At 39.0% G+C, this 211,429-nt stretch carries 178 protein-coding genes, 5 tRNA genes and 1 other RNA gene; 93 read left to right on the forward strand and 91 right to left on the reverse strand.

Annotation, left to right across the window (positions count from 1 at the left end; genetic code table 11):
• Window positions 1-89: 89 nt before the first annotated feature.
• Window positions 90-854, reverse strand: coding sequence for a monofunctional biosynthetic peptidoglycan transglycosylase (mtgA, locus tag B2W36_RS00005; RefSeq protein WP_209578646.1), 765 nt, complete (start codon window positions 852-854; stop codon window positions 90-92).
• A 137-nt stretch (window positions 855-991) separates the two neighbouring features.
• Between mtgA and mutS the strand changes: the two genes are divergently transcribed.
• Window positions 992-3,598 carry a DNA mismatch repair protein MutS gene (gene mutS / locus B2W36_RS00010; protein ID WP_293886082.1) on the forward strand — a complete coding sequence of 869 codons (2,607 nt, stop codon included), beginning with the start codon at window positions 992-994 and terminating at the stop codon, window positions 3,596-3,598.
• 102 nt (window positions 3,599-3,700) lie between these two features.
• Here the strand turns inward: mutS and B2W36_RS00015 are convergent, their stop codons facing one another.
• Window positions 3,701-4,855, reverse strand: a complete 1,155-nt coding sequence (locus tag B2W36_RS00015) for a hypothetical protein (protein WP_293886083.1) — start codon at window positions 4,853-4,855, stop codon at window positions 3,701-3,703.
• A 97-nt stretch (window positions 4,856-4,952) separates the two neighbouring features.
• Here B2W36_RS00015 and B2W36_RS00020 point away from each other — a divergent pair, with 97 nt between their 5' ends.
• On the forward strand, window positions 4,953-5,660 hold the full coding sequence (locus B2W36_RS00020) for a tRNA1(Val) (adenine(37)-N6)-methyltransferase (RefSeq protein ID WP_293886084.1): 708 nt from the start codon (window positions 4,953-4,955) through the stop codon (window positions 5,658-5,660).
• Window positions 5,661-5,663: 3 nt separating this feature from the next.
• Entirely contained in the window at window positions 5,664-6,158 is a 495-nt protein-coding gene (locus B2W36_RS00025; RefSeq protein WP_293886085.1) for a metallophosphoesterase family protein, read from the forward strand.
• A gap of 14 nt (window positions 6,159-6,172) precedes the next feature.
• Here the strand turns inward: B2W36_RS00025 and B2W36_RS00030 are convergent, their stop codons facing one another.
• Both B2W36_RS00030 and B2W36_RS00035 read right to left on the reverse strand, forming a co-directional pair.
• Window positions 6,173-6,484, reverse strand: coding sequence for a cupin (locus B2W36_RS00030; RefSeq protein WP_293879567.1), 312 nt, complete (start codon window positions 6,482-6,484; stop codon window positions 6,173-6,175).
• Between the two features lie 83 nt (window positions 6,485-6,567).
• Complete coding sequence (locus B2W36_RS00035) at window positions 6,568-6,903, reverse strand: MerR family transcriptional regulator (RefSeq protein WP_209578639.1); 336 nt, start codon at window positions 6,901-6,903, stop codon at window positions 6,568-6,570.
• Between the two features lie 189 nt (window positions 6,904-7,092).
• Here B2W36_RS00035 and B2W36_RS00040 point away from each other — a divergent pair, with 189 nt between their 5' ends.
• The gene (locus B2W36_RS00040) at window positions 7,093-7,428 is read left to right on the forward strand and encodes a hypothetical protein (protein WP_293879568.1); all 336 of its coding nucleotides are present in this window, start codon (window positions 7,093-7,095) and stop codon (window positions 7,426-7,428) included.
• Window positions 7,429-7,517: 89 nt separating this feature from the next.
• On the opposite strand, the gene accD is transcribed toward B2W36_RS00040, so the two are convergent.
• The 5 genes from accD to dprA form a co-directional block, all read right to left on the reverse strand.
• Complete coding sequence (accD, locus tag B2W36_RS00045; protein WP_209578637.1) at window positions 7,518-8,360, reverse strand: acetyl-CoA carboxylase, carboxyltransferase subunit beta; 843 nt, start codon at window positions 8,358-8,360, stop codon at window positions 7,518-7,520.
• Between the two features lie 221 nt (window positions 8,361-8,581).
• Window positions 8,582-8,679: signal recognition particle sRNA small type (gene ffs, locus B2W36_RS00050), an RNA gene on the reverse strand.
• 105 nt (window positions 8,680-8,784) lie between these two features.
• On the reverse strand, window positions 8,785-9,012 hold the full coding sequence (locus B2W36_RS00055) for a DUF6814 family protein (protein WP_209578636.1): 228 nt from the start codon (window positions 9,010-9,012) through the stop codon (window positions 8,785-8,787).
• Entirely contained in the window at window positions 9,005-10,510 is a 1,506-nt protein-coding gene (locus B2W36_RS00060) for an MFS transporter (RefSeq protein WP_293886086.1), read from the reverse strand. Before B2W36_RS00060 ends, B2W36_RS00055 begins: the two co-directional genes overlap by 8 nt.
• A 112-nt stretch (window positions 10,511-10,622) precedes the next feature.
• Window positions 10,623-11,741, reverse strand: coding sequence for a DNA-processing protein DprA (gene dprA / locus B2W36_RS00065; RefSeq protein ID WP_293879569.1), 1,119 nt, complete (start codon window positions 11,739-11,741; stop codon window positions 10,623-10,625).
• A gap of 206 nt (window positions 11,742-11,947) precedes the next feature.
• Between dprA and B2W36_RS00070 the strand changes: the two genes are divergently transcribed.
• Together B2W36_RS00070 and B2W36_RS00075 are read left to right on the forward strand one after the other, a co-directional pair.
• Window positions 11,948-12,181 carry a hypothetical protein gene (locus B2W36_RS00070; protein WP_209578633.1) on the forward strand — a complete coding sequence of 78 codons (234 nt, stop codon included), beginning with the start codon at window positions 11,948-11,950 and terminating at the stop codon, window positions 12,179-12,181.
• Window positions 12,182-12,268: 87 nt separating this feature from the next.
• On the forward strand, window positions 12,269-12,859 hold the full coding sequence (locus B2W36_RS00075; RefSeq protein WP_293879570.1) for a hypothetical protein: 591 nt from the start codon (window positions 12,269-12,271) through the stop codon (window positions 12,857-12,859).
• On the opposite strand, the gene rsmG is transcribed toward B2W36_RS00075, so the two are convergent.
• Window positions 12,860-13,495 carry a 16S rRNA (guanine(527)-N(7))-methyltransferase RsmG gene (gene rsmG, locus B2W36_RS00080; RefSeq protein WP_293886087.1) on the reverse strand — a complete coding sequence of 212 codons (636 nt, stop codon included), beginning with the start codon at window positions 13,493-13,495 and terminating at the stop codon, window positions 12,860-12,862.
• Between the two features lie 22 nt (window positions 13,496-13,517).
• A complete protein-coding gene (locus tag B2W36_RS00085; RefSeq protein WP_293879572.1) occupies window positions 13,518-14,660 on the reverse strand; it encodes a glycosyltransferase in 1,143 nt (380 codons plus the stop codon).
• A gap of 275 nt (window positions 14,661-14,935) precedes the next feature.
• On the opposite strand from B2W36_RS00085, the gene tgt reads away from it, so the two are divergent.
• From tgt to B2W36_RS00100, 3 genes are all read left to right on the forward strand, one after another.
• Window positions 14,936-16,066: a tRNA guanosine(34) transglycosylase Tgt gene (gene tgt, locus B2W36_RS00090; RefSeq protein WP_209578629.1), complete on the forward strand. Its 1,131-nt coding sequence runs from the start codon at window positions 14,936-14,938 to the stop codon at window positions 16,064-16,066.
• Between the two features lie 28 nt (window positions 16,067-16,094).
• Window positions 16,095-17,171, forward strand: a complete 1,077-nt coding sequence (locus B2W36_RS00095; protein ID WP_293886152.1) for an LptF/LptG family permease — start codon at window positions 16,095-16,097, stop codon at window positions 17,169-17,171.
• 97 nt (window positions 17,172-17,268) lie between these two features.
• Window positions 17,269-18,180, forward strand: coding sequence for a DMT family transporter (locus B2W36_RS00100; protein WP_293886088.1), 912 nt, complete (start codon window positions 17,269-17,271; stop codon window positions 18,178-18,180).
• A 139-nt stretch (window positions 18,181-18,319) separates the two neighbouring features.
• Here the strand turns inward: B2W36_RS00100 and B2W36_RS00105 are convergent, their stop codons facing one another.
• On the reverse strand, window positions 18,320-21,361 hold the full coding sequence (locus tag B2W36_RS00105) for a VIT domain-containing protein (RefSeq protein WP_293886089.1): 3,042 nt from the start codon (window positions 21,359-21,361) through the stop codon (window positions 18,320-18,322).
• A 126-nt stretch (window positions 21,362-21,487) separates the two neighbouring features.
• Between B2W36_RS00105 and B2W36_RS00110 the strand changes: the two genes are divergently transcribed.
• Window positions 21,488-21,622: a hypothetical protein gene (locus B2W36_RS00110; protein ID WP_293886090.1), complete on the forward strand. Its 135-nt coding sequence runs from the start codon at window positions 21,488-21,490 to the stop codon at window positions 21,620-21,622.
• Between the two features lie 92 nt (window positions 21,623-21,714).
• On the forward strand, window positions 21,715-21,978 hold the full coding sequence (locus B2W36_RS00115; RefSeq protein WP_293886091.1) for a hypothetical protein: 264 nt from the start codon (window positions 21,715-21,717) through the stop codon (window positions 21,976-21,978).
• Between the two features lie 151 nt (window positions 21,979-22,129).
• Here the strand turns inward: B2W36_RS00115 and B2W36_RS00120 are convergent, their stop codons facing one another.
• Window positions 22,130-23,590: a glutamate synthase subunit beta gene (locus tag B2W36_RS00120; protein ID WP_293879575.1), complete on the reverse strand. Its 1,461-nt coding sequence runs from the start codon at window positions 23,588-23,590 to the stop codon at window positions 22,130-22,132.
• A 17-nt stretch (window positions 23,591-23,607) separates the two neighbouring features.
• Window positions 23,608-28,122 (reverse strand): glutamate synthase large subunit, encoded by a 4,515-nt coding sequence (gltB, locus tag B2W36_RS00125; protein WP_293886092.1) that lies wholly within the window; start codon window positions 28,120-28,122, stop codon window positions 23,608-23,610.
• Between the two features lie 306 nt (window positions 28,123-28,428).
• Here gltB and B2W36_RS00130 point away from each other — a divergent pair, with 306 nt between their 5' ends.
• The 4 genes from B2W36_RS00130 (at window position 28,429) to rdgB (ending at window position 32,391) form a co-directional block, all read left to right on the forward strand.
• The gene (locus tag B2W36_RS00130; protein WP_293886093.1) at window positions 28,429-29,526 is read left to right on the forward strand and encodes a mandelate racemase/muconate lactonizing enzyme family protein; all 1,098 of its coding nucleotides are present in this window, start codon (window positions 28,429-28,431) and stop codon (window positions 29,524-29,526) included.
• A gap of 247 nt (window positions 29,527-29,773) precedes the next feature.
• Entirely contained in the window at window positions 29,774-30,754 is a 981-nt protein-coding gene (locus tag B2W36_RS00135) for a deoxyhypusine synthase family protein (RefSeq protein WP_209578622.1), read from the forward strand.
• Between the two features lie 90 nt (window positions 30,755-30,844).
• On the forward strand, window positions 30,845-31,507 hold the full coding sequence (locus tag B2W36_RS00140; RefSeq protein WP_293886094.1) for a hypothetical protein: 663 nt from the start codon (window positions 30,845-30,847) through the stop codon (window positions 31,505-31,507).
• Between the two features lie 308 nt (window positions 31,508-31,815).
• Window positions 31,816-32,391 carry an RdgB/HAM1 family non-canonical purine NTP pyrophosphatase gene (gene rdgB / locus B2W36_RS00145; protein ID WP_293879579.1) on the forward strand — a complete coding sequence of 192 codons (576 nt, stop codon included), beginning with the start codon at window positions 31,816-31,818 and terminating at the stop codon, window positions 32,389-32,391.
• 164 nt (window positions 32,392-32,555) lie between these two features.
• On the opposite strand, the gene B2W36_RS00150 is transcribed toward rdgB, so the two are convergent.
• Window positions 32,556-35,135, reverse strand: a complete 2,580-nt coding sequence (locus tag B2W36_RS00150) for an OstA-like protein (RefSeq protein WP_293886095.1) — start codon at window positions 35,133-35,135, stop codon at window positions 32,556-32,558.
• Between the two features lie 54 nt (window positions 35,136-35,189).
• Here B2W36_RS00150 and tilS point away from each other — a divergent pair, with 54 nt between their 5' ends.
• From tilS to B2W36_RS00185, 7 genes are all read left to right on the forward strand, one after another.
• Window positions 35,190-36,521 carry a tRNA lysidine(34) synthetase TilS gene (tilS, locus tag B2W36_RS00155; RefSeq protein WP_293886096.1) on the forward strand — a complete coding sequence of 444 codons (1,332 nt, stop codon included), beginning with the start codon at window positions 35,190-35,192 and terminating at the stop codon, window positions 36,519-36,521.
• 186 nt (window positions 36,522-36,707) lie between these two features.
• Complete coding sequence (locus B2W36_RS00160; RefSeq protein WP_209578619.1) at window positions 36,708-37,202, forward strand: hypothetical protein; 495 nt, start codon at window positions 36,708-36,710, stop codon at window positions 37,200-37,202.
• 89 nt (window positions 37,203-37,291) lie between these two features.
• A complete protein-coding gene (locus tag B2W36_RS00165) occupies window positions 37,292-37,612 on the forward strand; it encodes a DUF4834 family protein (protein WP_209578618.1) in 321 nt (106 codons plus the stop codon).
• Between the two features lie 33 nt (window positions 37,613-37,645).
• Window positions 37,646-38,749, forward strand: coding sequence for a DNA replication/repair protein RecF (recF, locus tag B2W36_RS00170; protein ID WP_293879582.1), 1,104 nt, complete (start codon window positions 37,646-37,648; stop codon window positions 38,747-38,749).
• Complete coding sequence (locus B2W36_RS00175; protein ID WP_293879583.1) at window positions 38,742-39,068, forward strand: DUF721 domain-containing protein; 327 nt, start codon at window positions 38,742-38,744, stop codon at window positions 39,066-39,068. The genes recF and B2W36_RS00175 overlap by 8 nt, the downstream gene beginning before the upstream one ends.
• Window positions 39,069-39,079: 11 nt before the next feature.
• Entirely contained in the window at window positions 39,080-39,643 is a 564-nt protein-coding gene (locus B2W36_RS00180) for a Crp/Fnr family transcriptional regulator (RefSeq protein WP_293879584.1), read from the forward strand.
• A gap of 255 nt (window positions 39,644-39,898) precedes the next feature.
• The gene (locus B2W36_RS00185) at window positions 39,899-40,333 is read left to right on the forward strand and encodes an SRPBCC domain-containing protein (protein WP_293879585.1); all 435 of its coding nucleotides are present in this window, start codon (window positions 39,899-39,901) and stop codon (window positions 40,331-40,333) included.
• A gap of 367 nt (window positions 40,334-40,700) precedes the next feature.
• On the opposite strand, the gene B2W36_RS00190 is transcribed toward B2W36_RS00185, so the two are convergent.
• From B2W36_RS00190 to sucC, 3 genes are all read right to left on the reverse strand, one after another.
• A complete protein-coding gene (locus B2W36_RS00190) occupies window positions 40,701-41,321 on the reverse strand; it encodes an L-threonylcarbamoyladenylate synthase (RefSeq protein WP_293879586.1) in 621 nt (206 codons plus the stop codon).
• A gap of 149 nt (window positions 41,322-41,470) precedes the next feature.
• The gene (asnS, locus tag B2W36_RS00195; RefSeq protein ID WP_293879587.1) at window positions 41,471-42,916 is read right to left on the reverse strand and encodes an asparagine--tRNA ligase; all 1,446 of its coding nucleotides are present in this window, start codon (window positions 42,914-42,916) and stop codon (window positions 41,471-41,473) included.
• Window positions 42,917-43,223: 307 nt separating this feature from the next.
• Complete coding sequence (sucC, locus tag B2W36_RS00200) at window positions 43,224-44,417, reverse strand: ADP-forming succinate--CoA ligase subunit beta (RefSeq protein WP_293886097.1); 1,194 nt, start codon at window positions 44,415-44,417, stop codon at window positions 43,224-43,226.
• A 172-nt stretch (window positions 44,418-44,589) separates the two neighbouring features.
• Here sucC and B2W36_RS00205 point away from each other — a divergent pair, with 172 nt between their 5' ends.
• The 4 genes from B2W36_RS00205 to B2W36_RS00220 all read left to right on the forward strand — a co-directional run bounded on the left by B2W36_RS00205 (window position 44,590) and on the right by B2W36_RS00220 (window position 47,508).
• The gene (locus tag B2W36_RS00205; RefSeq protein WP_293886153.1) at window positions 44,590-45,240 is read left to right on the forward strand and encodes an ABC transporter ATP-binding protein; all 651 of its coding nucleotides are present in this window, start codon (window positions 44,590-44,592) and stop codon (window positions 45,238-45,240) included.
• A 45-nt stretch (window positions 45,241-45,285) separates the two neighbouring features.
• Window positions 45,286-45,765, forward strand: a complete 480-nt coding sequence (locus tag B2W36_RS00210) for a hypothetical protein (RefSeq protein ID WP_293886098.1) — start codon at window positions 45,286-45,288, stop codon at window positions 45,763-45,765.
• An 83-nt stretch (window positions 45,766-45,848) separates the two neighbouring features.
• The gene (locus tag B2W36_RS00215) at window positions 45,849-46,376 is read left to right on the forward strand and encodes an HAD hydrolase-like protein (RefSeq protein ID WP_293886099.1); all 528 of its coding nucleotides are present in this window, start codon (window positions 45,849-45,851) and stop codon (window positions 46,374-46,376) included.
• A gap of 127 nt (window positions 46,377-46,503) precedes the next feature.
• Window positions 46,504-47,508 (forward strand): LacI family DNA-binding transcriptional regulator, encoded by a 1,005-nt coding sequence (locus tag B2W36_RS00220; RefSeq protein ID WP_293879590.1) that lies wholly within the window; start codon window positions 46,504-46,506, stop codon window positions 47,506-47,508.
• Between the two features lie 48 nt (window positions 47,509-47,556).
• Here B2W36_RS00220 and lpdA (B2W36_RS00225) read toward each other — a convergent pair whose 3' ends face one another.
• Complete coding sequence (gene lpdA, locus B2W36_RS00225; protein ID WP_293886100.1) at window positions 47,557-48,945, reverse strand: dihydrolipoyl dehydrogenase; 1,389 nt, start codon at window positions 48,943-48,945, stop codon at window positions 47,557-47,559.
• 245 nt (window positions 48,946-49,190) lie between these two features.
• Here lpdA (B2W36_RS00225) and B2W36_RS00230 point away from each other — a divergent pair, with 245 nt between their 5' ends.
• Window positions 49,191-49,490 carry a DUF3817 domain-containing protein gene (locus B2W36_RS00230; protein ID WP_293879591.1) on the forward strand — a complete coding sequence of 100 codons (300 nt, stop codon included), beginning with the start codon at window positions 49,191-49,193 and terminating at the stop codon, window positions 49,488-49,490.
• A gap of 145 nt (window positions 49,491-49,635) precedes the next feature.
• Here the strand turns inward: B2W36_RS00230 and B2W36_RS00235 are convergent, their stop codons facing one another.
• From B2W36_RS00235 to B2W36_RS00265, 7 genes are all read right to left on the reverse strand, one after another.
• Complete coding sequence (locus tag B2W36_RS00235) at window positions 49,636-50,040, reverse strand: acyl-CoA thioesterase (RefSeq protein ID WP_209578607.1); 405 nt, start codon at window positions 50,038-50,040, stop codon at window positions 49,636-49,638.
• Window positions 50,041-50,106: 66 nt separating this feature from the next.
• Entirely contained in the window at window positions 50,107-51,513 is a 1,407-nt protein-coding gene (gene lpdA / locus B2W36_RS00240; protein ID WP_293886101.1) for a dihydrolipoyl dehydrogenase, read from the reverse strand.
• Between the two features lie 210 nt (window positions 51,514-51,723).
• Window positions 51,724-52,257, reverse strand: a complete 534-nt coding sequence (locus B2W36_RS00245; protein ID WP_209578605.1) for a plastocyanin/azurin family copper-binding protein — start codon at window positions 52,255-52,257, stop codon at window positions 51,724-51,726.
• A 177-nt stretch (window positions 52,258-52,434) separates the two neighbouring features.
• Window positions 52,435-54,036 carry a response regulator gene (locus tag B2W36_RS00250; protein WP_293879593.1) on the reverse strand — a complete coding sequence of 534 codons (1,602 nt, stop codon included), beginning with the start codon at window positions 54,034-54,036 and terminating at the stop codon, window positions 52,435-52,437.
• Between the two features lie 21 nt (window positions 54,037-54,057).
• On the reverse strand, window positions 54,058-54,618 hold the full coding sequence (locus B2W36_RS00255) for a chemotaxis protein CheB (RefSeq protein WP_209578603.1): 561 nt from the start codon (window positions 54,616-54,618) through the stop codon (window positions 54,058-54,060).
• 6 nt (window positions 54,619-54,624) lie between these two features.
• Window positions 54,625-55,464: a CheR family methyltransferase gene (locus B2W36_RS00260; RefSeq protein WP_293886102.1), complete on the reverse strand. Its 840-nt coding sequence runs from the start codon at window positions 55,462-55,464 to the stop codon at window positions 54,625-54,627.
• A complete protein-coding gene (locus B2W36_RS00265; protein WP_293886103.1) occupies window positions 55,452-58,883 on the reverse strand; it encodes a hybrid sensor histidine kinase/response regulator in 3,432 nt (1,143 codons plus the stop codon). The genes B2W36_RS00260 and B2W36_RS00265 overlap by 13 nt, the downstream gene beginning before the upstream one ends.
• A 735-nt stretch (window positions 58,884-59,618) precedes the next feature.
• Between B2W36_RS00265 and B2W36_RS00270 the strand changes: the two genes are divergently transcribed.
• Together B2W36_RS00270 and B2W36_RS00275 are read left to right on the forward strand one after the other, a co-directional pair.
• On the forward strand, window positions 59,619-60,137 hold the full coding sequence (locus B2W36_RS00270; protein WP_209578601.1) for a KdsC family phosphatase: 519 nt from the start codon (window positions 59,619-59,621) through the stop codon (window positions 60,135-60,137).
• 2 nt (window positions 60,138-60,139) lie between these two features.
• The gene (locus B2W36_RS00275; RefSeq protein WP_293879596.1) at window positions 60,140-60,718 is read left to right on the forward strand and encodes a Maf family protein; all 579 of its coding nucleotides are present in this window, start codon (window positions 60,140-60,142) and stop codon (window positions 60,716-60,718) included.
• Between the two features lie 44 nt (window positions 60,719-60,762).
• On the opposite strand, the gene B2W36_RS00280 is transcribed toward B2W36_RS00275, so the two are convergent.
• The 16 genes from B2W36_RS00280 to B2W36_RS00355 all read right to left on the reverse strand — a co-directional run bounded on the left by B2W36_RS00280 (window position 60,763) and on the right by B2W36_RS00355 (window position 78,407).
• A complete protein-coding gene (locus tag B2W36_RS00280; protein WP_293879597.1) occupies window positions 60,763-63,348 on the reverse strand; it encodes a TonB-dependent receptor domain-containing protein in 2,586 nt (861 codons plus the stop codon).
• 266 nt (window positions 63,349-63,614) lie between these two features.
• The gene (locus B2W36_RS00285; protein WP_293879598.1) at window positions 63,615-64,034 is read right to left on the reverse strand and encodes an HYC_CC_PP family protein; all 420 of its coding nucleotides are present in this window, start codon (window positions 64,032-64,034) and stop codon (window positions 63,615-63,617) included.
• A 433-nt stretch (window positions 64,035-64,467) separates the two neighbouring features.
• Window positions 64,468-66,933 (reverse strand): phosphocholine-specific phospholipase C, encoded by a 2,466-nt coding sequence (locus tag B2W36_RS00290; RefSeq protein WP_293879599.1) that lies wholly within the window; start codon window positions 66,931-66,933, stop codon window positions 64,468-64,470.
• Window positions 66,934-67,117: 184 nt separating this feature from the next.
• A complete protein-coding gene (gene trpA, locus B2W36_RS00295) occupies window positions 67,118-67,879 on the reverse strand; it encodes a tryptophan synthase subunit alpha (RefSeq protein WP_293879600.1) in 762 nt (253 codons plus the stop codon).
• Window positions 67,880-67,882: 3 nt separating this feature from the next.
• Window positions 67,883-69,067: a tryptophan synthase subunit beta gene (gene trpB, locus B2W36_RS00300; RefSeq protein ID WP_209578595.1), complete on the reverse strand. Its 1,185-nt coding sequence runs from the start codon at window positions 69,065-69,067 to the stop codon at window positions 67,883-67,885.
• A complete protein-coding gene (locus B2W36_RS00305) occupies window positions 69,045-69,689 on the reverse strand; it encodes a phosphoribosylanthranilate isomerase (RefSeq protein ID WP_293886104.1) in 645 nt (214 codons plus the stop codon). The genes trpB and B2W36_RS00305 overlap by 23 nt, the downstream gene beginning before the upstream one ends.
• Before the next feature lies 1 nt (window position 69,690).
• Entirely contained in the window at window positions 69,691-70,680 is a 990-nt protein-coding gene (gene trpD, locus B2W36_RS00310) for an anthranilate phosphoribosyltransferase (protein ID WP_293879602.1), read from the reverse strand.
• A gap of 350 nt (window positions 70,681-71,030) precedes the next feature.
• Window positions 71,031-71,498, reverse strand: coding sequence for a hypothetical protein (locus B2W36_RS00315; RefSeq protein WP_293879603.1), 468 nt, complete (start codon window positions 71,496-71,498; stop codon window positions 71,031-71,033).
• A gap of 149 nt (window positions 71,499-71,647) precedes the next feature.
• Window positions 71,648-71,869, reverse strand: coding sequence for a DUF2795 domain-containing protein (locus tag B2W36_RS00320; protein ID WP_028072584.1), 222 nt, complete (start codon window positions 71,867-71,869; stop codon window positions 71,648-71,650).
• 122 nt (window positions 71,870-71,991) lie between these two features.
• Entirely contained in the window at window positions 71,992-72,750 is a 759-nt protein-coding gene (locus B2W36_RS00325) for an ABC transporter ATP-binding protein (RefSeq protein WP_209578591.1), read from the reverse strand.
• Complete coding sequence (locus B2W36_RS00330) at window positions 72,732-73,523, reverse strand: lysophospholipid acyltransferase family protein (RefSeq protein WP_293886105.1); 792 nt, start codon at window positions 73,521-73,523, stop codon at window positions 72,732-72,734. The genes B2W36_RS00325 and B2W36_RS00330 overlap by 19 nt, the downstream gene beginning before the upstream one ends.
• Window positions 73,524-73,589: 66 nt before the next feature.
• The gene (locus B2W36_RS00335) at window positions 73,590-74,504 is read right to left on the reverse strand and encodes a substrate-binding domain-containing protein (RefSeq protein ID WP_293879605.1); all 915 of its coding nucleotides are present in this window, start codon (window positions 74,502-74,504) and stop codon (window positions 73,590-73,592) included.
• A 5-nt stretch (window positions 74,505-74,509) separates the two neighbouring features.
• Entirely contained in the window at window positions 74,510-74,980 is a 471-nt protein-coding gene (locus B2W36_RS00340) for a DsrE family protein (RefSeq protein WP_209578588.1), read from the reverse strand.
• 31 nt (window positions 74,981-75,011) lie between these two features.
• Entirely contained in the window at window positions 75,012-75,992 is a 981-nt protein-coding gene (locus B2W36_RS00345; RefSeq protein WP_209578587.1) for a c-type cytochrome, read from the reverse strand.
• 80 nt (window positions 75,993-76,072) lie between these two features.
• Window positions 76,073-76,975: a LysR family transcriptional regulator gene (locus B2W36_RS00350; protein WP_209578586.1), complete on the reverse strand. Its 903-nt coding sequence runs from the start codon at window positions 76,973-76,975 to the stop codon at window positions 76,073-76,075.
• Between the two features lie 61 nt (window positions 76,976-77,036).
• On the reverse strand, window positions 77,037-78,407 hold the full coding sequence (locus B2W36_RS00355; RefSeq protein WP_293886154.1) for a dipeptidase: 1,371 nt from the start codon (window positions 78,405-78,407) through the stop codon (window positions 77,037-77,039).
• Window positions 78,408-78,514: 107 nt separating this feature from the next.
• On the opposite strand from B2W36_RS00355, the gene B2W36_RS00360 reads away from it, so the two are divergent.
• From B2W36_RS00360 to B2W36_RS00380, 5 genes are all read left to right on the forward strand, one after another.
• The gene (locus B2W36_RS00360) at window positions 78,515-78,829 is read left to right on the forward strand and encodes a hypothetical protein (protein WP_293879607.1); all 315 of its coding nucleotides are present in this window, start codon (window positions 78,515-78,517) and stop codon (window positions 78,827-78,829) included.
• Window positions 78,830-78,836: 7 nt separating this feature from the next.
• On the forward strand, window positions 78,837-79,388 hold the full coding sequence (locus B2W36_RS00365) for an RNA polymerase sigma factor (protein WP_293879608.1): 552 nt from the start codon (window positions 78,837-78,839) through the stop codon (window positions 79,386-79,388).
• Window positions 79,381-79,737: a hypothetical protein gene (locus B2W36_RS00370; RefSeq protein WP_293879609.1), complete on the forward strand. Its 357-nt coding sequence runs from the start codon at window positions 79,381-79,383 to the stop codon at window positions 79,735-79,737. Before B2W36_RS00365 ends, B2W36_RS00370 begins: the two co-directional genes overlap by 8 nt.
• Before the next feature lie 186 nt (window positions 79,738-79,923).
• Complete coding sequence (locus tag B2W36_RS00375) at window positions 79,924-82,647, forward strand: outer membrane beta-barrel protein (protein WP_293886106.1); 2,724 nt, start codon at window positions 79,924-79,926, stop codon at window positions 82,645-82,647.
• A gap of 18 nt (window positions 82,648-82,665) precedes the next feature.
• Window positions 82,666-83,454 carry a GLPGLI family protein gene (locus B2W36_RS00380; RefSeq protein ID WP_293879611.1) on the forward strand — a complete coding sequence of 263 codons (789 nt, stop codon included), beginning with the start codon at window positions 82,666-82,668 and terminating at the stop codon, window positions 83,452-83,454.
• Between the two features lie 159 nt (window positions 83,455-83,613).
• Here the strand turns inward: B2W36_RS00380 and B2W36_RS00385 are convergent, their stop codons facing one another.
• Together B2W36_RS00385 and B2W36_RS00390 are read right to left on the reverse strand one after the other, a co-directional pair.
• Window positions 83,614-83,793, reverse strand: a complete 180-nt coding sequence (locus tag B2W36_RS00385; RefSeq protein ID WP_046674057.1) for a hypothetical protein — start codon at window positions 83,791-83,793, stop codon at window positions 83,614-83,616.
• Between the two features lie 116 nt (window positions 83,794-83,909).
• Entirely contained in the window at window positions 83,910-86,048 is a 2,139-nt protein-coding gene (locus tag B2W36_RS00390; RefSeq protein WP_293879612.1) for a S46 family peptidase, read from the reverse strand.
• Window positions 86,049-86,224: 176 nt separating this feature from the next.
• On the opposite strand from B2W36_RS00390, the gene B2W36_RS00395 reads away from it, so the two are divergent.
• From B2W36_RS00395 to B2W36_RS00410, 4 genes are all read left to right on the forward strand, one after another.
• A complete protein-coding gene (locus B2W36_RS00395) occupies window positions 86,225-87,595 on the forward strand; it encodes a DEAD/DEAH box helicase (protein WP_293879613.1) in 1,371 nt (456 codons plus the stop codon).
• An 11-nt stretch (window positions 87,596-87,606) separates the two neighbouring features.
• Complete coding sequence (locus B2W36_RS00400; RefSeq protein ID WP_293879614.1) at window positions 87,607-87,852, forward strand: hypothetical protein; 246 nt, start codon at window positions 87,607-87,609, stop codon at window positions 87,850-87,852.
• Between the two features lie 104 nt (window positions 87,853-87,956).
• Window positions 87,957-88,307, forward strand: a complete 351-nt coding sequence (gene gldC / locus B2W36_RS00405) for a gliding motility protein GldC (RefSeq protein ID WP_293886107.1) — start codon at window positions 87,957-87,959, stop codon at window positions 88,305-88,307.
• A gap of 29 nt (window positions 88,308-88,336) precedes the next feature.
• Complete coding sequence (locus B2W36_RS00410; protein WP_293879616.1) at window positions 88,337-88,744, forward strand: EVE domain-containing protein; 408 nt, start codon at window positions 88,337-88,339, stop codon at window positions 88,742-88,744.
• A 109-nt stretch (window positions 88,745-88,853) separates the two neighbouring features.
• Here the strand turns inward: B2W36_RS00410 and B2W36_RS00415 are convergent, their stop codons facing one another.
• The 7 genes from B2W36_RS00415 to B2W36_RS00445 all read right to left on the reverse strand — a co-directional run bounded on the left by B2W36_RS00415 (window position 88,854) and on the right by B2W36_RS00445 (window position 96,595).
• On the reverse strand, window positions 88,854-89,381 hold the full coding sequence (locus B2W36_RS00415; protein WP_293879617.1) for an acyl-CoA thioesterase: 528 nt from the start codon (window positions 89,379-89,381) through the stop codon (window positions 88,854-88,856).
• A 14-nt stretch (window positions 89,382-89,395) separates the two neighbouring features.
• On the reverse strand, window positions 89,396-90,310 hold the full coding sequence (locus tag B2W36_RS00420; RefSeq protein ID WP_293879618.1) for an SDR family oxidoreductase: 915 nt from the start codon (window positions 90,308-90,310) through the stop codon (window positions 89,396-89,398).
• 182 nt (window positions 90,311-90,492) lie between these two features.
• Window positions 90,493-91,437, reverse strand: a complete 945-nt coding sequence (locus tag B2W36_RS00425; protein WP_293879619.1) for a M20/M25/M40 family metallo-hydrolase — start codon at window positions 91,435-91,437, stop codon at window positions 90,493-90,495.
• Window positions 91,438-91,522: 85 nt separating this feature from the next.
• Window positions 91,523-92,173, reverse strand: coding sequence for a lipoprotein signal peptidase (locus tag B2W36_RS00430; RefSeq protein WP_293879620.1), 651 nt, complete (start codon window positions 92,171-92,173; stop codon window positions 91,523-91,525).
• A 55-nt stretch (window positions 92,174-92,228) separates the two neighbouring features.
• Window positions 92,229-92,615: a TraR/DksA family transcriptional regulator gene (locus B2W36_RS00435; RefSeq protein ID WP_046674049.1), complete on the reverse strand. Its 387-nt coding sequence runs from the start codon at window positions 92,613-92,615 to the stop codon at window positions 92,229-92,231.
• A gap of 3 nt (window positions 92,616-92,618) precedes the next feature.
• Entirely contained in the window at window positions 92,619-96,032 is a 3,414-nt protein-coding gene (gene ileS / locus B2W36_RS00440; RefSeq protein ID WP_293879621.1) for an isoleucine--tRNA ligase, read from the reverse strand.
• A gap of 212 nt (window positions 96,033-96,244) precedes the next feature.
• Complete coding sequence (locus tag B2W36_RS00445; protein ID WP_046674047.1) at window positions 96,245-96,595, reverse strand: HesB/IscA family protein; 351 nt, start codon at window positions 96,593-96,595, stop codon at window positions 96,245-96,247.
• 285 nt (window positions 96,596-96,880) lie between these two features.
• Here B2W36_RS00445 and glyA point away from each other — a divergent pair, with 285 nt between their 5' ends.
• From glyA to purE, 8 genes are all read left to right on the forward strand, one after another.
• Complete coding sequence (glyA, locus tag B2W36_RS00450; RefSeq protein ID WP_209578569.1) at window positions 96,881-98,152, forward strand: serine hydroxymethyltransferase; 1,272 nt, start codon at window positions 96,881-96,883, stop codon at window positions 98,150-98,152.
• 517 nt (window positions 98,153-98,669) lie between these two features.
• Complete coding sequence (locus B2W36_RS00455) at window positions 98,670-99,266, forward strand: RNA polymerase sigma factor (RefSeq protein WP_293879622.1); 597 nt, start codon at window positions 98,670-98,672, stop codon at window positions 99,264-99,266.
• 393 nt (window positions 99,267-99,659) lie between these two features.
• Window positions 99,660-100,355 carry a zinc metallopeptidase gene (locus B2W36_RS00460; protein ID WP_209578567.1) on the forward strand — a complete coding sequence of 232 codons (696 nt, stop codon included), beginning with the start codon at window positions 99,660-99,662 and terminating at the stop codon, window positions 100,353-100,355.
• A gap of 131 nt (window positions 100,356-100,486) precedes the next feature.
• Complete coding sequence (gene ffh / locus B2W36_RS00465; RefSeq protein WP_293879623.1) at window positions 100,487-101,827, forward strand: signal recognition particle protein; 1,341 nt, start codon at window positions 100,487-100,489, stop codon at window positions 101,825-101,827.
• A 251-nt stretch (window positions 101,828-102,078) separates the two neighbouring features.
• Complete coding sequence (locus B2W36_RS00470) at window positions 102,079-102,672, forward strand: NADH-quinone oxidoreductase subunit A (protein WP_293879624.1); 594 nt, start codon at window positions 102,079-102,081, stop codon at window positions 102,670-102,672.
• Window positions 102,673-102,674: 2 nt separating this feature from the next.
• Entirely contained in the window at window positions 102,675-103,178 is a 504-nt protein-coding gene (locus tag B2W36_RS00475; RefSeq protein WP_209578565.1) for an NADH-quinone oxidoreductase subunit B, read from the forward strand.
• Between the two features lie 31 nt (window positions 103,179-103,209).
• Complete coding sequence (locus B2W36_RS00480) at window positions 103,210-104,352, forward strand: 5-(carboxyamino)imidazole ribonucleotide synthase (protein WP_209578564.1); 1,143 nt, start codon at window positions 103,210-103,212, stop codon at window positions 104,350-104,352.
• Between the two features lie 8 nt (window positions 104,353-104,360).
• Window positions 104,361-104,870 carry a 5-(carboxyamino)imidazole ribonucleotide mutase gene (gene purE, locus B2W36_RS00485; protein WP_293879625.1) on the forward strand — a complete coding sequence of 170 codons (510 nt, stop codon included), beginning with the start codon at window positions 104,361-104,363 and terminating at the stop codon, window positions 104,868-104,870.
• Window positions 104,871-104,908: 38 nt separating this feature from the next.
• Here purE and B2W36_RS00490 read toward each other — a convergent pair whose 3' ends face one another.
• The 4 genes from B2W36_RS00490 to bshA form a co-directional block, all read right to left on the reverse strand.
• Entirely contained in the window at window positions 104,909-105,892 is a 984-nt protein-coding gene (locus B2W36_RS00490; RefSeq protein ID WP_293879626.1) for a sugar phosphate isomerase/epimerase family protein, read from the reverse strand.
• Between the two features lie 237 nt (window positions 105,893-106,129).
• On the reverse strand, window positions 106,130-106,693 hold the full coding sequence (gene frr / locus B2W36_RS00495; RefSeq protein WP_209581773.1) for a ribosome recycling factor: 564 nt from the start codon (window positions 106,691-106,693) through the stop codon (window positions 106,130-106,132).
• 28 nt (window positions 106,694-106,721) lie between these two features.
• On the reverse strand, window positions 106,722-107,426 hold the full coding sequence (gene pyrH, locus B2W36_RS00500) for a UMP kinase (protein ID WP_075991132.1): 705 nt from the start codon (window positions 107,424-107,426) through the stop codon (window positions 106,722-106,724).
• Between the two features lie 74 nt (window positions 107,427-107,500).
• On the reverse strand, window positions 107,501-108,643 hold the full coding sequence (bshA, locus tag B2W36_RS00505; RefSeq protein WP_209581770.1) for an N-acetyl-alpha-D-glucosaminyl L-malate synthase BshA: 1,143 nt from the start codon (window positions 108,641-108,643) through the stop codon (window positions 107,501-107,503).
• A 360-nt stretch (window positions 108,644-109,003) separates the two neighbouring features.
• Here bshA and B2W36_RS00510 point away from each other — a divergent pair, with 360 nt between their 5' ends.
• The 5 genes from B2W36_RS00510 (at window position 109,004) to B2W36_RS00530 (ending at window position 112,811) form a co-directional block, all read left to right on the forward strand.
• Window positions 109,004-109,723: a DUF1003 domain-containing protein gene (locus B2W36_RS00510; protein WP_209581766.1), complete on the forward strand. Its 720-nt coding sequence runs from the start codon at window positions 109,004-109,006 to the stop codon at window positions 109,721-109,723.
• A complete protein-coding gene (gene arfB / locus B2W36_RS00515; RefSeq protein ID WP_209581763.1) occupies window positions 109,720-110,124 on the forward strand; it encodes an alternative ribosome rescue aminoacyl-tRNA hydrolase ArfB in 405 nt (134 codons plus the stop codon). The genes B2W36_RS00510 and arfB overlap by 4 nt, the downstream gene beginning before the upstream one ends.
• A 135-nt stretch (window positions 110,125-110,259) precedes the next feature.
• Complete coding sequence (locus tag B2W36_RS00520) at window positions 110,260-110,628, forward strand: BlaI/MecI/CopY family transcriptional regulator (protein ID WP_293879627.1); 369 nt, start codon at window positions 110,260-110,262, stop codon at window positions 110,626-110,628.
• Between the two features lie 29 nt (window positions 110,629-110,657).
• On the forward strand, window positions 110,658-111,902 hold the full coding sequence (locus tag B2W36_RS00525) for an energy transducer TonB (RefSeq protein ID WP_293879628.1): 1,245 nt from the start codon (window positions 110,658-110,660) through the stop codon (window positions 111,900-111,902).
• A gap of 18 nt (window positions 111,903-111,920) precedes the next feature.
• Window positions 111,921-112,811, forward strand: coding sequence for a hypothetical protein (locus tag B2W36_RS00530; RefSeq protein ID WP_293879629.1), 891 nt, complete (start codon window positions 111,921-111,923; stop codon window positions 112,809-112,811).
• Here B2W36_RS00530 and B2W36_RS00535 read toward each other — a convergent pair.
• The 12 genes from B2W36_RS00535 to B2W36_RS00590 all read right to left on the reverse strand — a co-directional run bounded on the left by B2W36_RS00535 (window position 112,714) and on the right by B2W36_RS00590 (window position 122,856).
• Window positions 112,714-113,109, reverse strand: coding sequence for a chaperone modulator CbpM (locus tag B2W36_RS00535; protein WP_293886108.1), 396 nt, complete (start codon window positions 113,107-113,109; stop codon window positions 112,714-112,716). The genes B2W36_RS00530 and B2W36_RS00535 overlap by 98 nt on opposite strands.
• Window positions 113,110-113,113: 4 nt before the next feature.
• The gene (locus B2W36_RS00540) at window positions 113,114-114,028 is read right to left on the reverse strand and encodes a J domain-containing protein (protein WP_293879631.1); all 915 of its coding nucleotides are present in this window, start codon (window positions 114,026-114,028) and stop codon (window positions 113,114-113,116) included.
• A gap of 157 nt (window positions 114,029-114,185) precedes the next feature.
• Window positions 114,186-115,760 carry a M28 family peptidase gene (locus tag B2W36_RS00545; protein WP_293879632.1) on the reverse strand — a complete coding sequence of 525 codons (1,575 nt, stop codon included), beginning with the start codon at window positions 115,758-115,760 and terminating at the stop codon, window positions 114,186-114,188.
• Window positions 115,761-115,937: 177 nt separating this feature from the next.
• Window positions 115,938-116,384: a ribose 5-phosphate isomerase B gene (gene rpiB / locus B2W36_RS00550; RefSeq protein WP_209581732.1), complete on the reverse strand. Its 447-nt coding sequence runs from the start codon at window positions 116,382-116,384 to the stop codon at window positions 115,938-115,940.
• A 13-nt stretch (window positions 116,385-116,397) separates the two neighbouring features.
• Window positions 116,398-117,258 (reverse strand): twin-arginine translocase subunit TatC, encoded by an 861-nt coding sequence (gene tatC / locus B2W36_RS00555; RefSeq protein ID WP_209581730.1) that lies wholly within the window; start codon window positions 117,256-117,258, stop codon window positions 116,398-116,400.
• A gap of 76 nt (window positions 117,259-117,334) precedes the next feature.
• Window positions 117,335-118,690 carry an acetyl-CoA carboxylase biotin carboxylase subunit gene (accC, locus tag B2W36_RS00560; RefSeq protein ID WP_209581726.1) on the reverse strand — a complete coding sequence of 452 codons (1,356 nt, stop codon included), beginning with the start codon at window positions 118,688-118,690 and terminating at the stop codon, window positions 117,335-117,337.
• 74 nt (window positions 118,691-118,764) lie between these two features.
• Window positions 118,765-119,244: an acetyl-CoA carboxylase biotin carboxyl carrier protein gene (accB, locus tag B2W36_RS00565; RefSeq protein ID WP_209581723.1), complete on the reverse strand. Its 480-nt coding sequence runs from the start codon at window positions 119,242-119,244 to the stop codon at window positions 118,765-118,767.
• A gap of 74 nt (window positions 119,245-119,318) precedes the next feature.
• Window positions 119,319-120,308, reverse strand: a complete 990-nt coding sequence (locus B2W36_RS00570; protein ID WP_209581697.1) for a beta-ketoacyl-ACP synthase III — start codon at window positions 120,306-120,308, stop codon at window positions 119,319-119,321.
• Window positions 120,309-120,315: 7 nt separating this feature from the next.
• Window positions 120,316-121,254 carry a phosphate acyltransferase PlsX gene (gene plsX, locus B2W36_RS00575; RefSeq protein WP_293879633.1) on the reverse strand — a complete coding sequence of 313 codons (939 nt, stop codon included), beginning with the start codon at window positions 121,252-121,254 and terminating at the stop codon, window positions 120,316-120,318.
• 106 nt (window positions 121,255-121,360) lie between these two features.
• Entirely contained in the window at window positions 121,361-121,552 is a 192-nt protein-coding gene (gene rpmF / locus B2W36_RS00580; RefSeq protein WP_046672269.1) for a 50S ribosomal protein L32, read from the reverse strand.
• A 14-nt stretch (window positions 121,553-121,566) separates the two neighbouring features.
• Complete coding sequence (locus B2W36_RS00585) at window positions 121,567-122,103, reverse strand: YceD family protein (RefSeq protein WP_209581693.1); 537 nt, start codon at window positions 122,101-122,103, stop codon at window positions 121,567-121,569.
• Between the two features lie 102 nt (window positions 122,104-122,205).
• A complete protein-coding gene (locus tag B2W36_RS00590; RefSeq protein WP_209581691.1) occupies window positions 122,206-122,856 on the reverse strand; it encodes an epoxyqueuosine reductase QueH in 651 nt (216 codons plus the stop codon).
• Window positions 122,857-123,034: 178 nt separating this feature from the next.
• Here B2W36_RS00590 and B2W36_RS00595 point away from each other — a divergent pair, with 178 nt between their 5' ends.
• On the forward strand, window positions 123,035-124,195 hold the full coding sequence (locus tag B2W36_RS00595) for a hypothetical protein (protein WP_293886109.1): 1,161 nt from the start codon (window positions 123,035-123,037) through the stop codon (window positions 124,193-124,195).
• Window positions 124,196-124,203: 8 nt separating this feature from the next.
• Here the strand turns inward: B2W36_RS00595 and B2W36_RS00600 are convergent, their stop codons facing one another.
• From B2W36_RS00600 to B2W36_RS00700, 21 genes are all read right to left on the reverse strand, one after another.
• Entirely contained in the window at window positions 124,204-125,052 is an 849-nt protein-coding gene (locus B2W36_RS00600; protein WP_293879636.1) for a transglutaminase-like domain-containing protein, read from the reverse strand.
• A gap of 100 nt (window positions 125,053-125,152) precedes the next feature.
• On the reverse strand, window positions 125,153-125,812 hold the full coding sequence (locus B2W36_RS00605; protein ID WP_209581685.1) for an ABC transporter ATP-binding protein: 660 nt from the start codon (window positions 125,810-125,812) through the stop codon (window positions 125,153-125,155).
• A gap of 106 nt (window positions 125,813-125,918) precedes the next feature.
• Window positions 125,919-128,321 (reverse strand): FtsX-like permease family protein, encoded by a 2,403-nt coding sequence (locus B2W36_RS00610; RefSeq protein WP_293879637.1) that lies wholly within the window; start codon window positions 128,319-128,321, stop codon window positions 125,919-125,921.
• 254 nt (window positions 128,322-128,575) lie between these two features.
• Window positions 128,576-131,014, reverse strand: coding sequence for an ABC transporter permease (locus tag B2W36_RS00615; protein ID WP_293879638.1), 2,439 nt, complete (start codon window positions 131,012-131,014; stop codon window positions 128,576-128,578).
• 205 nt (window positions 131,015-131,219) lie between these two features.
• Complete coding sequence (locus B2W36_RS00620) at window positions 131,220-131,444, reverse strand: helix-turn-helix domain-containing protein (RefSeq protein ID WP_209581680.1); 225 nt, start codon at window positions 131,442-131,444, stop codon at window positions 131,220-131,222.
• A 246-nt stretch (window positions 131,445-131,690) separates the two neighbouring features.
• A complete protein-coding gene (locus B2W36_RS00625; protein WP_293886110.1) occupies window positions 131,691-134,087 on the reverse strand; it encodes an ABC transporter permease in 2,397 nt (798 codons plus the stop codon).
• A 27-nt stretch (window positions 134,088-134,114) separates the two neighbouring features.
• Window positions 134,115-136,520 carry an ABC transporter permease gene (locus tag B2W36_RS00630; RefSeq protein WP_293879640.1) on the reverse strand — a complete coding sequence of 802 codons (2,406 nt, stop codon included), beginning with the start codon at window positions 136,518-136,520 and terminating at the stop codon, window positions 134,115-134,117.
• Between the two features lie 342 nt (window positions 136,521-136,862).
• Window positions 136,863-139,118 carry an ABC transporter permease gene (locus B2W36_RS00635; RefSeq protein WP_293886111.1) on the reverse strand — a complete coding sequence of 752 codons (2,256 nt, stop codon included), beginning with the start codon at window positions 139,116-139,118 and terminating at the stop codon, window positions 136,863-136,865.
• 32 nt (window positions 139,119-139,150) lie between these two features.
• Window positions 139,151-141,538 carry an ABC transporter permease gene (locus B2W36_RS00640; RefSeq protein ID WP_293886112.1) on the reverse strand — a complete coding sequence of 796 codons (2,388 nt, stop codon included), beginning with the start codon at window positions 141,536-141,538 and terminating at the stop codon, window positions 139,151-139,153.
• A 51-nt stretch (window positions 141,539-141,589) separates the two neighbouring features.
• Complete coding sequence (locus tag B2W36_RS00645; protein WP_293886113.1) at window positions 141,590-143,983, reverse strand: ABC transporter permease; 2,394 nt, start codon at window positions 143,981-143,983, stop codon at window positions 141,590-141,592.
• A gap of 75 nt (window positions 143,984-144,058) precedes the next feature.
• Complete coding sequence (locus B2W36_RS00650) at window positions 144,059-146,419, reverse strand: ABC transporter permease (protein WP_293886114.1); 2,361 nt, start codon at window positions 146,417-146,419, stop codon at window positions 144,059-144,061.
• Between the two features lie 97 nt (window positions 146,420-146,516).
• Entirely contained in the window at window positions 146,517-148,907 is a 2,391-nt protein-coding gene (locus B2W36_RS00655) for an ABC transporter permease (RefSeq protein ID WP_293886115.1), read from the reverse strand.
• A gap of 215 nt (window positions 148,908-149,122) precedes the next feature.
• On the reverse strand, window positions 149,123-151,486 hold the full coding sequence (locus tag B2W36_RS00660; protein ID WP_293886116.1) for an ABC transporter permease: 2,364 nt from the start codon (window positions 151,484-151,486) through the stop codon (window positions 149,123-149,125).
• A gap of 55 nt (window positions 151,487-151,541) precedes the next feature.
• Window positions 151,542-153,950, reverse strand: a complete 2,409-nt coding sequence (locus B2W36_RS00665; RefSeq protein ID WP_293886117.1) for an ABC transporter permease — start codon at window positions 153,948-153,950, stop codon at window positions 151,542-151,544.
• 43 nt (window positions 153,951-153,993) lie between these two features.
• Entirely contained in the window at window positions 153,994-156,396 is a 2,403-nt protein-coding gene (locus B2W36_RS00670; protein ID WP_293886118.1) for an ABC transporter permease, read from the reverse strand.
• 69 nt (window positions 156,397-156,465) lie between these two features.
• Window positions 156,466-158,886, reverse strand: a complete 2,421-nt coding sequence (locus B2W36_RS00675; protein ID WP_293886119.1) for an ABC transporter permease — start codon at window positions 158,884-158,886, stop codon at window positions 156,466-156,468.
• Window positions 158,887-158,946: 60 nt separating this feature from the next.
• Window positions 158,947-161,322 carry an ABC transporter permease gene (locus B2W36_RS00680; RefSeq protein ID WP_293886120.1) on the reverse strand — a complete coding sequence of 792 codons (2,376 nt, stop codon included), beginning with the start codon at window positions 161,320-161,322 and terminating at the stop codon, window positions 158,947-158,949.
• Between the two features lie 48 nt (window positions 161,323-161,370).
• Window positions 161,371-163,776 (reverse strand): ABC transporter permease, encoded by a 2,406-nt coding sequence (locus tag B2W36_RS00685; RefSeq protein WP_293886121.1) that lies wholly within the window; start codon window positions 163,774-163,776, stop codon window positions 161,371-161,373.
• A gap of 44 nt (window positions 163,777-163,820) precedes the next feature.
• Complete coding sequence (locus tag B2W36_RS00690; protein ID WP_293879663.1) at window positions 163,821-164,498, reverse strand: ABC transporter ATP-binding protein; 678 nt, start codon at window positions 164,496-164,498, stop codon at window positions 163,821-163,823.
• Window positions 164,499-164,588: 90 nt separating this feature from the next.
• On the reverse strand, window positions 164,589-166,955 hold the full coding sequence (locus B2W36_RS00695; protein WP_293886122.1) for an ABC transporter permease: 2,367 nt from the start codon (window positions 166,953-166,955) through the stop codon (window positions 164,589-164,591).
• Window positions 166,956-167,020: 65 nt separating this feature from the next.
• Window positions 167,021-168,274, reverse strand: a complete 1,254-nt coding sequence (locus B2W36_RS00700) for an efflux RND transporter periplasmic adaptor subunit (protein WP_293879652.1) — start codon at window positions 168,272-168,274, stop codon at window positions 167,021-167,023.
• 633 nt (window positions 168,275-168,907) lie between these two features.
• Here B2W36_RS00700 and B2W36_RS00705 point away from each other — a divergent pair.
• The 4 genes from B2W36_RS00705 (at window position 168,908) to B2W36_RS00720 (ending at window position 173,650) form a co-directional block, all read left to right on the forward strand.
• Complete coding sequence (locus B2W36_RS00705) at window positions 168,908-170,290, forward strand: TolC family protein (protein WP_293886123.1); 1,383 nt, start codon at window positions 168,908-168,910, stop codon at window positions 170,288-170,290.
• A gap of 32 nt (window positions 170,291-170,322) precedes the next feature.
• Window positions 170,323-171,684 carry a sigma-54-dependent transcriptional regulator gene (locus B2W36_RS00710; protein WP_293879654.1) on the forward strand — a complete coding sequence of 454 codons (1,362 nt, stop codon included), beginning with the start codon at window positions 170,323-170,325 and terminating at the stop codon, window positions 171,682-171,684.
• A gap of 3 nt (window positions 171,685-171,687) precedes the next feature.
• A complete protein-coding gene (locus B2W36_RS00715; protein ID WP_293886124.1) occupies window positions 171,688-173,007 on the forward strand; it encodes a sensor histidine kinase in 1,320 nt (439 codons plus the stop codon).
• Window positions 173,008-173,122: 115 nt separating this feature from the next.
• Entirely contained in the window at window positions 173,123-173,650 is a 528-nt protein-coding gene (locus B2W36_RS00720; protein ID WP_293886125.1) for a hypothetical protein, read from the forward strand.
• Between the two features lie 181 nt (window positions 173,651-173,831).
• Here B2W36_RS00720 and B2W36_RS00725 read toward each other — a convergent pair whose 3' ends face one another.
• A complete protein-coding gene (locus tag B2W36_RS00725) occupies window positions 173,832-174,995 on the reverse strand; it encodes a BamA/TamA family outer membrane protein (protein WP_293886126.1) in 1,164 nt (387 codons plus the stop codon).
• A 326-nt stretch (window positions 174,996-175,321) separates the two neighbouring features.
• Between B2W36_RS00725 and B2W36_RS00730 the strand changes: the two genes are divergently transcribed.
• The 13 genes from B2W36_RS00730 (at window position 175,322) to B2W36_RS00790 (ending at window position 181,250) form a co-directional block, all read left to right on the forward strand.
• Window positions 175,322-175,394 (forward strand) — tRNA-Thr (locus tag B2W36_RS00730).
• A gap of 26 nt (window positions 175,395-175,420) precedes the next feature.
• Window positions 175,421-175,501 (forward strand) — tRNA-Tyr (locus tag B2W36_RS00735).
• A gap of 49 nt (window positions 175,502-175,550) precedes the next feature.
• Window positions 175,551-175,623: transfer RNA gene (locus tag B2W36_RS00740), tRNA-Gly, on the forward strand.
• A 95-nt stretch (window positions 175,624-175,718) separates the two neighbouring features.
• Window positions 175,719-175,790, forward strand: a tRNA-Thr gene (locus B2W36_RS00745).
• 70 nt (window positions 175,791-175,860) lie between these two features.
• The gene (gene tuf, locus B2W36_RS00750) at window positions 175,861-177,045 is read left to right on the forward strand and encodes an elongation factor Tu (RefSeq protein ID WP_075991174.1); all 1,185 of its coding nucleotides are present in this window, start codon (window positions 175,861-175,863) and stop codon (window positions 177,043-177,045) included.
• Window positions 177,046-177,208: 163 nt separating this feature from the next.
• Window positions 177,209-177,279 (forward strand) — tRNA-Trp (locus B2W36_RS00755).
• Window positions 177,280-177,302: 23 nt separating this feature from the next.
• On the forward strand, window positions 177,303-177,497 hold the full coding sequence (gene secE / locus B2W36_RS00760; RefSeq protein ID WP_028072657.1) for a preprotein translocase subunit SecE: 195 nt from the start codon (window positions 177,303-177,305) through the stop codon (window positions 177,495-177,497).
• A gap of 20 nt (window positions 177,498-177,517) precedes the next feature.
• The gene (gene nusG, locus B2W36_RS00765) at window positions 177,518-178,063 is read left to right on the forward strand and encodes a transcription termination/antitermination protein NusG (RefSeq protein ID WP_209582306.1); all 546 of its coding nucleotides are present in this window, start codon (window positions 177,518-177,520) and stop codon (window positions 178,061-178,063) included.
• 205 nt (window positions 178,064-178,268) lie between these two features.
• Complete coding sequence (locus tag B2W36_RS00770; RefSeq protein WP_293886127.1) at window positions 178,269-179,012, forward strand: hypothetical protein; 744 nt, start codon at window positions 178,269-178,271, stop codon at window positions 179,010-179,012.
• Window positions 179,013-179,158: 146 nt separating this feature from the next.
• Window positions 179,159-179,512, forward strand: a complete 354-nt coding sequence (locus B2W36_RS00775) for a hypothetical protein (protein ID WP_293886128.1) — start codon at window positions 179,159-179,161, stop codon at window positions 179,510-179,512.
• Entirely contained in the window at window positions 179,425-180,015 is a 591-nt protein-coding gene (locus B2W36_RS00780) for a hypothetical protein (protein ID WP_293886129.1), read from the forward strand. Before B2W36_RS00775 ends, B2W36_RS00780 begins: the two co-directional genes overlap by 88 nt.
• Window positions 180,016-180,543: 528 nt before the next feature.
• Window positions 180,544-180,759 carry a hypothetical protein gene (locus B2W36_RS00785; RefSeq protein ID WP_293886130.1) on the forward strand — a complete coding sequence of 72 codons (216 nt, stop codon included), beginning with the start codon at window positions 180,544-180,546 and terminating at the stop codon, window positions 180,757-180,759.
• Complete coding sequence (locus B2W36_RS00790) at window positions 180,756-181,250, forward strand: LytR/AlgR family response regulator transcription factor (protein WP_293886131.1); 495 nt, start codon at window positions 180,756-180,758, stop codon at window positions 181,248-181,250. The genes B2W36_RS00785 and B2W36_RS00790 overlap by 4 nt, the downstream gene beginning before the upstream one ends.
• Window position 181,251: 1 nt before the next feature.
• Here B2W36_RS00790 and B2W36_RS00795 read toward each other — a convergent pair whose 3' ends face one another.
• The gene (locus B2W36_RS00795) at window positions 181,252-181,575 is read right to left on the reverse strand and encodes a helix-turn-helix domain-containing protein (protein WP_293886132.1); all 324 of its coding nucleotides are present in this window, start codon (window positions 181,573-181,575) and stop codon (window positions 181,252-181,254) included.
• Window positions 181,576-181,732: 157 nt separating this feature from the next.
• Here B2W36_RS00795 and B2W36_RS00800 point away from each other — a divergent pair, with 157 nt between their 5' ends.
• Entirely contained in the window at window positions 181,733-181,870 is a 138-nt protein-coding gene (locus B2W36_RS00800; RefSeq protein ID WP_293886133.1) for a hypothetical protein, read from the forward strand.
• Here the strand turns inward: B2W36_RS00800 and B2W36_RS00805 are convergent.
• The gene (locus B2W36_RS00805; protein ID WP_293886134.1) at window positions 181,862-182,524 is read right to left on the reverse strand and encodes a rhomboid family intramembrane serine protease; all 663 of its coding nucleotides are present in this window, start codon (window positions 182,522-182,524) and stop codon (window positions 181,862-181,864) included. The two genes, B2W36_RS00800 and B2W36_RS00805, sit on opposite strands and share 9 nt — an antisense overlap.
• Window positions 182,525-182,721: 197 nt before the next feature.
• Between B2W36_RS00805 and B2W36_RS00810 the strand changes: the two genes are divergently transcribed.
• The 23 genes from B2W36_RS00810 (at window position 182,722) to rpoC (ending at window position 210,963) form a co-directional block, all read left to right on the forward strand.
• Window positions 182,722-183,003, forward strand: a complete 282-nt coding sequence (locus B2W36_RS00810) for an HTH domain-containing protein (RefSeq protein ID WP_293886135.1) — start codon at window positions 182,722-182,724, stop codon at window positions 183,001-183,003.
• Between the two features lie 67 nt (window positions 183,004-183,070).
• Window positions 183,071-185,467, forward strand: coding sequence for an outer membrane beta-barrel family protein (locus B2W36_RS00815; RefSeq protein ID WP_293886136.1), 2,397 nt, complete (start codon window positions 183,071-183,073; stop codon window positions 185,465-185,467).
• A gap of 12 nt (window positions 185,468-185,479) precedes the next feature.
• Window positions 185,480-186,352: a TraB/GumN family protein gene (locus tag B2W36_RS00820; RefSeq protein WP_293886137.1), complete on the forward strand. Its 873-nt coding sequence runs from the start codon at window positions 185,480-185,482 to the stop codon at window positions 186,350-186,352.
• 337 nt (window positions 186,353-186,689) lie between these two features.
• A complete protein-coding gene (locus B2W36_RS00825; protein ID WP_293886138.1) occupies window positions 186,690-187,865 on the forward strand; it encodes a hypothetical protein in 1,176 nt (391 codons plus the stop codon).
• Between the two features lie 22 nt (window positions 187,866-187,887).
• Complete coding sequence (locus tag B2W36_RS00830; RefSeq protein WP_293886139.1) at window positions 187,888-189,000, forward strand: hypothetical protein; 1,113 nt, start codon at window positions 187,888-187,890, stop codon at window positions 188,998-189,000.
• Window positions 189,001-189,029: 29 nt separating this feature from the next.
• Entirely contained in the window at window positions 189,030-189,410 is a 381-nt protein-coding gene (locus B2W36_RS00835; RefSeq protein WP_293886140.1) for a DUF1573 domain-containing protein, read from the forward strand.
• A 79-nt stretch (window positions 189,411-189,489) separates the two neighbouring features.
• Window positions 189,490-190,590, forward strand: coding sequence for an HlyD family secretion protein (locus tag B2W36_RS00840; protein WP_293886141.1), 1,101 nt, complete (start codon window positions 189,490-189,492; stop codon window positions 190,588-190,590).
• Window positions 190,591-190,627: 37 nt separating this feature from the next.
• Window positions 190,628-192,790: a peptidase domain-containing ABC transporter gene (locus B2W36_RS00845; protein WP_293886142.1), complete on the forward strand. Its 2,163-nt coding sequence runs from the start codon at window positions 190,628-190,630 to the stop codon at window positions 192,788-192,790.
• A 17-nt stretch (window positions 192,791-192,807) separates the two neighbouring features.
• Window positions 192,808-194,154 (forward strand): TolC family protein, encoded by a 1,347-nt coding sequence (locus B2W36_RS00850; protein WP_293886143.1) that lies wholly within the window; start codon window positions 192,808-192,810, stop codon window positions 194,152-194,154.
• 6 nt (window positions 194,155-194,160) lie between these two features.
• Window positions 194,161-194,478, forward strand: coding sequence for an HTH domain-containing protein (locus B2W36_RS00855; RefSeq protein WP_293886144.1), 318 nt, complete (start codon window positions 194,161-194,163; stop codon window positions 194,476-194,478).
• A gap of 121 nt (window positions 194,479-194,599) precedes the next feature.
• Window positions 194,600-194,764 (forward strand): hypothetical protein, encoded by a 165-nt coding sequence (locus B2W36_RS00860; RefSeq protein ID WP_293886145.1) that lies wholly within the window; start codon window positions 194,600-194,602, stop codon window positions 194,762-194,764.
• A gap of 16 nt (window positions 194,765-194,780) precedes the next feature.
• Window positions 194,781-194,948: a hypothetical protein gene (locus B2W36_RS00865; RefSeq protein ID WP_293886146.1), complete on the forward strand. Its 168-nt coding sequence runs from the start codon at window positions 194,781-194,783 to the stop codon at window positions 194,946-194,948.
• Window positions 194,949-195,317: 369 nt separating this feature from the next.
• Window positions 195,318-195,599, forward strand: a complete 282-nt coding sequence (locus tag B2W36_RS00870; RefSeq protein WP_293886147.1) for a hypothetical protein — start codon at window positions 195,318-195,320, stop codon at window positions 195,597-195,599.
• Window positions 195,600-195,841: 242 nt separating this feature from the next.
• Window positions 195,842-195,973, forward strand: coding sequence for a hypothetical protein (locus tag B2W36_RS00875; RefSeq protein WP_293886148.1), 132 nt, complete (start codon window positions 195,842-195,844; stop codon window positions 195,971-195,973).
• An 18-nt stretch (window positions 195,974-195,991) separates the two neighbouring features.
• On the forward strand, window positions 195,992-196,840 hold the full coding sequence (locus tag B2W36_RS00880) for a TraB/GumN family protein (protein ID WP_293886149.1): 849 nt from the start codon (window positions 195,992-195,994) through the stop codon (window positions 196,838-196,840).
• 784 nt (window positions 196,841-197,624) lie between these two features.
• Window positions 197,625-198,731 (forward strand): hypothetical protein, encoded by a 1,107-nt coding sequence (locus B2W36_RS00885; protein ID WP_293886150.1) that lies wholly within the window; start codon window positions 197,625-197,627, stop codon window positions 198,729-198,731.
• 299 nt (window positions 198,732-199,030) lie between these two features.
• Window positions 199,031-200,143, forward strand: coding sequence for a hypothetical protein (locus B2W36_RS00890; protein ID WP_293886151.1), 1,113 nt, complete (start codon window positions 199,031-199,033; stop codon window positions 200,141-200,143).
• A gap of 351 nt (window positions 200,144-200,494) precedes the next feature.
• A complete protein-coding gene (gene rplK / locus B2W36_RS00895) occupies window positions 200,495-200,938 on the forward strand; it encodes a 50S ribosomal protein L11 (protein ID WP_070566323.1) in 444 nt (147 codons plus the stop codon).
• Between the two features lie 22 nt (window positions 200,939-200,960).
• Complete coding sequence (rplA, locus tag B2W36_RS00900; RefSeq protein ID WP_046672240.1) at window positions 200,961-201,659, forward strand: 50S ribosomal protein L1; 699 nt, start codon at window positions 200,961-200,963, stop codon at window positions 201,657-201,659.
• 2 nt (window positions 201,660-201,661) lie between these two features.
• Window positions 201,662-202,180 carry a 50S ribosomal protein L10 gene (gene rplJ / locus B2W36_RS00905; protein ID WP_209582322.1) on the forward strand — a complete coding sequence of 173 codons (519 nt, stop codon included), beginning with the start codon at window positions 201,662-201,664 and terminating at the stop codon, window positions 202,178-202,180.
• 78 nt (window positions 202,181-202,258) lie between these two features.
• Window positions 202,259-202,636 carry a 50S ribosomal protein L7/L12 gene (gene rplL, locus B2W36_RS00910; RefSeq protein WP_002992785.1) on the forward strand — a complete coding sequence of 126 codons (378 nt, stop codon included), beginning with the start codon at window positions 202,259-202,261 and terminating at the stop codon, window positions 202,634-202,636.
• A gap of 168 nt (window positions 202,637-202,804) precedes the next feature.
• Window positions 202,805-206,614, forward strand: coding sequence for a DNA-directed RNA polymerase subunit beta (gene rpoB / locus B2W36_RS00915; protein WP_209582325.1), 3,810 nt, complete (start codon window positions 202,805-202,807; stop codon window positions 206,612-206,614).
• Window positions 206,615-206,685: 71 nt separating this feature from the next.
• Entirely contained in the window at window positions 206,686-210,963 is a 4,278-nt protein-coding gene (rpoC, locus tag B2W36_RS00920; RefSeq protein ID WP_209582328.1) for a DNA-directed RNA polymerase subunit beta', read from the forward strand.
• Window positions 210,964-211,429: the final 466 nt, after the last annotated feature.

Genomic DNA, 211,429 nt, shown 5'->3' on the forward strand with positions numbered 1-211,429 from the left:
GCCCTTGTCGGACAGCTTCTTTAGTTGTTTAATACACTGCCTCGTTTTTGCCACTTTCAGGGCCTTCGCCAGAGGCATGATTATCCCGCTTACTCAGGAATGGTATAATGGTGCATGTATTTTGCAATTGCATTTGCGCGTCTATTGACATACGTGGAAGGGTTGCGTGCATCCCATTCTCTGGGATTTGGCAATATAGCTATGATTAGGGCAGCTTGCTTTTTGGAAAGATTGCTCCCTGTCTTGCTGAAGTAATATGCTGCCGCAGCGTCAGCACCATAAACCCCTTGCCCCATTTCAATCACATTAAGATAAACTTCAAGAATTCTTTTCTTACTCCAAAAGGTCTCAATAAGTACGGTAAAGTAAGTTTCAAATCCTTTTCTCAACCAGGATCTTCCAGGCCATAGAAATACATTTTTCGCTACCTGCTGGCTAATGGTACTTCCTCCGCGCAGTTTTTTGCCTTGTGCATTTTTTTTGATGGCATTTTGAATTCCCTTTAAGTCAAAACCCCAGTGGGTCATAAAATGGGCATCTTCTCCTGCAATAGCGGCTAACTTGAGGTTATCGGACAGCTCATCGTAATCCAGCCAATTTTTTTCCAATTTGAAGCCTTTTCCTTGTTCTTTCAGTTCAAATCCGCGTTGAATCATCAGCCAAGTAATTGGGGGATTGATAAAACGTAAGCTAATGACCCAAAATAGTGTAACACCGATAAAATAGAGAATTACTCGTGTGACAATACGGAGGATGGGCGACTTTATTGACTTCAACGGGTTGAATGAATTCTTTTTGAAGGTGTTTTTTTGTGTGCTGGACGTATTTTGTTTACCAGTTCTTTTGATGGCCATGACTAATTTTTTTCGCTTACAAACTTAGCTTATATTCTTGTTTAATGGAAATGATTTTATTGAGAAGTTGAGTGTATCGTTTGCCAAAGCGATGTTATTATCCTATTTTTACGCTTCATAAAAATTGATTTTAAAAGTTGGCAAAAGAAAAGAAAGTAACCCCATTGATGCAACAGTACAATGCGATCAAGATTAAGTATCCTGGAGCGTTGTTGTTGTTCCGTGTTGGCGATTTTTACGAGACATTTGGTGAGGATGCAATTAAGGCTGCTCAGATTTTGGGTATTGTTTTGACGAAGCGTGGAAATGGCTCGGAATCGGAAACGGCATTGGCTGGTTTTCCGCATCATTCGCTGGAAACTTATCTTCCGAAGCTGGTACGTGCTGGTCAAAGGGTTGCGATTTGTGATCAACTGGAGGATCCGAAGACTACGAAAACAATTGTTAAGCGTGGTGTGACAGAGCTGGTTACCCCTGGTGTTTCTTACAATGACAATATTGTTCAACAGAAGTCCAATAATTATTTGGCATCAATTTTTATCGAAAAAGAGCGGATTGGGATTTCTTTTCTCGATATTTCAACAGGTGAATTCTTAGTTGCTCAGGGAAGCGTTGCGTATATCGATAAATTGCTTCAAGGGTTTAAACCGACGGAAATTATTCTATCCAAAAAACAGAGCAAGGAATTTATCGAGCAATTTGGGGCACAGTATTACACGTATTTTCTTGATGAATGGCCTTATACGGGCGACTATGCTACTGAAACATTATTGAAACATTTTGAGGTTTCATCAATGAAAGGATTTGGAGTTGACCGTATGTCTGCGGGTATTGTTGCTGCTGGTGTGGCTTTACATTACCTCAATGAAACCGAACACCGTAACTTACAGCATATCTCTACGCTTTCCCGGATTGAAGAAGACCGTTACATGTGGCTGGACCGTTTTACGATTCGCAATCTGGAACTAATTGGCTCGATGAATGAAAATGCAGTCACGTTATCGGATGTATTGGATCATACATCTAGTCCAATGGGGGCGCGCTTGCTTAAGCGCTGGATTGTAATGCCTTTGAAAGATAAAAAGAGTATTCAGGAGCGATTGAATGTTGTGGATTTCTTTTTCGCTAACCGCGATTTAAGAGATGAATTGATTGGCCAGATCAAGCAAGTGGGCGATCTTGAACGCTTAATCTCGAAGATCGGGCTTCAGAAAGCGAATCCCAGGGAAATCGTGCAATTGAAGCGTGCGTTATTTGCTATCGAGAAGTTGAAGGAACTTACAGATCGCAAAGATGCACATGCACTGCGTACGATTTCGGAACAATTGGATGCTTGTACGGCTATTCGTGAGCGAATTGAGCTACAGGTTCAGGCAGAACCACCTGTTGCCATCAATAAAGGGAGTGTAATTGCGGATGGGGTTGATGCGGAACTGGATCGCTTGCGTAAAATTGCCTTTGGAGGGAAGGATTATTTGCTGGAAATCCAAAAAAGGGAAGCAGAAATTACGGGTATTCCTTCGTTAAAAATTGCGTTTAACAATGTGTTCGGCTACTACCTGGAGGTTACTAATACACATAAGGACAAAGTTCCAACGACTTGGATACGTAAGCAGACCTTGGTAAATGCCGAGCGTTATATTACCGAGGAACTTAAAGAATATGAAGAACAGATTCTTGGAGCCGAAGAAAAGATTCAGGCTTTAGAGAGTAGATTGTATGCTGAGCTGTTGATTTCGATCGCCGAATACATTAAACCTATTCAGCTGGATGCACAGTTGATTGCTAAGCTGGATGTACTCCTCAACTTTGCTGTTGTGGCGGAGAAGAATTATTATGTGAAACCAGAAGTCAGTGAGAGCAAGATTTTAGATATAAAAGGTGGAAGACACCCTGTCATCGAAAGAAACCTACCGGTGGGCGAGGATTATATCACTAATGATACCTTTTTAGATCCGAAGACACAACAGATTATTATCATTACCGGGCCTAATATGGCGGGTAAATCGGCACTGCTCCGTCAGACTGGATTGATTGTATTAATGGCACAAATAGGCTGTTTTGTTCCTGCAAAAGAGGCTAAAATTGGCTTAGTTGACAAAATATTTACTCGTGTTGGGGCATCGGATAATCTTTCTTCTGGAGAATCTACCTTCATGGTTGAGATGAATGAAACTGCGAGCATTATGAACAATCTGTCAGACCGTAGTCTTATTCTCCTGGACGAAATTGGCCGTGGTACAAGTACATATGACGGGATTTCTATTGCTTGGGCCATTGCGGAATTTTTGCATAATCACCCGGCTGCCAAAGCAAAAACACTATTTGCGACCCATTACCATGAATTGAATGAACTGACAACTTCTTTGGATCGTATTAAGAACTATAACGTCACTGTAAAGGAGGTCAATAATAAAGTTATTTTCTTGCGGAAACTTGTTCCGGGAGGTTCGGAACATAGTTTTGGTATACATGTAGCCAAGCTGGCAGGGATGCCCCAAAAACTACTCAATCGCGCTAATCAGATTTTAAAAAGGTTGGAGCAGGAGCGTACTGGTGGAGAGCAGATTAAGGATAGTATGCGTAAGATCCAGAAACAGGCGTATCAGCTACAGATGTTTTCGATTGATGATCCTGTCCTAAACAAGATTAGGGATATGTTGAATAATTTGGATGTTAACTCGTTGACTCCGGTCGAAGCATTGATGAAACTGGATGAAATTCAGCGGTTGCTAAAGCATTAATCTTTAAAATAGGGCTTATTTTTCGATTGGAATAGCGCAATAGCGCGCTATTTTGGGTGTACAGGCATAAACTGACCTATTCATTTTGGATTACCGATATTTTTAAAATCTAAAGAATAGTGCTAAGCTTCCATAGTTCGCCTGGATGGGGCTCAGTACTTTGCTGCTTGCGTCATACGGTGCGTAATGATAGCCTAGTTCGAAGCCGATGTACTTTTGGTTTTTCATGCGGAATAGTGAGGAAAGACCAAGTCCGAGGTGAATATTGTTGATGGTAACCATATTCTCTGTGTATCCACCATCATAATAATAACCATCCGGATCATAATAGCCTGAAGAATACGTATTCTCTGTAATGCCGGTATCTGTGATATCAATACCTAGTATGGCTTTTGGAATCAGGATGAATTTGTCGTTGTCAAAAACTTTATAGCCTACAGCACCTCCCATAAAAGCGGTCGCTGATGAATTGACTGCTACTTCTGATCCATCATAATTATAGTCGATATTGCGATCGTTTGCGTTGATGCGTACCTTTAAACCTCCTTCAAAGATCAATTTCCTTTCCAGCGAGCTCATCAGCATAAATCCGAGCGTTACGTTTGTACCGAACACTTTGTTGCCTCCTCCTAGCGGGCTCATCACGCCAATGGAAGGTACATAGCCTAGTTTGGCCTTATGCCGGTCTTTATATCCTTTAGGGGTTGGAAATCGTTGTTCATCACTTTGTGTATTGGCTTGTTTGTCTGGAATTTCTTCAATTTGTTTATCGGCAAAGAGATGAAGGATATTTGTTTCCTGGCTGCTTAATGTATAATTATCAGATGCAAGTAGTGCTTTTGCTCTTAATTTGATAAGGTTATCTAGTGGATGGCGTAATGGATAGAAATGGAATTTTGCTTTATTTTGCTCATATTGGGTAGTAAAATCTTCTTGATCTGCTGCATCGAGCCTTTGGAGCAGGCTCTTATCAAATTGATTGTTCCAGTATAGGTCGATCGCTGTCGTGCTATTTTTCTTTTCAATAATGAGTATTAGGATGCGTAGTCTTTGTATATATTCGTTGATGCCGCAGCTTGCTTGTATAGTGTTCAGTAAGGGGACAATTTTTTCAAACTCATTGTTGTTTAAGGCTTTTGTCAACAAAGGAAGGGTTTCAACCGTATATCGTTCACAATTTTCCTGAGCATGCACGCGTGTGGTGGAAAGGATGTTACTGATGATCAACATGAAAAAAGCAAGCTGGCGGATACTCATGGTTTATCTAGATTTATTGCAGACTAAATTAGTAAATAAATCGCAGGATATATTCGTTTGTTTGCGCCAACGGCTTTAAAAGTTTTATCTTTGGTCTATGGCGTCGATATTTCGATTTAAAGAATTTGAGGTTGATCAGTCTGATTGTGCAATGAAGATTAACACAGACGGCGTATTATTGGCTTCATTGTTGGAAGCGGGGACTTTAGGTAGAATTCTGGATATCGGTACAGGAACGGGAGTCATTGCATTGATGTTGGCTCAACGGTTTGCGCACAGTTGGGTAGAGGCTGTCGAGATGGACTCTTTAGCTGCTGCGATGGCAGATAAAAATTTTCGTCATTCCGTTTTTTGTGAACGGCTTAAGCTTCACGCCTGTGCCTTTCAGCGTATGGAAATGGCAGAGCCTTATGATTTGATTGTTTCGAATCCACCATTTTATACCGATTCACTCCATAATCCTGACGATCGAAAGAAGCTCGCGCGGCATGCTGACCTGGATTTTTTTGCTGAATTATTGGATTTCGCTTCTTTACGCTTATCGAATCAGGGGAAATTAATTCTGATCGTTCCTACTGCTTTGGCAGATATACTGATGAAGATTTCAGCAGAGCACGCTCTTTATTGTTGTGCTGAAGTTCAGATAAGTTCTTTTGAAGGTGGATCCGTCATCCGTAAGATCATTACATTTGAACGGAAGCCTGTCGAATCGGTTGCTGTACGTGAGTTTGTTATATACGCAGGGAAGGGTATTTATTCAGCAGCTTATCGCAGCGTATTGGCCCCTTATTTTTTAGCTTTTTAGGTTATGACAAAAATCGGATTACTTTCGGATACACATTCTTTTCTAGACGAAGCGGTATTTACTCATTTTGCAGCCTGCGACGAGATCTGGCATGTCGGAGATTTTGGTGAAGGTGTTATTGCAGACCGGCTGGCTTCTTTTAAACCATTACGCGGCGTGTATGGAAATATTGATGGTCAGGATATTCGTCTGCAATTTCCCGAAGATTTGAGATTTAGATGTGAGGAAGTAGACGTTTTTATGACGCATATTGGTGGCTATCCAGGGAAATATGCTGCGCGTGTTAAGGGGGAATTAATGAAAAATCCTCCAAAGTTATTTATCACAGGACACTCACACATTTTAAAGGTGATGTTCGATCCCAAAATACAATGCCTTCACCTCAATCCTGGGGCAGCAGGAAAGCACGGCTGGCATAAAGTGCGCACATTGATGCGATTTGACATTCATGCGGATAAAATTGAAAATCTTGAGGTAATTGAGCTGAATGGGCGTTAGATCAGAGCAGCTTTTTATGCCTCTTTTTTTAGAATGGATAGCCTAACAATACTTTGAGTGATAGCAAAGAGATCATGGGGTGTATTGGGTTCTAATGCAACTAACATGCCTTTCGTCAGACTGATTTTACTTCCGTTAACACCAAAGTCTATATTACCTTCGACAATTTCAACAACTATTGATGCCGCAGTTTTATGCTCTTTCATGTATTGTCCTTTGGCAAAAGCGAGACGATATTCTTTGCTACCATTTGTTTCCAGCAGAAGATCCATTTTGGGCTGTTTATCTTGGTATGTAACGTTTTGAAAAATAGATGCTGTTTGCATAGTCTTTGTTCTATTAGATGGTGTTGCTCAAAATGCTTTTGGGACCTCTGTTCAACGAAAGGATTTCTGCAGTAAATAGGGTGTTATAAGGAATCACGAACTTCAACAAGAAAGCTCTTTAGACGCTCTAGTGAATCGATAACGCGTTGATTTTCTTTTGCTTCTGATTTGTTGTCTCGCAGATAATCGCGTGCTCCCTGAAGCGTGTAGCCTTTGTTTTTAACCAGATTGAAAATGATTTTTAAATTGGCAATATCTTCCTGCGTAAACAGGCGATTACCTTTTTTATTCTTTTTAGGTTGTAAAATATCAAACTCACGCTCATAAAAACGTATTTGGGAGGCGTTTACTTCGAACATCTCTGTAACTTCTCCCATTGTATAATACAATTTATTTATTTCACGCTCTTTGTACGGCATATCTTCACAATTAATCTATAGCAAACTTAATAAAAATTCCTATTCAAAAAGAAATTTTTGCGATCATCTTGTGTAGTGAGCGACTGAAGGAGAACAGCGTAATCTAATCTATATGTAATCGCTAATTATTGTGGGTAAGCGTAAATTTTTATAAGTTTGATTCCTGTGAAAAGGGTTAAAGTATTATGTATGGTTATAGTTAGCAAATTTTGGACAAATTTATTTTCTTTTGGAAGAGCGAATGCAATTACTATTTATCCCTTTATTTTTCTAAAAAGTACCTCTTTCAAATGCAACGAGAACCTGATCCGTCATGAACGTATACATTTGCGCCAAGCGCTTGAATTGGGTATTCTCTTCTTCTATGTATGGTATCTTATTGAGTTTGTCTTTCGCTTTATTCAATTGAAAGATTTTGATCGCGCGTATCTACGTATATCTTTTGAGCGAGAAGCGTATGATAAGGAAGGTGAACCGGACTATTTGAGCAGGAGAAGGCTATGGTCATTTTGGCGATATCTTTGAATAGGACTATTTGATGGTGTTTAAAAAGAGAAAAGCGGTACCAAAACTAGTTTTGGTACCGCTTTCTGTTTTATCTTTTGGAAGATTAATTATCCGACTAATTTTAGATAAGTAGCTACCTTGTTTTTCAACTGTCTGCGGTCGACAATGAAATCTAAAAATCCATGTTCAAGAACAAATTCTGAAGTCTGGAACCCTTTTGGTAGATCCTTTTTTATTGTTTCTTTAATGACACGTGGGCCAGCAAACCCGATTAACGCACCTGGCTCTGCAATATTTACATCACCCAACATGGCATAAGATGCTGTAACTCCCCCTGTTGTTGGATCGGTCAGCAAACAGATATACGGAAGGCCTGCTTTGGCCAATAGGGCTAATTTAGCCGAAGTTTTAGCCATTTGCATCAATGAAAATGCAGCTTCCATCATGCGCGCACCACCTGATTTTGAGATTAGCATAAATGGAATTTTATGCGCAATACAGTAATCTATCGAGCGTGCTATTTTCTCACCGACCACTGACCCCATTGATCCGCCGATAAAACTAAAGTCCATACAGGCGATAACAATATCTTGGCCATTCATTTTTCCATGTCCAGAACGTAAAGCATCTTTAAGGCCTGTTTTGGCTTGGCTTTCTTTTAAACGATCGGGGTATGGCTTTGAATCGAAGAATTCTAATGGGTCACCCGAACTGAGATTGGGAAATAGTTCGGTAAATTCGTTATTGTCAAATAAAATTGAAAAATATTCTTTGGAGCCAATTCTTAAATGGTGGCCACAATATTGACAAACATAGTCATTTTCTACTTGTTCAAGATGCAATAATGGCTTTTTGCAAGTGGGACATTTGTTCCACATGCCATCAGGTGCTTCTTTTTTATTAGCGGTAGCTGTGCTAATACCAGCTTTTTCTCTTTTAAACCAACTCATACGATAGTTCTTATTCGATTACAAACTTATATAAATTTGAGTTTATATACAATTATAATTATGTTGAATGTATAGGCCACGCGATGAAAACGCCTTGTCTAACAGGCCTTCTATTCATAATGGGACTATGGGCCACCATTGGGATATATAAGACATTGAGCTGATTATTAGATTGAAATTAATTTTGAAGTGGCAGGTCAGCCAAAAATTAGGGTACAAAAAAAGGGTAAGCTACTTCTATCGCACCGCTCAACCAAATACCCTTGCTTTGTTCCCAACCTGGGGGAGTCAATGGGAGCTGGTCGTAGAAGACTTACCCGTCACAAAAGTAGAAAAAAAAACAGTTTTAGGAAAGAAAAAATGCTATTTTATCTTATGCGATTGATTATCATGGTGATAATTTGTTTGAATTGATGAAAAAGGCTTACATTTTGTTTTGATCATATTCTCCCAATAGCGAATAATACCCAAATAAGCCAAGTCCAATGGAGATAATCGGTGTCAAGATACATAGGATAATGATTCCAAATACTACATCTTCCTGGTGACCGGTGGAGATTTTTGGCAATGCCAGTTCAAAAACGGAAAAATAAGCGGTAAATAGCGCTAAAGTTATCCAGAGTATGCCAAGTAATTTTTTGATACTATTCATGATTAGTGGGAGTTGATTTGTTATTGATATAAATACTGCCGATGATAAAACATACAATTGCGATAATAATCGGATACCATAGTCCCGCAAGATAAAATTGTGGTGTCTGAGCTACTTCGGCATTGGTAGTTAGGTAGGTGGATACGGCGGGCAGGAGTCCACCGAATATTCCGTTTCCAACATGGTAAGGCAAAGACATGGACGTGTAGCGGATTTTTACTGGGAACAGTTCGACGAGAAAGGCTGCAATGGGACCATATACCATGGTAATATAAATCACCTGAATAAAGATAAGGAGAATGAGGCATATATAGTTCCAGTTGGCAATATGAACAGTTGTTGTGACTGTTTGCTGTCCTTTTAGTTTGCCCGATTGGTGTATTGTTTTAGCACGAGTGATTTCGGTTCCGTCGTCATATTGCGTTTTGACAACTGATTTTATTTCTGTTTTTTCTGTAACCGTCGGACTTTCGACTGTTTCATTCAGTTTGACTTTGTGCTCTGCATTGGAAAGTTGGTACATCGATTCATAAATTGGGCGATAGGTCAACACAGCGAGTAACATACCGCCGAGCATAATCCACTTTCGTCCAATTTTGTCACTGAGCCATCCAAACACGACAAAAAATGGTGTCCCTAAAAGTAGGGCTATCCCAAGAATGGTATCTGCCTGATCCGATTGGAGGTGCATCACTGTTTTCATGAAACTCATGGAATAGAACTGTCCGGTGTACCAAACAACACCTTGTCCCATGGCGGCACCAAATAGTGCGAGCAGCACAAATTTGAGGTTGTATCGGTTGCCGAAACTTTCTTTTAAAGGATTTGTACTTGTTTTACCTTCTGCTTTAGCTTTGCTAAACTCGGGTGACTCCTTCATTTTTTTACGAATAAGGTAGGAGACATACACCATAACTAAAGAGAGTAAGAAAGGAACCCGCCATCCCCAGATGTCAAATTGTGATTCGGTGAGCAAGCTTTTGGTCAGTAGGATGACGACTAGTGATATAAAGAGGCCAAATGTCGCTGTTGTCTGTATCCAGGAGGTCCAGTATCCTCGCTGCCCAATAGGCGCATGCTCGGCCACGTAGGTTGCTGCGCCGCCATATTCTCCACCGAGGGCAAGACCTTGTAACAGGCGAAGGATCAAAACGAGCAGGGGAGCCCAAAATCCGATGCTTTCGTAGCTTGGAATGCAGCCTATGAGAAATGTTGCTCCGCCCATAAGCATTAAGGTAACCATAAAGGTATATTTTCGACCGATGATATCACCTAGTCGGCCAAAAAATAGTGCACCAAATGGGCGAACGACAAATCCAGCCGCAAATGTGGCTAATGTGGAAAGGAAAGCAGCTGTTGGATTTTCTGCGGGGAAGAATTTGGTGGAAATTACGATCGATAGGCTCCCAAAGATAAAAAAGTCATACCATTCGATGAGGGTTCCCATAGAGGATGCGCCGATGACTTTCCAGATATTTTTTGTGTTGTTTTCGTTCATTAATTGTTTGTTTTGTTGGTTTAGTTTATAATATTGAAAGTAACATGTCCTACTTTTTACTTCACATGTGCGTTGAATTGCAACGGTCTTTGGCTTTTTGGAGGATAGTGTATCAATTTTTTTGAGCTTCTACCATTCCAACCGTTTTATATCTTTTGCCAGGCAGGGCGTGAATGAATGATTGCATTTCGAGTTCCAGTAGGATTAATGCCAATTTGCTTTGCGGCCATTTTGTGAGTTCAATCAAGTGATCTAATTCGAGTTGTCCCTTTTGTTGAATGAGTGTAAAGAGGAGTTGCTGATCTTTTGTCAGTGTTAATGGGAGGCTAAGCTGTGGGGCAGCAGTTTTTTTTGTGATTTCCCAATTCATCAGGTATTCAAGATCCTGAAGTCCTCGAATCATATGCGCGCGGTTGGTTTTGATGAGGTAGTTGGTACCTTCAGCGCTTTTTTCATAAATGGAACCTGGGAAAGCACATACATCTCGGTTGTAGCTGTTGGCCAGTTCTGCGGTGATCAAAGCACCGCCTTTAATGGCTGCCTCCACGACAATGGTGACATCGGCGATTCCTGCTATAATTCGATTGCGCATAGGGAAGTTACCGCGTTCGGGTAAGGTATTGGAAGTAAATTCTGTCAGTAAGCCGCCATGGTCTAACATTTTTGCAGCAAGCTCGCGATGGGATGCTGGATAAATTCGATCGAGACCATGTCCTAATACGGCAATGGTAGGTAGATGGTTTTTTAATGCATTGCGATGTGCCAATGCATCTATACCATAGGCGAGACCGCTAACGATCAAGGTGTCTTTGGATCCATTCATGGCGTCCAGCAGATCTTCGCATATTTTCTGGCCATAGTGGGTTGCATGTCTAGTACCAACAATACTAATGATCTTCGAACTGTTTAGCGGCTGGTTCCCCTTATAGTAGACAACAAGCGGAGCATCTTCACATTGGCGAAGCCTGTCTGGATAATTTTCGTCTTCCAACCACAAGGCTTGTATTTGGTGTTTTTCGATAAAAGCGAGTTCTTTTTCGCAGGCGGGCATATAACTTTTGTTGTATATTGCTTCAGCGATTGACTCCCGTATACCGAGAAGCTGCATCAATTCTCGTTTTGAATAGGTGAACACATCTGCTAGGCTATGACCTTGGTCAATGATATTGCGTGCTGTTCTAGGGCCAATGCCCTTGATTTGCGTCAAAGCTATGGGGTAAATTAGTTTCATAATTGGGTTTGTTTAAAGATAAGAAAAATATAAGTAGCTGCTGTACTTTTTGTTAGAATTGCTTGGAGCTACTGTATTTTTTGTTCCAATTAAGCAATATCGATAAGAGACGTAGGGGCGAGGTATAATATGGTATGAAATATCGGTCTATTTTGGAAAGAAAGAAGAGGAATTGGTAACTTTGTTCGACTAATGATATTTTAACGATGGAAATGAAAGAACCTTTTGATATTGAATTGGGAGATATAGTTTATTCTGTCTTCCCTGAAGAGGAGGATACCTATGTTATTTTTAAAGATGGCGCTGAATACGTCAAGATTATTAAAGATAATGATACAAACTGGTTAAAATTGAATCCGGAGACAGAACTACCTATGTTTGGGATGGATGAGGAAATCAATCTCATTGGCCTAGAAATCAAAAAAGAGTTAGGACATTAACTTTTTTAGTTAAAGATGGTTAAAAGGCGGTTAAAGATTTTTTAACCTTATTTTTAATTGATTATTTTTATTTAATCAATTGTAAATATGGTACGGATCGCATTGCTATCTTTAGTGTTTTTTTGTGTCTATTTCTCATTTTATCGGGAGAGGCTTTTTGCCTATCCGATGGTTTCTTATGATCAGGATACTATTGAGAAGAGAGGAAGTAAACGAGATACGCTTCGATTGGATACTGTTTTGATCAAACGTAAATCTGCTGGGGATAAATGGGATGAAAAAAAGGAGGAATATAAATCCATCTTTTTTTGGGGCGATACGAAAAACATGGTTACACTTCCCCATCGAGGTGGGATTGCTGTCAATCTAAACAAGCTTTACAATAAATTTAGCCGGAAGGGACGAAATTCAAGGAAGCTCCAGCGTCAGTTTGAAAAGGAATACCATCAGGATCTGATCCGGGAAGAATGGTATCCGCTGACGCAGGAGTATAGTAAGTTGTCGGGAGATTCGTTGCGCAAATTTAGGATATACTATGAGCCCTCCTTAAAATGGCTTCGAGATAATGATCGTTATGAGAAGATCGCTTATATCCATCAGTGTTTAACGAACTACCTCGATTCTGTAGACATTATCCATAGGCGGCTACAGTTTCCAATGGGTAATGCCAAGCTTTAACTACATCGGTACATATACCAGATATTTTGTGTCAAAGAAGTCTTCTTTAAAGTAATCTGATAGTGGATGTAATTCTGCTTTGAGTTTGGATTCTTTGATTTCTTCACTGAGATTGCCCCCTTTTAGATAAAGAATACCATTGGGAATTCCGTTTTTATCTTTTTTTGAAAACTTGTTTCTTATCCAAGGTGTAAATTCTGCGAGTCTTGTTACCGCTCTTGATAGCACAAAATCATATTTGTCGTCTAGTTGTTCGGCACGGATGTGGTCTGCTTCGACATTGTTAAGCCCTAATCCGGCTGCAACTTCACGTACGACTTTTATTTTTTTTCCAATCGAGTCGACCAAGTGGAATTTGACTTCAGGAAACATAATGGCCATTGGAATGCCTGGAAAGCCTCCTCCGGTCCCGACGTCCAAAATTTGTGTTCCAGGTGTAAACTCTTGGACAAATTTGGCGATACCTAACGAGTGTAATACATGATGCAGATAGAGGCTATCAATATCTTTACGTGAAATGACATTGATTTGGCTATTCCAAAACGTATATAGATCGGCTAGTTTTGCAAACTGCTCTTTTTGACTATCGGTCAGTTTTGGAAAATAATTATAGATGATATCGACTGTTGGATTCAAAGTGTGATATTTTAAATGTGAACTATTTCCAGCTTATTTTTTTCTTTTTTCGGCTGAACATACCATTGATGCAAATATAGAAATAGTAGATGAAGTCTACCAAAGGCAACCACCAAATCAGTTCCTTTACAGCTAGTTTTTTATAGATGTTGTTAAATATTATCCATTGTGCAATAAGCCGAAGGAGGTAGGCACTCAAAGGCACATACCAGTACATTGGGAAAGCAACTGTGGTCGCAATGATCGTTATGTAAAAAAGGAACGCGGATACCAGCTGGGTACCCAGCATGCGTTGATGACGTTTTTTATAAATAGTAGATGCACCTGAATGCCTTGCTTTTTGTTTGTAGTAGCTTTTCCAAGTCGTTTTGGGTTCCGAATAGACCATGGATTCTGCCGACAGTACGATGTTGACATTGATCGGATTTGCATTTTGGTTGACGAAGAGATCATCATCGCCAGATTTAATATGCATGTGGGCCGCAAACCCTTTGTTTCGAAAGAAGAGATCTTTTTTGTAGGCCATATTCCGACCGACCCCCATATATGCATCCCCTTTCAGGGCATAGGAGAAATAACTCATGGCCGTATGACTGGTTTCAAATCGAATCAATAGATTTAATAAACTTTTTTTCTTAAAATACGGGGAATAGCCGAGCACAATTTCTGTTTCAGGTCTGAAAGCGGCTGCGACTTCTTTAAGCCACTGATTGGATTGTGGTGCACAGTCGGCATCAGTAAACACCAGTGTCTGGTGTTTTGAAGCCTTGATACCCATACTTACGGCGAACTTTTTGCCATGTTTTAAGCGTATATGTTCTTTGATATCAACAATTTTTAAATGCGGATATTTTGCTTCGAATTCATGTAATATCCAAGGCGTATTGTCTGTCGAAAAATCATTGACAACGATTACTTCAAAATTAGGATAGTCTTGATGCATGATGTCCGGGAGGAATTGGGCGATATTATCCTGTTCATTGTGTGCACAAATAATTACGGATAGCGGCGGGAATTCCGTTCCTTCTTGTACTGGTTTAATTTGATAACGGCTCAATTTACTATATACAAATAAGATGTAGTATAATTGTATACATAGAAAAAGGCCCAATACTCCGAAAGCAATATAGGGGAGATTGGCCAAAAATACGTGAAGGTCAAGCATAGCTCACAAAGATAAGTGCTTTCCACAACTTTTTTACAGCTGAAAAATGATAATTTATTTTTGAAACATCCTGTTTGCAAATCTTTTTATAGTATTTTTGCAACATATTCTAGGGATGAATCCCAATTTAGGTGGGTATTAGGTAGGTTATCGTAGTTTTTTAAGCTATAAATAATTGATAATGAGCTTGTAATTAGTTGTGGGCAAATACTTATGGCGCCATCTTTCTGGCAAATCATCCTTTAAAATAGAAATAGTCTCAGAGGAAAATATTAATGAAATTTACGCTACAAGCACAAGATAAGCTGTCTAAAGCACGTGCAGGTGTTGTCGAAACTGCACACGGTCCCATTCAAACACCTATTTTTATGCCTGTTGGTACGGCAGGTACAGTGAAAGCAATTCATCAACATGAATTGAAGAATGATATTGAAGCGCAGATTATTTTGGGTAATACCTATCATTTGTATTTACGACCAGGATTGAATGTATTGAATAAAGCGGGTGGATTGCACAAGTTTAACGGTTGGGATGGTCCTATTTTGACCGATTCGGGTGGTTATCAGGTGTATTCATTGACTGAAGTACGTAAGATTAAAGAAGAGGGGGTTACCTTTCGCTCTCATATTGATGGATCAAAGCATCTATTTACACCAGAAAATGTAATGGATACGCAACGTATTATCGGTGCCGATATCATTATGGCATTTGATGAGTGTACACCGTATCCATGTGATTATAATTATGCACGTCGTTCTTTGGATATGACGCATCGCTGGCTGAAACGTTGTGTGGATCGTTTTGATAGTACGGATCCGCTTTATGGCTATGATCAAACTTTATTTCCAATTGTTCAAGGTTCTGTTTATAAAGATTTAAGAATAAAATCTGCAGAGACTATTGCCTCATTTAATCGTGATGGGAATGCGATTGGCGGATTGTCGGTAGGGGAGCCTGCGGAAGAAATGTACGCGATGACCGAGGTTGTCTGCGATATCTTGCCGCATGACAAGCCACGTTATCTTATGGGGGTGGGTACACCAGTGAATATTCTTGAAAACATTGCGTTAGGGGTGGATATGTTCGATTGTGTCATGCCAACCCGCAATGCCAGAAATGGTATGCTGTTCACACAAAATGGGATTATCAATATCAAAAATGAAAAGTGGAAAGATGATTTTTCGCCAATAGAAGTGGAAAGCGATTTGCATGCAGATCAATTTTATTCAAAAGCTTATCTTCGACATTTGATTAAATCGCAAGAAATTCTTGGAGCACAAATTGCTTCTTTACATAATTTACATTTTTACCTTTGGTTGGTTAATCAGGCTAGGGAGCGAATCATTGATGGGACTTTCTACGATTGGAAAAGCAAAATGGTAAAAATATTGGATCAACGTTTATAAGACTAACTCGTTCAAGTTAAAGGAAATGCTGTCGTTAATCGATCGTTACATTATTAAAAAGTATCTATCTACTTTTTTATTCACCATGGCCATATTTACTGTTGTCATGGTGGTTTTCGACGTGTCCGAACGATTGGATGATTTTTTAAAGTATCATGCTCCTCTAGATAAGATTATTTTTGAGTACTATGCTGGGTTCATTCCTTTTTATCTGAATTTTCTTTGTCCATTGATCAATTTTATTGCGGTTATCTTCTTTACGTCAAAAATGGCGGATCAAACTGAAATTGTACCGATTCTAAGTGCTGGGTATAGTTTTAATCGGCTTCTTCGTCCTTATATGATTGCAGCTACTTTGATTTTTGCCGTTTCGCTGGTGTTCAATATTTTTATTATTCCGAATACCAATAAGATGAAGGTTGATTTTGAAAACATCTATGTTAAGCCACCTAAGGATAATTCAAGGGTTTCTACCCATATGCAATTGGACAAAGACAGCTATGTGTATATAGACAATTTTGATAATACGACCAAAACAGGTTACGGATTTGTTCTTGAAATTTTTAAGGGGGATACGCTTAAAGAAAAAATGATGGCTGACCGTATTACTTGGGACTCAGTGGCCACGAAGTGGAAGATTGAAGGGTATACCAATCGTATTATCAATGGATTGCATGAACGCATGGACAAAGGTACTGTTAAAGACACTACCTTAGATATGAAACCTTCGGACTTTGAGGTGCGTGATAATATGTTTACTGCAATGGATACACACGAATTAAATATTCGTATCCGTAAAGAGGAGATCCGTGGTACCGGCGTCATGAACGATTTATTGCTTGAGAAATACAAGCGTTATGTGTATCCATTTTCAGCTTTTGTACTGACCTTGATGGGTGTGGCACTGTCCTCCAAGAAAGTGCGTGGGGGGATAGGATTGAGTCTGGGTATCGGTATCGCGTTAAGCTTTACGTATATCGTCTTTATACAGTTTGCAACTATGTTTTCTTTGAAAGGGGGACTACCACCGTTGATAGCCGTATTAATTCCAAATGTTACTTTCTTTTTGGTAGCAATATATCTGGCGATTAAAGCGCCAAAATAAATTTTTGTTCAGTTTTCAATAACTTCAGTGAGCCTGCCTTATTACGGGAAATAGTAGGTATTGCTCATCATTTCCATACACATGTATTCTAGAGAATATGACTAAAATTAAATTAAATCGGAATATTCTAATTCTGCATTTAACAATACTTATTTGGGGATTTACCGGAATTTTGGGGAGTCTGATCTCCGTATCTGCCCTTCATTTGGTATGGTATCGCGTTGCAATAGCATCTATTGCTCTGCTGATCTATTTCTTGGTGACCAAACAATCTATATTAGTTTCGAGGAAGCAGTTTCTCCAATTTTTTATGGTAGGAGCGGTGGTTGGCCTGCATTGGGTACTATTCTTCTATTCGATTAAAGTTTCTACAGTTTCAGTGACGTTGGTAACACTTTCGTCGGTGACATTATTCACGGCAATATTGGAACCTATTGTGAATAAAAAGCGCATCGCGCGTTTGGACATTGTAGTGGGGCTAGTCATTATTATCGGTATTTATACGATCTTTTCTTTTGAAACGCATTATCTAGTCGGTCTGCTGGCTGGACTTGGCTGTGCTTTTTGTGCGAGTATATTTTCAATTGCCAATGCGCGGATGGTTAAGAAATCGAGCCCTACACTGATTACGTTTTATGAGATGATGGGGGCGTGCTTTTGGATAAGCATATTGATGCTGTTTGCAGGAGATTTTAATGCCGGGATGCGATTGGGACAGCAAGATTTAATCTATCTTTTATTGTTAGGTGTGGTTTGTACTGCTGTGGCTTATGTGATGGGTGTTGCTGTCATGAAGGAATTGTCAGCATTTACTGTTGCGCTGACGACGAATTTAGAGCCAGTTTACGGTATTCTACTTGCGATGCTGATTTTTGGGCAAAAGGAAACAATGAGTGGTGGATTTTATCTCGGCGCTTGTATTGTTTTAGGAGCGGTGTTCACTTACCCTTATGTAAAAACCAAATTGGAAAATAGACAAAAGGATTTGGTTATCCGTAAATTGCATTAATTGAATGAGGTGCTATCCAATCTTTTTGGACAGCACCCGATTCATGTGACTTTAGACGTCTCCCATTACTGCATCGTTTCATAGATTCAATTTTCAACGGATTCATTTGACTTTTTGATCACCTTTTGTCTCTGTTTATCTATTGAAATGAAAATTCACCAATCCCTACATTGCGCTCTTTATTGCGGTCAAGATAGATCGTGACGATTTTTCGTTCCTGCTTTCCACTGCTGTAATAGGTGTAGATTTCGGCCATAACTGCGGCAGGACCAGCTAAAGTGAGTGAATTGTCATTATAGAAATCTACCTCAATTTTGTACGTTCCATGAAGTGCTTTTTTCAATAAAAATTGTTCTGGTCCATATCCTCCGGTGAAGTCGTTGCTGAGTCGGCCTCCGATTGCTGTGGCAGGATTACTATAGAAACATTTTTCTCCATTTGGATCCGTTACCCAGAGATCGATATCTGTGTTTTGTGAATTCCAGTTAATAACAACGCGGATATCCACAGGCAGGTCAGCAATCAATTTTTTGTTCACCGCAACTTTGGAGCTTGCAGCTTTGTTTGCTTTAATGAGATTATTGATTTCCATGAGCAATGTTTCTTCGATGCCCTCATCGCGATCGGCAGCTTCTGGGGAGTAGCTCTGGGTCAAAATCCCATATAATTGTTCTAGTGCCTCCTTGAACATCCCTTTGTCTTGTAAAACGAGGGCATAATCGCGGTGACTTTGAGGATCCATTGGCCGCCATTTCAACACTTTGGCTGTAATGAATAGTGCTTTATCGTAATCTCCCCATTCGCGTAGTTTGTATGAAATGGTTTTATAGAGATCGGCATTTTCGATCTGCAAGTCAGCCAGTGCGCTTAGGATTAGTGCGGCTTTTTGTTTATTTCCTCTTTTATAGAAGAAATTTGCGACATCAAAATAGAAAGTTGGTGTTCCCATGTATTGGTTCCGAAGTTGGAGGTAGCTTTTGTAGGGATCTTTGGATTGATCGAGTTCTTTAAGATAGGCCTGATCTTCTTTAATGTCGGGTATGCTGATTTTTCCACGGATGTTGTTGATGCTGTTACCCGCTGTTACGCCCGCTACAGGTTCTTCCAAAGATTGAACAACAACGGATTCCTGAAGAACGTCGTCGGATGCGGTCGCCGTTGCTAATTCGCTTGTTGCTGCCTTGGCGGTATTTGAATTGCTAACGACTGAGATTCTTTTTTCGCTGGTAGCATCTGATGATCTCAATTGTTCGGCTCGTGCTGTCGCGACAGGAATGGCTGAAGCACGTGACGGAATAGGTTTAACAGGAACAACTCCGGTGGCGATCTCTTCGACAGCCATATAGTCTGTGGGCTCAATTTGCGTGTCCCGTTGTGGATATTTCTTTTTTGCCCGGAATTCTGTATTCCACCAGGAGCGAAGTTGTTCTGCACTATTTTCGGCCTTATCTAAGAGATTTGCTACACGCTCTTCCCGTTCGATAGCATGTTCTTTTTTGAGTGCATTAAATTGCGGAAGTAATTCTGCTGGAGGTGTTATTGCATAACGGAAGTAATCTTCTACGGTTTCTAGTACAATTAGGCTGGTATTTCGCGTCACGATTCCGAACTGTTTACCCAGGGTTTCTATTTCCTCACGATTATTGTCGTATTGAAAGTCCAATGCTTCGATTTTCTTTTGTGCCCAGATCTGCTGCAGGTCAATTTCACCATGATCTTGATGCAGCGCTATGCTTACTTCTTTTGGGGTATGTTGTCCATCTCCTACAATTACTGTAAGCTGCTTCAGTCCCGGACGTTTCCCTATGCCTGCGATAGAAAAATTGGTTTGTATAGGGGTTCCTTTCTTAGGGTAAACTTCATCGAAATCATTGTGCTCCTTTATTCCCAAGTAAAGAAGATCGATCGTATTTAGATTGTGGTAGGCTTGATTTATGGAAACATTGGTCAAATTGATCATCTTTCCGGTATGTTTCTGAGCAATCTCTTTTAGGATACCGTAGTCAGATCCACTGGACGAAGTAATGCAATAAACGGGATTTTCAAGGGTAATTTCACTTTGGCCAAATGTGGAAAGTCCGTCGGTAAACAGCAGGTAATTGCTGGCTTTTATCACTCCAGGTTTTATTTGACTATAATCTGTGCCGCCATCGTAGTCCATTTGTTTGATATAACTTTTAAGTTCATCCCAATTACCTTGTCTAACTTGAAACGTCGGTCCTTTTACAAATTGGATGTCCAATAAACCCATTTCAACCTGCATGTTAGGATTATCTTTAAAAAAGAGATCTAATAGGGCAAGTTCCTTTTCTATAGCTCTATTTTTAGTACTCAGTGAACGGTCCCAGATAATTCCGATGGTGTCGCCCCATTTTTTCTGAGTAGGTTTCACGGAATTGATGCTTGCATTGGCAAGAAAATAAAAAGTCTTATCATGATTTGTTTGAAATAAGCCCGATGACTCTTTGCTGTCTGTTGGCAGTAGAATGACCAGATTCCGCTGGGATTGAAAATGTTGTTTACTTAAAGAAGCTGTGTAATTGTTGTTGTGTTGGGAGAATGCTAGAGAACCATCTGGTTTTTCTGTGAAATCTGGTTTATGGCTGTTTTGAAAAACATGAATATCCAAGGCAAAGTTATGAATGGCTGCGGTGTAAGTTAACGGCAAATAGTAATAACGCGCCCGATCGGATTCCGTAGTTAGATTTTCGGAATAACTGATCTGAATAGTCCGTTTACCATTCGCTGGCAAAGGATAAATGCGGGTACGGAAGTTATTACCTTCAACTTTCTCCAATAGTCCGGGGTCGACACGACGTGATTCTATACTTTCAAAAACTTCGGTGCCTTTATTTTTATCGACTGCAACTGCTTGGCGTAATTTGCCATTGATATCTAAGGCATAGCCGCTCACCGAGACGCCTTCCGGCATAGGGAATGTCAGTTCGCCCTCGAGATCGCGATTGGTTTTATTTTCAAACACCATTGTCATCGTCGTTTTGGCGATATTTCCGAAGATGGCAACCTCTACTTTTAGGTCTGCCAACACTACGTTGTCTTGCCGACCATCGTCGTTTTTAATTTTTAAACTGGGTATCTCTCGCGTAGTTCTGATCTGAGATTTTGTATCTACATTGGAAAATACCAAAACTATGAAAAGGGCAATTATGATCTTTTTCATCTTTCTATTTTTAGTAGGTGAGGGCAGAGAATGTACCGTTGATTCGCTGCACAATTAGCTATTTATTTTTGTAGTGATGCATGAAAAAGTAAAATTCCATAACTGGGTGTATTTAATTGATGCGATATGATGGAGCGTACCGATTTGCAGGCTTTAAGACGAATCGCTGCCGTGAGCAATTCAACATTTATTGTCTTGGAACGCGACGGGGAATATGTGACAGAAGCATCTCGTTCTACTGTATTTAAGAAAAATTTATAAAACAGATCTTTCTGGCGCAACGGATATCTCGGATACGAATAATACTGCAACTGGGAAATTATTTGATGGTAAAACTGCCGAGGAACTCAAAGATGCGGCTACATTGGCAAAATATACTATTAAACCAGTCCAAAAGACCATGGTTGCCGATTTTAATGACTGACATCCAGGAATTGTATCCGCATGATCAAACAGCGGGCTTGGCTGTCATTAATCCATACTTGATCGCGGTATGTAATGATGATGATTTTGGGGTAACCGGAAAAGGTTTCTATGAATCGAAAATATTGCCTTACATAAAGACCGTTGACAAAAACAGTATTTATTTTATTAAACTTAAGGACTCTTTGAAATAGGTGCTAAATATTGATGATAAAAAGGTCCGTTGAGCATTCAATGGACCTTTTTATCATTTTATACTGCGCAAGCTTTTGTTCTTATTACTAAAGATTAAACAGTGGCTTGGCATATCACTGGTATGGGGGCTCTATTGCGCGTGCCCAACTTTTATGCATTTATTGTTGCCAAGAAATCTTTGCTTTCAAGTTCGGAATATCCCATCAGGTATTCGTCTACTTTTCTGGCACACTCGCGTCCTTCAGAGATCGCCCAAACAACCAAGGATTGTCCCTTACGACAGTCTCCGGCAGTGAAAATATTGTCAATGGTGGTTTGGTAGTCTTTGTCATTCGCCAAGATATTTCCTTTTTGATCGACACGGACGCCTAGTTGTTCTAGCAGTGTATGCTCGGTATGTTGATATCCAATGGCCAATAATACGAGATCGGCTGGTATTTCACGGATTTCAGATTCGCCTAAACGGGTTCTTCGTCCGAATTCATCTACTTCGTATTGAACCTCTTTGATTTTTACAGCTTTGATATGGCCATTTTCATCTTGAACGAATTCTTGGGTTTCTGTAGCCCAAAGTCTTTCACAGCCTTCTTCTTGAGATGAGGATGTGCCAAATGTAAGCTTATCCATGGGCCAGGGGTTGCTTTTTAGCCGTTCTTTGGATGGCGTTGGTTTACGGGCAATCTGTGTGATACTTTTTGCACGGTGACGGTTGGATGTACCGATACAGTCTGATCCAGTATCACCGTCGCCAATGACCACAACATGTTTGTCTGTTGCCAGGATACGGTCCTGGTCGATCGTAATTCCGCTTACTTCTTTATTCTGTTGGGTCAAAAAGTCCATGGCAAAATGGATACCTTTGGCATCATGTCCCGGTAATTGCATATGCCAGGGTACAGTTGATCCTGTTGCCAATACAATAGCGTCGTAAGCTTTTAATTCGTAAACACTTATATCTTTGCCCACTTCAGTATTCACCTTGAATTCGATTCCAGATTCTTTCATGAGGTTGATACGACGATCAATCACTGATTTTTCTAGTTTAAAATCGGGAATACCATAGCGTAGTAATCCTCCAACTTGGTCATCGCGTTCGAATACAACAACATCATGACCTGCTTTATTGAGCTGTGCAGCTGCAGCCAGTCCTGCTGGGCCGGAACCGACGACAGCGATGCGCTTGCCTGTTTTTAAATAGCTTTTGTAAGCTTTGACATAGCCCTTTTTGAAAGCAATTTCGATGATGTGTTTTTCGATCTCTTCAATAGTGATCGGAGTACTATGAATACCCAGTACACAAGCCGACTCACAGGGTGCCGGACATATTCTGCCTGTAAATTCTGGGAAGTTATTGGTGGAAGATAAAATCTGATAGGCCTCTTCCCATTTTCCATCGTATACAGCATCATTAAATTCAGGGATAACATTGCCCAATGGACAGCCCGAATGGCAGAATGGAATACCGCAGTCCATACAGCGCGCGGCCTGCTTATTAAGTTCATTCTCAGAATAACCTTTGTTAAATTCCTTGAAGTGCTGTACGCGTGCTTCGACAGCTTCTTTTGTTGGAAGCACGCGCTCAAATTCTTTAAAACCTGTAATTTTTCCCATGATTTGTGCTTCCTATATTATGCTTCAACTAATTTTTGACGAATGACATTTTTGTATTCTCTTGGGAATACCTTAATGAATTTATTTTTTTCTCTTGACCAGTTTTGTAAAATAAAATCTGCTCTGCGACTATTGGTAAGCAAGATATGACGTTTTAACAAAGCAATAATTGCGGTTTCGTCTTCACTTTCCAATGGATCTAAGTCAACCATTTCTTGATTACAATTATCGCGGAAATCTTCGTTAATGTCGTAGATCCATGCGATACCGCCACTCATTCCGGCAGCGAAATTACGGCCTGTTGCACCCAAAATCAGCGCTCGGCCTCCGGTCATGTATTCACAACCGTGGTCTCCAACTCCTTCAACCACGGCGGTAGCTCCTGAGTTACGTACGGCGAAACGTTCACCTGCCTGCCCATTGACGAATAGATGACCCGAGGTTGCACCAAATAGTGCTACGTTGCCAATAATGATATTATCTTCTGGTACAAGCGCACTTTCTGCTACTGGATAGATTGCTAACTGAGCTCCTGATAATCCTTTTCCAACATAATCGTTGGCTTCACCTTGTAACTCAAAGGAAAGGCCTTTGGTAGAAAATGCGCCGAAGCTCTGTCCCGCAGAACCTTCAAATTTGAAGTTGATGGTGTTGTCAGGTAGGCCTTCGGAACCGTAGAGTTTGGAGATTTCGTTGGACAGCATTGTTCCTATGGTACGGTCTGTATTTTTTACTTTAAAGGTGCCAAATACAGGCGTTTTGGTATCTAGCGCTAATTTAGACTGTTTCAATAAGCCCCAATCTAAAATCATGGCCATACCGTGATCTTGCTCTTCGGTATTGTATAGTGATTGTCCAGGTTCGTTGCGCTCTACGTGCAATATATCGGTAAAGTCAATTTTCTTGGCTTTCCAATGATCTATATTCTCACGTTTTTTTAGGAACTGAGCTCGTCCAACCATTTCGTTGATGGTGCGGAATCCGAGATAAGCCATTGTTTCGCGCACTTCTTCTGCCAAGAAAGTGAATAAATTGACAATATCTTCTGGTTTTCCAGAGAACAGTTTCCGTAATTCGGGGTCTTGGGTTGCTACCCCCACGGGACAGGTGTTCAAGTGGCATTTGCGCATCATGATACAGCCGCCGGCCACTAGGGCAGCAGTGGACACACCCCACTCTTCGGCTCCTAATAGTGTTGCAATGATGATGTCACGACCTGTTTTTACCTGACCATCAGCTTGAAGCACTACGCGGCTGCGCAATTTGTTTTTCACCAGTGTCTGATGGGCTTCTGCAAGCCCCAATTCCCAAGGTAGTCCCGCGTGTTTGATTGAGCTGATTGGGGATGCACCTGTTCCGCCGTCAAAACCTGCAATGAGGATGACATCGGCGTGCGCTTTCGCAACTCCGGCAGCAATCGTGCCGACGCCTGCTTTAGATACTAATTTTACGTTGATTCTCGCTTGGCGGTTGGCATTCTTTAAGTCAAAGATGAGCTGTGCTAAATCTTCGATAGAGTAAATGTCATGATGCGGCGGAGGGGAGATTAGTCCTACACCGGGTGTTGAATGCCGGGTTTTTGCGATCCAGGCATCAACTTTAGGTCCTGGTAATTGTCCCCCTTCACCTGGTTTGGCTCCTTGCGCCATCTTAATCTGTAACTCATCCGCTTGCGTCAGGTAATTGGACGTGACACCAAAACGTGCCGAAGCGACTTGTTTGATTGCTGAACGCATGGAGTCTCCATTTGGAAGGGGTTTATAACGCAATTCATCCTCTCCACCTTCACCGGTATTGGATTTTGCTCCGATACGGTTCATGGCTATGGCGAGTGTACTGTGTGCTTCGTGCGAGATTGAACCAAAAGACATGGCACCTGTAGCGAAACGTTTAAGGATCTCACTGGCAGGTTCTACTTGTTCTAGTGGAATGGAATTGCGATGTTTTGCAAAGTCCAGTAATCCACGAAGGGTAAACATATGTTCTTTTTGCTCGTTGATTTTCTGCGCGTATTTTTTATAGGTCGCGTAGTCTCCAGTGCGACAGGCCTGTTGTAAGAGGTGGATTGTGTCTGGATTCCAAAGGTGTCCTTCACCTCGGCGTTTCCATTGGTAAATACCACCTTCTGGCAATAGATTTTGTGGGGTACGGCTTTTTTCGAATCCGCGCCAGTGTTTTGAGAGTGCTTCTTTAGCAAGATCATCTAAGGTCATGCCACCAATGCGTGAAACAGCTCCACAAAAGAATTTATCGACGACAGATTTGTCGATACCGAGCACTTCGAAGATCTGCGCTCCGTGATAGGATTGTAATGTTGAGATTCCCATTTTAGAGAAAATTTTCAACAATCCATTGTTGACGGCTTTCACGTAGTTTTTGGATAATTCTGGCCATGTCAGTTCGGTATCCAATGTATTTTGTTCTTTCATGGTACGGATACTGGCTAATGCCATATAGGGATTGATAGCTGTAGCACCGAATGCCAATAAGCAAGCGAAGTGATGCACTTCCCAAGCATCGCCCGCTTCAACCACTAACCCTACTGCACCGCGATTTCCGGTTTTGATCAAATGGTGGTGCACCGCCGATACAGCGAGTAAGGAAGGGATCGCAGCGTGTTTGGAGTCGATTGCGCGATCCGAAAGGATTAAGACTTCAAAACCATCACGCACAGCATCATCAGCATAGCGACACAGGCGCTCTAGACCTGCTTCTAACGCCCCAGGCTTGCCATCTGAGCGGAAGTAGGATTGAATGGTTTTTGCTTGGAATAACCCTGTATCGATGGAACGCAATTTTTCCAGTTCTTTGGAGGTTAAGATCGGATGTGGTAAAGTTACACAGTGACAGAATTTTTTGTCTTCGATCAGAATATTGCCGGCGTTACCGATGAATGTTGCTAAACTCATGACCAAGCGTTCACGAATCGGATCGATTGGTGGGTTGGTTACTTGGGCAAAAAATTGCTTAAAATAACTTGAAATATGCTGTGGTTGGTCGGAGAGTATCGCTAATGGGACATCTGAACCCATTGATCCGGTGGGTTCGTACCCTGTTAAAGCCATTGGGGTCAGGATCGTTTCTAGATCTTCCCGGGAGAAACCAAATGTCTTCTGATATTTGAATACGGAATCTTTGGAAAGGTAGGTGTAGGTAACTCGAGGTTCTTCGAGTTCTTCTAATTTGATTTTATAATTGTCTAACCATTCGCTGTAGGGTTGTTGATTGATCAATTGATCTTTTACTTCTTTATCGGTAAGGATACGGCCCTGTTCCATGTCGACAAGAAAAATCTTACCTGCTTGTTGCCTTCCTTTTTTGATGATGGTAGATTCGTCGATTGGAAGTGCCCCAGCTTCAGAAGCAACCACAACGCGGTCGTCAGAAGTGACGGCATAGCGCAACGGACGGAGGCCGTTACGGTCTAACGTAGCGCCAATGTGTTTACCATCGGTAAAACAAAGCGCTGCAGGACCATCCCAAGGTTCCATTAATGTGGCGTGATATTCGTAGAAAGCGCGTTTTAACGGATCCATTTGTGTGTTGCCATCCCAAGCTTCAGGAACTAACATTAACATGACATGGGTTAAACTACGGCCGCTATGTAAAAGCAATTCGGCAACATTATCGAGACATGCAGAGTCTGACTGACCACGGTCTACAACAGGGAGCAGGATTTCCATTTCCTCTTCTGTAAAGTAAGGCGATGATAATGCACGCATGCCTGCATAAAACCAATTGAGGTTACCTGTCAAGGTGTTGATCTCGCCATTGTGTGCCAACATACGGAAAGGCTGTGCGAGTGACCATGAAGGGAATGTATTGGTTGAAAAACGAGAGTGAACTAATCCGAAAGCAGATACTACACGAGGATCGCGTAAATCGAGATAATAGGTTCCGACTTGGTATGTTGTTAATTGACCTTTGTAAATAATTGTTTTGCAAGAAAGGGATGCAAAGTAAAGTGGGAGAGGGTATTCTTGTTGTTGTTTAACTTTTTGGATGATCAGGCGACGTAGTACAAAAAGCTTGCGTTCAAATTCTTCAGTGTTTGAAACGCCGTCCGGTCTGCTGACAAAAAATTGGACAATCTCGGGTTCCGCACTGAGCGCTGTTGGTCCAATACCTTCACGATTGACAGGTACTGGACGGTAACCAAGGAATTTCATACCCCTTTCTACTGCCGCTTCTTCAATTAAATCCCGACATATTTTGTTCATGTCTTCTTCTTTAGGAAGAAACACCATACCTGTGCCATAATAACCTGGTTCCTCCAATTGTATACCCAAGCTGATACATTCTTCCCATAAAAATTCATGGGGAAGTTGGATCATGATACCTGCTCCGTCACCACTTTCTGGATCACAACCGCAAGCACCCCGGTGCTCCATATTTTCCAGCATGGTCAATGCATCTTTTACTTGTGCGTGTGATTTATTCCCTTTGATATGGGCAACAAAGCCTACCCCACAGGCGTCATGCTCAAAATTAGGGTCGTAAAGGCCCTCCGTTTTCGGTCTTTGTTCGATCATCTTTCCTTTTCAAATAATTATAATTGCTAATATAGGAATAAAAAACTTAAATATTATAAAAATTATAATGAAAATGTGTTTAATTTAATTTTATTACTTCTTTTAGTGTATTTTATTGCTGATATTGTATTTAATGATTGCGACTGTTGATAGCTGTTTACGCGTACCTGAAATATGCATCATTTGGCAATATTTTTATATTGTATATGGGAAATGCATCTCAAGATTGCGATAATATATATAAATTAGGCAAAGTATTGCATATCCTTTATACGGTATCGCTATGGCTTAACTAAAGAGAATAAGATGAAAATAACTGAAATTGAAATTTATCGATTAAGTATACCAATGGAACCTTTTGTGATTGCGACTGGTACGATGGATTATGCTCAAAATACGTTTATACGTATTCATACTGACGCCAACTTCTATGGTGTGGGTGAATGTTCAGCGTTTCCGATGATCGTAGGAGAAACACAAGATACCTGTTTAGTGCTGGCAAGAGATTTTGCAAAGATCTGGAAGGGGCGCGATCCTTTGGCTATAGAAGAACGATTGGCTGAATTGGACTTATATATTGCGGGCAACAAAACGATTAAATCAGCTTTTGATACGGCCTTGCATGATTTAGCGGCCAAACATGCTGGCCTGCCGCTTTATCAGTTTCTAAAGGGAACGAAGCGGGAGATTACGACAGATATCACCTTAGGGATTGCTTCTCCGGAAGAAATGGCACTGAAAGCAAAGCGTTTACAGGACGAAGGTGCGGTCATGTTGAAAGTTAAACTGGGGAAGGATCCGAAAATAGACATTGCGCGTATTCGAGAAATACGTAAGGCTGTTGGATTCGAGATGCCTATTCGCGTTGATGCAAATCAAGGTTGGTCTTATGCGGGTGCAATGGAAGCATTGCGGGGATTAGAGCCTTTTAAGATACAATTTTGTGAACAGCCTATGCGTACATGGAACGATGAGTATTTGCCTCAGTTGCGCGCAGAAACAATTGTTCCTGTGATGGCGGATGAATCGGTTTATTCTCACCATGACGCGGAGCGCCTCTGTAAAGCCGGTGCTTGCGATTATATCAATATTAAATTTTCAAAATCAGGTGGTATTCAAGAAGCATTAAAAATTAATCATATTGCTGCTGAATACGGCATTACTTGTATGATCGGAGGGATGCTGGAATCTCGCTTGGCTCTGGCTGCTAAAGTACATTTTGCTTATGCTGCACCGAATGTCAAGTTTTTTGATCTCGACACTTGTATGGTTGGTCATTTGGAAGATCCTGTTATCGGTGGTATTCAATATGACGGATACAAAATACATGTCTCAGACCAAATTGGAATCGGGGCAGATATAGACCAAGCGTTTCTAGATCAATGCGACAAATGGATCATTTAAATTGGAGAAAAAATTATGAATAGTATGAATTGGGGAATAGGGATGCAAGAGATTATTGTTCTGATTATTATCGTTATCTTTTTGGTAGCGGCCTATTTGTTTTTCTCTAAGTTGTTGAAAAAGTAGGTTTAGTTGGCGTTTTAAAAAAAATGTGGTCTATACTCGTTTTGAATCTCGATTGGAACGAAAATAGATTATATTCAGTACCTTTGCGGTACTTATTATTTTATAAAAGTTAGAAAATATCATGAGTACTCAAAAAGGACCTATTTCTCAATTTATTGAGCATAATTACCGTCACTTTAACGCTGCAGCATTAGTAGATGCTGCGAAAGGTTACGAGGAACATCTGTTGGATGGTGGAAAAATGTTGATCTCTTTAGGAGGTGCAATGTCTACCGCTGAATTGGGTGTTTCTTTAGCAGAAATGATCCGTCAAGATAAAGTACACTTTATTTCTTGTACTGGTGCTAATTTGGAAGAGGATGTGATGAACCTTGTGGCGCATTCGCATTACAAAAGAATCCCTAATTATAGAGATTTGACAGCTGAACAAGAAAGAGAGCTATTGGATAATCACTATAATCGTGTGACAGACACTTGTATTCCTGAAGAGGAAGCTTTCCGTCGTTTGCAGAAGCATCTTGAAGATGTTTGGCATGATGCTGAAGCAAAAGGCGAGCGTTACTTGCCACATGAATTTCTTTATCAAGTCGTGAACTCAGGTGTATTGGAACAGTATTATGAGATTGATCCAAAGGATTCTTGGATTGTTGCTGCCGCTGAGAAAAATTTGCCGATTGTATGTCCGGGATGGGAAGATTCAACGACAGGTAATATCTTTGCATCCAATGTGATCAAAGGTAAATTGAAAGCCAGTACAGTGAAGTCAGGTATCGAGTATATGATTTATTTAACAGAATGGTACCGCAATAACTCTGCGGGTAAAGGTGTTGGATTTTTCCAAATTGCTGGTGGTATTTCTGGTGACTTCCCAATCTGTGTAGTTCCGATGATGTATCAAGATCTGGAATGGGAAGAAGTTCCTTTTTGGGCTTATTTCTGTCAGATTTCTGACTCAACAACGTCTTACGGTTCTTACTCAGGCGCTGTTCCGAACGAGAAAATTACTTGGGGTAAATTGGATATCGACACGCCTAAATTTATCGTTGAATCTGATGCGACGATCGTAGCGCCATTAATCTTTTCCTATATCTTAGGTCATTAATCTTTTCGATATACAGAAAGGAGCGATTTATCGCTCCTTTTTCTTTTCCCTTTTCTTGTTTATCTTTACTTTCTTATATATCTTTTCTTGATGAGCAATCTTACAACAGATAATCCGGTAGCGCTTCAGGTGTTAATGGATGAAACAATCTTTGCAAATGGTTTTGATTTTCAAAAGGATGTGTCTATTCATCCTATTCCTGAGGGGAATAGTACTCCTATATTATCTGCTGAGCTCAACTCTTCAGCGGCGAGGGACACCTCGTATCTGGCAGTAGGATTAGATGCCGAGGAAGCAGTTAAGGGTATGGGGTCTGATAGTGGGCGGCAGGATGTGGTTAACGATCTTGAAGTGTTGGGGGGTGAGTTTATCTATCAGGGAAGTAAAGAACAAGGTATACTCTTTATTTTACGTTATGAGCATTATCCTTACTTCTCGCCAGCAGCCCTCGATGCCTTTGAGAAGACAATTGGTGCCTTGAAACTGACCAAAGAGACCGTTGCGGTACTCAATTTGGCCAATTCACATAATCCGAATGATTTTAAGCGCATTATGCAGTTTTTTCAGCCCACTAAGATTATATTGTTGGGTGTGGAGCCGGCATCCTTAAAATTGCCTTTTATTGCCCATAATTCTTATATGAAGGGTCGTATTGCTACAGTTTTCAATACATTCAGCTTTGAGGAGATGTTTGCCGATGTGAATAAAAAGAAACTATTCTGGAACGAATTTAAGACCTTTATTGGCTCTTAACTTTTCTTAAATACCTCATGCTGATACTGGGGTATACTAGATTTAGTGGGATTGGTAAAAATCTTTTTTGGATTTTAATATTGGATAGAATACCATCTTTTTTAGGATAGACCTGATGTAGACTAATCCATTTACACCATTTTTTCATTGTATCAATCGGATATGTGTATTTTATGGCTAAAAAGCGTATAAACTGCCTATTCCTTATCAATAGATTGGGTGGAGTGGTCTTTTCTTAAATATAGGTGTGGGAATGTTAATGTGGATAAGATTGCATATTTTTGATGGGATATCAAAATAAATAGAAAATGCTAGAACTTGTGTTTGCCACCAATAATACCCATAAATTGGAAGAAGTCCAAGCAATTGTGGGAAATGCTTTTGTCATTAAGAGTTTAAACGATATTGACTGTCAGGATGATATTCCAGAAACAGGCGTAACATTTCAGGAAAATGCACAACAGAAAACAGATTATTTAGTGAATAAATATGGTCTTTACTGCTTTGGTGATGATTCTGGATTGGAGATAGATGCATTAAACGGTGAACCGGGAGTTTATTCAGCCCGCTATTCTGGGTCAAGGGATATGGAAAAGAACATCGATCTTGTCTTGGAGAAATTGGGTAATAACCCTAACCGCTCGGCGAGATTCAAAACGGTTATTTCCTTATATTTGAATGAGCAGCAGCACTTTTTTGAGGGAAGTATTGAAGGTAAAATTAGTGCGGACCGTAGAGGTGTTGATGGTTTTGGTTATGATCCTATCTTTATCCCTAATGGCTATGACAAAACTTTTGCGGAGATGACTGCCGAGGAGAAAAACAGCATAAGCCATCGTGCGATTGCTGTGGGTAAACTTGCTGCTTATTTAAAAACGAAGTAAGTTATAATAACGATCTCGTTTGAATTAATTATAAATAGAAATTTTTATTGATTTAATTTAATGAATGAGCGCATCTAAGAGGAGCAGCAGATAGTCTTGAATCAAAAAAGCAGCGCAAAACAATTTGTTTTGCGCTGCTTTTTTGTGCGACCTGGTAGTGGCGGTTATTTAGCTTTTACCTTTGTCTGTGTACTATCTTGCGCCGGTGTCATCGCCGGTTTATTAGTTGTTGAGCCGGACTTTGCAGTTGCTTTGTCGGCTGCAGTTTTTACATTTGGTTGCGCTCCGTTCGTTTTGTCTGTCGTTTCAACCGGTTTGACTGTTGACTTTGCAGTGTTCGTTTTATTATTTTCGGATGTAGGATTTAAATCTTTCCCTTTCTCGCCACTCTCGTTCGAATCTGCTTTTTTTGCAGTATCCTTTTGATTGGTAGTAGTTTTATCCCCTTTTTTTATAGACTTCATTGTCCCTGATTCCTCACCTTCCGGTGCAGTAGGAACCGTAAATGAAGCTTTTGAAAGATCTCTTTTTCGATTTAATAAATCGTCTTTTGACTTAGGCCGGTCTTCAGGTCGCCAAGTGAAATTCGGAAGGAATTCCTTATCGGCAGTGACTTCAGCAATAGGATAGACCTTGCCGTCTACTTTACGGATGGACACATATTCCTTCAACTTATTGTCTTCCATCAAGATCTTGAAACGACTGCTGCGGTCATGGACAAGCTCTGTGGTTACATTGGTCTTCTCATCAATATTGTAGAATATGTTTTCCGCATTACCATCAACGAAAAGGCGTTCCATGCGGTTATTGGTGAAAAAACTTGTGATTTTTCGGCCTTTTATCTGATTAAATTTGAGAGAGTCACTCGTTGCATTAACCATAAAAGCATTCCCTACGAGTAGTGAATTGTCTAATTTCTGATTCTTTACTTGTAGGAAGATGGTATCTCCTGAGATTTGTGAGTTTTCGGCCCACATCATTGGTTTCCCCATAAGTCTGAACATAGAATCTTGCATACCATAATACATGGAATCGGCTACAGCCTGCAAATCAGATTTAAACAGTCGCGCATTATAGTAGGCTTTGATAATCCTCGTTTTTGCTGTGTCCTGCGCAAGGGAATCGCTTTTTCCTTCTTGTGCATTTTTTAGTGCAGCTCCCATGAGTTTATCGGATTCTCCACCCTTTGGGATAATCGCTTTTTTGCGTAATACACTATCAGCCTTTAGGTTTTTTTCAATTTCTATTTTGTTCTGATCACCAACGATAATTGGTGCTTTTTTCGGAACAACCGGCTTTTTATTCGTCAGCTTATCGCGTACTTTGTTTGTGTTTTTTTCTACTACGGGTTTCCTGTTGTCTTTTTTATGCAGACTATCGAGGTCTTTTTGAAGACTATCTGCAACGGTTTGTAAAGCATCGATAGAGTCAATCTGTGCTGATGTTGAATCTGTTTCGCCATAATCGACCTCATTATCGTCTTCAATAGCTCCACCTTCACGATCCAATTTGAAATCTTTAGCTACATAGTCTTTGCGGAATATCATTTGCGAGAACAGTGTATCGGCCGTCATAAAAACTGAATCTACTTGTGCGTTAGACTGTAACTGTTCTTTTTTGCCGCTGTTTGTGTTTTTACCCGAACGATCCTTTTCTTCGACAATTCCTTCTGATGCGGTCTTATTTGATTTGAGGTTATCTTTCTGTCGATCTTTCTCAATTTCCTTTAACTCTTTAGTTTCTTTTTTGAGCTCTTGCCCTGGTTTTTGTGGAGCAGGAGACAAAGAAGATACAGAATCTTTTTGTGTTGAATCTTTTTTGACAATCGAAATGATCAACGGCTTATCTGTCATGGTGATGGATTCGTTCCTCCCATTGTATAAGCCAAATCCGCCGTAGGCGTAAAATTTGTCTAATGTGTCAACAAAGACCACGTTTTTTACGGCTTTACCTATTCCCACCTGCCTATCGTAGAATAGACTATCTCCCTTGAGAAACTTTGTTCCTTCGGTGTAGAGATTATTTTTAGAAAAATAGGCTTGGCCTGTTGCCATGTGATATCGGCCTTTTTCAGTATATAAGTTTTCCCCCTTATTCCCTTTGATATTAGTAGGGCCATAGAATTCGGTAATACGTGTATTGCCATTGTATTTCATGGAGTCCGTGTAGACTTTTACATTGGTTGATCGAACCACAACTTTTTGGTTGAAATAGGACTCGCCTGTATTTTCGAAGTAAGTAGCCCGCTGGCTGGTAATCGTATCACTTCCTGAAAGAATACGCCCACCACTGTAATAATTACCGATTTTACTCCGCATATTATAGACAAGGTGGTCGGTCGTCAGTATGGAGCCATTGGTACTGACCATGCGCACTGCTCCCGTAAGTGTAGCAAGTTGCATGGCAGCTTCATAGTGTAATTTATTGGAAAATATTTGGGTACCGTCGGGTTGAGTGATGATAACATTCCCAAAGGCTTCAAAAAATTGTCGGCCAATGTTGTCTTTATGCAAATAGCCACTATCTGAGGATAGCGTTGAGCCTACATGTTCATAGACTGGACGGTAAAACAGGATATTGCCATCTTTTCCAGTAATAATATGGGATGATGAAAGAAGCTTTAGCTCATCCTGTTTCTGTGCTTGTACCGACAAGCCAGTTAAAATAAATACAATAAGTGTATAAATGTATTGTTTCACATGGGCAAAAATATGGATTTTAATTGCTACTTTACTGGATTTCACAAATTTTAAGACTTGAATTTATCTTTGACATAAAATATACCTTAACTTTGTTCTATGAATGTGCTGGAAAGACTAAAGGGCTATATTGAAAAGGAGCATTTATTAATGCCCCATCATAAGGTATTGCTTACAGTGAGTGGAGGAAAGGATTCAATGCTCATGGCACATCTATTTGTAAAAGCGGGTTATACCCTTGCTATTGCACATTGTAATTTTAAATTGAGGGGGACGGATTCTGATGAAGACGAAGCATTGGTTAGAAAGTTCGCAATGGAAAATAATGTTCCGATATTTGTGCGGCATTTTGATACAAAAGCCTATGCGAAGGAGCGACAGATTTCGATTCAAATGGCTGCCCGTGAACTTCGTTACGCCTGGTTTGAGAAATTGCGACATGAAATGGGGTTCGATCGAATTGCAGTGGCTCATCATCTGAATGATCATATCGAAACGGTACTATTAAACCTCTGTCGCGGAACTGGTCTTCAGGGACTTCAAGGTATTCTCCCTCTCCGGGAGCGCATCATTCGACCCTTACTTTTTCTAAAGGCCAGCGACATTGAACATTTTGTTAATATGTACGGTATTGCCTATCGGGATGATCAATCCAATTTTTCAACAAAATATGCCCGAAATAAAATACGGATTGATATCATTCCGCATTTTCAAAAGCTTCAGCCAGATTTCGAAATGGTCTTCGAGCAGAATATTAATCATTTTAAAGAGTCTTATCAGCTGCTGCAGCAATTTGTAGAGCCTATTCGGAGAAAGCTCTTTTATCCTACTGGCGAAGGGTGGGAGGTTCGGAAAGAAGATTTAGAACCTTATCTTGATAATCTTCCACTGCTCTATGAGCTATTTTCGCCCTTTAATTTCTCAAAGGCGATATTAAGTGATCTCCAACAGGCGTGGGTAAGAGAGTCGGGGCGTATTTTTCAATCTGATTGCTACGATATGCTCTTGGACAGAAATGAACTTTTTATTCGAGAGAAGGAATTTATTTCTGCTGATGAGGTTTTGATTACCTCTGAAACTTCGACCGTGGAGTGGAAGCAGTATTGTTTTCATGCTGAGGTTTCTACAGATGTAACTATTATCAACGCGACAGAGGTTGCGAAACTGGATTATGACCTATTGGTCTTTCCTCTCACGATTCGATCGTGGAAAGTTGGCGATAGCTTTTATCCTTTAGGTATGGAAGGGCGTAAGAAGCTGAGCGATTTTTTTATCAATAAAAAGATCAGTTTATTTGAAAAAGAAAATATTCCGATAGTGGTGAATGGAAACGGAGATATTCTTTGGGTAGCAAATTATCGGATAGACAATTGTTATAAAATTACCTCCAATACAAAAAAAGTCCTTACTTTAGTTTGCAGAACGGATTAGCGAAAAATGCTGACGCTGATTATGACAAAAAACTCTGTTTTTGGAGAGAGTACAATGTGTTTCTATGATCTAATACAGTATCGTGTGGATGGTGAATCCATAGAAGCAAAGCGATGCTATTGATAAGTTTAAATATACGAAAACAATGGTATTGAGTCTCCCAATTGACAGCTAAATCTTAAATAAATGAAAGAAGGTGTACTCTATTCGGAAAATCAATATTTAGGTCGTGACCGTGTTTGGATAAGCGTGCGTTTGGTGCTTGTACTTTTTTGCTTTACTGCATTTTATCTAAATTTGGATCATTTGATTTCCAGTCAATTGTTTTTTATTGTCGGGGTAGGTATTATCATCACATCTATCGTAATGATGTATATGGTGTTATTCCGTACGGAGGTCTTTCAAGATCATATTCTTATTAGCGGGCTTTGGTCTACCCGAGTGGTCAAAATAGATCTTGCTTCTATCACAAAGATAGAAAAGGCACCATATAGCACTTTCTTTTTCAATAATCCAGTTTACAATCTTCATACAAAAGGTCGAATTAAATTTTTTGCTGGTGGCAAAAATGCTGTTTTTCTGACAGATAAAAATGGCCTTACTTATGTTTTGGGCACGCAGCGTCAAGAAGAACTTTACCGGATTATTATGGAAACGAAAGAGAAATTAGGAAAGTCTTAAAATGTGTTAATAAATTCTTATCTGACATTTTAAAGACATCAATTTTCCGAGTTATTGGTTAAATTTGATAAAATAACAACGAATTAACTATGGCATTTTTAAAATTTATACTTATTGCATTCGCTGTTTACTTTGTAGTAAGATTCTTATTTAAATTATTTTTACCTTTTGCGATGCGCAAAGCAGCTGAAAAGTTAATGAAAAAAGCGCAGCAACAGGGGGGAGCATATAATAGCCAAGGGCAAGGCGGAACCTTTTATTATGAATTTAACGGCCAACGACAAGAGCAAGCTAAAAGATCGCAGCCAGAAGGTAAGGTGCATGTAGATTACATCCCGCCAAAAGAAGGTGTCGAACGTAAGGGGACGGAAACAGCTGGTGAGTTTGTCGATTTTGAGGAAATTAAATAATTTTTAGCAATCCAAATAGCGTATCTTTGTGCCATGTGGCTCAAGCAACTTTCTGTTCTAAATTTCAAAAATTATTCGGAATCATCTTTGGAATTTCTTCCTGAGGTAAATGCATTTACAGGTGATAATGGGGTTGGAAAAACTAATCTTTTAGATGCGATTCATTATTTATCCCTTTGTAAAAGTTATTTTAATCCGATCGATTCACAGCACATCAAATCGGGCAACGACTGGTTTATGGTACAGGGAGAATTTGATAAGGAATCATCCAGTGATTTTATATCTTGTAGCTTAAAAAAAAATCAAAAAAAGCAGTTTAAAAAAAACAAGAAAGATTATCCTAGATTGGCTGATCATATCGGTTTGTTTCCTTTGGTCATGATTTCGCCAAACGATAGCATCATCGTCACAGACGGAAGCGAGGAACGAAGGAAGTTTGTGGATAATGTTATCTCACAAACTGATAATAAATATTTGGATACGTTAATTGTCTATAATAAGCTCCTGGCGCAGCGAAATAGCCTTCTCAAACAAGCGCGTCAAACGAGTGTACTTGATCTTGGACTAATTGAAATTCTCAATTTTCAACTTGAGGAAGTAGGAAATATTATTTTCCAAAAGAGAAGTTGTTTCATGGAAGAATTTCAGCCCGAATTTGACCGACATTATCAGTTTCTCACTGACGACGCGGAGTCGGTACAATTACACTATGAATCACCTTTAATGACTGATTCTTTTTTACATATCTTAGAAAAGAACTTGGAGCGTGACCGTGTGTTAGAGCGTACCACCCAGGGCATACATAAGGATGATCTGATATTTACAATTCACGGTGGAATGCCTTTGAAAAAATTTGGTTCTCAAGGGCAACAGAAATCTTTTCTAATTGCGCTAAAACTTGCTCAATATTCTTATTTGCAACATAAAAAGGGTTTTAAACCTCTGCTTCTTTTGGATGATATTTTCGATAAACTAGATGATCGTAGAACACACAAATTGATGCAAATGGTTTCTGAAGATGATTTTGGACAGATTTTCCTAACCGATACAGATTCAAAAAGAATTGAGCGAATATTTGAGGAAATCAACCGTCCTGTTCGTATATTTGATATTGTAGGAGGACAAGTCAATGTATAAGAAGCAAGCTAAGAAAAGCCTGGAATTTATTCGGTCAAGCGATGATATAACGATAAAGGAGGGAGTTGAACGTCTTCTTGAGGCTTATAAACTGCGCAGGAAATTTGACGAAACATCGATAGCTTCCGTTTGGCCTCAATTGATCGGTAAAGCTATCGCTAATCGCACACAGCAGCTATATGTTCGTGATAAAAAACTGTTCGTACGTGTAGAGTCCGCTGTTATTAAGAATGAATTGGCGCTTATGCGAAGACAAATTCTAGGAAGGGTAAATGAATATGTAGGTCACGTGATTATTGAAGAAGTCGTGATTTTATAAAACCTCCCTTCATGTTAGATCAACTCTTTCAAGATTTTTTTCCTATTTCTGAGGCTAGTGCCTTAAAACTTTTCTCAAACTTCGAGCGTATTGAATTAAAACGAGGCGAATATCTTATCAAGGCAGGGGATTATTCTTCCAATCTGTTTGTGATAGAATCCGGATTGATCCGTCAGTATGCTTGGTCAAAAAAAGGAGAGTTTACACAATGGATAGGTACAAGAAATCATTTTGTGACAGATCTTGCTTCTTTCATCTTTGACAGGGCTTCCATATGGAATTTCCAATGTATTAGCGATTGTACGGTATACCGTTTGTCAAAGTCCGATTACCAGCGAATGGAATCCGAAATTGTGGAATGGAATAAATTTGAGAAGGCTTTTTTAGCAAAATGCTTTTGTACCATGGAGCAGCGAATCTCGGATTTTATTTGTCTAACAGCGGAAGAAAGATATGTCCAATACTTTGAACAGCATAAATCATTATTCAATCAAGTTCCTCTTCAATATATCGCCTCCGTGTTGGGTATGAGCCCAGAAACCTTGAGTCGTATTCGAACGAAAATAAGTTCTTGATAAAAGTCAAGAGCGAACTGCCTGTCTTTTTCTAGTTTTGTCCTGTAGCTGTTTACGAACAGCTTGCTTAATGAAACACGTAAGCAAAATTTTGTGTATTTATACGGCTCATAATAAGCTTGGAATAGTTTGTTTGCAGCTGTAATAATTGATATTAAGACGAAACTCGAATAGCATCACATACGCTTTATCGTTATTTGAAGACAGGTGAAGAAGCTTGAGCTATTTTGTCGTTTCAGCGATAAAAAGAACAAAATGAAAAAGATTGAAACGAGTATTCTCATTGAAGCAACAATAGAAGAGGTTTGGCAGGTATTAAGTGAATTTAAGGCTTATTCGCAGTGGAGCCCAACAATCAAACAGTTTGAAAAGCAACCGGTAGTCGGAAAACGCTGCAAAGTGCTTTTACAACAACCAAACGGATTCAAGATCAAAATGAATCCAAAATTCCTGTCTATTGAACAGCATAGCGAACTGCGCTGGAAAGGAGATTTATTCTTTCCAGGTATTTTTGATGGCGAGCATTATTTTAGGTTAGAACAAGTGGGAGCTTCACAAGTTAGATTTGTCCAAGGCGAATTATTTTCTGGATTGTTGGTTCCTTTTCTGGGAAAACTACTGACAGAAACGAAGCGCGGATTTGAACTTTTCAACATAGCGATAAAAAGGCGGGTGGAGTATCGATCTTAACTTTCCACAGAGATCTGTTAATATAGTTTATTTATAAACACGATATTTAACGAATTTGTCGATGAATGTTATCTTATGCACATTTTTATGTGTATAACCCCCTAGTTTTACACATTTTGTTACTTTTTTTAATTCTTTCGGGTTGTGTTATTAACAATTGTGTGTTGATAAATGACTAGTTATGCACATTTTATGTTAATGCCTCTATGTTGATAAGCTGCTTATTAACATTTCTTATGTTAATAAGTAGCTTGTTTTGTTGATAAGTATGTTGATGGGAGCATTTTTTGCACAAATTACCAACAATGCTGCTGTCGGGGATTTTGCAAATAGGTTAGTAAGGGGAGTTTTTATTGCAGGTTGATTTTTATAGGAATTGCTCTAAATCACCTTTTCCTTCACGAATCACATCAAAAGTCCCTTCGGTAACATCGATCACGGTAGATGCGACATTATCGCCATAGCCGCCATCTATAACCGCATCAACTAGATCTTCATATTTCTCGTGAATTAATTCAGGATCAGTAGAATATTCAATAATTTCATCTTCATCGTGAATGGAGGCTGTCACAATAGGGTTGCCTAATTGTTTGACAATTTCGCGAACAATATTATTGTCTGGAACACGGATACCCACAGTCTTCTTTTTGGAACTTAGGAGCTTAGGTACTTTAGTTGTTGCATTAAAAATAAAAGTAAAAGGTCCGGGTAAGGCTTTTTTTAATACACGGAAAACGGAGGTATCGAAGGATTTTGTGTATTGCGAAATATCTGTTAAATCATAGCATATAAATGATAGATTTGCTTTTTCAGGCTTTAGTCCTCTTATTTCACATACTCGTTCTATGGCTTTTTGTTGCGTGATATCACAGCCAATACCATATACGGTATCGGTAGGGTAGATGATTACACCACCACGTCGAAGAATATCAACCGCCTGTTCTATTGCCTTGGGGTTGGGATTGTCGTTATATATCTTAATTAGCATTTTCTATTTTTGTTAAGTACCCGAATTAGGTTAAATCTTAGTCCCTGTTGTAGGATGTCGATAGAGCGATGGTTATTAGCTGCATTCAGATACGCTATATCTAAAAGAACAACAGCCAAAATATTTTGTTTTGGCTGTTGTTCTTTATATTAAAATTCTGCGTTTTTCGGCGTACGTGGGAATGGAATGACGTCGCGGATATTGGTCATTCCTGTCGTGAATAAAACGAGGCGTTCAAAACCTACGCCAAATCCAGAATGCGGTACCGATCCAAAACGGCGTGTATCCAAGAACCACTCCATTTCTTCTGCGGGAATACCGACTTCAGCCATACGATTAAGTAAACGATCAAGATTTTCTTCACGCTGCGAACCACCGACCATTTCACCAATACCTGGGAAAAGAATATCCATGGCACGGACGGTGTTTCTTCCTTGCGCATCCGGCTCATTTTGCTTCATATAGAAGGACTTGATTTCGCGTGGATAGTCTGTTAAGATAACAGGTTTCTTGAAGTGTTTTTCAACCAAATAGCGTTCGTGTTCCGATTGTAAATCAGCACCCCAATCATCAATTAAATATTTGAATTGTTTCTTCTGGTTTGGTTTGCTACGCTTTAATATTTCAACAGCATCTGTATACGTAACGCGTTCAAAATCGTTTGTTAATACGAAGTTTAATTTCTCAATAAGATTTAATTCTGAGCGTTCTGCAGCAGGCTTAGATTTCTCTTCCTCCAACAAACGATTGGTTAAGAACTCAATTTCTTCTGGGCAGGTTTCCAATGCATATTTAATCACATATTTCAGCAAAGCTTCGGCCAAGTCCATATTGTCCTCTAATTCATAGAAAGCCATTTCGGGTTCGATCATCCAAAATTCGGCTAAGTGACGTGTTGTATTGGAGTTTTCAGCTCTAAATGTCGGACCGAATGTATAGATGTTTCCAAATGCCATGGCACCAAGCTCACCTTCCAATTGGCCCGATACCGTAAGGTTCGTCGATTTTCCAAAGAAGTCTTCCTTGAAATCGATATCTCCATTTTCTTTGCGTGGAGGGTTTTTTAAATCCAGGGTTGTAACCTGAAACATTTCTCCAGCACCTTCCGCATCCGAACCTGTGATGATCGGTGTGTGCATGTAGACAAAATCGTTTTCCTGAAAAAACTTATGGACAGCAAATGCCAAAGCATTACGCACTTTAAATACAGCATTGAAAGTACCGGTACGGAAACGTAAATGCGCAATTTCACGTAAAAATTCTAAGCTATGCTTTTTGGGTTGTAATGGATATTTTTCGGGGTCAGAATCACCAATAATGCTTACCTCAGTAGCTTTAACCTCAACTTTTTGACCTTTACCCAGCGATGCTATCAACTGACCTTTTACGCGAACTGCTGCTCCAGTGGTGATACGTTTTAAGATATCCTCAGGTGTATTTTCAAAATCGACAACTGCTTGAATATTATTGATTGACGAACCGTCATTGATTGCTATAAACTGATTGTTACGGAAAGTTCTAACCCAACCTTTAACAACGACCTCTTTGCCAAATTCTGTGGCATTCAATAGTTCCTTTATTCTTGTGTGTTCCATCTTAATTTTTGGAGATTGACTTGTAAAAGATGCTTTGTTAAAAAAGCAATACAAAAATACGCTATTCTGTTGGTTTATTGGCTATAAATGTTGATTTAATTCAATTCACGACGGGGCATTCTAGGTCATGGGGCAAATATTTTATAGAAATCAAGACAGGTGGAAATTAGAAAATTAGAAAGTGAAATAGGTCTCATTTCTATAGGAAACATAACTTTGGCAAGCTGGTTTTCATAAGATGAGGTATAATAACAAAAAGCGCGAATTATTTTTAATTCGCGCTTTTTTGCTATGATGATTCAAGGAATTATCCTTTCAATACTTTCGTTACTAATTCAGCAGCTTCTTTCAATAAGATTGCAGAATAGACTTGTAAACCGGATTCATCAATTAATTTTTTCGCTTCTTCAGCATTAGTACCTTGAAGGCGAACAATAATAGGAACTGGAATGTTTCCAATTTCGCTATACGCATCAATTACACCTTGAGCAACACGGTCACAACGAACAATACCACCGAAGATATTAATTAAGATTGCTTTTACGTTAGGGTCTTTCAAAATGATATTGAAACCAGCTTTTACAGTTTCAGCATTTGCTGTACCACCTACATCTAAGAAGTTGGCAGGTTCACCGCCGGCTATTTTGATGATATCCATGGTAGCCATTGCCAAACCAGCGCCATTTACCATACAACCTACGTTACCATCTAATTTAACATAGTTTAGGTTTGATTCACCAGCTTCAACTTCTGTTGGGTCCTCCTCTGTTACGTCGCGCATAGCTGCGTAATCTGCATGGCGGTATAAAGCGTTCTCGTCAAGATTTACTTTAGCATCAACGGCTAAAATCTTGTCGTCAGAAGTTTTCAATACAGGATTGATCTCAAACATGGAAGAGTCTGTAGAATCGTATGCTTTGTAAAGGGCAGCAACAAATTTTACCATTTCTTTGTGGGCAGCACCAGAAAGACCAAGATTGAAAGCAATTTTACGTGCTTGGAATCCTTGTAAGCCTACTTTTGGATCGATTTCTTCTTTGAAAATCAAGTGCGGTGTTTTTTCTGCAACTTCTTCGATATCCATACCACCTTCTGTAGAGTACATAACGATGTTACGTCCTTTAGCACGGTCCAATAATACGGACATGTAGAATTCTTTTGTTTCGCTCTCGCCTGGATAGTAAACGTCTTGAGCTACCAAAACTTTGTTTACTTTTTTACCTTCAGGTCCAGTTTGAGGCGTTACTAATTGCATACCAATGATGTCAGTTGCTCTTTGTTTGACTTCATCTAAGTTCTTAGCTAACTTGACACCACCACCTTTACCACGGCCACCAGCGTGAATTTGAGCTTTGACAACAACCCAATCAGAGTTGTATTCTTCTTTCATTTTTTTGGCCGCTTCCACAGCTTGCTCTGGAGTATCTGCTACGATACCTTCCTGTACGCGCACACCAAAGCTCTTTAGTATTTGTTTTCCTTGATATTCGTGAATGTTCATTTGCAAAAATATTTGGCGTAAAAATATAATTTTTTGGGGGATAAGACAAGTGATAAATTGCTCTTTTATCTATTTTTTGACATTTAGACAAAATAAAATGGCTGGAATTGAGAAATAACAGCTTATTTATTCAAACGCGTTGTATCGTAAATTTATTTATCTTTGTCCTATGATGTTACATGCCAAAGGAATTCACAAAGCTTATGGGTCATTACCGATTTTGAAAGGTGTTGATATCGCTGTTGAAAAGGGCGAAATCGTTACTATTGTAGGTGCATCGGGGGCTGGAAAAAGTACGTTGCTGCACATCATCGGTACCTTAGATAAACCCGATCAAGGATCGGTTTTGATCAATGGTGTTGATGTCCAAAAATTGAGTGCTAAAAAGTTAAGTGCTTTTCGCAACGAACATATCGGTTTTGTATTTCAATTTCACCATTTGCTGCCTGAATTCACTGCTTTAGAAAATGTATGTATTCCTGCTTTTATTCATGGAAAGGGAAGATTTGAGGCGGAAGAAAAGGCGAAGAAATTGTTGGAGTTATTGGGGGTTTCTCATCGTATTGACCATAAGCCTGCTGAAATGTCTGGAGGTGAACAGCAACGTGTTTCTGTGGCTCGTGCGCTGATCAATGATCCTTCTATCATTTTGGCAGATGAACCTTCCGGTAATCTCGACTCTGAAAATGCAGCCGCTTTACATCAATTGTTTTTTGATCTTAGAGATAAATTTCAGCAGACATTTATTATCGTTACGCACAATGAAGAGCTTGCTCGAATTTCGGATCGAACGATTCATATGCGTGATGGTGTAGTCGTTTAACAGATCCACAACATCCTGAAATATTGGGATTATAAATAGGTTTTAATGAAAAAAATACTCATAACTTTCGGGACTAGGCCTTTGGCGATGCGTATAGCAAAAAAGCTCGGCGCTAATTTCGAAGTATTATTTGCAAGTTCAGAAGAAATCCCCGGATTGCTTTTAAAGTCCGATAAATACGCCAGAATTCCGAAAGGTCTTCTTCCTACTTTTGCACACGAGGTGCTTAAATTATGTCTAGATCAACAGGTGGATTATGTATTGCCTTTGGGCGGCTTCGAACTTGAACCCCTGTCTGTAGCCAAAGTTTTATTTGAGGAATATCAAATCTCAGTTCTTGTTCCGGATAAAGATCTGCTCGAAACAATCCCTCTTATGGAAAACCCTCCAACAGACCTGCCTTATAGACTTCTTTCTAAGGGTAACGATTTATTGGACTCGACGACTATCGAAAGATCATTTGACGGCTTGTTTGCTGCCTCTGATTCTGGAGAGGATTTAGCACTAATTTGTGTGTCCAAATAGCCTCTTATTTTCGCTGCCAGTGCTATTGTTTTTGTTTTTATCGATGTAGGCACTTTCCATAATTTAAGCTTTATTCATAGATGATGTTTCCAGAAGAAAAAAAGGTTTATGTTTTTGAATTAGATGATGTTATTTTTTCTAAAAAAGATTACCTACTACAGGTCTATTACCTTTTCGCTAATTTTATAGAATTTACTGAGACGGTTCCAGCTCAAGCAGATTTGATTCAATTTATGAAAGATCACCTTGAGCGTCAAGGAGAAGATTTATTGTTTGAACATGCGCAACAAGCCTTCGGATTGGACCAAAAATATAAGGAGAATTTTGAGCGACTTCATGTGAATGCTATTTTGCCACTGAGATTACAGTTGTTTGATCACATTAATATGCTATTTAAAGCGTTAAAAGCTGAAGGTAAGCATATTTGTATCTTAACAAAAGGAAATCCTCTTGAACAGCTTAATAAAGTGAAATTTGTGGACTGGGGCGAATATGAGGATGAGGTAAAAGTTTACTTTTTGGATGAACTTATTTTTAGGGGGATCGTGCCTTTGGACTTCCTTGCGAATGAGTTTACTGTTGAACCAAGCGCAATTCAATTTGTAGACTAAGTTTACAGTAAGTATATTTGTTTAATCTACCAAGACGATATTGTCATTAGAATCGTAGTCAATATTGTTGGAAAAAATTATGATTAGGGATATAAAAGCCCTATTTTTATATAAAGCCCTTGGATTTATGAACAAAGTGAACAAGCCTGCCACGATTAAAGAAATTGCCAAGAAGCTGAAAATCAGTCCTTCAACAGTTTCTAGAGCATTGAATGATCATCCGAGTATTGGATTGGTAACAACAATGCGGGTAAAAAAAATGGCCGAAGAATTGAATTACGAACCCAATCAAACAGCCATATTCTTCAAACAGCGCAAAACATTTACCATTGCTGTTATCTTGCCGAGTCTGTCTGAACCGTTTTTTTCCTTTGCTATCAGTGAAATTGAAAATGTTGCATCTGAGCACCGATACACTGTTCTAATGGGACAATCATTGGATGATCCCGATCGTGAAGAGCAGATCTTAAAAACATTTAAAAACCATCGTGTCGATGGAATTTTAATGTCTATCGGTAAAAAGACTACTAATTTGGAGTTTATCGAAAAATTGGGTGCTTCGGATATCCCGGTTGTCTTTTTTGACTGTGTACCAAGTTTGCCTCATATCAATAAAGTACAAAGTGACCTTTCTACTGGTATGAACGAAGCCGTTGATGCTTTCGTGGCCTGTGGTCACAAAATTATTGCTCTTGTAAATGGACCGAAAACATTGCCAGCTAGTGAAGACAGAAAAGTTGCCTATCTATCTGCTATGAAGAGAAATGGTATGGATATTCTTGATAAGAATATCATCGAAACGGATTTGAGTACGGAAGGAAATGAAAGCGCTATGGATAGTATATTTGCGATGTCTGCGCGACCCTCAGCGATAATTTCTTTTAATGATTTTGTAACGCTTGACTTGATGAAAGCAGCACGGCAGAAAGGTCTTGTATTGAATCAGGATATCTTTTTCATCAGCTATGCGAACTATCCTTTATGGCAATATATGGAAAATCCACCAATGGGACGTATTGAACAGTTTCCGGGAATGCAAGCGCGCAAAGCAGCAGAAATTCTATTCGATCGAATAGATAATCCTGAAGCGCCAGACCAACAGATCGTCTTTAAGTCAAGACTGGTTATGTAGCTTCTTTATTCATTCGGAAAATAAAATTTAAATTTTATTTTCCGAATGCTATAAGTGGATTACTTCTCCGTAGGCATCAGCACAAGCTTCCATAATTGCTTCACTCATGGTAGGATGAGGATGGATAGTTTTAATCATTTCGTGACCTGTTGTTTCCAATTTACGGGCAACAACAACTTCCGCAATCATCTCTGTCACATTGGCTCCGATGAGGTGTGCACCTAGGAATTCACCGTATTTAGCGTCAAAGATAACTTTTACAAACCCATCTTTTGCACCAGCAGCTGAAGCTTTTCCAGAAGCGGAGAAAGGGAACTTACCAACTTTTATTTCATAACCAGCTTCTTTAGCAGCTTTTTCGGTATAACCTACAGATGCAATTTCTGGTGAACAATATGTACAGCCGGGGATGTTGTTGTAATCGATCGGTTCAACATGTAGACCTTTGATTTTTTCAACACAAGTGATCCCTTCTGCTGACGCAACGTGAGCCAAGGCTTGACCTTTAACGATATCTCCGATAGCATACACGCCTTCGATGTTTGTTTTGTAGAAATCATCTACTACAACACGTCCACGCTCAGTTTTTACACCAACTTCTTCCAATCCTATATTTTCGATATTTGGAGCAATACCAACAGCAGATAATACAATCTCTGCTTCGATCACTTCTATACCTTTTTCGGTTTTGATTGAAACTTTGCTCAACTCACCTGATGTATCAACAGATTGAACTTCTGACTTTGTTAAAACAGAGATGCCTTGTTTCTTCAAACTTTTCTCTAATTGTTTTGAAATTTCTTCATCTTCAACAGGAACTATTCTATCCATAAATTCGACGATAGTCACTTTCGTTCCAATTGCATTATAGAAATAAGCAAATTCGACACCGATAGCACCAGACCCTACAACAACCAAAGATTTTGGTTTTTTAGGTAGTGTCATTGCCTGACGGTAACCAATTATCTTTTTACCATCTTGAGGTAAATTAGGCAATTCACGCGAGCGTGCACCAGTCGCAAGGATCGTATGTTTTGCCGAATATTCTTTAGTAGAACCGTCTGCTCCTTTAACATCGATTTTACCACCTTTTTTAATTTTTGCAGTACCATTGATAACGTCGATTTTATTCTTTTTCATCAAAAACTGTATACCTTTACTCATTCCTTCAGCAACTCCGCGGCTTCTTTTGACGATAGCTTCAAAATCGGCCTCACCACCTTGAACATTGATGCCGTAATCAGCGGCATGGTTTAAATATTCAAATACCTGAGCACTTTTCAATAATGCTTTTGTAGGGATACAGCCCCAGTTTAGACAGATTCCGCCTAATGATTCGCGTTCAATAATCGCTGTTTTGAACCCTAACTGAGCGGCTCTAATGGCAGCAACATACCCGCCTGGACCACTACCGATTACAATGATGTCGTAATTCATATAAATAAATATTCTGTAGTTGAGTGTTATAGCTTCAAATACCAAAATATGTGAAGCCTATATTCATTCAAAAGTACGCATTTTTTCTGATGAAACTGAACAATTTATTGTAAAATTGGCGGTTTCTGATAAAACACTGTCGTTGTTTGTAGGTGAATGTCACATCTTAGTCAAAGGGGTAAAAATAATAGTTAATCCTTATTTAGAGTCTTATTTTTGGAATTCACAATAGACAGTTTATCATTATGTTAAGAATATTTAGACAGATTGCACTGTGGGAAGCTATTTCCACAATTTGCTTGTTTTTTATTGCTATGCCTCTGAAATATTTCGCGGGAATACCAGAAGCAGTGAAAATAGCAGGCTCCATTCATGGCTTTTTTGTCGTTATTTTTGTCGTTATGCTAATTATGTCTACCGTAGAATACAAGTGGCCTATCTTAAAGGCTATTAAATATTTCTTGGCTTCTTTGATTCCTATTTTTGGCTTTTGGGTAGAATTGGATCTAAAAAAGGAAATTGAAGGAAAAAGACAAAAGTCTTAGTCTTGTGATACAGTGTATTGATGCCTGAATTTTCTTAGCGAGTGAGATCGAAAATAGAAATGAAGAAAAGCCTATCTGTAAGACGAACAGTAGTTCGCACGATTATTGACAAGAAACACAGATTTTAAGAACAACAGGGAGATGTTTAATCATCTCTTCCTGTTTTCTCAATACCCATGTAAGCATAAGTGATGCTGTTCCTGCCATGAGGTGCGGGATTGCCATCCTCATCCAAATTTACAAATACCAGTTTTTCGATCGATAGAATTGTCTTTTTGGATATTTTATTGCGGACTTCACAGCGCATAGTTAAGGATGTTGTTCCAAAATTGATGGCTTCAATGCCCAGTTCTAGAATATCACCTTGTTTTGCTGAGCTTACAAAGTTTATTTCTGAAATAAACTTTGTAACTACTTTTGGGTTCCCAAGTTGAACGATAGCATAGATTACCGCTTCTTCATCTATCCATCGCAGCAATGTTCCTCCAAATAATGTTCCGTTAGGATTTAGGTCTTCGGGTTTGACCCATTTTCTTGTATAAAAATTCATTGTGTATAGATATTTAAGGCAAAGGGGAAAAGTTTCCTTTTCCCCTTGAGTATTTTACATTGACGCCTAAGCGTGTATTGCTCGATTTGCTGTAGCTGCTAGCGCAGCTTCTTTGAGTGCTTCTGTATAGGTTGGGTGTGCATGGCAAATACGTGCGATATCTTCTGCAGATGCGCGGTATTCCATGGCTACCGTAGCCTCAGCAATTATATCTGCGGCACGTGGACCAATCATATGTATGCCTAATACTTCATCAGTAGTGGCATCAGCGAGTACTTTTACGAAACCATCAGTATCGCCAGACGCTTTTGCACGGCCAGAGGCTTTGAAAGAGAATGATCCTGCTTTGTACTTAACACCAGCTTCTTTAAGTTGCTCTTCAGTTTTTCCAACAGATGCAACTTCTGGCCACGTATAAACGACGCCTGGAATCAAATTATAATCAATATGTGGTTTTTGACCTGCGATATATTCTGCGACATATACACCTTCGTCTTCAGCTTTATGGGCTAACATCGCTCCAGTGATTACATCTCCGATAGCGAAGACGCCTTGTACGGCTGTTTCAAGGTGTGCATTGACGGGTATTTTTTTACCTCTTTCTTCTACAGTAATGCCGATATTTTCTAATCCTAATCCTTCTGAATATGCGGTACGACCAACTGCTACGATGCAATAGTCGCCCTCTAAAGTAATTTGTTGTCCCTTCGGATCCTCTGCAGTTACATTTACGACATCGCCATTAGCGGAAGCGCCTGTTACTTTATGCCCCAGATAGAACTCCATTCCCAATGATTTTTTCAAAACACGCTGTAGTTCTTTCCCTAAGCCAGCATCCATTGTGCCGATAATGGATTTTGCAAATTCAACAACAGAAACTTTTGAACCTAAACGGGCGTAAACTGAACCCAATTCCAAACCAATCACACCACCACCGATGACAATAAGGTGTTTAGGTATCTCTTTTAGGTTAAGCGCTTCTGTAGAGGTAATGATTCTCTTTTTATCAACCGGCAAAAAGGGCAATGAAGTTGGTTTCGATCCGGTCGCAATAATTATATTTTTACCAGTGATCTGTTCTGTAGAACCATCTGCTTTTGTTATTTTGATCGTGTTTTTGTCCACAAATGAACCCACACCCTGAAAACTGTCAATTTTATTCTTTTTGAATAGGAAGGTAATACCGGCAGTATTTTGTGCAATGACATCGTCTTTACGAGCAATCATCTTTGCCATATCTACTTTCAGGTCTTTCAAACTGATGCCGAATGTATCAAAATTGTGCGCAGCATTGTGGTAATGCTCCGAAGCATCTAAAAGTGCTTTAGAAGGAATACATCCAACGTTAAGACAAGTACCACCAAATGTGCTATATTTTTCGATAACAGCTGTTTTTAATCCTAATTGGGCACAACGGATAGCTCCTACATATCCACCTGGACCACTTCCGATTACAATTACGTCGTATTGCATTGATTACGTTTTATTTTTTTGTACCACAAATTTAATGATTATTAATGGGATAGGAAATCAAAACTTACGATTTGTGACTAAAGCGCCTTACTTTACATTTATTTGATAAATAGCGAGAAATTACACACCATAACCAAAATGATAGGCGCTTGGGAGGGAGGATAAGTAAAAAGGTATTCATGTTTTGAATACCTTTTTTTTATTTACTGATTATTCTGCAACAATTTTTCCTTGCATGACACCGTAGTGACCAGGGAAGCTACAGATAAAGGTATAAACACCTTTTTCAAGTGTAAACGTGATTTTATCAGTTTCTCCAGGTCCCAACAATTTGGTGTGGGCTGCAATTGAAGATAAAGCCGATTTTGGGATATATTCGTCTGCAGCAGCTGCAGCAGCTTCCGCACCAAAAGTGGGCAGATCAACTCCTGGTTTTAAGATAACTACATTGTGCCCCATAGACTCTTTAGGCATTGTACCTGCATTTTTAAAAGATAATTCAACAGGTTCGCCAGCCTTTACACGGAATAAATCCTTGTCAAATTTCATTTGATCGTTACCTTCTAAAGATAGGTTGTTGGAAATAGCTACGTTTTCAATACCAGGTACTGTTTCTGTTGCTTGGCTTTCTGTCGAGGTTGCCGCTTCTGTACTCGTAGATTTTTCAGACTTGTCACTGTTTCCACCGCAAGAGGCAATTGATAAAGCAACTGCAACTGCTGGTATCATAAAAAGTTTTTTCATTTGAATGATTGTTTGTTTATCTTCTATTTATTATAGGCATTTCCACTGCCTTCAGCGGTTTAGTGATGAAGTTATTATAAACTTTGATCCCTTTCTGGATATATGTTCATGACAACCAACATCAATACATATTGTTTATGTTCTAAAAGTAATCAATTCATTGATAAATTGAAACTATCATTTCAATTTTGACAATAAAGTATCAATTGTTTTATATAGCTTGATCGGGTCGAATGGTTTTCCAACAACTTCATTTGCTCCAGCATCAAGAGCTTCCTGTTGTTCGGCTTGTAGCACAGACGCCGAAATCGAAATGATGGGCATATTGGCGATTACCGGATTTGTGTTTCGACGTATTTCCTTAATTGCTTCAAAACCGCTCATCAATGGCATGTGTGCATCCATAAATACCAGGTCGATTTTTTTCTTATTAATCTCTTCTAGGGCAATAAGACCATTGGTTGCCAAAGTAATATTGCAATTCCAGCTTTTGAGGATATTCGCCAACATGAAACTGTTCAATTCGTTGTCTTCTGCAATTAGAACCATTGGGAAATTGAACTTCGGCAATTCTGTGTAGAGTACTTGGGTTTCTTTCTCTACAGGCTTATCTTTGATTTTGTCAAAATTACATTCAAATGAAAACACGCTGCCCTTTCCGTATTCACTCGAGGCAAAGACTTTACCGTTGAGCAGTGCTGCAATCCGCTTTACGATGGCGAGACCTAATCCTGTACCTCCAAATTTTTTGGTAATGCTATCCTCGCCCTGTTCAAAAGCAATAAATATTTTTTCAAGGGCATCTTCTGCAATGCCAATTCCTGTATCGATGACCTGAAACCGTAAACAAATATTGTGGTTGTCTTCCGATAAGAGCTGAATTTTTAAGAGGACAGCGCCTTCGGCGGTGAATTTGAAACTGTTGGAAATAAAATTGGTCAATATTTGTTTCAATCGCAATGGATCTGTCAGAAAATAACTTGTGATGCGATCGTCGACATCAATTGAAAAATTCAGTCCCTTGTAGTTGGCTTTATCAATAAAGAGATTGTTTAGGTCATCTGTGATATCATGGACTGATGTGGATTCCATATTAAGCTTCATCATTCCTGAGTCAACCTTGGAAAGGTCCAGTATGTCGTTGATGATATTCAGCAAATTTTGCGATGCAGAGTCCAGTTTATTGATCCAATTTTCTTGTTCTAGGGTAAGCTGGGAGTTTTTTAGCATCTGTGTAATCCCCATAATACCATTAATAGGAGTACGAATCTCATGGCTCATATTCGCTAGAAATGTTTCCTTGGATTTTCTGGCAAGGTCGGCCTCCTCTTTAGCTTTAAGAATAGCTTGCTTAGATTCCTCTAAGGCAATGTTTTTTTCTTTAATTTCTTGCTGAATCAGTAGTTGCTGAACGAAAGATTTTACTTTTGCTATAGTGGCTTCTGGATTAAGTGGTTTATACAGATAATCTACAGCTCCGCTATTGAGCCCCTGTATAAGGTATTTATCTTCTTTAGAAATTGCCGTTACCATAATTGTGATAATATGGTTAGTTTTCGGATTATTCTTTAGAAAGGAAACGAATTCAAAACCATTGATTTCCGGCATCTGGACATCGACGAGCGCTAAATCAATCTGTTCTTTCCAACAGATCTTTAAAGCGTCATTGGGATCTGTACTCGTCACTATGTTTATATTTTCTATATCCTCCAACAGGGCTGTTAGACTGATAATGTTTTCAATTTTATCATCGACAATCAATATATTTATCTTCTTCATTATAGCAAATCTAACTACAATTTATGTCAACTGCTTGATGTAATCTTTAATTTCTTGAATGGTCAAAATACGTTCTTGTGCTCCAAGTTGAATAGCTGCTTCGGGCATAACGGGAACTTCAGCAGTTGTAGGATCTTGTACAACAGTTTTTCCTCCATATCGTTTTATCATGAGTAAACCTTGTGCGCCATCTTGATTCGCTCCTGAGAATAATATAGCAATACAGTTTTCTCTATATACTTCGGCTACAGACTCAAAAGTTACATCAATTGAAGGTCTTGAGTATTGAACAGGTTCAGAGATATCCAAAGAAAAACTATAATCTGGTTCAACTAATAGGTGATAACCAGCAGGTGCAAAGTAAATAGTGCCATTTTCTATTGCTTCTTTATCATCAGCGGTCTTTATTTTTTGAACGAGTGCTTTGGAGAGTGTTTCTTCGATGGTAGAAGCGTATTTAGGGTTTCTATGTACAATGACAATAACGGGTATGCGTATAGGGTGTTCCAATGATTTAAGAATGTTCAGAATCACACTAAAGCCACCTGCAGAGCCTGCTAACAAAAGAATTTTTCTTTCCATTTTCTATTACCCAATTTTTTGGTAAATATTATGTTTTTTGTTTACGATCTTAAATTTGGCAGCATCTTTATAATTGATCAGAGATTCCTTCGCCCCCAAACAGAGAAAACCCAGGTGACAGAGTGAATAATAGAATAAATCCAAGACTTTATTTTGCAAAGCAGTATCAAAATAAATCAATACATTACGACAGGTAATCATCTGAAATTCGTTAAAAACGCCATCGGATACTAAACTATGTATAGAGAAAAGGATATTTCTTTTGAGGCTATTATTAATTGTTGCGGCATTGTACATCGCTGTATAGTAATCCGACAATGAGTTTTTGGGTTCTGTTTTGATAAAGTTTTCCGAGTATTCTTTGACTTTTCCAAGAGAATAAATACCGCGTTTTGCTTTTTCTAGCACTTTGCCGTTAATATCAGTGCCATAAATGAATGCACGTTGGTAAAGATTTGCTTCTTCCAACAATATGGCTAGCGAATATACTTCTTCACCCGTCGAACAACCAGCGCTCCAAATTTTAATATGGGGATAAGTTGCAAGATAGGGGAACACCTCCGTTTTGACAGCTTTATAAAAATCTGGATCCCTAAACATTTCTGTGACATTTACGGTGATTTCCTGAAGAAAATAGGTGCTGAATCCGGGTTGATTGATCAAGTTGGATTTCAATTCCTGTAGATTGAATTTATTGAGTTCCATAATTCTCGTTACACGTCTTTTGAGAGATGCTCTGGTATAGCCAGATACATCATAACCGTGGAGATTTTTGACTACATCAATAATTTCTTCTAACTCTTCAAAACTTATCATTGCCACTTTTTTAACGGTTAACTCAGCCATACACGCATTAAGGATATTAATTTGTCTACGTCAACCGGTTTACTAATATAATCGTTTGCGCCAACAGCGATCGTTTTTTCGCGATCACCTTTCATTGCTTTCGCCGTCACAGCAATAATAGGCAGATTCGCAAATTTTTTGTTTGCCCTTATTTTCCCAATAGCCTCATAACCATCCATAACAGGCATCATAATATCCATTAAAACAAGATCAATCTGGTCATTTCGTTCGAGAATATCCAATGCCTCCTGACCATTATTGGCAATCTCAATCTTCATATCATAACTTTCAAACGCCGTGCTGAGGGCAAAAATATTCCGCATATCGTCATCTGCTAGTAGTACTGTTTTGGAAGCTAAATTGTTCTCAGCAATTACAGAGTTCCCCGAGTTGTTGAACATCGTGTATTCGTGTTTGTTGCTACGAATTTTATTTAAGAATAAATTTACTTCATCAATTAGACGGTTGTTTGACTTAGCGGATTTGAGAACCATGGCTTGGCTATGATGGAGTATTTCAGAAGTCTGCTCGGTACTGAGTTCCATTGCCGTATTGATGATAATCGGTAAATTCTTAAATTGATTGTTCGATTTGATTTCGTTCAGGAGTTCAATCCCCGATCTGTCTGGGAGATTTAAGTCCATAATGATACAATCAAATGATTTCTCCTGATTCAATAAATCGAGTGCTTGTCCCGCATTGAAGGCCTGAAAGATCTGAATATGCTGTTCTTCCAAAGATTGTTTGATAAAATCGCTTTGGATTTCTTGATCTTCCACCAACAGAATTTTTTTCAGTGGATGACTTGTCGATGCCTTTATTTTTAAGAAAGTTTCGGCCAGAGATTCTTCTGACACTGGTTTGGACATAAAGCCGATGGCTCCTGCGGAAATAGGTTCATCATGTAAAAATGTTCCTGCCGACATCATGTGTACTGGGATATCCTTGGTGTTGTCATTTTTTTTCAGGTTTCGAAGTACTTCCCAACCATCCATTTTGGGCAACATAATATCTAGTATCACCGCGGCAGGTAGTAAATTTTTAGCTTTTTGTAAGCCATCTTTTCCATCATAGCTGATGTAGACATCATAACCATTTTGTTCGGCATAGTCTTTTAAAATATCTGCAAAAATAAAGTCGTCCTCAATAATCAGCAATTTATTGTTTTTTCCATCGTTTTCTATCCCCTGAATTTTTGCAGCAATCGGAGTTTCATTTAGAATTAGCGGCGGATAATTATTTTCATTATCGATAGATGCTACTTTTAATAATGGGGTTTGTATTTCCTGTTCTAGTGGAATACTAAAGATGAAGATGCTACCTTCGCCGATTTTGCTGGATAAGGTTATTTTTCCTTTCAATAAATTGGCGATTTCCCGACAGATCGATAAACCTAAACCAGTGCCGCCATATTTACGGCTTGTTGAACCATCTTCCTGCTTAAAAGCATCGAAGATAAGCTCTTGTTTTTCAGGGGCGATTCCAATACCGTTATCTTTGACCGTAAAAATAAGATTTTGCGCGTCAGCTTTTATTCCAAAAAAAACTTCTCCTCTTTCACCCGTAAACTTAAATGCATTCGATAATAAATTCTTAAGGACTTGTTGTATACGATGTTCATCACCAACAAATTCCTGTGGAGCATTCATATCGACATCAAGTAGGAAGCGGATACTTTTGGATGCTGCGGTATCGTTGAAAAAATCTTTAATATAATTTACGAGAAAGTTGGTGTTGATCCGCTCTTTTTGTACCTCAACTTTGCCGGATTCTATTTTTGCCAAATCCAACAATTCATTGATTAAATGTAATAGATCTGAGCCGGCACTATGAATGACAGAAGCATATTTAATTTGATCTTCTGTGAGATTTTTCTTTTTATTATCCTGAAGCAATTTGGCTAGAATCAGAATACTATTAAGGGGTGTCCGTAATTCATGGCTCATATTGGCCATAAATTCAGATTTATACTTGCTAGATAGCTCTACTTCCTCTATTTTTTGGGCTATCGCCTGACGGGCTTTTTCCAGATCTTCGTTTTGAGCAAAGAGTAGTTTTGCTTTCTCATCCAACTCATTATTTGTTTGGATAAGTTCTTCTTGCTGCACTCTAAGTTCTTCTTCAGAGGCTTCTAATAGATGCGTTTTATGTATTAGCTCTTCATTCGTTGTTCTCAACTCTTCCTGTTGAGTCTCCAGTTCTTCGGTTTGTTGTTGAAGTTCCTCATAAAGATCGGCAAGCTTCCCATGCGTTTGGGCCACTTTAATGATAACGGCAATGTTATCTTTCGCTTTATTTAAAAAGTTAAATCGCAGTTTTTCGTCTTTCTTGTTGACAACTGGGCAGCATATCTCCATGATACCGACACAATGTTTTTCATAAGAAAAAGGAATAATATAAATCTCAGTTTCTACCCGATCTGCCAATGAGGTTTCTAATAAAAGGTGCTTGTTGTTAATATCTTTAATTTTAACAACCTCATGATTGTTTGCGACCTCGCCTAATATACCGTCATTTTCCTTAAATGTTTGTTTGATATATTGTGTTGCGGAAATGCCGATTTTGTGGCAAAGCTGATATTCCTGATAATTGTCGTCGAAGATATAAACTGTTCCTCCCAGTGCTCTAGTCGACGAGGCAATCGCCTGTAGGCTTATTTCAGCAATTTTCTTGTCTGTATAATCTCCACGTAACTGTTCATCGATGCTACTGATTGCATTCAAAATCCAGTTATCATTGTTTGTTTGTTCCTGCAATAGTTGGAGACGGCTGTTAGACTCCTGCTGACTTTTCACGGTGGCCCTTAGAAATCTTGAGATAGAAGAAATCTTGGAAAGAATATAGAAGAATCCACTTAAGCCTATAGCAATGAACAGGTAGGTAATGTATTGGGCTATTTGCAGATCGTTTCTAGATTTTTCTAAAAGATTTCCCCGCTGATCCAATAAGTCTTTTGACATTAGATCGATCTGACCTAATATGGAGGCTTTTTGTTCGTGAATGTGATTGGATCTGAATTGAATTTCTCTTGTATCTGCGATATCTTTTTCAAAGTTATAAAATGCTGAAATTTCTTTGCGCAAGCTTTCAATTTTGTTCAATGGGAAATGATAGAAATCATCTTTAAGGCTTAATGAGCGGAGTAGTTCATCGGTTTTTCTTAATTCCAATTTGTAGGGAATAAATAGCGAAGCATCTTTCTTATTCAGGTAATCAAGTTTGACATCATTTACTTCGTCTACATTTGATTTAATTTCATTAATAGTATTAAATCTATTTTCGGCGATTTGAACGATAGTTCGCTCGTTATTTAAATTATGATGCAGCGATATGAAAAAATATAGGGCTGAAAGGAAGATAAGCAAAAAAGAAATGATCACTCCTAGGGTAATTTGCTTTCTATAGTTTTTTCGATTCATGTGAGAATGAGTTTATCGTTTTACTTTTCTGTAGGTAATGTTTTTTGATTGTACCTGGGGAAAAAGATATATGTAAAATAACAAAAAAACTTGCTATTAATCAAAAGCTACAATAGAAACAGCGCTATAGAAAAGTCAAGGGGCATCCCAAATACATTTATATCGACACGACAGTCTTTTTCTATTCCTGATGTGTAGCTCATTATTCGGGCAAGTATAGCATCGTATAAAAAAGTTTGGACTAGGATGCCAATGGATCAGTTTCAAAAGCTGTGGACTAAACAAATAATTTGGTCAATCTGAACAGGAAAGAAAGTAGGTAAAAACAAAACCCTGATGATGGGCACCAGGGTTCGTTACTAACCAATTATAAACCTAAATTATGAAAAGACTCTTTAAAGGCCGCTAAACTAAATTAGTTGCCGTTTTTTTTACTATGAAAACTAAAATGATTGTTTTTTTATCTTTTGCAAATAAAACGTGAATAACGTCTTTGATTGCTTGCTATTAGTGTTTCATAGTGAGATAACCTTTAATTATCTTCAACAAAGATACAGTAAATATGCAGTAGCTTCCAAATATTTTTTCTAATAAGTTGCTAATACAACTATGTTGTGACACACAAATGATATTTTGACTAATCTGAATAATTATTTGACAGGGTTGGTCATTGGATTAATGTCATTACTCGAATTATTTATTAGAAATGCCTTACATTTACAAAAATATATTTTTATGATATTGACCGAATTTAAATCGATAAAGGCTTTTGTATTGGATGTGGACGGTGTGTTGACTGACGGAACCGTGCAGGTAAATGAAGACGGACATCAATTGCGCACCTTTAATATCAAAGATGGATACGCAATGCAGTTGGCAATCAAAAAAGGTTATCCGATTTTTATAATTACCGGGGGTGGATCGATCGGTGTTGAAATGCGTATGAAAGGATTGGGTGTTAGTGAAGTACATTCAAAAGTGAGTGATAAGCTTTCAAAAATGAAAGAACTTGCTTATGCTTACAAGTTGGAATTAAATCAGTTGATGTACATCGGTGACGATGTACCTGATTTCAGCTGCATGAAAGCAGTTGGTGTAGCTGTTTCTCCAGCGGATGGTGTGGAAGAAATTAAGGAAATTTCACATTATGTGTCTGGTTTTGGCGGCGGTAAGGGGGTTGTGCGTGAAATGATCGAAAAAGTAATGAAAGTGCAGGGCAATTGGTATGAGGACGAAACGATAAAAAGTATATAAGAATGTTGGAAAATATAAAAAATAGTACAGTGATATTAGGGTCTCAATCCCCACGGAGAAAACAGTTATTGGCAGGGCTTGGTCTGACATTCGAAGTTGAGGTAAGGGAGACAGCGGAATCGGTTGATCCAAATCTTTCTGCTATAGAGGCTGTTCGTCAAATCGCTATTTGTAAAGCCGAAGCATTTAGGGATACAGTAGATTGTTTGATTATCTGTGCCGATACGGTTGTAGTTTCTGATAAGGGCGAAATTTTGGGTAAACCAAAAGATGCGCAGGAAGCTATAACAACTTTAACAAATTTATCTGGTAAGAAGCATTTGGTATTGACTGCAGTAGCGATCTTGTGGAAAGGCAAGATTAGCACTTTTGTCGAAAAGACAACAGTCTATTTTTATGAATTAAATCGGGATGAAATCGAATATTATGTTACTAAATTTGCTCCGTTAGATAAAGCTGGTTCTTATGGAATACAGGAATGGATCGGCTTAATTGCCATAGAAAAAATAGAGGGAGAATATAATAATGTCGTCGGATTACCAACGGCAAAGCTTTATCAAGAATTGAAAAAATTAGTATAAAAAAGCGGCAGAAACCGCTTTTTTATACTAATAGATTTTCATTTTTATTTGATGAAATACCGAATACCAGTGTAGAACATGCGTCCTGTTAAGGGCCCCCAAAGCATTGATGTATCAAAATAGTTTCCAAAAGGTTGATCTGCTGCGAGGATTGGCATACGTTGGAAATAATTAGATAGATTTTCTCCACCAACATACACGGTCAAATTTTTCTCTTTCCCAAAAGTTTTGCTAATCTGTGCATTCATTGTCGCGTATGCTTTCGATGCTGTAGGCATCTGATATTCGACAGGGTTTTCAATGGTTGATGGAATGCGTTTTTGTCCAACCACATTTAATGTATAATCTACACTCCAGCCAGCATGGTGGTTATAGGCTAGGTTGACAAAGCCGCGGTGTTTAGCCAATAGCGGTTTGGTCTTTCTGCCACTTTCGAAATCAGTCTGCACATCAAGTAGGCGATAGGCCAACCTCGTTTCAAAATGAGGAGCTGGCATAAAACGAAATTCTGTTTGTAAGCTATTGGAGAAAGAATTTCCAGACAAATTATAGAAATTGATTTCTCGGGGATTTTCATAATCTACGACAACCTGGTTAGAAAAGCTGTTATGGAAGAACTCAACAGATGCCGAAGCCTCTCGTCCAAATATTTGCAAACTTTGGTCTATCGCTATTCCGCTGTTCCACGAAACTTCCGGTTGGAGCCCATAAGCTTTATCGTATACATTAGGTGATTGAATAATCAATTTTCTGCTACTTGCCAGGACTGCGGTATTCTCTGCAAATATATTTGCTGTACGTTGACCTCGTCCAGAACTAGCCCGAATTGTTGTTCCTGAAATCGGCGCATAACGTAAATGTATACGAGGAGTTGTAAACCAACCATACAGGGAGTTGTAGTCTTGGCGTAGACCAATGATAGCATCAAACTTTTCTGATGGACTATAGGTATATTCCGCAAATGCGCCCGAAACAACCTCTTTACGTTTGAAGTTTTTGTCTTTTAAGTACCATTCGTCGTAATTGTCATAATTAACCGATGCTCCAACACGATATTTATGGGCAACAGTTCCGATGATATCTTGAAATAAGAGGTTGGCATAGCCATTTTGTTGCTCCGAATCGTAGTTATTAAGCCCAAAATAGCTTTTCTGATTATAGTTTGATCCTGCGAGTTGGAGACCAATGCTACGGTGCTTATTTTCGGGGAACACGTAACCAATTTTGGCAAAACCTTCTACGCGTTCAATATCAAATCCTAAACCATAGCGATTTGTGGTTCCCTTATCTGTCTTTTCGTTGAAATCAATCTGTCCACCCGTACGGTCATCATTGAGATATTTGACCCCAAATTGTACCATCAGCCCTTTTCCATTTTCATAAAACCAGCGGTTGACACCGGAGAATAAATTACCCACTGGTATATCTCTAAACCCGTTGTGACTAAAGTTCATAGACTTATTGTACATAAAATTGTCGTGCAATAGGACTGCCGTCGACCAATGTTGACCAATTTTTTGTGAAAGATTTAAGTTGACATCTGTGCGGCCCATGTTGTTCGCATAGGCATTAAAAAACAATCTTTCCGAATTTTGAGGTTTCTTCAGTTCGACGTTGATCTGTCCGGCCATGTTTTCGAAACCGTTAGCAACGGAACCTATGCCTTTCGCGATTTGAATTGATTCAATCCATGTTCCTGCAATAGAATTTAAGCCTAATGGAGAAGCCAGCCCACGCGGCCCGGGTAAGTTTTCGACAGTTAATTGGGTGTAAATACCACTCAGGCCTAGCATCTGAATCTGTTTACTACCTGTTACAGCATCAGCACTGACAACATCGACAGAAGCGTTAGTTTCAAAGCTTTCGCTTAAATCACAGCAAGCTGCTTTAAAGAGCTCTTTTCCCGTGAGAACTTCTAATCGTGCAGGTGTCATACGGTCGATGTAATTTGAGCGTCGTGTTCCTTTAACCTCAACTTCCATCAACACATTACCCTTTGCTGTAATCATAATGACTTCATGCAGATCTTTGATGGTGATGGTGTCAGGTTTCATTCCAACGTAACTTACCACCAATTTGTCGAATCCTTCTTTATGGTCTAATTTAAAAACGCCATTTTCGTTTGTCCTTGTATTTTTGGTAGGCAGGTTGGCCCAGTGTAAATTGGCTCCAACAATGGGTTTAAGATCCCCCTTTTTGTTTTCTTCAACGACCACACCGGTTACTGTATGTGGATGGTCATGGTTATCGGTTGTTATAGTTTTCTTTTCGGGTATTTTGCCATTTTCCAATCGCGGATACATACAACATTCATGGAGCTTAGCATAGGATTCATCAGTGGCAACTAAGTTGTCTACATCATGGCCAACTTGAGCGATATTTTTCTTGATTGTCTCCAGCTGAACTTTTTGGGAGTTATATCTGATTTGCAAGAGGTTGTCTCCTGTATTCCAAACGGCCGTTTCTACACCATGCATTTTCGCTGCGGTTTCAATGCGTTTTTTACACATGGCACAATTCCCAGCTACGGTAAGCGTCCTCGTACTGTCGGTCTGTGCCTGTACAAACGCCAGAAAAAATAAGGTTAGAATGGTTGTCGTATATATTTTTTTGAAAATTTGATTCATCATTTTAATTAAGAGTATTCGCTTCAACTAGCATTTAATTTTTACCTCCATGATATCGCGCAACCATATGCAAGGAGTACGGATTTATTTTTTTCAGTTCTACAATTTTTTTGCTGAACGATTTAAAATCCGCTTTTTTTGTTCCGTGATACGCTACGGAAAGATGATTGTTGGGAATAGCAGTCTGCCATTCTTATGAAAATATAAAAATTATACTGCGCTTAAATCAATTCAAGAAAGTGAACTGCGTTCAGTGAAAAGAGGTAATATTAAATTCTAAAATTTTGATTGAGAATAAAAACAGGAGGGCTCTGTCTATTGTTGCTCGCAAAACCGGTATACTTTAGTTTAGAAAAATCGTCTTCCTCCCCAGAGAAATGATAATAATTAAGTATCCAATGAAGCGTAATTATTGCGGGAGAAAAAGTATTAAAATCAAGATTTTGTGTTACTCTGCTGAAGTTGTCGACCTTGTGTGCTTCGATCTTAACATCTTTACAGCTTCCTGTTTCATGACAGTGTTTCTGCTGTTTTTTTGTAGACTTGGCACAAAGAGGGCAGGCTATATTATGGCTTTCCGATAACGAGACACTTTGTGTTTCCCCTTGGCAAAAATGAAGATGCACTGAGGCACCACTTGCTGCGAGCAAATAGAAAAATAAGCCGATAAATAGTGCGATTTTCTTCATCGAGACAAAAATAGAGAAAATATGCAATTTTTTTTTGTAAAATTTTGGATAAATGTTATAACTTGTAGACACAAATGAAAAACCAAAAATAACCAGAGTTATGTATGTATTATTTATCAATTCGGTCGGCTCATATTTATTAGCTAGCTTTTTGATTGTTGGGGCAGTACTATTATATAAGGGCTTTTACCATCTCGCTCGTCGTATACAGGAATAAAGTATCGGATCTTCTTTCGGTGTAGTTTTTTGACTTGAATGTGCTTTATCTCTGCTGAAGGTAACCGTATTCTTTTATTTTGTATTCGAGATTAATCGTTTTGTAATTGTTACGAATGAATGTATTAAAGCGGTTTAGTCAGGACATTGTGTGGGTCAGCAGCAAAGTCGAATAAACGTGGGCTATCCAGTCTTTTTGAACAGCCCTTCTCTTTGTTTATCGATTGAATAAGGGATCGCTTTTTCCTACATTTCCAATCTCGACACGACCGGCATAGTGTTCCACAAAGTTTGGAAAGCCAGCGCAAGTGAGCCGGAAGTCATACCAAAAGTGTTGATTAGCCAAGTCAAAATGTATGATGATAACTTGTCCAGCTTTAATTTTCACAGTCTTTTTTTTCTGACCATAGCTGATATCTTCAAACATAAGTTGCTGAGCTGTTTTTCCATGATTTGTACAGGAGAAAGATAAACGGCCACTAAATGCTGATCCATTTTTACATTTTTCATAAGTGCATCGTATCTTTACATGTGGATTATTCCCATCGCCTTTAAATTCGCGATAAAATCCATTTGGACCGTGAATTTCGAGATGATATATTTCTTTTTCGAAGTCGTTTAGTGACCAAAGGTCTGTTACACTGTCTCCTGGAGAAATAGCATAATTTCTTGAGGTTCCAACTTCTCCTTTGTATTTAGCCGCATGGTAGACTGTAAAAGGCGAACCCGCTGAATGCTCGCCAAAGATTTTATTTGAAGCCTCAAATGTGACCCAATAATTCCCTTTGGGTTGGTATTCGCCATGTACATAAAGTTCATAAGGAAGGATACACGAATCCCGAAGCCCCTTTTCTTGTTTTGGAAAATAGGGCGAACTACTAGGGGCTTGTTCAATTTGTGTGATTTCCGATGGATCAAGCGCTTTAAAGCCCATGGGAACGCCTTTAAATTTTGCTTGGTGGATCTCTTGGATAAAAGGCTCTCGTTCAAGTAGAATTGGTTTATTCATAGTTTCACCATGGTAGGGTCTAAATGCCGAAGTTAAGTCTCCACATACGGTACGTCGCCAAGTGCTGATGTTGGTCTCCTTTACCTCTTTCTTGGTTTTATATGTTATAAATTTCTCTAGGAATTGTAAACTGGAGGTATGGTCAAATACTTGCGAATTAACCCAGCCACCTCTGGTCCATGGAGAAGCTATGACCATCGGTACACGATAACCGAGACCTATATTGCTTTCTCTTCCGCTTTCAGGATAATATTGCTCATCACGAAGTACAAATTCTAGCGCAGGATTTATTCCATCTGATACTTTCCCACTTTCTATTTCGTTAGGATTTGGTGCTGTAAAAGGTGCAAAGTGATCAAAATATCCGTCATTCTCGTCATAGGTAAGTATAAAGACTGTTTTTTTCCAAACTTCTGGATTCTGGGTAAGAATGTCCATAATTTCGCTAACATACCATGCTCCAAACCAAGGAGAATCGGGATGGTCAGAAAAAAGCTGCGGTGGAGCTAACCAAGATACCGTGGGAAGTTTACCCTCCTCAACATCTTTTCGGAACTGATAAAGAACATCGCCTTTAGGAATCAGTAACTTTCGCTGTTGATCCCCTTCCTGATACTGCATAGTTTCTAATTCCATGTAATCGGGCTGTGCGCTGTTGTTAACAAAAGCACGGCGATGAATATCTTTTGTCCGCTCGTCAAGCTTCTCAAAGTTCTCGGCGGTATATAACTGTAGTTCCTCTTGGATATGCTTGAGCTCTTTATTTAATTTTTCGCGTGTGTCGACAGCTGTTGTTTCGTTCATTTTACGCTCGAGATCTTCCTTTTTTAAAGTAAGAAGCTGACGGTAGCGCGGATGATATTTGACCTGATATTGTGGAAAGTACTCCATTGGATTGCAGCCAAAATTAGCTAACCAGCTGTTTGCTTCACCACTATATCCAGCACTGCTCGAAGAAATTTCATTTTGATAGATCTTCCAGTCTACACCTAATTCGGAAAGGCGTTCGGGAAAGGTTGTCCATGTCGCCTTGCCACTAAACTCGGAGTCACCATTCCAAACTAAAGCTTTTCCCGTCAGATTTTCTCTGATATTAGCAGTCCAGAAGTAAAGTCTATTGGGATTAGTACCGGTGATACTTGAACAAAAGTGCTGATCGCAAATAGTGAAACAGTCTGCCAGTGAATAGTAAAAAGGAATATCTTCACGGGTATAATACCCCATAGTCAAAGGCAGATTGGCAAACTCTTTAAATCCGGAATGTTTGACATCCAGCCATCTGTTCATTTTACCATTATTTCTTGCGTCGGTTTGATCGGTCCAACTGTGTGGGAGACAACCCATCCAGGTAATTTTTGAATCTTTGATATCCAATCGAAAGGGAGCAAACGTTTCTCCGGATTTTTGCGTCTGAAACCAGACTTTATTCCGATTGGGTTGCCGGATAGCTCTAGGATCATTAAAACCTCTTACACCACGCAGTGTCCCAAAGGCATGATCAAATGAACGGTTTTCCTGCATTAATAAAACCACGTGCTCGGCATCATAAAACGTGCTGCCCAATGCTGGATTTATAGCCATTGCCTTTGCAATAGCGGATGGAATAACATGGGAGAGAGAGGCCCCTCCAGCAAGCATAGCTGCTTTCTTTAAAAAATCTCGTCGAGTATCCATGGTTATATCAATATTGATCGCCTGGCTGTTTTATTCCTTGGTGAATCAAGACAGCAAAGTTATTCGTTTTGAAAAAAAATATATCTTCAAAACTGCCTTAAAAATAAGCGTTCGATCCAAGAAAAAAGAATTTAGATCGAACGCTTATAAAAAAATAATGTTTTGCTAATTTTTAGCTTGTGGATTAAGCTTTGATGGACGAGATAAATGATGGGATTTGGTTGAGGTAATCCTGATCTTTTAACCGTTTAACAAATGCGGTGCCTATGATAGCTCCTGCAGTATCTCTAGTTGCCTTTTGAAAGGTTGTTTTATCAGAAATACCGAAGCCGACGATCAAAGGGTTTTTTAATTGAAGGTCATTTACCCGCTTGAAGTAAGCTGCGGTATTGTCTCCAACATCGAGTGTTTTACCCGTTGTGGCATTTGAAGAAAGTAAATAAATAAAACTCTTAGAAAGGCTGTCTATTTTTCTGATTCGTTCTGTCGATGTCTGTGGTGTTACAATAAATACATTGGCAACTCCATTTTTCTCGAATGTTTCTTTATAAAAGTCTTCATATTCATCCATGGGTAGATCCGGTATAATCACTCCGTTTACACCTACATTTTTACATGCTTCACAAAATTTTTCAACACCAAATTGTAGCACAGGATTAAAATATCCCATGAGAAATACAGGGATACCGATATGCTCACGGAGGTCATTCAATTGGTCGAACAGCTTTTCTAGCGTCATACCGTTTGCCAAAGCAATTTCTGAACTGTGCTGAATGACAGGTCCGTCCGCAACAGGATCGGAATAGGGAAAACCAATTTCCAGAAAGTCCGCTCCGGCTTCTTCCAATTTCTTGGCAATACTTATTGTACTGTCCAATGTTGGATACCCAGCTGTAAAATATATCGATAAAAGGGGAGTACCTTCTTTTTTTTCAATTGTATTCATGACTTAAAAATCAAAGTATTTCATATAATTATCCAGATCCTTATCGCCGCGGCCAGAAAGACAGATAACGACGGTCTCATCACCTTTAAAAGGAATTTTCTCTAAATAAGCGAGCGCGTGTGCACTTTCAATTGCTGGTATGATACCCTCTAATCGTGTAAGTTCAAGGCCTGCACGCATGGCCTCGTCGTCAGTCACACTAACGTAGCTGCCTCTACCAGATTTGAATAACCAGGCGTGCTGCGGGCCAATTCCGGGATAGTCGAGCCCAGCGGATATGGAATACGGTTCTATGACCTGACCATCTGCTGTTTGCATGAGGATGGAGCGACTTCCATGCAAGACTCCTTCTTTTCCTAACGCTGTTGTAGCAGCGGATTCGCCTGAATCAACACCGTGGCCAGCGGCCTCGACAGCATACAATTGAACCGATTCTTCATCCAGATAATGATAGAACATACCTGCGGCGTTGGAGCCTCCTCCGACACACGCCAACACTATATCTGGATTTTCTTTTCCCGTCTTTGTGAAGAGCTGTTTTTTCGTTTCTGCAGAAATAATAGACTGAAACCGAGCAACCATATCAGGATAAGGGTGTGGGCCTACAACAGAGCCAATGATATAATGGGTGTCGACAGGATTGTTTATCCAATCCCTTAACGCTTCATTTGTAGCATCTTTTAGAGTTTTTGACCCTGATGTCGCTGGAATAACTTCGGCTCCCATCATCTTCATCCGTGCAACGTTTGGAGCTTGGCGTTGAATATCAATTTCACCCATATAAACCGCACATTGTATCCCTTTTAGTGCACACACTGTAGCGGTGGCAACACCATGCTGTCCTGCACCGGTCTCTGCGATGATACGCTTTTTACCCAAGCGTTCTGCTAATAGAATTTGGCCAATGGTATTATTGATTTTATGGGCTCCGGTATGGTTAAGATCCTCACGTTTTAAGTAAATGGTAGTTCCATATTTTTCCGATAGACGCTTGGCATGATATAAGGGAGATGGACGTCCAACATAATCGCTGAGCAGTTGATTAAATTCCTCCTGAAAGCTCTCTTCTTCGATAATCTTGAGATATTCTTCACGTAGCTCCTTCACATTCGGATAGAGCATCTCAGGGATATAGGCTCCTCCAAATGGGCCATAATATCCTTTTTCATTGACTTGATATATACTCATTTTTAATAGTATTTATACTTTGGCTTAATAGATCAATATCTTTTAACCCGGGTTCTACTTCAAATTTTGAATTTAAATCCAGGGCGTATAGCCGAGGATCATTTCTTTCTAGCGCTCTTTTGATATTTTCAGCGTCCAAACCACCGCTCAGAAAATAGGGCGTGATAAGTGTGTATTGGTCCAATAGGGACCAGTCAAATTGTAATCCCGTACCGCCGTAGGAATTGCTTTTCGTATCAAATAAAAAGTAATCTACAATATTGGCGTAAGAATCCAAAGCTATCCAATCAAAGTCTTGATCTACTCCGAAAGCTTTAACGATCGTAGCTTTTGATTTTTCTTTCAATTCGCGGCAGAATTCTGCAGATTCATCTCCATGTAGCTGAATTACATTTAATTTAAATTCAGTTTTTTTAACAAGAATTTCTGACAGGCTTGCATTGACGAAAACCCCAACCTTGTTTAGGTTCTCAAGCTTCTTTATATATATTGAAGAGTTTTCGCCAACATAACGTTTGGATTGATCATAAAATATAAATCCCATATAGTCCACTCCCAAAGAAGCTACAGCCGCTATATTGTCGGAATATTTCATACCACAAACTTTTATTTTGATCGCCATCTTATTTTTTAATTAGTTTTTGGAAGCTTCGCAAAGCTTTGCCTTCCATCAATGAGCTTTCAGCTTCATAAAAACAGTCACCGAAAGATTTTTCGGGATTAAATGTTTTAATAGCAAAGGCAGCATTGGTCAAAACAATATTATTTTGTACATCTGTCCCTTTGTTATTCAAGATAGATAAAAATGTTTTGGCAGCGTCTGCTACGCTGTCACCCCCGGTTAACTCATGCGCTGAAACCGTCTTAAAACCGAGATCTTCCATACTGTAGTAATTCTCCCCTTGATTATTGATTACCTTGAAATCGCCAGTCATGGATATCTCATCATATCCATCTAAAGCATGAATAATGGAATATTGTTTATTGGTGTTTTGATATAAATATCCATACAGTCTTGCTAATTCTAAACTAAATACACCAACAGATTGAAATCTTGGATTGGCCGGATTTGTCAATGGTCCCAGCATGTTAAAGAATGTCTTAACGCCTAGCGCACGGCGTATTGGAGCAACGGTTTTCATGGCCGGATGAAACAGCGGTGCATGTAGAAAACAAATATTGGCCTCATCAAGCTGACGTTGTAGTTCAGATTTATCGTTGCTAAATTGATAACCTAAATATTCCATGACATTGGATGACCCACAGCTTGAGGAGACGCCGATGTTACCGTGCTTCGCGACGTGATAACCAGCTCCAGCTGTAACAAAAGATGCTATCGTTGAGATATTGAAAGTATTTTTACCATCACCACCAGTACCACAAAGGTCAATTAAATTATAACCGTTAAACTCCAGTTTGAGGCATAAGTCATACATCGCATCTCTAAATCCCCCGAGCTCTTCAACACGGATACTTCGCATACCATAGGCCGTCATAAAAGCAGCAATCTGGTGGCTGTCATATTTGCCCATCGTAATGTTGGTGAGGATTTCGTAGGCTTCTTGCCGAGAAAATGTCTTGTATTCAAATAAATGAGCTAAAATTTCTTTCATGGTTAATTTAAATAAAAAAAGGCTTACCTAATTTAGGCAAGCCCATCATATCTTGATGTATTAATCAAATAATGCAATAGGATTTTGCCACAACGTTATCCGTTGCGCCACCACCAAGCTTTATTTGATACAGTTATTATCATTGTTATTTTTATTAATACAAATATGGTTGATAGAATTATAAAATGCAAGTGTTTTTATTGAAAAATTTTTAAGAAAGCATCATTACCCTCCTATTGCTTATAATTATGCTATACAATATAGTGTCAAAAGACTACTTGAATTTTTCTTTGATAGCGATATTTAAATAAGTGATATAAAATGACCTAGGTATAAGAGCTTAAGAGAAATTAGTAAAAAACAAAATGGGCTTTGTTATTGCCTTTAGAGACTAATGTGAGCGATGCAATTTTTTTATCACGAATGACTACAGCAAATACAAAACGTTTGAGATATTTGACAAAGTAAACTTGCTGCGGATCAATACCTTCTAGATCTATATCGCTTGTTTCTTTCCTTCCCGCTTGATCAAAGCTGAGATATTCCAATTTTTCAATATCCTTACTTTGTATATTTATCCTGATTTCGTCGATACTCGCCAATAAGTACTCCTGCATATCTTCTTCTTGTTTTTCTGATGTTATTAGGTCTTGACTTAGAATAACATCGGTAGCTAGATTATGATCATGTAGACGTTGGACAAACCTTTTTAAAACAACAATATTTTTATTGGCAATTTGTTGTTCTTGCGCAAATGAGCTTTGGCAGACCATACAGCTTATAAAGAAAAACAATAATAGCTTTAATTTTATCTTCATACCTATGAGACTTGTCTTTATTAAAATGGATTAAAACTATAGCATAAAAACCTTTGTGAGACACCATATGAGCTACACTGTATCGTCTACGAATGGCAGGAGCAGCCTTTAATAAAAAACGCCTTTATTTTAAAGGCGTTTTTTATTTTTTAGTATTCATCTTCATTGAAGAAGAAATCGTCTTTTGTTGGATAGTCGGGCCAAATTTCTTCGATATTTTCATATGGCTCGCCATCATCCTCAAGAGATTGTAAGTTTTCAATCACCTCAACAGGTGCACCCGAACGAATAGCGTAATCGATTAATTCATCTTTTGTTGCTGGCCACGGTGCATCTTCTAGATGCGAAGCTAATTCTAATGTCCAATACATATAAAAACAATTTAAGTTCTCTATTTTCGCAAAACTATGATTTAATTTAACTTAAGCAAGTAAATTGCATGTTATTTTTGAGGTTTTAATGTAAGTTGTTGATTTATAGTTTTATAATATTTTTAAATATTCTCGAAATCACTTCCCTTTTCATTTAAAGCATTCAATCTTGGGGACACTGATTTAATATCGGGGTTAGGATAATCATTTTCAATCAGCCCATCCCGCATACGTACAATACGGTGTGCATGTAACGCGATATCTTCTTCGTGTGTGACTAGAATGATGGTATTACCTCTAGAATGAATTTCTTCAAGTAGGCCCATAATTTCAATGGACGTTTTGGTGTCGAGGTTTCCTGTTGGCTCATCGGCAAGAATAATGGATGGATCGTTAATTAGTGCTCTTGCAACAGCAACACGTTGTCGTTGTCCTCCCGAAAGTTCATTGGGCCTATGGTCCATACGATGTCCTAAGCCCACGCTTTCTAGTGCAGCAGTGGCTTTTTCTTCCCGCTTAACCTTAGTATACCCCGCATAAATAAGCGGGAGAGCTACGTTTTCAAGTGCTGTATTCTTAGGTAAAAGATTAAATGTTTGAAAGACAAAACCAATTTCTTTATTTCTTACTTCCGCAAGTTCATCGTCAGTCATCTCGCTAACATTAATTCCATTGAGGATGTAATCTCCCCGGCTTGGTGTATCCAAGCAGCCAAGAATATTCATTAACGTGGATTTTCCTGAGCCCGAGGGCCCCATTAAGGCGACAAATTCTCCTTTATGGATATTGAGCGTTACAGAGCTTAAGGCATGAATTGTTTCAGCGCCAATCTGGTATTCTCTGGCAATATCCTTGATTTCGATTAAGATCTTTCCTGACATATTTTTTGGAGATTCTCTAGGTTATGAAAATACGATTTATTCTTCATAATCCAATGGGATTGCATTTTCTCATAGACCACTTTCTCCAATTCTGCTGCATTATCATCGTTAAAATCTTTGGTCTCTATCGGATTGAACACATGTATTTTAACAATTCCTGGTCGAGATCCCCTTTTCGAACCGTCATCGAAGAAGATATCCCAGGCATTTTCGATAATAATTGGAACTGTGGGTACATCGTTCTGAATCGCGATACGAAAGGCACCAGATTTAAATTTGTGTATCTGAGGTGGAAAACTATCGTCAATTTTTCCTTCTGGAAAGATAACGACACTTCGGCCATTTTGCACAAGTTCATTGGCGCGCTGGAATGCCTTGAATGACGATACTTTACTTCTTCTAGTGACGGGGATGTCTATTGTTTTGAAAAAAATTCGTGTCACCGGATTTTTAAGTAGTGAAGCTTTTCCGATAAATGAAAAAGGGGCGGGGCACAAATAGGTGAGGGCTGTTATATCCAGGACTGAAGTATGATTGGGACACAGTACCATGGAACGGTTCCAATCTATTTTTGATTCATAGCTGACTTTAAAAAATACACCGGCCAGCGCCGACCCACCAACTGATACCCAGCGCCTCATCCGCGCAATTTTGGCATAGTTTATTTCGGGACGCAGTGCTAAAAAATAGATATAAGGGAAAAATAAGACGAAAACAAGGAGAACACTGATAAAGTACCAATACCGATGGATTTTTTTAAGCAATAGGATCATACAAGTCAACTAATTTTGACCTAAAGTAAAGAAAGAAAATGGATAATTAATTACCCATTTTCTTTTTTAGTCTACTGTGAAGCCGTATTTTCTGTAAATGAACTTCGCTGTCGGCGATTTCATGAATTTTAAAAAGTCATCGGCAGCCCGGGGATGTGGCGCATTTTTTAACTTAGCAGCAACGTAGCTTGCATTGGTGTTGTAAGCATCCGGAATGATAATTCCTTCAACAGGATGACCAATGAGTTTTTGGTATACTACTTCTGAAGTCCAGACTGGAGCCGCGTCTGCCTGATTGTATAATATCCGCATAGGGCTCTCGCGATGGTGAATCTTGGTTAGGTAAGTACTGCCATCTTTGACCTTATCTTCCATGATTTTCTTGACGAGCTGTTCGCCGCCCGCTTTTTTATAGGATGCTTTGATCTGTTCATCGATTCCTTCCCATTGAGGGTTAGGCATGCTAATACGAATATTTTCCTTTCCCAGATCATTCAATGTGCTGACATTGCCAGGATTTCCTGCTGGAACCATTAAACAGATATTGTTGTAGCAATAAACCTGTGTATAGCTGAAATAATCTGCCATTTCATTGATCGCTCTTTTACTTGCGGTATAAACATCTGGCTTATGTGTAAGACGTAGATTACCTATCGTGATTGATCCGCCTTTAATCTGCTTAGCTAAAATGCCTGGTGGGAGAGTTTCAACAAAAATACGCTCGTATTGTGGGTATTCTTTTTTGAATGATGCAACTAGATCATCGACCACCATAAATTGATTGCCCGCGAAAAAAACGGTAAGCTGCGGATTTTCGATATCACCATATAAGTCTGGAATATTGTCTATCCCGGGTACCGTAAAATTCAGCGCTGATTCGGGTGGATTATTCCAAGGTGGGTCAAAACGATGCTCTTGTGCTTTAATTTCCTGGGCTCCCAATAATGCGATTGTTAGACCAAGCAGTAGAAAATTTTTCATTATACTTATGGTTTAACGATAACCCAACCTTCATTTGCTCGTAAGATTAATTCACCATTGCCACTGGGTACGTAGCCTATAAAATCAAATAGCTCTTCTTTGGCAATATGTTTCTCTTCCAAAGTATTTAAGCATTGGGCTATGATAACACCTTTCTCTACCAGATCCTTCAATGGTTTCTCATACTGACTGTTCTTTTTTAAGTAAGCTTCTGTACCACCAGAAAATGCAACTAATTCAACCTGCAAGTGCCCCTTTAATCGCGGGTCTTTTAATACATTGTTAATATTACGGATTGCTTTTTCAATTGTTTTTGGATCATTACTGTCCAACTGATAGATCGCTTTATACGTTTTTTTCTTTGCAACAGCACCAGTGTATTGCTGATTATTGAGCAACAATTTGTTTTCCTGTGCTTTCGCTTGTATAGTCGTTATCGCTAAAAGAATACAAGCGATTGTAAATTGTTTTTTCATATTTATTATTGATTTAATGGGGTGTCTACGGTTAGAAATTATAAGGACCGCGTTTATGTTGTTCTATGCTTATGTTATCGGCGTACGGGGGGTATGGGCTGTCTTTGGGCTTTCTGTTTAGATTGGGATAGTCCAATTGCTTATTTGATTTTTGGGGCCTATCGAAAGAATTGATATATGCTGCGACATCATAGGCCTCATCGTCCTTCAATTGCGGTGCGTCATAAGTTGCGCCCAAAGGCATATTAGCTTTGATAAAACGGGTAGCGGTAAGTAATCGTGCCATTCCAGCACCATCATTGTAGCTATCTTTTCCCCATAAGGGAGGATATTGATATCCTTTTCCAGCCACTTGCGGAAGACCTTGTCCATCCTTTCCATGACAGCTTGTACACTTGTTCTCAAAAACCAGCTGACCATGTTTCAAGTTTGCAGCGCGGTTGGGAATATCCATTTTAATAAATCCTTGACCTGCCAGCCGACCCTTGTTAACGGTATTTACGCTAATATTCTTAATATAGGTGACGATAGCTCTCATCTCTTTGCTGTTTTCTGGTATGGCTCGGCCGTTCATGCTTCGCTCAAAACAACCATTAATACGTTCTTCGAGTGATTCAATCTTATTTTCCCGTGCGATATATGTTGGGAAAACATTCGTGAGACCAACATATGGAGCCGCAAAAGCTTTTGTGCCACCATTGAGATGGCAGCTGCTACAGGCAAGCTTGTTCCCTATTTTGACTTCCCCATCATAAAAATAATCGTAGGTTCTTTTAATTAGATGTTCACCATAACGGGCCATTTCGCCCTCGGGATTATCATTGAAGGAAATTCCTTTGAATTGGGAAACGTGGGTAACAAGCGAGTCGTTGCGTATTTCAAGAGAATCTGGTTCTCTTTGATGTCCCTCATATTTTAACGGAAATACACATAAAGTTGTACACGTAATGATCAATGCGACAATGATCCAGCTTAGGGCTTTTAAATAATTTGTCAGACTTTTATAATCCATTACACTAATTTATTTGTACAAATCTAGTTGCCTCAACCCCGAAATTAAAACCCCGTTTTTTTATGAGATATAACCTTTAGTTATAACCCGAAGTTTTGTCGCAGGCAGAATTGTAGAAACTGATTAGGCGTGCCCGAAAGACCTCCATACAAATGGGTAAAATAAAAGTAACGTTCTATTTTCAGTTGTGGAATATCGATAATGGTCAGCAAATTATTTAATACTTCTTTTTGAACCGTATGAATAGACAAAAAAGCGAAGCTGTCGCGACGGGCTAGGTAGCCTTTTATACTCTCTGTTGAAGGTAAGATCATTTCTATATGTACTGCTGATAAGTTAATGCGATTATCTTTTAGTGCGTTCTCAATAATTGTTCGTGTCCCCGAACCTTGTTCGCGTAGTACCAAAGGCAGTCGTGTCATGTCTGACAATGCAGGTTTTTTTAATTGTGCTAATAGTGGGTTTTTGCTATTTGTGACTAGGACGAGCTCATCCTTCATAAAAGGAATATATTTCAGGGCTCTATTGTCTGTAGAACCTTCAGTAATACCTAGGTCCAATGTTTTATCGATAAGTTGTTCTTCAATGCTGCGGCTATTGGATTGAAAAGACTCGATGCGATTGTTAGGATATTGCGTTAGAAAGTCGGCAAGTAAAGCTGGTAAAACGTATTGAGAAATAGTTGTACTAGCCCCTAAAATAAGTTTTCCTTTTCGGCCTTCCTGCAATTCTTGTATTTCTTGGCCAGCCTGATTATACAGCGTAATAATCTGTTGGGCATATTTATATAAAATTTGACCTGAATCAGTGAGGTTGAGGTTGTTTCCCTTTCTTTCGAAGAGCGGTACTCCGAGTTTCTTTTCCAGTTCTTGGATATTTTTGCTTACTGCAGGTTGCGAGATGAAAAGTGCCGAAGCAGTTTTGGTGAAATTAAGGTGTTGAGCTGCAGTATAAAAAACAATTAAGCGAAAATCAAAATCCATAAAACGATAAAAGGTTATTTCTAAAATTTAAAAATAACCCTTTATCTAATGAAAAACTAAATTATTTACTTAGTTCTGCGTAATATTTATGAAATAATGGAATTGTTGAAATTCCCATGAGATAATTCTCAATACCATATTTTTCATTTGGCGAGTGTAGGTTGTCGCTATCCAAGCCAAAGCCCAAAAGCACTGTTTTTAAACCTAGTACTTCTTCAAAAAGAGCAACGATTGGAATAGAACCGCCGCCACGGGTAGGGATAGGCTGAACACCAAATGTTTCATGCAGGGCTTTTTCTGCAGCTTTGTAAGCGACGCTGTCAGTCGGTGTCACAACTGGTTCACCACCATGGTGAGGTTTGACCTCTACCTTCACATAATCTGGGGCAATAGCTTCAAAATGTTTTTTGAAAAGTTCTGTAATACGTTGGGAGTTTTGGTTTGGCACAAGGCGCATGGAGATTTTTGCATTCGCTTTCGAAGGCAATACGGTTTTGGCTCCTTCACCAATATATCCACCCCAAATACCATTTACTTCTAAGGTTGGGCGAATACCGGTACGCTCTAGTGTCTTAAAGCCTTTCTCTCCCCAGACATTTTGAATACCAAGGTCTGCTTTGTATTCTTCAATGTCAAAAGGCGCTTCATTTAATGCTTTGCGTTCTTCGGCAGTTAATTCGACAACGTCATCATAGAATCCTGGAATAGCGATATGATTGTTCTCATCATGTAACGACGCGATCAGTTTTGCTAATATTGTCGCCGGATTGGCAACAGCTCCTCCATATACGCCGGAGTGTAGATCTCTGTTCGGACCAGTAACTTCCACTTCGACATAAGAAAGCCCACGTAAGCCAGTTTCTAAGGAAGGTTGCTCCATGCTAATCATCGATGTGTCCGAAATAACGATAACATCAGCTTTCAGTCTTTCTGTATTTTCTTTAACGAAGGTACCTAAATTGACTGAGCCAACTTCCTCTTCACCCTCAATCATAAATTTGACGTTACATGCCAAGGCATTATTTTTAATCATGTATTCGAAGGCTTTTACATGCATATAAAATTGACCCTTGTCGTCGGCAGAACCACGTGCATAAATTTTGCCATCACGGACTGTCGGTTCGAAAGGAGGGGTATCCCACAACTCATATGGATCAGCAGGTTGTACGTCGTAATGCCCATAAGTCAATACAGTAGGTAGCGCCGGGTCAATAATTTTTTCTCCATAAACGATTGGATTACCAGCAGTAGGACAAACTTCTACATTGTCGGCTCCTGCTTCACGCAATTTCTGAGCAACAAATTCAGCGGTCTTCTCCACATCTCCTTTAAATTTAGGATCAGCACTTACTGACGGTAAACGCAATAAATCAAACAACTCATCTAAAAAACGTTGCTTGTTTGCTTCTACATATTCTTTAATGTTTTGCATATTGTTTGTGTTTGAAACAAATTTACACAAATGAACACATTTAACTCAATTTGTTGTAACCTTTTCGGGAATGACGGTGACTAATGAGTAAACTAATTCAAATAATTATGGAAAAGCAATCAGTAGCAGCCGTTTTGGGCGTCGGATTATTTACGTGTATTACCTTGTGTGTTTATTTTATTATGCGTTATCGGAGTACCGCAGTACATGTTCCCGGCGAGAGCAGAAAAAGGGAGCCTATAGATTGGCAAAAGCCGGGGATTTTGGTTCTAGGTATCGGAATTGGTTTATTCATTGTCGGTGTATTGGACAATTATATCAAGACTGATTTGCCGGATTCACTCGCCGTAGCAATTTTGATTATTTCTGCAGGGCTTGCAATGATAATTGCTAACCGATTGGATAAAAAACGCGATATTTAACCCACCAATGGATGAGATCTATATTCGGAAAGTTCTGTCAGGTGACGTGGAGTCTTATCGTTATTTTATAAAAACGTATCAGGATATGGCATTTTCTGTCGCTCTTTCTATTGTAAAGGAAGAGCATTTGGCAGAAGATGCCGTTCAGGAAGCATTTATAAAGTGCTATCAATCGCTGTCATCCTTTAAAGGAAAATCCAAATTTAGTACCTGGTTTTACCGGATTGTGGTGCATGTGGCTTTTAATGCCATTCGCCATAAGAAACTAGACATGGTCAATTTTGATCTATCCCATCATGACACGTCGCATGAGGATTCTGTATTGGATGAAATCATCGAACATGAACGAAAAGAAATGATCAACGATGCACTCACTATCCTGCCTGCCCGGGAGTCTGTTGCGTTACGCTTATTCTATCTCGAAGAACAGTCGATGGATGAAATTCAGGAAATTATGGGGTGGACATTAGCAAATACAAAAGTGATCTTGCACCGGGGCCGTAAAAATATGCACATCATATTGAGTCAGTTAATTAAAAAAGCAGAATATTATGGATAAGCAGCATGAAAAATTCAGTAAGGTTATGCAAATGAGCAAAGTAGAAGTGCCATTCGGCGATTTTGAACAACGGATCATGGGTAGTATCGCAGCACTTGAGAAAAATAGAGAGAAAGCGCTGTCAAATAAAAAATATGCAATTACATTTTTTCTCCTGGGAACCGTTTGCGGAATCATGTTGAATAACTATCTCATGGCCAAAATTGAACTGGCAGACATAAACCCAAATATTAAAAATTATAGTGGGATAGCTTGCCAAATATCTTTTGCCGTGTTGATATGTTTCTTCTGTCTCCAGTTGTGGCAGTTGATCTATATGCAACAGAAGAAACATTATCCATTATCGTAAAAAGTCTTTTTTTGGTGGAATATACAGGATCTGAGTTTTTGCGAAATGGACTTTCTTGTTTCCGTCGATTACTAGAGCTAGATGCGAGAATCCATCTTTCAAGAAATAAAATTAAATTTACTGTAACAAAACATTGGTTTTATCTACTAATGTTATATTTATAATAATTCACTATCCAACAATTTTATGAGAAGAGTTTTACAAATGCTCTTATTTTTTATTTTTGCTATTCCTGGTCTGGCCTTAGGTCAATCCAAGATTGCTGGAAAAATAAGTGATGTAAAGGACCAATTAAAGTTATCAGACGCAACAATCATGCTGTTGACTGCTAAAGACTCTATATTAACAGGCTTTACAAGATCTGACGAAAATGGTCTGTTTTCCTTAGCCAAGCCCGATACAGGATCTTATGTGCTCATTGTGAGTTATCCCAAGTATGGCGATTTTTATACGGAGATTCAACCTGGTGTGGATTACTCCAGATTGGCTATTGGTATGACAAATACAGCTACATTATTACAAGAGGTTATTGTTACTGGCCGTATTCCGATTACAATTAAAGGCGATACCACAGAATATGATGCCGGTAGCTTTAAAGTGGAAAAAAATGCCAAGGTCGAAGATTTGCTAAAAGCTTTGCCCGGAATCACCGTTGATGCGTCCGGAAAGATTACTGCACAAGGTAAAACAGTGAAGAGAGTATTGGTAGACGGAGAGGAGTTTTTTGGCGACGATCCGACCTTGGTGACGCGCAATATCCGATCGGATATGGTGGATAAAGTTCAGGTTTACGAGAAAAAATCAGAACAGGCCGAGCGAACTGGGGTGGATGATGGTCAGCGTGAGCAAACCATCAATGTTAAGTTGAAGGACGGTTCCAAAAACGGCATGTTTGGGAAAGCACTTGTTGGAGGGGGGACCGACGACTACTATATGGGGCAATTGATGCTGAACAAATTTAAGGGAGCACAGAAAATATCCTTATATGGGCTTTTTGGTAACAATGGTACAACGAGCATGAATTGGCAGGATGCACAAAAGTATGGTGGTGATTCGGGGGTATCTTATGGTGAAGACGGATCGATGAGCTGGTCCAGTTTTACAGATCCTTTTTCAGGAGAAGGGGTAGTTGGTGTACCTAAGGCTATAAATTCGGGCGTTAACTTCTCAGATAAATTTGATAAGGATAAACATACAGTTAACATGAATTACAAATATGGACGATTGAGCAGCGATGGAAATGATGAAACGATTATGAGCGGTTTGATCAATAACAAATCAGTGAAGAATGTTGATACTGAAAATGACCAGCATCGTGCCAATCTGAAATATGATCTGAAATTAGATTCATCAAATCTGCTGACCATACGAGGTGGAGCATCCAGAAAGAATCTTTGGTCAGATAACAAACGTGAAGCTTATCAGTTTGGCCAAGACGCAGATACAACCATTGCCGAGAATACAAGGGAATTGGTGAAAAATAACATCAACGAGTTCAACTTTAGCGCCTATTTTACCCATAAATTCAAGAAAAAAGGACGCTCTTTTACATTTGATGGTCAATGGAAAAGAAATGAGATGAAAGGTACTGGGCATCTCAACTCCGATCTGAGAAATTATGGACTAAAAACAGATTCATTGACAGATCAAAGTAAGGTGCGCAATAATACAAGCGATGTGCTGAGTGCTTCAATTTCCTATACCGAACCCTTATCCAAAATTTGGAATCTTGTTGTCGGAACAGGAATTGAGCAGAGCAACAGTAGTTCTTTAGTGGAATCTTTCAATAATGATGGACAGGGGAATTATAATCAATTGGACCGCCGGTTCAGTAATAACTATGATTTTGATCGCAACAGTAGTCAATACAAATTAGCCATAGTTCATACCACTGAAAAATTTAAGTTCACGGTTGCTAACAATTTCAATAATGACAAACTGAAACAGTTCAATAACTATACGATCCAAGGGATTACGAGAAGCTACTTTACGTATAATCCAAATGTAAGTGCAGGCTATTCTTTTACGAAAAGTAAGGGTTTATGGCTGAACTATACCGGTAAAAATCAATTGCCTTCCATGAGTCAAATTCAACCGATCTTAGATAACTCAGATCAGATTAACCGTTATTTAGGGAATGAAAACTTAAAACCATCATTTAGGAATTCATTGAATTTGAATTATAACTCTTTCCGTGTATTGAGTGGAAATTATCTCTATGTCGGAGGTAATATTTCTACAGAAAAGAATCCAATTACGCAGAATATTGATACGCTAAAAGGAATAAACACTTATACTTGGAATAATGTGGTGGGCAAAACAAATACTTCCCTGAATGTCTGGTCTGGAGTTTACTTCAAATTGAGTAAAAAACTAGGACTGTCAAATTCACCACAGTTTTATGTGAATATGAGTGACAACTATAATATGTTCAATCACCAATTGAATAAAGTAAATACGACGAATTTCAATTTTACGTATAATTTCAAGAGAGATACCAAAACTGGTCTAAATTTCGATCTGAACTTTAGTCCACAATATCGTTTGATGAAATCAAGTTTGGAACGCAATACCAACAGCAACGGTTTTGTATTTGCTTCCAATGGAAGTGTGGAGTATTTTTTCAACAAAACATTTAAGGTTTATACCAATTATACTTACTCCTATGAAGCCGCTACAAAAGCATTTGACGAGAAGTTTGAGCAGTTTCTGTTGCATCCGGGTGTGAGTAAGAAATTCTTGAAAGACGAATCATTGGTCTTGGATTTTATGATCAACGATATTCTTAATCAGAATAAAGGCTTTAGCCGCTCGGCATCGACTTCTGTCTTCACCCAACGCCGGTATGATACGATACGCAGATATTATATGCTTAAACTATCATGGGATTTTACAAAAATGTTTTTATAAAATATTAAGCAAGATACAATGTTAAAATATATCTTTTTTCTCCTTTTCTGTTGTTCTGCCCTAGGTTTAAAAGCACAGTACGTGCTATTTGGACGAGCTGGGACAATTTCCTACGACAAAACGATGTACATGAAGAATATCGTAACTAAAAAATTTATCAGTAAGGCCGATAATAACTCAAAGCAGTTTTTTGAGCGTATAGTACCTAGGTTGCCGGAAAGTGCGATATTGAAGAAATCTCTGAAATTCAATACTACAGAGACTTTATTTGAATCTATAAAAGATGATGGGCTGGACGCTGAGATTAAACAGTACATTATGATGCTTGCATTGGATTTTGATGCAACAACACTTTCCAATATGCTTAACCGATCGTTTTTGAGATATAACGATATAGTAGGTGAGAAGATCATCGTTCAGGACTCGATGAAGCGTATCAAGTGGAAAATCACAGATGAGTATCGCGAGATTGCAGGGTATAATTGTAGGAGGGCCAATGGTATTACACCAGACTCTATTTATGTCATTGGCTACTATTGCAATGAAATTCCCATCAGCGGCGGTCCCGAATCTATCAATGGTCTGCCTGGGATGATTTTAGGGTTAGTGGTGCCAAGTCAGCACGTTTCCTATTTTGCAACAAAAGTCGAATTTAGTAACACCGTTGTGATGGATAAAAAGAAGTTAGAGAACACTAAAGTGAAACGTTTGTCAAGAAAGGCGATGACCGATCAGTTTACAAGTGTACTATCTGAGCACATGAATAAAGAAACTGTTCAATTTATTATGGAACTTGGCAATTTATAAACATTGCAAAATGCTGTTCCAATGATAATTACCTTTTTGTCAGCTAACTTGTAATACAAAGTAAAAACGATGGAGGGGAAAAGGTCTATGAGAGACTGCAGCCTTCTAAAAAAAGGCCTTTCATTTGAAAGGCCTTTTTTATGTTAACTCCGAAAAAGACTATTTTCCGTCGTTTTTCTTAGCAGTTACTTCGTTACGAATTTCTTGTGCTAAAGTTTTGATTTCTTGTAATCCTTTACGTACACGTGTACCAGCTGCAGAATTACCATTGTTGAAGAACTTGTCTGCGTCAGCTTCGATAGAAGCTACTAACTCTTTTAATTTTACGTAGTTTTCCATTTTTTTATAATTATAATTTTAGTTTTTATGGTTTTTCCTAAACACTCCTTAAATATACAAAAACGAATCAAATAGAAAATAAATTTCGTTTTTTTTATTCGAAAAAGCTGAAAAAACTATTCAACAATCTTTAGTTCGTCAATAATGTTGGTCGCCCCTGCAAATTTATCGATGATAAATAATACATAACGAATATCCACTGAAATTGTACGTTGTAGCTTATGGTCAAAGATTACATCACCAGCCATTGCTTCAATATTACCATCAAAAGCTAGGCCAATTAATTCGCCATTACCATTTATTACTGGCGACCCGGAGTTTCCGCCTGTTATGTCGTTGTCACTTAGGAAGTTTACTGGTAAATATCCTTTTTTGTCCGCATAGCGACCATAGTCCTTATTATTATACAGGTCAATTAAACGTTGTGGTAAATCAAACTCCTCATCACCTTTTTTGTACTTTGCAATGGTACCTTTTAATGTCGTGTAAAAGTTCTTGTCAGCATCGTTACGCGGATCGTTTGGTAAGCCTTTTATCGAACCGTAAGTTAACCGCAAAGTACTGTTGGCATCCGGATAGAATTTACCTTTTGGATTCGAGGCCAATACCCCGGCAACATACTTACGATAAGCAGCTTCAAATTTGTCGTCCTGGATTTTCCAGTTAGGATCGGTTTGACGATATCTATTGAGTAAAGCTGAAGAAAGTTTATACAATGGGTCATTTGCCAAGATTTCAGCATTCGGAGTGTCCAAGTAATTGTTCAGGCGTTCAGCCGAAGCGAAGATGCTGTTCTTCACAGCTTCTTTGACAAAAGCTGTAAAGTCGCCATTGTTCTTAGCTGCCAATTCTGCAATATATGGTGCAATATTTCCAGCCTTTTTAGCATACAGGTTCAATTCGTCAATCAATACTTGCTCTTCAAGAGGCATGTACATCTTTTCATAACCCGCATCTATGGCAGATTTTAAACGTGGGAGAATTGCATTCCTTTGGGCTTCGTCTCCAGCAGTATATACTTCCAATCCGGATCCGATTGAATAGGGAAGAGCTGCAATCGCACTGGAACGCAACATGCCCATTAAATAGTTGTCATGTCTAGCTTTATCGTTCGTTGCTGCATAAAACTCATTGATTGTCTTGATGACATCACCATATTCGGCTTTATTTGCAGTTTTATTGGCCCATTTGTCAAATTTAGCCTCGTCTTTTGCTTTTGCTTCCGCCGTTTTATGCAATGTCAAAGCGTCAATCATCCCTTGACGATTTTTCCAGTAATTCGCTACTTGAGAGTATTTAGACGCGTAGTTCAATTTGACCGCTTGATCTTGATCCATAAATTTTTTCATCGCATCCATACCAGTTTTAGACGCTTCTACCCATGCTGGATAGGCGAATTTCACATTCTGATTGATCCCTCCTGAAGGCATCCAACGGTTTGTACGACCAGGGTAACCTAAAATCATCGCAAAATCTCCTTCTTGAACACCTTTTAAGCTTACAGGAAGGAAATGCTTAGGTTTCAAAGGAACATTGTCTTGTGCATACTCTGCTGGATTCCCATTCTTATCAGCGTAGACACGGAAAATTGAGAAGTCACCAGTATGACGTGGCCATTCCCAGTTATCGGTATCACCACCAAATTTTCCAATGCTATTTGGAGGGGTTCCTACCAACCGAACGTCATTGTAATCTTGGTATACAAAATAATAGTACTCGTTGCCTTGGTAGAATGATTTTACCTCAACCACGTACTTCCCGTTTTCGCTATTTTCCTTTTGGATTTTAGCCGTCTCAGCTGCGATGATCTTTTTACGTTCATCTTCAGACATTTTGTTGTTCACCAGACCTAAGATTCGCTTGGAAACATCATCCATACGAACGAAAAAGCGAACCGACAGAGATTTTGGCTTTAGTTCCTCAGATTTGGATTTGGCCCAAAAGCCATTTGTCAAATGATCATTTTCCGGCGTAGAAAGTTCGGCAATGGCACCATATCCACAATGGTGGTTAGTAAATACCAAGCCTTGGTCTGAAACGATTTCTGCTGTACATCCGCCGTTGAATTGTACAATTGCATCTTTTAGACTAGAGTTGTTAATGCTGTAGATTTCTTCGGCACTTAAACGAAGTCCTTTTTTCTGCATATCTGACTCATTCAGACGCTTCAAATACATTAAAAACCACATCCCTTCGTCGGCAAATGCAGTAAAGCCTGTTGTTATGAACAACAAACACATCCATAATTTTTTCATATCAACCTGATAAAAAGTTTGTTTATACAGTACAAAAATGCTTTAATTCTCTTAAAAACCAAAATATTAGACTTTATAATGTGCTTTTCGCCAATTTTTATGTCAATTAAAAGTAAATGTGTGTGGTATTGATCGCCAAGGAAAGCCAAATGGACTCTTTTCCTTATCTTTGCAAGATGCAGCAATCATTTGAAAATTTTAAATTCAATAAACAGATCTTAAATGCGATAGCGGAGGCGGGGTATCAACACCCGACCGAAATCCAAGAAAAGGCAATTACCCCCATATTGGCCGGACAGGATGTGATGGGAATCGCTCAAACGGGAACTGGAAAGACGGCGGCGTTTGTGCTGCCTATGCTGATGAAGCTAAAGTATGCTCAAGGAAGTGATGCACGGGCGTTGATTTTAACACCGACAAGAGAGCTAGCCATGCAGATAGACGAAAATATCAAACTATTTTCTACTTATCTCGATTTGCGTTCAGTGGTTCTCTATGGCGGATTAGGACCAAAAACTCAGATAGAGACGCTCGAAAAAGGAATAGATATAATCGTGGCGACACCAGGTAGATTTTTAGACCTGTATCTCGAGGGGCATATTGTTGTCAAATCGCTCAAGTTTTTGGTCTTAGACGAAGCAGATAAAATGATGGATATGGGCTTTATTAGTAAAATCCATCGCGTTTTGGAAATCGTACCCCGCAAACGTCAAAACTTATTGTTTTCGGCTACCATGAGTGAACTCGTACGGAAAATAGCAGGTGATTTCTTAGCATTCCCGACCGTAATTGAGGTGTCAGAACAAGCCACACCAGCAAAGACAGTTAGTCAGGCATTGTATGTTGTTCCCAACCAAAAGACAAAATTGAATTTACTTCAGCATCTTCTGAAAGATGATGAAGCCTTTAGCCGATTGATTGTTTTCTGTAAAACAAAGCAAGTTGCGGACAACGTCTTCCACTTTTTGGAGCGTAAATATGGTAAAGATGAGGTTCGTGTTATTCATGCCAATAAAGGTCAGAATACACGTATCAATTCTATCAATGCATTCAAGGAAGGAAATGTTCGTATTTTGGTCGCAACTGATGTCGCTGCGCGTGGGCTTGATGTTTCGAATGTGAGCCATGTGATTAATTTTGAAGTCCCTATTGTTATTGAAGACTATGTGCACCGTATTGGACGCACTGGACGCGCCTTTAATGAAGGTGATGCAATTACGTTTTGTAATGAGGCTGAGAAGTATTACGTTCGTAAGATAGAAAAGTTAATCAAGCAAAGTATACCTGTATATCCAATCCCTGAAGATGTCTTTATAGAGAAGACACCTTTTCATGAAAAACAAGACATTGCGCGCGAGATTGACAATCAGAAGCGAAAAGACAATCCAGATTTTCAAGGTGCTTTTCACGAGAAAAAATATGTTATCAAACAGAAAGAGGTCCGAGATGCACAGCGCGCTTCCGGATTTAAACCAAAAGCAAAAAGTAAAAGTAAGTCTGCAGGCGGAAAATCGGGAGGAACTAATCGTAATTTTAAAAAACGCTAATTTATTAAGTCGTGCGCTTTACTCCACTAAATATCGCTAGTGCAAGCCTTGTTGCCTGGTTTGTCATGGAAAATTCCGCTGATGAAAAGGCGCTGTTTACTTGGGGTGCATTTATCCTACTGTTGCTGATATTCACCCTAGTTGATATCGCATTTAGGGTCTTTGTAAAGCAAAATAAAAAGATGTGGTTATTACAATTAGCTTTTTTGGTAGTTGTTTGTGTGACCAGTTTAATTGTCAAAGTAACCTTTGCGTAAGAAATCAAATTAAAAATAATAGACAGGTTATGTCTTGAATTAATGGAGAATATCACCATATTACGAAACATAGCTCAATATAAATAGTTCAAATAATATTTAAGATGAAAAAAGCTGAAATAAAACTACAGGTAGAATTAGATGAAAACAACGTGCCTGAAAATATCATGTGGTCGTCTACAGATGGCAATAGTGCAGAGGAGTTACCTGCAAAAGCCATATTTCTAGCCTTATGGGATTCACATTATAAGAATTCAATGCGTATCGACCTTTGGACTAAAGATATGCCCTATGATGAGATGAAGCGCTTTTTCTATGAGACTTTGCAAACATTGGGAGATTCTTTTATCCGTTCTTCAGGAGGCGATCCGATGGCGGAAAAAGTTATTGGTGACCTACGTGACTACTGTGCGCATTTTGCCGATAAAATGGAAGTTTTAATGCCGCAACAATAGGTTATAACATTTAATAATAATATTTGACCATGCAGTACTTCTTAGTAAAATCTGAACCATTTAAATATAGCTGGGAGCAATTTAATAAAGATGGACGCACCTTCTGGGATGGTGTCCGCAATTATCAAGCTAGGAATAATATCAAAGCGATGAAAGAAGGGGATCTGGTTCTATTCTACCATAGCAATGAAGGAAAGGAAGTTGTGGGAATAGCCAAAGTAGTAAAAGAATTTTATCAAGATCCAACAACAGATGATGAGCGGTGGGTTGTAGTTGATCTGGAACCTGTAGAGACACTGAGTACCCCAGTTACACTAGAAACTATTAAGGCAGATGAACAGTTGCAGGATATCGCCTTGGTGAGACAGGGACGTTTGTCTGTTATGCCGCTTAAACCTGAAGAGTTTGATCGAATTTTGGCACTTGGCAACGCGTAGGCTATCGCGAATGAACAAGACCAACATATGCGATATAATTAAAAAAGGGAAAACGTTGCGTTTTCCCTTTTGCTTTTTTAAACAGTATGTGAACAAACAAATTTAGGCATCAGTTCTTTTGGCTAAAAAGGTTGACCAATGCTTGTAATTTTTTTGCATTTTCCGGCTTTAATTTCCCTGCAAGAATGAGACGCAGTTCTCTTCGCTGTAATGCATCTTCATATGCTTTGCGTTCTGAATCTGTTTCTGGAATTAATAGCGGTACCGCTTTAGGATTATTATCCGAATCAACAGCAACAAAGGTATAATAGGCTTCGTTTGTTTTTACACGGGTGCCTTCCGGTAAATTAGACGCGAAAATTTCCATGCGTACTTCCAAAGAACTATTAAACGCACGTGTTACTTGAGCTTGTATCGTGACGACCTCACCCAGTCTAATGGAGCGCTTAAAAGATACATTGTCAACAGATACTGTTACGACGACATTGCTACAGTGTTTTTGAGCAGCAATGGCCGAACAGATATCCATCCAATACAATAAACGGCCACCCATCAAATTTCCAAATGTATTGGTATCGTTGGGTAATACCAATTCGTTCATCTCTGTGTATGACTCTCGCGCAAATTTCTCTATCATATCATTATTTGTCATTATCGTCCAAACGTTTTGAATTGATTATCTATGCTAGCCAAAGCATCCGTAAATGACGTCGGCACATAACCCAATTCAGCGTTAGATCTAGTCAGATCAAAGCCTGTGTGCCGTGGCCTGTTTTCTGCCTGTCCAATGCTGGCAGCGCTGATCTCCGAAATCAATCCTTTATCTAGCTGCCAGTAGTCCGCAATTTGGTAGACAGCCTCATGGATTGACATCAGCTCAGCACCTGAAATGTGAAACATTCCCTGCGCCTCTCGGTCAATTGCGAGTTGACAAGCATAAGCCAAATCATCCACAAAGGTAGGCATTCTCCATTGGTCATTGACTACTTTTATGGGCTCATTTTGTGACAACTTACTTTTAGCCCATAATACAAGATTGGAACGGTTGGGGTCAGCATTGATTCCGTAGACTAATATCGTCCGTAGGATAGCATATTTACAGCCAGACTGCGCAAGCACTTGTTCGGAAGCATATTTACTCTTGCCATATTGACTTTGCGGATTGGGAAGATCTGTTTCAATGTAAGGTGCATTTTTTTTCCCATCAAAAACAAAGTCTGTAGATAAGTGAATCAATTGTGTTTGTTGCTCAGCACAATAGGCGCCGAGATAGCCAACAAGATCGACATTAAGCAATTGACAAGTCGCTTGATCTGCTTCACAAGCTTCTACACTCGTCATGGCTGCAGTATGGACAATTGTATCAAAAGTTTGCGCAGACAAAAAATCTGTTAACTGTGTACGGTCCAATAAGTCTACTTGAAAGAAAGCGTAATCCGCTTGATTCGGGTTTCGGTTTGGACCTTTTGAAAGAGCAACAACATCATATTTGTCATTGCTAGCAAGTAAATCAACGACTTTTTGACCAAGGAATCCATTGGATCCTGTCACTAGAATTTTTTTCATCAACAATAATTAAATGATATCCAAGCACCTGTTCATAGAGACTCATTTACGCTATCTCAAGTGCGCTGTTTAGTTTATTTGTGTATATCTACAAAGCGGCTTATCTATTCGTGATGTAGCATTTGTGCAGACAAAAAGTTAAAGTGTCACATTTCGCTAAACGTCAGTCCGCTTTTTATTGTTTAATTGGTCCATACAAAATCCATTTTATTGGATTGTTTCATAATATTTTCAACTACTGTTTTTTCAAGATCTAATATGGATTTTAAAGCGTTGTAATCGATTTTATCGGCATCATCAGTCGGCATATGGTAGTCTGGGTGTCCGCCCGTATGGAAAAACAATACCGGTATATTCTTTTTGTAGAATGAAGTCTGGTCAGAGCCGCCATTCCCATCCCGGCTTAGATTAAATTTTATAGGTGCCTGAATATCTTCGAATATCGCTGGCCATTGGCTACTTGTTCCGTAACCGATTACAGCGAGACCATTGCTGGGATTATAGCGACCAATCATATCCATATTGAGCATGGCTGTGATTTTTTCCAAGGGTAGGGTAGGGTGTTCCGTAAAATATTTAGAACCAACTAAGCCCAGTTCTTCTGCGCCGAAAGCAATAAACAGTAAGTTGTAGGCTTCTTTTTTATTGTTGCTGCTGAAATAACGTGCGAGCTCTAATAAGCCAGCAGTGCCAGAAGCATTATCGTCGGCTCCGTTATGTATTTTGCCTACCCCTAAGGAATCTTTTGAACTTCCTTGGCGGCCTGTTCCAAGATGATCGTAATGTGCGCCTATAACCACAGTTAAAGCTGCGCCATTATCAATAAAACCAATGATATTATCTGCCTGACGAATGCTGTCATCAACTTTTACTTTCCATACTTTCGCCTTGAAGGATTGGCGATACCCTTTTTCACCTTTGGGCTGAAGTTTGTATTTTTTAAATTCCTTTTCAATGTAATCTGCGGCTTTAAATACTTCCTTACTGCCTGTTCCCCTGCCTTTCATTTTGTCGTCGGCGAGGAAGTAGATATGTTTTTTTAAGTTGGAAACTTCAATCTGTTGTGCCTGCGCCGTTTTGATTCCGATTAAGCAGCAGAGTATCAGAAGTAGGCTGATGTTTTTCATGTTAATAGCAATGTTTAAGTAGTTTCGCGTATTATATATACAAAAATAAAAGCCTTGAGATTAACAAGGCTTTAGGGATATTTCGTTAATCTTCAACGATTTCACTATGGATGCTCGATTTCTCTTCTTTTTCCGTTTTAAAATACCGTTTTTGAAATAAAAGAATCAAAATAACCCCTACAGAAATCGCAGAGTCTGCAATGTTGAATACAGGTCGGAAGAACAAGAATTCTTCACCGCCCCAAAACGGCACCCAGGAAGGGAAGTTGCCCTGAATCAAAGGAAAGTAAAGCATATCAACTACTTTTCCATGAAGAAAGGATGAATATCCACCTCCTGCCGGAAATAGACTCGCTTTATCATACCAGGTGCTTTCACTAAAGATCACACCATAAAAAGCAGAATCTATGATATTTCCAAGCGCACCAGCAAGAATTAAGGCCACATTTAAGATAAAGCCTCGATTATATTTATTCTTGATCATGTAATGTAGGCCGTATCCAATCCCTGCTACGGCAAGAATGCGAAATACCGTCAAAAACAATTTGCCATAATCGCCGCCAAATTCCATGCCGTAAGCCATTCCATTATTTTCAATAAAATGAATCTGGAAAAATTTGCCCAAGATATGGTGGCTTTGCCCAATTGTCATGGTTAGCTTAACCCAGATCTTCGACAATTGATCTATTAAAAGAATCGCGACAATAAGTGCGATCGGTTTTGTATAACCCTTCATTGTGTTATAAAAATGGTCTTTGCCTAAGCAAAGACCATATATTTAATGCCTAAAATTAATATTGTTTGTTTTTCGCTTCGATGCTCAGAGTCGTATGTGGAACAGCTTTCAAACGTTCTTTTTGAATCAGTTTTCCTGTTTCTCTACAGATACCATACGTTTTGTTCTCGATGCGCACCAACGCTGCTTCAAGGTTGTCGATAAATTTCTTTTGACGAGCAGCCAGCTGATTAGTTTGCTCTTTTTCTAAAGTAGCTGAACCGTCTTCCAATGTTTTGTACGTTCCAGCAGTATCGTCAGTACCATTAGCATTACTGTTATTAAGCGTTGCGGTCAACGAGGAAAGCTCTTCTTTTGCTATTCTAAGCTTGTCTAGGATAATATCTTTGAATTCTTGTAATTCTGAATCGCTATAGCGTGTTTTCTCGTTGTTGTTTGCCATAATTTAATTTTTTTGGATTAATGCCTTAAGTTCTTTGCCATCGATCTCGATGGTCTCTCCTTCAGTTAGTGAATCTTCAAATACCAATGAATCGGCCAGAATTTCGGTGCAAATATACGATAAATTTTCGTTGGCAGCATTGATCACTTCAGTAGCAGCTGTTAACTTTACGTTAATTCTATCCGTTACTTCCAATCCCTTTTCTTTCCTTAGATTTTGTAGACGGTTAATCAGTTCTCTTGATAGACCTTCTTTTTTCAATTCTTCAGTAATATATATATCTAATGCTACGGTCAATTTGCCTAAATTTGCTACCTGCCATCCCTCAACGTCTTCAGCTATAATTTCTACATCGCTCAGTAGAATCGTATATGGCGTACCTGTTAGGGCTAATTCGCCTGTTGATTCCAACGTGCTAATTTGATCTATAGTCAACGATTGGATAGACGAAGAAACTAACTTCATATCCTTACCAACTTTCGAGCCAAGAGCTTTGAAATTTGGTTTTATTTTTTTCTTGATAATACCAGTAGTATCTGTTATGAACTCGATATCTTTAATATTGGTCTCAGAAAGTATTAGATCTTTCACTTTTTCTACCTTCTCTTGGAAAGCACTATCAAGTACCGGAACCAAAATTTTATTTAATGGTTGACGTACATTGATGGAGGTCTTCTTACGCAGCGAAAGTGTCAAAGAGGAGATGTCTTGTGCTAAAGACATACGTTCTTCCAATTCTTTATCGACCAAAATCTCGTTGTATACTGGGAAATTGGCTAAGTGCACAGACTCAACCTGCTCCTTGTTCGTGGCTGCATTCAAATCCAAGAATAACCGATCCGAAAAAAATGGCGATATTGGCGACATCAATTTCGCTATCGTATTAAGACAGGTATAAAGTGTTTGATAAGCAGAAATTTTATCTTCTGAGTAATCGCCCTTCCAGAAGCGACGACGGCAAAGCCGAACATACCAGTTGCTGAGATGTTCATCAACAAAGTTTTGGATAGCTCGTGCGGCTTTTGTAGGCTCGTAATCAGCCAAGTATTCGTCTACTTGTTTTGTCAAGGAATTTAATAAGGAGATAATCCAACGGTCAATTTCAGGACGTTTTTCCAAAGCAATATCTGGTTCTGAATACGAGAACTTATCGATATTGGCATACAATGCAAAAAAGGCGTAGGTATTATATAAAGTACCAAAGAATTTACGACGGACTTCATCTAAGCCTTCCATATTGAATTTAAGATTGTCCCAAGGCGCGGCATTACTGATCATATACCAGCGAGTCGCGTCTGCACTGTATTGATCGATTGTCGAGAATGGATCAACACCGTTGCCTAAGCGTTTGGACATCTTGTTACCATTTTTATCCAATACCAAGCCGTTGGAAACTACATTTTTGAACGAAACCGATTTGTACATCATCGTTGAAATCGCATGCAAGGTAAAGAACCAACCCCGTGTTTGATCAACTCCTTCAGCAATAAAGTCTGCAGGGTAGGCATGATCAAATCCAGCTTTAAAAGGAAACTCTTCCCCTTTAGCTAATTTTTCGTGATCCAATCCCCATTGTGCATAAGGCATTGCTCCCGAATCAAACCAGACGTCGATTAAGTCAGGTTCACGGAACAACTTTTGGCCAGCGTCGGAAACAAGAACGATGTCATCCACATAGGGACGATGTAAATCCAATTGTTCTGTGCCAAACTTATCCAAGTAAGCTTTGTTTTTTGCTTTTTCTTCATCAGACAAAATAGCTGAGGTCAAAGAAACTTCCAATAAGGATTTTAATTCAGGTAAGGAGCCTATACAGACCTCTTCATTTTCGTCTTCTGAACGCCAGATAGGAAGTGGAGTTCCCCAGTAACGCGAGCGTGAGAGGTTCCAGTCTACCAGGTTTTCCAGCCAGTTACCAAAACGTCCTGTACCAGTTGCTTCAGGTTTCCAGTTGATGGTCTTATTTAATGCAACCAAATCTTCCTTCACTGCGGTTGTGCGAATAAACCAGCTATCTAATGGATAGTATAGAACGGGTTTGTCTGTACGCCAACAGTGTGGATAGGTGTGCTCATATTTTTTAACATCGAAGGCTTTATTGTCCTCTTTTAATTTGATAGAGATCAATACATCCGTTGGTTTAAAATCTTCTTTTGAACGTTCCTCTGGACTATAATATTCCTCTTTAACAAATCTTCCGGCAAAATCTGTAATTTCACTTACAAAACGGCCCGTACGGTCAACGGTAGGAACTTCTTTTCCATTTTCATCTTTTACCAAGATGCCCGGTACACCATGTTCTTTCGCTACACGAAAGTCGTCCGCACCATAAGTAGGAGCAGCGTGGACAATACCAGTACCATCTTCGGTGGTGACAAAATCACCTGGGATAACGCGGAAGGCATTTTCTTGTAAGTCCTCGTTGGTGATATAAGGCAACAATTGCTCATAGCGCAGGCCTACAAGCTCTTCACCTACAAATTCAGCGGCAAGTTCCCAAGGAATTACTTTGTCGCCCAATTTATAGTCCTGGAAGGATGCATTTTCTCCTTCTGCTTTAAAATGCTTACCGATTAAATCTTTCGCCAATATAACAGATACAGGAGCGCCGGTATATTTATTGAAAGTTTTAACCTTAACATAGTTTATTTTCTTGCCTACAACCAAAGCCGTGTTGGATGGTAAAGTCCATGGTGTGGTCGTCCAGGCGATAAAAGCGACATCTTCGGCTTCATCGTCAACTAACTTTTCTATCGCTGGATGAAGCTGACTTTTGATCAGTCTAAATTCGGCAACGATGGTCGTATCCTTCACATCTTTATAGGTGCCTGGTTGGTTAAGTTCATGTGAACTCAATCCAGTACCTGCGGCAGGGGAATATGGCTGTATCGTGTAACCTTTATACAAAAGACCTTTCTTGTAAAGCTCTTTCAATAAATACCATAAGGTTTCGATATACTCATTTTTGTAAGTAATATAAGGATGTTCAAGGTCAACCCAATAGCCCATTTTGGTAGTTAGGTCATTCCATACATCGGTATATTTCATTACTTCCTTACGGCAGGCATCATTATATTGTTTTACGGTGATTTTTTTACCGATATCCTCTTTAGTGATACCAAGAGCTTTTTCGACCGCAAGTTCAATGGGCAGGCCATGGGTGTCCCAGCCGCCTTTTCGTTTCACTTGGTAGCCTTTCAAAGTCTTGTAACGGCAGAAAATATCCTTAATCGTACGGGCCATCACGTGGTGAATCCCTGGCATTCCATTTGCAGAAGGTGGACCTTCAAAAAATGTATAGGTCTTGCTCTCAGGACGGTTATTGATACTTTTTTCGAATATTTTTTCCTGTTCCCAACGGGTCAAAATCTCTTTACCTATCTCGGGTAAATTTAACTGCTTATATTCTTTGTACATCAGACTGTTGTATGCTTCTTTTCTAAAGGTCGCTAATTTAGTGATTTATGATGGAAAATGAAAGAGGGCTTTGTAGTGGTAATATCATTAAGTTGCAGAGAACTTTATAGCATCTAACGTCTGTCAAATGGCAAACAGGATGGCGACAGCTGCAACAACAAAGGGACTACCCATGGCAGTCCCTTTGTTGTTGCATTCGTCAATAAATGCTGTTATGCAGAGAAGCTGCTTCCGCATCCGCAAGTGCTGGTTGCATTCGGATTATTGAATGTGAAGCCCCGTGCATCGAGCCCTGATTTAAAGTCGATTTCCATACCTGCAAGATATAAGCCATGTGCTTTGTTCATAAAGATGCGAATTCCTTGGATTTCGTATTCGTTATCACCATCCTTTTTTTGATCAAAGCCCAAGATATAACTCATTCCCGAACAACCGCCACCTTCGACACCTACGCGTAAACCAAAATCATCAGAGATTTCTTGTTGATCCTTTAATTTATTCAGTTCCTTGATTGCCCCTTCTGTCAACGAAACAGGAGCAACTGCTGTATGTTCTGTACTCATTATAATAATTTTTTTAGCCAATCCAATACAAAAATACACTTTTTTAGTGGCAAATCGCTTGATATGGATTTTTTGACATTTTCGAAACATTCAGTTTTTCGTGTGCATATTTAGCCCATCGTGCCGTATAATGTTCCTTGCCTAATTAGGTAATTTGCATAAATAAGTTGATTTCGCTAAGAACATTTAATAAAATATGGCTTTTTGTCGATATTCTTTATGGAATATGCTATCTTTGAGGCATTAAAATAAACTACAAAATTTACTTTACAACATTTAAAAACAATGGAAAGAGATCAAGCCATTTTTAATTTAATAGCTGATGAGCTTAAACGCCAAGAAGAAGGTATTGAATTAATTGCTTCAGAAAACTTTGTTTCAAAACAAGTGATGGAAGCTGCTGGTTCAGTGTTGACAAATAAATATGCAGAAGGCCTCCCAGGAAAACGTTACTATGGAGGTTGTGAAGTTGTGGATGAGATTGAAACCATCGCAATTGATCGCGCAAAGCAATTGTTTGGTGCAGAATGGGTAAATGTTCAACCTCACTCTGGTGCACAGGCAAATGCCGCTGTTTTTTTGGCAACCATCAAACCTGGCGACAAAATCTTAGGCCTTGATTTATCTCATGGTGGTCACTTGACACATGGTTCACCAGCTAACCTATCTGGTAAGATCTATCAACCATTATTTTATGGTGTAAAAGAAGATACTGGTTTAATCGACTATGAGCAATTGGAAGAAACAGCACTTCGCGAAAAACCTAAAATGATCATCTGTGGTGCTTCTGCGTATTCTCGTGATTGGGACTATGCACGTATCCGTAAAGTTGCAGACGAAATTGGAGCTATCGTGATGGCTGATATTTCTCACCCTGCTGGTTTGATCGCGCGTGGTTTATTAAACGACCCACTTCCACACTGTCATATCGTTACGACAACGACACACAAAACGCTTCGTGGTCCACGTGGCGGTATGATTATGGTCGGTAAAGATTTTGAGAATCCTTGGGGTATCAAAACACCTAAAGGTGAAATCCGTACAATTACGCAACTATTGGATCTGGCTGTATTCCCAGGTACACAAGGTGGTCCTTTGGAGCATACCATTGCTGCGAAAGCAATCGCATACGGTGAGGCTTTATCTGATGATTATATGGAATATATCGTTCAGGTGAAGAAAAATGCAGCGGCATTGGCACAATTCTTTGTAGAAAGAGATTACAAGATCATCTCTGGCGGTACAGACAATCACTTGATGTTGGTGGATCTTCGCAACAAAGATATTTCTGGTAAAGAAGCAGAGGCTGTATTGGGCAAAGCAGGTATCACGACAAACAAAAACATGGTTCCTTTCGATACACGTTCTCCTTTTGTGACTTCAGGGGTACGTTTTGGTACAGCTGCCATTACAACACGTGGTATTAAAGAAAATGAAATAATACAGATCGGCGAATTGATCGATGAGGCATTGAAAAATGCATCTAACGATGCCCAACTGGATTTGATCCATGGTAAAGTAAGAGCAATGATGGCTGAATTCCCATTGTATAAATAAGACATTCCCCTAGGAATAAAAAAAGCGGAATTACCGATAAGGTGGTTCCGATTTTTATTCCTTTTTCTAAAGCTATTCTCAATGTCATGTTTACGATATAAGTACCTATCAACTTAACCTATCATAGGAATTTTATACTTATCTGAGCCGTACTTTAAACAGTTCTTATAGGGATTCCGAATGAGGTCCCTATTGGCTCCCTACAAAGCACCAATTATATAACGCACTGGCACCGTGTTGTCCTTCTTATGTGCTACTGCTATTTTTAGTTTGTTTTGTGGTGGAGGAATTGCCGTAAGAGCGGCGTTTTGGAAATGGGGAGAGGAAACTTATTTTTAAATGTTAAAAAGTCTTAAAATAAAATGTAATAATTTGATTACTCATTTATTTTGCTGTAATTTGATTCGTGATTAATTAATTGTTTTACAATAAGAAAGGATAGGTTATACGACAAACATTTACATTTTAACACAGAACTGATAATTTATTTGCGAACTGCTAAAAAAGTAAGTGACGTATGAGACTTTTAAAAAGTAAAAGCGATCAAGAGTTGATCCAAATGTATGTCGGTGGCCAAGAGTCTGGCCTAGAGGCATTGTTGAATCGATATAAATCGAAAATTTATACCTCTATATATATGAAAGTGAAAGATGAATATCTTGCTGAAGATATTTTTCAAGAAACTTTCATTAAAATCATTAACACACTAAAATCAGGTAAATATAATGAGGAAGGGAAGTTTTTACCTTGGGCTATCCGTATAGCACATAATATGATTGTTGACTTTTTTAGAAAGGCAAAGCGTGCTCCGAATATTGTAAATACTGATGGGTTTGATATTTTTGAGGTTCTCGAATTTAGCGACGAGAGTGCTGAGTCAAAGATGCTAAAAAAACAGGTCGATGTGGACCTCAAGAAAATGATTCAAAAGCTTCCCGATGATCAAAAAGAAGTGCTCATTATGCGGCACTTTTGTGATATGAGCTTTAAAGATATCGCAGAAATCACCGAAGTAAGTATCAATACAGCTTTGGGAAGAATGCGTTACGCACTGAGTAATTTACGTAAGATGATCGAAGGTACTGATCTTACATTACAAATGGGGTATTTGTAATAACTAAGGGCGTTAATCGCCCTTAGTTATTATCCCCTTTTTCTATCCTCTGCTCAATTATACGGCTATAGTTCCAGCCTGCAAAAGTAGTTTTTTAAAAAGCATTCGTTGTATAATTTTACCCGCCAATTGATTTAGTCTATTTCCGAAAGGCATACTGTAAGAACGGCTTCTTGTGTATTGTTAGAACGCGAGGAGGTTAGTTGAAACCTAATATGATGGTAACTTATTTAAAGTCATGAGGTAAATATGTCATGTGGAGATCAGAAGAATATGTTCTTTTTGTCAGGTCAAAGAGTTTTTTTATCTTAGAAGTTTATGTAAATGCCTTTTTTCAAGAACTGGAATAAGGTTTGATAGTCATATAATAACTATAAAAACGATTAAATAGCTATGTACTTGATTTTATTCATTGGGATAATGGTGGTGAGCCTGATTGTCCAAACAAGATTCAAAAACAAATTTAAGAAATACGCTGAGATGCCATTGAATAATGGGATGTCAGGAGCTGAGATTGCGCAAAAAATGTTAAATGATAACGGTATATATGATGTAAAGGTATTATCTATCCCAGACCGTTTGGGAGATCACTATAATCCGTCAGATAAAACCGTGAATTTAAGTCCCGAAGTTTACAGTGGTCGTAGTGTTGCAGCTGCAGCAGTAGCGGCGCACGAATGTGGTCACGCTGTACAGCATGCTAAAGCTTATAAATGGCTGGGATTTCGTTCGGCAATGGTGCCCATGGTAAATGCTGCCTCCAAGCTGACATCTTGGGTGTTGATGCTTGGTGTTATGTTGTTTGCTTTTTCTAAAGGTGGTAATCCATGGCTTTTAGCGGTCGGTGTAGGCGCATTGGCTATTACGACTATATTTTCTTTTATCACCTTACCTGTAGAGTTTGATGCTTCAAACCGTGCATTGGAATGGTTAAACCATGCTGGCGTGACTTACAACGGAGAAGAGCATGAGGGGGCAAAAGATGCTTTGAAATGGGCAGCGATGACGTATGTGGTAGCGGCATTAAGTGCGTTGGTGACACTTTTGTATTATGCCTCAATTTTATTTGGTGGCCGTAGAAGTGATTAAATAGAGGTAGTGTACTTTTTTTACATAAATGCGATTATTTTTTATAGTCGCATTTTTTATGGCGTGTTAATGAGGTTACTATAGACAATTTTTTTAACTTTGCTGTTTATATAGAATAAGATTCAGATTTTATGTTTTCAAATCTTCAAGATAAGTTAGATAGGGCCTTTAAAGTATTAAAAGGACAAGGTAGTATTACCGAGATCAACGTTGCAGAAACGATGAAAGAAATTCGTAAAGCGTTGTTGGACGCCGATGTGAATTATAAAACTGCCAAGACTTTTACCGACGATGTTAAACAAAAAGCTTTAGGTGAAAATGTACTGACAAGTATATCGCCGGGCCAATTGTTGACAAAGATCATGAACGATGAGTTGACTGCTTTGATGGGCGGGTCTGTTACGGAGCTTGAAACTGGGAAAAATCCAACAGTTATTTTAATTGCGGGATTGAATGGTGCTGGTAAAACAACGTTTTCAGGTAAGTTGGCGTTGTATCTTAAAGATAAAAAAAATAAAAAACCATTGTTGGTTGCCGGTGATGTTTACCGTCCCGCTGCGATCGATCAATTGGAAGTACTTGCAGAGCAAGTGGGGGTACCAGTTTTTGTGAATCGTGAATCTAACGATCCTATTGCTATTGCAAAGGCCGGTGTTGAGGAAGCTAAACGTAATGGAAACAATGTTGTAATTATTGATACAGCTGGTCGTTTGGCAATAGATGAGCCTTTAATGGTAGAAATTACTGCTGTTAAGGAAGCTACAAAGCCTGATGAGATCTTATTTGTTGTGGATTCAATGACTGGTCAGGATGCAGTTAATACAGCAAAAACATTTAATGACCGTTTAGACTTTACAGGAGTAGTCCTGACTAAGTTAGATGGAGATACACGTGGTGGTGCGGCATTATCTATCAAATCTGTCGTGAATAAGCCTATTAAGTTTATTGGTACGGGTGAAAAGATGGATGCGCTGGATGTATTCCACCCGGATCGTATGGCTTCCCGTATTTTGGGAATGGGTGATGTCGTGTCCTTAGTAGAGCGGGCGCAACAGCAATTTGACGAGAAACAGGCTGCAGAACTTCAAAAGAAAATCCGTAAGAATAAATTCGATTTCAACGATTTTAAATCCCAAATTCAACAGATTAAGAAAATGGGTAATATGAAAGACCTTATGGGAATGATCCCAGGTGTCGGTAAAGCAATGAAGGATATTGAAGTCGATGATAATGCATTCAGACCCATTGAAGCAATTATCGATTCTATGACTCCCTTCGAACGTGAAAATCCAGATGTCATTGATCAAAAACGTCGTTTACGTATTGCAAAAGGATCAGGTACTGATATTAATGAAGTGAATAAATTATTGAAACAATTTGGTGATATGCGTAAAGTCATGAAGCAGATGTCTAATCCAGCGATGGCCGCTAAATTGATGCGTAATATGCCCAAAATGCCGGGAAAAATGTAATTTTTTAGAGAATAGTTACATCATAATGGGGCATCGTATCAATACGGTGCCCTATTTTTTTGTGCCTTAATTTTTGGATGATTACGCTGTTCATTCATCCGATTGTGTGATTACATTGTGAGCCGCATTAGGCGGATGTTGTGGTATACTTCTGTTTATTTTGTAGGATACAAACGGTTTTTAAAGAAATAATTTGTAATTTCAAGTTCCTCACCCGAGTGAACGAAATATTTGTTAAATTTGTAATCATTATGGATGACCCCGCGCAATTATCGGAATACGGCAAAATCCTTATCATTCTTCTGATAGGGGCGCTGTTAGTCTGTGCGACCATTTTTCTGGCACGTCTAATCTCTCCCAAAAAGAATAATCCGATAAAATCCGGTACTTACGAATGTGGAGAGGAACCAATTGGTTCATCTTGGGTTCAGTTTAATCCGCGCTTTTATGTTATTGCCCTCGTTTTTTTACTTTTTGATGTAGAGCTTATCTTTATTTTTCCATGGGCTACTGTATTTGGACAATCGGAATATATTGCAGCAGATGAAAGATGGGGGTGGTTTACTATGATCGAAATGGCCATGTTTATTGGTGTTTTAATCCTAGGATTGGTGTTTGTATGGAAGAAGGGGGATTTGGAATGGGTTAAACCGCAAGTATCGCCGCCGAAAGTCCCCGTATGTATTCCAGATAGCGCCTATGCGAGCTTAAATAGTAAAACATATCAGCTGCGCGATTATGTAGTGGTAGCAGATGAAACAGTAGTTGGAGAAGTAGTAACGGCAAACGAAGTCGTCTCTGTTCCTAAGCCAGCTTTTAAACCGCGATTTAAAAAACCTGAATAAGCATGAGTCTAGATAGTCAATTGCAAAATGATGGTGTTATTGTTGCCAAATTAGATGATTTACTCAACTGGGCAAGGCTGTCGTCCATGTGGCCGATGAGTTTCGGTATTGCCTGTTGTGCCATAGAAATGATGGGAGCAATGGCATCTACCTACGATTTGGATCGGATGGGCGTCTTTCCAAGACCTTCTCCTCGGCAATCCGATGTGATCATTATCGCCGGGACAGTCACCTTCAAGATGGCTGATCGCATTAAGAAATTGTATGAGCAAATGCCTGATCCCAAATATGTTATTTCGATGGGGTCATGTTCAAATTGCGGTGGCCCGTATTGGCAACATGGGTATCATGTCGTCAAAGGAGTGGATAAAATCATTCCTGTAGATGTGTATGTTCAAGGGTGCCCACCTCGGCCCGAGGCGCTGATCGGAGCTTTTATTGAATTGCAAAAGAAAATAGACAAAGAAAGCTTACTTGGAGAACAGTTGTTCAAAGAAAAAGCTTAAAAAGATAAAATTTATAAGATTTAAATCAATTATGGCAAAAGATTTTTATGGCGAACTGCAATTAGGTATTCTTGGCGGTGGACAACTGGGAAGAATGTTAATCCAGGAAGCCATTAATTACAATGTAAACGTTCATGTATTGGATCCCGATAAGAATGCTCCTTGTCGCAAGTTGTGCAATAGATTTGAATGTGGATCATTGGGCGATTTTGAAACGGTCTATAATTTCGGTAAGGATTTGGACATGATTACGATCGAGATTGAGAAGGTAAACGTTGATGCGCTGGAAAAGCTGGAAGGTGAAGGAGTGATCGTTTATCCGCAATCACGTATCATTCGTCTAATTCAGGATAAAGGTTTACAAAAGCAATTTTTTAAACAAAATGATATACCGACATCTACATTTCAATTGATATCCAATAAGGATAATATGATGAATGCTCCATTGAACCTGCCTTATATCCAAAAATTACGTCGGGACGGATATGATGGCAAGGGGGTAAAGAAGATTGTCACACAGCAAGATATTCAAGATGCTTTTGAGGAGCCAAGTTTAATTGAAGAATGGGTAGATTTTGAAAAGGAAATTGCTGTTATTGTTGCCCGGAATGATAAAGGAGAAGTTTCTACCTTTCCAATGGTGGAAATGGAATTCAATCCACAAGCAAATTTGGTTGAATTTTTGATCGCTCCTTCTTTGTATGGTGTGGAAATACAACAGCGAGCGGAGATGATTGCAAAGAAGATCGCAGACGATCTACAAATTGTCGGAATATTGGCTGTAGAGATGTTTCTAACAAAAAACGGCGATATTTTAGTTAATGAATTGGCTCCGCGTCCACACAATAGTGGCCATCAGACCATTGAGGGTAATTATGTGTCGCAATTTGCACAACATTTAAGAGCCATATTTAATCTACCACTGGGGGATACGCGCTGCAGGACGAATACAGTTATGATTAATCTATTGGGTGAAGCGGGCTATGAAGGGTTGGCTAAATATGAGGGTGTTGAAGAGGTACTTGCTATGGAAGGTGTATATATCCATCTCTATGGCAAGAAATATACGAAGCCTTTCCGTAAAATGGGGCATGTCTGTATTATCAATGACGATCGGGAGAAAGCCATTTCCAATGCGAGAAAAGTACAAGAAATATTAAAAGTTAAAGCTTAAAAAATACTATGTCAGTCAATAATAAGGCCCAAGTTGGCATTATCATGGGAAGTAAATCGGATCTTCCGGTCATGCAGGATGCTATCGATGTTCTGAAAGTCCTCGGTGTAGAGTTTGAAGTAACGATTGTTTCAGCACACCGTACACCTCAGCGGATGTTTGATTACGCTAAAAATGCTGCAGTTCGTGGTTTGAAAGTTATTATTGCTGGTGCAGGCGGAGCTGCACACTTACCAGGAATGGTGGCTTCTATTACACATTTACCGGTCATAGGGGTACCTGTCAAATCTTCGAATTCAATTGACGGATGGGACTCTGTGCTTTCTATCCTTCAGATGCCCAATGGCATTCCTGTAGCGACAGTGGCTTTGAATGCAGCTAAGAATGCGGGTATATTGGCCGCTCAGATTCTAGGTACAAGTAATGAAGCAATCGGCAATAATATTATTGATTATAAAGAAGAGTTAGCGAGAAAAGTAATTGAGACAGCTGTGCAAGTAGAGGATACAGAATTCTAAGTTGAAATCTTACTAAATAAAGAAGGGANNTCCCTTCTTTATTTAGTAAGATATGCTTGAACATAGTCATAGCTCTTTTTAAGGCTCTCCATTTTATTTGGCATATCAATATTATCCTGTTCAACAAAGGCATATTTAAGTCCCGATTTGTTTTTTTCTTTGACAATTTCAGGGAAATTGATGCTGCCTGTTCCCACCTCAGTATACTTAATATCCTTGAAAATTTGCTCGATAGGCAAATTCCCATCTTTAGGCCACTCAATAGGATTGGATTTTGTTTTGTCCATATCTTTGACATGCCACAGTTTAAAACGATTTGGAAACTTTTCGAAGAGCGCTATCGGGTTTTTACCAGCTTTCTCTGCCCAGAAAAGGTCTAACTCAAAATCAACCAGGTCTGGCTCGGTAAATGCAAGCATTACCTCTTCTCCGGTTGTATTATTTCCAAGATCCCTGAATTCCCAGAAGTGGTTGTGATAAGCTATATTTAAACCTAATTTTTTAGCCTGCTCACCAGCTTTATTCAATTGCTCCGCAGCATAGAGATAATCGTCTTTTTTCAATGCGTTAAGATCGAACATCGGGGTTACAGGAGCAATTACATATTCTTGACCAAGTTCTTTTGCCGCATCAAAATAAACAGCTATGTCCTCTTTGTCTGTATGTACTTTACTCAGGTATTTGGCCATGTCGTAATGACCTGAATGTGTTTTGAGACCATTGTCATCCAATATTTTCTTCAACTCTTTGTAGGGCAATTTCCAAAACTGCTTAGCCGTAGGGTCGATCCCATAGAGCTCAACGTGTTTGTACCCAATTTTGGCAATTTGTTCTAAAGATCCTTTTGGGTCTTTATCCATCAAATCACGAATGGAATAAAGCTGTACGCCTATATTCTGTAATGGATTGTCGCTGATTGCCCCAGCTTTATTTTGACAGGATATAAAGTTGGGCACCAGATAAGCTGCCGAAATACCTATTCCAGCTTGCTTTAAAAATTGACGGCGAGAATTGTTCATCATATAATTGATTACTTGTTAGTGTACAATGTACAATTATTTGTTTAAAAATCAATGGTGCAACAAGGAATATTTTGAAAGATGCGTTGAGTTTAAAATACTAAATATTTGGAAAGCAATAGTTTATAAGTGGATAAGTATGGTCTTTGGAGAGTTAAGGTGGATCACTAGTGTCGGATGACTTTATAAAAAAAAAGGTCTGAATACTTTCAGACCTTTTTTCTATTTAAGTAGGAAGACTTAAACAGTCATGATATCTTTTTCTTTTAGTTCAGCCAATTTATCAACTTTTACAATGAATGCGTCCGTTAACTTTTGGACTTCACCTTCGGCAGTTTTAATTTCATCTTCTGACGCACCATCATTTTTCAATTTCTTGATGGACTCATTGACATCCTTACGGATGTTACGAATACCGATACGGCCTCTTTCAGTTTCCTCTTTTACCTTCTTAACTAGATCACGTCTCCTTTCTTCTGTTAAAGGGGGAACATTCAGACGAATAACGATACCATCGTTCTGCGGGTTGATGCCTAGGTTAGCGTCTGTGATAGATTTTTCAATTGCGTTGATAAGCGATTTCTCCCAAGGCTGAATAACAATAGTCCGTGCATCAGTCGTATTGATGTTTGCCACTTGTGAAAGTGGAGTGGCGCTACCATAATAGTCTACTGAAATACCATCTAACATAGATGGAGAAGCTTTACCGGCACGAATTTTAGTTAATTCGGATTCGGTGTGAGCAACTGCTTTGGACATCTTGTCTTTACAATCGTCCAATTCAATTGAAATTAGTTCGTTCATATAAGATTACGTTTTTAACAGATTTAAATTATTTAACCACAGTTCCAACATGTTCACCATTAGCAAGTTTTAATAAATTGCCTGGTTTGTTCATATCAAATACGATGATTGGTAATTTGTTTTCTTGACAAAGGGTAAAGGCAGTCATATCCATGACATTTAATCCTTTCTCATAAACCTCTGTGAATGATATTTCCTCAAATTTTGTTGCACTAGGATCTTTTTCCGGATCAGCAGTGTAAATACCATCTACACGTGTTCCTTTCAATACTGCATCTGCATTGATTTCGATCGCACGTAAAGATGCAGCAGTATCCGTTGTGAAGTAGGGATTTCCAGTACCAGCTCCGAAAATAACAATACGGCCTTTTTCCAAGTGGCGAACGGCTCTTCTACGAATAAAGGGCTCACATATTTGCTCCATTTTGATCGCAGTAAGCAAACGTGTCTTTTTCCCAACTTTCTCAAGTGCATCCTGCAGTGCCATGCTGTTGATGACTGTGGCAAGCATGCCCATATAGTCTGCTTGAACACGGTCCATTCCTGATTTTTCAGCACTTAAACCACGGTAAATATTACCGCCACCGATAACAATTGCAATTTCTAAACCTTGATCGTGAATTTCTTTGATATCATTAGCGTATTGTGATACGCGGTTAATATCGATACCATAGCTTTGGTCACCCATTAAGGATTCACCGCTAAGTTTTAATAAGATACGTTTGTATTTCATAATTGTTTTTTTGGAAATTTTCCAAAGGTCAAAGATAAAATATTTTTTTTATCCCCTAGGACTTAAAGTGATATTTATTGTGGTTTTATTGTTTCACTAATGACTTTTTGGTAATATTGTTCATAAAGAGGCATAATATTAGACAATTGGAATTCTTTGGCGTGATTTAATGCTGCTTCTTTAAATTTATCTAGACGCTCACCATCTTCGAGAATATAGATTGCATTTTTTGCCATGTCATCCACATCGCCTACCGCACTGAGAAATCCAGTTACACCATTTTCATTCAGCTCAGGTAAACCACCGGTATTGGAAGAAATCACCGGAACTTGACAGGCCATGGCCTCTAGTGCTGCGAGTCCGAAGCTTTCCGAGCTTGAAGGCATTAGGAAAAGATCCGATACAGACAGTATTTCTTCCACTGCATCTTGTTTACCCAAGAAACGTATGTCTTGACATACATTAAGTTCTCTCGAAAGCTCTTCTGCGTTTCGACGCTCAGGACCATCTCCTACCATTAAGAGCTTCGAAGGGATTACATCATGTACTTTCTTAAAAATACGAATGACATCTTCAGTATTTTTAACCTTTCTGAAGTTGGACGTATGAACCAATATCCGTTCATTGCCCGGAGCAATGGCTTTTTTGAAATGTGAACGGTCTTTATTGCTGAACCTGTCCAAATCAATAAAGTTTGGGATCACCTTGATGTCGCGGGTAATGTCAAAGTATCCCAGCGTCTGATCTTTTAGATTCTGTGATACAGCAGTTACGCCATCTGATTGATTGATGGAGAATGTAACAACGGGACTAAAACTCTTGTCCTTACCTACAAGTGTAATATCTGTGCCATGTAAGGTTGTTACTACCGGAATATTAATGCCATAGGTAGTAAGCAAGATCTGTTTTGCCATAAATGCCGCTGATGCATGTGGGATTGCATAGTGGACGTGGATCAAATCCAACTTTTCGAAACGAACAACATCTACCAGTTTGCTGGCTAATGCAGATTCATAGGGTAGAAAGTCAAAAAGCGGATATTGCGAAACAGCTACCTCATGGTAGTATAGGTTTTCAGAAAAGAAATCCAGCCGTGCAGGTTGTCGATAGGTAATAAAATGGATCTCATGTCCATTAGCGGCCAAAGCCTTTCCTAGTTCGGTTGCAACTACACCACTTCCACCAAAGGTGGGATAACAAACAATTCCTATTTTCATCTGCGTAATTATGTCTGAGCGTATATTTAACTGCATCTCTAGTATGCACTGTTCAATTTTGTTTAAAGGCTAACGTGAACCTCATGTTAGTATTCCGACTATTTTCGTCTAAACACATGCGATGTTTATCGCATATTTAGTACATTTATTCATCAGACAACGAAGAAGCAATTTTAGTCTAACGATTGTCTTCTTCAATCATTTCAAGAAAACATGAAAAATTTAGCATGCTTATTCCTAAATTTTGTGCTGCAAATTTCGACTATTTATGCGTAAAATAACAAAAACCAATTGCCATAGTTTTGTGAATTTTTTGATTGGTTAAAAAGCGCTATCTTTAAATAGACATTTAATCGGTATATGGATAACTTTATAAGTGATATTTCAGGACAGCAGTTTCCTTCTGAACAACGTATTTTGGGGGCTTCAATTCGACAGCCAATTTTTAAACTGATAAAAAAGGAGTATCCGAGCTTTGGTAAAGATAAATACATCGCTTCCACAGAGTTGACACGGTTCAAAGAAGCTTATATATCCGAATTTTTAAGGGATGAGTCGGGACAGTTAAGTCAACTCGATCAACAGGTAATTGATAGCTTCAAGGAAAATAAGGTAATCAGCGCGAGTCTGGATGGGGATACAAATGAACCGATCAGCTTAGGGGACAAAGTTGCAGATAAAGTGGCGGAATTTGGTGGAAGCTGGGTATTTATTATTTCTTTTATCTTTTTTTTGATCGTTTGGATCTTAGCCAATATCTATTGGTTAAATAATAAAGGTTTTGATCCCTATCCCTTTATTTTACTTAACCTGATTCTGTCCTGTGTGGCAGCGTTACAGGCTCCCGTTATTATGATGAGCCAAAATAGGCAGGAAGATAAAGATCGCGAACGGGCAAGAAATGATTATATGGTTAACTTAAAAGCCGAACTCGAAATTAGGGAATTGCATGAGAAAATTGATCACCTCATTATCCGCAAAGAGCAGGAACTTGCCGAAGTACAACGGGACCAAGTGGAAAAATTGGGTTTTTTACTAAAGAAAATGGAAAAGATAGAAGAAGCATTTAAAGAAAAATGAATTTAGAAGGAGTAATAGGCGAACTGACGTTTAAGTTTTCCAGGTCAGGCGGAGCAGGTGGACAACACGTAAACAAGGTGTCATCCAAAGTATTGCTGCAGTGGAATGTCGAGGTTTCCACAGCTGTTTCTGTTGAAGAAAAAGCGATGATTTATACAGTTTTGGCAAATCGCATAAATAAATATGGAATATTGCAACTGGAATGTGATATCGATCGATCACAGATTCGGAATAAAGAAATTGCAATCGATCGCTTTAGGCGTATTTTGGAGTCCGCGCTTGTACCAATAAAGGCCCGAAAGAAAACAAGAATACCTTATTCAAGTATTTTAAAAAGGTTAGACAGAAAGAAGCAACAAGCTCAACTGAAAGCTTCACGCAAGAAGAACTTCGAAGATTAAATTCGAATCTTTAATAATAAGCATTGTTTATCAGTTATTTATTTTAAAACTAAAAATACAGTTGTGAAACTAAATATTTAGTTTTAACTTAGATAACGTATTATTATTACAGTATTTTTTTATTCTATAGAGGTTATGGAAGATTTTAAAGAGTTAACGAAAGCTGAAGAGCAAATTATGAAAGAGCTCTGGGAGATGGAGCGTGGCTTTGTCAAAGAGATTATTGATCGGTTGCCAGAACCGAAACCTGCCTACAATACAGTGTCGACTATCGTTCGTATTCTCGAAACGAAGGGTTTTGTGACGCATGAATCTTTTGGAAAAAGCCATCAGTATTCACCGAAGATTTCAAAAGAGGAATATAAGAAAGGTCTTACAGGAAAATTACTAACCAATTATTTTGATAATTCCCCCAAAAGTATGCTTTCTTATTTTTTGGAAGAGAATAGATTAGACGTTAGGGAACTTGATGAAATCCTGTCTATAATTGAACGTAATAAGTAACAACCAAAACCTTTATAAACTTTTTGATTATGATTTATTTATTGATTGTCAATGTTTCATTGATTATCAGTTTTGTACTCTATAAACTGATTTTTAGAAGGCTCACTTTTTTTCAATGGAATCGGATCTATCTCATCGGAATGTCCATATTTTCGCTATTGGCTCCGGTAGGTATTTTTATTGAATTACCAAAGACTGAGCTGATTTCCAAACATCTTGTAAAGATCGATCTGGGAACATATGTGGATATAGGAATTGGAAGCTCAATTGAACAGCCCTTATTTTTTTTAGATATAATTGTAAAGATTTATTGGATAGGGGTGATACTCGCCTGCCTTTTCCTAATGGTCCGAATCAGCTATCTTTTTCGGGTATTGCGTTCTTCGCCTGATCACCTAAGTTTTTCCTTTTTTAATAGGATTGTAATCGGGAGATTGACCTACAACAAGGAAAATATTGCATGGCATGAACAGATCCATACTGAACAGGGGCATTCATACGACTTGCTATTGATTGAGATCCTGAAAATTTTCAATTGGTTCAATCCTGTTGTCTATTTTCTTCAAAGAGAAATACGGTTTCAACATGAATATATTGTAGATGAAATTTGTTCTGCCGATAAGGTGGCCTATGCAGAAATGTTGGTCGCTCATGCATTGCGAACAGACCAATTGGTTTTTTCACAAGAATTTTCGAATCATTCGTTTTTAAAGTTGCGCATCAGGATGTTATTTAAAGATAAATCGAACCCGAGACAGCGCCTGTTATATGTAACGGTGTTACCCATGCTATTTTTGATAACCTTATCTACTTTAGTATTCAATACGAGTAGGGCAAAAGGAATGGTTTTAGCTGTTGAGTCAGGGGTTAAGCAGGTGGCAACATTCGATCATCAGACCTACCCGCCTAAACAAACAAAGCGTAGCCACATACAGTCCAATGAACAATCGGATACGATGCCTTTTGATCAGGTCGAAGTGAAGCCAGTTCCAGAAAGAGGAATGCAGTCATTTATGATTTGGGTAGGCAATAATTTTCAGTTTCCAAAACAGGCTGTGGAACATGATGTCAGTGGTATGATTGAAGTCAATTTTATTATTGAAATAGATGGTAGCTTATCCCATATTAAAGTAAAAAAGGATCTCGGTTATGGCACCAAAGAAGCAACGTTGAAACTCATGGAACGTGCAAAGCGATGGAAACCGGCGCTCGTCGGCGGTAAACCAGTACGAGTTGCCTATACATTGCCCATTCGTCTTAATCTAGCAAAATAAAACATCAAGTATTATATTATGCACACCATAATCATCCGAGTCTTCTATGTCATTATCGCCTTTGCGACGCTCTCTTCATGTAAATCTTATCAGGTCGTTCCTAACGGTTTTGCTGTCGAGGGAGACGAATATTTTGTTAATCTCAATAAAGAGCTCACCGTATTTTTAGGGGATGATATTATGGAGGATAAAAATTGGCAAGGCAATACGAGTCCAATCAATGCCGATAAAGTTACGCGTAGGTTTCGCAAGGTGTTACGCCACTTGCGATATTCGGACACTGCTTACAGCGTGCTATTTTCTGGACATTTAGCGGGGAAATATAGCTATGATATGCTTGCCATAGTGAACAATTCACCAAATGTAAAAGGAAAGAAAAACCATCTGCTGAATCTAAGTTCTTTTCAACGTGAGCAGCATAAAGAAGGTCGATATTTTTATAACATCACAACGTTTAAAAGGCAGAAGTTGCTTCATTTTGTCATCCCTTTTAACGGCCGCCTTTGGCAAGAAAAAATGGTGTCTTTGATTTTTCTCGTCCCCGAGAATTTTACCGACGTTGCATGGGCTAAGGATATCGTAATGTCGAATGTGGCCATGTATCGCGATCGTTATAAGTTTACACCGAGCCGTACCGAAATTTTATGCCCAGATGACGGTATTAGCCGTTCACATTTGGATTATAAAATTCCTGAAGAAAAGATAAACAAAACAGGCTTTATGTTAATGAAAGCCTATGGTGTGGTTGAGGGGAAAAGAAAATTGGTTGTTTATCGTGTGATGAAGCCCAATGATTTTTATGGATCCTTTGTCACCTGTAAAGGAGATTATGAAATTCTGTACACGACTTTGAAAGATAAAATTGTTTGGCAGACCAAAGTAAATACAGAGCGAGATGTCGAATTTTAAAGAATAAATTAAAATCCNNGGATTTTAATTTATTCTTTAAATGCCAGATTTCATTTTGAAGCTGCTCCACTTTTTCCAATAAATGGCTGGCCACCTGAATTCCGGCAGGATTCACTTCTAGCTCGTAATAGAGATTTGAAAAACGTTCCAGTTTCTGAAGATCGTCTTCATCGATATATTGTTCTTCCTGTTGAATGACGATGTGTATGAGGCCATATTCCACCATGGTTTCCAAAAAGGTTGTTTCAACCTTTCTAGACTGACAGAAGTCTATGACTCTTATAAGTGTCGTTTCCATAATATTATTTCTTTAGATCCTTCAATTGTTGAAACAATGTTTTTTCTTCGGCAGTCAGATTACTCGGCATTTGTATATTCAATGTAACATATAGATCTCCAAATTCGCCCTCCTTTCGATACACAGGAAAACCTTTTCCTTTAAGACGCATTTTTGCACCATTTTGACTTTCAGCTTTTATTTTTAATTTTACTTTTCCACCGAATGTATCTAGCGTAGCCTCGCCGCCTAAGATAGCGGTGTAGAGATCGATGTCAAGTGTTGTATACAAGTCGCTTCCCTGACGTTTAAAACGACCATCGGGCGCGATGTTGATTGTTATGTAGAGATCTCCCTTTGGACCACCATTTATACCATCGCCTCCATAACCTTTAAGTTTGATTTTTTGTCCATCCTCGACTCCCGCATGAATCGTGATACGGATATTTTTTCCGTTGATATTAAATGTTTGTGAATGGGTGGTGTAAGCCTCTTGTAAAGATAAGCTGAGTTCGGCATTAAAATCCTGTCCACGGAATGTGCTTTGCCGTCCGCCACCACCTCTGCTCCCAAACATCTGTTCAAAGAAATCAGAAAATTGGCCGTCGTCAAAGTTTCCGGTATATTCGTAAGAACCGCTGTTTCCGCCAAATGGATTGCCTCCAGCCGACTGGGATTGGCGGTATTGCTGTTGCGCTTTTTCATATTCCTCCCCATGTTGCCAGTGCTCACCATATTGGTCATACTTTTTACGCTTTTCAGGGTCAGATAATACCTCATTTGCCTCATTAATCTCCTGAAATCTTTGTTTGGCCTCATTGTCGTTAGGGTTGACATCAGGATGGTATTTGCGGGCTAGTTTTCGATATGCTTTTTTGATCTCATCAGCTGAGGCTGTCTTATCAGTGCCAAGCACTTTATAGTAATCTACAAAAGCCATAAATTATACTTGTTTTTTGTATTAAAGTTAACAATAATTACCCATAAAATGTTTATCCTAAAGGTCATTTTACCGTATAAAAAAAGCAAGTAAACCTTTGTTCACTTGCCTTTTTTTATACGGTAAAATAATTTTAATTGCTGCGGATAATTCGGTCTTATTCCTTATTGGTGTCAACAACGAGGCGATTTTCCCGATTGGCAATTTGCCATGCAGTAAAGAATGCAAGTTGCTCGCGCTTTACCATCAAGGGAAAATCGATCTTGTCATAGGTGTCCGCAGGTGTGTGATAGTCCGGATGCAATCCCGAAAAATAAAAGACTGAGGGTATACCTTTTTTTGCAAAGTTGTAATGATCTGAACGATAATACAAACGCATGGGATCCTTTGGATTGTCATAGGTGTAGTCGATCTCCATTTTCGTATGCATCTCATTCTCATTCTTATTGATTTGATACAACTCCGAGCTCAATTTATCCGAACCAATCGCATGGATGTAATTGTGATTTCCTTTGAGATGCTTATCGTCGACACGACCAATCATATCAATATTAATGCAGGCTACAGTATTTTTCAATGGGAACACTGGATTTTCGGTATAAAATTTGGATCCTAATAATCCTTTTTCCTCTGCAGCGTAGGTAATGAACAACATACTGCGCCTAGGGCCATTTCCAGCAGATTTAGCCTTTGAAAAAACACGTGCCAACTCGAGAACAGCCGTTGTGCCCGAGGCATTGTCATCGGCCCCAAAGAAGATATTTCCTTTGGAATCTATTCCATCGTGGTCATAGTGGCCTCCAATCACCACGACTTCATCTTTTTTATCTGTTCCTTCCAGGTAACCAAGAATATTTGGGTCAGTTAGAGTAGTGGCATTGGTGCCAAACTCGGCTTTAAAATTAGTAGGAATAACAAAAGAACTTGGCTGTCCAGATCGATTAATCTTTGAAACTATAGCGGCAAGGTTAGTTCGCGCTAGATTCAAAACATAGTTGGCTGCATGATCAGTAATATTGACAACAGGGATCATAGGCGACTTCTCCGGTGCGGGTTGATCTATCGCTAAATTATAGCGTCCTTCTGTAGCCCGGTCTCCAGCATCTTCCAAAAGTTGAGATAATTGACTGTTAATAGCCAATATCATCTTAGGATTGTGTTTAAGGATTTCCTTAACTTTTTTATTTCTGGTTGTCGACCAGTTAGACGGAGTCTTTGTGCTGCTAATCCATGAATTACCCTTTTCATCCGTTGGTTCATGCTCATTGATTAGCATAACAATCTTATTATGGAGATCCATACCAGCGATATCCGAATATTTGGGATCATCAATACCATAGCCAATAAAAACAATTTCACTACCCTCGAAAAACTTGTTTTCATTGTTGCCAATGACAAAAATATCTTTGCCATGTTGAAAAGGTCTCTCATTAATACTAAATTGCTTTACCTTGAAGCTATTTCGAATAAGCTGCAAGGGTTGGAAATAAGATCCATTGACAGGTGCAGTAAGGCCATATTTTTTAAATTCATTGGCAATATATTCTGCAGCCAGGCGTCCGCCTTTTTGCCCCGTTCCTCTGCCTTCAAAATCAACAGAAGCTAAGGTGCGTAGATGCTTTTGCGTAGATTCTACGGTGATTTCCTCCGCATATTTACTGTTTACGTCCTGTGCTTTAGCACAGCTCATCAGCACGCATGCGATCCAAAGCAGGTTGTATATTTTTTTCATTGTTTATTTTTTACTGTTACTAGTTTGTAAGCTTTATCTTGAGTTTTCAGTTGGCTCCACCGCCGCTATCTTCTTACAGATAGATGTAAGTACGTTCAGTATCTGCACAATATATAAAAAAAAGCGGATGAAAAGTATTGTTTACCTTTCATCCGCATCTTAAAATATGTTAATTTATTAACAGCTACAAGCGATTTTGTCTACCCGATTAGCGTGACGGCCACCTTCGAATGCTGTGTTTATAAATGTATTGATAATCTTTTTAGCAAGCTCAAGATCGATAAAACGTGCTGGGATACACACTACGTTAGCATCATTATGCTGACGGGCCAAAGCAGAGATTTCCTCTAACCAGCAGATAGCAGCACGAATATTTTGGTGTTTATTGGCTGTGATGGCAACTCCATTTGCACTGCCACAAATTAAAACTCCGGCATCTGCTTCTTTATTTTCCACTGCTGATGCAACTGGGTGTGCGAAATCTGGATAGTCAACTGAGTCTGGAGAATTTGTCCCAAAATCTGTTACTTCATAACCCAATTCTTTCAAAAAGCTTACCAAAGCTGTTTTGTAGTCAAAACCCGCGTGGTCACTTCCAATTGCAATTTTCTTTACGCTGCTCATTTTTATTGTTATTTTATTTTTCTTGTGCTAATTTTTTTCTTTTAACATCCGCAGAAACCATAATACTGATTTCATATAATAGGAACATTGGTGCCGCAACTGTCAGCATGGTGATTATATCTGCCGAAGGTGTAATAACCGCAGCTATCACTAAAATAATGACTGTTGCATAACGACGGCTGGCTCGCATAAATTCCGGAGTCATAATACCGATTTTAGAGAGAATAAATACCAGTATCGGAAGTAGGAAGACAATACCACAGCCCAATGTTAAAGTTGAAATGGTCGAGAGGTAATTATCAATGGTAATCTGGTTGACGATTTCATCACTCAGCGATACATTTGCTAGAAAGTTGATGGATAATGGTACAACAATGTAGTATCCGAAGAGTGCCCCTAAAATAAACAATAGCGAAGCATAAAATACAAACCCACGGGCAGATCGTCTTTCTACGTCTGTTAAAGCTGGTTTTACAAATAACCAAATTTCAAAAAGGAGATAAGGAAAGCCCATCATCAAAGCCATCAATAAACAGGAGTTTATCTGAAGCATAAATTGACCTGCTAGTTCAGTATTGATGATATTAAAAGGAATTTTTTTTACACAAAAGTCTGCCAGATTAAAAGCGTCGGCTGCTTTACACATCATGCGATAAGTCCAAAAATTTAGATTCTTTGGCCCCATGATGATATCGTTAAATACGAAATCATAGAATGTAAAAGCAATACCTGCAAAGATACAGATCGCAATTGCCGAACGGACCAAATGCCATCTTAAAACCTCAAGGTGGTCAAAGAACGACATCTCTGCTTCTATGTTCTTCCCTTTATCTTTAATAGCTTGTATAAGATCTTTCGAATTAGGTGTACTCATAAAAATTGTTTGGAAACAAAAATACCATTCTTATTGTAAAGAATGGTATTTTTTATGTGTGTAAAGATAATTTTATTTAATCTTCTACAGGATATTCAGTTAGGTCAAAAGTTTCCATAAACTTCGTTGTGAAATTACCTGCTCTAAAATTAGGATCACGCATCAATCTTAAGTGCAAAGGGATGGTTGTTTTGATTCCTTCAATGACAAATTCGCTTAGTGCTCTTTCCATAGTGCTGATTGCTTCCTCACGCGTTTGTGCCACAGTGATTAATTTCGCAATCATCGAATCGTAATTAGGCGGAATGGTGTATCCTGAATATACATGGGTATCTACACGTACTCCATGCCCACCTGGTGAGTGAAAGTTCGTGATCTTACCTGGAGAAGGGCGGAAGTTATTAAAAGGATCTTCTGCATTGATACGACATTCAATGGCATGCATCTGCGGTTCATAATTTTTTCCCGAGATAGGAATTCCTGCTGCCACTTTAATCTGTTCTTTGATCAAATCAAAATTGATGACTTCTTCCGTTACTGGATGTTCTACCTGGATACGGGTATTCATTTCCATAAAGTAGAAGTTACGATGTTTGTCAACCAGGAATTCGATCGTACCAGCGCCCTCATAGTTCACCGCTTTGGCACCTTTGACAGCAGCTTCACCCATTTCGGCTCTCAACTCAGGAGTCATGAATGGAGATGGAGATTCTTCGATCAATTTTTGGTGACGGCGTTGAATTGAGCAGTCACGTTCAGATAGGTGACATACAGTGCCAAATTGATCACCTACAATCTGGAATTCAATATGACGAGGTTCTTCTACATATTTTTCAAGGTAGATTCCATCATTACCGAAAGCCGCAGCTGATTCAACACGTGCAGAATCCCACGCCGGTTCGAATTCTTCATCTTTCCAAATGATACGCATTCCTCGACCACCACCACCAGCAGTTGCTTTGATGATAACAGGATAACCGATTTCATTGGCTAATGAAATGCCTTCTTTTACATTTGAGATCAAACCTTCAGATCCGGGCACTGTAGGAACACCAGCTTTTTTCATGGTATCCTTAGCACGGGATTTATCACCCATTTTCTCGATCTGTTCGGCTGTAGCACCAATAAATTTGATGCCATATTCTGCACATATTGCTGAAAAGCGCGCATTTTCGGATAAGAAACCATATCCTGGATGGATTGCATCAGCATTTGTCAGTTCGGCAGCAGAAATAATATTCGGAATGTTTAAGTAAGAGTCTCTACTTGGAGGAGGACCGATACAAACGGCTTCATCCGCAAATCTTACGTGTAGGCTATCTCGGTCAGCAGTAGAATATACTGCAACACTTTTGATACCCATTTCACGACAGGTACGGATAATGCGCAGGGCAATCTCTCCTCTATTTGCAATTAATATTTTTTTGAACATTGTCTTGAATTATGAAGTTTGCAAAAAAATGTAGCCCTTTGGAGGCTACATATATTCATTTACACAATTGTAAATTATTTAGGCTCAACTAAGAATAATGGCTGGTCGAACTCAACAGGTTGAGCATCTTCTACCAAAATCTTAACGATTTTACCTGAAACTTCAGATTCAATTTCGTTGAATAATTTCATTGCTTCAACGATACATAATACAGAACCTGTATTGATATCATCACCAACATTGATGAAAGACGGTTTGCCAGGTCCTGCCGAACGGTAGAATGTACCGATCATTGGTGATTTGATTGTAATCAAGTTTGCATCTGCATTTGCGGCTGGCGCTGCAGGACTAGCTACAGGAGCTGGTGCCGCTGCTTGCGCAACTTGAGGAGCAGCGATAGGGGCAACAGCAGGAACAGAAGCTGTTACATACGTAGGCTCTTGATTTGTTTTTATTGTAATTTTAAAATCTTGCTCTTCAATCGAGACTTCATTCACACCTGATTTTGAAACGAATTTAATCAAGTCCTGAATTTGTTTGATATCCATACCCATAGTATTCTAGGTTTTGTTTGTTTCTAAAAAATTCTAACTGTCAAAAGTAATAAATTATACCATAAAATGGACAATTAATACGCCCATTTTAAATAGATGGATCCCCAAGTGAAACCACCGCCGAAAGCGGCAAGGATAAGATTATCTCCTTTCTTCAATTGCGATTCCCATTCCCATAAACACAAAGGGATTGTACCACTTGTTGTGTTACCATATTTTTGAATGTTCACCATGACCTTCTCATCCGGCAATCCCACGCGCTCTGCTGTAGCATCAATGATACGTTTATTGGCCTGATGAGGTACCAACCACGCGATATCTTCCGATTTAAGATTGTTTTTGACCATCACTTCGTGCGCAACATCTGCCATATTGGTTACCGCAAATTTAAATACTGTGCGGCCTTCTTGATAGGCATAGTGCAATCCGGCATCTACCGTTGCATGCGAGGCTGGGTTAAGTGATCCACCACCTTTGATATTCAAAAATTGTCCCCCAGAACCATCGGTTTTTAAAATTGCATCTTGTATACCTAAACCCTCTTCATTAGGTTCCAATAGGACACAACCACAACCATCACCAAATAGGATACAGGTATTGCGGTCTTGATAATTGATGACCGAAGACATTTTGTCTGCACCGATAACGAGTACTTTTTTGTGTGTACCGGCAATGATAAATTGCGTTGCCGTGTTCAAACCGAATAAAAATCCTGAGCATGCAGCCTGAAGATCAAATCCCCAAGCATTGGTCGCTCCAATTTTATCGGCAAGAATATTAGCTGTGGCAGGGAACAGCATATCTGGAGTACTGGTACAAAAGATGATGAGATCAATATCTGTAGCAGCTATGCCTCTTTTTTTCAATAAACCTTGAACGGCAGGTACAGCAAGATCTGAAGTAGCAAGCCCTTCGCCTTTTAAGATGCGACGCTCTTTGATTCCCGTTCTGGAAACGATCCACTCGTCGTTAGTGTCGACCATTGTTTCCAATTCTTTGTTGGTTAGGATGTAATCCGGAACGTAACCATTTACAGCCGTAATTGCGGCGTGAATCTTTGACATAAATATTCTAATTGAAAATAGATCTGATGCTGTCAATGAACTTAGACTCGATCATATCTCTTGAAAATAAAACCATATTTTTAATGGCCTCAGGTGTCGAAATACCGTGGCCAATAATGACAGGAGCATTTACTCCCAGGATGGGGCTACCGCCGTACTGTTCGTAGTTGAATCGGTCGAAAAAATCATCTTTAAAACCCTTTTTCAACGTTACTACATAAAATGATTCTGCAAGTTTCAAGACGACATTTCCTGTAAATCCATCACAGACATATACGTCTGCATGGTCACTGAACAGGTCGCGACCTTCTGCATTTCCGATAAAGTTAATTTTGTCGTTGGCTTTTAGTAGGGGGTAGGTAGAGGTTGTTAGGATGTTTCCTTTTTCTTCTTCTTCTCCGATATTCAATAATCCGACTTTAGGGTTGGATACATTGAACACATGTTCGGCAAAGACACTTCCCAAGATTGCAAATTGGTTCAACATCTCTGGTTTACAGTCCGCATTTGCGCCGACGTCCAATAAGATCCCGAAGCCTGATTTCAATTTGGGAACGATGGATGCTATAGCAGGACGCAATACGCCTGGGATAGCTTTAACGCTGAACATCGAGCCCACGAGCATAGCGCCGGTGTTACCAGCAGAAGCGAATGAGTCGATTTCTTTGTTTTTTAAATAGTCAAATCCCTTCGCAATACTTGAGTTGGGTTTTTGAGTTATTGCTTTGGTTGGATGTTCACCCATCGCAATAATTTCTGGAGCCTCAACATATTCAAAGTCAGATGAATTTCCTCCGGCTTGATTGATTAATTGTTTTGTCTCTTCAGTTTTACCAAAAAGGACTATTTTTTGGTCTCCAGTAAGCTGCTTTTGTGCTTCAATAGCACCTGTTATCGTTGCTTTAGGAGCATAATCTCCTCCTAAAATATCTAAACCAATCTTCATCCGTTATTATTTAGTAAATCAATAATACGCAAAAAACATCCCAAAGTAAAGCAAATTTCTAAAATAGTGCTTGTCTGGGATGTTTTGGCGTTATGAAAGGTTTACCTTAGACAACAGCTGTATTTTCAATGATCAATTTACCGTTGTAGTACAAATTTCCGTCTACAGTATATGCACGGTGAGGTAAATGAACTGCGCCAGTTTCTTTACATACTGTCAAGCTTGGAGCTTCAGCTTTATAATGTGTTCTTCTTTTGTCTCTTCTTGATTTAGAAGTCTTACGTTTTGGATGTGCCATCTCGTATTCTTGTTTTAGTTATTTTTAATATTTCTCAATGCTTCCCAACGTGGGTCGATAATTTCTTCTTCTTTTTGTTCCTCTGATTCTGGCTCGCTTGTGAATAATGCGAGCATCTCAGGATCACATTGTATGCCTTCTCCCTGCTCTTCACATTTGACGATATAGGGAACAGCTAAATTAATGTATTCATACAATAGCTCAGCTATATCCAACTCATGGTCGCTTTTGGATAAAATTAACACCTCTTCGGTGTTATCTGTCCAATCTTCATCCGTGAATTTGACTAATATCCGCTCTTGAATTGAAATCGGTGACATAAACTCTTTTAAGCAGGTATCACAAGTCAACTGAATTTCACCTTGGATATCAAAATGCAATATCAACAGGTTCTCCTGTTTTTGCAACTCAACTTCTGCTTCCAGATTGCCATCTTTTACAATCGAATGTTCGTAGCAGTCAAAGAACTTTTTATTAATGTCAAACTCAAAATTGTGCTTTCCAGCGTTGAGCCCCGAAAAGGGAATTCTATATTGTTTTAGATGTTTCACAATCTTGCATTTGAGCCTGCAAAGGTATGTATAAAATCATTAGGATCGAAATATTTTTTTAAATATTCTAAGGCCAAGCTTTATACCTACCAATTATAGGGCTTATTCATAATAATTTTTGCCTAACTCTATCTTTTCGCGCCCATTTGCCATGCGCCATTTATTCGTGTCGCGCAGCGAATAAGCGCAGCCGCAATACTCCTGCATATAGAATTTCTCCTTCTTGGAGACTTCCAACATACGGGCCGATCCACCTTTCTTACGCCAGTTGAAGGTCCAATATTCCATACCTTCATGCCGCGAAGCCGCACGTAAGCCGCAATCGTTGATTTGCTCCATATTTTTCCAGCGTGAAATGCCCAGTGAACTAGAAATCACATCAAAGCCATTCGCCGCTGCATACTCCGCTGTTTTTTCAAAACGCATATCAAAACACATCGTGCAGCGAATACCTCTCTCCGGCTCTTGTTCCATCCCCTTGGCTAAATCAAACCAATGGTCTACATCATAATCTGCATCAATAAAAGGAATATGATGTTTTTCTGCAAATCGAATGTTCTCGTCTTTGCGTAAATCATATTCTTTGCGTGGATGAATATTGGGATTGTAAAAATAAATCGTAAAATCGATATCTGAAGCAATGAGTGCTTCCATTACTTCTCCAGAACAAGGAGCACAGCAGGAGTGTAAGAGTAATTTCTTGCCTTCTCCAGGTAACGTCAATGTCTCCCTTACAAATTCCTTATTTTCCATAATCGTATATGCTAACAAAAACAAAGGCAATTTTAATCAAAAAGTAGCGAATTGACAAATATTTCCGTTTTACTTTGAAGGGGCTGCCCTTAAAAGAATCATATAAATTCATTTATTTTCTACATATATTAGTAGATTTGTATGTTTAACGCAATACGCTATTTTTAATAAAAAAAATATGAAATTTTCGTTTCAATCCTGTATTATTATAGTATTCATCAGTATTATAGGTTTTGTTTCCTGTAAGAGATTGGATGATGAACCAACAAACGAAGGACGAATCACGCAGATATCGAGATTGTATATCTCTTTTTTAGATTATGATCCGAATAATTCTTCCCTGAAAAATATGATGATTGTTGATCCAGCAGATACCAACAATTTGGATAATATCTATCAATATCTATCTCCGGCTAAAGGGGGCGGGCCAATTCTCTTTGATGCGAATGCCAAGGCTGTTTTCCAGGCAAGTATTACTCCGCAGGATACATTTATACAGGTTATCCCATTTGCAAATGATATCTATGGTATTCCCGGTACTTCTGGTGCAATTGGATACCGAGGTTTTACAAATGTCAGGGGCTTGGCCTACTACACTTTTTCGCAACAAAATAGTGCTACTTCCGCTACAACCATTCCGTTTCTTTTAGCCGTGACAAACCGTGGAGCCGGTAGCTCCATGTTGTATGCCGTAAGTACGCCTACTGGGAAGGTCGGCTCGAAGGGTGGAGCCCCTATTATTGATAAGCAGATAAATCTGGGAACTGTTGTCCCGAGTTCGCTGACGTTGCTCAATGGCAGCAATAACAATGATAAGTTAGTAGTTATAGGTTTTAATAGTGATGGCTCGAGTAAGGGAAGTGGATTTGCAGTTTATGCCAACCTCCAACAACAATTGATTAATCAGGCGCGTGATACGATTGTCGATTCAGATAAATTCAAGCCTATGATGAAAGTCTATATCAAAGGAAGAACCCAATTGGGCCCCGTATCTTATGCACCCAATAAGGGCTTATTAGCGGTAACATCGGGTAAAGAAGTATTATTTTTTAAAAATCCTGCCGCTTTGTTTAGTGGGACTACAGACAAAGTAGATGTTGAGCCTGATTATGTTGTCGGTGGAGCGAATACTGGATTAGTAGAGCCTTGGGGAGTAACAATTGATGACCGGCGCGACGAAGGAAAGTTTTTTTATGTTTCTGATCTAACGAATAATACGATTTCGCGGTTCCCATTGTTAGAAGAAGGTAACATACAACCAGATATTGCAGCAAAAACATACGGAAATCTGCGTCCAAATTATATCTTTTTGGATGGTCGGTCGACTACAAACTTTTAATAAATAGTTTAAGCAAGCAGTTCAAACAGTGTTTTGATTTCCTGTTGCTTGCTTGAACTTTCATGCTCTTCGTAGGCAGACATCAAATTTCGTAAAGCACGTTTAATGATTGTGACATTATCGCAGGGATAGGTAAACGCGCTATCTGGATATAGGTTCAGTTGCTTCAGAAATGAATTTACATCACTTTTTTGCATTACCTGACCCCGGTTAAATGCATTGATGTAAAATAAAACTTGTTCATTCCCTTCTTCGTCCATATCCATATACGCCAACACAAAATGCTTTGGTAAATTAATCCCATAGATTGGAATGTCCAGTTTCTGTGCAATGATGCTGTAGATGCAGGATAAGGTTAGGGGATTTCCTTTTTTTGTGTCCAGTACCTGGCCAATATAGGAGTTCTGTGGGTGATGATAGTCCTTCGTATTCCCTGCTAAGCCGAAAGACCCAAAAAGAACATGATTCATCAGGTTCACTTTTTCCAGCGGAGTCATGTCGTAATGAAGACCTCGCCATACCTCAGTTTTGAGGTCTTCTATCGCCAAAACAATTTTATGGTTTTCATAGGAAGGATATTGATAATTATTGAGGATAATTAATCCTTCCAGTAGGTTGAATGAGTTGCTCAGGTTCCAGATTTGTAACTCATTTTTGGTCTGATCAAACTGAATTTCATGAATGATATTTTCTAGACGCCCCTGTACATGGGGATCAAAGCTCGATTCCCAAAATCTTTCCAAATGGGGTATGATCTCAGGACCTTGACTTTTTAATTGGTGTTCAACTTCCTGAACAATCTGTTGGTCGGTGTCGTCCAACAGTGATACTAGCGATTTCAACTCTCTCTCATTCATCCTAACGAAGTTAAAAAATTGATTCGAGAAATAATATAAAAAAATCCCCCCAGTAATTTGCTTACCGGGTAGGGATTATTCAGGTTAATTTGGCGTACAATTATTTGAGCTGACCATCCAGCATATTCACAATTCTTTTGCCGTATTCTGCATTCTTTTCCGAATGCGTTACTTGTATGATCGTCACACCGTCATCGTTGAGCTGTTTGAATAGATCCATGATTTCTTCACCCTGTTTGGAGTTTAAATTCCCTGTAGGTTCATCGGCCAGTAATAATTTAGGCGAACCTGCTAATGCACGTGCAATACCGACAATCTGTTGTTGACCTCCGGATAACTGCGCTGGAAATAGGTCTTTCTTTCCCACGATGCCAAAACGATCGAGCATATCGGCCACAATAGCTTTTCTTTCTTTGCTTGAAATGTCTTTATAAATCAAGGGCGTTTCGATATTTTCGTATACAGTCAATTCATCCAAGAGATGATAAGCCTGAAATACATAGCCAATATGGGACTGGTAAAGCTGCGTTCTTTTTTTCGCTTTCATTTCCAATACATTCTCGCCCATAAAAAAATACGCCCCCTCGTCAGGTTCATCAAGCATGCCGATAATATTCAGCAGGGTCGATTTTCCAGACCCCGATGGCCCCATGATGGAGATAAAATCGCCTTCAGCAATATCGAGACTTACATCTTTAAGGACGAATGAGCGTGTGCCACCTACATTATACCACTTGAATAAATTTTTTAATTGTATCATTTTTTAATATTGAGATCTTAGATATTCGTATTTATATTTTTTCTAGTAGCCACAATTGGTATTCGATTGCAGCGTATGGACTGGCATTGGTTCTCTTCATGTTCTATTATTCTTCCCGCAGACTGTCTACTGGATTTGTTTTTGCGACTTTTATAGATTGAAAGCTGATGGAAAATAATATCAACATAAATATGCAAAATATTGGAATCAAAAACGACCACCAGGATAGCTGTATATGATAGGCGAAATTGGAAAGCCATTTGTTCATAAGCATATAGGCTATTGGAATTGCGATCCCGATTCCGATCACAAAGAGCTTGAAAAAAGGCTTGTTTAGTTGAACAAACAGTAAGTGTACCGATGCTCCCAGTACTTTACGGATACTCATTTCCTTTTTTCGTAATGCCGCCTGATACGCTGCCATACTGAATAGCCCTAAAGCCGCGATGATAACCGAAAGGGTTGTGAAACTATTAAAAGCAGTCTGCAATTCTTGCTGCTTTTTGTGTTGTAAAGCATATTGCTCATCCATAAAGGAATAATCAAGGGGCAGATCTTTTGCGGCTGGGTTTTTCGCCCATTCTGCTTTGACCGTTTGAATTGCCCGATCGACCATTCCCGATTTTGTTTTGACCATGAGTGTGGTTTGAAAGCGCGTACTGCCACATTCACTTTTAAATGAATATATCGTCGGTTGAACTACATTTTCAAAGCCGTAAGCTTTACTGTCTTTGACCAGGCCAACAATTTCAAAGTTAACATCACAGCCCTTAATTTTTACGCCTATGGGGTTTGCAAGTCCTAAATTTTTGGCAGCAGATTCGTTGATGACCGCATAGTTCGATAGCGAGTCGCGGAGCAACTGGTCCATGGACAGGTTGATATTTCCCGCTAGATGAGGGATATTTAATGTCTTGAAATATCCAGGATCAATACCGACATGTGCAAATGAAACGGTTTTTTGAATATAGGAAAAATCCTTTTTCGGAGGCTGTTCGCCTTCCCCTGGGATATTTGTCGCTGATGCGACTGAGGCAATACTGGGATCATTCTCTAACCGACGTTTTAATTGTTGATAAGAACCATCGATTTTATTATCGTAATACATACCGACACCTCTGAAATTGACGACCTGTGCAGGTTCAAATCCTTTATCCGTCTGCTGCATATAATTTAGCTGTGCTCGAATAACTAGCATGCCCGAAATAAATAGGATGGCCATACTGATTTGGAAAGTTAGCAATGCGTTGCGAAATGTGCCTTTTTTGAGATTAGAAGTCAGTCCACCTTTTAGGAGATTGACAGATTTGAAGCCGGAGAGTACGATAGCTGGATATATTGCCGATAGAACCGTTGTCATTAGTACGGCAATAGCAAGTTGGGCAATTGTTTCCGAACTCAAAATATAGCCTTTAAGGTCATCATTGAACCATTTTTGAAGGATATTTCCTGTGAGGGCCAAAGCGACGAAACTTAGGCCTGCCGCACTGAATGTCAGAATAAATACTTCGAGCGCCAATTGTCTGACGATAGCCCAGCGGGAGCTTCCCAATATTTTTTTGAGTGCAAGTTCCTTAATGCGTTGATCCGCCTGTGCCATAATCATGTTGGCAAAATTGGCTGAGGCGAGTAAGAGAATCAAAACGGAGAGAATACCAATAATCCACGTGATGATATAAGCCGTGTTACTTCCCGTTTTTGGCCGAAGGTGAAGGTTGGTCAATGGATCCAGATAGATTTTCCCTTTGGCATAACTAGAGGAGCGAATTTTATCTTTCGGTGCGATTTCTTTCTGGTAAAGCGCATTGATGCGACCCGTCAAATTCGCGATATCCGTACCGGGCCGAACCTGAATAAAAGTTTGATACAAAAAAGGATTATTATCGGCAAAGAGATCCTGCGGTTCACGGATAAAAAGGAGATCATAATCAATTATGGATAGACCTTTTTCTTTGATGGTGCCATAAATCGTCTCGTGCACACCTAGAGCAAGGCTTTGAGCTGGAATCGAATGGGGACTGTCGAAATTTAGGCCCTCTTTTTTGAATAGTTGTTCGGCGATATGGCTTTTGACCATAGTCGCTTCCTTTTGTTCCTTGTTTTTGTAGAGTGGCCCAGTTGCATTTTCGATTTGAAAGATGCGTGCCGCAGAGGAGTCAATGAGCGCAGCATTTTTAATAAGGACTGTATTTTCACCAAAAAGGGGATAACTGCCGTAGTTGTAGACTATTTTTCGACCTGCATAGATGATTTCAGGTAAATTTTGTTTTAACAAAGGAGCCATAGCAGGCGAGGTCTCATCTGTAAAAGCGCCTTCGGCTTCCAAACCAATTTGATAGATATCCTTGAAATGTGGATTCCATGTATCGTAACTCGTTTCGCGATTGATGTATTGATACGAAAGGATAAAACCTGTAAAACCAAGGGTCAGTCCGATAATGTTCAAAAATGTGAAACCCTTATTTTTTAAAAGTTTACGCCATGCCAGTTTGAAATCATTTTGTGCCATTTTACGCTGGATATGTATGTTTAAACCAATTCGAACTATTTCACCTAATTAAAAATGCAATCCCCTTGCCATTGTTGTAATTGTTTTGCTATAAGTGTCTTATGTTGTGTTTATCTTGTTTTTGGATGTCCGATTTCGGACAGTTTTCGTTCGCAATCGAACATTCATCCCCCTTTAGCCATTGGCATTGCCCTCCACGCAACAGGCAAGCAATGACCAAGGCAACAAGCACTAATTTTTAAGATCTTCTGACTTTATTCATCTCTTAGACTATCGACGGGGTTGGTCCTGATAGCCTTCCAGGTCTGATAACTAATGGTACCTAAGGCGATGAGGACAGCGGCCATGCCCGCCAGAAAAAAGTATATCCAGTTGATATCTATTTTATAGTTGAAGTCTCTGAGCCATTGGTTCATTGCCCACCACGCAACAGGTGAGGCAATAACCAAGGCAACAAACACCAATTTTATAAAGTCTCCGGACATCAGTTTCAGTAATCTCATCGTACTTGCGCCAAGCACCTTCCGCACACCGATTTCTTTTGTCCGCTGTTGTGTCACATAGGTGGCTAGTCCAAAGAGACCGAGGGCAGCCACAAAAATGGCGACGATTGCAAAACAGCTGAATATATTTTTCGTCCGTTCAACATCTTGATAAAGGGAAGCAAAGCCCTCATCCAAAAAACTGTAATTGATCTTTTGATTGGGTGAAAATTTATTCCATACACTGTTAATTCCGTTCAGGGTCTCCTGTAGGTTTTCGGGTTTAACTTTAATGGATAAAAGTGAGGGATAACCCCGTAATACCATACATAAGCCAGCGTACCCTTTACCTTTCAGCGACTCAAAAATAAAATCGTTCACAACACCAACGACTGTCCAGGTATCGCCATTGGTTATTTTTGCTCCGATGGGATTTTTTAATCCCAGGTCATTCGCCAATTTTTGGTTGATGATGGCAGCCGTGCTGTCTGTGGCCATTTTGGGATCGAAATTTCTACCTTTGGTCAGTTGCAATCCGAAGGTCTCAAGGTAATCCTGGTCAATCTCCCAGAACTGTCCCTGTGTGGCCATATCGATCTCCCGTCTGCCCTCATTCCAAAATGGGTTGCCGTTTCTTTTGGCACCATCAATGGGAACTGGAATAAAATCGCCTAAGGAAACGGAACTTACATTTGCAATGGACTTCAACTCATTTTTAAGGCTTGGGATCTGATTCCCCAATGTACCAATACCTCGGAGGATAATGACCTGTTCCTTTTTGAAACCTAAATCTTTTTCAAGGATATAACGTATCTGTTGATTGGTCACCAAGGCACTTACAATAAGGATGATGGATGTAGCAAACTGAAAGACGACAAGGCCATTTCTGAATAATGAAGATTTGGCTCCGGTGGTCTTGTTTTTCAATGCGGCAATCGGTTTAAATCGGGATAGATACAAAGCTGGATAGATTCCGGCCAGGCTGCCGATGAACAGTATTGCCAACAATAATGATGGGAAAAAGTAAGGGGATGTCCATGGGATGGTCAGGGACTTATTGGCGAGACTGTTGAATATGGGCAACAAAACCCAGCTCAACAATAGACCAACAAGCAAAGACAATACACTATAACAAATCGCCTCGAGCAGGAATTGTCCGATCAATAATGTCCTTGTCGAACCAATTGTCTTCCGGATGCCAATTTCTTTGGCCCGTGTAGCGGCATTGGCGGTCGATAGGTTAATAAAATTGATACACGCTATCAAAAGAATAAACAATGCGACGATGGCAAAAGTCCAGACCATGCGGATATCTCCCCGATTCAATATACTGACTTTATCGTCATCGATATCGGAAGACTTCAAATGGATGTCAAGTGCATTTTGTAAGTTGATTTTTGCCTGTTCGAATAAAGGATTGAGCTTGCGCCCTGATTTTTTATATTCAGGTAAATAGTGCGCTTTATAATTTCTTAAAATCTCCTTTTCGGTTTGTTCAATATTAACTTGCGGCTTTAATTTAACGTAGACTGTGTAATTGTTACTGAGCCATTGGTTCTGTTCGCCGGGATAAAAGGGTTCGCCTGCGAGCGACATGAAAAAGCTATAACCTGCTAAAGTGGAGTTTTTGGGTATATCTTCGATCACGCCGGTAATGGTATAGAGTTTGGATCTGTTATTGTTCAGATAAATGGTCTGTCCAATAGGATCATTTTTAAAGTATTTTTCCGCTTTACTTTTCGTAATGACAAGTGTATTGGGTTGATCCAATGCATGGGCAAGAGTTCCTGAAACCATGGGTGTCGGAAACATGTCAAGAATAGATTGATCAATATACACAAAGCCATCATCATAAAAGCTTTGCGGGTTATCATTCAGGGAGAGCTGGTTACTTCCTGCGCCAAATAAAGGGTTAGGGAGTATCCGGCCTGTTTGTTCTATGGAAGGAATTTCAGCTTTCAGTGTCGGGGCAACGGGAGCCGAGAGTGATACCCAACGTTGAATTTTACCTTCGATCGGAAGCTGAACGACGAGGCGATAGGTGCGATCCATTGCTGGATAGAACTTGTTGTAGCTGGTCTCATGCTTGATATACAGTACGATGAGCATACAGACTGCAATACCAAAAGCAAATCCCCCGATCTTTATAAAAGAATAGAGCTTATTTTTTGCCATGTTTCGCCAAGCGACCTTAAGACTATTTCCTATCATAACAATACATTTTTAACATCTTATTGATCGGTAATCGACCGGTCAATCTAGACATTAGACTGAAGTCAATTGTATTGCCGTTTTATTAAGTTGCTGTTTTTCAGTGTTTTGTTTTGTTTGTTGGATTTTGTGGCTGTACGATATCGAACAGTTTTTCGTCCAATACCGCACAGATCATCTTATTAAAGGGCTCTAGGAAAGTATCCTAATCCTTAATCTGTTTTAGTTGGAGGTGCTCGCAGAGTTCGAGCATCATTTTGGCCGGATCTGTATCGATGGCCAGAGCAATCAAGTACATTTCATCTAAACGTAATTTAGCGGTCTCAGTCATGGTCAATTCATTGATTCTCGCTTTACTTAATCCTGTTTTGCGGGCAATCTGGGATTTATTCACAGATTTCTTCGCTAAAAAATCGCCTAGTTTTGTCATCCTTTTATTTAATAATCTGTCCTTTTGTATAGATAAAGATAGATAATGTTATTTTTATTTATACAAATGTTTTTGTTTTTGAAATATTTTCTATTTCTTTGTATCGAAAATCTATATGATTTCAATATGTGAATGATGAAAACAGCGAAAATCCAAAAAACTTATACCAATTATAAACTTTCATTCCCTTTAGCTAAATAACAGTTTACACTATTTAAATTTCGCACACCTACGGCTTATTTTTTATTATTCATCCCGTAAACTATTGACGGGATTGATGCATGCCGTCTGGAATATCCGGACAGCAATAATCGTTAACGTCGTCAAACCCATAAATAATCCCGTGAAAACAAAGAGAGCAATCGGAACATCGATATGGTAATAAAAATTTTCCAGCCATTTGTGCGTAAACCACCATGCTATGGGGAAAGCGATTAGAATCGCAATCAGCAAGAGCGCGATAAAGGATCTGGAAATCATATAGGTGATCGTATTTACCGAAGCACCGAGCACTTTACGGATACCGATTTCTTTTACCCGTCGTTCTAGCGTATAAATGGCAATGGCTACGATCCCTAAGATAGCAATCAGCATACTGGCTCCTGTAAAAAATGCCAATTGCTGGTACTGCTTTTTCTCTTTGTTATATTGATGCTGCACCTGATCTTCCTGCCAGTTGAATTGCGCGATCCGATTAGGAAAAAATTTGTTCCAGGTGCTGTTTACCAAGGCTAAAGCTTCCTTTTTCTTACCTTCTTGCACGCGGATAAGCATGCAGCTGCCTTCCCATTCATTTTGCGCTTTAATCGCAAAAGGACCGATCGGAAACTTTAAACTTGCTCCGTTGAACTCTTTAAATACGCCTACAGGTGTATTGTTTAAAGGCTCATTGCTCTTATTAAGTTTTAAAGACAGCCGCTGGGCGGTCTGTTCGGAAACGAGCATATTGGTAAGTACCCGTTGTCCGGCCTGAATCGAATCTGTAAACGGTCTATCCAGCGCATAGTCCGCACTTAAAGGCCGGCCACTAAGGAGCTTTATGCCCATTGTTTTGATGTAATCATAATCCGCATAGACAAATACCACTGGGAGTTCTTTGTTCGGATTGTTAGGGTCTGCTACTGTTTTAAAATCCACACTACCACTAAAGGGCGTCCAGCTTGTGAGACTGACCGAAGAGATGTACGAATGTTTTAATAGCTCCTGTTTGAAGGCCTGATCCTTCCCCTCCCAGGAGGTATAATTGATAGCCAAGAGATTTTTGGGCTCATAGCCAAGATCTTTGTTGTACAGATAGTGCAATTGCGCACGCATGGACATCATACAGATCGCTACGACGATGGCAATGGCAAACTGGAAAATCACCAATACTTTGGTAAATGCCATATTTAGGGGGAGCTTGAAGAAAGAAAGCTGTTTCCGAAGTTCTAGGGACGGATGTGTTTTTGATAGTGACAAGGCTGTAGGTAGGCTACAAATCCAGCCCAGAACGATCCACATAGATAGCAGTCCAACAAACATGAAGAAGGAATGTTGGTAGCTCATGGTCAAAGGATGTTCTAAATAGTGCTCAAATGCAGGAAATATAAGCACGTAACTCAAAAATGCAATCAGAAAAGAGCCGGCAAAGAGCATGGTACTCTCAAGGCCCATCTGTAGGATCAGATTTTTTCGGCTTGCTCCCAGTACTTTGCGGATACCGATCTGTTGTGTACGTTTGAGCGCATGGGCAAAGCTCAGGTTGATGTAATTGATACTGACCAATACAAGGATCAAGATCGCTATTCCTGCTAGCAGATAAATGTCTTGCATAGGGTTCTCCCATCCTGTAATACTTCGCAAGTGTATATCAGTGATGGGTTCAATGAAAAGATTGTGCTCTTTCAGCCAATCACCTAGTTTTTGCGTATTATACCACTTGTTTATCTTGTCTGAAAAACTTTTAACATCAGTTGTACTTTTGAGCAACAGAATTTGTGTTTGTAACGAACCACTTTTTTCGGGATTGAATTCATTCACCTTAGGCATCAGCACAAAGGCTTCGGCCTGAAAGGAAGAGTTATGGGGCATATCCTCGATAATTGCATTAACATAATAAGCTTCGGGTTCCCCTTCTTGTGGTTTATTGTAGAATGTGCTACCGAGCACGTCTTTGCCACCGAAGTATTTTTGTACCCCAGAGGCTGTCAATGTGATATTTTTTGCTCCGGCAATAACGTGTTTCGGATTACCTGCGATGATTTTTGTATCAAAAAGATTGAAAAAACCGCTGTCGATTTCCAGCGTATTGATTTCGGTAAACTGCTTTGAGCCCTTGTTTATTGTTAATTTTGTTGAAAATGAATGGATTGAAGTATAGCCAAGTACTTCTGGGAAATGAGCTTTTAATGTTGCAGAGATACCTTCAGGAGCTCCCGAATTATTGTTTGTGAATCCTTCCTGTATTTCTTTGGGCACAATTCGCATTCTGTAGAGCTCTTTGGAGTTGCTCCATTGTCTGTCGTAGGAAAGCTCATCAACCACAAGCGCACTGATTAGCATAAAAACCAGCAGGGCAATCGTTAAACCAACGAGGTTTGATAGCGAATAGATACGATTGCGCATCAATGTCCGCCAAGCGGTTTTAAGATAGTTCTTTATCATACTGTTTATATGGATTGGTTTCTGACATTATTCATCTCTCAATTTTTCAACCGGATTAAATCGGGTGGCCCGAAATACAATAATGGCAACCAATAAACTTAGTAAACCAATTAATGTTCCTAGTGGTAACAAGTAGGTAAGAACATTGATATCTATGCGGATGATGTAATTTTGAAGCCAGTATTGCATCAATAGATAACTCAGTGGAACCGTCGTCAATGCCGCAAATAGGAATATTCCGTAGTACTCCTTCGAAAATAACACCATTAAATGTGCTAACGATGCACCGAGTACTTTGCGGATACCGACTTCTTTATTCCGCAAATGGATGGAAAGGGATATTAATCCGGTGAGCCCCAATGCCACGATCAGCAGCGAAACGACCGTAGCCAACTGTGATGCACGATGCAGCTGCAGTTCAGTTTCATATAAATTTTTGATGCGTTCATCCATAAATTGATATTCGAAAGGAGCATCAGGCATCAACGTTTTCCATTTTTTTTCGAGTTGTTGTACTGTATTGGAAAGAGAGCCTTGCTTTAAACGGATGCTAAGGTATCGATATTGTAAGCTTTCCTGTACATCTGTCCATACGATAGGCGGAGAGGCCTGGTGAAGTGAATTGGCCACAAAGTTTTCAGCAACGCCTAAAATAGTCATTTTGTAACTTGGATCAGCTAGAGCAATCTGCTGACCAATAGCTTGCTCGGCATTTTTAAAACCAAAATCGTCCATGGCTTTTTTATTGATCACAACTGGCCTATTATTCGCATTGGCAACATAGTTTTTAGGGAGAAAAGTTCCAGCAACTAGTGGTATCTCATAGGTCTCCAAAAAGTGACTATCACTTGTAATCCGTTGTACCTGGATTTCTTTGTCGTCAGTCGTCCCGAATGCTGGCTGCATATTGGATCCCAGCAATCCAGGTATTTCATAAGATAAGGTTACTGATTTAACTTCTGGTTGCAAGCTGAGTTCTTGTTGCACAGTCTCCATTTTGCGAACGCCATTTTCGGACCAGTCTCTGGGTACTTGGACAGTTAATAAATAGTCTTTGTTGTAACCTAGATTGCTATGGAGAAATAGATCAACTTGTTTAGAAATAATTAGCGTACAGACAAGCAGGAGCAAAGCTACCCCAAATTGAAAAAACAAAAGAATTTTTCGCACCAGCTGTTTGCCTCCTAGCGTCGAAAATTGATTTTTGACTGCAGGAAGTACCGCTATATTGGAAAGTTTAATAGCTGGGTAGAGCCCGGCCAGTAGGCCAATGAATAACGTCATTATACCCAATAATCCAAAAAAGTAAATCGGCAATTCCACTAAGGTGGGCAGCTTTCGCATCAAGATATGCTCAAAAATTGGACTTGCGATGATATAAAGCGGCAGACTGATCAATGCTGCTATGCTCACGATTAGGATATATTCGGTCATCAATTGCCTGATAAGCTGTATTCGAGATGATCCCATCATCTTGCGAACACCGATTTCCTTTAATCGGGTAATGTGCTGAGCGATACTAAAATTGATGAAATTGATGATAGCCATAATCAGGATAAAAATGGCCGTCCAAATCAATGTCTGTATCATTTTACGCACGGCCCCTTGGTTGTCATCCAAATAATAGGTTTTCAATGGTTTTAGATCAGGGCTATATTCACTGGAAAATTCCTTATCGGTATTTTTTCTTACCAACGTTTCAATGGCGGCATCTACGCGATCCAAGCTTACACCTGGTTTCAATTCGATATAACCGGCAATATAAGGGTTATTCCAATTGTCTATAGATCGACCAAAGAATTCCTCATTGATGATCGGTAAAAATATGTCTGCATGCATATTCTTTGTGAGATCCATAATGGCATTTTGGACGTCGGATCTAATGATTGCTGTAATTTCAAAATCGTGTTTTTCACCCTTGAAATTTTTTATCTGTAGCGATTTGCCGAGTACATCCACATGCCCGAAATATTTTATGGCAGCTTTGTCACTGATGACAACTGAAAAGGGATTATTTAAAGCCGTATTAGCATTGCCCGCCAGCATATGGAATCCGAACATCGTCAATAGGCTGGGATCTCCGAGAGACATCCCTTCTTCATGGATTGTCGAACCGTTGGCTACGATACCTGTCAATCCATCAATCCGATAATAATTAGAGACCAGATTGGGATACTCCTCATGTAAGGCTTTAGGGAGCGCCCCTAATGTGGTTAAGTTAATACCAAATCCTTCTTTCTTATACTTGCTTTGCAACAAAAATTGCCGGTCAATATTTCTGATGCTGCTATTCACTTGATGTACATCCCATATATAGGCGCCTACAAGTAGGAGAAAAGTAATACCGCAGGTCAATCCAATTAGATTGATCAGATTTTGCACTTTTTTCTTTCCGATATTTCGCCAAGCAATTTTGAAGTTTGTAAAGTTCATTGTTTTATACTAAGAATTTATTCCGGTCGTGGAGCTGCTAATAGCTTGTGTGCTCCACTTAAAAAATTAAAAATACAAATGTTTGGCCAAGCAATTATCCTGTTGATCATTAACGGGTTGCCTTCCTCATTCTTTTACTTGCTGTTCGATATCGGACAGTGCTTTGTCCACCGCTGAACAGACAAGTCTATTTTATTCATCGCGTAGACTGTCAACAGGCTTTGTTATGGCCGCGCGTATCGCTTGTGAACTTACAGTAATTAAAGCAATAAAGACGGCTAGAGCTCCTGCTAGCACAAACATCCACCATTGCATCTCAATACGGTACGCGAAATTCTCTAATCATTTGTGCATTATCCACCAACCTAGGGGAGAAGCAATGATAATGGCACTGAGAACGAGTTTGACGAACTCAATGGAAAGCATGCGTGTGATATCTGAAACTGTAGCCCCAATAACTTTTCGGACCCCTATTTCTTTTCTGCGTTGATTGGCGGTGAAAATAGCCAAGCCGAATAAACCAAGGCAGGCCACAAAAATAGTCAGTCCTGCAAAGATGCTCAGTAACTTACCCGTTTTCACTTCTGCTTGGTAGGTTTGTGCGTATCGGTCATCCAAAAAGGAATAGCTGAATGGAATGTCTGTTGGAAAGGAGCGATAGAGAGACGCTAATTTTTGAATGAGCTTATCCATATCGGCTGTTTGTATTTTGAGAATCAAACTCCCGGCTTGATCGCTAAGAACCATCACAAGCGGGGAGATCTGCTCATGTAAAGAGCGAAAATGAAAATCCTTAACGACACCAATAACACGATAGCTTTTGTTGTCTTTATTGGTCAATATTTTACCAAGGCTATGATCGTTCCAACCTAGATCTTTTGCTGCGGTTTCATTGATGATGACAGAAAGGCTGTCACTACCAAATGTTTTTGCGAAATTTCGTCCTTCTTTAAGCTGCATACCCATAACCGGAATATATTCTTCATCTATATCGTAACGAATCGTTTTGACCCATTGATCAGTATTGCCATCTGGATAGATGAAAAAATTGTTGTTGTTACTTTCTCCGGCAGGGAGATAGGACGAATGAGAGACATGCTTGATTCTGCTATCTTGCAGCAATAAATTATAATATGTCTTTTCGTTTTTCCCTAAAGGCCAGCTCGGTATAATAAGGACATTATCCTTGTTATATCCAAGTTTAATATGACGCATATAATCCAGCTGCTGAACAACGACCACGGTTCCAAAGATAAGTCCGACGGAAATGATGAATTGAAATACAACAAGTCCACTGCGTAAATTAAGGCCTTTAGTCGAACGACTTATTTTCCCTTTTAATACACGAAGTGGATTAAATGAGGACAGATATAACGCGGGATAGCTGCTGGAAAATAGACCGACGACTAAACCAAAAGTTAGCAGGAAGGGAATAATTTTAAAAGCGTCAAGTTTTTGAATTTCAATCTCTTTTCCTGAAATTTGATTAAATAGAGGAAGGACAAGTAAAACAATTCCCGAAGCTATTCCTAAGGCAATATAGGTCAGGAGGACACCCTCCAGCATAAACTGTCGCATCAGGTTTTGCTTGTCGGCACCCAATACTTTTCGTACGCCAACTTCTTTACATCGTTTAAAACCACTTGCTGTAGATAGATTCATGAAATTAATTGTGGCAATCAATAGCATAAAGAGCGCAATAGCGCTGAAAATGTAAACGTACCTTATATCCCCTGGAGCGCTGAGGTCGTAGTTGAAATTTGAATGTAGATGGATATCTGTTAGCGGCTGTAGGTAAAGCCCGATCTTATTTCCCGTCTTCTTGTATTCTTGGTAACTCATGCCAAAACCTGCCATAAATTGTGTGGCAACATGTTTGTCGAATAGAGTGGCTAAGTTTTTTTCGAGCTTTTCACGTGAAGCATTTTTCGAAAGCAGTGCATAAGTATAGTATTCGGAAGTCATCCACGAATCTGATCGTGAATCTTCAAGTGCATCCAAAGAGGTAAACACATCAAAATGAAAATGGGAGTTTTGAGGGATATCTTTGATTACTCCAGTAATTTTGAGGATATTTGGACTGTCTTTGATGATGAGGTCTCGACCGACAACATCGTTTGTGCCGAAGTATTTTAAGGCGGTGGATTCGGATATTACTGCAGAATTTGGGGAAGAAATAGCTGTAGACAAATTTCCTTTGATAAAAGGGAGCGTGAAAATTCTGAAGAAAGAAGCATCCACAAAAGCCATTTTTTCTTCGTGAAACACTTTATTATTGACGACAAATAGGGGAGAGCCACCGATTCTTAAGCGCGTGGTTTCTTCAACTTCGGGCAGCTCCGCCTTCATGGTCGAAGCAACAGGTGGCATCACATGTGCCTCATTGATTGTTCCACCCTTAACAGTTCCTCTGAAAACGACACGGACAATGCGATCTGCATGCACATTATAACGATCAAAGCTAAATTCATCGCTTACGTATAAACTGATTAGCAAACAGGTTGCAATCCCCATCGCTAACCCCGTTATGTTGATCAGTGAAGTGGATAAATTTCGGGTTAAATTCCGCCATGCTATTTTTAAATTGTTCTTGATCATATGGATGACGCTTAATGCTTTTATAATATAACTTACTCATCACGCAAACTATCAACGGGATTCACTAAAGCTGCTCGTATTGTTTGGATATTGACGGTAATGATACAAATCAAAAACACGACAAGAGCAGCAAGGGTAAAGTACCACCATTGTACCCCCACATTGTAGGCATAATCTTCGAGCCATTTTTTTGAAAGATACCACCCTATAGGACTGGCAATAACAATAGCGAGGGAGGTTAAAATGAGATAATCTTTTGAAAAGAGATGCGATAGGTCCAGCACTGTTGCGCCTAGGACTTTGCGAATGCCAATTTCTTTCGTTCGCTGTTCAAGATTTTGCATAATTAAACCCGTAATACCCAATGCAGAGATCAATAACGCCAATGTACTGAATAAAATAAATAATTGCACTTGCTTGCCCTCTTTTTCATATTGCTGTGCAATTAGCTCATCGATCCATTGATAAGACAGGTATTTGTGAGGATAGGTATGCTGAAAAATTTTAGATACCGATTGAAGGATATGTTGTTCTTGTCCTTCCCCCACTTTTATCAGTATATTGCCGCTTCCATTAAAATCTTTAGCCAAAATCACCGTCGGTACGATCTTGAAACGAAAAGACTCACTATGAAAATCTTTAATGATGCCGACGGGGATAATCTGAAGGTCTTTATACAGGACACCGAGTCTGTCTATGCCAAGCATTCTTGCTGTACTTTCGGTTACAAGAGCATTGTTGACTCCGTCCTCTACCAACCCCATTTCAACATGTGTGTAATCTTTGGGAGTTAATAGTCGTCCCTTAACCAATTGGATTCCCAATGTCTTGGAGAGATTGATATCACCGCCGATGAAACTGACTTGGATTTTTTTTTCAGGACTATACTTGTCTGCGATTGTCTTGACAAGATAGCCTGAACCAATTGTCGGTGTCCAGTTAGCTATGCTGACCGATTCAACACCAGTGAGTTGGCTTATTCGGTCTTTTATATCTGTATTTTGTGTTCCCGTGTTGAAATAATCGATGTTGAGCACATTACTGACCTCGATCCCCAAGGGTGCTGATTGCATATAGACAAGTTGTGATTTGATTGTTATAAGTCCAATAATGACGATAATAGTGATGCTAAACTGTATTGTGATAAGTATTTTTTTAATAAACATTTCAACATTCGGAATTTTGGATAGCTTATTTTTCAAGGCATCCGAACTCTTAAGTCCAGAAACCATCCATGCGGGATAAAAGCCAATCAATAGACCAAGAGCGAGCGATATCGTCAAAAAGGACAGTACCAATGGAAGCTGTATGGACCTTATATAAGCGAGATTATAGCCTATAAAGTTTTCCAGTTGGGACAATCCAAGTTTAAAAAGAAGTAAGCTACATAATGCGGAAATAAAAAACAGCAAGGTTGTTTCAAATAGCATTCCTCGAACCATCTGGGGGCGGCTGGCTCCCATGATCTTATGGATATGCAGCGTTCTTAATTTTTTAACGGTTCTTACAGCGTAGATATTAATAAAATTTATGAAGGAAACAATAAGGACCAAAATGGCAACGCCTACAAATATGTTTGTTATTTTTTGGTCGCCACTGATTTCTACACTTCCTAATGGCTCCATATAGATATCCTGAATAGGCTGCAGGCGAAAGGAAGCCACATGTTGTGTGTTTGGAATCAGGTATTCTTTATACCAATGATTGAGTTTCTGTTCAAGCGTTATCCTTGACGTCCCGGCTTTTAGCTGTACAAATTGTTCTGTGTAGTAGCCTGAGCCATCTTTACTTAATTCCATCGATATTTTTGGAACTAAAGCAATGATGGAAGCTCTGAGCGTTGAATTATAGGGAAGATTATCCATGACACCCGTAATGATATATTCGGAAGGCTGATCAGCATAGGGGTCGGCACTTTGGATAATCTTTCCAATGACATTTTCGTTCTTAAAGTACTTTTCTTTAAATTCTTTGTCAATGAGTAAGTTTGTTTTTCCTTGAACGAGTTGCTTCGGATTGCCTTCAAGAATCTGGATGCTCAGCATGTCCAAAATACATGTTTCCGATTCCAAAGCCTGTACTGCTATGGGCTGCGTGGTGTTGGAATCCGGTTTTAGATAATATTTTCTAGATTCTATACGAGCTTCATTTCGAATTTCTGGAAATACTTGTTTTAATTCTGTACTTAAATTAACCAACGTTCTCGACATTTGTCGTTCAAGACCAGCAGTAGAATCTATAGTAACAATACGGAAAAGATGATCGGCATTTTTCCAGGTTCTGTCATACGAATTTTCTTCAATAACCAGGGCAAACACCAGAAGACACAAGGAGAAACCCATGCTTAAACCTAAGATATTGATCCAAGTGTATTGCCAGTTTTTAATAAGGCTGCGGAGGGCAAGTTTGAACGAATTCATAGTCATCTATCCGGTATAAAGCTATCGAAAAAAATAATGGTAAACGTTAGGCTACTCATCACGCAAACTATCAACGGGATTCACTAAAGCTGCCTTAATCGTTTGATAACTTATAGTAGCCATACTGATTAAAATTGCCATCAATCCAGCAACGGCAAAGTAATACCAATGGATCGCTATTCGATAGCTATAATCTTGCAACCACTGGTCCATTGCCCACCAAGCGATAGGCGTTGCTATAAAAATAGCGATAACGACAAGCTTGATGAAATCGATAGAAAGTAAAGACGTTACTTGGATTACACTTGCGCCAAGAACTTTGCGAACAGCAATTTCTTTCATGCGGGTTTCCGCCATGTATGCGATCAGTGCCAGTAAGCCTAAACAGGAAATAAAGATCGTCAATCCTGCAAAAACCATCGCTAATGTACCTATAGCCTTTGTTTCCTTAAATTTTTGTTCATAGGTTTTGTCAATGAACTGATATTCAAATGGGTAATCTGGGTTGAATTTTTTAAAGATAGTTTCAATTGTCTTTAAGTTGTCTGCGATGTTATGGTTTGTATTTAAACGATAATGAATCGTTGTAAACCAAGCCTTTGGACCCAATATCACCATAGGTTTTTTGTCCCCAAAAGGCGATCCCATAATAAAATCTTTGACAACGCCAACGACTGTCCATTTGGTGCCATCGCCATCCACAATGCTATTTACAGGATTTGTAAGATGAAGACTTTTAACGGCAGATTCATTTAAAATTAATGCAGTACTGTCTGTTGCAAATTTATATATGTCGATGTCACGTCCTTGAATCAAAGTGAGACCAAGATTCTTTACCGCATCAGCGTCCGTACTAAAGCGGTTGTAAGAAATTCTTTTGTCCTCTTCGGTCGGTGTACCGGAGGTAAATCCCCAACCATTGCTATAAAAGTCTGTTACTGGCGACATGTTCTTCGATACAGAGACTACAGCATTGCTGGCCAAAAGCTCGTCCCGGAGGATTTTATAATTCTTCTCCAGGTCACCTTTAATACTGCTGTAGAGCAAACCATTTTCATTATAGCCGCGGTCGCGCTGTTTAGTGTACTGGATCTGTTTTGCCACAATGACTGTAGCGATAATCAATATAATAGCGAGGCTAAACTGTATAACCACGAGTATCGAACGGATGTTCAACCCTTTAGTCTTCGATACAAATTTTCCTTTCAAAGTTTTGATCGGTTGAAAAGAGGAAAGGAAAAAGGCCGGATAAGTACCCGCTAATATCCCTGTAAACAGTGCGAACGCAAGTAGAAAAAGCCAGGTTTGTAGACTTAATAAGGAAAGACTGAGATTTTTTTCAACAAGGTCATTAAAAAAAGGCAGCACTATAAAGACAAGTAGAGTTGCGAGAACCATCGCAATTAAGCTAATTAGTATGCTCTCAACGAGAAACTGAGCCATTAAGCTTGTCTTACTGGCACCAATTACCTTACGGACACCAACCTCTTTTGCGCGACGCTCAGAACGTGCTGTGCTTAAGTTCATAAAATTGATGCTGGCTACTAATAAAATAAAAACACCGATCCACGCAAAAAGCTTGACAATATCAATCCGTCCCGATGTATAATTTCCACCTTTACCATTGTTATACAGAAAAGAATCGGGATAAGGAAAGGCAAAAATCTCCCCTGTATTTTTCGCTGATAAGCGACCCTCTGCCTTATTGCTGGCATTGATATGATCCCTTAAATAGGTCTTGATCTTACTATTAAATGCTGTTAAAGAAGCACCATCTTTTAATAAGACATAAGTACTTATTGAATTATTGCTCCAGTTGTCATCCACATAGCCAATTATTTTTGCATATTCAAAAGGAAGGAGCATGTCAAATCTGAAACTTGAATTACTCGGGATATCTTTGAGAACAGCCTGTACATCAACTTGATTGACCGAATCTATTCTAACCGATTTGCCTATTGGATCCTCATCGCCGAATAGCGACTTAGCATATCTTTCGGTAAGAACAACACCTTTTGGGTGATCAAATTTAACATTCTGTTCGCCTTTGATAAAAGGAAAAGAGAACATCTTGAAAAAGCCGGGATCGACAAAAACTGTGTTTGCAATAAGCTTCTTTTCTTTAAATGTCGTTAAAAATTCATGTCCCTCGTTGTATCGTGTAAACGCTTCGATATCTGGGAAATCAGCGGCCAATGAGGGGCCTAATATTTTAGGTGTATACGCCCAGGCCGATTTATCACCCTGAAATTCATCACGATTACTCAATACATGCAGGCGATTCCCCTTTTCATGAAAGCGGTCCATTGTCATCATGTTCTGTAACCAAAGCACTATAAGCAATGCTCCGGCCATGCCTATTGCCAGCCCAATGATGTTAGTCAGGGAAAATGACTTATTCTTCATTAGGTTGCGCCATGCTATTTTGATGTAGTTGCTTATCATAATTATCTTTTTTCTCTATTTGTTTTTAAAGTTGGTTTTAAGGCCTAATTTTATTTATTAACCTGTAATTCTCCGCTATTCATCTCTTAATGTCTTCACTGGATTACTGCTTGCGGCTCTAATGGCTTGGCTACTAACAGTAATGAGAGCGATCAGTATGGCGGAAGCTCCAGCGAAACCAAATGTCCACCACTGTATTTCAATGCGATAGGAGAAATCCTGAAGCCATTTATTCATAGCCCACCACGCAAGCGGAGATGCAATTAAAATGGCAATGACGACAAGTTTGACAAAATCTCTAGATAACATCGCTGTGATTCCCGAGACGGATGCGCCAAGTACTTTACGTATACCAATTTCTTTTGTTTTCAATTCGGCCATATATGATGCAAGTCCAAATAGACCTAAACAGGAAATGGATATGGCTAATAGCGAGAAGATAAATGCTAACTTTGCCGTCTGTTGTTGATCGCCGAATTTTGAAGCGAACTGTTGATCAACAAATTTGTATTCAAAAGGATAAGCTGGATTAAATTTCTTAAGCGTCTTTTCAATTTGATTCAACTGATCGCTAAACGATGATGTAACATTGACCCGAATAACCATGTTTAGTAGCCAATTTTTGTTCGCATATATCAGCAATGGAGAGACGGGATTATAGGGAGATCCGCTAATGTGATCATTGATAACACCAACAATCGTATAAGTCTTATTGCCCCATTTTAAGTAATTGCCAACCGGATTTTTGAGTTTCATTTCTCTAATGGCAGCTTCATTGAGCAATATTGATGAACTATCTGCTAGCATCCTACTATAATCGATATCGCGGCCTGCTATGAGTTTTAATCCTACAGTCTTTACAAAATCACTTTCTGTTTTTCCAAGATTGAAGACAATTTTATTGCCTTGTTCAGGAGTAGCACCCTCCCATAAAAAACCTCCGCTCGTATTCGATGCATTTTGTGTAATAGACCAACCGGTGCGTGTCACCGATTGCGCGATGTTGGCGCTAATCAGCTCCGATTTAATTGCTTCGTAATTTCTTTCCATGTTACCTTCCATTGGTATTTCGATGAGCTGTGAACTGTTGTAACCGATATCACGTTGCGCAGCATAATTGATTTGCTGTCGTACAATCATCGTTGCTATAATCAGTATGATCGCGATACCAAATTGGAAAATGACCAGTAGCTCTCTGAAATTCAATACAAACTTGTTGGAGCGGCTTAGCGGTTTCAGTGTTTTAACTGGTTTAAATGCCGATAGGACAAAGGCAGGGTATAATCCGGCCAATGTGCCTGTAAAAAATGTGAATCCAGCTAACGATATCCATATGATTGGATCTGTTAAGGAAAATGATAAAGGCCTGTCTAATATTTTATTAAATAAGGGCAATATACCGATAGCCAGACCAATAGCGATTAGTCCAGAAATAAGTGCTAATAAGACAGATTCAGTAAGAAATTGGGCAATCAGGTTGAAGCGTTGGGCGCCCACCACTTTGCGAACCGCAACCTCTTTTGCTCTTTTCTGACTTCTTGCCGTACTGAGGTTGACAAAATTAATGCAGGCGATCAGCAGAATTAATAGGCCGATACCGCCAACCAGTTTGACCTGGTCTATCTTTCCCCCCACAGGTATTCCCTGTTCGAATTTGGAGTAAAGATGCATTTTTGACAAGGGATATAGGAAAAGTGATCCCTTCGAGACATTGTTCGTTTTTTTTGTGATAAAACCGACCAGTTTTTTATTGAAAGCTTCTATATCAACACCTTTTTTCAGCTGCACATAGGTGTAAAATGAATTGGAATTCCAATCCGGCGAGTAATTCTCCGGTTGAACCAAGGGGATTAAATAGGTAAAATCAAAATTTGTATTACTCGGCAAATCCGCGATTACGGCAGTCACTTTATAAGGCTCTTTATCGTCGAGCATAACTGTCTTATCCAAAGGGTCAACGTCGCCAAAGATATTTCTTGCAAGGCTCTCTGTGAGAACAATACTTTTCTTGTCTCCTAGCGCATTGTTGTTATTTCCCCTAAGGATTTTGAATTCAAAAATTTGCATAAAAGCGGGGTCAACTTCGTTTCCTTTAGATTTGATTTTTTTCTCATCGAAAGACAATAATCTATTGGAGCTCCAATAGATTCGTGCAGCGTGTTCTACCTCTGGATATTCAGCTTCCAGTGCCGGTGAGGCGAGGCCCGAAGTAACTTGTTGAAGATTAATTTTTCCCTCGTCTTCATATTTGTTCCAAAGTTTGTAAAGACTGGTATTATTGCTATAAAAATTGTCAAATTGAAATTGATTTTGTATCCATATTCCGATAATCAACACCGCAGTCATGCCAATGGACAACCCAATGATATTGATGGCGGAATAACCTTTATTTTTCCAAAGGTTACGCCAGGCTATTTTGATATAATTCTTAAGCATTTTTTGTTTAGGTTATCGATAAATAGCAAAACAAGAATTTACAAAGTCTCCCGCGTGTTATCTATCGGATGCATTAGTTAATTAGTCACTTTAATAATTATTCGTTTCGTAAACTCTCAATAGGGTTAACGATTGCTGCTTTTACAGTTTGAAAACTGATGGTTATAAATGATACCAGCAATGCGCTGATTCCAGCCAACATAAATACCCACCAATCCAACGTAATGTGATAGGCAAAATTTTCTATCCAGCGATGCATAGCATACCATCCCAATGGTACACTAACTAGCAGGGCAGAGCAGACTAAAATCATAAAGTCAAAGCTTAATATCTTGACAATTTTGATTGTTGAGGCACCTAATACTTTACGTATTCCTATTTCCTTAAAACGTTGTTGGACGGCGTAGGCCGATAATGCAAATAGTCCCATGCAGGCAATAGCAATGGTAATGATAGAAAATAACTGCATGACGCGCGTGGTTTGTTGATCCTTGAGATATAGCTTGTCATAATCGTCGTTGAGAAAGTGATACTCAAAGCTATTTTTCACGTCAATGTTTTGTACGACAGACTTAACCTGAGCTAGCGCATCTTGAACAGGTGTACTTGGGTTGAGTCGAATAAAAATATTGCCGAAATAATCATATTCTGGAAAGAGTACGATCGGCTTAACCTCACTATGTAGCGAAGCAAAGTTAAAACTCGCTACGACCTGTTTAATACTTCCTTTACGCCCGTTTAGGTTGATTTTCTTTCCAATCGCTTGTTGAGGTGTGAACCCCATAGCGGATGCCGCTAGCGTATTGACAACAAAACCATATTCAGGTGAGACTGTATCCTGTGCACGTAAGATATCCGTGTCTGATAGCGGTTCGCCGGCAACAGACTGAATGTGAAAAACAGAAACAAAATTCTTTTCAATCGGGATCGCAGTAACATCCATATCAAAGTCATTGGGTTGACCTTCTACCTCCCTAATGCTATATCCTCCTTGTATATTGACTGGATTATCGTAGGAAGCGGTGACACCCTCGACACTGCTAAGCTGCATCAACTTTTCTTTTAGTAGTTGCCTTTCTTTATCCTGCCATCCTCGGCCGTCAATGACCAACATCCCTGCACGATCAAGGCCAGTGTTTTTAGACTGGATGAAATCCATCTGCCTACCTGCGAATAAGGTGCAGATAATAAAAAATATAGAGATACTGAATTGAAAAGTTACGAGCACTCTGCTCAGGGATATACCACTTTGTTTTTCAGTCAATTTTCGTTTAAAAATTGAAATAGGTTTTGAGCTAGCTATGGAATAGGCTGGCCAACCGCCAGAAAGCAATGTTATTAATACTACAAATACAGCCAAAACTGCATAAAAACGGGGGTCGGTCCATATGGTCAATTTTATCTCGGCGCCCATAAACGAACTAAATACCGGTAATAAGAGTACCGTTGTCAGAAGACTAAAGCCAACAGCTAGAAAGACCATCATACTACATTCAAAGAAGAATTGAAAGAATATTGTTTTCTTTGCAGCGCCCAGCACTTTCTTGACACCGATTTCCTTTTTACGTTCAAGCGCATGTGCTAATACCAAATTTGTAAAATTGATACAGGTCAAAATAATAAGCGCAGCACTTAATGCCATTAAGATATAGATATAAGTGATGTTCCCGGTCCCTGCTGCTTTGGAGTGAAGATGGATATCGGTCAGCTTTTCCAGGACGAATCGAAATTGATAGCCTTGTTTTGTTGCTTCGGCGAATTTTGAATTAGTCATTTGATCCAATTTCTGTTGGATCAAACCGAACTGATGTTTGTTTTTTAATAGCGCTATGGTTACATCATTTGCGGATGACCAAGCCATTTCTTTGTAGCGTTCTAATCCCTTATTGGAAAGGAGTGCGGAGAAGTTCAGCTGTGTATTCGTGGGCAAGTCTGCGATAATGCCTGTGATTTTCCAGTTGACTTTGTCAATGGATAGTGTTTGACCAATCGCCGACTGATTGGGAAAATATTTCTCTGCGAGTTTTTTCGTCAAGACAATCTGATTTGGTTCCGCCAGGGCTGATTGTGAATCACCTTCGAGAAAGGTATAACCTAAAGTTTTAAAAACATTCTGATCAGCATACAGTAGGCCTTTTTCAGTTATTACTGCCTCTTTAGATTCTATTTTACCGCCTTTGGAATAACTGTAGAATCTGGTTGCCTGTTCTACATCTGGAAATTCAGCCTGCAAAGTAGGCGCTAGCCCTGTTGGCGTAGCCGAAGAATTAACTTCTTCAGTGCTATTAGGTGATTTATAGGTGAGGCTAATATAAGCTAGGCGGTCTGCGTGGGGAAGGAAACGTTCATAGCTGGATTCATGATATATATACGCTGCCAACAATAGAAAACATGTTATTCCGATACTTAGGCCAAACATATTTAAAAGAGAAAATCCTTTGTTTTTAATGATATTCCGCCAAGCGGTTTTAAAATAGTTTTTCAACATGATACTGCGTATTTACATAATTAATTAAGCTATATTGTTGTCAATAAACACGCTTTAGTAGAAAGCATTGTTATTCGAAAAATAGCAAAGTCAACCAGTTCAATTGGTTTGCCATAAATGTAATGTATTGATTTTTAGGTTTTTGATGTGTTTTTGTGGTGGTTTTAAATGTTCGGAAACGGACAGTACAGTGTCCGTCCCCGAACAAATTAATATTATTCGCTTCTTAGGGTTTTTACGGGATTTGCTAAAGTAGCTTTAATCGCTTGGTAACTAACGGTTAATAGGGTAATGAGTAATGCGGTTAAGCCTGTGATAGCAAACACCGTCCATGTAATTGATATGCGGTAGACATAGTCTTCGAGCCACGATTCCATCAACAAATAAGCCAGGGGAGATGCAAGCATAAAGCTGATGCCCGTGAGCCAAACGTATTCCGTGGATAGTAATCGCCATAAGCCGACTTCTGAAGCACCCAATACTTTTCGAATACCGATTTCCTTTTCACGTTGCTCCGTAAGAAAGGACACTAAGGCGTATAGACCGAGACAAGAAATGAGAATGGCGAGACCTGTAAACAGACTTGTCAAACTTTTGATCATCTCCATCTGCTGAAATTCTTTAGCATATTCCTGATCAGTAAATGCATAATCGAAGGTAAAATCCGGATCGATTCGATTGAAGGCTGTAGCAATGGCTTTTAAGTCCTGCTTAAGATCTTGACCATCGTTCAATTGCAGCGTGATCTTGTTTTTCGGTAAAAATTTGAGGAAATAAGCTGTCGGCGTAATCGATTTAAAAGGGGATTCGGAAAGTGTATTCTTGATAATCCCAATAATTGTATAATTGATACCTCTTTTAGACAATTGTTTACTGTTGAGGTCTGTCACTCCCATAAATTGAGCAGCGGCCTCATTCAAAATAACAGCGGTTGAATCTGTTTTAAAATCTTTTGAAAAATTACGGCCCTGTATAAAATCCCATTGTACAGTCTTTGCAAAATTGTCATCAACGGTAAAGATCCCCATAATAGCACCATCTTTGCTGTCATTTCCTTGCCAATTAAACCCACCTCCTGTTAACGAAAGTCGGTTAACAAAGTTAGACGAAAGGGCAGCGTCCTGAATTAATCGCTGTTCGATTAGTTTTTTTCGGAGGATAGCGAAGTTGTTGACGATCGTGGGATTGGAGGAGGTAATATTCACCAAATTGGAACTCTTATAGCCTATAGGACGTTTTTTTGCATAATGTAATTGCTGGATCACTAGATAGGTGGATATCATCAGAAAAATGGAAATGGCAAATTGGACAATCACCATCGCTTTTCGCGTTTGCGATCCGCCTTTTCTACTAGTGATCTTACCTTTCAAGGCCAGAATAGGGTTGAAACCCGATAGAAATAAAGCTGGATACATACCCGAAAGGATACCTATGACGATTATTCCCAATAGCGAGAAACCATAAAAACGAAAATTGGCAAAAGGTATGTGTAGCGTCGTATGCGTGATTGTATTGATCCAAGGAAGGAGCAAGGTTGCCATTAACACAGCCATCAAAAAAGCACAACATACCGCCATTGTCGATTCAACCAGAAAACCCGCAATAAGCTGTCGGCGGTTGACGCCAACAGATTTTAAAACCCCGATTTCTTTTCCTCTTTTTAGACTTCTTGCAGTACTTAAATTGATAAAGTTTATACTGGCCAGCAACATAATGAATATACTGATCCACCCAAACATCCATACATATTGAATTTGTCCACCTACGTTCTTCCCATTTTTAAAGGAATCGTATAAATGCCATTTCGACATGGGATGTAAGAGGATCTCAGGTTTTATATCCGTTAGTTTTTTGTTGATAATATTTGTCAGCTTGTTTTCCAACGCGGGAATCGATGCCGGATTATCAACCTTAACGAACGTGCTAAAGAAGCAGCTAGACCAGCTATCTGCAATACCTTGATCTTTAGTGAGGTAATCGGCAAATGGCAATACATAGTCCAAACCATAAAAGGTGTTGTTTTCAGGAATATCTTTATAAACACCTTGAATAGTATATTGTTCCTTCCCATTGAGCTGAAGAATTTTTCCGATAACATTGGCGTTTTCGAAAAGCCGTTGTGCTAACGATTCGGAGACAATGATGGTATATGGGGCAGTTGGCGTACTGCTGGCCCCCTGTAAGGATTTAAAGGAAAATAATTCAGCGAATCTTCCCATGGCATAAAATCCGTTTGCATTCAACTTTTTATCCCCTACTTTAATCGTATTACTTTCAATCGTAGTAATCAGCGCAGCTTCTGGCATTTCATTTTTGAAATCCGTTGCAATTGTTTTGACCAAAGGAATAGGCGTAGAGCGATCAGTAGATTTTTCATCGTTGAAAGTTCCGGTCATCATGACCTGATAAATATGTTGATAATTGGAGTAATGCTTATCGTAAGAAAATTGTTTCAGCACCCATAACGTACTGATCAGAGCAACAGTAAACCCCAGTGCTAATCCCAAAATATTTATTGTCGTATTTAAGGGACTGCGCTTTAAATTTCTAAGCGCTGTTTTTAGAAATAACTGAATCATTTTATTGCTGTTGTTAGGTATTTAATTATAAGCTACTCATTATTTATCAACTGTTCTATTCGTCCCTTAAACTATTTATTGGATTTGCTTTTGCTGCAAAGACACTTTTGGTTGAAAGTACAATACTCGCAAATGCAATCAATCCCACGGCGGAAAGCCCAAAAATCCAGGGACTGATTGTCGTTCGGTAGACAAAATCATTAAGCCAATTATGCATAAAATAATAGGCAATTGGAAAAGCTATTATACATGCTATCGCAACCAGTGATAGCAAATTTCGAAGCAGTAGGAATGTGATCTGGAAAACAGATGCCCCCAATACTTTACGGATTCCAATTTCCTTTGTGCGTTGATTTGCCGTGAAGATGGCAAGTCCGAATAAACCCAGTCCAGCGATGATTACAGAAAGTCCCACTGCCCAGGATAAAAGCTTGGAAAGCTGCTTTTCTTGTGAATAGAAGTTTTGGATTACCTCGTCCACAAATCGTAGATCCAATTCATCATCGGGGAAAACCGATTTATAACTAGACGTTATTTTATCGATCGCATTTTTCCAGTTTTCAGGATGCGATTGATCCAATGCGATATGGAGTACATAACCTTCTTTACTACCCATATAAACAACCGGTTTAACTCCTTGTCGCGCTGAAGCAAGATCAAAATCCTCCATCACACCAACAATGATGTTATGTCCATTTTCGAAGGTTTTACCAATGGCATCGTGTGGTTTTTTGATATGTAGGAGTTCAAGGCCTTTTCTATTGATCAACATTTCACTGGTTGAATCCAATAGGCGTATATTCCTTCCTGCTAAAAGCCGAATCTGATAAACGTCTAAATAGTTATCATCACCCGATCGACTATCAAAAGTCAAGGATTCCTTGTCGGGCGATTGATCGTAGGAGATTGCAGTGGTCATCCAGCCGTTCATCGCTGGAGCGATGTTCCCAAAACTGATTGCTTTGACATCTTTTAACTTCTTAAGCTCGTTTTTGAGAATGACGCCTTTAGCGGAATTTTGAAAAGCTCCCGGAATATAGATATTAACAATGGCATCTTTCTGAAAGCCCATATCTCTATGAATGGCGTAGTTGATTTGGCGAACAACGATAAGTACACATATAAGGAACGCTTGGGCCATGATAAATTGAAAGATGGTCAGCGCTTTACGTATCCATGCACTTCGGGAAAGGTTGGTGTTTTTCCCAAGTTGATTTTTGAGCGCCAGCACCGGCGCATATCCTGTCAGTACCCAGGCAGGGTAGAATCCTGCAAGTAAAGTGACTAAGATCAATTGCCCCAATAGGAACAAAACAATAACGGTCTTGTCCAAGCGTTCTATGCTCAGGTTTTTTGGAATAAATCCTTCGAAGACATGTAAAAACAAGGGAAGCAATAAAATAGCAAATAATGTTGCCGTCAAACTTATGAGAAAAGTTTCGATCAAAAACTGTTTAATCAATGTCGTTTTAGAACTGCCTAGGGTTTTGCGAATACCCACTTCTTTCGCTCTTTCGATGGATTGCGCAGTGGATAGATTGATGAAATTTACCGCACCGAGTGCCAAGAGGAACAAGGCCAGTAGAATGAGGTTGCGTAGTGCTTCGGGGTGGGTCGCATCATAATTAAATCGCGTATCAAAATGTACCTCTCCTAAGGCTTGCAATTCCATCTTATCGCTGATCTTTTCTCCTTCTTTGTATTTATATTTTTTAAGGAGATTTGCAATATTATGCTCCAGTAGATGCGGATTGCTGTGGGCTTTTGTTTTGATAAGTACTTGATGGGAGTCGGATATGCTATTCCAGGCTTCCCAGTTATATATGTTCTTTAAATTATTGTCAATAGGGATCGTCGCATCAGCAATGAAACTTTCAAAATTGAAATCCGAATTATGTTGCGGATTTTCAATCACTCCAGCGACTTGAAGCGGGATACTATCCGCATAAATAATCGTTCTACCCATTACATTGGATGGAAGTTCTTTGCCATAAAACTTTTCTAATGTTGTCTGTGTAAGAATAATATTGCCCGAGGAATTTAAAGCTTGTGCGCTGCCAGCTAACCATTTCGAAGGGAAAATATCGAAATATTGACTGTTGGTAAATACCATCTTCTGTTCTTTAGGGAAAGTCTGGAATTGATTGGTTGCCAAAGAAACTTTAAGTTTTTGGATATGGCTGCGGTAGATCGGGGCTACCGTTTCTACGTTTGGGAGTTCTGCTTCCATCGTACGAACCAATGGGACGTAGACACCAGCATTTTTAAATTCGCCATTGTTAACCACACGATATACTCGTTCTTTACCTGGTACATGGTTATCAAAACTATAGTCGTATTGAATCATGAGGAAAATAACCAACGTAGCCGTAATTCCAATAGCGAGACTAGTAATATTGATGAACGTGATCAACTTATGTTTTTTTAAGAAACGATACGCCGTTTTAAGTGAATTTACAATCATTGTTATTTCTTTTTTTAAACCCCAATTTGATAATCTAGTGTTGTTATTCGTCCCGCAAACTATTTACAGGATTTAGTAATGCAGCTTTGAACGTTTGAAACCCAATGGTAATAAATGCCACAAGGGTAACTGTCATTATCGCGACCCCGTAGGCCCACCACGGCATCTCGATATGGTATACAAAATTATCTAGCCAACTATTAAATAGGTAATATGCAATTGGTCCTGCAATAAGAAATGCTATACAGATCAATTTGATGTAGCTGGCAGACAGTAAATGAATAATACCGCTGATACTTGCACCTAAAACTTTACGGATACCGATCTCTTTACTTTTTGATTCAGCTGTATATGCCGCTAGTCCTAGTAAACCTAAACAGGCAATAAATAGCGTCAGAAAAGAAAATAGCGTCATGATATTGGACGAGCGAATTTCATTTTCATATTGATCCTGTACATGTTGATCTAAAAAAGAGAAGTCAAAAGCGGCGTCAGGGACAATAGCTGTATAGATTTTTTTTAACTCCTCGATATAAGTTTGCAAATCTGTGGTTTTATACCGTATTAATAAATTACGGGGTGATTCAGAAGAAGCATTCATTGTATAGTAAGTATATCCACCGATCTCAGATTTTAGGTTAGCATAATTAAAATCTCGAACAACACCTGATATGATGGAATTAGTCGCACTCATTTCTGTAATGATATGTTTACCTATTGCTTCTTCGGGTGTTTTATAACCTAAAAACTTCATTACTTTTTCGTTGATCAATACATAACACGTTGAGTCTGTACGCCCGATAACATTTGGTAAATCTGTCCCCGCAAGTAATTTTAGTCCTAGAGTATTGATTGTCTTGCCATAGGTGACGCAGCTCAGTGTGGGTAAGCCCTGCTTGTCAGTCGTAAATCTATAAGTTGATTTACCACTTTCATTGAATCCGGGTATAGATTGTGCGAAAGTAGTGGAAACGGTATTGTTCAGGTTTTGTACTTGTTGGCCTAGGGTATTCAACTTTTCTTTATTTTTTATAGATCGAATTGAAATGGATACAACATTTTCGGGCTCATAACCCAAATCTTTGTTGCGGATAAAGTTCATTTGTGTGAGCATAATGATAATACCGATAATGAGTACGATCGAAATAGAAAACTGGCATACAACCAATATTTGTCGGATTAATATTGTTTGCCCCTGTTTATTGTATCCTTTGTTCATTAAAGAGATTGATTTAATGCCTGAAAGGAATAATGCGGGATAGCTACCTGCAACCAACGTAATGACTAGCCATGCTATAGCCAATATTCCTAACATATTCCAATTCAACAGATGCTGAATTGTCATATCGGTCTTACCGATTAAATTGAACGCAGGAATAAGTATGATGGCAAGGACGAATCCAATAAGCATAGCTGAAAGGCTAATTGTTGCCGTTTCTACAAAAAAACGGATAATGAGCTGCCGACGGGTAGCGCCAAGTACTTTATTGACTCCAACCTGTTTTGCATTTTTCTGTGATTTGGCTGTCGCAAGATTCATATAATTGATGCATGCAATTATAATCACGAGAAGGGCAAGGACTGATAATGTTCTAATGATGGTTATATTTCCAGAACGTGTAGTAACTCCACTTGTAAGATCTGCTGAATAGAGGTGTACTGCTGATAACGGTTGTAGGAAAAATTGTGTATAATATTGGTTGTCCTTTTCGACATACTTATCAATCAATTTAGTAGCTTCTTGTGCAATAGAGCCTGGATCTGCGCCCTTTTTCAATAGAATATAAGTTTCGTAACTTGCATTGCTCCAGTGTACATTTTGACCCATCCAAGAATCCATAATATTCATGACCATGTTACAATCTAATGTGCTATTAGCTCGAAGATCTTTGAAGACTCCGGTGACCTGAACGGTATCTCGTTGATTGATAGTGATTATTTTTCCTACAGCTTCATGTTTACCAAATAGCTTCTCTTTCGATGATTGGGATAGGACGATGCTTTTTTTATTTGAAAAAGCAGTACGCGCATTTCCTTCAATAAATTGAAAATCAAATATCGAGAACAGCGTCGAATCTGCTAAGTATAATTGTTTTTCAGAGAAATTATCATTTCCGGTGCCGATGGAAGCCGTTGCACCATAACCGTCTTTTACCAGACGAACCATATTATCTACCTGGGTAATGTCCGATTTTAAAGTTGGTCCCACCGCATTAGGGAGTGTAAGCATTTTCTCCTCATTATATGCTGCAGATAGTTTCATGTAGACCCGGTAGATATTGTCAGCTTTTGGGTACATAGTATTAAAACTTAGTTCCTGCCGAGTAAATGCGAACAACAATAGCGATACACAGACACCTATGGCCAGTCCACTAATATTGAGGATACTGAAAAATCGGTTTGCTATGATCGTTCGCCAAGCTGTCTTCATATAGTTCTTTAACATGATCGTATGGGTTTTTCTGTTGCTGATGTATATCGTGTTGTTCTACCAAATATGCTTTATTTATACTATTTATTCATCCCGTAAGCTATCTACAGGGTTGGCTCTTGCGGCCTTCAACGTTTGATAGCTCACCGTGACTAGGGCGACCAAAATAGCTGAGAAACCGGCGAAGACAAACATCCACCACTGTGGGTCAATATGATAAGCAAAATTGTCCAGCCACTTTTTCATTGCCATCCAAGATAGGGGAGTTGCGATGAGCAAGGCCACAGCCAACAACTTGATAAAGTCCGAAGAGAGTAGAAGGATTAAATGATAGATGGAAGCACCGAGGACTTTCCGTACGCCGATTTCTTTGGTACGCTGTTGGGCTGTATACGTAACAAGTCCCAATAAACCTAAACAGGCAATAAAAAGTGCCAGTCCGGAGAAGGCTGTAAAAAGTCTTCTAAAATTAAAATCCGCTTCATATTGTCGATTGAAATTGTCGTCAAGAAAGCTATATAAAAATGGACGGTTTGGTACAAGTTCATTCCACAGCTTGCCGATTCTGGCAACGGTCTCAGGCTGGTTTACATGTTGGATATTCACCGTTAAATACCGGCTGCTGCTTGGTTCAAGTCGCAAAGCTAAAGGCTCAATCTTACGATGTAAAGAAAGGTAATTGAAATCTTTCACTACACCGATAACCGTTCCTTCTCTTCCCCATTGACGAAATTGTTTGCCAATAATATCTTGTGGATTTGAATAGCCCCATTGTTTTGCAGCAGATTCATTGATAACAAGTGAATGGGCCGTATCCGCTGGGAAATCTCTGGAATAGGCACGCCCTGCGGCCATTTGCAGACCAATATTAGGAATAAAGTCAACATCGACTTCATATAAGAAAGGAGCAAATTGACGCATTGTTCCGTTTGCTGACATGATTTCTGTTCCTGCATTTGGAAAAAATGTTCCCGGTACCGTACGTGATGCAGTGACAGACAAAACATCTTTATCTTTTGCTAGTGTAGATTTTATCGCTTCCAGATTATTGTTTACCTTATCATCGAAATTATAATCTATCACAAGCCGTTGATCTTTTTGAAATCCAAGATCTCGTTGCTGTAATTGATCTAGTTGAGAAAAGACGACGACTGTACCTGCAATGAGCGCAATAGAAAGGCAAAATTGAAAAACCACTAATACCCGACGTAACGATGTACCCCCTTTGCTGTTGCTATAACTTCCTTTAAGTACTGCAATCGGTTTGAAATTTGCTAGAATCAACGCGGGATAGCTGGCAGCAAGAAGTCCTGTAAGAAGGGTAGTGAATAGGAATATTGCCCAGGTCGTCCCATTTTGCAGGGACGAATAATTAAGATGTTTGCCCGAGAATGCTTCCAAAAAGGGGAGAAAGGCTATAACAAGCATTATCGCCAAAATACTACTAACGAATACAAGAACCAATGATTCAGACATAAACTGAAAGATCAGATTGCTTTTGCTCGCGCCTATCGTTTTTCGGACGCCGACTTCTTTTGCTCTTTCCATTGACCTTGATGTAGCCAGATTCATAAAGTTCACACAGGCGATCAGTAATATGAATCCGCCAATAATGCTGAATATGTATAAATTCTGATAGCTTCCATTGGTGCCGGGCTGACGATCCGCAGACGAGTGCATGTAAGCCTGTAGAAGTGGTTCAATATGGAAATTGTATTTTACGTTGGCGTTTTGGTTTGTTGGGATATGACGCTTGAGAAAATCGGGTATCTTTTGATTGAATTTAACAGGGTCAAAGTCTTTTGGAGCCAGAAAGTAGGTGTAGAAGTCTACATAATCCCAACCTTCTTTGTCAAAGACTTCCGGTCTTGCTTTTCGAAATGTACTCATCGAGAGCAGTGCATCGAATGTAAAGTGCGAGTTGGGAGGTACATCGGCTATTACTGCTTTTACCGTATATAAACCGGCTTCGGCACGGCCCGCGGCTAAGCCCCCTTCAAGCGTTTTGCCAATGGGATTTTGATCGCCGAAATATTTCTTAGCAGTGCTTTCTGTCAATACGACAGAATAGGCATTATTTAAGGCTGTATGCGGGTCGCCGGCTAAAACCTTCCAACTGAAGACATCAAAAGCAGTAGAATCCATGAAAAATACATTTTCCTCTTGGAATCTTTTATCGCCTTTTTTGAGTAGGATAGACGTTTGCCCTGAAAATTGAACGACCTTCTCTACTTCGGGGAAATCAGCCTTGATAGCATCACCGACGGGTGCATTGCCCCAGATCTGATGCTGCTCTGTACTGCTTACATCCTTATAGTCATGGACGATGCGGTAAATTCGATCTTTATTCACATGGTATTTGTCATAAGACAATTCATTTTGTACATAAATCGCTATTAATAGGCAGCAGGCTAATCCTATTGCTAATCCAATTATGTTTATGGTCGAATATCCTTTATTTTTAGAGATATTGCGCCAGGCTATTTTTATATAGTTTTTGATCATAGCTCAATTTCTTAAATTGCAGTGTGTTTGACAATCAATTAGTTTCTTATATTCCAGCTTTTACTCATCTCTTAAACTATCGACCGGATTAGATAAAGCTGCCCGGACAGCTTGGTAGCTAACGGTAATAATGGCGATCATCAAGGCCAAGATACCACCGAAGACAAATGTTTGCACCTCTAGATCCGTTTTGTAGGCAAAATTGCTTAACCATTGTTTCATCAGGTAAACTGCAATAGGGCAGGCAATCAGAATAGAAATCGAGACGAGCAACACAAAATTTTTCCCCAATAGCCGGACGACACCAAAGGTGCTAGCGCCAAGAACTTTACGGATACCGATTTCCTTTACACGCATTTGCGCTTCGTGAGTTGCCAATGCAAACAGCCCTAACGCAGATATAAAAATGGCGATGCCCGCGAAAATATTGAACAACAAACCTGTACGCTGCTCGGATTTATATAGATTGTCAAATTGCTGATCAATAAAGGTATAGTTAAAAGGAGCATCTGATGGATATCGGTTATAGATCTTTTCTAAAGCTTTAATGGCCTCAGACGCTTTTTTCGTACTCGTTTTAACATAAAGCGTGCCCGATCCCCAGCGCGTCCAGAAGACCATTGGACCTATTTTATCTTTGATGGATTTGAAGTGGAAGTCTTTCACAACACCAATAATTTGTCCAGGGAAATCGTGGAAACTCATAGTGGATCCCACGTAAGGCGGTTTTAATCCCATTTGTTTCGCCAAGGTCTCGTTGATGATATAGCCGGAGGAATCAACTGGCATGCCGCTAAAGTTCTTTCCTTCGAGGAATTGTATGTTCATCAAAGGAATAAAATCCTCGTCAATTTTGGCTTGAGCAACAATTAATTTGTTGTCTTTGGACTTACCTGGCCAATCTATATCGCTTGTAGCATTTCCAAAATCGGTCATGTTGTATAAACTTGATAGGGAAACCCCTTGTATCGCTTCATTGCTTTTTAGTTCAGCACGTATCGCGTCCATATGTTTGTAAGCCTCCTCAGGAAGACCAAGTGTTAGTACATGATCTCTGTCATAACCGAGGTTGATCTTCTGGATAAAAGCCAATTGATTTCGGATCACCAAAGTACATACAATAAGGTTCACGGAGAGCGTAAACTGGAAAACCACCAATATTTTACGCATGGTATTTGAGGAAACGCCTTTTACTGATTTTCCTTTTAACGACTGAATGGGATTGAATGACGAAAGCTGTACCGCAGGATATATACTGGACAGTCCCAATGTGCCTATAATTGCTGCCCCAATATATAGCCATATCGTCGTGTTATGGAAAGATAGACTGATTGATTTTTGTGCGATCTGATTATATCCGGTATGAAGGATCACTATAAGGATGAAAGCGATCAATAGTGAACAAAGAAATACAACAATAGTTTCGGTGATAAATTGTAGGAATAAATGGAAACGGTTGGCGCCGATTATCTTGCGGATACCAACATCTTTTGCCCGGTCCAATGCCCTTGCAGTACTTAGATTGACATAATTTACCGCACCGATCATTAGGAGCAGTATCGCAATGATCCCAAAAATCTGAACCATGCGAAGTGTTGATTTATTTCCGTTAGGAGCGATCAAATGCATGGTTTTAAGTGGGTCTAAAACAAATATAGTCGAGTTTTCACCGTTGCGGGCTTTGGTGTAAGTGTCTGTAACTGATTTTCCGATAAGTGCTACAGAAGCATGAGGTTTGACTTTAATATACGTTGAAAAACTATAGTTACCCATATCTTCATCGATTGTTTTCCATTGACCGTTACCGCCCCAGTTTGTAAAACGCTGTGCATAATACCCCAGTGGAATAACGACATCAAATTGCATCGAGGAGTTTTGTGGAATATCGTTTAGGATACCGGCTACAGTGAAGAGATCTTTTTGGTAACGGAAAGTTTTTCCAATGACTTTTTGCGTACTAAAGAGTTTTTCGGCTGTCGATGGGGTTATTAGTGCCTGTTTATAATTTTCCTGAAAACCTGAGAGGGAGCCCTCTCGTAATGGAAAATGAAACATCTTGAAAAAATTACCATCTACATAATAGATGTTGATATCAGTTACCGGACGTTTTAGTTTGTCATTGACCAATGTGGTATTGTAATCCTGTGAAACACGCGTTGCGTAATCTACCTCTGGTACGTTTTGTGCATAGTTTGCTATAGGCCCCGGAGATGTCCCCCATATCGAACCATTGTGCTCGGGATCCAAATGAGAATTGACTTTGTAAATCTGTTCAAAATCTGGATGGAATTTATCAAAGCTCTTTTCATCCTGTACCCAAAAGATAATTAATATAGCGGCCGTAAGACTGACTGATAGACCTAGAATATTAATAGCGGTATAGAATTTCCTTTTCTTTAATTCTCTAATTGCGGTTATTAAATAATTCTTTATCATAAGGACGGGTATTAGTTGTATTGATTCTTATTGATCTTCTTTATCTTCTTACTCATCTCTTAAACTATCGACCGGGTTTGCACGTGCTGCTTTTATGGATTGGTAGCTCATTGTAAAAAATGCAATAAGTAAGGTTGCGGCAGCCGGAATAATAAACATCCACCAGGATAGATCTATCCTATACGCAAAATCATCCAACCATTTGTGCATCGCCCACCAAGCAATTGGGGTAGCAATCAAAATAGAAATGAGTATAAGTTTGACATAATCTTTTGATAATAATCCAATAATTCCCAGTACTGTACTTCCCAACACTTTTCGAATACCAATTTCTTTTGTACGTTGTACCGTGGTGATCGTAACCAAACCGATCAATCCCAGGCAGCTGATGAGAATTGTCGTCGACGTAAATAGATTGATGATCTTCGAGAATTTTAGATCACTGCTATAAAGTTCTTTGATTTGCTGATCATAGAAATCATATTTAAATGGGGCTTTTGGATAGTATTTTTTCCATTGTTTCTCAATCTGTTTTAAAGTTTCCGGCCAGGTAGTTGAGTTAGTGTTGAGTTTGATACTTATTCTGCTTAATTCCCATTTTTTAATGGAACTCAGCATGACGACAGGTTGAATGGCTGCATGGAGATTTTTTGTATGAAAATTGTCCGTTACCCCCACAATCTGACGCTGTTTATCTGTGTACGTAACAAAGCTCCCTACAGCATGTTCAGCAGATTTAAAACCTAATTTTTGGACACTGGCTAAGTTTAACACGATGCCTGTGCTCGTATCGGCCAATTGCAGCGGGCGGCCAGCAAGCATTTTAAAATTATAGAGCTTAAAGTTATCTTGGTCGACAAACTTCATTTGCACATCGGCTTGTACCTGTCCCGTATCACTTTTTGCAAACAAGGCATTTCCCCAATGTTCGCTACTCATGGGCAGATGCCCCAAGGAAGCCTGCTCTACGCCTGCGATGTGTTTAATCGCCTGTTTGAAAACAAATGGATCAACATGGCTATCCTGATAGCTTTTACTTGGAAAACGTAGGGTGACAATAGCGTCCTTATCAAAACCAGGGTTGTTCTGAAGTGCATGTTTCAGCTGTAAACCAATGATGCAAGTTGAAATAACAAAGAGTTGCGCAATCAAGAATTGAAAAATAATGAGCATTTTTCGAAAAGATAGATTGCCAAATTTGAGACTTTGCGCGTGTGAGATTTTAATGACTTCAACAATCTTGATTTTGTTTGTTAATAAGATCGGATAACCCGCGGAAATGAAAGTGATCGTAATTGTAAGTATTGCTAGAAAGAGCGAAACGCCCCACGGATCGGGATACAACTTAAGTTGATCCGGAATATAGGCGGATAAAATTGTTTGAACTACGAGCAGTAAAGGCCAAGATAAAAGTACCGAAAAAGCGGTGATACAAAATGTTTCTAGTAAAAAGAACGTTGTAATTCTCTTTTGACTTTCTCCTAAGGTCTTTCTGATACCAATTTCCTTAGCGCGTTGTGGAATTTGCGCGGTAGCAAGATTGATGTAATTGACACAGGCAAGTAACAGCAGGAATACACCAATACCAATAAGACCATACATTATTTTCTTATCCACGTTATTTTGAGCGTAAGATGTAAAGTGTAAGTCTTTTAAAGGGACGGTATTGATGTGCATTTTAAATCCAAACTTATCAAATTCAGCATGTGTCATCTCATAGACTTTTTTGTCGGCTGTTTGGATCATGTTTGGGAGAGAAGCAGATGATTTTACTTTAATAAAGAGCTGCCAATTTGAATTTGAATTGTTCCAATTTGTACTCTGCCATTCCTTTTCTGGAATCCGGATAAACTCTTTAGCCAAAAAGCTGCTGGGATGAGCTAAATCTTTTACAACACCAGCGACATTGTACAGTGTACTATCGTAGGACAATGTCTTTCCTACGATTTGATCTACGGGCATATTTGGAAAATACAATTTCGCACGCGATTCCGTCAGGACGACTTCATGGCTATTTTGTAGTATATTTCTTGGGTTGCCAGCTAACCAAACATAAGGTGTCATTTTGAAATATTCTGCTGTGGTGCCGATGATTTCGGACTGATCTTCAAACTCTATTTTCTGGCCACCACCCTGATTACTGATCCGCTCGAAGTATTGTTTAAAGATGGGTACTGTCAGTTCAACATTGACAAAGTTTTCCTTGATATATGCCGGTAATGGTGCGGGAACACCATCGAAATGATCTAATTTATCCTTTTCTTCATAGGAGGTATGGACCTTGTAAATCTGCTCACTTTCTGGATGATGCTGGTCAAAACTAAATTCATAATTGACGATACGGAAAATAAGCCAACAGGCACTTATTCCGATGGCAAGCCCAAATACATTTAAAAATGTGAAAAGACGGTTGCGCCATAATTGTCTGAAAATTAATTTAATCGTGCTCATCATCTATAGGTTATTAGGATTAATATCTTGGTTATATATGAGTTGTTTTATACCGAGGTTGTTTCCATAATGACTTGTCCGTCTAGCATGCGGATTACACGGTCAGAAAACTTGGCATCGTGTTCACTGTGTGTTACCATGACGATAGTTGTGCCGGCTTCGTTCAATTCTGTCAGGAGCTGCATGACTTCGTTACCATTATTGGAGTCTAGGTTACCTGTAGGCTCATCCGCCAAGATCAGTTTGGGATTATTAACAACGGCACGGGCGACAGCAACACGTTGCTGTTGACCACCGGAAAGCTGTTGCGGGAAGTGATTGCGACGGTGCATGATCTGCACTTTTTCCAATACTTCTTCGACCCTTTTTTTGCGCTCTGCTGCTGGAACATTGGTATAAACCAAAGGAAGTTCCACGTTTTCAAATACAGTGAGTTCATCAATCAAATTGAAGCTTTGGAATACAAAACCGATATTATGTTTACGAAGATCTGAACGACCACGTTCTTTGAATTTGGCTACCTCAATGTCATTGAACAGGTAACTTCCTTCATCCAGATCATCCAATAACCCAATAATATTGAGTAACGTCGATTTTCCACAGCCTGAAGGCCCCATTACAGCAACAAATTCTCCCTCTTTAACATGAATATTGAGGTTGTTTAAGGCTACGGTTTCAACTTCTTCTGTGCGGTAATACTTTTGAAGGTTGGTGATTTTGATCATATTTTTTGTGCTCATGGTTTTTATGTTTTGGATCCTTGGCAAAATTGCTTTGGATGTATCCTGTTCTGTTATTAAATTCTTTTTAATTTTTTACTGATCTCTTAACGTTTTAGTCGGATTAGCTATCGCTGCTTTAAATGCCTGTGAACTGATGGTCAATAAGGCAATGATAATAGCTGTCAAACCGCTGATGATAAAAATGGTCCAGGAAATATCAATATGATGTGCATAGTTAGTTAACCATTTATTCATGATCACCCACGCAATAGGAAACGCAACGATGCATGATATTGCCACTAGAATGACGAATTCACGATTGAGCATTTGGATGAGTTTCGAAACTGAGGCACCCAAAACTTTCCGGATGCTGATTTCCTTGGCACGCTGTTCGGTGGCGTAGGCCGCCAGACCAAAGAGTCCCAAACAGGAAATAATAATGGACATGATGGCAAATACGCTGGATAGTTGTTGTACAAAAAGCTCGGCTTGAAATTTAGTGTTGAAGCTATCGTCCAAAAACTTGTAGTCAAAAGGAAAACCAGGATTATTTTTGGTGATGATCTTCTCGATTTGCTGAATTGCATCCGGTAAATCGACTCCAGCCTTTGTCTTGATGGTCATGATGCCATCATCTCTGTTCATCGGCAGAAACAGCATTGGCTCAGGATCAGCATACACATTGTTATAAACAAAGTTCTTAACGACACCGGCGATGGTGAATTTTTCCCCACCGTAACTGATGATATTACCGGCCACAAGGCCATCCTTTTTGATCATTTTTGCAAATGCTTCGTTGATGACAACCGAGGTGCTATCACCTATAAAATTTTGATGGAAGTTTCTACCGTCAAATAGCTTTAGATCTAAAGCCGGAATGAGTCCTTCGTCCGAACGTAACATGCCAATTAAAATACTGGCATTTGGATCTTTTCCTTCCCAGCTAAAACCCGAAGTATTGGAGTTGATATTGAGAATACTCATGTCACTGACACCGACTCCTTGCACAACTCCTGTTGCTAATAATTGATTCTTAATGAGCGGCAGATGTTTGGCCATATCACCTTGTAGCGCTGTAGTCAACACCTGACTCTTGTCAAAACCGAGATCCCTGTTCTTGTTGTGCTGAATCTGTTGGTAGATGATAATGGTACAGATAATTAACACAACTGAGGCTGTATATTGTAGGATGACCAACCCTTTACGGACGAAACTTCCGCTACCGGCCTTCTGTTTTGCCCCTTTGATCGTTGAAAGCGGCTTGAATGCCGAAAGGAAAAATGCGGGATAGCTACCTGCAAATAATCCACATGCTAATGTTATTGTCGTTAAAAATAGCAGGTGTGAGGGGGCTAAAAGATTAACCTGAAGATCCTGGCCTATCATGGTGTTGAACGGCCTGATGAAGATATAGATTAGTAATATAGCAACAAGAGAGGAAATAATTGCCAAAACAACGGATTCTCCCAAAAATTGCATAATGAGCGATTTGCGACTTGCACCAACCACTTTGCGCATCCCAACTTCTTTTGCTCTTTTTTCTGATCTTGCGGTTGCGAGATTCATAAAATTGATGCAGGCAATTAATAAGACAACCCAAGCGATAAAGGTAAATAGCCGAATATTCTTGATACCACCCTCTTTTTCAATACCACTGTTATCAAACTGATTGTAGGTAATCCAACGTTCCATTGGATAGAGAAAATTCTGTGAGAAGGAGACTTCACCATTGGTCTTGTTTTTGACAAAATCCATCATCTGTTTGTTGATCCGATCAACATTGGCATTATCTTCGACCTGAACCAATGTTTGTACACCATTGTTTCCCCAGTTTTCCAACCAATCCTGACCAGCTTCAAACTTTTTGAAAGGAATCAGCCATTGAAAATCATAGCTGCTATTTTTGGGTAGATCCTTGATTACGCCTGCAACAATAAATGGTTCAGTATTGTTTGTTTTGACAGTTTTTCCCAATGCCGGGCGGTTACCAAATAATTTCTTCGCTGCAGTTTCTGATAATACAATGTTATTGACTTGATCAAAGGCTGTCTTTCGGTCTCCTTCAAGAAATACTAAGGATAGCACATCGGCTATGCTCCCATCGGCATATACACCATTTTGAAATATATTATTGTCTCCGACAGAAAATAGCATGGGTGAATTCCAGCTTATGCGCACGGCATGCTTGATGCCTGGGATCTCTTTCGCTATGCTTTGAGCGAAAGGCCCCGGGGTTGATTCAAATACATAGGTGGCCCCATCGTAAGTCTGTTTTGATTTGACAATGTAGATATCCTTTTTGTTGGCAAAGTTATCGTTGTAGCTCAACTGGTTTTCAACCCATAAAAAAATCAACGATGCCGCCGCAATCCCGATCGCTACTCCAAAAATATTGAGAAAGCTATAACCTTTGGTTTTCCAAAGGTTGCGGATTGCGGTTTTAATAAAGTTTTTGATCATGATTGTAATCGTATGATAAAAGGGTGTATCGGCATATTTATATTCCCGATACCCCCTTTATAATGTTACTTTTTAATATTCAGTTCTTGAACCTTATCGTAGGTCTCATAGCTCGATACAATAACTTTATCTCCCGGTTGTAGGCCTTTGATAACCTCATAATATTCGGGATTCTGTCTTCCAAGCTGGATATCTACACGATATGCTGTACCCCCATTCTTATCCAATTTGAAGATCCAGTTACCACCGGTCTGTTGATAAAATCCGCCTTTTGCCAACAGCAACGCTTTTGTTTCATCACTCAGTGCTAGACGTATTTGTAGGGTCTGACCGCGACGGATTCCTTTGGGGACATCATTGACAAATTCCATGTCAACCTGGAACCGACCATTGGTAACTTGTGTATAGACTTTCTTAATACGAAGTTTGTAGGTTTTGTCACCGATAGAAAACTCTCCCTGTAAATCAGGGAAAATTCGGTTGATATAGTGTTCATCAATATCCGCGCGAACTTTAAACCCTGTTAAAACGTCGATTTGTCCCAATCGTTCACCTGCATTTTTGTTTTGTCCAATTTCTGCATCGAAGGAAGTCAGCTGTCCGTCAACGGGTGCTCTAACAATTAAGTCGCCTATTTTCCTTTTCATCAGTTCCAAAGCACTTTGTGTACGTTGATAAGTTTGTTTATCCTGATTAGTTTTTTGTGCGTTGGAAATTTCGTCTTGTTTGAGAATCTGTTTAGTCAGGTTCACGCGCTCTTTTTGATAATTATATTCGTTCTTTGATTTTTCGAATTCCTGTGTACCGATGGCTTTTTCCGCCAGTAATTTTCTATTTAAGGTATACACACGTTCAGCCTCTCGGTAGGCCTGTTCGACATCAGCCATTTGGTTGCGGTTGTTAATGGTAGCTTGCTGAGCATTGGTCTGTGCAATCTGAGATTGTGTCAATAAATTGAGCACTTGTGTTTCTTGTTGTACCAAGGTAAGCTCCTGATCCGTATTGGATAGACGCATGATAGCATCTCCTCTTTTTAAGATAGCGCCGTCTTCTACGAATTTTTCTTCTACTCGTCCACCCACAGAAGCGTCAAGATATATACTGCTAATTGGAAGTACTGTACCGTTTATGGGGATAAATTCTTGAAAGTTACCATTTTTTATTTCGACAATAGAGATGCGGTCGGCTTCAACATTGAGTTTGCTTTTACCAGATGTAAAATAGAAACTGGCGCTGATTAATCCAACTAAGCCAGCAACCCCTACAATGGTCATGATACGTTTGCTATTCCACTTCTTCTTTTCTAAAGGTCTGTCCATAATTTAATATCAATTTGGTATGTAACTATGAAAGCTGTGCCAATAATTTAATGTGTTGATTTATAGATTTTTATTTTGTTTTGTCTAGCCTTTGGTGTTCGATAGCGGACACTTCTTGTACGAAGGCGTACAACGGTCTTTTTTTTCTGTCTATGGTGCTAACTGAAACGTTTTGAACAAAAATCAAATATAACTATAGGTTGTGTTTGATTCAGTAACATTTCATCCGACGATGTTGTTGCTGGCTTTGCTCAAGAGATGCAATATTTTCAATGGTTTATTGCGTTTTCAAACCTATTTAAGTAAAGGAAATTCCGAATCCATATTATACCATATTCGGACTTTGCTCGGTGCTTGTTCGGTACTTGTTCGGTGTTTCTTCGGTGCTTCTTCGGTTATAACCGAATAAACTCCGTGCGAGTACCGATGAATATCCGTAGAATAAACGAGTGAAGGGCGAACTTGATCTTCATCATGTTCCTATTTATATGCTTGTGGATTTTAATTGTCCAACTACGCACACCGACTGTTCATTAACGAACATTTTTCAAAAGTCACTTTTTATATCATTTTGATATTTAGTGTTTTATTTGTTTGGCATGGCGATGGTCAGCAAGAAAATAAAAAATGGATATGAAGAGAGTCTATATATATACTACATTATGCTTTTTATTGAGTTATGCAAAGACCGAGGCGCAGCAGACTGAGCAACGGCTACCAGAGAAAGTGGCGCAAACAACAACAGTAAAAAGTACTGACGATAAGCAAATTTCCAAACGGAGTTTAGCTGAATGTGTTCAGTTGGCAATAAAGGCCAATCCAACCTTATTGCAGAATGAACTCGATGTGAAGCGTGCGGAGGTGAATTTAGCCCAGGCTAAAGCAAATAGATTACCCGATGTAGATGCAAATCTGCAGCACAGCCTAACTTCTGGAAGATCTCAGGATAATTCAACCCTTCAATATATTTCATCAAACAATTCGACAGGGAATTTTTCTTTGGGCGCAAGCCTGCCTATATTTAGAGGGTTTCGCTTATTTCACGATATACGGATGCGCGCCGACGCGAAGACCGCCGGTAAATTGACTTTTGATACGCAGATTAATGCCTTAAAACTGGATGTGATTACTGCTTATATTCAAAGTTTAACTGCTCAGGATATATTGCGGCAATCGGAAATGCAGACTGAAGTAACCCGAGAACAGGTCAGACGTGCGGAGAGTATGCATAAGGAAGGTGCAATTAATCCTGGAGATTACTTTGATTTGAAAGGACAACTGGCAAATGATGTCAATACGATTGAAAATAATCGTCAGTTACTATACAGTAGCCGTGTGAAGCTTGCAGCCTTACTCAATATGGATGAAAATCAATTGGGCGAATTGGAGAATCTTGGAATAAAAGAGAGCGGACAACGACTGGACGCGAAACAGCTCTATGAAATGGCTGTTGATCAATTGCCCGATATACAGGCCCTGGATTATCGGATCAAAGTGGCGGAGCGGGATATTAAGATTGCGAAATCATTCTATTATCCATCCTTGAGTCTGAGCGCCGGTTTAGGCTCAAATTATTCTAAAGTGGGGATTCAAGGAACGTATTGGTCACAAATGCGTAATAACGTAGGAAAGTATATATCGCTCAATCTTTCTGTTCCGATTTTTAATCATCTGCAGGTTTACAATAACGTTCGTCTGGCAAAATTAGATCTACAGTCAGCTAAATTTCAAAAAGAGATTCAGCAAAATATTTTACGATCGGCAACTTCTAATGCTGTTTTCAATTTGCAAAATGCGAGTAACATGATTACACAGCTCCGTAGTCAAAATGAAAATTACGCGGAGTCTTTTCGTATTGCCAAGGTAGTTTTCGAATTGGGCAACAGTAATTCAGTGATTTTTTTGACTGCAAAAAACAAATACGATAACAGTCAGATTCAATTGCTGGTAAAACAATATGAATGGCTGCTGCAAAAATATATCAATGATTATTACGCAGGCTCGTTGAATTTATAGTTATCTTAGTATCTTCAATGAAGTCAGGAAGTATGAAAAAAGCATCTATTTTAGTCGTGGATGATGACCAGGATTTATTAACTGCGGCAAGAATCTTGCTTAAACCTAAAGTTAGTCATATTCAAGTTGAGCCCAATCCGGAGAATCTTATCGCACATCTAGATAAGAGCCCTTATGATCTGGTGCTTTTAGATATGAATTTTAAAAGTACGATTAATACTGGTAATGAGGGATTATACTGGTTGTCGCGGATCAAAGAAAAGTTTCCACAGGTACATGTTATTATGATAACCGCTTATGGAGCTGTTGATCTCGCTGTAAAATCATTGAAGCAGGGTGCTGCGGATTTTGTGGTGAAACCCTGGGAAAATGAGCAGCTGCTCGTAACAATAGAAAGCACCCTTGCCGAATCAAAAAATAGGGAAAAGAAAAGTAAAAGCTCATTGCTGAGCAGCACAAACAGTCCTGATATGATTGGTAATTCCGTTGTGATGGATGAATTGCAATACAAGTTGGAGAAAATCGCTCCTACGGATGCCAATATATTAATACTTGGTGAAAATGGAACCGGTAAAGATCTGATTGCCCAGGCCATTCAACGAAGATCTTTACGTTCAGATCGGACTTATATCAAGGTTGATGTTGGGGCATTGACAGAAACATTGTTTGAAAGTGAACTTTTTGGCTATAAAAAGGGGGCATTTACGGATGCACGAGAAGATCGGCAAGGGCGATTCGAAGCAGCAAATGGGGGAACATTGTTTCTTGATGAAATCGGCAACATATCGTTGCAACAACAGGCGAAATTGTTGACCGTATTGCAGAATAGACAAGTGACGCCGTTGGGTTCTTATCAGCCAATTTCAGTGGATATACGCTTAATCTCCGCAACAAATGTTCCGTTGAAGCAGCTTGCAGATGAAAGCCGCTTTCGAAAGGACTTAATTTATCGGATCAATACCGTGGAAATTCAGGTACCGCCCTTACGAGAGCGAGGGGGGGATATCAAGCTATTGGCCGAGCATTTTCTAGATATTTATTCAAAAAAATACAATAAACGGATTGAAGGCTTTGAGTCGGATGCGGTTAAGAAGATGTCCGCATACCATTTTCCAGGAAACGTACGCGAACTACAATACAGTATTGAGCGCGCTGTTATTATGGCCGACCAGCTTAGTATTGCTGGTAACGATCTTTTCTTCTCGCCAATTGAACAGCAAATGGAGAGCCGTATCGTTGAATCTAGCCCTGGCAGTCAAAATTTAGAAGAACTTGAACGTAAAGCGATCAAGTCAGCGATTGAGCGTTATAATGGAAATATCAGTAAAGCAGCGAAAGAATTGGGGCTAACCAGGGCCGCGCTTTATAGACGTTTGGAAAAATATGATATTTAGTCGATGCGGAACGGAAAAATTCTAAATGCGATTAAGATTGTTGTACTGCTGATAGCAGCTCTTCTGAGTGCTTATTTGTTACTAAAGCGTGAATATGTGCAGGCTGCTTTGATCTTTTGTGTCATGCTTTATTTAGGTTTTAATTTATATGCACAATATAATTTTTTAGCCCGACAATTGATTGAATTTTCTGAAGCTGTCAAATATCGTGATTTTACAAGACGTTTCCTGGTGAAAAATACCAAATCTGTGGAAGGAAAGCTTTTCCTTGCTTTTAACCAGATCAACGAAACCTATAAGGATATCAGCATCAAACAGGAAATTCAACATCAGTACCTGGATCGTGTAATCAATATGTTGAATTCTGCAATCATCTTCTATGAAAGGGATAGTGGTAAGGTGATGTGGGTCAACGATGCATTTAAACAACTATTCCATTTGCCGCATCTTGGAAATATCTCCGGACTAAAGAAAAAAAACAGCGATTTATATGAAAAGACTATGTTGCTTGAAAATGGACAGCAACAAATGGAATCCGTTCAGTCGAGTAAAGGGAAAATCAAATTATTGATCCAAAGCTCAAGTTTTGAGGCCCAGGATGCTGTATTTAGGATTGTTGTCTACCAAAACATCAACGAAGCAATCGATGAAACAGAGACAAAGGCCTGGCATAAATTGTTGCGTGTGCTAACGCATGAAATCATGAATTCCATTGCACCTATCAGTTCACTTGCCGAAACCCTAAATGGCCGTTTGGATCACTTTAAGGGATATGAGGATATAGATGATCTAAAAATTGGTATTTCCACCATTAAACGCCGCAGTGAAGGGTTACTGCATTTTGCAAAAAGTTATCGTATGATCAATAAAGTGGATCAACCTCAACTTGCACCGATTCAGATTGCACAGCTGTTTGAGCATATTTATCAATTGCTTGAGCCTACATTGATCCAGAAAAATATTGACGTCGACATCATCCTAAAAAATACGCGACTCATGCTGTCTGCGGATGTCAACTTGATTGAGCAGGTTATCATCAACTTAATGTTGAATGCTATCGATGCGGTTAAGCATAGGGAAGACGCTTATATCAGTTTATCTGCCCTGGAGGTTGATGGTAAGGTGCAGGTCCGAATTGAAGATAACGGCGCGGGAATTCCTGCTGATCTTCAGGAGCAAATCTTTACCCCGTTTTTTACAACGAAGAAAACGGGGACAGGTGTAGGTTTGACTTTAAGTAAGCAGATTATGCTGTTGCATAAGGGAACCATTTTTCTGAACAGCATCGAAGGGCAGGGGAGTGTTTTTGTACTCCAGTTTTAGTACTTTTTATCTGGCGCCAAAATTCTTTTTTGGGTTGAGCAGTCCTGCCGATTGTCCAAATAAACCGTGATGTTCCATGTGAAAAATCATAAAATTTAGCGATGTTTGCAGCGAAATGAACTACCGGCTTAAGTATTGGCGGCATTATTTTGTATCCCATAGTCGCCATGGGACCCATTCTCCTTTTGTGTATAAATTGGTTGATGAAGTGATCTATCGGAAAGAACTTATTGACAACCTGTCAGCATTCCCTGCCCCAATACGAAAAGCAAAGAAAGTGGAGCAGAAGAAATATGCATTGGTCAATAGGTTATTAAAAGCATTTATCTACGATCAATTTAGTTATTGGGCCCATGAGCCTCAGGAGAGTTACGCAAATCTCCTACAGCAGCAATGTGGGCATTATGCCTATCGACATATCTATTATATTGATCGCGACAATCTTGAACTGAATTTTTTGAACGATATTCGGGACCGCGATATGTTAATTATAAACGAACCTCATCAGTCGGAGAGCAGGGAGGCCTACTGGGATAAGATCAAAAAAGATGATCGGGTTTTGGTGACGATTGATTTGTACCGGATGGGTTTGGTTTTCTTTCGGAAAGAACAGCGCAAGGAGAATTTTATGATAAGATTCTAATCTACTTTTGTACCGCTTATCTGGCAACCTGTTGGACTATGTTCATTGTATCCTTTTTGGGCCTAAACTAATGTTTCTAAACTGATGAGATTGGAGGGTAGAGCGGATAGGAACAGGTGTGTGGTCCAATAATAATAAAAAAGAGCATCTATAATTTCTAAGTTATCGATGCTCTTTTTTATTAAAAAGCTTCACTTAAGGATAGATAGAATCCCGATTGTCGCTTTTCTCCAGGTCGTTGTTCGCCAAAGGAATAATCGAAGCGAATACTGCTGTTGTGTTCGAGACTAAAGAAGTAACGTAAGCCACCGCCATAGCTTGCAACATATCGACTACTATTTGCTTTAGAGAAGGTAGATCCTATGCCTGAAAAACCAACGATACCAAAGCGTGGATGAAAGCGATAACGCAGTTCAGCCTGTGAAGCCAGGTAATTTTTATCGCGATAACGTCCGAGGTAATAACCGCGCATCATCATGTCTCCACCGAGCTCGCGGTAGTTGTAAAATGGGATGGTTTTACCAAATGTGGAACGAAAGATTCCCTGTAAGGCCAGCGTGACTTGGTTGTGCAGCGGAATAAAGCCGCGGAGATCCACATCGAGGTTTGCCCCCGTAAAATCAGTACGTGTCCATAGCTTGGGCGCATAGGCAAGGCGCAACTTAGCATAATAGCCCGTTGTGGTATAAGAAACATTGTCCCTGTTGTCAAACAATTGCGATAGCCCTAGGAGTAATTGTTGTCCGCCAGTTTTTCCAATAAGGTCGGACTGATTGAAAATGCGATCGGCTGTATCGCTACGAATGGTAAAGTTGTCGTATTGAATATTGAGACCCGAGTAAAGGTTATTGCTGATTTTCTTTTCAGCTTCCAGTTTGATGCGCAATAATTTTTGATCGATGCGCTCTTCATTTGCTTTCCAGGTGTCCATACCCACACCATAATAGTTAAAGGGCCAGTTTCGGTAACGTATTTCACTGATTAAATGGTAGTCGTTATTTTTGGTCCATAGATCTGTCTGCAGTTTGAAGTTCGATTGGCTGTTGGATGTGAAAGTTCCCATGACCATGACCGTTGAGGTCCGTATTTTGGGGTCAGATTTGTCCAGATAAAAATTATAGGTGCTGGCTAGGCCATATTCGACACCTGTTTCCTGTGCATAACCAATCGCCGGCAACACCATAAAACTGCCGGAACGCGTGGAGTCTCTTTCGGAAGAAAGAAATTTTTTACTCAATTTTTGAATAATATTTTGAGCCTTCAATTCAACTGATCCCATCAAAAGCACCGTGACAAGTGTCGAGTATGGGATAAGTTTAGAAAGTGATTGCGGTAAAATTTGCATGCCCAAAGATAGTATATTAGGTAAATAACCAAAACAGGCAAATAAGCATATAAAAATTATTGTGCTGCATATCAGTATCATTGACCAAAAGTGTGGTTTTTTTTTGATAAATATTTTTGTAAAGTGAGTTTTGTGTCTATCTTTGCATCAGCAAACAAGGGAACAACGGTTCAAAACAACGAAAGTTTGCTTAGTTCTTTAAATGAAAAAAAATAAAAAATAAACTTGCAGAAATCAAAAGTAAATTCGATATTTGCACTCGCTGAAAAGGTAGAAATGCTTGGTCAGACGTTGATAGAATGTAAGTTTTAAAAAAGATATTAGAAGCCTCTTTAGCTCAGCTGGTAGAGCAACTGACTTGTAATCAGTAGGTCATTGGTTCGATTCCGATAAGAGGCTCTAAATGTAACGCGAGTTACAGGTCTGGAGGGGTTCCAGAGCGGTCAAATGGGACGGACTGTAAATCCGTTGCTTCGGCTTCGAAGGTTCGAATCCTTCTCCCTCCACACTTTTTTTTAATTAGATGATTAGATTATTCTAATTTCTGATTGTTAAGCGGAAGTAGCTCAGTTGGTAGAGCGATAGCCTTCCAAGCTATAGGTCGCGAGTTCGAACCTCGTCTTCCGCTCAAATTTTTCAAGTATTAAATTTAGTCTCTATCTTCTTTGATAATAATGTATCTAAAGGTGGGGGCATTAATACGTAAATAAGGTTTTTTAGTAAGCCGAAGTAGCTCAGGGGTAGAGCACTTCCTTGGTAAGGAAGAGGTCGTGGGTTCAAATCCCATCTTTGGCTCGTACTTGTAAAAGTTAAGCAAGAGTATATAACAAATAGAAATAATTTATAATTACTAATTCGCATAAACATGGCAAAAGAGAAATTTGACCGTAGTAAACCACACTTAAACATTGGTACTATCGGTCACGTTGACCACGGTAAAACTACAACTACAGCTGCTATCACTAAAGTATTGGCTGATAAAGGTTTGTCAGAAGCTCGTTCATTTGATTCAATTGACTCTGCTCCTGAAGAAAAAGAGCGTGGTATCACAATCAATACTGCACACGTAGAATATTCTACAGCTAACCGTCACTATGCACACGTTGACTGTCCAGGTCACGCTGACTACGTTAAGAACATGGTAACTGGTGCTGCTCAAATGGACGGTGCTATCATCGTAGTTGCTGCGACTGATGGTCCTATGCCTCAAACTCGTGAGCACATCTTGTTGGCTCGCCAAGTAGGTGTTCCTGCGTTAGTAGTATTCATGAACAAAACTGACTTAGTTGATGATCCTGAGTTGTTAGACTTAGTTGAAATGGAAGTTCGTGAGTTATTATCATTCTACGAATTCCCTGGTGATGATATCCCTGTAATCAAAGGTTCTGCTTTAGGTGCATTGAATGGTGAGCCTGAGTGGGTTGAGAAAATCATGGAATTAATGGATGCTGTTGATAACTACATTCCAATTCCTCCACGTTTGACTGACTTACCTTTCTTGATGCCAGTAGAGGACGTATTCTCGATCACAGGTCGTGGTACAGTTGCTACAGGTCGTATCGAAAGAGGTGTAATCAACTCTGGTGATCCAGTTGAGATCTTAGGTATGGGTGCTGAGAACTTGAAATCTACAGTAACAGGTGTTGAGATGTTCCGTAAAATCTTAGATTACGGTGAGGCTGGTGATAACGTAGGTTTATTGTTACGTGGTATTGAGAAAACTGATATCAAACGTGGTATGGTTATCTGTAAACCAGGTTCAGTAACTCCTCACGATCATTTCAAAGCAGAGGTTTACGTATTGTCAAAAGCTGAAGGTGGTCGTCACACACCATTCTTCAACAAATACCGTCCTCAATTCTATTTCCGTACAACTGACGTAACTGGAGAAATCTCTTTACCAGAAGGTACTGAAATGGTTATGCCAGGTGATAACGTTACAATCAGCGTGAAATTAATTTCTGCGATTGCAATGGAAAAAGGTCTACGTTTCGCTATCCGTGAAGGTGGTCGTACAGTAGGTGCTGGTCAGGTAACTGAAATTATCTAGTCTTAAATAAGGATCTAGAATCACATAGAATAAGCTAATCGACTCAGGTTGATTAGCTTATTTTTTCGATAAGCGATTTATCGGATTAGAATAAAAAAAAGTGAAAAAAGATTTGCAGAAAGTGGTTTAAAACACTATATTTGCATCACAAAATAAGAAATACACGGGCATAGTTTAAAGGTAGAACGAAGGTCTCCAAAACCTTTGGTCTGGGTTCGAGTCCTGGTGCCCGTGCTTATAAAAACAGATAAACTAAAATGGCAAAAGTACTTGATTTTTTTAAAGACTCTTATGTAGAGATCACTGAGAAAGTGACTTGGCCTACATGGTCTCAGTTACAAAGTTCAGCTGTTATTGTGCTTGTTGCTTCTCTTCTTATTGCATTGGTAGTCTTTGTAATGGATAAAGCTTCAAGTGTAGGGTTAGAATTCTTGTACGGTATTGCTTCTTAATTTTTCAATCGTATTTATTTATGGCAGATCAAGGTTTAAAGTGGTACGTAGTTCGTGCTGTAAGTGGTAAAGAAAAGAAAGTAAAGCAATATATTGATGCCGAGGTTAGCCGTTTAGGTATTGAACACCTGATTCCTCAAGTGTTGATTCCAATGGAGAAATACTATTTAATGCGCGATGGTAAGAAAGTTGCTAAAGAACGTAACTACTATCCTGGTTATGTTTTGTTAGAAGCTGCACTTGATGGTGAGTTAGAGCACGTCATTAAAAATATCAATAGCGTAATTGGTTTCTTGGGAGATAAAGCTGGTAATGCTGTCCCTTTACGCCAAGCAGAGGTAAATCGTATCCTAGGTAAGGTTGATGAAATGGCAGAGCAAGGTGAAACCATTAATGTTCCTTACTACGTGGGTGAAACAGTCAAAGTGAATGATGGTCCTTTCAATGGATTTACTGGAGAGATCGAAGAAGTTCACGAGGATAAAAAGAAATTAATCGTGATGGTGAAAGTATTCGGTCGTAAGACGCCACTTGAACTAAACTACATGCAAGTAGAAAAAGAGTAAAATTAGTAATTAACGATAGAGAAAAGCTTTTCATGAAAATTGGAAGGCTTTTTTTATTTTTTCCTCTTCTATGTTATCTCGGACTGATGACTGCTCCATCAGCACCGTTCTTTGTAAAGAAAATGTTAAAAGCGGTATCTGTTTTTTTTTGTAAATTGAACTGCCGGTCATATGTTCCCAGAACCTTTTATAAAAATTATGAACTATGAAACCAACAAAAAGTCAAATTTTTTGTAGAGAGGCACAACGTTCAAAGATGCTTTTCGAATCACAGAAAAAGGCCGAAAACTTTATGCAATACAATAACAAAGAAATCTTGAGCGAGTCAGGCTATGCTCCCGTAAGATCTTATCATTGTATCGCATGTGATGGTTGGCATCTGACGAGTAGACGCGAGGATCTTAACCTGCCTAGCAAAACGGAATTGGTACTGGAAGCCTACAAAGAAGTGACGGATGGGAAAGATAAGGCAAAAGAACTTCGTACCACTGGACGGAAAGAAAAGGAATCTCCATTAGCGGAGGCTCTTCAGAGTCTGCGAAAGAAAATTGAGCTGATAGGACGTTCGTTAAAGAATAAAGGAAGTAAAACTATAATAACCAAATTAGTAGAAGAAGCTTCTAAGACCTTGAAGAACCTTGAGGTTACAGCCCATCTCGAAAAATCGAAGCGAGAACTTGAAGTTCGCTTAGGGAGACTTGAATCCCGAGCCACGTTATTGCCAGATGACGAGGAGGCTGGCATCCTTACACAGGTCCGCGTGATAGAACGTTTATTAGATAATGAAAGCAATCACATATTAATACGTAATCTGATTTATGAAGCTTTTAAGGCATTGCGGAAAATTGATGATGGCGTGCTGCAGCAGTATTCAAAGATGGCGCTTGAAGAAGTGCTAAAGAACCTTGCGTTCCGTTGTGATCACTTGGGTAATAATACGTCTGAGTAATACGGACGCTTTGTACAGAGAGTATCTCATCTAGGGATTTCGTCCGAAAACCAGTCGATTTCATCGATTACTTTTTTCATTTTTGGCTAAGTAGGTTAGATTGGTGAAAAACTTTTGAAGCAAGTTTTAACCTAATTTGTTAGCCTATGCTAAAGAGCCAAAAAGATAGACCTTATTATATCGAATGGCAAGATGGAAAATGTCATGCAGTAGCATTTGCTTATGATGATTTTGCTTATGATCTCTTTTTTGGGCGTGATAATACCATTGGACTTACAGATGATCACGAAGGTAAGCTGCTGAGTCAGTACTATTTTTACGATTCATTCTTTGTGGAGCTTATTCAGGTGGATTGTATTATACCTTTGCGTTTTAATCTTTATGTACCGCAACGATTTCTCTATTATTTTTTATGCTGGAGGGGGAGTGCAGCTATGGTGGTATCAGCGAGGACGATCCCATATACAGTTTTACCGACATCTTTCAGGTCGGTTGTTTAGCTTCAGGGAAATACGAAGTAGTCTGTCAGCCTGGGACCAATGTCGGGTTGATTTTGATTGTGGATATGGAGTGGCTGTTGCGTATCACTGTGTCCTATAGACATATCCAGCAAGTATTGGAAAGGTACAACGCCAGCAATATCCGGCCCGAATTGCTATGCCAGCTGGAGGTCGATAAGCATGTCAAGCGCTGGTTGCGTAAGATCTATATGTATTCTAAGCGAAATATGGGGGCGATAGATGGCAATCTGCGGAAATACGTCAGTTACATACTCGAACATTATGATAGTCTTTTGGGGCAGCAATTGGATCTCGCCGAACAGGTGAAGCTTTATCTGGATGAGGAATTTCTCAACAAGGATCTATCCATGGGATATCTAGCTTCGCGTTTCTATACCACGAAGCGTACCCTTTACAATCATTTTCGCCGTCGCTATCGGATGACGATACCAGTCTACTATACGAATTTAAGAATGGCCTATGCGCTCCAGCTAATGGACTAACAGGCGTTAAGGGTTAAAGATGTGTATTTGTGCGTATGCTATGAAGATGAAAGTTCATTCAGGCGGGCATTGAGTAGATATCTAAAAAGACAGACTTGACGGAATAGACGTATTCTGAATTTTTACATTGGTGGAAACAGTACTTGAAAAGGATAATGCGGAGACAGAAGACTCCGCTGATGAAATAGAAAAGGGAGGTCCGGATGCGGCTAAATGATATTCGTTTTGGAACCTTCGGCGGAACGCTGGTTTCTATCTGGGCTAGTTTCTCCCTGGGCGATCTTTTTCAGACAATGCTGTCGGCAGTGTTGGGGACTGTGGCCAGCTACGCGGTAGGATGGCTGATCGGGAAGTGCAGGCCGCGGAAGTAGTTCGTTAATTGTTAGTTTATTTGCATAAAGCCATTCTCTTGATTGAGGATGGCTTTTTATGTTGAAATATAACCTCAGGTTGTGGTAGACGTTAGCAATTGTTGCTATTTTTAAGGTCAACAAACCTAAATTATTTTTTATCTATAACCAGTGCCCGATGATGCATCAAGTCAGAACTATTGTTATTGAACATGATCCTCTTTTTAAGAAATATTTGACCGAATTGTTAATGGAAAATGGGCGGTTGAATATAATAGCAACCTTTGATACGGCTGTGAAAGCCCGGGAGTTCGTTCGTCAAAATAAGGTTGATCTGATCTTTTCGGCTATACTAACACCTGACATGGATGGATCTCTTTCCTTAAATCTTTGATTGCCCCTCCTTTTTTTGTCTTTGTAACAGATTATCCTGAATATGCTGCATGTAGTTATGAACTGGATGTGCTGGACTACGTGATAAAATCCATGCTCACTAAAGATCGTTTGTCAAAATGTTTGGATAAAGCAATAAGGGCAGTAGCGGATAAGTGGGATAATGATACTTTACAGTCCATAAAAATCAAAGATGGGTATAGTACACATTTCGTCAAGCCCAAAGATATATTATATGTGCGAGCACAGGGTGACTATATGCAATTGGTGACACTTCATGGTGTATGGTTACTGTTAAAAACAATGCGAGAAATGGAAATTATGTTGCCTAGTAAGAGTTTTTTCCGTATTCATCGTTCCTATATCATCAATATTGAAAAAATAATATCTGTCACTGCAAATTCGGTGACGCTAGAACATGTCAATCATAAAATTCCGATTGGCCCGATATATGCCGAATCTTTTCTGGTACGTATTGCATTTTTGGGATAAACTAGGCTTCATGAATATCGGTATCCTTTTTCTTAAATATCCTTTTTGTTTTTTTCCATGCAATCCTGATATAATTAAAGAGCAGCCCGAATATATTTTCTCCTGTTATATCGCTAGCCAGGGCAGGCGGCAACAATTCATAGATCGTAATGCCAAAATAGTCAGCTATCTTATAAACTTGCTCCACTTTTAGTTTAGTCTCATTTCGTTCAATTTTTGAATACGCCGCCTGTGACATATTCAAAATAAATGCAACAGCTTCCTGTGATATCTTGAGACTTTCTCTTTTCTGCCTGATAATTGTTCCGATTTCTTCTTTTGCCATTTTTCTAATACCAAACTATAGGGAAGCCTAATTTAATAAATATAACTTGAAGTTGTAAGTTTTTCTATGATAAAACCTGAGGTTATATGATATAACCTCAGGTTGTGGTACCTGTACTGCTTTTCAGTGAATTTTGAAAAAATAAAAATCAGATATCATGGAAAAAAAGTTAAAAAAAATTAACGTAAGAGAATTAGATGAAAAAGAAGTGGTGGAAATTGAGGGGGGCTCGGAGAGGAAGGATGAGAAGCAGATTAACTTTTGGGAATGGTTAAAAACAGGTCTTTTAGGTTAAAAAGAAAATTTTGAAAAGCGTTTGAATTTCAAGAAAGGATTGTGGTCGAGTGATTATTGCTAAAAATGATCCGATCAGATAGGCAATAAGATGTAATTTTTTATTGATTTTACTTTTTGGAATTGTTAATAACAAAATTAATAAGAGCAAAACAGCTAGCCAGTACTGAGCACTATTACTAATAAAAGGGATGATGAAACTTTGTGTGGGTTGTAAGGGAAAATATAAAAAACTGAATCCAAATAAGCCAAATGTAAGGTTAGATGCTCCAATAGAAGTGTGGGTGAAATTTTCTTTTTCTTGTAGATATTGAAATAAATTTGGAAGAATAATCATTATGATAAATAGTAGTGGCGTGAATAGTGATGCGATCGTAGTTCCATATTCTTGTTTCAGGTTCCCAAACATATCATATCCTAATCCAAAAATTACAACACAGTTAAATATCAGATGTAGCCAGTTTCTATGGATTAAAGCAGAGGTAAGCAAGGTATGAATACGCTTACCTCTTGCTATTTCGTAGGGATGTAGGATTAATGCATGGAAAAACGGTTTGTGATAAAATCCAATCATGCTGCAGACCAATATAATCGGAACGACGATATAGGAATATGGAGCTTCGGAAAAAGTTGGAAATATATCAAAAAATTTCATCAACGGCCATTAATTGTGCATCCGAAGATAATTAATAAATTTTAAAATACAACCTCAGGTTGTGGTGGATGTAAGATACAATGATCAACTTAGCATTATCAAGGTAGACGTACACAAAAGCTCGGATAGATTCGGTGAAATATTAAATTCAATTAAAACGATGTTATGTATCGGAGGAACCATAAATAAAATTTATTATGCAGCTATTTAAATATATAGATAGAATAAATCTATTGGATAAACTAATTAGACAACGGAGTACAGGCACACCCGCAAAGTTGGCAAAAAGATTGGGTATTTCCGTTTCTAGATTATATGTTATGATTGATGAACTCAAAGGGGAGGGGGCACCAATACTTTATTCTAGGCAACGCTCAACATATTATTACAACTATGAGTTTATGATTTCTATTGCGCTGAAAATAGAAGTTTTAGGGGACGACAAACTCCGCCATATCTCAGGTGGATACTTCTTTTAAAAGTTTTCTGTTCACTACTGTTTTTGTATAGTGAACAAAATTAACTTAGTGTTATTGATTGATGAGAATGAAATACTGTTTATATGAATTGTTATTGTTAATGATTTTTGGGCTTTTAATAAATGATAATATTTCTGCACAACCTAATCAGAAACTGATTGGAAAATTGTTTAATGGAGAGAATTCCATGCCAATTTCTGGAGCGACGATCAATTTTTTTAAGTTAGATGGAGAGAATGTGTACAAAACGTCTTCCAATACTGATGGAATATTTCAAATAAATGATTTAAACTTTGATAATTATATAATTAAGATTTCTTGCTTAGGATATGTTTCCGTTATTGATACAATTTCTTTGAGAAGTATAGCGAATTTTAAAAAAAATGGTCTAAGCTATATTTTGAAACCGGATACTAGATATCTTGAAGTAGTAGATGTTGAAAAACAAATTGATGAGAAATTTATAAACTTCACAAAAGGAAAAATTATACTTAACGTCCAGCAAAGCTCTATTGTTGCTGGAAATTCGGCTTATGATATTTTACTTAGAGCGCCAGGTGTAACTGAACAGAGTGATAAGCTAACTTTTAGAATGAAATCTATAAAAGTACTAATTAATGGTAGATCTTCAAATTTGGTTGGGTCAGAGCTTAATAATTTTTTAGCTGGATTGCCAGCCAGTCAAATAGATAAAGTGGAAATAATTCCTCATCCTTCTGCAAAGTATGATAGTGACGGTGGGGTAGTAATAAATATTGTTTTAAAGAATAATGACAGAAAAGGATTTAATGGATCTGTTAATCTTGCTGTAGGCTCGGGATATCATATTCGTCATAATGAGGGAGGGAATTTTAGTTATGGTAATAAAAAAATCGGAATGTATGGTGCATACGATTATTCTTATAAAAAACAATATGGAAACAGCAATAGTAGTTCTACGTTTAATACTAATTCACACTCTATTTTGCAAGATAATTATGAATTAGGCCATCGTTCTGCGAATAATTTTAGAACTGGTATTGATTATGAAATAACTGATAAGATTAAAACTGGTGCTCAGTTTAGAGGAACATGGAACAGTGGAAAAGTAAGAACTGAGAATACTGCAATTAACCTTTCGGAATCCGTTGAACATAAGGCTTTTACACAGAACTTAGGGGATGCGAAAACTATCAATTCTTATTTTAATGGATATGTAGATCTAAATTTAGATTCTTTGGGTAAAAAATTGACGTTTAATGTTGATGTGTACAATCAGGATAAAAAGTTGAACGAAGATATGTTGGTAAGCGGAGATACATTTAATCATATCAGGGGAATACAGCCCGCTACTGTAAATACACGGTCTATTAGTTTGGATTATACCCATCCGATGGTTTTAGGGAAATTTGAAGTAGGTATTAAAGTTCAGACTTCAGCCACTAAAAATACACCGGTTTGGGAGTTAGAACTTAACGATAGCTGGGTTAGGGATGATGCAAGGACATATGATTTTCTATATAACGAAGATAATTACGCAGCATATCTAAATTGGAATTCTACATTCGACCGTTTGGAATTTAACATTGGGATTAGAGCTGAACAAATGTCAATTAGCAATGATTTGCGTTCAGAAAATATAAAAAATAAACGAAAGTTTAAGTATCTCTTTCCTACTATAAATTTGGAATATGCTATTTCAAATCAAAATGTTTTAAGTTTTAACTATAGAAAGAATCTTGATAAATTTGGTTTCCAGATCGTCAACCCATTTAAAAACTATGTTAATCCTTATTTCACTTCTGTGGGGAATATTAATATTAATCCTCAAGTCAATCACGATATGGAATTGACCTATACTTATAGGCAATCTTTAGTTTTAGGTATCAGCTTTACACGTACTAATGATGTTATATCTCCGGTGTATCTACCTATTGAAAATAGTGGACTTATTTCAACTTATGATAATTTGCCAAATGCAGATCTTTTTTATGGTTTTGCAAACTTTCCTTATCAAATAACAAAATGGTGGGATCTGAATTTCAGTGGTGGATATGGCTTTTATAAATTTAATGCTTTAGATATCTCGGGTATCGCTTCTAATAAGTCATGGTCTTACCTTGCGCAATTGGAAAGTTATCTAGACTTTGGACATTCTTGGAGTTTAGAAATAAGTGCTTTCAGTAGGGGGGCTTATTCATCAGGTATTTACTTGACAAAAGGAATATCTACTGTAAGCGTTGGCCTGAAGAAAGCTATTCTGAAGAATAAGCTGATCATAAGCGCTAATGTTGCAGATATATTTAATTCAAAGATTAATACTCAAACTATGGATTACCGTGGATTAAATATGTATACCAGAAATAAACCAGAAAGTAGATTTTACACTATCGGAGCCATATATAATTTTGGAAGTAAAAAGTTTAGAAAAAAAATGCCGCAAGATGATCGAGTAAAAGATTTTGAAAAAAGAATGTATAATTAAAATCCAAATAACATGTTTAAAAAAAGCTATCTTATGATTTTAGCGTTGTTCAGTCTGTTCTTAAATGCAGAAGCACAAGGAATAAGCTCCAATTCTTTAGTTTGGAAAATTTCTAAAAATGGAAGTCAAGAAAGTTCATATATTGTTTTAACTACTGGAGGAGTGTGCGAGGTGCCACCATCTGTTCTAGACAAGGCTTCTGGCTTACTCGGAAAAGTAAAGACTTATTACACCGAAAGTGCTGTTGGAAATAAGAAATACGACAGCATGAGTGAGCAACTCCTTCTGTTAAAAAAAGATGATAATCCGATCAGAAAACTGCTGCCTGCCAAAGATTATTTAAAATTAAAAAGTAAAATGGCAGAGGGAAATATGGAGGAAAAAGTGTTGAATAGATTAAAGCCATTGGTTATTTATAATCTTTTAATGAAAAAGGCAACACCGAATTGTAATACTCCAAATGTAGTACAAGAAATTTTTAGAAGTTATGCAGATCAATATAGCGTCACAACTAAAGAACTACTCAATATACACGAATCCTTTGATTATTTAGAATCTTTTGGTACAGATTATTATATGAGAGAGATCTTGCAACTACTGAATAATACTTCGGTAATTTCTAGTGAGATTGTTTCAAAAGCTGCTCTTTACCAGAAAGAGGATTTAAAGGGGCTCAAAAGCCTTTATGACAAGAGTGCTTTTCTGAGTTCCAAATTTAAAGATGAATCTATAGCGAAAAATCATATCAGAACTATTTCGGCATTGATCGAGAAAGTGAAAGGCGGTGCATTATTTACGTTGGATATTACCAATGTAGTGGATGGCCGTAACAACATTTTTGATGAATTAAAAGCTAAAGGGTATAGTATTTCTCCTGTACTGTAAATTATTATCTTAAATATAAATAAAGACTTATTCTATGACCAATAGAATGATGGGGAGTCCGAAAACCATATAGAGTAGGATTTAAATCTAAATTAAAAAAAATGAATGTATCAAATCAAGCATTGTTCTTGGAGAAGGTTTCTATGGAACAATTGGAGTCAAGATTGGAATTAGCTGTAGCAAAAAAAGTTTCAGTTGAAGTTGGATACGAGGATGGTTGCGTTAGTATTAGCTGCACAATTGAATGGTAATATAGGCTAAACAATTTTAGGAATCGCAGACCATATTCAATGGTCTGCTTCCATTATGATTCTCCTGCTCAAAAGTAACATTATATATGATCACATATTCCTTACAAGCTGATTTAGAGAAAGGAAAGTATTTGTTGTTAAACAACGGTAGTACATATTCAATTAGCGACGTTCTTTATGAAATATTACTCAGTTATAAAAACAGTGAAACAATAGAAGAGATTTCTGCGGGGTTAATTGCAAAGTATAATGAACTTGCGTATACAAATGAATTCGTAGGGAATGCACTTGCGGTTGTTTTTGAGCAATTGCAGAAAAGCAAAGTTGAAAATAATCTTGATGATTTTCTCCACGCTAAAATAACCCTTATAAAAGAAGGAGCCTTATCTACTTTATATAGAAGAATATCTATATTATTTTTACCTTACTTTTATTATTCATTTATATTGCTTTCGGTTGGACTAACGTTTTATTTCTTCATTAACAATAATCTAATAAATTTTGAAAGCATTGACAAAGCTTTCTTAGCTTATTTAGATTTATGGGATCTTATTCTTTCTTATTTTATATTTATAGTAATAATTTTTGTTCATGAACTAGGCCATGCGGCTGCCACTACTTATTTTGGCCTCAAGCCTAAAGAGATCGGATTTGGACTTTATTTTATATTTCCAGTTTTCTACACAAATGTTAGCGCAATTTGGCAATTAAAAACTTCACAAAGAAATGTGGTGAACCTTGGAGGGATATACTTCCAACTTTTAATAAATAGCATTTTGATCCTATTGTTTATTCATAGCAATACAGCGGGACTATTGTTCAATATAATTTTGGCAAATTCAATTAGTATGGTGTTTTCACTGATACCCTTTTTTCGTTATGATGGATATTGGATTTTGAGCGATAGCTTGGGCATTACGAACTTAACATTTAAGGCTCGAGATAAGGCCGTTAGCTTCTTTAGAAAGCCATCGTCAATATTTTCTATTAACTCGTCTAAAGATGCTTATATAACATTATATTGGTCGGGCAGTATTTTATTCTGGACTTATGTTTATTATTCTGTAATAAGATACACTGTCTTCACTTCTAGAATAGTATATTCTAATTTTCATTCCAAATTTTGGTTATTGGATAGCAAGGATTTGCTTGAGTTTTCAGTGAAAGTAATAGGCCTATTAGTAGCTAGTTTTTTTTTAGTTCGACATGGTATAAATGTAATCAAATATATTAAGAGTATCTATAAGCCAAATTATCGGTAATAAACGCTAATTCAAAAATATTGTGAATATTGATCAATATAAAGACCGAATTTTGGAATTAGGGTCAAAATATACAAGTCTTGATTTTGGACAGAATGAATTATTGAATAGAACGTATTGCTTTGCAAGTGCAAATATTGGCAATTTTATGCCTAAAATTCCATATGAGCAACATCAAAATTTTTTGAGGTCTGTTTTAATGAATCGTGAGAAAAGTATAATAGATGGAAAATACGAAGGAGTTCTCAATGAGGTTGTATACGAAAATCTTAATGAACAAGTTTGGGCGATTTTAAATAAAAAGCCTTCAGTTATATGCACTTTCCACTTCGGGTCAATGCAAATAATAAATCATTTTTTTGCTTTTCATAAAATTGATTATGCTTTTATAGCGTCAAAAAAAATGTTAGACGATCATTTGGGAGACTTTCTTGAAATGGCCGAAGTACAAAGTAAGGTTTATGGTAATATTGAAATTGATTTCATTGAAGCGGATGAATATAATACAGTCTTCAAGATGCTCAAAGCACTTAAGCAAGGGAAGCATTTGTTGATATATATTGATGGGAATATGGGTACAGGTTATAATACTGGAAATCTAAATCTATCTGGAATTCAATTCTTGTCGAAGACATTATATGTTCGAAATGGAGCTGCTACAATTGCTTTTTTGGCAAAAGTACCATTACTGGCTGTTATTGGCTATAGAAATTATAAGGGCGAAAATACACTAAGATTTTTTAACCCTATCTTTCCAGCTGGAAACGAGGATAAGGCACGATTTATTGCGGATACAATGCAGCGTCTTTACGATAATTTAAGCTCTTTATTACAGCTTTTTCCTGACCAGTGGGAATGTTGGATTTATTTACATTCCTTTATTAAATCAGATGATTTCTCCTATATCAATATGGATGTTCAAAATCGTGTCGGCCAGTGTTATCAATTTAATAAAATTGATTTTGGGCTTTGGAAAATCAATGACCAGGGGTATCTTTTTTGTAAAAGAGATTATACAACTTATTTGGTTCAAAGTAACTATTACGAATATTTAAAAGGCACCTATAATAGAAAAGTAATTAGAGAAGAAATTGACGAAGAATTAATTACCCTTGGCGTTTTTGTCTTGGCATGATTATTTGTAAAATAAAAAAATCCATTTATATGAAAAAGATAATTTTAACCTTTACTGTGTTGATTGCAAATTTCTTAATTGTTGCTTCTCAAAGTCATGCATCGTCCGCATTGAAATTTGAAGAGACTATATTCGATTTTAAACAAATAGCCCGCAGGATCCCAGTCAAACATAGTTTCAGATTTAAGAATATTAGTCAAAAGCCTGCAATTATTAGGGATGTCAGAACGACTTGTGGATGTACTGTAGCTAATTTTAACAGAAAACCAATACTGCCAAATCAAATGGGAGAAATTGAGGTTACATATGATGCAAAAGAAATATTACCATTTAATAAGACGATTATGGTGTTATTATCTACTGAAAAAGCTCCTATCCTATTAAGGATAACAGGGCAGGTTTTGAAATAGAATATTTTTAAAATACAACCTCAGGTTGTGGTGGGTGTTCGGGCTATTGATCAATTTTGTATCGTTGATCAAAACCAAGATGAAAAGAACAAATATTATATACTTGTTGCTGATACTGGCTGTTATAACTGCGGTAATATTATTGCCGATTATCAAGGTGCCGATCTCAATTTCGGCACAGGGGGTCATTAGACCCAAGATGGAGGATGCAAAAATACTCTCTTTGGTCAGTGGTCGCATCATTGACAATCGTATCGTGGGCAACAATCAGCAGATAAAGGAAGGGGATACTTTACTGATTGTCGTCTCTGAAGATCTGGAAAATAAGCTGTCCTTAAATAAGGATTTGATGGCAGACTATTCACGACAGATTGCCGACCTGAAACTCATTCTCAGGGGAGATGCAAAAAACGTGCAAGGCGGACAATACCAGTTGGAATATCTATCGATGGCGCAACGGATGTCTGAAATCCAGTCGCAACTTACATTAGCACGCCGCGAACTGGAGCGTAATAATAAACTATATAGCCAGGGAGTGGTGTCTCAAGCTGAGCTCGATAAGACTAAGTATTCCTTTGAACAACTGGAAAATCAGTTTCTAACAATACGCAAACAACAGATGGCGCAATGGAGTGCTAAGCTGGTCGAATTGCAACAAAAGGCGCAATCGCTGTCATCTGAGAAAAAGTCTATCTTGATTGATGGTCAAAACTATATTGTTCGGGCACCTATCACAGGGACCGTGGTCAATTTTAAAGGGTATCAAAAAGGAGGACAGCTGGTGCAGGGGCAGGATATTCTGGAAATCTCACCAGAGGATCAGCTTATAGCTGAATGTATGGTGCCTGCCAAATCCATCGGTTACATCAAAAACGGTCAATCGGTCAAGTTTCAGATGGATACGTATAATTATAATCAATGGGGATTTCTGTCAGGTACAGTGCATGATACCGACTACAATTTGGTGACGGATCAGCAGCAGGGATCTTTTTTTAGGGTCAGGTGCCGCATGGATCAAAATTTCCTGAGTCTCCCGAGTGGAAACAAGGTCTTTGTAGGAAAGGGGAATACATTCAATGCCCGATTTTACCTGTTGGACCGTACCTTATGGCAGCTCTTGTTTGATCGGGCCGACGACCTGCTCAATCCAAACCTTGGCGCTAAAACGAGCGCATTATAAGAACTTCTCTATTATCTGACAATAATAATTTGTACGAATGAAAAAATCACCTGTTTGCATCAAACAGCACGATATCCGTGACTGTGGAGCGGCTTGTCTGGCTTCTATTGCAGGCTATTATGGTACGCATATTCCCATCGCCAAGATCAGACAGTATTGCCATACCGACACGCGTGGTACCAATGTATTGGGGATGGTTCAAGGACTGCAACAGATGGGTTTTAATGCCAAAGGTGTCAAGGGCGCAATGGATGCTATTCCGCAGATCCCGCTTCCGGCAATTGCTCATGTGGTGCTTAAAGAGCAGCTCCAGCATTATGTGGTGATCTATCAGGTTGAAAAAGATAAAATTACGGTGATGGATCCTGGCTTGGGAAAAGTGGAGAAATATACCTTTGAGGCCTTTCAGAAGATCTGGACTGGGGTACTGATCTTAATGGAGCCCAATGAATACTTTGAGCAGAAAAATGAGAAGACGGCTGTTTTCAAGCGATTTTGGAATCTGATTCGGCCGCATCGCTCGGTGATCGTTCAGGCACTGGTGGGTGCTGCAGTGTATACGCTGCTGGGGCTTTCAACATCGTTTTACATTGAGAAAATTACCGATTATGTACTGGTCGATGGCAATGTGCGTTTATTGAACCTGCTCTCTATCGGCATGTTGGTTATTTTGGTTTTCCAGTTGCTCATTGGTACATTGAAGAGTGTCATGGTCTTGCAGACGGGACAAAGGATCGATAAATATCTGATTTTAGGTTACTATAAGCACTTGCTGAGCCTTCCGCAACGCTTCTTCGATACAATGAAAGTAGGCGAGATTATATCGCGGGTCAATGATGCCGTCAAAATTCGTGCTTTTATCAACGATGTGGCCATACAGGCGGTCGTCAATGTGCTGATCGTGGTCTTTTCCTTTGCGCTTATGTTTACTTATTTCTGGAAACTGGCTTTGATCATGCTGCTTGTTATCCCTTTTTATCTGGGGGTCTATTGGCTTTCCAATAAACTAAATAAAAAAGTGGAGCGTCGGATGATGGAAGAGGGGGCCGAACTGGAGTCTCATCTGGTCGAATCGTTGAATTCGGTTAAGACCATCAAGCAGTTTGGCATTGAAACTTATTTTAATAGCGTTACAGACAACCGGTTTTCGCATTTATTGAAAACCATCTATGCCTCGGTGATGAATGGCTTGTTTTCCAGTACCTCTGGTGAATTGTTGTCGCGGTTATTTACCATTATCCTCTTATGGGCTGGTTCATACTATGTGATCGAACGCACAATCACGCCGGGAGAACTACTCTCATTTTACGCTTTGATTGGCTATTTTACCGGGCCTGTGACACAATTGATCGGCATGAACAAGACACTGCAAAATGCATTGATCGCTGCAGATCGCCTGTTTGAAATTATGGATCTGGAGCGTGAGGAATCCGAAGAAAAATTACACCTTACCTCGGATTTGGTTGGGGATATCGTCTTTGATAATGTCCGTTTTTCCTATGGATCGCGGGTGGAGGTATTCCGCAATTTTAGCTGCCGAATAGAGCAGGGGAAAATGACAGCTGTAATCGGGGAGAGCGGCAGCGGGAAGACAACCTTGGGAGCGCTTATTCAGCAACTGTATCCGCTACAGGAAGGAAAGATTTCTATTGGGCAATATGACCTAAATTATATCTCAAAGAGTTCGCTTCGGGAACGTATCGCCATAGTGCCCCAGCAGATCGATCTATTTTCAGGTAACATCGTTAGCAATATTGCCGTCGGGGAGGATATTCCCAATTTTCAGCGGCTATTGCAGGTGGTCAATGAATTGGACATGATGTCTTTTATTGAAAAGTTTCCTGCTGGTTTTGAGACACAGCTGGGTGAAAATGGATCCATGCTGTCGGGCGGACAGCGGCAGCGCATTGCCATAGCACGTGCGCTATATCGGGATCCGGATATTCTGATTTTAGACGAAGCGACTTCGGCCTTGGATACTTCAACGGAACTGGTGATCCAGCGGGCTTTTCGCCGCTTTAAAGATTCCGGTAAAACCATGATCGTGATTGCCCATCGATTGAGTACCATTGCGGAAGCTGATACGATCCTTGTTCTCAAAGATGGGGTGCTTATCGAACAAGGCGAACATGGACAGCTATTGGCTCAAGAGTCTGCTTATAAGGATATGTGGAAAAAGCAATCGATCGTGTTAAACTAACTGTTGTTTTTTATTCAATGATGAAAAATTATCAAAGATGTAGGATAAAGTGCTGGTTTATTTATTTAGCGGTACTGTTATCTACGAATGTACTGGCGCAACGAGCCTGGACTTTACGGGATTGTATTGATTATGCCGTGGCTCATCATCTGCCGATAAAACAGCAGGACATCAAGGCTGAAATAAAACTGCTCGATCAGGAAATGGCATTGCGGGAACGCTTGCCAAATGTCAATGGCTACGCAAATGGCTATACCACTTTTGGATCATCACAGGATGTGTTCGGTACGATTCGGCGCAATGATAACCTGAATAGCAACATGGGGATCAATGCGGAACTGACCCTATACCAATATAACTATTTTCGAAACCAAGCCAAGAAAGCGGCTTCTGAAGCGGAACAGGAACGTATAGAAAAGGAGATATTGAAAAGAAATCTTACCGTTCAGCTGATGGAAGCCTATCTGCAGACTTTGCTGGCTCAGGCACTATTGGTCTCACAGGATTCGGCCATGCAGTTTTCACAGCAGTTACTGGATAAAGCCGAGAAAAGTACGGCGGTGGGAGCAACAGCTGTGTCGGTAGTTGCAGAAGCAAAAGCCAATCTGGCACGGGAAAAGCAGCAATATCAGCAATATCACAAAGATAGGCAACAGTCCTTGCTCAAATTGGCTCAATTGATGAACCATCCAGACTATGGAGCCCTAGAACTGGCTGTCCCATTGGCAGAGAATGATCGTCTGCAAGAGTATGCTTTTTCGAACCTATCGGGTCTACGAGAAGATGCGTATGTGCATAATCCGGTATTTGCTAAGCTCCGAAATCAAGAGGTTGAACTTGAGCTTGAATCCAAGTTGGTTAAAGCAGCGTTATTTCCGACGGTAAAGGGATCTGCCGGTTTAGGGAGTACCTACTTCAATGCGTTTAAAGCAGATGAAACACGATCCTTCTTTGTGCAGAGTAAAGACAATTTTGCCCAGCAACTCGCTGTGAAGGTTTCGGTACCGATATTTAACAAAGGGAAAACAAAACGCCAGTTGAAGCAGATCGACTTGAATCGGCAGCATATAGAATTGGCGGCTGACAATGAAAAGTTTGCTCAACAGCAGATCTTAGATAAGCTATTGCTTGAACTCGAGGAGAATAAAAAACAATATGGTATCGCGGTAGAAGCGAGCAGGGCAACAGCGCAATCTCTGGATTACACCTTGCGCAGTTTTGAAGCGGGCAAGGTATCCATCTATGACGTCAATACCAGTAAAAGTAATTTGATTAAAGCGGAGTCAGAAACTATCCGTAGCAAATATAACGTGGTGTTCAATAAGGTGATGCTGCACTACCAAATTTACGGGACAATAAACTAAAATCATATGAAGCTTTTTCAATATATAGACCGGATTAATTTGTTGGACAAGTTGATCCGTCAGAGAAGGACGGGGACACCTACTGAATTAGCAAGGCGGCTGGGAATATCTGTTTCTCGATTGTATGCCATGATGGATGAGCTTAAAGGGCGAGGTGTGCCAATAGAATATTCTCGGCAGGACTATACGTATTATTATACTTATCAGTTTATGATTTCAATTTCGTTGAAGATGGAAGTGTTGGAGGATGATAAACTCCGCAATATATCGGGTGGTCAGAAATTTTTTTCAACTATTTTTTTCACTACTGTTTTTGTGGAGTGAGCAAATGTAATTTAGTAATGTTGATCAACAAAGCAGGAATCCGAAAAGGCTTATAGATAGAGTAGGAATTAATTTTTTATAAATCGAAAAAAAATGAATACATTAGATTTAAAACGTTTCGGTGTTCAGGAAATGGGTGCGAAAGAGATGGAAGTTATTGATGGGGATGGAAGTTATTGATGGGGGAGGCTTTCCTTTCTGGATGATCGGAGTTGGAATCTATTTATACGATAATCGTGATTCTTTTGTCGCAGGGATGAAGGATGCAGTAAATGCAATTCTATAATATTATAATTTTTGAGATGAAAAGTTTAAACTTAACTGAAATTACTCATTTGGAGTCAATAGAAATTAATGGTGGTAAAGCTGGGGATGCTGCATATCTTGCAGGATATGCAAGTGTCTTTATGACAATTGGTGTGTTGTCTCCCGGACTTCTTGGGATTGCTATTGCAAGAGCTATTATGTAAAGAGTAAAGCCTTAGTGAGAATCTAAGGCATTTTTTATAATTAAATTTACAAGTTATGTTACAAATAAAAAACTGGAAAATTTTTAACGGTAGAATTGATTTTATCTTTTTTTGTTTGCTAGTGCTTATGTTCATTGTTGATTATAGGAATGAGTTTGTAGCAGGAATAAAGGATGCTATCTCGTTTTTGTTAAAATAAAGTTCTTAATTTTGATGTAGTTTTGGCTGTGTATTCCTATAGATTGTACTCAGAAGATACTTGTTTTACAGCGCTTATCTTAAGGAAAATCATAGAAGTTGTATAGTTGAATGTGCATAACTAAATCTGTTTTGGGTTTTAGGTTTTTTAGGCTCAACAAAGAGATATAGATGCTCAATCCATATGCTAATTGCAAAGAACCGTTACGGGTAATACCTTATATTTTAGGTGTAGTTATGCATTTTTTTCTTGTTGGCTTTTTACCTGCGATTTATTCAATTTTTACTGGAAATCTGCGACTTTTATTTTTTGCATTTTTTTTGTCTTGTGCGGCAGTCGGAGATTTCATAATTTTAATCTATAAAGAGAATAAAGGTAACCTAGTACTCGATCACCCTACTGAGGGAGGTAGTTTTATTTTGAAAAAGGTTACTAAACCAGCGGATTTGTGATTACAAACCGATATTTGATCTGAAAGTTTAACCTATATACTGGTGTGATAAATTTTTAACTTCCTAATTGTTACTTTAGCCTCAGCATTGTAATAAGAGACTCTCGGTTTTCTTTATTACTTATGTAATAAGCTGTTTTGTCGCTCTTTTTTTCATAGAAAGTTTATTGAAAACAACTACAGGTTGTGGTATAGATATATCCTAATGTTTATTTTTGGGACAGTAACTAAATCTAAATATTCATGGAAACTAAAACTATTTTAAAATTTGTAGTAATAATAGCTATTTTGGCATTTTGTGTCTATCTGCTATCTAATGTCGGCGAATTTATTCAAGGATTTGAAGATGGTTTTAATGCGGCCAGAAATAAATAAAGCCTTAAATTTAAACGGATGAAAAAACATTTTATTCTTCTATTTCTCTTTTTTATAATCACTTTTAGTGGTTTTGCGCAAGGTAATTCCATGTTATGGAAAATTTCAGGAAATGGTCTGAAACAAGATTCGTATCTGTTTGGTACGATCCACATGTTGTGTCCTGACGATTTTGAGATCAAACAAAAATGCCTGGATGCCCTTAATTCGAGTCAGAAAGTCGTATTTGAAGTGGATCTTTCGAAACCTGAAAATATGGAGGTCCTACAGGCATTTGCTGTACCTGACCCTAGTTTCATTAAAAACTTTACCGATAGTGAAGTGCGTAAAATGGACAGCGTCTTGTTGGCACAGCAGCTTTCAATTAAATTATTGGATCATGTTTCACCGGTAACAATGGCTTCCTTATTTTCAATGAGAGGCTTTAATTGCCCTGATCCAACAAAGTTGAAATCATATGAAATTGAGCTATCGGCTCTGGCCTCCGCTCAGGGTAAAACAATTGGCGAACTTGAAACAGCTGATTATCAATTCGGGTTATTGAAAGACTTGATTACGCCAAAGTTATTTATGGACTGGGTATTACAGTTGGATAAATATCCCGCTCTAACGGCCAAAATGGTCAATGCCTATAAAAATGAAAACCTCAAAGAATTAACTGCATTGATTGAGGATCCTACATGGATGTCTGTCGAACAGAAAGAAAAGCTCTTGACAGGGCGGAATATAAACTGGACAACGATTATTCCGGATTTGATCAAAGATCAGGGTTGCTTTATTGCTGTGGGAGCTGGACACCTGTCTGGTGAAAAGGGCTTGATCTCATTGCTTAGAGAAATGGGGTATAGCCTGACGGCAATTGATTAGGATTAATGTGATTCTAGTTATATTTATTTTGAAGTATGTTAACTATGGGTAAAATAAAGGCGATTGGATATTCGTATCTTCTATTTATCGGAATTGGACTTGTGCTGACGATGATTATTAGATCTATTGATACATTTCTAGTTGTCGATTATTATAAGATCCCGAGCCTATTAAATCATGATGCACTAAAGTCTATTAGGGCATTGACCAATAATAGCCTCTGTATAGTGTTTTTAGCTGCTTTTTTGTTCCAACAGTTGAAGAAACAATGTTTCGCCTTTGGCTGTCTTTTGACCCAAGGCATATTGCAATATCTTTTTCTGCAATTTTAACCTATTTGATTTTCGGCCTAAAGGATTTATTTAACGTAAACTTGAATGCTTTAGCGATCATCTTATCTTTTATAGTTATCAGCCTAGTCATTTTTCGTGTTCTGAGAGATAAGCATACGGAACAGTACCTTGGTAGATTTATCTCCATTAGAGTCGTAGGGTCAATAAGCGCTATTTCATTTGGGCTTGTACATATTACAAACTTTGCGCCTATTAATATGAATATTTGGTTTCTCTATCCAATATACGTGCTTCCTCAGGTAGTTTTAGGGTACTTAATAGTTTTTCTAAGGTTAAAACATGGCTTTATCTATGGATTGAGCTTACATATATTGGTGAACTTTATAGCTGTTCTCATGAAATTATAGGCATAAAAATAATAAGTTGCGCTGCACAGCATGACCAATATCGCTATTTTTAAATAGATGGGATTAAGGAGTACGTTAACATATATGAAACTAAAATTTACATTTATTCTGATCTGTTTGTTTGCCGGACTACTATGCAAGGCTCAGATACAGTTTGTTGGCGCTCAGAATAAGTTGCCAATTCCTTCATTAAATATTTACAATGAAAAGGGGGCATTGATCGGATTTACAGATAAAACTGGTGTAACTCAGTTTCTCGATAACGGAGTAAAGAAGCAAAAACTACCATTAGCAATTACGGTACAACATATCTCATATGAAACCAAAACCTTTTCATTAGTATCGCTGGATGATAAACAACTATATTTTTTGGAGCCAAGAGCTCAAGTCTTAAAAGAGGTCACTGTTAATGCAAAGCCAAAAGAAGTCGTGGTATTGAAAGGATATTTCCGTTCTTTAGAAACTTTCAATCATCAACATAAGTATTTTGCGGACGGAATAGTAGAGTTTTTCATTCCATTGAAGAAGGGTAAACCTAAATACAGGTTGGTTGATTATCGTGTGTTTATAGATTCGACTGTCACTAAGGATTATAATGCAAAAATGGGATCTTTCTTCCAGATTCCTAGGATTACGGAAATATATAGTAGGAAATTAGCGGATCGATTGAATGATCTCGTTAAGGAAAACGATAGGTCGGACCGTATTCGCTTGTTGAAAAAAGGGAATGAGGTAGGATACCTGACGACAGATGCTGATCGAAGTAATGTTCAATTGTATTTGGATAAGGTGTTGCCAGATACTGTAGTGAATGAAAAACTTTTTAGTCTCGAGGCGAAGACGTTTTACGAGGTTACAATCGAAAATTATAATGCAACCGAATTAAACAGCATTACGCCTTTCAATTTAACAGCTCTTTACCAAAATATTGTTGCGTCTCTGAAACGAAAAAAGGAATATGGTCACATCCCTTGTGAGGTACTTAATGAATTTTATGTCATGGAAAATTGGTATATCACGGAGGAGGAATATAAATCCAATCAAAAGGGTTTGGCGAAGAGTATTTATACAACGCTTCCAAAAAGTAATTATAAGACACGATTTTGGGAAAAGTTGGAAGATTATCATATTCCGGTGATCAACGACGGCTTAGGAAAACAACTTGGTGAAAACCTCCAATTGATTAATTGATCGTTAGTGGGAATTTGTCGCTAGATAACCACAGGTTGTGGTACAACTACATCATAATGTCTATTTTTGGGACAGGAATTAAATCTAAATAATTATGAAAATTAAGAAACTTTTAAAATTTATAGCAGCAGTAGCGTTGCTCGCTTTCATCGTTTACGTCGTTACGAATAGTAGTGCTTTTATTGAGGCATTTAATGAGGGGTATAATAGGACTAGAAATAAATAAGTGGAATTATAGAAGACTATCGGATGCTGTTAATCCCTGTTTAATTAATAAAAGACAAATTAAAAGGACTGAAATGAAATATGAAATAAGGATAGGATTTATTATCGGAATATTAACGATGATTTCGATCTTGACGAATGCACAAATTAAAGTCATTGATAGCCTAACGCAGGAATCTATAAGTGGTGTCAATCTGTATGCGGATAACGGTAGCTTACTTGGTGCAACAAATATAGTTGGAGAAGTTATGTTGGATTCGTTGAAGCAGGAAAAGACCGTTAATCTAACTTTTCAGCATGTTGCCTTTAGTAGTTTGACGGTACCTTTTTCGGAAGTAAAGACCGTAGGCAAGATCAAAATGGTTCCCCGATCAATTAAGATTGATGAAGTGGCAATAGGCGATCGGAGCAAGGCTGACTATGTTGTTTTAAAAGGGTATTTTCGGAACCTTGCTTTATTGAATAATAAGATGGGATATTTTGTCGATGGCATAGTAACTTATTATATTCCACTAAAGAATAAGAAGGAAAAAGTCCGATTTATTTTGAAGGAATACCGGATTTTTGAGAATAAAGGTGCTACGCAGGACCTCGCAGAAAAGATGGGAACTTTTTTTTCCTATAATCCGAGCCTGATCAATTTAAAAAGTACTTCGATCGCCTATCAGTTGCCGAAAGGATTTCGGTTGGAGGAGGATAAAGGTCGGCGGTTTATAAAACAGGGGAGTACAAACATGGGTTTTGTACAAGTTTCCAACGAGGGAAAAGGGCTGGTATATCTTAATCGGGTAGTGCCGGGGACTGTAATAGACCAAAGGATATTTAAAATACAGGCACGGCAGCATAGTGGCGTAACGATAGAAACGTATGCTCATGTTAAGTCGGGTAATTTAGCAATGGATCATTTGGTCAGTGTAGTCAGGTCAGCTGTTACCAGTGTTAAAAAAAAGAACCAAACTGAATATATGCCAATAGAGACATATGATGAATTTTATGTCCTTGAAAAGGAGTATATCTCCACAGATCAATATACTGAATACAAAAAGCAATTTGCGAAAAGTATATTTCTGAAAGGAAGTAGTAATTATCAGAGCGCCTATTGGAATGATCTCGATAGGTATGGGATTTCCGCTTTGCCTAAAGGGGTTAAAGATCGATTGGGAAATACTTTAAAAATTAAAGAGTAGTTCTATTGGGTGTTACCGTCGAATTGTCAAAATTGAAACCTAACCTGATGAAATATATACTATATCCTTTTGTTGCTATGGTTTTTGTTATTGTATGGTAAATAATTTTGAGATTTTTATTTTGGGGAGGATGAAAACGTCCGTGATATATTTAATGAAAAAACGAATAGATGCCAGCTTTAAAAAAAAAGGTATAAATTCCTGAAAAATTAAAAGTTAGATACTTGCAGGAGTCAAATCTTCTTATTAACTTTGCACCTCGGTTGGGGTGTTACGTCCTGGCCGATGAATGTTACGTTATTTGCTTCCAACTTACTAACAGACATTTAACAAAATTAAATTCAAAACAAAATGGCAAAAGAAGTCAGTGCGTTAGTAAAATTACAAGTTAAGGGCGGAGCTGCGAATCCTTCACCTCCAGTAGGACCTGCATTGGGTGCTAAAGGTGTGAATATCATGGATTTCTGTAAGCAGTTTAACGCTCGTACGCAAGACAAACCAGGTCAAGTATTGCCTGTTGTCATTACAGTTTATGCTGATAAATCATTTGATTTTATCATCAAGACTCCACCGGTAGCGGTTCAGTTGAAAGACGCTGCTAAATTAAAAAGTGGATCTGGCGAGCCTAACCGTAAAAAAGTTGCGGCTATCACTTGGGAACAAGTTGAGACAATCGCTAAAGATAAAATGCCTGATTTAAATGCATTTACTGTAGAGGCTGCTATGAAAATGGTAGCTGGTACAGCACGTAGTATGGGTATTACCGTATCAGGTAATGCTCCTTGGAACAATTAATTAAGAAATCAATTTAAGAAAAGTGGCTAGATTAACAAAAAATCAAAAAGCGGCACTATCCAAAATTGAAGCTGGTAAAGCATACTCTTTGAAAGAAGCTTCGGCTTTAGTTAAAGAAATCTCATTGACCAAATTTGATGCTTCTGTGGATATCGACGTTCGTTTGGGCGTAGATCCTCGTAAAGCAAATCAAATGGTTCGTGGTATTGCGACATTACCTCACGGTACTGGTAAAACTGTTCGTGTTTTAGTTTTATGTACTCCTGATAAGGAAGAAGAAGCTAAAGCGGCAGGTGCAGACTACGTAGGTTTAGATGATTACATCAGCAAAATTGAAGGTGGTTGGACTGACGTTGATATCATTATTACTATGCCTAGTGTTATGGCTAAAGTTGGTAAATTGGGTCGTATTTTAGGTCCAAGAAACTTGATGCCTAACCCTAAAACTGGTACGGTTACAACAGAAGTTGGTAAAGCTGTAACAGATGTAAAAGGTGGTAAGATCGATTTCAAAGTTGACAAAACCGGTATCATCCATACTTCTATTGGTAAAGCGTCGTTCGATGCAGATAAGATATATGATAACGCACTAGAGGTATTACAAACTCTAGCTCGTTTGAAACCATCTGCAGCTAAAGGAACTTACTTTAAAAGTATTCACATTTCCTCAACTATGAGTCCTGGTATTCATATTGAGACTAAATCAGTAGCAGGTATTTAATCATGAGAAAAGAAGAAAAACAAGAAATTGTTCAAGCTTTGGCCGAACAGATTAAATCTTACGGTAACTTCTATATTGCCGATACTGCTGAGTTGTCCGTTGAAAAAGTGAATAACATTCGTCGTAAATGTTTTGAACAAGGCATCGAGATTAAAGCTGTGAAAAACACTTTAATCAAGAAAGCATTAATCGAAGCTGGTGTTGATGAAGAAGATATTTTTGGAACGCTTAAAGGTGCGTCTACAATGATGTTTTCAGAAGTCGCTAATGCGCCTGCGAAATTAATCAAAGAATTGCGTAAAACTAATGAAAAACCGTTATTAAAAGCGGCTTTCATTGAAGCAACAGCATTCGTTGGAGATAATCAATTAACTGCATTAGTTAATCTTAAATCTAAAAACGAGCTTATTGCGGACGTTATCGCAGCCTTGGAATCTCCTGCGAAAAATGTTATTTCAGCTCTTCAATCAGGAGGAAATACGGTTGCAGGTTTAGTAAAAGCTTTAGAAGAAAGAGGTTAACGAGTCCTCTAGAACAGAAACATTCGTTACAATTTAATTAACAATTTTTATAAAGTACATTCAAAAATTCAAAATAAAATGGCAGATTTAAAACAACTTGCTGAACAGTTAGTTAACTTAACAGTAAAAGAAGTTAAAGAATTAGCTGATATCTTAAAAGACGAGTATGGCATCGAGCCTGCTGCTGCTGCTGTTGCTGTAGCTGCTGCTCCAGCTGAAGGTGGTGCTGCTGCTGCGGAAGAGAAAACTTCATTTGACGTTATCTTGAAAGAAGCTGGTGGTCAAAAATTAGCTGTAGTTAAATTGGTTAAAGATTTAGCTGGATTAGGCTTGAAAGAAGCTAAAGATTTAGTTGACGGAGCACCTAAAGAATTAAAAGCTGGTGTATCTAAAGACGAAGCAGAAGCTTTGAAAAAACAATTAGAAGAAGCTGGTGCTGTTGTTGAGATTAAATAATCTCAACTAATTAGCCCGAAAAGGTTTAGACTCTGACGATTTTTCGTCAGAGTCTATTCCTATTTATATCAATACGCCACTATGCTGTGTATATGCTGGGCACAGTGGACACGTGGTTTACAGCATAAGTGTAAGCGCAGTTTTTTTAAAACTAAAATTCATATTCCCTTGGCAAACAATAATATTCAACAAGAAAGAATAAACTTTGCAACAAGTAAGAAAGTATTGGAGTATCCAGATTTCTTAGATGTGCAATTGGAATCTTTCAAGGAGTTTTTTCAATTAGAAACTACTTCTGACAACCGCCATCAGGAAGGGCTGTTCAAGGTATTCTCGGAAAACTTCCCTATTTCTGATTCAAGAAACATTTTTGTGCTAGAGTTTTTGGATTATTTCATTGATCCACCACGTTATGATATCCAAGAGTGTATCGAGCGCGGCTTGACTTATAGCGTTCCTTTAAAGGCTAAGTTAAAGTTATCTTGTAATGATGAAGAACACGAAGATTTCGAAACTATTGTTCAGGATGTATATCTAGGGACTATCCCTTATATGACTCCTAAAGGTACTTTCGTGGTAAATGGTGCAGAGCGTGTTATCGTATCGCAATTACACCGTTCACCAGGCGTTTTCTTTGGTCAAAGTAGACACACAAATGGTACTAAACTTTATTCTGCAAGGGTAATTCCTTTCAAAGGATCTTGGATCGAATTTGCAACTGACGTAAACAATGTCATGTATGCTTATATCGACCGTAAAAAGAAATTCCCAGTTACTACCTTATTGCGTGCTATCGGATACGATTCGGATAAAGATATCTTGGAATTGTTCGATTTAGCGGATGAAGTAAAAGTTAGTAAATCTGGTCTTAAAAAATATGTTGGTCGCCGTCTTGCGGCTAGGGTATTGAAAAAATGGGTAGAAGATTTCGTGGATGAAGATACTGGTGAAGTAGTATCCATCGATCGTAATGAAATTATCCTTGAGCGTGAAACTGTTCTAGAAGATGATCACATTGATTTTATTATCGAAGCTGGCGTTAAGTCTATTATCTTAGCGAAAGACGATGAGTCGAACAATGCTGACTATTCTATTATATATAACACTTTACAAAAAGATACGTCCAACTCGGAGAAAGAAGCTGTAGAACATATCTATCGCCAATTACGTAACGCTGAACCACCAGATGAGGAAACTGCGCGTGGTATCATCGACCGTTTATTTTTCTCTGACAAACGTTATGATTTGGGCGATGTAGGTCGTTACCGTATCAACCGTAAGTTGAAGTTGGATACTCCGGATGATACGAAAGTATTAACCCGTGAGGATATCATTGCAATTGTGAAGTATTTGATCAATTTGATCAACTCTAAAGCAGAGGTTGATGATATTGACCACTTGTCGAACCGTCGTGTACGTACAGTAGGCGAACAATTATATGCTCAGTTTGGTGTTGGTCTATCTCGTATGGCTCGTACAATCAGAGAGCGTATGAATATCCGAGATAATGAGGTATTTACACCGACTGATTTGATTAATGCACGTACACTTTCGTCGGTAATCAATTCGTTCTTCGGTACAAACCAATTGTCTCAGTTTATGGACCAAACTAACCCTCTTGCTGAGATTACGCATAAGCGTCGTTTGTCAGCTTTAGGTCCAGGTGGTCTTTCTCGTGAACGTGCAGGTTTCGAAGTTCGTGACGTTCACTATACGCACTATGGTCGTCTTTGTACAATTGAAACACCAGAGGGACCAAACATCGGTTTGATTTCCTCTTTGGCTGTACACGCAAAAATCAACCACTTAGGATTTATCGAAACTCCTTACCGTAAGGTAAAAGACGGGGTAGTTGTCGTTGACGAGCCTGTCGTATATTTATCTGCTGAGGACGAAGATGGTAAAACAATTGCGCAAGCGAATGCTTTGTATGATGACAAAGGTAATTTCGAAGATGCAAAAGTGAAAGCCAGATATGAGGGTGACTTCCCAATTATTGAGCCTAATATGCTCGATTATATGGACGTTGCTCCTAATCAAATTACATCTATTGCGGCTTCGTTGATTCCTTTCTTGGAACATGATGATGCCAACCGTGCTTTGATGGGATCAAACATGCAACGTCAGGCTGTGCCTGTATTGCGTCCACAAGCTCCTATTGTAGGTACTGGTCTTGAAGGGCGTGTTGCGAAAGATTCACGTACGTTGGTCAATGCTGAGGGTCACGGGGTAGTGGAGTATGTAGATGCTGATGAAATTAAGATCCGTTATGACAGAAACGACGATGATCGTCTTGTATCATTTGATGATGATGTCAAAACGTATAAGTTGATCAAGTTTAAGAAAACCAATCAAAATACATGTATGAACTTGAAGCCTATCGTTAAGAAAGGTCAACGAGTTGAACCAGGACAGGTATTGTGTGAAGGTTATGCAACTGAAAATGGTGAATTGGCATTGGGTCGTAACCTAAAAGTGGCATTCATGCCTTGGCAAGGATATAACTTTGAGGATGCGATCGTAATTTCTGAACGTGTAGCGAAAGAAGATTGGTTTACTTCTCTTCACATTGAGGAATTTGAACTTGAAGTTCGTGATACAAAACGTGGTGAAGAAGAGTTAACTGCTGATATTCCTAACGTTTCTGAGGAAGCAACAAAAGACTTGGACGAAAATGGTATTATCCGTATTGGTGCTGAAGTTGGGGGTGGTGATATCCTCATCGGTAAAATCACACCTAAAGGTGAGTCTGATCCTTCTCCAGAAGAGAAATTGTTGCGTGCAATCTTTGGTGACAAAGCTGGTGATGTAAAAGACGCTTCATTGAAAACTCCGCCTTCATTAAAAGGTGTTGTTATCGATACGAAGTTATTCTCCCGGGCGAAGAAAATGTCTAAAGAAGTTGAACGTAAAACTTTAGAGAAGCTAGAAGTTGCTCATGATAGAGCTGTTAAATCGTTGAAAGAACGTTTGGTGGAAAAATTATTTACAATAGTGAATGGTAAAACAAGCCAAGGTGTCTACAACGTATATAAAGAGTTGTTGGTTGCTAAAGGTGCTAAGTTTACACAAAAAATCTTGGCTGAATTAGATTACAACAACATCAACCCGATGGGATGGACAACTGACGAAGATAAAAACGAGTTGATCAAAATGGCCCTTCATAATTATAACATTAAAATTAATGAAGAGCTAGGTTCGTTTAAACGTGATAAATTTGCAGTATCTGTCGGTGATGAACTTCCATCCGGAATTGTGCAGATGGCTAAAGTTTACGTTGCTAAAAAACGTAAGCTGAAAGTAGGGGATAAGATGGCTGGTCGTCACGGTAACAAAGGTATCGTTGCACGTATCGTACGTGATGAGGATATGCCTTTCTTAGAAGATGGTACACCAGTTGATATCGTGTTGAACCCACTAGGGGTACCTTCACGGATGAACTTGGGACAGATCTACGAAACCGTATTGGGTTGGGCAGGTCAGAAATTAGGGGTTAAATTTGCTACACCTATCTTTGACGGTGCTGAAATGGATCAGGTACAGGATTGGGTTGCGAAAGCAGGTTTACCAAAGTCTGGACGTACATATTTGTATAACGGATTGACAGGTGACCGTTTTGACCAACCAACAACAGTGGGTGTAATCTACATGCTGAAATTAGGTCACATGGTGGATGATAAAATGCACGCACGTTCAATCGGTCCGTACTCATTGATCACACAACAACCTCTCGGTGGTAAAGCACAATTCGGTGGTCAACGTTTCGGTGAGATGGAGGTTTGGGCATTGGAAGCATTCGGTGCGTCTAACATCCTTCAAGAAATCTTGACTGTGAAATCGGATGACGTGGTCGGTCGTGCCAAAACTTACGAAGCAATCGTAAAAGGTAACAATCTTCCGACACCATCGGTACCAGAATCGTTCAACGTATTGGTACACGAGTTGCGTGGATTGGGTCTAGATATCACATTGGATTAATTAAGCAATTAGGGCTTTGAAGGGCTCGGTCCTTCAAAGCTTCTTTATAAAGCTTTAACTTTTGAATAAGTATGTCTTACAAAAAAGATAATAAAATTAAAAGCAACTTCACGTCGATTACGATCAGCTTGGCTTCTCCAGAAACTATTCTGGAACGCTCAAGTGGTGAAGTTACAAAACCAGAAACGATTAACTATCGTACCTACAAACCGGAACGTGACGGTTTATTCTGTGAGCGTATTTTTGGTCCCGTAAAGGACTATGAATGTCACTGTGGTAAATACAAACGTATCCGTTATAAAGGTATTGTATGTGACCGTTGTGGTGTCGAAGTAACAGAGAAGAAAGTACGTCGTGAGCGTATGGGACATATCAACTTGGTAGTTCCTGTTGCGCACATTTGGTATTTCCGTTCTCTTCCTAATAAAATTGGTTATTTATTGGGACTTCCGACCAAGAAATTGGATATGATCATTTACTATGAACGTTATGTGGTTATCCAAGCCGGTATTAAGGAAGAAGATGGTATCAACTTTATGGACTTCTTGACTGAAGAAGAATATTTAGATATTTTGGATACCTTACCAAAAGAAAATCAATATTTAGACGATAACGATCCTCAGAAATTTGTCGCTAAGATGGGTGCTGAGGCATTGGAGGATTTGTTGAAACGTATTGATTTGGATCAATTGTCATACGATTTACGCCACCAGGCTGCTAATGAGACTTCTCAACAACGTAAAAATGAAGCGTTAAAACGCCTTCATGTGGTTGAAGCTTTCCGTAGTTCACGTGAGAATATCGAAAATCGCCCAGAATGGATGATTGTGAAAATTGTTCCAATCATTCCACCTGAATTGCGTCCTTTAGTGCCTTTGGATGGTGGTCGTTTTGCGACTTCGGATTTGAATGACTTATACCGTCGTGTGATTATCCGTAATAACCGTTTAAAACGTTTGATCGAAATCAAAGCTCCTGAAGTAATCCTACGTAACGAAAAACGTATGCTTCAAGAAGCGGTAGACTCTCTATTTGACAACTCACGTAAAGTGAACGCAGTTAAAACAGAAGGTAACCGTGCACTGAAGTCTTTATCTGACATTTTGAAAGGTAAACAAGGTCGTTTCCGTCAAAACTTGCTAGGTAAACGTGTGGATTATTCGGCTCGTTCGGTAATTGTGGTAGGTCCTCACTTGAAATTACACGAGTGTGGTCTTCCTAAAGATATGGCTGCTGAACTTTACAAACCGTTTATCATCCGTAAGATGATCGAGCGCGGTATTGTTAAAACAGTAAAATCAGCTAAAAAAATTGTTGATCGTAAAGATCCAGTGGTATGGGATATCCTTGAAAATGTATTGAAAGGTCACCCTGTATTGCTAAACCGTGCACCTACGCTTCACCGTTTGGGTATTCAGGCTTTCCAGCCTACATTAGTAGAGGGTAAAGCAATTCAATTACACCCTTTAGTGTGTACAGCGTTCAACGCCGATTTTGATGGTGACCAAATGGCGGTTCACTTACCGCTAGGTAATGCCGCAGTATTGGAAGCTCAAATCTTGATGTTAGGCGCGCACAATATCTTAAACCCTGCGAATGGTTCTCCAATCACAGTACCATCTCAAGACATGGTATTGGGTCTTTATTATATTACTAAAGGCCGTAAAACCGCTGGCGATCATATCGTAAGAGGTCAAGATATGACTTTCTATTCCGCTGAAGAGGTAATCATCGCTTTAAACGAGAAGAAAATTGACCTGCACGCTTGGATCAAAGTAAAAACAAAAGTTAGACAAAAAGATGGTAGCATCGTTGATACCTTGTTAGAAACAACAGTAGGTCGCGTGATCTTCAACCAAGTTGTTCCTGAAGAAATGGGATTTGTCAACGAATTGCTTACGAAAAAATCGTTGCGTAATATCATCGGTGAAATTGTGAAGACTACGGGTATGGCTCGTGCGGCACAGTTCTTGGATGATATGAAAGAATTAGGATATCAGACAGCCTTCAAAGGAGGTCTTTCTTTCAACTTGGAAGATTTGAATATCCCTGCTGCGAAAGCCGAATTGATTCAACAAGCAACTAACGAGGTTGAAGAAGTAATGAACAACTACAACATGGGTTTCATTACGAACAACGAACGTTACAACCAAATCATCGATATCTGGACGCGGATCAACAACAGATTGACTGCTCACGTTATGGATATTCTTTCGAATGATAACCAAGGTTTCAACTCTGTTTATATGATGTTGGATTCTGGAGCCCGTGGTTCGAAAGAGCAGATCCGTCAGTTATGTGGTATGCGTGGTTTGATGGCGAAACCTCAAAAATCAGGTACTTCTGGTGGTGAGATTATCGAAAACCCGATCTTGTCAAACTTTAAAGAAGGTTTGTCCGTATTGGAATACTTTATCTCTACCCACGGTGCGCGTAAAGGTCTTGCCGATACGGCATTGAAAACAGCGGATGCGGGTTACTTGACTCGTCGTTTACATGATGTAGCGCAAGACATGATCGTTGTGGAACAAGATTGTGGTGGTTTGCGTGGTATATATACAACAGCATTAAAAGATAATGATGACGTTGTTGAACCATTATTCGATCGTATTTTAGGTCGTACGCCACTGCATGATGTACTTCATCCGGAAACTGATGAATTGATCGTTTCTGCAAACGAAGATATCACGGAGGAAATTGCTGAAACTATTGAAAAAGCAGGTATTGAAGGAATTGAGATTCGTACGGTATTAACATGTGAGTCTAAGCGTGGTGTTTGTGCGTGTTGTTACGGACGCAACTTGGCGTCAGGTAAGCGTGTTCAGTTGGGTGAAGCTGTCGGTGTTATTGCCGCGCAATCCATTGGTGAACCAGGTACACAGTTAACACTTCGTACATTCCACGTGGGTGGTACGGCATCCAACATTGCTGCTGATTCAAGTATCATTTCTAAATATGATGGTAGAATCGAATTTGAAAATGTACGTACAGTTTCGCAAACAAACGATAATGGCACGCATCAGGTGGTCTTAGGCCGTTCTGGTGAGGTCAAAATCATTGATGCACATAATAAAATTGTTTTCCAACAAAATATTCCTTACGGTTCGCAGTTATTCGTTGAAGATGGTGCCGCGGTATCAAAAGGAGATAAATTGGTAGAGTGGGATCCATATAACGCGGTGATTATTTCTGAATTTGCCGGTAAAGTTGAATTTGATGCTATCATCGAAGGTGTTACCTTCCGTGAAGAATCAGATGAGCAGACTGGTCACAAAGAGAAGGTAATTATTGAGACACGGGATAAAACGAAAAACCCATCTATCAAGATTTTAGATAAATCTGGAGAAGTTATTCGTACATACAACATTCCGGTTGGAGCGCACGTTTCTGTGGCTAATGGTGTCACTGTGAAAGAAGGTGGTATCTTAGTTAAGATTCCTCGTTCTACAGGTAAAACGCGAGATATCACGGGTGGTCTGCCACGTGTAACGGAATTATTCGAAGCACGTAACCCATCTAATCCTGCTGTTGTAACAGAAATCGACGGTGTGGTAACATTAGGTGGTGTGAAACGTGGTAACCGTGAGATGTCTATCGAGTCTCGTGATGGTCAAATCAAGAAATACTTGGTGCCACTTTCCAAACACATCCTTGTTCAGGACAATGACTTTGTGAAAGCAGGTATGCCATTATCAGATGGTTCGATTTCTCCAGCGGATATCTTGTCGATTAAAGGCCCTTCAGCTGTGCAACATTACATTGTGAATGGTATCCAAGAGGTATACCGTCTGCAAGGTGTGAAGATCAACGATAAACACTTCGAGACGATCGTTCACCAAATGATGCAAAAAGTTAATATTGAGGATCCAGGAGATACTCGTTTCTTAGAAAAAGAAGCAGTTAACAAATGGGATTTCATGGAAGAAAATGATTCCTTGTTTGACAAAAAGGTCGTTGTTGATGCAGGAGACTCTAATACGCTACGTCCGGGACAAATTGTTTCTTTACGTGGATTAAGAGAAGAGAACTCTAGTTTGAAACGTCGTGACTTAAAACTTGTTGAAGTTCGTGAAGCAATTCCGGCAACGTCAAGTCCATTGTTACAAGGTATTACCAGAGCTTCATTGGGTACGAAATCGTTCATCTCTGCAGCCTCTTTTCAAGAGACTACAAAAGTGTTGAACGAGGCTGCTATCGCAGGTAAACGTGATAACTTATTAGGTTTGAAAGAAAACGTAATTGTTGGTCACTTGATCCCTTCTGGTACAGGTATCCGTCAATACAGCAACTTAATCGTCGGTTCTCGCGAAGAGTACGATCAATTGTTGGCTTCGAAAGAAGAAGATTAATCGTTAATCGATTATTTTATATAAAGGGTCCAAGTGTATACTTGGACCTTTTTTGGTTTATGTAGAATGCGTTATTAGCACTATATCGACAAATATCCCACAACGACTGGAAATCGTTGTCGGTTACTTGTCGATATTTCTTGGTAGATCTGTGCTTTTTCATTTGATTTTACCCCTCTTATCTTTCTTTTTTCATTCTCTTAAACAGGAATAAAAAGAGGTGTTTTTATGATTGTAACTTGTATTTCAAGTCTTTTATAGGTGTACTTATAACTGTTATACAAAAAGAATCTCCCATCTTTCCAGGCAGTTATGTCCAAAATGAAATAAATAAAAACAAAAGGCTTGGAAGTTTGTTTCTAAACTTCCTATCTTTGCACCACTCCGCAAGGGAGGAACGGTTGCTTCGAAAGAAGAAACCCTGAAAAAAGAAGGGTTTAACGCGAGTTAAACGCGGAAATCGAAA

The organism is Sphingobacterium sp. UBA3549 (genome assembly GCF_002376635.1).
Taxonomy (GTDB): domain Bacteria; phylum Bacteroidota; class Bacteroidia; order Sphingobacteriales; family Sphingobacteriaceae; genus Sphingobacterium.

Excerpts from the sequence above, each read along its gene's own strand:
- mtgA (WP_209578646.1), bottom strand. The coding sequence starts at position 854 with ATGGCCATCAAAAGAACTGGTAAACAAAATACGTCCAGCACACAAAAA.
- B2W36_RS00015 (WP_293886083.1), bottom strand. The coding sequence starts at position 4,855 with ATGAGTATCCGCCAGCTTGCTTTTTTCATGTTGATCATCAGTAACATC.
- B2W36_RS00020 (WP_293886084.1), top strand. The coding sequence starts at position 4,953 with ATGGCGTCGATATTTCGATTTAAAGAATTTGAGGTTGATCAGTCTGAT.
- B2W36_RS00025 (WP_293886085.1), top strand. The coding sequence starts at position 5,664 with ATGACAAAAATCGGATTACTTTCGGATACACATTCTTTTCTAGACGAA.
- B2W36_RS00030 (WP_293879567.1), bottom strand. The coding sequence starts at position 6,484 with ATGCAAACAGCATCTATTTTTCAAAACGTTACATACCAAGATAAACAG.
- B2W36_RS00035 (WP_209578639.1), bottom strand. The coding sequence starts at position 6,903 with ATGCCGTACAAAGAGCGTGAAATAAATAAATTGTATTATACAATGGGA.
- B2W36_RS00040 (WP_293879568.1), top strand. The coding sequence starts at position 7,093 with ATGGTTATAGTTAGCAAATTTTGGACAAATTTATTTTCTTTTGGAAGA.
- accD (WP_209578637.1), bottom strand. The coding sequence starts at position 8,360 with ATGAGTTGGTTTAAAAGAGAAAAAGCTGGTATTAGCACAGCTACCGCT.
- B2W36_RS00055 (WP_209578636.1), bottom strand. The coding sequence starts at position 9,012 with ATGAATAGTATCAAAAAATTACTTGGCATACTCTGGATAACTTTAGCG.
- B2W36_RS00060 (WP_293886086.1), bottom strand. The coding sequence starts at position 10,510 with ATGAACGAAAACAACACAAAAAATATCTGGAAAGTCATCGGCGCATCC.
- dprA (WP_293879569.1), bottom strand. The coding sequence starts at position 11,741 with ATGAAACTAATTTACCCCATAGCTTTGACGCAAATCAAGGGCATTGGC.
- B2W36_RS00070 (WP_209578633.1), top strand. The coding sequence starts at position 11,948 with ATGGAAATGAAAGAACCTTTTGATATTGAATTGGGAGATATAGTTTAT.
- B2W36_RS00075 (WP_293879570.1), top strand. The coding sequence starts at position 12,269 with ATGGTACGGATCGCATTGCTATCTTTAGTGTTTTTTTGTGTCTATTTC.
- B2W36_RS00085 (WP_293879572.1), bottom strand. The coding sequence starts at position 14,660 with ATGCTTGACCTTCACGTATTTTTGGCCAATCTCCCCTATATTGCTTTC.
- tgt (WP_209578629.1), top strand. The coding sequence starts at position 14,936 with ATGAAATTTACGCTACAAGCACAAGATAAGCTGTCTAAAGCACGTGCA.
- B2W36_RS00100 (WP_293886088.1), top strand. The coding sequence starts at position 17,269 with ATGACTAAAATTAAATTAAATCGGAATATTCTAATTCTGCATTTAACA.
- B2W36_RS00105 (WP_293886089.1), bottom strand. The coding sequence starts at position 21,361 with ATGAAAAAGATCATAATTGCCCTTTTCATAGTTTTGGTATTTTCCAAT.
- B2W36_RS00110 (WP_293886090.1), top strand. The coding sequence starts at position 21,488 with ATGATGGAGCGTACCGATTTGCAGGCTTTAAGACGAATCGCTGCCGTG.
- B2W36_RS00115 (WP_293886091.1), top strand. The coding sequence starts at position 21,715 with ATGCGGCTACATTGGCAAAATATACTATTAAACCAGTCCAAAAGACCA.
- B2W36_RS00120 (WP_293879575.1), bottom strand. The coding sequence starts at position 23,590 with ATGGGAAAAATTACAGGTTTTAAAGAATTTGAGCGCGTGCTTCCAACA.
- gltB (WP_293886092.1), bottom strand. The coding sequence starts at position 28,122 with ATGATCGAACAAAGACCGAAAACGGAGGGCCTTTACGACCCTAATTTT.
- B2W36_RS00130 (WP_293886093.1), top strand. The coding sequence starts at position 28,429 with ATGAAAATAACTGAAATTGAAATTTATCGATTAAGTATACCAATGGAA.
- B2W36_RS00135 (WP_209578622.1), top strand. The coding sequence starts at position 29,774 with ATGAGTACTCAAAAAGGACCTATTTCTCAATTTATTGAGCATAATTAC.
- B2W36_RS00140 (WP_293886094.1), top strand. The coding sequence starts at position 30,845 with ATGAGCAATCTTACAACAGATAATCCGGTAGCGCTTCAGGTGTTAATG.
- rdgB (WP_293879579.1), top strand. The coding sequence starts at position 31,816 with ATGCTAGAACTTGTGTTTGCCACCAATAATACCCATAAATTGGAAGAA.
- tilS (WP_293886096.1), top strand. The coding sequence starts at position 35,190 with ATGAATGTGCTGGAAAGACTAAAGGGCTATATTGAAAAGGAGCATTTA.
- B2W36_RS00160 (WP_209578619.1), top strand. The coding sequence starts at position 36,708 with ATGAAAGAAGGTGTACTCTATTCGGAAAATCAATATTTAGGTCGTGAC.
- B2W36_RS00165 (WP_209578618.1), top strand. The coding sequence starts at position 37,292 with ATGGCATTTTTAAAATTTATACTTATTGCATTCGCTGTTTACTTTGTA.
- recF (WP_293879582.1), top strand. The coding sequence starts at position 37,646 with ATGTGGCTCAAGCAACTTTCTGTTCTAAATTTCAAAAATTATTCGGAA.
- B2W36_RS00175 (WP_293879583.1), top strand. The coding sequence starts at position 38,742 with ATGTATAAGAAGCAAGCTAAGAAAAGCCTGGAATTTATTCGGTCAAGC.
- B2W36_RS00180 (WP_293879584.1), top strand. The coding sequence starts at position 39,080 with ATGTTAGATCAACTCTTTCAAGATTTTTTTCCTATTTCTGAGGCTAGT.
- B2W36_RS00185 (WP_293879585.1), top strand. The coding sequence starts at position 39,899 with ATGAAAAAGATTGAAACGAGTATTCTCATTGAAGCAACAATAGAAGAG.
- B2W36_RS00190 (WP_293879586.1), bottom strand. The coding sequence starts at position 41,321 with ATGCTAATTAAGATATATAACGACAATCCCAACCCCAAGGCAATAGAA.
- asnS (WP_293879587.1), bottom strand. The coding sequence starts at position 42,916 with ATGGAACACACAAGAATAAAGGAACTATTGAATGCCACAGAATTTGGC.
- sucC (WP_293886097.1), bottom strand. The coding sequence starts at position 44,417 with ATGAACATTCACGAATATCAAGGAAAACAAATACTAAAGAGCTTTGGT.
- B2W36_RS00205 (WP_293886153.1), top strand. The coding sequence starts at position 44,590 with ATGTTACATGCCAAAGGAATTCACAAAGCTTATGGGTCATTACCGATT.
- B2W36_RS00210 (WP_293886098.1), top strand. The coding sequence starts at position 45,286 with ATGAAAAAAATACTCATAACTTTCGGGACTAGGCCTTTGGCGATGCGT.
- B2W36_RS00215 (WP_293886099.1), top strand. The coding sequence starts at position 45,849 with ATGTTTCCAGAAGAAAAAAAGGTTTATGTTTTTGAATTAGATGATGTT.
- B2W36_RS00220 (WP_293879590.1), top strand. The coding sequence starts at position 46,504 with ATGAACAAAGTGAACAAGCCTGCCACGATTAAAGAAATTGCCAAGAAG.
- lpdA (WP_293886100.1), bottom strand. The coding sequence starts at position 48,945 with ATGAATTACGACATCATTGTAATCGGTAGTGGTCCAGGCGGGTATGTT.
- B2W36_RS00230 (WP_293879591.1), top strand. The coding sequence starts at position 49,191 with ATGTTAAGAATATTTAGACAGATTGCACTGTGGGAAGCTATTTCCACA.
- B2W36_RS00235 (WP_209578607.1), bottom strand. The coding sequence starts at position 50,040 with ATGAATTTTTATACAAGAAAATGGGTCAAACCCGAAGACCTAAATCCT.
- lpdA (WP_293886101.1), bottom strand. The coding sequence starts at position 51,513 with ATGCAATACGACGTAATTGTAATCGGAAGTGGTCCAGGTGGATATGTA.
- B2W36_RS00245 (WP_209578605.1), bottom strand. The coding sequence starts at position 52,257 with ATGAAAAAACTTTTTATGATACCAGCAGTTGCAGTTGCTTTATCAATT.
- B2W36_RS00250 (WP_293879593.1), bottom strand. The coding sequence starts at position 54,036 with ATGAAGAAGATAAATATATTGATTGTCGATGATAAAATTGAAAACATT.
- B2W36_RS00255 (WP_209578603.1), bottom strand. The coding sequence starts at position 54,618 with ATGGAAAGAAAAATTCTTTTGTTAGCAGGCTCTGCAGGTGGCTTTAGT.
- B2W36_RS00260 (WP_293886102.1), bottom strand. The coding sequence starts at position 55,464 with ATGGCTGAGTTAACCGTTAAAAAAGTGGCAATGATAAGTTTTGAAGAG.
- B2W36_RS00265 (WP_293886103.1), bottom strand. The coding sequence starts at position 58,883 with ATGAATCGAAAAAACTATAGAAAGCAAATTACCCTAGGAGTGATCATT.
- B2W36_RS00270 (WP_209578601.1), top strand. The coding sequence starts at position 59,619 with ATGATATTGACCGAATTTAAATCGATAAAGGCTTTTGTATTGGATGTG.
- B2W36_RS00275 (WP_293879596.1), top strand. The coding sequence starts at position 60,140 with ATGTTGGAAAATATAAAAAATAGTACAGTGATATTAGGGTCTCAATCC.
- B2W36_RS00280 (WP_293879597.1), bottom strand. The coding sequence starts at position 63,348 with ATGATGAATCAAATTTTCAAAAAAATATATACGACAACCATTCTAACC.
- B2W36_RS00285 (WP_293879598.1), bottom strand. The coding sequence starts at position 64,034 with ATGAAGAAAATCGCACTATTTATCGGCTTATTTTTCTATTTGCTCGCA.
- B2W36_RS00290 (WP_293879599.1), bottom strand. The coding sequence starts at position 66,933 with ATGGATACTCGACGAGATTTTTTAAAGAAAGCAGCTATGCTTGCTGGA.
- trpA (WP_293879600.1), bottom strand. The coding sequence starts at position 67,879 with ATGAATACAATTGAAAAAAAAGAAGGTACTCCCCTTTTATCGATATAT.
- trpB (WP_209578595.1), bottom strand. The coding sequence starts at position 69,067 with ATGAGTATATATCAAGTCAATGAAAAAGGATATTATGGCCCATTTGGA.
- B2W36_RS00305 (WP_293886104.1), bottom strand. The coding sequence starts at position 69,689 with ATGGCGATCAAAATAAAAGTTTGTGGTATGAAATATTCCGACAATATA.
- trpD (WP_293879602.1), bottom strand. The coding sequence starts at position 70,680 with ATGAAAGAAATTTTAGCTCATTTATTTGAATACAAGACATTTTCTCGG.
- B2W36_RS00315 (WP_293879603.1), bottom strand. The coding sequence starts at position 71,498 with ATGAAGATAAAATTAAAGCTATTATTGTTTTTCTTTATAAGCTGTATG.
- B2W36_RS00320 (WP_028072584.1), bottom strand. The coding sequence starts at position 71,869 with ATGTATTGGACATTAGAATTAGCTTCGCATCTAGAAGATGCACCGTGG.
- B2W36_RS00325 (WP_209578591.1), bottom strand. The coding sequence starts at position 72,750 with ATGTCAGGAAAGATCTTAATCGAAATCAAGGATATTGCCAGAGAATAC.
- B2W36_RS00330 (WP_293886105.1), bottom strand. The coding sequence starts at position 73,523 with ATGATCCTATTGCTTAAAAAAATCCATCGGTATTGGTACTTTATCAGT.
- B2W36_RS00335 (WP_293879605.1), bottom strand. The coding sequence starts at position 74,504 with ATGAAAAATTTTCTACTGCTTGGTCTAACAATCGCATTATTGGGAGCC.
- B2W36_RS00340 (WP_209578588.1), bottom strand. The coding sequence starts at position 74,980 with ATGAAAAAACAATTTACAATCGCTTGTATTCTTTTAGCGATAACGACT.
- B2W36_RS00345 (WP_209578587.1), bottom strand. The coding sequence starts at position 75,992 with ATGGATTATAAAAGTCTGACAAATTATTTAAAAGCCCTAAGCTGGATC.
- B2W36_RS00350 (WP_209578586.1), bottom strand. The coding sequence starts at position 76,975 with ATGGATTTTGATTTTCGCTTAATTGTTTTTTATACTGCAGCTCAACAC.
- B2W36_RS00355 (WP_293886154.1), bottom strand. The coding sequence starts at position 78,407 with ATGCAAAACATTAAAGAATATGTAGAAGCAAACAAGCAACGTTTTTTA.
- B2W36_RS00360 (WP_293879607.1), top strand. The coding sequence starts at position 78,515 with ATGGAAAAGCAATCAGTAGCAGCCGTTTTGGGCGTCGGATTATTTACG.
- B2W36_RS00365 (WP_293879608.1), top strand. The coding sequence starts at position 78,837 with ATGGATGAGATCTATATTCGGAAAGTTCTGTCAGGTGACGTGGAGTCT.
- B2W36_RS00370 (WP_293879609.1), top strand. The coding sequence starts at position 79,381 with ATGGATAAGCAGCATGAAAAATTCAGTAAGGTTATGCAAATGAGCAAA.
- B2W36_RS00375 (WP_293886106.1), top strand. The coding sequence starts at position 79,924 with ATGAGAAGAGTTTTACAAATGCTCTTATTTTTTATTTTTGCTATTCCT.
- B2W36_RS00380 (WP_293879611.1), top strand. The coding sequence starts at position 82,666 with ATGTTAAAATATATCTTTTTTCTCCTTTTCTGTTGTTCTGCCCTAGGT.
- B2W36_RS00385 (WP_046674057.1), bottom strand. The coding sequence starts at position 83,793 with ATGGAAAACTACGTAAAATTAAAAGAGTTAGTAGCTTCTATCGAAGCT.
- B2W36_RS00390 (WP_293879612.1), bottom strand. The coding sequence starts at position 86,048 with ATGAAAAAATTATGGATGTGTTTGTTGTTCATAACAACAGGCTTTACT.
- B2W36_RS00395 (WP_293879613.1), top strand. The coding sequence starts at position 86,225 with ATGCAGCAATCATTTGAAAATTTTAAATTCAATAAACAGATCTTAAAT.
- gldC (WP_293886107.1), top strand. The coding sequence starts at position 87,957 with ATGAAAAAAGCTGAAATAAAACTACAGGTAGAATTAGATGAAAACAAC.
- B2W36_RS00410 (WP_293879616.1), top strand. The coding sequence starts at position 88,337 with ATGCAGTACTTCTTAGTAAAATCTGAACCATTTAAATATAGCTGGGAG.
- B2W36_RS00415 (WP_293879617.1), bottom strand. The coding sequence starts at position 89,381 with ATGATAGAGAAATTTGCGCGAGAGTCATACACAGAGATGAACGAATTG.
- B2W36_RS00420 (WP_293879618.1), bottom strand. The coding sequence starts at position 90,310 with ATGAAAAAAATTCTAGTGACAGGATCCAATGGATTCCTTGGTCAAAAA.
- B2W36_RS00425 (WP_293879619.1), bottom strand. The coding sequence starts at position 91,437 with ATGAAAAACATCAGCCTACTTCTGATACTCTGCTGCTTAATCGGAATC.
- B2W36_RS00430 (WP_293879620.1), bottom strand. The coding sequence starts at position 92,173 with ATGAAGGGTTATACAAAACCGATCGCACTTATTGTCGCGATTCTTTTA.
- B2W36_RS00435 (WP_046674049.1), bottom strand. The coding sequence starts at position 92,615 with ATGGCAAACAACAACGAGAAAACACGCTATAGCGATTCAGAATTACAA.
- ileS (WP_293879621.1), bottom strand. The coding sequence starts at position 96,032 with ATGTACAAAGAATATAAGCAGTTAAATTTACCCGAGATAGGTAAAGAG.
- B2W36_RS00445 (WP_046674047.1), bottom strand. The coding sequence starts at position 96,595 with ATGAGTACAGAACATACAGCAGTTGCTCCTGTTTCGTTGACAGAAGGG.
- glyA (WP_209578569.1), top strand. The coding sequence starts at position 96,881 with ATGGAAAGAGATCAAGCCATTTTTAATTTAATAGCTGATGAGCTTAAA.
- B2W36_RS00455 (WP_293879622.1), top strand. The coding sequence starts at position 98,670 with ATGAGACTTTTAAAAAGTAAAAGCGATCAAGAGTTGATCCAAATGTAT.
- B2W36_RS00460 (WP_209578567.1), top strand. The coding sequence starts at position 99,660 with ATGTACTTGATTTTATTCATTGGGATAATGGTGGTGAGCCTGATTGTC.
- ffh (WP_293879623.1), top strand. The coding sequence starts at position 100,487 with ATGTTTTCAAATCTTCAAGATAAGTTAGATAGGGCCTTTAAAGTATTA.
- B2W36_RS00470 (WP_293879624.1), top strand. The coding sequence starts at position 102,079 with ATGGATGACCCCGCGCAATTATCGGAATACGGCAAAATCCTTATCATT.
- B2W36_RS00475 (WP_209578565.1), top strand. The coding sequence starts at position 102,675 with ATGAGTCTAGATAGTCAATTGCAAAATGATGGTGTTATTGTTGCCAAA.
- B2W36_RS00480 (WP_209578564.1), top strand. The coding sequence starts at position 103,210 with ATGGCAAAAGATTTTTATGGCGAACTGCAATTAGGTATTCTTGGCGGT.
- purE (WP_293879625.1), top strand. The coding sequence starts at position 104,361 with ATGTCAGTCAATAATAAGGCCCAAGTTGGCATTATCATGGGAAGTAAA.
- B2W36_RS00490 (WP_293879626.1), bottom strand. The coding sequence starts at position 105,892 with ATGATGAACAATTCTCGCCGTCAATTTTTAAAGCAAGCTGGAATAGGT.
- frr (WP_209581773.1), bottom strand. The coding sequence starts at position 106,693 with ATGAACGAACTAATTTCAATTGAATTGGACGATTGTAAAGACAAGATG.
- pyrH (WP_075991132.1), bottom strand. The coding sequence starts at position 107,426 with ATGAAATACAAACGTATCTTATTAAAACTTAGCGGTGAATCCTTAATG.
- bshA (WP_209581770.1), bottom strand. The coding sequence starts at position 108,643 with ATGAAAATAGGAATTGTTTGTTATCCCACCTTTGGTGGAAGTGGTGTA.
- B2W36_RS00510 (WP_209581766.1), top strand. The coding sequence starts at position 109,004 with ATGGATAACTTTATAAGTGATATTTCAGGACAGCAGTTTCCTTCTGAA.
- arfB (WP_209581763.1), top strand. The coding sequence starts at position 109,720 with ATGAATTTAGAAGGAGTAATAGGCGAACTGACGTTTAAGTTTTCCAGG.
- B2W36_RS00520 (WP_293879627.1), top strand. The coding sequence starts at position 110,260 with ATGGAAGATTTTAAAGAGTTAACGAAAGCTGAAGAGCAAATTATGAAA.
- B2W36_RS00525 (WP_293879628.1), top strand. The coding sequence starts at position 110,658 with ATGATTTATTTATTGATTGTCAATGTTTCATTGATTATCAGTTTTGTA.
- B2W36_RS00530 (WP_293879629.1), top strand. The coding sequence starts at position 111,921 with ATGCACACCATAATCATCCGAGTCTTCTATGTCATTATCGCCTTTGCG.
- B2W36_RS00540 (WP_293879631.1), bottom strand. The coding sequence starts at position 114,028 with ATGGCTTTTGTAGATTACTATAAAGTGCTTGGCACTGATAAGACAGCC.
- B2W36_RS00545 (WP_293879632.1), bottom strand. The coding sequence starts at position 115,760 with ATGAAAAAAATATACAACCTGCTTTGGATCGCATGCGTGCTGATGAGC.
- rpiB (WP_209581732.1), bottom strand. The coding sequence starts at position 116,384 with ATGAGCAGCGTAAAGAAAATTGCAATTGGAAGTGACCACGCGGGTTTT.
- tatC (WP_209581730.1), bottom strand. The coding sequence starts at position 117,258 with ATGAGTACACCTAATTCGAAAGATCTTATACAAGCTATTAAAGATAAA.
- accC (WP_209581726.1), bottom strand. The coding sequence starts at position 118,690 with ATGTTCAAAAAAATATTAATTGCAAATAGAGGAGAGATTGCCCTGCGC.
- accB (WP_209581723.1), bottom strand. The coding sequence starts at position 119,244 with ATGGGTATGGATATCAAACAAATTCAGGACTTGATTAAATTCGTTTCA.
- B2W36_RS00570 (WP_209581697.1), bottom strand. The coding sequence starts at position 120,308 with ATGTCAAAGATTCACGCCGCAATTACGGCTGTAAATGGTTACGTTCCG.
- plsX (WP_293879633.1), bottom strand. The coding sequence starts at position 121,254 with ATGAAGATTGGTTTAGATATTTTAGGAGGAGATTATGCTCCTAAAGCA.
- rpmF (WP_046672269.1), bottom strand. The coding sequence starts at position 121,552 with ATGGCACATCCAAAACGTAAGACTTCTAAATCAAGAAGAGACAAAAGA.
- B2W36_RS00590 (WP_209581691.1), bottom strand. The coding sequence starts at position 122,856 with ATGGAAAATAAGGAATTTGTAAGGGAGACATTGACGTTACCTGGAGAA.
- B2W36_RS00595 (WP_293886109.1), top strand. The coding sequence starts at position 123,035 with ATGAAATTTTCGTTTCAATCCTGTATTATTATAGTATTCATCAGTATT.
- B2W36_RS00600 (WP_293879636.1), bottom strand. The coding sequence starts at position 125,052 with ATGAATGAGAGAGAGTTGAAATCGCTAGTATCACTGTTGGACGACACC.
- B2W36_RS00605 (WP_209581685.1), bottom strand. The coding sequence starts at position 125,812 with ATGATACAATTAAAAAATTTATTCAAGTGGTATAATGTAGGTGGCACA.
- B2W36_RS00610 (WP_293879637.1), bottom strand. The coding sequence starts at position 128,321 with ATGGCACAAAATGATTTCAAACTGGCATGGCGTAAACTTTTAAAAAAT.
- B2W36_RS00615 (WP_293879638.1), bottom strand. The coding sequence starts at position 131,014 with ATGATAGGAAATAGTCTTAAGGTCGCTTGGCGAAACATGGCAAAAAAT.
- B2W36_RS00620 (WP_209581680.1), bottom strand. The coding sequence starts at position 131,444 with ATGACAAAACTAGGCGATTTTTTAGCGAAGAAATCTGTGAATAAATCC.
- B2W36_RS00625 (WP_293886110.1), bottom strand. The coding sequence starts at position 134,087 with ATGATAAAGAACTATCTTAAAACCGCTTGGCGGACATTGATGCGCAAT.
- B2W36_RS00630 (WP_293879640.1), bottom strand. The coding sequence starts at position 136,520 with ATGAACTTTACAAACTTCAAAATTGCTTGGCGAAATATCGGAAAGAAA.
- B2W36_RS00635 (WP_293886111.1), bottom strand. The coding sequence starts at position 139,118 with ATGATCAAGAACAATTTAAAAATAGCATGGCGGAATTTAACCCGAAAT.
- B2W36_RS00640 (WP_293886112.1), bottom strand. The coding sequence starts at position 141,538 with ATGAATTCGTTCAAACTTGCCCTCCGCAGCCTTATTAAAAACTGGCAA.
- B2W36_RS00645 (WP_293886113.1), bottom strand. The coding sequence starts at position 143,983 with ATGATAAGCAACTACATCAAAATAGCATGGCGCAACCTAATGAAGAAT.
- B2W36_RS00650 (WP_293886114.1), bottom strand. The coding sequence starts at position 146,419 with ATGCTTAAGAATTATATCAAAATAGCCTGGCGTAACCTTTGGAAAAAT.
- B2W36_RS00655 (WP_293886115.1), bottom strand. The coding sequence starts at position 148,907 with ATGTTGAAAAACTATTTTAAAACCGCTTGGCGGAATATCATTAAAAAC.
- B2W36_RS00660 (WP_293886116.1), bottom strand. The coding sequence starts at position 151,486 with ATGATTCAGTTATTTCTAAAAACAGCGCTTAGAAATTTAAAGCGCAGT.
- B2W36_RS00665 (WP_293886117.1), bottom strand. The coding sequence starts at position 153,950 with ATGATTGTAAATTCACTTAAAACGGCGTATCGTTTCTTAAAAAAACAT.
- B2W36_RS00670 (WP_293886118.1), bottom strand. The coding sequence starts at position 156,396 with ATGTTAAAGAACTATATGAAGACAGCTTGGCGAACGATCATAGCAAAC.
- B2W36_RS00675 (WP_293886119.1), bottom strand. The coding sequence starts at position 158,886 with ATGATCAAAAACTATATAAAAATAGCCTGGCGCAATATCTCTAAAAAT.
- B2W36_RS00680 (WP_293886120.1), bottom strand. The coding sequence starts at position 161,322 with ATGATAAAGAATTATTTAATAACCGCAATTAGAGAATTAAAGAAAAGG.
- B2W36_RS00685 (WP_293886121.1), bottom strand. The coding sequence starts at position 163,776 with ATGATGAGCACGATTAAATTAATTTTCAGACAATTATGGCGCAACCGT.
- B2W36_RS00690 (WP_293879663.1), bottom strand. The coding sequence starts at position 164,498 with ATGATCAAAATCACCAACCTTCAAAAGTATTACCGCACAGAAGAAGTT.
- B2W36_RS00695 (WP_293886122.1), bottom strand. The coding sequence starts at position 166,955 with ATGATCAAAAACTTTATTAAAACCGCAATCCGCAACCTTTGGAAAACC.
- B2W36_RS00700 (WP_293879652.1), bottom strand. The coding sequence starts at position 168,274 with ATGGACAGACCTTTAGAAAAGAAGAAGTGGAATAGCAAACGTATCATG.
- B2W36_RS00705 (WP_293886123.1), top strand. The coding sequence starts at position 168,908 with ATGAAGAGAGTCTATATATATACTACATTATGCTTTTTATTGAGTTAT.
- B2W36_RS00710 (WP_293879654.1), top strand. The coding sequence starts at position 170,323 with ATGAAAAAAGCATCTATTTTAGTCGTGGATGATGACCAGGATTTATTA.
- B2W36_RS00715 (WP_293886124.1), top strand. The coding sequence starts at position 171,688 with ATGCGGAACGGAAAAATTCTAAATGCGATTAAGATTGTTGTACTGCTG.
- B2W36_RS00720 (WP_293886125.1), top strand. The coding sequence starts at position 173,123 with ATGAACTACCGGCTTAAGTATTGGCGGCATTATTTTGTATCCCATAGT.
- B2W36_RS00725 (WP_293886126.1), bottom strand. The coding sequence starts at position 174,995 with ATGCAAATTTTACCGCAATCACTTTCTAAACTTATCCCATACTCGACA.
- tuf (WP_075991174.1), top strand. The coding sequence starts at position 175,861 with ATGGCAAAAGAGAAATTTGACCGTAGTAAACCACACTTAAACATTGGT.
- secE (WP_028072657.1), top strand. The coding sequence starts at position 177,303 with ATGGCAAAAGTACTTGATTTTTTTAAAGACTCTTATGTAGAGATCACT.
- nusG (WP_209582306.1), top strand. The coding sequence starts at position 177,518 with ATGGCAGATCAAGGTTTAAAGTGGTACGTAGTTCGTGCTGTAAGTGGT.
- B2W36_RS00770 (WP_293886127.1), top strand. The coding sequence starts at position 178,269 with ATGAAACCAACAAAAAGTCAAATTTTTTGTAGAGAGGCACAACGTTCA.
- B2W36_RS00775 (WP_293886128.1), top strand. The coding sequence starts at position 179,159 with ATGCTAAAGAGCCAAAAAGATAGACCTTATTATATCGAATGGCAAGAT.
- B2W36_RS00780 (WP_293886129.1), top strand. The coding sequence starts at position 179,425 with ATGCTGGAGGGGGAGTGCAGCTATGGTGGTATCAGCGAGGACGATCCC.
- B2W36_RS00785 (WP_293886130.1), top strand. The coding sequence starts at position 180,544 with ATGATGCATCAAGTCAGAACTATTGTTATTGAACATGATCCTCTTTTT.
- B2W36_RS00795 (WP_293886132.1), bottom strand. The coding sequence starts at position 181,575 with ATGGCAAAAGAAGAAATCGGAACAATTATCAGGCAGAAAAGAGAAAGT.
- B2W36_RS00800 (WP_293886133.1), top strand. The coding sequence starts at position 181,733 with ATGGAAAAAAAGTTAAAAAAAATTAACGTAAGAGAATTAGATGAAAAA.
- B2W36_RS00805 (WP_293886134.1), bottom strand. The coding sequence starts at position 182,524 with ATGAAATTTTTTGATATATTTCCAACTTTTTCCGAAGCTCCATATTCC.
- B2W36_RS00810 (WP_293886135.1), top strand. The coding sequence starts at position 182,722 with ATGCAGCTATTTAAATATATAGATAGAATAAATCTATTGGATAAACTA.
- B2W36_RS00815 (WP_293886136.1), top strand. The coding sequence starts at position 183,071 with ATGAAATACTGTTTATATGAATTGTTATTGTTAATGATTTTTGGGCTT.
- B2W36_RS00820 (WP_293886137.1), top strand. The coding sequence starts at position 185,480 with ATGTTTAAAAAAAGCTATCTTATGATTTTAGCGTTGTTCAGTCTGTTC.
- B2W36_RS00825 (WP_293886138.1), top strand. The coding sequence starts at position 186,690 with ATGATCACATATTCCTTACAAGCTGATTTAGAGAAAGGAAAGTATTTG.
- B2W36_RS00835 (WP_293886140.1), top strand. The coding sequence starts at position 189,030 with ATGAAAAAGATAATTTTAACCTTTACTGTGTTGATTGCAAATTTCTTA.
- B2W36_RS00840 (WP_293886141.1), top strand. The coding sequence starts at position 189,490 with ATGAAAAGAACAAATATTATATACTTGTTGCTGATACTGGCTGTTATA.
- B2W36_RS00845 (WP_293886142.1), top strand. The coding sequence starts at position 190,628 with ATGAAAAAATCACCTGTTTGCATCAAACAGCACGATATCCGTGACTGT.
- B2W36_RS00850 (WP_293886143.1), top strand. The coding sequence starts at position 192,808 with ATGATGAAAAATTATCAAAGATGTAGGATAAAGTGCTGGTTTATTTAT.
- B2W36_RS00855 (WP_293886144.1), top strand. The coding sequence starts at position 194,161 with ATGAAGCTTTTTCAATATATAGACCGGATTAATTTGTTGGACAAGTTG.
- B2W36_RS00865 (WP_293886146.1), top strand. The coding sequence starts at position 194,781 with ATGAAAAGTTTAAACTTAACTGAAATTACTCATTTGGAGTCAATAGAA.
- B2W36_RS00870 (WP_293886147.1), top strand. The coding sequence starts at position 195,318 with ATGCTCAATCCATATGCTAATTGCAAAGAACCGTTACGGGTAATACCT.
- B2W36_RS00875 (WP_293886148.1), top strand. The coding sequence starts at position 195,842 with ATGGAAACTAAAACTATTTTAAAATTTGTAGTAATAATAGCTATTTTG.
- B2W36_RS00880 (WP_293886149.1), top strand. The coding sequence starts at position 195,992 with ATGAAAAAACATTTTATTCTTCTATTTCTCTTTTTTATAATCACTTTT.
- B2W36_RS00885 (WP_293886150.1), top strand. The coding sequence starts at position 197,625 with ATGAAACTAAAATTTACATTTATTCTGATCTGTTTGTTTGCCGGACTA.
- B2W36_RS00890 (WP_293886151.1), top strand. The coding sequence starts at position 199,031 with ATGAAATATGAAATAAGGATAGGATTTATTATCGGAATATTAACGATG.
- rplK (WP_070566323.1), top strand. The coding sequence starts at position 200,495 with ATGGCAAAAGAAGTCAGTGCGTTAGTAAAATTACAAGTTAAGGGCGGA.
- rplJ (WP_209582322.1), top strand. The coding sequence starts at position 201,662 with ATGAGAAAAGAAGAAAAACAAGAAATTGTTCAAGCTTTGGCCGAACAG.
- rplL (WP_002992785.1), top strand. The coding sequence starts at position 202,259 with ATGGCAGATTTAAAACAACTTGCTGAACAGTTAGTTAACTTAACAGTA.
- rpoC (WP_209582328.1), top strand. The coding sequence starts at position 206,686 with ATGTCTTACAAAAAAGATAATAAAATTAAAAGCAACTTCACGTCGATT.